This window comes from Acetobacter farinalis (assembly GCF_011516935.1).
In the GTDB taxonomy this organism is placed as follows: domain Bacteria; phylum Pseudomonadota; class Alphaproteobacteria; order Acetobacterales; family Acetobacteraceae; genus Acetobacter; species Acetobacter farinalis.
Genome location: NZ_WOTF01000001.1, coordinates 1 through 230,686, shown reverse-complemented (window position 1 = coordinate 230,686; position 230,686 = coordinate 1). Strand labels below are relative to the sequence as shown.

Here is a 230,686-nt window from a genome sequence, read left to right as displayed (position 1 = left end):
ACAGATCTGTGCCGCGTGCCGCCGTGCTCACGGATGCGCGGGCGCCGCCGGGACAGGAGCAGGAGCGGCAGCAGGTGCAGCACCAGCCGGGGCAGGCGCGGCAGGTGTCGCGGCGGCCGGGGCCACCGGTGTGCTCACAACAACCGGGCCGGACGGTGCCGCAGGGACAAGAGCCGCAGCCGAAGGTGCCGGGGCTGCGGGCTGGCCTGCGGACGGCACCACGGCGGGGCCTGCGGGCGGGGCCGCTACCAGTGCGGCCGCCGGGGCTGCGGCAGGCGGAGCCGCCACGGGGATGTCCCGATGCACGGGCTGCGGCACCGGCGGATGACCGGAAAGACCAAGGGCGGCAATCCCCCCAAGCAGGGCAACACAAACAACAGCGGCAGCAACAAGAACCATGCGGTTCATACGGTTTGGCTCCATGATATCTGAATGAGTACGTTCTCCCTGCTCTATGGTAAGCTGCCTTTCATGTCATCACGTATCTCGTACCCACCCCCCGACGCTGCGGAAAGCCCACCGATTCCCCTTGATCTGGAACGTGTGGGGCGCTGGCCCGCAACCAGTGCCCTGCCGCCCTCCGGACGCAGCATTGTTCTTGTTGGCCTGATGGGCGCTGGCAAAACCACCATTGGCCGCCGTCTGGCCACACGGCTTGGCCTGCCTTTTGTTGACGCTGACGTGGAAATAGAACGCGCGGCAGGCTGCTCCGTAAGCGACGTGTTCCGCCTGTATGGCGAAGCCGCCTTCCGCGATGGCGAACGCCGCGTGATCCGCCGCCTGCTGGAAGGGCCGCCCATGGTTCTGGCCACCGGCGGCGGTGCCTTCATGAATACGGAAACACGCACGCTGGTGCGTGAGCGCGCCATATCGGTCTGGCTGCGCTGCCCGCTGCCGGTGCTGCTGCGGCGCGTGCAGGGCCGGACCCACCGCCCCCTTCTGAATGATGCCTCCCCACGCGATGTGCTGGCGCGCCTGATGACAGTGCGCCACCCCATCTATGCGGAAGCCGATGTTATTGTTGATTGCGGAGACCACAACGTGGACCATAGCACCACCCGGGTGATTGAAAGCCTGGCTCTCTCCCGCAGGCCGGTGCGCCTGCCGGTAGCCCTTGAGCATACATCTTATGATGTTGTGATCGGCACCAACCTGATCAGCCGGGCCGGCGCGCTGCTGGCTCCGGTGCTGCCGCAGAAAAAGGTTGTCATTATTACAGATGAAACCGTGGCGGCCCTCTATCTGCCCACCCTGCAGGATTCCCTGCGCGAAACCGGTATTGCCTTCCGCGCCCTGACCGTCCCGCCGGGCGAACAGTCCAAATCCCTGAGCACCTATGAACGCCTGACCGATGCGATTCTGGAAGAAGGCGTGGAGCGGCGCACCACCATCATCGCCCTTGGCGGCGGTGTGGTGGGAGATCTGGCAGGTTTTGTGGCGGCCACCACCCTGCGCGGCCTGCCCTTTGTACAGATTCCCACAACCCTGCTTTCTCAGGTCGATTCTTCCGTGGGCGGCAAAACCGGCATCAACACCCGCTGGGGCAAGAACCTGCTTGGCGCGTTCCATCAGCCGCTGTGCGTGCTGGCCGATGTTTCCGCACTCAGCACCCTTCCGCACAGGGAACTGGTGGCTGGCTATGCGGAAATCGTGAAAGCCGGACTGCTTGGCTCCCCGGACCTGTTCGAATGGTGCGAACGCCATGGAGACTCCGTTCTGGCTGCGGAGCCCGAGGCCCTGACGGAAGCCGTGCGGCAGGCCTGCGCCTTCAAGGCGCGCGTGGTGGCGGCTGATGAACGTGAGGAACAGAGCAGCAATGGCCGCGCCCTGCTCAATCTGGGCCATACTTTCGGACACGCTCTGGAGGCCGAGCTCGGCTATGATGGCCGCCTGCTGCACGGAGAAGGCGTTTCAATCGGGTTACGGCTCGCCTTCGCACTCTCCGTCAGGCTGGGAGTCTGCCCGCAGGAAGACCTTGAACGCGTAACGGCGCACCTGCGGCTTTTAAAGATGCCTGCAAGTATTAGTGACCTGCCATACAGCTTTCGCGTAGCAGATCTGATGGCACATATGCAGCGCGACAAGAAAATGCAGGACGGACGCCTGTCTTTTGTTCTGGCTCGCGGAATCGGAAAGGCCTTTACCAGCCAGGATGTCCCGGCTGAACTGGTGCGGGAAATCCTGCTGGAAGATGGCTGCACCCCTTGAAAACAGCCAGAAAAACAAAGACTTCACCATGATTATGGTGCCTTGCCGCAATTCCGCCTTATTGAGACACGAGAGAAGCGCGGCATGTGCTCCAGGAGAGTGGGTGTGTCATACAGACACACCCTGAAGAGCTGAGTATGCAACAGACGCATTATGGGAAACCGAAATGAACTGTTGCAAAGAAAACACAGCTATGGCTTCTAATCGCCAAGAGCACAAAGCTTCGGGTTTCTATTTTGGAACCTATCGTTTTATACGGCTTTAGGCATCTTGCTGGGTCTGACCGCTGAATGGTTGGCGGCTAGAGTCGAACAGATGAAATATTGAGGACGAAAAAATGCGTCTCCGCACGGCGTTACTTGCAACGACACTGATGGCAGCGGCTCCGGCGGCCGCATTCGCCACCACGATCACTGGCCCTTATGTTGATCTGGGCGGTGGTTATAACCTGGTGCAGAATCAGCATGCTCACACTTCCGGTTTCGCCGGCGGTGCTGACAGCTCACAGAACACCACTTCTTCCCAGTTCCGTCATGGCACTGGCTTCACCGGCTTCGGTGCATTCGGCTGGGGCTTCGGCAACGGCCTGCGCGCTGAAATCGAAGGCGTGTATAACTACTCCAACATCAACCACCAGGGTGGCACGTCTGTTCCGGGTCGTACCCGCGGCAGCGACCAGTCCTACGGCGGTTTCGTGAACGTGCTGTATGATATCGACCTGAAGCAGTTCGGTATTGACGCACCTGTCACTCCGTTTGTTGGTGTTGGTGCCGGTTACCTGTGGCAGCACTACAACCCGACAACCACAAGCTTCACCAACGGCAACGTGAGCCGTCTGGGTGGCACGAACGGTGGTTTCGCCTACCAGGGCATCGTCGGTGCAGCTTATGACACGGGCATCCCGGGTCTGCAGGTGACCACGGAATACCGGATGATCGGCCAGCCTGGCTCCTTCACCGATGGTTCCTTCACCTCCACGGCTAACTACGCAAACGGCGCTCATGGTCGTGGCAACACGAACTTCGATCACCGCTTCAACCACCAGTTCATTCTGGGCCTGCGTTATGCCTTCGACACGGCTCCGCCGCCGCCGCCGGTTGCTCCGGTTGTTGCTGCTCCGGCTCCGCTGCCGGCTCGCTCCTACCTGGTGTTCTTCGACTGGGATAAGTCTGCTCTGACGGCACGCGCCCGCCAGATCGTGGCAGAAGCTGCTCAGGCTTCCACCCACGTTCAGACGACCCGCATCGAAGTTAACGGCTACACCGATAACTCCGCTGCTCACCCCGGCCCCCGCGGTGCGAAGTACAACCTGGGCCTGTCCCTGCGTCGTGCTAACAGCGTGAAGGCTGAACTGATCCGTGACGGCGTTCCGGCCAGCGCGATCGACATCCACGGTTATGGTGAATCCAAGCCGCTGGTGCCGACCGGCCCGAACACCCGTGAACCGCAGAACCGTCGCGTGGAAATCATCCTCCACTAATCGACCGGTTCCTCGTGATCGGAAAAAGGGGTACCTTCGGGTGCCCCTTTTTTTTGCCCTGTGCCTCCCGCCCCTTTCAAGGGATTACCCGTGCCCCTTTCAAGCCCGCCCCCCTCCGCCACACTCAAAGCGCCTTCTGAAGCCTCGGCTCCAGTCGAACCCCAGCCTGCGGCTCCGGCTTCCGCCCGCAGGGCCAAACTGGCGCGCCTTCTGAAATTCGGCATAGTCGGCTCGCTTGGTCTTGTCTGGGATTCCGCCACGGTTTACGCCCTGCGCCCGCTGCTCGGGCTTACGGTTGCAACGCTTGTGGCCTATTTTGTCGCGGCAACCCTGAACTGGGCGCTCAACCGCCTCTGGACATTCAAGGGAGCTGGCGCGCATGACCACCCGGTGCTGCAATGGCTGCGCTTTCTTCTGGCCAACAGCTTCGGCTTTCTGCTGAACCGGGGCACGGTTTACACCCTGTTCTACACCGTGCCGCTCTGCGTGACGTATCCGGTTCTTGCCCTGGCGGCCGGCTCTCTGGCAGGGCTGTTCGCCAACTTCAATCTCAGCCAGAAAATGGTTTTTCGGGAAAAGCCCCCAGCCTCTGTGCTGGAACTGGCGGAAGATGCCGTCTCCTTTCCATCGTCACCCAAAAACCCCACCAAGACACCATAACGCCCTGTTCACCCCGCCCCGCGTGCTAACCCCTTTCAGAGCCGCGCCGGGTGCGCTACATCTGGCGTGGGTTAAAGAAGCCTTTCCGCTTTCCGCCTGGCCGTGAGGACTTTTCCTGCGTCAGCCCCTTCCGGAATGTTCCGGTGTGCGGTGCTGGCACGGGAGATCACGCGCCCAACCAGTTTCAGGACCGTCTGCCTCACGCCATGCTCACAACAAACGATATCCGCACCACCTTTCTGGAGTATTTTGCCGGACAAGGGCATCAGATCGTGCCCTCATCGTCACTGGTGCCGCGCAATGATCCCACGCTGCTGTTCACCAATGCGGGCATGGTGCAGTTCAAGAACGTCTTTACCGGGCAGGAAACGCGCCCCTATTCCCGCGCCACCACGGCGCAGAAGGTTGTTCGGGCAGGCGGCAAGCATAACGATCTGGACAATGTGGGCTACACGGCCCGCCATCACACCTTTTTTGAAATGATGGGCAATTTCTCCTTCGGGAATTACTTCAAACCCGAAGCGATTGAACTGGCCTGGACCCTGATTACCCGTGATTTCAACCTGCCGAAGGAAAAGCTGCTCGTCACCGTCTACGCGGATGATGAAGAGGCCGCTGGCCTGTGGCGCTCCATCGCGGGGCTGGATGACAGCAGAATTATCCGCATCCCCACGTCAGACAATTTCTGGCGGATGGGTGATACCGGCCCCTGCGGCCCCTGCTCTGAAATTTTCTATGATCATGGCCCGGATGTTCCCGGCGGCCCGCCCGGCTCCCCTGATGAGGATGGAGACCGGTTTGTCGAGATCTGGAATCTGGTCTTCATGCAGTATTTTGAAGATCCGCCGGGTGTGCGCTCCCCGCTGCCCCGCCCCTCCATTGATACCGGCATGGGGCTGGAACGCTTTGCCGCAATCATGCAGGGCAAGCGGGACAATTATGATACCGACACCTTCCTCGCCCTGATCGAGGCCTCTGCCGAAGTCACGCATCAGGCTGCGGATGGTCCGTTCAAATCCAGCCACCGCGTGGTGGCCGACCACCTGCGCTCTGCCGCCTTCCTGATTGCCGATGGCGTTCTGCCCGCCAAGGATGGCCGAGGCTACGTGCTGCGCCGCATCATGCGTCGCGCCATGCGCCATCTGCACATGATGGGCACGAAAGAGCCGGTTTTCTACAAACTGCTGCCCGCGCTCATCCTCCAGATGGGTGGAGCCTATCCGGAACTGGTGCAGGGTGAAGCCCTCATCCGTGAAACCATGCGCAATGAGGAAGAACGCTTCAAAGCCATGCTGGACCGCGGGCTCGGGCTGCTGGAAGACGAAACGTCCAGACTGTCCAGCGGCGCCGCCCTGCCGGGTGATGTGGCCTTCCGCCTGTATGACACGTTCGGCTTCCCGCTGGACCTCACGCAGGATGCCCTGCGCAGCAGCGGCCACACTGTGGATGTTGCAGGGTTTGACGCCGCAATGGCCGAACAACGCCAGCGCGCACGGGCCGCATGGGTTGGCTCGGGTGACACGGCGATGGAAACCGTGTGGTTCGAGGCGCGGGACAAGTTCGGGGCCTCCGAATTCCTGGGCTACACCACGGAACAGGCTGATGGTGAGGTTCAGGCCGTTATCGCCAATAACAGCTTCCTGAAGGAAGCCGGCGTTGGCACGGAAGTCGCCCTGCTGCTCAACCAGACGCCGTTTTACGGCGAAAGCGGTGGTCAGGCCGGGGATACCGGTGTCCTGACGGCGGCTGGCCTGCGCGTGACCATTACCGATACGCAGAAAAAAGCGGGCGACCTGATCGTGCATTACGGCACGGTGACAGAAGGCACGCTCCGCCCCGGTCAGGCTGTGACCGCCACGGTGGACCATGACCGTCGCTCTGCCATCCGGGCGCATCACTCCGCCACCCATCTGCTGCATGAAGCCCTGCGCCGCAGGCTGGGGGACCATGTTGCCCAGAAAGGCAGCCTGAACACGCCCGAACGCCTGCGCTTTGACGTCAGCCAGCCGCGCCCCATCAGCCCGGAAGAACTGGCCGAGATTGAAGCCGAAGTGAACCGCCGCGTGCGTGAGAACTCCAAGGTTGTCACCCGCTCCATGACGCCGGAACAGGCTGTGGCCGAAGGGGCCATGGCGTTGTTTGGCGAAAAATATGGTGATGAAGTCCGCGTGGTGTCCATGGGCAACCCCGATGGGGAAAAAGCCGCGTGGTCTCTCGAACTTTGCGGCGGCACACATGTGGAGCGCACGGGCGATATCGGGCATTTCCGCATTACGTCTGAAAGCGGTGTTTCCGCTGGTGTGCGGCGTATTGAAGCCGTGGCGGGCACGGCGGCGGAAGCCCTTTCCATCGCCAATGAACAGCGCCTGACACAGATGGCCGCCATGATGAAAGTCGGTGTTGCTGAAGCACCGGAACGTCTGGCGCTGCTGCTGGAAGAACGCCGCACCATGGAACGGCAGATTTCAGCGCTCCAGCGCAAACTGGCCGCAGGCTCTGTGGATGCAACCGCTGTGGAACAGGTGGGCGCTGCCCGTCTGGCCGCCCGCAATGTGGGTGATACCGCCCCGCGTGAACTCAAGGGGCTGGCTGAAACCATCCTCAAGCAGGGCAATGCGGATGTGGTGGTGCTGATTTCCACTGCGGAAGGCAAGGGCAGCGTTGTGGCGGCTGTGGCTCCGGCTCTGACTGAAAAGGTTGATGCCGTGGCTCTCGTCCGCGCAGCCAGCGCGGCCATGGGGGGCAAAGGCGGCGGTGGCCGGCCTGACATGGCGCAGGCAGGCGGCCCGGATGCAACAGCGGCCGATGCCGCTCTTGCCGCCGTGCGCGACACTCTGGCAGGTCTGGTCTGATCCTGCTCCGGCACAGGGGAACATCTCGCATGGTCCCCTGTTTTCTTCCCATGTTCCGGCCTTTTGCGTGAGGACCTCTCCATGTCGCTGATCGACTCTTTCAAACTTGTGCTGGCGCCCCCCCACCCGGAAGCGAAGCCCTTCCTGCTGGCCTCGGGTGCCACCACCCTGATCACCCGTTTTCTGGGCAAGAAGCTTTCCTGCCCGCTGCTGCGCCATGCCGGCACGGCCAGCGGCCTGTTCTTCGGGTTCTGCCTGTATTTCTTCCGTGACCCGGAACGCACCACCCCGGCCCGGAGCGATGTTGCCGTGGCCCCGGCGGATGGCCGCGTGGTGTCTGTTGAAAAAATTGCGCCCCCCGCAGAGCTGGGCATGGGCACCGCGCCGGTCTGGCGTATTGCCACGTTCCTGTCCGTGCTGGATGTGCATATCAACAGAATGCCCGCAGCAGGCACGGTCACACGCATTGCCTACCATCCCGGCCAGTTCCTGAATGCCAGCCTGGACAAGGCGTCTGAACTGAATGAGCGCAATGCCCTCAGCCTCACCCTGCCCGATGGCCGGATGCTGGCTGTGGTGCAGATTGCCGGGCTGATTGCCCGCCGCATTGTGTGCAGTGTTTCTGAAGGCATGAAGGTTGAAGCCGGTGAACGCTTCGGGCTGATCCGCTTCGGCTCCCGCACGGACCTGTATCTGCCGCCGGGCGTGGAACCGCTGGTTTCCGCTGGCCAGACCATGGTTGGTGGGGAAACTGTCATGGCGCGCCTCTGATCCCGTGACAGATCCGCAGCACCCTGCGCAGCTCCCGGCTGCCCCATCCTCCCCCACACCGCCGGACGCCGCGCGCCGCCTGCGGCGCAAGCGCCTGCGCAGGCGGGTGCGGACCAAAATCCACGGGCCGTCCTTCAACCGGCTGATCCCCAATATCCTGACCATGCTGGGGCTGTGTTCCGGCCTGACAGGTATGCGTTTTGCTGTGGAAGGCCGCTTTCAGGCCGCCGGGGTTGCCCTGCTGCTTTCTGCGTTCATTGATGGGCTGGATGGGCGCATTGCCCGCCTGCTGCGTGGCTCCACGCGGTTTGGCGCGGAGTTTGACAGTCTTTCAGACTTTGTCTGCTTTGGTGTGGCCCCGTCTTTCCTGCTGTTTTTCTGGGCACTTCAGGATGGCGGGCGCTATGCCTTCCTGCCGTGCCTGATGTTTACGGTCTGTATGGCCCTGCGGCTGGCCCGCTTTAACGCCACGCTGGATGGCGAAGAAGAAAAGCCCAAATATGCCAGCAATTTTTTCACCGGCGTTCCGGCTCCCGCCGGGGCTGGTCTGGCGCTGTTTCCGCTTTTTCTCGGGCTGGAAGCACAGAAGCTGGGTATCGACTGGCTCTACCGGCTGACACGCCTGCCCTGGCTTCCCGCCTTTACGCTGATCAGCACGGCGTTTCTGCTGGTGTCCACCCTGCCTGTCTGGTCTTTCAAGAACTTCAAGGTTCCGGCGCAGTATGTTCTGCCGGTTATGCTGGGCACAGGGGTTTACACCGCCGTACTGGTGGCGGACCCATGGGGCGCGCTGGCCGCCGCAGGGGTGATTTACATGGTCCTGCTGCCGCTGAGCCGCATGAGCTTCATCAAGCTGAAAAAAGCCGCTGAAGACCTTCAGGAAGACGTGGAAGAAGACCCCTCGGCCTGAGCACCGCTCACGGGTCGGGGCGGCTGCCCGAACAGGGAACATAGTCCATCCAGCACCTGCTGGGGGGATGGCGGGCAGCCGGGAATAACAAGATCAATACTCGCCTTGCGGTCCAGCCCGCCAAGAACGGCGTAATTTTCGGAAAAATACCCGCCATCCATGGCGCAGCCGCCCACGCTGATCAGCCCTTTGGGCTTCGGCATAGCCTGCCATGCGGCTTCGAGAACCGGCGCCATGGTGCGGGTGAGCGGCCCGGTGACGAGCAGGACATCGGCAGAGCGCGGGGTCTGCACAAAGCCGAAACCAGCCCCTTCAAGATCATACGGGCCAGCGGAAAGCGCTTCCAGCTCCATCCCGCAGCCTCCGCAGCCCCCGGTATCCACATGGAACAGCAGGAGCGGCCAGCGCGGCCCAACGGGCTTGAGCCGTTGCCCGCCCCCCTGCCGGAAGGCGGCATCAAACACTGCGCGGATCAGCCCCATGACTGCAAACCCTTCCTGTCCTGTTGTCTAGCCATCCAGCGCCGCAGCATTCACCCCAAGGGACTGCCGCGCCAGTGCCAGATCCGCCACGTTCAGCCCCGGCAGCGTTGCCTCGAACGCCATGAGCGCCGCAAAAGCCGGATCATGCGTGAACACCTGAGCCACACGGCCCGCATGCAGGCGCACCCAGTAGACCACACTGCCCCATGGGCCTTCCATGGTGCCTACACCTTCACCATCCTGCATGGGCAGGTCCACACGCCCCCCGGCGGTCAGCCCCAGCCGGGGGCCTGCTTCACCCAGCATCCGCAGGCTTTCGCCAATCTCATCCAGCAGGACAAGGGCGCGATCTTCCGCTGTGCCGCCCTGCTGGCCCGCTGTAAGCCGCCAGAGGGGCTGATAAGCGCGCTGGGTGCGGCGCCCGTCACAATCACGCCCGCTGGCGCGTGCGATGGGGCCATCCACCCCCACCCGGTCGAGCACTGCGGCATTCACCGGCCCCAGACCACCCAAACGGGCGGACAAGGCCGGATAGGTGCGCCATAACGAGGCCAGCGCCGGATAAATCTCCTCGCCCAGTGCGGCCAGGCGGGCGCACAGTTCGCCCAGCCCCGTTGCATCCCGCAGGCTGACGCCGCCGGGCACGCAATGGTCCATCAGCAGGCGCGACCCGATAACCGGTGCGGACTCAGCCAGAAGCTTTTCCCGAAACCATGCGCAGCGGGAGGCCACAACACGCGCCCCGGCCCCACGCGCCAGCCCGCCCAGCGTGTGCAGGTGCAGCGCAATGCGTTCCAGTTCCGCCAGCACGACACGGATCAACCCGGCCTCCGGCCCCACGGCCCGCCCGCAGGCGGCCTCCACAGCCTGACAGAACGCCACCTGATGCGCGACCGAGCATCCGGCTGCCACACGCCCGCTCAGGCGGCAGGCATCCTCCACGCGGCTGTTACGCCAGCGCAGCGCCAGCCCCCGGTGTGCGTATCCTGAAACAGCTTCGGCCTGCGTAATGGTCTCCCCGGCAAAAGCCATGGCGACATGCACGGGCGTTTCCATCCCGCCTGTGGCAGGTCCGGCTCCGCCATTCACGCCGCCCGCGGCCAGAAGGGTTTCCGAGGGCTGAAAGCTGATCATCCCCTTGTGCCCACCCGCAGGACCGGGGCTGGCCGCCAGCGGCTGCGTTGCGGACCACACAGCATGATCAACCAGTGGGCGCACATCCACCGCCCACATGGCCTCCGCCCCCTGCAGATCATACGCCATGCGCTCATACAGGCTGGAAATGGGGCGTGCGGGAGAAAGAGCCGGGTATCGCCCGTCCTCCAGCGCCAGCGTTGCCGCCAGCGGCTGCCGGGCGGAAGGCATGAACAGGGCATGCACATCCGTCTCATCACACCACAGGCCGACAAAAGGCAGCGTGTCCTGCCCAAGGGCTGTGACCATATCGCGCCAGCCCAGCTCGTCCAGCCGGAAGCGCCAGGGCGTTTCCGTTTCCTGCCCGGCGCGGATAAGGTCTACGGCATCCATCAGAACGCTCCCAGCATCATGGCCAGCGGCACCAGAAACCCGGTGAGCACCAGCACGCTACAGGCCACCCGCCCGGCGGCATCCTCCGGCCATAGATCCTGCGTGAACCCTTCCACCGGCACAGCACGCACCACAGCGCACAGAATTCCGGCCACGGTGAGCACCGTCACGCTCCAGGACCAGTCACTGAGCATGGAGAGCAGCAGCAGGCAGCCCACAAACGGCGCCCCCGGCGGAAAACAGGCCAGCGCCCGCGCGGCCCATGAGCGCCCTGAGCGGTTCCCCCCCGCCAGACACCAGCCACACAGGAACAGCAGGGCCGCGACATCCGCCCGCGCCCCGACCGCTATCAACGCCAGAGCAGACGGAAAGGTGCGGAACAGGCGCAGGCCCTCACCCGAGCGCCCGGCGCAGGCCGTAAGCCACACAGAGGCCAGACCAGCCGCAACCAGAGCCGTATCGAACGCATCTCCCCCATGGGCGCGCATCCGCATGGAAAGCAGGAGTGCAGCCCCGGCAAAGGGGAGGAACAGATAGGTATCATTTTCCTCCCGCCAGGGCTGACCGAAGGGGGTCAGCCCTGCGAGCATCACAAGGCCGCACGCCATCATCAGCCCTGCCGGGGCCGAAGCCGCAGGCAACAGCAGGCCCGCCAGCACCAGAAAAATCCCTACCGAACCGGTTCTGACCAACGCCCACCCGGCCCGGGCCTGCCCCGCCGGGCGGCTGAACACAAATACGCCATAGGCCAGAGCGGCTTCCAGAATCCCCAGCCCGACGATGGGGTCGGGGGTAACACAGGCCAGCCCCGCCAGCGCCGTGGAAACATGTGGCAGGCCGCGCAGCAGCCGGTCTTTCAGCGTGCCGTTTTCCATCACGGTCAGCAGCAGGCCAAACGCCAGCATCACGCGCCCGGCGCGCTGCACAGGGTCATCATCCCACCCTTCGGCACCGGTCGCGGGGAAGAGAAATACCGCAACCGCCAGCGCACAACCCGCTCCGGCCATCCAGATTGCCGTCTCCCGGCTGCGGGGGGATGGGGCCGCCATGACAATGGCCGCGCCAAGCAGCGGCCAAGCAAAGGCCAGTGCCGCCAGAAAAACAGGAATGGTCATGCATCCCTCCCGCGTTCGGACAGATAGCCTTTCAACCAGACATCCCGCGCGATCATCTCCGGTGTGCGCCGGGAAGCAGGTGCGCCTTCAGCCGAAGACTTTTCCGAAGAAGATTCTTCCGGGGAGGGCTCTTCTGGCGAAAGTTTTTCTGGCGAGGTTTCGGGTTCCGTGCCAACCACATGCTCCGGTTCCGCGTCGGGCGAGGGAGCAGCAGGGTCAGCTTCGGCATCCGTCCCGGAGGCAGGAGCCGCCTTGCCGGGCAACGTCTCGCCCACAGGACAATCAGCGTCTTCTTCATCCCCGTCCACCGGGAGGTCGTCCTGTTCGGCACCCGGGCCTTCGGGGCGTGTTTCCGCCGGAGTTTCGGCGTCGCCTTCCGTTTTGGTCTGGCTTGGTTGGGACTGCGTTGGTTTGGGCTGGGCTGGTGTTTTAGTGCGGCCGGGGGGTGTGCCCCCCTCCTCCTCACGGTCTTCCACCTCGGCCCGGAGGCGCGGCCCCACTACCGCATCCGGCCGCAACCCGCGCGGTTCCGGACCGGCTGCATGTGCCACATCTGTTTCCATACCTGCTGGAGAAATCTCGCCCAGATCAAAGGAAGCAGAGCGTGCCTTGGGTCCACCCGCCTCGCCTCCCTTTGCAGGCGCCACGGCGGCACGCAGCATGACACGATGCACGCACAGCCCGCCCAGAACCGCCACAACGCCGCCCGCAAGCGCTGTCACGCCCACAACCATCATCTGGTTTTCAATCACGCCGGACAGCATGACACCATCCACACAGGCCAGCAGCCCAGCCCACTGCCAGACCATGGCCTGACGGCAGGTGACCGCCACCAGCCCCGCCAGCGCCACGCACAGGCCGGCAGGCAGATAGGCTGCCCCCGTATGCTGGCCCGCGGCCTCCGCCGTGGCGGCGGGCACACCTGTTGTCAGTTGCAGGATGACCATCAACCCCAGCGCCAGAAACGGCACGGCAGGGCCGGTGCGTTCCTGCGCGCCATCATCCTGATACCGGCTGACAAACCAGACCGGCAGAACCGAGAACACCACCACGCAGGCCGCGCCAAATTCCTGCAACGGTGCCAGATGGTCCACCAGCATGGCCACCGCCGTAACCACCCCCAGCGCAGGCAGAAAGCCGATCCCGCGCGCCACGACGCACAGCGCCAGCAGCGGCGCCAGAATGACCGCAAGTGTCATGGCGCAGCCCCCCTTTCCTCACCAAAGGCAGGGTCCTGCCCCTCCTGCACGAACGCCGTTTTATCCTGCGCGGCAGGGCCGGCCTGCTGCGGATAGGCCACCTGCCATGCCAGCAGCCCCAGCAGGAACACCGCCGCCAGACGCACCCGCGCCCGGCGCGGGAAGGCCAGCACCATCAACTGTGTTGCAGCAAGCAGAAACGCCGCGACTGCCAGCTTCGCCAGCCAGAACCCGGCCCCGGCAAGGCACTGCGCCAGCCACGGCTCCATGCCGCTCTCACCCGGCATGGCGAGACTGCCCGCCCATGCGATATCTCCGGCCAGCGTAATCCAGACCAGTTGCACGCAATCTGTTGCAAGCATCCATAACGCACGGTCCGCCCCGGAAAGCTGGCAGGAAAGCTCTTCCCCCGCCTGCCGCCCTTTCCAGGCCGCAACCAGAAAAAGCGCCACACCCATCAGCACGAAGGGCGCGCCATCCCCTGCCGGAGAAAGCGGGCGCAACCGGGCAAGAAACGCGGAAAAATCCTGCCCGCCCGCCATCATCAGAACCGGCACGAGGGCTGGCAGAAGCAGCCCTTCGGCCAGCAGGGCAGCATATCCGGCCAGAGCCGCTGCTCCCGCCTGCACCACCAGCGGCAGGCACAGCAGGAGAGAGGCCCCAACCAGTGCCGCACACAGCAGGAAAAAGCCCGGTGCGGGAAAGCCCGACGGAACAAGGGTGAAAACCGGCGTCATGCACGCCGCAAAAACCGCCAGAATCAGCGCCCCCCGGCAGGCCAGCGCACTCAGCCCATCCCCTTTCTGCCGCAGGCCGGACCGGCGGAACTGATGCCGGATTTCCAGCCAGCGCCCCCCTGCGTGAAAGCGCCTCTCTCCCGTCAGTCTGCCCGCCAGACGATTGACCCAGCCACTGAACCAGGGAGCTGCGAGAACCAGCAGCACCGTCTGAAGTGCGAGAGCCAGCAGGCTGGCGAAGGACCAGCCCCATGTGAGATCATGCGTCATCGTGCCGCAAACAGCCCCAGCAGAAGCCCGGCCCCCAGAAAAAGCAGAATCAGAACCATGCCCTGCGCTTCACACCAGGCAACAGTTCTGAACAGCACTGCCTGAAGATAGCGGGCACCGGCCCCGGTTTTTTCCACCACAGGCCATTCAGAGGGTTTCTGCCCGCCCACACCCAGCAGCATTCCGAACGCAACCCAGATCACCGGCACGCCTGCCGCCGCTGCCGGAAGAGCGGGGGGCTCACCATCATACGCCACCACCGGCGCGCCTTCCCGCCATTCGGCAGCACCCGAGACGGCCGGGCGGAGTGGGAACACGCCGAAAGCACGCCCCAGCAGCCCGGCGCCCGCCACACAAACACCCAGCGCGAGTGCTGAGAAAAGAGGGGTCAGGCTGATATCAGACCCGGCAAACCCCACGCTGCCCAGCATCCCCCACGCAAATGCATGCGGTGTATCGCCTGCAAAAAGATGATCCACCAGCGCCAGCCAGCCACCGGGCAGCACCGTTACCACCACAGCACAGCCTGCGCAGATCCATGCCGGGAGCAGGAGCACGGGGCTCAGGGCGCGCGGCTCCTCCTGCGTCTGCACGAAAGCCATAAGCCCCACCCGAAGCAGGCCGATCATCCCCAGCGCCATCACGCAGGCGGCCCCTGTCAGAACCAGCAGCAGACAGAGGGCCTGTGCCGGGTGGGTATTGGCCGCAGCCCCTTCCCCCGCACCAAGCAGGCACCAGAAAACGGCAAAGCCACCCATGGGAGGCACGGCAGAGAGCAGGGCAAGGCTCACCCCCAGAGCAGAGCGCCCGCCCCGCGCCTGCGCCACGGCACTTTGCGGAGCAAACAGCCCGCCATCCTGCCGCGAGAGCCAGAGTGCGGCCAGCAGGGCGAGAAACGGTGTGCCCGTTGCCAGCAATGTCGCCGTGCGGAACAGGTCTCCCCCTTTCACGGAAACAGCCAGAGCCAGCGTGAGCATCACCACCATGCCGCCATAGCCTGCCGTGGCCACGCCGGAGAGAATGCTGGCCGCCTTCGGACTACGCACCGCCTGCACGGCCCCCCAGAGTGCCACCGCCCCACCGCTGACAATCAGCAACGCCTGCTGCACAGGGGGCAGCACCCCGGCTTCCGCCAGTAGCCGCCCCAGCAGGAACAGGCCAATACCCGCCGGCAGCACGGCCTCCGGCCCTTTCTGGGAAGACACAGCCCACCCCAGCAGCAGCACCATCAGACACAGAGACGGCGGAGAAAGCGGACTATCCGCCGGAATACAGGCAGGCAGCACCGCAAAAGGCAGGCAGACGCCCTGCTGCCCACGGTCCGCCAGCAGCACCAGCGCTGTGCCCGCCAGAAGCCCGAACACCAGAGGAGAAAGCGCCAGAAACGCCAACCCCGTGAGCGCACAGGCAAGCCCCCGTGGCCCCACGCCCATCAGGCCGCCGGTAAAAGCCAGCAGCACCAACATGGGCAGAGCGGGGCCATCCATCCCGAACACCGGGAACCAGCTGACGCCCCCCTCCAGCCTGCCCGCAGCCCCTGCCAGAGCCAGCAGGCCGGAACATGCCCAGACCCCGGCCAGAATTTCCGATCGCCAGGAGGCGCACTGCCGCAACAGGCGCTCGGGCAGCACTGCCAGAACCCCCGCCACCACAAACAAAACGAACAGGCTGCAAAGAACAAAAGACGTGAAAATGGAACTCTGGCTCCAGATCTGAATGTACAGGACCGGCGGATAACACCATGCACGCCGTTCTGTGGCAACGCCCGCGCCGGAAGGCAAGGCCACAGAGGGAGAATTTGCCTTAGGCCTCCGGTATTCGGGCTGCCTGCTCTTCCGGCATGGAGCGGCGCTGCGGCTCCCCCTGTTTCTGTGTAGCGGCCCCCTGTGCGGGCAACAGCAGCTTTCTGTACCAGCTCTGTGAAGACCGGAGCGGCAGCGGTATTGCGGAAAACACATCCTTCACCGCTTCCACCAGCATCAAGCTCCCCAGCCCCGGCAGGAGCACCTTTCCGGCAATATCCAGCCGCCGCCCCCGCCGCATGCTGGCGCAGGCGTGCCGGGCCGGGAGAAACAGCGCTTCATCCCGCCGTTCAGGCAGCAGCATGGCGTGCCCCAGCATGGTCCGTAATGCCGTGCGGGAACACGCAACATCCTGCGCGAAAGGCGTTCCCCTCTGGCGCAGCCTGCCCGCCAACGCGTTGGGCAGAATCAGCAGAAGCCGCCCGTCATCCTTCAGCACCCGGCCAGCCGCCCGCAGCAGCGGCACCATCTGCGCCGCATCCGTGCAGGCATGCACCAGAACAACGCGGTCGAACATTTCATCCTCAAAAGGCAGAGCATACTGGTCCACAACACACTCACGCACAGGGCCAATGCTCTGGTGCAGGGCATGCCCTGCGGCACGCCCCATCCCGTGTTCCGGGGTTCGGGCGGAAATACACAAGGCACCCCGCCCCTGCCACGCGCCCAGATACGGCCCGGCATAGCCCAGCCCCAGCACGCGCTGGCCACGCAGGTCTGGCCAGAACCACTGAAGGCGTTCACGCAGCAGCGCCGCGCAGGTCTGGCCAGCGTGGGTCTGATAAAACGCGTCCGCTGAGGGAGGAATAGCCTTATGCATTCTTCAGGCGTATCATGAGTAGCCGTGCCTGCGCCATCACCGTGCATCCCGTGCGCGCACCGGCTTAAGCCCTGCCTTCTCCCGCCACGGGGGCCTGCCGCGCTCTGTGGCTGCGCAATCCGGCAGCAGTGTTCAGCGGCAGGAGCCCGGTGCTTGTTTCCGGCAGAGGCTTTCAGCCGCAGTTTTTTCAGGAGAACCGACACCATGCCTCTTCAGACCCGCGCCATTCCGGTTCTATCGGATAACTACAGTTGGTTCCTGCGGGACACGGAAACCGGCTGCACCGCGATTGTAGACCCCGGAGAGGCCGCCCCCATCCAATCTGTTCTGGATGCGGAAGGCGGTCGGCTGGACCTGATCCTGCTCACGCACCACCATGCGGACCACATTGGCGGCACAGAAGCCCTGCGTGCCCGCTACAAGGCCCGTGTTGCCGGCCCGGCCTCCGAACAGGCGCGCATGCCTGCTCTGGATATCGCCCTACATGACGGAGACCACCTCTCCCTTGGTCAGTCCGAAGGCCGGGTGATTGCCGTGCCGGGCCATACACGCGGCCATATCAGCTATTATTTTGCAAACCCGCCCACGCTGTTCTGTGGGGATACCCTGTTCAGTCTGGGCTGCGGCCGCCTGTTTGAGGGCACGGCAGAGCAGCTTTTTGAAAGCCTGAAACGCTTTGCGGATCTGCCGGATGACACGCTGGTATGCTGCGGCCATGAATATACGGAAGGCAACAGCGCCTTTGCCCTGCATGCTGAACCGAACAATGCCGCCCTGAAAGTCCGCGTTGCCGAGGTCAAACGTCTGCGCGCGGAGGGGCGCGCCACCGTGCCCTCCACACTGGGGGAAGAGCGCGCCACCAATCCGTTTCTGCGCGCTGCGGATGTCCCGACCCTCGCCAGATTACGGCGCGAGAAGGATACGTTTTAACCCACACGCTTCTTTAACGGCTTAGTGCGCGCCTACATCCGGCAACGGAAGGGCCGCCCGCGGCGTACCGGAGAGCGCCTGCCCCTGTGCCGCAACACCGTGCAGTGTTGCCAACAGGGAGAGGATGGGCACTCCGCCCAACTGCGCGGCACCCTGCCGCACCTGCACGGGCACGCTCAGCGGAGCATCCATACCGCCGGTACGCTGTTCAAGCTGATCCGTCAGTTTTGCCAGCAGTTCCGTCTGGGCTGGCGTCAGGGTTTTATCCTGCTGCAATCGGGCCAGAAACGCCCGCCAGTCGTTCAGAGTGAGCCATGTTTCCCCTAGTGCCGCGCTGCCGGGTGCCTTCACCAGCCGCCCGGACCATGAAAAACCCAGCCCTCGCCAGCGCCCGGCAAGATGCTGCACCAGAATTTCCGCATACTCCGCAGGTGCTGCCGGGTGCCCCTCAGCCTCCCCGCCAGATATCCCGGCAAGACCCTGACCGTGCCCCTGACTGTCCCCCGCCTCCTGATTCTGACCATCATCCTGAGCATGAGTCCGGGGCTCATTCTGAACAGGGTTTTGGGTCTCCTCACGCCGCCCGCTTTCTGCCTGCGGCCACAGGGCGGAAAGCCGGGCCATCGGGCCGGGCAATGAAACAGCTCCCCGCACCGCCTCCACACGCTCCGCCCACGGGGCGACCACGGCAGCACCAGCGGTAAAGGAAAGACCCACGGCGCTGGCCTGTGCATCCGCCTGCCTGTTCCACACCAATGTGCCCGCCACATCCCGAAGCGTGACCGGATGCGCCTGCGCCGCGCCCTCCAGCGGAACCAGCCGCAGAAACGCCGAATGGAACGCAAGCCTGCCCGCCTGCACCCTTCGCAGCGGCAGAGCCAGCACGCTGGCGGCCCCTTCTGTTCTGAGCACCAGACGCCCCGCGCCCTTGATGCCTCCACCGGAGAGAGCCAGCCCTTGCGGGCCTTCCAGCCTCGCCAGCATTGTCAGCGGGTGCCAGAGCGCCAGTTCCAGCGTGACATGCGGCACGCCGTAAGAAAAACCCACAGGCCCCGCGGACACTCCGCACACCACCTGCACCCCCTCCAGCACTACCTGTGCCCGGAATGGCCAGCCTCCATGCTCCTTATGCTGAAAAGCCACCCGGCACCGGTCAGCCAGCCTCTGCCCGCTATTGGCGCTGGTATTGGTATTGGCCTCGACACTGGCAGTGGCAGTGGCAGTGGCAGTGGCAGTGGCAGTGGCAGTGGCAGTGGCAGCAGAATAAGCGGCGGCCGCCAGTCTGCCTTCCAGAAAATGCACCCCGGCCCACCAGAAAGCACTCGTCAGAGCCAACCCACCCACGGAAGCACAGAGTGCGACACGGATAGCCCGCTTCAAAGCCGCACACACTCAGGCCGCGCGCTCCCGCAACGCGCGGCGGATTTCTCGCACCCGGAGTGGCGGGAGATCACCTAGAACCGCCCCAGACCGTTATACCCCAGCTTCTGCACAAGCCTTTGCAGAATACGGCGCGGGCGCGTGGCGGGGTGTTTGCGCAAAACGATGTCGCAATACATGTATTCCTGAAGGGTAAAAATGACCATTTCCCAACCATAACGCAGCATGAACTCATGCGCGGCCTGAATCACACCATACGGGCCGCCGCCATCTGCCATGATATAATCATTCAGCACCAGCAAGCCTGTATGCGGCTTCAGCTTGCGCTCGCACAGCTCCAGATCACGCACCACGGCCTGATAATTATGGTCGGCGTCCAGATAAATGACATCCACCCCGCGCTCGGGAAGCTGCTCGAGCATCACGCCGCTATCCCCTGCCAGCACCCGCATCCGGCCTTCCGCAATCTCACTGGCAAAGCGGGATTCATAAAAATCCTGATGTGTTTTACCCGCAAACATTTCAGTAGAGGGACGCCCCCAGACCTCCGGCAACTCATGCACGGTGAACATATCCAGCGCGTAAAATACCCGTGGTTTGCAAACCGTCAGGATTTTCCGGGAGAAATCCCCCGTCATGACGCCCACCTCCGCAATCACGGCGTTTTTGGGCAACAGCGGCAAAATGTCATCCCGATCTGGTAAAATGCGGGCATTGCGCAGTAAAAACGGCGGCAGCCGGACGGCGGGCATCATCTGGGGCATGAAAAACTCTATCTGAGCGAACAGGCCCCCACGCTTACCAAAATTTCATCTCCTCTCAAACACCCCGGACAGGCCCCCGCTTCTGCGCTCGCAAACGCCTGTTTCATACGGGTTTTTCCGCGCTCCCGTTTTTTGTCCACATTCCGCACACCCCTGCGCAGAACGCCTGCTCCAAAGCAGCGACTGAGAAAATGACAGTTTTACGATGGATCTTCATAAAAGTTTAAAATTGAAAAAATCGTTTTCTTGAAAAGATTTTATTAATTTTCAATCAAAATCAGGAAGACAACCTCACCAGTATTCGCCAGCGCATTTACTGGAACTGAGCAGAAAAACTCTGCATTTACAGCGCTGAGCAGAAAAGTCTGATCTGTGCATCCACAAAGTTATCCACAGGATAATCCGGGTTATCCCCCGTGCGGGGCCTCCTGCGCCTGCGCCGTGATACCCGGTGTGGCAAAGTCCTGCTCAAGTACACGCCAGCTCTTTTCAATCTCACCCAGCAGAAGCTTCCGGTTTGCAGGCGCAACAGGAGCCCCGATGGCCACGTACAGCACACCCGGCCGCTTTAAAAACGCGTTCCGCCCCCAGAACAGGCCGGAATTGGTCGCCACCGGCACAACCGGCAGCCCCGCATGGGCCGCCATGGCGGCAATACCGGGCTTGAGCGGCACCTGCGCGCCGGGGGCTGTGCGCGTGCCTTCGGGGAAGATGACAATCTGCTTCCCGGCCGCCACCGCCTTTTCCGTCTCCCGCAGCAGCACACGCATGGCCTTGGCCCCGGCGGCGCGTTCAATCGGCATCATGCCTGCCAGAATCAGCATTGGCCCCAGCAGCGGGATGCGGCGCAGCTCGCCCTTCATCACGTAAGAGGGACGCGGCAGCAGCAGCATCCAGATCAACGTATCAAACGCCGACTGGTGCTGGGAGGCTATCAGCATCGGCCCCTGCCCTGCGGCGGCCAGATTCTCCTGCCCGGTAATGCGCACCTCCACCCCGCAAATCCTGCGGAACAGCAGCAGAACCAGACGCGCCCAGAGCCGGGCATAGGGAAGTGCATACCGCTTTGCGAACCAGCGGATGGGAAAGGCGCCCACGCCCATCAGCAGGGTCAGCACAAAAGCCAGAACATTGAAAAGAACGGACCGGAGCAAAGCCATAACCACGCCAGACAGATGCTGTTCAGAGGAATAATCTGCCTTGTGGAGACCAGAAAACCGCCTCTCTGGCAAGCAGTCCCGCAGGTTTGCATCGCAAGGATGCGGGTTACGGCTGGCCTGCCCGCCTCCCAGCCTGTATAGAAACGCTCGATTTTGACATGAGGCAGGACAATCATGACCGACTATAAGGTTAAAGACCTCTCGCTCGCGGATTGGGGCCGCAAGGAAATTTCCATCGCGGAAGGCGAAATGCCGGGCCTGATGGCGCTCCGTGAGGAATACGGCGCCAGCCAGCCGCTGAAGGGCGCGCGCATTGCAGGCTGCCTGCACATGACCATCCAGACCGCGGTGCTGATTGAAACGCTCACGGCTCTGGGTGCAACCGTGCGCTGGTCTTCCTGCAACATCTTCTCCACACAGGATCAGGCCGCAGCGGCTGTTGCCGCCGCCGGCGTTCCCGTGTTCGCCTGGAAAGGCCTGACGGAAGACGAATTCAACTGGTGCATCGAGCAGACCATTCAGGGCCCCGATGGCTGGACCCCGAACATGATTCTGGATGATGGGGGTGACCTCACCATCATGATGCATGACAAGTATCCGGAACTGCTGGCCAACGTGAAAGGCCTGTCTGAAGAAACCACAACCGGTGTGCACCGCCTGTGGGAAATGCAGAAAAAAGGCACGCTGAAGGTTCCGGCCATCAACGTGAATGACAGCGTCACCAAATCCAAGTTCGACAACCTGTACGGCTGCCGCGAAAGCCTGGTGGATGCCATCCGCCGTGGCACAGACGTGATGATGGCTGGCAAGATTGCCGTTGTGGCGGGTTATGGTGACGTGGGCAAAGGCTCCGCCGCCTCCCTGCGCAACGCAGGCTGCCGCGTGCTGGTGACGGAAGTTGACCCGATCTGCGCTCTTCAGGCCGCCATGGAAGGCTATGAAGTAGTGACCATGGAAGCCGCCGCCCCCCGTGGCGATATTTTCGTGACCGCAACCGGCAACGTGGATGTCATCACGCTTGAGCACATGCGCGCCATGAAGCACCGCGCCATTGTGTGCAACATCGGGCACTTCGATTCTGAAATCCAGATCAACGCCCTGCGCAACTTCACATGGGACAACATCAAGCCGCAGGTGGATGAAGTTGTGTTCCCTGATGGCAAGCGCCTGATCATCCTCTCCGAAGGCCGTCTGGTGAACCTTGGCAACGCCACGGGCCACCCCTCCTTCGTGATGTCCGCCTCCTTCACCAACCAGACGCTGGCCCAGATCGAACTCTGGACAGCACCGGCAGGCAAGTACGAACCCAAGGTCTACACCCTGCCCAAAAAGCTGGATGAGAAAGTAGCCTTCCTGCACCTGGCCAAGGTTGGCGCACAGCTCAGCACCCTGAGCCAGACGCAGGCTGACTACATTGACGTGCCGGTCAACGGCCCGTTCAAGCACGAAGAATACCGCTACTAAAACTACCCCGGGCAGACCGGCGGCCCTGCCTTCCCGGCGGGCCGCCGCGTCTTTCCTCCGCATCCCCTGCTCTGCCTGTCTGGCAGGCAGGGGCTGCCTCTCCCTCATGCAAATCGTTCAATCCGAAGCGCAGCTTCCTTTGCAACCACGCCTATTGGTGTATGGTCTGCAAGGACATGCGTCAGCACGCGGCACCGTTCTCCGGGCTGGGGCTGAGTTCTGTCTGTTACGAAAGGACTTTTCAGAATGAGCATTTTCGGCACAATCCTCTCCTCCATTTTCCACCACGCGAGCGCTGCCACACCGTCTGCTGCTCCCGCTGATGCATCTGCCGCTCCGGCAGCCGCATCCTCTGCTTCTGCTGCAGCAGCCGCCCCGGCTGCTCCGGTGGACATTGATGCCGTTCTGACAGGCCTGGCCGCACAGAACGGGCAGAACCTCAACTGGAAAGAATCCATTGTGGACCTGCTGAAGCTTCTGGGCCTGGACAGCTCTCTGGATGCCCGCAAGAAGCTGGCCGCTGAACTGGGCTACACGGGCGATACGGAAGATTCCGCCACCATGAACGTCTGGCTGATCAAGGAAGTGCGCCAGAAACTGGCTGCAAATGGCGGCAAGGTGCCTGCCGACCTGTAAGGGCCACGCCCTGCATTTCTGCAGACCTGCGGAAACAGAAAAGGCGTGCGAGGGAAACCCCGCACGCTTTTTTTAAACCCTCACCACGCCTTCAGCTATGCGTTTGCGCGGTGCGGCGTGTTGTTGTCTTGTTTTCAGTAATCGTGACATGCGCGAGGTCAGGCCTGTTCGCACTGTCCACCACCACCACGGCAGACCCCGCCAGCCGGGACGCCACCCGGTCCGGCCGCAGCAACGCACGGAAGCGGTCATCAATCACCGCCATCTGCTCATATTCCGCGTCAATCAGCCCATGCTTATCAATAAAGACATTCAGGGAAGAGGGAATACGGATACAACCTTCAGAGGCCACATGGCCCAGACGGCTTTCCAGATAGACAGGGTCCGTTGCGTGCATTTCCAGCCGGATCTGCCCTTTTTCACGCGATGGCAGCCAGCCTTTTTCCGCCCACTGCCAGCCAAAATCCCACACCCGCATGCCCTTGGTGCCGTTACCCATAATGCCATTCTCGTTCTTGGTGCCCAAAGCACGGTAGCCAAGAATATCGGCTGTATTGGTAAACACACCGGTGGGGGTGATGTAATAGAACTTCCGCCCTGTGGTGCCGGTGGACACTTTCGTGCTGCCAATCACCTGCCAGTCTGACCGGCCGGGAAGCGCCAGCATCAGGCACATGCGCTGTACGGCGGGATTACGGTCCACCACCAGCAGAACCTGTGGCCGGTCCAGCCGGAAAGAGGCTTGGTGGATCTGTTCCTGCGCCAGCGTGATCCATGCGGCTTTCTGTGTGGCTGAGACTTTCAGCGCCACCGGCACCTCATGCCGGAAGGCACTGTTCAGGCGGGTGGCCTCGGCCCGGGCTTCCGCTTCATTCAGCACCGGAAGGTCCGGCAGGGGCGGCGCTTCTTTCAGCACCGGCTCCGCCGGAGACAGTGCGGGAGAAGGAGCACCCTCCTGATCAGCCTGCGCGGGCTGGCCCCCTTCCTGCCCGGCACGGGGCGAAGGAGGGACACCCGCGGCCTGAGCCAGGCCCGGCACAAGAAACAAGCTGCCGGCGATAAAAAGAAGTGTCGGACACCTTGCCCCTGACATACCAAGTCTCTCCTGCCCAATTCGCAGAAAAGATTATGGCATTCCTTTCCGCAGGAGGGAAATCGTCAAATATTGATCGAGCGTTTATCAGCCCCCAGAGCGGCTTCCTTTACCGCTTCACTGAGTGTGGGGTGGGCATGGCACACCCGACCGATATCCTCGGCGGAGGCCCCGAACTCAATCGCCATGGTGGCTTCGGCAATCAGCTCACCCGCACACGGGCCGATGATATGCACGCCCAGAACACGGTCAGTTTTCTCGCAAGCCAGAACCTTCACGAATCCGTCCGTCATGCCCAGCGCCCGCGCACGGCCATTGGCCATGAAGGGGAACTTGCCCGTTTTATAAGCCGTTCCCTTTTCCTTGAGCTGCTCTTCCGTAAAGCCGACGGAGGCTACTTCCGGCCATGTGTAGATCACACCCGGAATGGCGTCATAATTCACATGCCCGGCCTGGCCTGCCAGAATTTCGGCCAGAGCCACGCCTTCTTCTTCAGCCTTGTGCGCCAGCATCGGTCCGGCAATCACATCCCCAATGGCGTAAATGCCCGGAACGTTGGTGGCAAAATGGGCGTCTGTCACCACGCGGCCGCGCTTGTCCAGCTCAATCCCGGCTTCCTCCAGCCCCATACCCTTGCTGGCAGCGGTGCGGCCCACGGCCAGCAGAACAATGTCGGCCTCCAGCGTTTCCGCGGCACCACCGGCGGCCGGTTCAACTGTCAGCACCACGCCTTTTTTGGTTTTCTCGGCTTTGGTCACCTTATGGCCCAGCTTCAGCTTGAAGCCCTGCTTGACCAGCAGCTTCTGGAACTGGGTGGCAACTTCATTATCCGTGCCCGGCACCAGACGGTTGAGATATTCAATCACCGTCACGTCCGCGCCAAGGCGCTGCCAGACGCTCCCCAGCTCAAGGCCGATCACACCGCCGCCAATCACCACAAGGCGCTTCGGCACTTCGGAGAGTTCCAGTGCGCCTGTTGAGGTGACAATGGTTTTTTCATCCACCTCAATGCCCGGCAGGCCCGCGCTGTCACTCCCGCTGGCAATAATGATGTGCTTTGCCGTAACCGGCTTGCCATCCACCGTAATCCGGCCAGTGCCTTCCACCTTGCCGTGGCCTTTCAGCCAGGTGATGCCGTTTTTCTTGAAGAGATATTCGACACCCTTCACGTTCGCGCCAACAATATCCGCCTTGCGGGCCTGCATCCGGGCAAGGTCAAGCTTCACGCTCTCAATCACGACCCCATGATCCGCAAAATCATGGCTTGCGGCATGATAGTTTTCAGAAGACTGAAGCAGCGCCTTGGAAGGAATGCAGCCCACATTCAGGCAGGTGCCCCCCAGTGTGGCGCGTTTTTCCACACAGGCCACCTTGAACCCAAGCTGTGCCGCCCGGATGGCGCACACATACCCGCCGGGGCCAGCGCCAATCACCACCACATCATAATCCGTCTGGGCGGGCACCTGTGCAGCAGCGGGGGCTGCGGCTTTTGCTGCGGGGGCAGGTTTTTCCGCCTTTGCCGCACCGGAAGCCGGAGCCGGGGCAGCACCAGCCGCACCCTTTTCCAGCGTGGCCAGCACAGCGCCCACGCTCACTTCATCCCCTTCCGCAACCGCATGGCCTGCCAGCCGACCATCCGCCGGAGCGGGCACTTCCACGCTCACCTTGTCCGTTTCCAGCTCTACAACCGGTTCATCCGCCTTCACGGCGTCTCCCGGCTGCTTGAGCCACTTCCCTACGGTGGCGGTGGTAACACTTTCTCCAAGGGACGGAACCTTGATTTCAATCGGCATGGCTTTGCTCTCGCTCGCGGTCAGGGGTACGTAAAACACAAAGGCTGGCGGGAGTTTCCTCCTGCCAGCCCTGAACAGTCTCAGACGTCAATAAGAAGACGGCGCGGGTCTTCCACATGCTGCTTGATGCGAACAAGGAAGCTGACCGCCTCTTTCCCGTCCACAATGCGATGATCATAGGACAGTGCGATATACATCATCGGGCGGATCACCACCTGCCCGTTCACGGCCACAGGGCGTTCCTGAATGGAGTGCATGCCCAGAATACCGGACTGCGGGGCGTTCAGGATCGGGGTGGACAGCAGGGAGCCGTAAATCCCGCCATTGGTGATGGAGAAGGTACCACCGGCCAGATCATCAATTTTCAGCGTGCCTTCACGCGCGGCTTTCCCGAAACCGGCAATGGTTTTTTCAATCTGGGCATAGCTCAGCGTATCGGCATTCTTGATAACCGGCACCACCAGCCCGTTCGGGCCACCCACGGCAATCCCGAGATTGATGAAGTCGCGATAAATCACGTCATCCCCATCAATTTCGGCGTTAATGGCCGGAAATTCCTTCAGCGCGGCAATCACGGCGCGGGAGAAGATGGACATAAAGCCCAGCTTCACACCATGCTTTTTCACAAATGCGTCCTGATACTCCGCACGCATGGCCATGGCTTCGGAAAGATCAACCTCGTTAAAGGTTGTGAGAATAGCTGCGGTGTTCTGCGCATCTTTCAAGCGGCGGGCAATGGTCCGGCGCAGGCGCGTCATCTTCACGCGTTCTTCACGCGGGTCATCATTCCGGGCGGGTTTCGGCGCGGCGGGGGCCTGAGCCACCGGCGGCTGAGCCAGAAAGCCCAGAACATCCCCTTTGGTCAGACGACCATCCTTGCCGGTGCCCGCACCAAGCTGCTCGGCACTCAGGCCATGTTCGGCCATGATCTTGCGCGCGGCGGGCAGGGCTGCTGCGGCATCCACCGCCGGGGCGGAAGCCGGTGCCGCCTTGGGGGCCGGGGCAGCAGGAGCTGCCGGTGCAGCGGCTGCGGGAGCAGTCTTCTGCTCGGCCGGAGCGGCTTTGGCCGCAGACTTTGCAGCCCCGGCGCCGCCGGGTTCCAGCGTGGTCAGCAGAGCGCCAACCTCCACTTCATCACCCTCTTTCGCCACTGCCGCACCCAGCACACCAGCCTGAGGGGCGGAGACTTCCACGCTCACCTTGTCGGTTTCAAGCTCAACAACCGGTTCGTCCGCAGCAACGGTATCCCCTGCTTTTTTCAGCCATTTTGCAACTGTGGCTGTTGTGACGCTCTCACCCAGTGTCGGCACCTTGATTTCGACTGACATCCTATGTCCCCATTTCCTTCAAACGCTACCGGCAGAGCCCTCATGGTTTTCAAATCTGCCGGCTGGTCATGCCTGCCTCACCGGGCAGGCGGTCTTTTCAGATGATGTGTTGTTCAGTCCGCTTTTTTCAAACCCAAGGCCCTTTCCACAAGGTTGGCCTGTTCGGCCGCGTGGATACGCGCCAGCCCTGTGGCGGGGCTGGCCGCTGCGGCACGCCCCACATAACGGGGGCGGCCCGCCTTATGCTGCGCGGCCTGAAGCGCATTTTCAATCCGGCGATCAACAAAATGCCAGGCCCCGCCATTTTCCGTTTCTTCCTGACACCAGATGATGTCCGCTTCAGGATAACGCTTCAGCTCAGCCGCAAGAGCTTTTTCGGGGAACGGATAGAGCTGCTCCAGACGCAGGATGGCCACATCCTTCACGCCGTTTTCGCGCCGCGCAGCCAGCAGGTCATAATAAACCTTACCGGAGCAGATCACGACACGCTTGATGCTGGCATCCGGCACCATGGCATCCTGTTCCGGATCATTCACATCCGGCAGCACAGGCTGGAAACGCGTGCCCGGTCCGAAATCCGCCAGAGCGGAGACCGCAAGCTTGTGCCGCAGCAGGGATTTCGGCTCCATCAGGATCAGCGGTTTGCGATAATCCAGCTTCAGTTGCCGGCGCAGGGCATGGAAATAGTTGGCAGGTGTCGTGATGTTGCACACGAACATGTTGTCTTCAGCGCAGAGCTGGAGGTAGCGCTCAAGCCGCGCGGAGGAATGTTCCGGCCCCTGCCCTTCATACCCGTGGGGCAGCAGCATAACCAGACCGGACATCCGCAGCCACTTGGTTTCACCAGATGCGATGAACTGATCGATAATCACCTGCGCACAGTTGGCAAAATCACCAAACTGCGCTTCCCACAGCACAAGCGTTTTCGGGTTGCGCAGGGAGTAGCCATATTCAAAGCCCAACACCCCGAATTCCGAGAGATGGGAATTCCAGATCTCGATCCGGGCCTGATCCTCTTCAATATGGTTCAGCGGTGTGAAGGGGGTCTGGTTTGCCTGATCAATCAGCACTGCATGGCGCTGGCTGAACGTGCCACGCTGGCAGTCTTCACCAGACAGGCGCACGCGGTGTTTTTCCAGCAGCAGGGAGCCAAAGCCCAGCGCCTCACCCGTTGCCCAGTCAAACCCTTCACCGGAGGAGAACATTCCGGCCTTAGCTTTAAGCTGGCGGGCAATCTTGGCGTTCAGGTCAAAGTCATCCGGAACGGTGCTGATTGCGGCACCAATTTTCTGAAGCGTTTCAAGCGCCACACCCGTTTCCGGGTACGCGGCTTCCACCTTGCCGGTTGTGGGGGGAACCAGCCCGGCCCAGTCGCCTTCAAGCCAGTCTGCCTTGTTCACCCGGTAGGACTGCGCGGCCTTGTAATCTTCATCCAGCTTCTGGAAGAAGGCATCCCACTGGCCCTTGACCTCATCCTCTGAAACAATGCCTGCCTGCACAAGGCGTTTTGCGTAGAGCGTATGGGGTGTTTCGTGGTCCGCAATCGCCTTGTACATCACAGGCTGCGTGAAGGCGGGCTCATCCGTTTCATTATGCCCGTGGCGGCGGTAGCACACGATGTCCAGCACGATATCACTGGAGAATGTCTGCCGGTAATCTTCCGCCAGACGGGAGACAAAAATCACCGCCTCGGCGTCATCCCCGTTCACATGCAGCACCGGCGCTTCAATCGCCTTGGCAACATCTGTGCCGTAAATGCCGGAATGGCCGTTTTCCGGGTTGGTGGTAAAGCCCACCTGATTGTTCACCACCATATGGATGGTGCCGCCCGTGCGGTAACCCGGCAACTGGGACATGGAGAGTGTTTCATACACCACGCCCTGCCCGGCAAATGCGGCATCACCATGGATCACCACGCCCATATGGGCGCTGCGGGTTTCTGTATCCCCGGCATCATCCTGAATGGCGCGCACCTTGCCGCACACCACAGGGTCCACCGCTTCCAGATGAGAGGGGTTGGGTTGCAGGGAGATATGCACGGACCGCCCGCCCACTTCCACATCCGTGGAGGAGCCGAGATGATATTTCACATCGCCCGAACCCGCGACATCATCCGGCTTGAACGAACCGCCCGCAAATTCATTGAAAATGGCCACATAGGGCTTGCGCACCACATTCACCAGCGTGTTCAGACGCCCGCGATGCGCCATACCGATGGTGACGGATGTCACGCCATGAGACGCCGCCTGATCAATAATGGCATGGAGGGAAGGAATGGAGATTTCCCCGCCTTCCAGACCAAAGCGCTTGGCCCCGACGTAGCGTTTCTGACAGAAGGACTCAAAACCCTCCGCCTCGGTCAGGTTCTTCAGGATGGTTTTCTGCTCATCCGCTGTCACCTGCGCGCGCCACTGCGCTCCTTCCAGCCGCTCACGCAGCCAGGCGCGCTGCTCCACATTGCGGGCGTGCATATATTCCGCGCCGATCGTATCGCAATACACGGCACGCAGGGCCTCGATAACCTCGCTCACCTTAGCGGTCGAACGGCCCTTCAGCAGCGGAGCCAGCAGGGAGCCGATATAGACCTCGCGCCCCAGATCTTTCTGCTCAAACCCGTAAGTCGCCGGGTTCAGCTCTTCAATGGCCCGTGGTTCACGCAGCCCCAGCGGGTCCAGCCGGGCTTCCCGGTGCCCGTATTCACGGAAAGCGCGGATCAGCCGGGCAATGGCCAGACTGTCTGATGCCGCCAGCCCGCCGGCGGCACTGCCTGCCGCACCCGCTTTTGCGGGTGGTGCGGGGTCTTCCCCCGTGATGATGGACGCCCGCGGAGCCCAGGAGGCCCCCACGGCATCTTTCAGCACAGCGGCTTCATCATCATCCAAAGACCCGAAAAGCGTGTCGAAAGAGGGGTCAACGCTCTTGGGGTCCTGCACCCAGCGGGCATAAAGGTCCGCCAGATATGCGATATTCGCCCCGTTAAGCGCGGTTGTCAGCACGTCTGAAGCTGCCATGATCAGAGTTCTCCCTGCTGCCGGGCAAGCCCGTTCTGGCAGCCAGCGGTTATGTTAATCCTGAACGTAAGCCGGATCATCTTTTCTCTACCCCACGCTGTGGCGCCGGGCGCCCTGCCCGCATAGTCTCAATTCCGTGAGGCTGAAGACCGTCCGCCTTCAGCCGCTCTGATGATTTTGCTAGACCGCAGCAGAAGCGGGGACAAGAGAGGCCGCTGTCACGGTGTGGAGAGCCCATGCGCTGCCTGCGCCGCCGCAGCCCCGCGCGCCAGCCAGCTTTCACTGCCCATCTCGGCGAGGCGTGAGGCTGTACGGGCGAATGCGTCAGACCCTTCTCCGGTGGTAAAAAGTTGGTCAGGCTGTGCCGCTGCCGAGGCAAACAGCAGATTTCCGTTGTCGTACAGCGCATCCACAAGGGTTATAAAGCGCCGGGCAAGATTGGCCTCATCCTGCCCCATGCACGGAATTCCCTCGATAATCAGCACCGGAAAGCGTCTGGCCAACGCCAGATAATCATTCGGCCCGCGTGGAGCGCCACACAAAGAGTTGAAATCAAGCCGGGCAACCGGCCCTGCCGCCTGCTCCACCTCAAAGGTGCGCCCGCTGAATTCCAGCGTGACAGGAGCAGGCTTCTCCGCACCGGCATGTCGGGCGAAAATGGCCTCCAATCTGGCATGAGCCTGTGCATCTGCGGGAACCAGCCATGTCTCCCGGTCCTGCTGCCGCCCACGCCGATAGTCCCGCGGGGAGTCCAGTTCCACCGTATCCAGCTCACGCTTGATGATGGCGATAAACGGTTTGAACGCATCCGCGCCGGGGCGATTCTGAAAGAGTTCCCCCGGTTCGGTGTTGGATGTCGCGACAATCACCACCCCACGTGCGAACAGCGCCTCGAACAGCCGCCCGAGAATCATGGCATCGGCAATGTCATTGACCTGGAATTCATCAAAGCACAGCAGGCTGGCGCGGGCGGCAATAGCCTCCGCCAGAGGGGGGATAGGGTCTGCCATGCCGGGGTTGGCGGCTTTCAGGGCATGCAGCTTCTGGTGCACATCCTGCATGAAGCGCAGAAAATGGATGCGCTCCTTCCGCCGGACCGGCGCGCAACCGTAGAACAGGTCCATCACCATGGTTTTGCCACGGCCAACCCGCCCCACGATATACAGCCCGCGCGGGCGCTGCGGTGCGGGCTGAGGCTTCAGCCTGCGTGCAAGGCCCGCCAGCAGGCCGCCTCTGGCAGGGGCTGGCGGAGGGGGCATGGAGGCCAGCTCGTGCCAGAGCTGGTCAAGCCGCTCCACCACACGGGCCTGGTCCGGATCACTGTTCAGGTCTCCGGAAGCGGTACGCTCCCGGTAGAGAGCCAGAGGTCCGCGCCCTGTAACAGACGAAACCCCGTCCTTGTTGATGTATGTCATAACTATAGGCCGATAGCGGGGAGACAGGTCTTTCCGCAAGAGTCCGGATGCTCTCCTAACTGTGTCGTGACAGAACGCCTCTCCGAAAGGACACTCCCGAGCGTCCTTCCCACGCAGGAGCATGACTCATGGACTGGAACGCCTACCGCACCAATCTGGGTGCCAATACAAAGGTTTTTGCCCAGCTTTCCCCCAACACCCTTCAGGGTTTGCAGACGATGGAAACCGTGCCCGCCGGGCACACGCATCTGGATGCCAAGACGCGGGAGCTGATTGCCCTGGCCGTTGCCGTCACCACCCGCTGTGACGGATGCATTTCCGTACACACTGTTGCTGCAAAAAAAGCCGGTGCCACAAAGGAAGAAATTGCTGAAGCCCTTGGTGTGGCCGTGGCCCTGAACGCCGGGGCGGCTCTTGTCTATTCCGGCCGTGTTCTGGAAGCCTTTACCAACCAGCCGGACTGAACCCCGGCCGGACCAACCCTGCCGCTTACTCCTCAGGTGCCAGTGGCAAGGTTGGCATGCCGTGCCCGCCGGGCTTCATCACCCACGGGCGAGCACCGCGCAGGCTGCGGTCAGACACTACTCGCAGGCCATCAGGCCGCAGGAACACAGCCTGCGCGCCCTCTCGCCACGCTGTAAACCGGTCAAGCCCGCGCACGCCGGGGCAGGACTGGCGCAGGGGCGCCGCACTGATAACCAGATCCATCCCCGCACACAGCGACTCGGGGAGCAGCGCCTCACCATCCGACCTGTCCCGCACCCGCAGGATCACGGAATAGCCTTTCAGAGACAGCACACACACATCCGGCACGGCATCCTGCCCGCACACCAGCGCGCCATCCGGTGTTTCACCGCCCTCTGCCGGGAAAGGCTCCACCGGTCGTGCCAGAGCCTGCTGCCAGGCCGCCCGCACCATCCCGGCACCGCGCGACTGCCCTCCCATGCGCAGCACGCCCCCCTCCCGCACGGCCATAAGCCCTCCATCCGGGCTGATAAGCAGGTCAGGCTGCGCCACCAGAAAGGGAGACAGCATACCGGCCAGAATGGGCAGCACGCCCGCCAGACGCCACACCGGCCGCCACAGGCACAGCCAGCACAACCCGAGCAGCACAGCCGCCAGCCCCCAACCGGGCATCTGCGGCACCGCCATGCGGGCGGCGGGCCAGTGCGCAATAGCGTGCGCCACATGCCGCACACTCTGAATGCCCCAGCCCATCAGGTGCAGCGGCAAAACATCCAGATGCAGGGGCATGAGCACCAGCGCCATCAGGCCAAGCGGCATGATCCACACGGCCATCAGCGGCACGGCAACCAGATTGGCCAGAATGAAAAAAGGCTGCACTTCGCCAAAATGCGCCATGACCACGGGAAGTGTAGCCAATCCCGCCAGCAGGCTGGTCAACGCCAGTGTTGCGATATGACGCGCAACCCAGTGCCGGAACCCCCGCCTCTCCTCACGCAGACGAGCCAGATGAGGGGCCGCCACCTCATAGCCCGCGATCAACGCCATCACAGCGGCAAAGGACATCTGGAATGCCGCCCCCAAAAGCGCCTGCGGCATGATCAGCAGAAGGAGCGTTGCAGCCAGAGCCAGCCCGCGCATGGACACCGCGCGGCGGCCCGTAGCCAGCCCCAGCACCACCACGGCGGCCATCATCAGGCTGCGGGCAGCGGGCAGGTGCAGGCCGGTCAGCACCACGTAAGCCGCACCCCCAAGCAGCGCCAGCAGGGCCGAAAGCGCCTTGCACGGCCAGCGCAGGACCGCCCACTCCCACGCGGAAAAACCGATGCGAAACATCGCCATCAGCACACCCAGAACAATGCCCAGATGCAGCCCCGCCACCGCCAGCAGATGCGCCAGCCCGGAGGCCGCAAACTCGTCCCGCACCGTGCGCGGCACGGAGGCTCCCTCGCCTGTCAGCACGGTAGAGGCCACAGCCCCGGCGGCACCGGGCAGCACCTGCCGGATGCGCGCATCCATCCGCTCACGCAGCGACTCCAGAGCCATATAAAACCAGCCTTGCCCGGGCATCATCCGGGCTGGCACCGGGCACGGCGACGCATCCGGGGCGGACTGCACGCCTGGGGCGGAAACACCCGCACAGTCTTCGCCCGCAGGCTGCACCAGCCCCAGCGCCCGGCCAGACCCCGCACTCCCTGAAAACCAGGCCTCACGCTGAAAATCCCGCCCTCCGGGCAAGGCCGGAAAGGCGGGCGAGCGCAGCAGCGCCCGCACCTGCACAGCCCGCCCCGGCCAGAGACTCGCAGGGTCATCCGGGCGGAGAGCGAGGCTCAGGGTGCGCTGCAGGGGAGCCATGCCGTGGTCCAGCGGAGTTTCGAATCTCGCTCCGGCCAGCACAACACGGCGCACCTCCTCCGCCTCCGCCCCGCGTGGCGGCAGAAACGTGAGAGACTGCACCCGGCCAGACACCATCACCGCGCGGCGCGGCAGCTCCGGCATGGGCGGCTGGCGGTGCGTGGCCACCCATGCCGCCAGCGCACCCACCGCCAGCGCCATGCAGCCTCCGCCCGCAAGCCGCGCCCACAGGGAACGCCACCCGGCCACAAGCCCGCACACACCCAGCACCAACCCTGCCAGCGGAACCCCCACGCCCCAGAAGGGGGAAGGCTCCTGCCGCAGCAGGAAATACGCCAGATCCCCCAGCGCCAGCCCCACGGGCACCCACAGCACCAGCCGCCGTTGCTCACTCAGAAGCGCAGCCGTCAGGAACGACATATGGTTTCCCACATACGCGCGTGATAAGCCAAACGCCACGATATGTCCGAATATCGGACATATGGCTCCCCACGCGTGCGCGTGATAAGGATGCGCCCCATGACGACAATCCGCACACGCTTTGCCCCGAGTCCGACCGGCCTGCTGCATATCGGCAACGCCCGCGCGGCCCTGTTCAATTTCCTCTTTGCCCGTCACCACGGCGGCGAATTCCTCCTGCGTATTGAGGATACCGACCGTGAACGGTCCACCCAACAGGCTGTCGATGTTATTTTCGATGGTCTGGCATGGATGGGCATTACGGCAGATGAGACACCTGTCTTCCAGTCCTCCCGGCAGGATCGCCACACGGAAGTGGCTCTGCAACTGCTGGAAAAAGGTCTGGCCTACAAGTGCTACTGCACGCCCGAAGAACTCAAGCAGATGCGTGAAGACGCAATGGCGAACGGCAAGCCGCCCCGCTACAACGGCATGTGGCGCGACCGTGACCCTTCCGAAGCTCCGGCTGGCGCCCCCTATGCCGTGCGCATCAAGGCCCCGCGCGAGGGTGAGACCGTTCTTCAGGATCTGGTTCAGGGTGAGGTCCGTGTGGCCAATGCCGAACTGGATGACATGATCATCCTGCGTTCGGACGGCACCCCCACCTATCAGCACGCCGTGGTGGTGGATGACCACGATATGGACATCACCCATGTCATTCGCGGTGATGACCATCTGACCAACACCTTCCGTCAGGCCATGATCTACCGCGCCATGGGGTGGGATCTGCCGCGCTTTGCGCATCTCCCGCTCATTCATGGGCCGGATGGCGCCAAACTCTCCAAGCGCCACGGCGCGCAGTCCGTTGTGGAATTCCGGGATGAAGGGTACCTGCCCGAAGCCCTGTGCAATTATCTGCTGCGTCTGGGCTGGGGGCATGGGGATGCGGAAATCCTCTCCCGTGAAGAGCAGATCCAGCTGTTTGATCTGGATGGCGTTGGCCGCTCTCCCTCCCGCATGGATTACGCCAAGCTGCTGCACATCAACGCTGTGTGGCTGCGTCAGGCCGATGATGCGCGCCTGACGGATGATGTGATGGCCCGCCTGAAAAGCGTTGAGGGTGTGAGCACGGATGACACCGTCCGCGCCCGCGTTCTGGCCCTGATGCCCGGCCTGAAGGAACGCGCCCGCACGCTGGTGGAACTGACGGAAAGTGCCGCCTTCCTCGGCCGCCATGTTCCGCTGGAGTTCAACGCCAAGGCAGAAAAAATCCTGACACCGGAAGCCCGCACCCTTCTGGACGGCGTGGCGCGTGAACTGGCCGCGGTGGACGCGTTCACACCGGAAAATATTGATGCCGCCCTGCGCCGCTTTGCGGAAGCCGGTGAGCACAAGCTCGGGCAGATTGCCCAGCCGTTACGCGCCGCGGTGACAGGCTCCAACACCTCACCGGGGATTGACGCCACACTGGCTGCTCTGGGCAAGGATGAAACTCTGGCACGGATTGGGGCCGTTCTGCATGGCTAGCTTTTCAGGCCGCCACACGCGACATCTGCTTGGTCTGCAAGGCATGACGCCAGACCAGATCGAGCCGCTGCTCGATCTGGCGGAAAGCTATGCCCTGCTCAACCGCTCCCGCAAGGTCCCACGGGACGTGCTGCGGGGCCGCACCCTGATCAACCTCTTTTTTGAGGACAGCACCCGCACCCGCACCTCCTTCGAACTGGCAGGCAAGCGGCTGGGCGCGGATGTGATCAACATGTCCGTGGCGCAATCCTCCGTAAACAAAGGGGAAACCCTGCTGGACACGGCGGCCACACTCAACGCCATGCAGGCGGACCTGCTGGTGGTGCGGCACTCCCAGTCCGGCGCGCCGGCCCTGCTGGCGCGGAAGGTGGAAGCCTGCGTGGTGAATGCGGGAGATGGTACGCATGAGCACCCCACACAGGCCCTGCTGGATGCCCTGACCATCCGCCGCCATTGCGGCCGGTTTGCGGGGCTGACCGTGGCCATCTGCGGGGATGTGGCCCATTCCCGCGTGGCGCGGTCTAACATCCACCTGCTCACCACCATGGGGTGCACGGTGCGTGTGATCGGCCCGCCCACACTGGTGCCGAGCGGCTTTAAAAGTCTGGGCGTGGAGGTCTTCCACACCATGGAGGAAGGCCTGCGCGGCGTGGATGTGGTGATGATGCTGCGCCTGCAGCGCGAGCGCATGTCTTCCGGGCAGATCCCCAGCGCACGCGAGTATTTCCGCTTTTACGGGCTGGACCAACGCCGTCTGGCTCTGGCGAAGGAAAACGCGCTGGTCATGCATCCCGGCCCGATGAACCGGGGTGTGGAAATTGACAGTCTGGTGGCCGATTCCGGCCAGAGCGTGATTCAGGAACAGGTTGAAATGGGCGTGGCCGTGCGCATGGCTGTGCTCGATCGGCTGACCCGCGGCAGGCATTCAGCATGAGCACTCGTCTTTTTGATAATGTCCGCCTCATAGACCCCGCCTCCGGGCTGGACCAGCCGGGCCGCCTGCTTGTGCGTGACGGCAAAATTGCGGGAACGGACACCGCCGGGGCCGAAGGCGCACCGGACAATGCCGAGGTGATTGACGGTCAGGGCGCAGTCCTGTGCCCCGGCCTTGTGGACATGCGCGTGGAAATTGGCGAGCCGGGACACGAATATCGTGAAACCATCGCCTCCGCCGCCCGTGCTGCCTCCGCCGGAGGCATCACCACCATCGCGGTGCTGCCCACCTGTGAACCGGCGATTGATAACCCCGCCCTTGTCCGCCTGCTGCGCAGCCGCGGGGAGGAGACCGGGGCCATCACCATCCTTCCCTATGGCGCGCTCACAAAAGGCTGCAAGGGGCAGGAACTGGCGGAAATCGGCCTGCTGCATGAAGCGGGGGCCGTGGCCTTCACCGATGGCGCCCGCGCGATCGACCCCGCCCGCCTCATGCGTCTGGCGCTGTCCTACGCGGGCGGCTTCGGGGCCATGGTTGTGCAACACCCTGAGGAACCCTCCCTGGCAGGCTCCGGCTGCGCCACGGCGGGTGAACTCGCCACCTGCATGGGTCTGCCGGGCATCCCGCCTGCGGCGGAAGCCATCATGATTGCCCGGGATATCCGGCTGGCGGAACTCACCGGCGGCCGCCTGCATTTCGGGCATGTCTCGACAGGGGAAGGCGTGGAGCTGATCCGTCAGGCCAAGGCCCGTGGCCTGACCGTGACCTGTGACACCGCCCCACCCTATTTCGACCTGAACGAAAACGCGATTGGCGACTTCCGCACCTACGCCAAGTTCTCCCCCCCCCTCCGGGCGGAAGAAGACAGGCTGGCCATCTGCGCCGCTCTGGCCGATGGCACGATTGACGCCATTGCCTCAGACCACCTCCCGCGTGATGCGGATGACAAGCGCCTGCCCTTCGCACAGGCCGCCACAGGCGGCACCGGCATGGTCACGCTGCTGGGCGTGACCCTCGCACGGGTGCATGACGGCACGCTCACCCTGCCTCAGGCCCTCGCGCTGCTCACCCACAAACCCTCCGCCCTGCTGGGGGCGTCCTGCGGCACGCTGGCAACCGGAGCGGCGGCAGACCTCTGCCTGTTCGCGCCGGACCAGAGCTGGCTGGTGCGGGCTGGCACACTGCCGGGCCGTGCACAGAACACGCCCTTTGACCGCCGCCCGCTGGAAGGGCGCGTGCTGGGCACATGGAAGGGCGGACGCCGCGTTTACGACGGAACACACACCGCATGATGTCCTCTCTTCCTTCCTACGCGCTGTGGCTGCTCGCGGCCATGGCCTTCCTGGGATACGTGCTGGGCAGCGTGCCCTTCGGGCTGATCCTGACCAATATGGCCGGAATCGGAGATCTGCGGAAAATCGGTTCCGGCAATATCGGGGCCACCAATGTGCTGCGCACAGGCCGGAAAGATCTGGCCGCCGCCACACTCGGGCTGGACGCCGCCAAGGGCGCTCTGGCGGTGGTGATTGCGTGGATCATGACGCCACCTGATTTTTCAGACCGGATTATGGCTGTCACCGCGCTGGCGGTGGTGGTCGGGCATTGCTACCCTATTTTCCTTGGGTTCAAGGGGGGCAAGGGTGTGGCCACCGGGCTTGGCGCTCTTCTGGCCCTCTCTCCCCTGACGGGGCTTGTGGGCTGTGCGGCATGGCTGGGCGTGGCCAAGCTCACCCGCATTTCCTCAGCCGGGGCACTGGCCGCGTTTATCCTGATGCCACTCGTCACGCTGGCGCTGTACGGGTTCAGCTTTCAGACTTCCAGCAAGCCCTTGGCAGTGCTGCTTATCAGCCTGCTGGTACTGATGCGGCACCACGCCAATATCAGCCGCATCCTGAATGGCACCGAACCACGGGTTCCGCCCAAACAAAAATGAACACGCTTGCCGCCTGCCTGCGTCTGGCCCGCACCGAGTCTGTGGGGCCGCGCACATGGCGGCGGCTTGTGGCGCAGTATCATTCAGCCGAGGCCGCCCTTGAGGCCCTGCCCCGGCTCCCCCTGCGGGGGCGGGCACCTCTCGTTATCCCCCCGCTGGACAGCATCCTGCGTGAAATCGAGGCCACAGCCCGCATGGGCGGGCGCATTCTCACCCTGCTTGATGCCGACTACCCCGCACTTCTGAAAGACATTCCCGATGCCCCGCCCGTGCTGAGCGTGCTTGGGGATGTTTCCGCCCTGAGCAAACCGGGCATCGGCCTGATCGGAGCGCGGAATGCCTCCGCCTCAGGCCTGCGGCTTGCCGAAAGTCTGGCAACGGAACTGGTGGAAGCCGGCCTCTCTGTTGTCTCCGGTCTTGCACGGGGGGTTGATCGGGCCGCCCATATGGGGGCCTTGCACCGGCAGGGGCTGACCATCGCCGCCATTGCAGGCGGGCTGGACAAACCCTATCCGCCGCAGAACGCCAGCCTGCAGGCGGAAATAGCTGAAAAAGGCGCGGTGGTGACAGAAGCTCCACTGGGCACAGCCCCCCTCCACCGCCATTTTCCGCGCCGCAACCGGTTGATTGCCGGGCTGACGCTGGGGTGCGTGGTAGTGGAAGCCGCCCCCAGATCCGGCACGCTGATTACCGCCCGGCTGGTGGGAGAGTATGGGCGGGAACTCTTCGCCGTTCCCGGTTCTCCGCTCGACCCGCGCTGCCGGGGCAGTAATGACCTGATCCGTAACGGCGCTGTGCTGACAGAAAGCGTGGCCGATATCCTGCCGCACCTGCCCCCCATGCCTGTGCCCTCCAGCCCTGCGCCCTCCAGCCCTGCGCCCCCCGCACACGCTGCCCCCCTCCCCACCGCTGCGCAGAGTGTGCTTTTTCCGCCAGCCGAGAGAAAAGACTCCTCCGCCCCACCCCGGAAGGACAGTTTCCCAGCCTCAGCCCACACGCCCGCCACGCATGGCCTCACGCCGCATCCTCCGGCCATTTCCGCCCCCGCGGCCCCTGTTCCACTCACCCGGACGTGTGAAGACCTGCGGGAAAAAGTGCTTGATATCCTCTCCTTTACGCCCATAGCGGTTGACGATCTGGTTAGGCGCTGCCAGTTCTCAGCTTCCGCCGTCTTGACCGTGCTCACGGAACTTGAGCTTTCTGGCTGTCTGGACTCACTCCCCGGCGGGCGTGTTGTTCTTGCTGCCAGTCATGGCAAAAATGGCTGATCTAGGTGCTGCTTCCGGCAGGTCGGAGAGAGTATGACTGACGTTGTGGTGGTCGAATCGCCCGCAAAGGCGAAAACGATCAACAAATATCTGGGTGATGGGTACACGGTGCTGGCCTCCTTCGGCCACGTGCGGGATCTTCCGCCCAAAGACGGGTCTGTGCGCCCGGATGAAGATTTTGCCATCTCCTGGCAGGCGGATGAGCGGGGCACCAGGCAGGTTGCCGCCATCATCAAGGCTCTGCGCGGTGCCAAAACCCTCTATCTCGCAACTGACCCGGACCGTGAGGGAGAAGCCATTTCCTGGCACGTCCGCGCCATGCTGGAAGAAAAGAAGGCGCTGAAAGGGGTGAACGTCCAGCGCGTCACCTTCAACGAGATCACCAAAAGCGCCATCCAGACCGCCATGGCCCACCCACGTGACCTCGATATGCCGCTGATCGAGGCCTATATGGCCCGCCGCGCGCTGGACTATCTGGTCGGGTTCACGCTCTCCCCCGTTCTGTGGCGCAAGCTGCCCGGCTCCCGCAGTGCGGGCCGCGTGCAGTCCGTCGCCCTGCGGTTGATCTGTGAACGCGAAGCCGAAATCGAGGTTTTCAAACCGCGTGAATACTGGACCGTTGTGGCCGCACTCGCCACGCCGTCCGGCGCGCCGTTTACCGCCCGCCTCACGCATCTGGACGGCAGAAAGCTCGAACAGTTTGACCTGAGCAATGCGGAACAGGCCGCCGCGGCCAAACAGGCCGTGGAAGCGGAAAACCTGTCCGTACGTTCGGTCGAACGCCGCAAGGTGCGCCGCAACCCGCAGCCGCCCTTCACCACCTCCACCCTGCAGCAGGAAGCCTCCCGCAAGCTGGGCATGGGGGCGCAGGTCACCATGCGCACCGCACAGCAGCTTTATGAGGGCATTGATGTGGGGGGTGAGACCGTGGGCCTCATCACCTATATGCGAACAGACGGCGTGCAGATGGCCAAGGAAGCCATTTTCTCCATCCGTGAGCATATCGGCCAGCATATCGGGGGGGATTACGTTCCCGCCCAGCCGCGCTTTTACAGCTCCAAGGCCAAGAACGCGCAGGAAGCGCATGAAGCCATCCGCCCGACGGATGTCTCCCGCACGCCTGCCTCCGTGGCGTCTCACCTCACGCCCGACCAGCGCCGCCTGTATGAGCTGATCTGGAAACGGGCTGTGGCCAGCCAGATGGAATCCGCCGCACTGGATCAGGTTGCGGTGGATATCGCCGGGCCGTCCAACCAGACCGTGCTGCGCGCCAACGGCTCCATCATCACGTTTGACGGCTTCCTGCGCCTTTATACCGAAGGCCGGGATGATACGGACAAACCGGCGGATGATGACTCCCGCATGCTGCCGCCCATGAAGGAGCACGATCCGCTCAAGCGTGAGGCCGTCACGGCGGATCAGCACTTCACGCAGCCGCCTCCGCGTTTCTCCGAGGCCTCACTGGTCAAGAAGATGGAAGAGATCGGCATTGGCCGCCCCTCCACCTACGCCTCCATCCTGACCGTGCTGCGCGACCGCAATTACGTCACGCTGGAAAACCGCCGCTTCATTCCCGAAGCGCGCGGGCGTCTGGTCACGGCGTTTCTGGTCTCGTTCTTCGAGCGGTATGTGGACACCACCTTCACCGCCAGCCTTGAAGAACTGCTGGACGATATTTCCGATGGCCGGGCCGAATGGAAACATGTGCTGGCCAACTTCTGGGATGCGTTTTCCAAAGCGGTTGCCGACACCAAGGACCTGACGATTACAGATGTCCTGAACGCGCTGGACAAGGATCTGGGGCCGTTCTTCTTCCCGCCACGGGAAGATGGGTCAGACCCGCGCCACTGCACCGCCTGCGGCACGGGCCGCCTTGGCCTCAAGCTGGGGCGCTATGGCGCGTTTATCGGCTGCTCCAACTATCCTGAATGCTCCTTCACCCGCCGCCTCTCCTCCGAGAGCGCGGAAGAGGGTGAAGGCGGGGCCGCCCTGAAGGACGGCATGCGCGTGCTGGGCCAGCACCCCGATACGGGTGAGGATATCACCGTGCGTCAGGGCCCCTACGGCCTGTACGTGCAGCAGGGCGAACCGGACCCGGCGGACAAGAAGGCCAAACCCAGACGCGCCTCCCTGCCCAAGGGTATGGATGGTGAAGCCATTACGCTTGATCAGGCTGTAGGCCTGCTCTCCCTGCCGCGCCTTGTGGGCCTGCACCCCGAGAGTGGTGAACCCATTGAAGCAGGCCTCGGCCGCTTTGGTCCCTATGTGAAAATGGGGGCGATCTTCGGCTCACTCGACAAGGATGACGATGTTCTGACCATCGGGCTGAACCGCGCTGTGGATGCGCTGGCCAAAAAGCTGGCCTCCATCCGCACGCTGGGCAACCACCCGAAAGATCAGGAACCTGTTCTGGTGCGCAAAGGCCGGTTTGGCCCCTATGCCCAGCATGGCAATCTGGTGGCCACCCTGCCGCGTGGCACGGACATGAATGACGTGACACTGGAAGAGGCCGTGGCGCTGCTGGCTGAAAAGGGCAAACCCCTGAAAGCCAAGGCCGGAGCTGCCAAGAAAAAAGCTGCACCCAAGGCCGCCGCCAAAAAGACCGCTGCCAAGGCCGAGCCGAAAACAGCCACAAAAAAGGCCACGACCAAAACCGCCGCGAAAAAAACGGCCACCCCTAAAGCGGCTGCAAAGAAAAGCGCTGCGGAGGATGGGGCCGAAGCCCCGGCCAAAAAGCCCGCCGCGCGGAAGAAAAAGGCGGACTGACCCTCGTGCAGAAAAGATCGGGGGCCGCAGCTCTGCCTGACCCTGCGGCCCTCCGGACTTTTCTGGAAGCAGACCGCACCCCTGTCTCCCCTCCCGATATTCTGCGGGCCTTCGGGCTGCCAGCGCATCTGAAAGCTGCCCTGCGGACCACCCTGCACGCCATGGCCGTCGCGGGGGATCTCGCCCTGCTGCCACCCGGCAGGCTGAAGGGTGTGACCGGCCTGCCGGAGACGGCACGCGGCATCATCACCCGCATGGGGCGCAACGGCCTGCCCGTCGCCTCCCTCCCGGATGACCCGCGCGGCAGTAGCGCGGCCCTTGTCACCAGCCATCTGGACGGCGCGTTGCTGCTCCCCGGTGATGAGGTCATTCTCCGCCTGCGTCCCGCCCTTGGCAGCAGCCTGCGGGAAGCCCGCCCCATCCGCCTGCTTGCCAGCACATCCCGGCAGATTGCCGCTGTGTTCCAGCCTGCCGCACCGGGCACGGATAAGGAAAGCCCCCCGGCACCGGACCGGCTGATCCCGTGTGACCCGAGGCTCACCCTGACCTTCTGCGTCTCCGCGCCGCCTGAGGCTGCGCACCCCCGGTCAGATCCGCGTCCGGCTCCAATCCCGGCCAGCGGGGATGTCGTGCTGGCCGACCTCCTGCCCATGCAGGACGGCCAGCCGCCAGCCGCCCACATCCGCACCATTCTCGGGCCAGCCACCGCTCCGGGCCAGCCCGCCACCCTCAGCCTGTTGACGCACGGCATCCCCACGGAATTCCCTGCGGAAGTGGAGGAAGAAGCGCGGCGGGTTGCACTCCCGCCTTCCCCCAATGAGCGCACAGGTGAAGGCACAGAGGCTTCCGGCACCTCTGCGGAGGAACGGACGGACCTGCGCACCCTCCCCCTCATCACTATTGATGATGCCACGGCACAGGACTTTGATGATGCCATCTGGGCCACCCGCACAGCGGAGGGGTTCCGGCTGATCATCGCCATTGCGGATGTCGCGCACTATGTCCAGCCGGGTTCCGCGCTGGATGCCGAAGCCAGAAAGCGTGGCAATTCCGTCTATCTGCCGGGCCGCGTGGTGCCCATGCTACCGCCCGCGCTCTCCGCAGGTGTGTGCTCCCTGAAACCGGGGGAGGACCGGCTGTGCCTGTTTGCAGAGCTGACCATAACCGGCGCGGGCCAGATCCTGTCTGGCAGACTGGGCCGGGGGATCATCAAGAGTGCGGCACGCCTGACCTATCAGACCGTGCAGCAGGCGCTTGATGGCACCCTCACGCCAGAGCAGAGCGCCTGCCTTGCCTCTCTGCCGCCTGACCTGCTTCCCACACTTCAGGCCGCAGCGGACGCCTTGCAGGAAGAGGCAAAAGCCCGAGGCGTTCAGACGCAGCCGGAAGAGGAATATTGTGTCACGCTGGACGCCCATGGCCAGCCCGCCGCCTTTACCCTGCGGGAGCGCCTGCCCGCGCATGATCTGGTGGCGGCCTTCATGATTGCCGCCAACCGGTTCACGGCGGAAACTCTGGTGCGGCACAACGCCGCAGGGCTGTTCCGGGTGCATCCAGCCCCCGCCCCGACGCACCCCCAACCCCGCCAGATGGCCCGCTATGCCGCAACGCCGGGGCAGCACCATGGTCTGGCGCTGGCGCATTATACCCATGCCACCAGCCCTATTCGGCGCTATGCGGATCTTGTGACACACCGCGCACTCCTCAGCACCCTGCATCAGGGCAGCAACCGCAAGACGCCCGAACCGGACAGGGCAGACCTGCCCGCGCTGGCCGGGCACCTCCAGATGGCGGAACGCCGGGCCGCATCCGCGGTGCAAAGCTGCCAGAACAGGCTGGCTGCCATTTTTCTGACCCCTTTTATCGGGCAGACTCTGCAGGCCCATGCTACAGCAGCAACACGGAACGGCCTTGCCATAACATTGACGAAAACAGGAACTCCGTCTTTCCTTTCCTTCCGTGCCTTGCCGGATGGAACAGGGATGAATGACGAGTCGGTATCCAAGCGCCCAGACCTCAGTTCAGGAACCCCGTTCCTGAGCTGCGCGGTGCTGCCTGTTGTCCTGACAGCAACCCACCCGGCGCAGGGCACACTTGCTCTGGTGCCCATCTCCCACCCCTCCAGCATACAGTCAGGCAAAATCCAGTCCTCCAGCGTGGCCCCGGCCCCCGTACACCATGCCAGCTAGCACAGCCCGCCGCCTGCTCTCCGTTCCGTTGCGCCGCGCACTGCCCTGCATTCTGATCGCAACCCTGCTGATCTCTCAGCCGTCCTCTGCGCGCGCGCAGAGCAGTTCGCCCCAGCCGGGGCCGGACAGACTGCCCGCCGCCCCGCCTGATGCCTCACAGGCCACCCCGACCAAAGCCGCCACAGCGGCACCGGCAGCTCCCGCACAAGCGAAGCCAGCCCCTGCGGCAGCCCCGGCCCCCGGCGGCGCGCAGCCCGCTCAGCCGCAGGCGGCCACTGCCCAGACGGGAGACGCCCGGACCGGCACCCCACAAACCGGCAGCGCGCAGGCTCCGGGCACACCGCCCGGCAACGCGCAAACAGGTGGTGCGCAGACTGATGCGCCGCACACTGGCAGTGCACAGAGTAGCAGCGCACAAACAACTGGCGGTGCACAAACCACCAACACGCAAGCTGGCGGCACGAACCCCGGCAATACGCCCCCCGCCGGTCAGCCAGAGGCCCCGCAGGCAGCGCCCGCGCAGCCGGATGCGCCACAACCTGAGCCTCCGCCCATTGATATGGGGCTGATCCGCTCCGTGATTGGCACGGCGCTGGAGTTTCTCGGCCCGCGCACACTGGAGCCGCACTCCAGCCGGGAATTCACCCTGTGGGGTCTGGGCTGTCTGACTGCGCTGGACCCGATGCTCACGCTCGATTCCCGCGGGGCGGACATCCGCCTTCTGGCCGGACAAACCAGCCTGATCTCTCAGGCCGCCCCGCCGGCAGGCCATACGGAAGACTGGGCAAAGCTGGCGGTGGATTTCATGACGGCCGCCCGCGCCCACTCCGAGGCCCTGCGCAACGCCAGCCGGGATGATCTGGTGCAGGCGTTCTTTGATGAGCTGTTCAACCATCTGGACCCGTATTCCCGCTATATCGGCCCCTCCTCCGCCACCACGGACCGTCAGGCCCGCGTAGGGGGAGAAGCCGATGCCGGGATCAGCCTGACGCGCAAGGGGCGGGATATCGTCGTCTCCGCCGTGAATGCCAACGGCCCCGCGTGGTCCGCCACGGTTGACCCGGGTGACAAGCTTCTGGCCGTTGATAACCGGCTGACCGCAGGGCAATCACTTGAAACCGTCACCGGCTGGCTGCGGGGTGAGGAAGACTCCCGCGTGACCCTGCGCCTGCTCACACCCGGGCACAGGCGCGGCCATACCATTGTGCTGCGCCGCGCCAAGGTACCGCCCGAAACTGTTTTCGCCTTTGCCAGCGGCCCGCTGGTGGTCCTGCGCGTGACCTCCTTTTCTTCCGATACCGCGGAAGAAATGAGCCAGTATCTGGATCAGGCCACGCAGGACACCACCCTGAAAGGGCTGATTATCGACCTGCGCGGCAACCGTGGCGGCGTGCTGCAACAGGCCGTAACAGCCGCAGCCCTGCTGCTGGACCGCGGTGTGGCCGCCGTGACAGACGGGCGGGACCAGCAGGCAAACCACATCTGGGCCGTGCAGGGCGGAGACATGACCAAGGGCCTGCCCATTGCCATCCTTGTGGACGGACGTACGGCCAGTGCCGCGGAAATTCTGGCTGCCGCACTGGCGGACCATCGCCGCGCGGTGGTGATCGGCAGTTCTACACTCGGCAAGGGTCTGGTGCAGACCGTGGCGCAGTTGCCCGATGAAGGGGAACTGTTCGTGACATGGAGCCGTGTGATTGCCCCCCTCCACTGGCCGTTGCAGGGCCTGGGGGTGATGCCCCAGATCTGCACAAGCCTTGGCGAGAGTGACATGGCGCGCCAGATGCACAGCCTCGCGGCCGGAAAGCTGGACAACCAGCCGGCGGTAGAGGCCTCACGCCTTGCCCGCTTCCCGCTGCCGGTCTCGCGCATTCTGGCCATTCGCAAAGCCTGCCCGGCCGCGCTGGGAGGGGACCGGGATCTGGAGACAGCCCGCGCCGTGCTTGAAAATCCGAAATGGTACAAAACGGCCATCTCCGCCATACCGGATGATAACGCCCCCTCTGGCCCTGCCTCGCATTGATGGCCACATACACCCGATGACACCCCCGCGCCTGCGTTCAGAGCTTGTGGCCCGCGCACTCCTCCGCCAGTGCGGGCAGGATGGCCGCTCCGCCATGATGCTGCGGCGCGGAGATGCCGATGCCGGGGGCATTCTGGTTGTTCTGCTTGGGCGGGATGGCACCGCGGTCCTTCTCAGCCAGACCCGCACAGCGGAAGGTGAACCCGCATGGCTGAAGGCTTCCGGGGAGCATCCCCTTACGCCGGAAGACACACAGATGTTTCTTGACCGGCAGATCCGCTACGACCCGGATTTATGGGTTCTGGAAGTAGAAGCGCCGGATTTCAGACCTCCGTTTGAAGCAACGCTGGTCTGATAAGAGCTAGAGGCTGCCAGAAAAAACTGCCCTGTCCACTCCGCCTGCCTGACATTTTTTTGCACTGAAATGCAGAGGTGTTATGGTCCGTTCAGGCCGCCTCCGGGCTCTCCGGCGGCCTTTTCCGCCACAAAATCCTATTATTAGTTCATCACGCCCTGCTTTTCAGGCAACCTTCTGAAGATGTGTGACTTATGTCACACGCCACTGGCTCCGATTACACATAAAACGGGGCTGTTGTTAAAAACAGTTTCCACAAGCTGTTGCACCCAAGGCCACTTTACAGCAAAGAAGGCAGGCATATGTGCCTCGTGCACCAAGATCACAATGCCCGGCCACTGCGGAAACAGTGCCACAGCAGGGAGAAGAACATGAAGCTGCGCCAAGGCCTCCTCGCGCAATCACTGCTTTCTGCGCCGTTTGTCACAGGTTTTCTGCTGTTTGCTGCTCCAGCCATGGCTCAGCCCGTTCAAGGCCTGTACATTGCCGGCGAAGGAGGAGCCTCCTTCAATCAGGACCAACGTGTACGCACGTCCAACATGTTCCCTGATGGGCGGGACCGCTGGCGCACGGGCGCTACCGGAATCGGCTCTCTCGGCTATGGTCTGGGCAATGGCTTCCGCGTTGAGATTGAGGGCGACTACCGAAATCAGACCTACCAGCGGTTTGTAACCAACTCCCTCACCAGCAAGGCTGATGGCCGCCGCCAGACCTACGGCGTGATGGCCAATGCCCTGTTTGATATGGATATCGGCAAGCCCTGGCTGTTCCCCTATTTCGGCGCAGGCGTGGGCTATGGCTGGACAGCCATGAACACCTCCATCACGGCTCCGGGCAACCAGTTGTCCCAGCATGTAGGCGGCACGTTTGGCAATTTTGCCTATCAGGGCATCTTTGGCCTCTCCTTCCCCATGCCGTGGGTTGTGGGGCTTTCCGCCACGGCGGAATACCGCTTCTGGACGATGCTCGGCCCGCAGTCCCACAGCTCTTCCGCATGGGGCACCATTGGCGGTGCGAATCAGTCCAAGCCCTATAGCTTTGCCACCGGCAACCGGGACACCAAGACAGATTTCAACCACTCCCTGATGCTGGGCCTGCGGTATGAGTTCAATCCGGCTCCCCCGCCGCCGCCGCCAGCCGCAGAGCCCATCGCGGCTCCGGCCCCGCAGCCGGCCCGCAGCTATCTGGTGTTCTTTGACTGGGATAAATCCTCCCTGACCTCCCGCGCCCGGTCCATCGTAGCCGTGGCGGCTCAGGCCAGTGCCCATACCAGCCTCACGCGCATTACCGTTTCCGGCTATACGGATAACTCATCCGCATTCCCCGGCCAGAAGCGTGGGGAGGCCTACAACCTGAAGCTCTCCCTGCGCCGTGCGGAAATCGTGAAGGCTGAACTGGTGCGTGATGGCGTGCCCGGCTCCACCATCGATATTCACGGCTATGGTGAAGCGAATCCGCTGGTTAAAACCGGCCCCAACACCAAGGAACCGCAGAATCGTCGGGTGGAAATTCTCTTCCGCTGACCCGGCACGCCCTCCGGGCCTCTGCTGCTTCTTGCGTCTGTTCTTCACATAAAAAAACGCTGCTCCGGTTTTCCACCAGAGCAGCGTTTTTTGTGCTGCGACCCCTTATCAGCCCGGCCCCGAGCCCCAGTCTGGCACCCGGTAACAGGCTTTCCAGAACGGGGAGGACATCACCCTCCCGCTCCGGGTGCGCCTTACAGCCCGGAGAACAAGGAGGTCGAGAGATAGCGTTCCGCAAAAGAGGGTGCGATCGCGACAATCGTCTTGCCTTCAGAGGTTGGCTTTTTCGCCACCTGAATGGCCGCATGCAGCGCGGCCCCCGAAGAAATCCCAACCGGAATACCGTCCAGCCGCGCACAGCGGCGGGCCGCCGCAATGGCTTCCCGTTCAGAAACAGTCAGCACGCCATCCAGCAATTTTGTATTGAGTGTCGCCGGGCAGAAGCCGGGGCCAATACCCTGAATCCCGTGCGGGCCAGGTTCATCCCCATTCAGAATGGCACTTTCGGTAGGCTCCACCCCGAACACCTGTAACCCCTTGCGGCGCGGCTTCAGCGCCTCTGCAATGCCCGTAGCCGTGCCACCCGTGCCAACACCGGCAATCACGATGTCCACCGTGCCGCTGGTATCCACCCAGATTTCTTCCGCGGTCGTGGCGGCATGCACTGCCGGGTTGGCAGGGTTATCAAACTGGTCCGGCATCCAGGCATCCGGTGTTTCCTGAATAATCTCGCCCGCGCGGGCAATAGCCCCGGCCATACCCAGGCGCGCTGGTGTCAGCTCAACCTGCACATCCATCAGCCGGAGCATCCGCCGCCGCTCGATGGAGGCACCCTCCGGCATGGTGACAATCAGGCGGTAGCCGCGTGCCGCAGCCACAAAACCCAGAGAGATGCCTGTATTGCCGGATGTCGGCTCCACCAGCACTGTGCGGCCCGGCGTAATACGCCCCTCCCGCTCCGCCTGCAGCACCATGGCCGCGCCAATACGGTCCTTCACCGAACCCAGCGGGTTGAAGAATTCAAGCTTGAGCAGAAGGCGGCTTTTCAGGCCTTCCTCCTGTGAGAGGTGCGGCAGGGCGACCAGCGGCGTTCCACCAACAACCCCGAGGACCGAGTCGTAAACTTTCCCGCGCGGTGCTGCAAAACCGTAACCGCCTCCGGTTTTCTCCAGATCTGTCATGAAGTCGCCTTTTCTTTGCCTTCTCTTCAGGCTCTTTTATAATACGAATTATCAGCGTAGATAAACAGAAGAACGCCTGCTATATCTCCATACAACCTATGTTTAACAATAAATTTGCTTCTTTCTGAGGTGAAAGGAAACCAGATCATGATCCTCCGTCGGGACAGAGCCATGACAGCCGTTCTTATCATGCTGGACGTGGCCTTTCACGCAGGACGCTCCGGCACTGTCAGTGCTGCCGATATTGCCGAACGGTCTGCACTGGCCCGGCGCGGGATTGAACCGCTGCTTCAGGCCCTGTCCCGCACCGGCCTGCTGGAGAGCATTCGCGGGCCGCGCGGCGGCTATCGGCTGGGCCGCCCCCGCCGGGATATTTCTCTGGTCGATATTATCAATGCCGTCACGCAGGATGACACAAATGTTGATGACGGCCCGCAAGGCCCGCTGTTCAGCAAGGTCATCGAACCATGCTGGAAGCAGTTTGACAAAGACCTGACCGCCCAGATGAAAAAAACCACGCTGGATGATCTGGTGAAGAAAACCGAGAACAGTGGCCTGAAGCGCCCATTGAGCGAGCCGATTTCCTTCTCAATTTAAGCCCGCCTGCTTACGGAGCCACCGGCAAGACCGGTGGCCCATAAAAAAACGCGCTGCACCGGAAGGCCCGGTGGCAGCGCGTTTTCTGTTTCAACCCGCCTCACAGAGGGCAGGACAACCGCCGCAGCGGCCCCTGCCCTTGCGTGACAGATTTATTTCTTGTGGCTGACCGCACGACGGCGGGTCGTTGTGGCTTTCTTGGTCTTGGAGGGCTCAGCCTTCTTGACCACGGGAGCCGGTGCCTTGGGCAGCACAACGCCTGTGGCATCAACCTGCACCGTAACCTTCAGGTTTGTGCGCTTTGCACCCGGACCAGGCACCAGAATGGCTGTGAAGCTATCCGGCCCGGCATATCCCATGGTGGGGGTGTAGCTCACATGTGTGTCATCATCCAGGCTGTACAGGAACGTCTTACCGTGTTCCGGAGCCGGAGAAACACCGAAGGAGGCATAGGCCTTCCCGGAGTCCTGAGAGACCTTCAGGTCGCACAGACCATCATCCGAGCGCACCGTCATGGTGGTGCTCAGGCTTCCATCTGCCTCTTTTTTCAGAGGGGTGGTCTGGCAGACCGCAGATTTCTTCATATACCCGAACGGGTTGGGAGATCCGGTCCGAACTGGGCCACCTGTTGTTGCACAGCCGGCAAGCATACCACCAGTTAGCGCCAGAACGGCAATTCCTCGCAAGCGCACTCGACAGCTCCGCTTCAATATTTATTAAATACAATGAACCTTCTGCGCACCGTATGGCGGGTAAATCAGGCAAACTTATGCCCATCTCTCACCAGTGCCGCATGATTCGCCTTTGCCTTTAGAACATACTGAAGAAGGAAGAAAGAGGGATAAGCTACTCCGCCCTGCACGGCAGCCACACTTTACCTGCCAGCAGGCCGCCCTCTGCTCAAAGAAAACATCATTTTGCCAGAAATTAGGGGTCTGGAAAGAAGCACTGTGTCATCCCTGTGTTCCGGCCTGCCCGAAAAGAGAATTCTGCCTGCTGAAATGCTGAGACGCGGTATGAAAAAATACTTCTATCTTTCTCTGCTGAATACGCTATTTCGTTCACCAAACCTTGTAGAAACCGTTTCATACGCTGAGCCTGTCGGGGAGACCTTGATGTGAAGAGGCAAGCCCGCTCCAGCATGTATCGGAGGACCCGCATGTCTTTTTCCCGCTTTCTTGCCGCCGGTGCTGTCGCCTTTGGTGTACTGCACAGCACCGTGACCTTTGCCGCCACCCCGTGCGGCCACTCCCCCGCGCATGAAGCCTTTAATATTCAGGCGCTGAAAAGTGAGCTGATGGTCACAGCGCTCTCCTGCAACGCGCAGGACCGCTATAATGCGTTTGTCGGCAAGTTCCGCAGCACATTGCTGGATGAAGAACAGAAGCTGAACTCCTATTTCCGCACCACCTATGGCCGCAGCGCCCAGCGTGAGCATGATGATTACATCACGCAGCTCGCCAACGTGCAGTCTGAAAAAGGCCTCCAGTCCGGCACCATCTTCTGCATGCAGCGTCTGGCCATGTTTGATGAAGTGAATGCGCTGGAAAAGGCCGAAGATCTGGCCAACTACACGGACGCCAAGGACATCACCCAGCCCGCGTCCTTTGAAACCTGCGCCGCTCCGGCTTCTTCCCGCCCGGCACGCCCTTCCCGCCGCGCCACGAAGGCCAAAACAGCCCACCGCGCCTGAGGCCATGCTTTGCGGCGGATGTTTCCGTGTTTCAGGCCTAACATCCGCCGCACGTCTGACAGGCCTGCTTGACGAATCACCGACAAAGCGGGACAGACCTAATCCATGAGCGACCTGTTTTCTGCGCCCCAGCCCGCCCGCAAGCCTGCGGGGAAGTCCGCAACTCCAGCCGAGACCAGCCCTCAGGCGTATGACGCAAGTGCTATTGAGGTTCTGGAAGGGCTTGAGCCCGTTCGCCGTCGCCCCGGCATGTATATTGGCGGCACGGATGAGTCTGCCCTGCACCACCTCGCCGCCGAAGTGCTGGATAACGCGATGGACGAAGCCGTGGCCGGTCATGCCACGGCCATTGATGTGCGGCTGGACCCTGAAAACCGTCTGACCATCCGGGATAACGGGCGCGGCATCCCGGTGGATGCGCATCCCCGCTTTCCCGATCGCTCCGCTCTGGAAGTTATTCTCACCACCCTGCATGCGGGCGGAAAATTTTCGGGCAAGGCCTACGCCACATCAGGCGGCCTGCACGGAGTCGGCTCTTCCGTGGTGAATGCGCTGTCTTCCCGCATGGATGTTGAAATCGCGCGTGACCGCGCCATCTGGCGGCAGGCCTATGAACGCGGCAAACCCGTCACGGCGCTGGAAAAAGTCGGCCCCACACAAAACCGGCGCGGCACCCAGATCAGCTTCCAGCCGGACACGCTGATTTTCGGGGCGCATGTATTTGTGCCGTCCCGCCTCTATAAGCTGTGCCGCTCCAAGGCTTTCCTGTTCCGCGGCGTCACTATCCGCTGGTCCTGTGATCCCTCCCTGATCAAGGCGGGGGATGAAACTCCGGCGGAAGCGGTGCTGCATTTCCCCGGCGGTCTGGCAGACAGCCTGACGGACGAACTCGGCCCGAATGCGCCGCTGCTCACCCCGCTCTGGGCGGGTGATGCCAGCCTGCCACCCGCCGCCAATGGCACGGACAATGGCCGGGTGGAATGGGCTGTCGCCTTTCTGGAAAGCGGCACCTCGGCCCTCTCATCCTACTGCAACACCATTCCCACCCCCCAGGGCGGCACGCATGAGGCAGGCTTCCGCAATGCCCTGCTCAAAGGCCTGCGGGCATGGGGCGAGCAGCGTTCCAACAAGAAAGCGGCCGCGGTAACGGCGGAAGACGTGCTGGGCATGATTGCCGCCAAGCTCTCCGCCTTTATCCGGGACCCGCAGTTTCAGGGCCAGACCAAGGAAAAGCTGACCTCCACTGAGGCGAGCAAACTGGTGGAAACCGCCCTGCGGGACAGGTTTGACCACTGGCTGGCCCAGAACCCTCCACAGGCCGATTCCCTGCTGGCCTTTGTGATTGAGCGCGCAGAAGAACGCCTGCGCCGCCGCGAGCAGAAAGACACACTGCGCAAAAGTGCCACGCGCCGCCTGCGCCTGCCCGGCAAGCTGACGGACTGCACGCGGGAACGGGCGGAAGAAACTGAAATCTTTCTGGTGGAAGGTGATTCCGCCGGTGGCTCCGCCAAGCAGGCCCGTAACCGGGAAACACAGGCCGTGCTGCCCCTGCGCGGGAAAATTCTGAACGTGGCCAGCGCCACCACGGAAAAACTCCGCGCCAATCAGGAGCTGCGGGATCTGATCGAAGCGCTCGGCTGCGGCTCGGGAGACCGGTTTGACCTGAGCAAGCTGCGCTACGGGCGTGTGATCATCATGACCGACGCAGACGTGGATGGCGCGCACATCGCCTCCCTGCTCATGACATTCTTCTACCGTGAACTGCCCGACCTCATCCGCAACGGGCGGCTTTATCTGGCCCAGCCGCCGCTTTACCGGCTGACGCAGGGCGCACATTCCGTCTACGCGATGGATGATGCGGACCGCGACCGCAAAATGAAAACGGCCTTCAAGGCGCGTGGCAAGATTGATGTCTCCCGCTTTAAAGGTCTGGGGGAAATGCCCCCGGCGGACCTGAAAGAAACCACCATGGACCCCAGGCACCGCACCCTGCTGCGCGTGGTGGCCCTGCCGGAAGACCGTCTGGCCACACGGGAGATGGTGGAAAGCCTGATGGGCCGCAAGCCGGAACTCCGCTTTGCCTTTATTCAGGAACATGCCCAGTCTGTTGGTGAACTGCTGGATGTATGATCCAGCCCCCCTTTTCTAACGTCATGTTCGGCATGCTCCGGACTTCTGGATATTTCTGAGCATGCCCGGTTCCTCTCCCAACACATCTGTCAGGGAGCGCCTTCTGGCGCTGGTCCAGCTTATTGGCAGTATGATCTGCCTTCAGTTCGGCTCTTCTCTCGCCAAATCCCTGTTCCCGCTGTTCGGCCCATCCGGCATGGTGGGCCTGCGCACGGGGTTTGCCGCCGCCGCGCTGGTGCTGTTTTTCAGAAGCTGGAACGCCCTCTCCCGCCGCACCCTGCGGCTGGTCATGCCATACGGGGTGGCCATTGCCGGGATGAACTTGTGCTTCTATCTGGCCCTGCAACGCATTCCGCTGGGCATGACTGTCGCCATTGAATTTACCGGCCCGCTGTTTCTGGCCTTCATCGGTTCCCGCAGGCTGGCGGATATCGGCTGGATTGCCCTGACCGTGCTGGGCCTGTGCCTGCTGCTGCGCCCGGATACAGCAGCCCTGCCGGATATGATGGGTGTGGCCTATGCCGTGGGCGCCGCCATCTGCTGGGCGCTCTACATCATTTTCGGCAAACGTCTGGCAGGCAGGATCTCCCCCGGCCATGCCAGCGCCCTTGGGCTGTTGTGCAGCGCCAGCATTCTCTTCCTGCCCTGCTTTGTCCCGGCATTTGGTGTGGGGCTGCACCACCCGCTCCTGCTAGGCATGGCGGTGCTCGTCGCGCTCAGTTCCTCAGCGCTGCCCTACGCACTGGAAATGCAGGCCATGCACCGCCTCTCCGCACGGGATCTGGGCGTGCTCTACAGTCTGGAGCCGGTCTGTGCCGCCTGCGCGGGAATTCTGCTGCTGCATGAAACACTCTCCCTCCTGCGTATGGGAGGCATTCTGTGCATTGTCGTGGCTTCGGCCGGAACAGTGCTGACCCCGCGCAAGACAGACCCTTCGGGTGATTTGCCGGAACAGCTGTAATAGCGCTGGAACTTTCCTGATAAACCAGACAGACACGCATCCGGTCCGCTGAACACGCCACCCGGCCTGCCCGCCCATCGGCAGGCTGGGGCACACACTGTTTGGCCCGTGCGGACTTATCTCAGCCGATCGAGTTCGTTCTCCGGGACGATCAGCCACCCTGCTCCATGCCACACAAGCAAGAATGAACGCCGCGCCGTTTATCCGTCCGTGCAGAAACCCCGAGACAGCCAGCAAACGGGTAGCCGGTGCGCAGGCAACCAGTTACCGGAAAGTCAGTTTACTGGGCCGCCAGCTTAGCCGGGCAACAGCTTACCGCGCCGCCAGATGCAGCGTGGTCTGGACAGAGGATGCCGAGGCCGTTACCGCACCATGATGCATGGCCTGCATCACAACCGGATCAAACAGGCGCGTAAAGCTGCCGGGGTGGAAGCCCATCCAGAGGGTAACCAGCGCCAGAGGGACCAGCACGGCAACCTCCCCCATGCTCAGGTCACGCAGCAGATGCATGGTGTCCCGCAGGCCACCAAACAGCACGCGCCGATAGAGGGAGAGCATGTACACCGCCCCCATGATCATGGTGCCCCCGGCCAGCAGCGCCACCCAGAAAGACACATGGATGGCCCCCATCAGCACCAGCACTTCCCCCACAAAAGCGCCTGTGCCGGGCAGGCCGATATTGGCCATGGTGAACAGCATGGTCAGCAGGGCAAGCACCGGCATCTGCCGGGCCACGCCCCCCAGAGCGGAAATCTCGCGGGTGTCCGTGCGCAGGGCAACGGCGGAGACGCAGAAGAACAGGGCGGCAATCACCACGCCATGCGAGAGCATCTGGAAAATTGCGCCATCAATGCCTTCCGCTGTCAGGGTGAACAGGCCCACGGCAATCATACCCATGTGGGAGAAGGAGGAATACGCAATCACCCGCTTCATATCGGTCTGGGCAAACGCGACAAAGGCCGCATAAAGAATCGCCACCACCCCAAGCCCCAGCACATACGGCGCGAACAGGTGGGCGGCATCAGGGAACATCAGCACCCCGAACCGCAGCAGACCATACGCCCCGGCCTTGGACAACACGCCGGAAATCATGGCGGAAGCCGGAGCAGGCGCTTCTGAATACGCATCAGGCAGCCAGGCATGCAGCGGGAACAGCGGCAGCTTCACGCCGAAGGCCAGCAGGAAGGCCAGCAGCAGCCAGCCTTGCAGGGAAGGCGCGAAGCCCGCCTGCATCAGGGCCGGGATATCGGTGGTGCCTGCCTGCTGCCACATCACGATCAGGGCAATCAGCATGAACAGCGAGCCACCAAACGTGAAGAGAAAGAACTGAAGAGACGCCCATACGCGCTTCGCCCCGCCCCAGATCCCGATCATCAGGCTGGCGGGGATGAGTGTTGCTTCATAAAACACATAGAACAGCAGGAGGTCCTGCGCGGAAAACAGGCCGAACAGGGCGGTTTCCAGCAGCAGCATGGCCACCACGAATTCCCGCATCTGCGTCCGTACAGTCCGCCCCCCGGCGGCAATGGCCAGCGGCGTGAGAAACGCGGTGAGCAGGATAAACACCAGCGAGATGCCATCCACCCCGGTATGATAGGAAATCCCGGCATCCGTCACCCAGCCGAGCCGGGTTTCAAACTGAAGGCCGGGTGTTGCCGGGTTGAAACTGCACCACAGCCCCACACTCAGCGCCAGCACGCCCAGACTGGTGCCCAGCCCAACCCACCGGGCGAGAAGGCTTTGCCCCTCCCCCCGACAGACGAGCCAAACCACCAGCGCACCCGCCAGCGGACCATAAGTTATCAAAGCAAGCAGAGCGTGGGACACGGCGTTTTTACCATCCGGATTTCATCACTTCATTCTGACCCTGCCCCTTTTTAGGTCAGGAAACCAGAGAAGTTCTGTTCACGTTCCGCAGAGCATACGCCAATACTCTGTGAGAACCTGAGGGTTTTCAGCGCCGTCCGAACAATTTTTCCAGATCTTTTTTGCTGAGTTTCAGCCATGTCGGCCGCCCGTGGGAGCATGTGCCAGCCCGGGGTGTTGCCTCCATCTGCCGCAGCAGAGACTCCATTTCCTCCCGGCTTAAGCGCCGCCCCGCGCGGATACTGCCATGGCAGGCCATGCGGGCAATCACCGCATCCAGCCGCCCGTCCAGCGTGGGCATTTCATCCGGCGCGCCGCTTTCATCCGCTTCCAGCTCATCGGCCAGGTCCCGCAGCAGGCCTACCGCATCGCTCGTGTTCAGCATGGCGGGCAGTGCCCGCACCAGAACGGCGGCCCCGCCAAAGGCTTCCAGCTCAATACCCAGCCTGGCCAGCATCTCCTGACGGCTGACCAGCAACTCCACCTGCCCGCGTGGCAGTTCCACCACATCCGGCACCAGCAGCCGCTGCCCCTGTACACGCCCGCTCAGAAACTGTTCCCGCAGGCGTTCATGCGTCAGCCGTTCATGCGCCGCGTGCTGGTCCACCAGTACGAGGCTACCATCCGCCGCCACCGCAATCACATAAGTATCCAGCACCTGCGCCACTGCCGCCCCAAGCGGATGCGCCGCAGCCGACTCCGTGGGTACCCCGTAAGGAGCATCGCCCTGAAGGCCCGTTTGTGACGCGCCAGCCTGCACCGCGCTCCCTTGAGCAAAGCCGACCTGCTCCCCGGCGGCCTGGTCAGACATCTCACCCGACAGCCCTGTGCCCGCGAAGGCTCCAGCTTCAGCCCCGGTCCCGCCGCCCCCTGCGCCGTGCCCTGCCGCAGTATGCGCCTCGTACAGACCGCCCTCCTCCGCCGGAGGCAAAGGCGGCAGCATGCGGGCGGAAGGGGTATCCCCCAACGCGAGGCGTGGCTCTGCAAAGCGGCTGTGTGGCGTGGTGAAAGGCGCTGCCTGTCCGGGCGCTGGCGGGGCTGGCTGCTGCGGAGTGTTTTCCGGCGGATACCAGATGCGCCCCGGCCTGACGGCTGAAAAGGAGGGCCGCACCCCAACATTCCCCGCCCCGCCTTCCAGCGCACGCCCCAGCGTGCCGATCACCAGAGAGCGCACGGCGGCTTCATCCGCAAAGCGTAATTCTGTTTTGGCGGGGTGAACGTTCACATCCACACGGTCTGGCGGGATGGTGAGCATCAACGCCACCACAGGGTGCCGCCCTGCCTCGATAACCCGCCGATACGCTACCCGCACGGCGGTTTTCAGCACAGGGTCCACCACCGGGCGACCATTGACCAGCATGAACTGCCCCGCCGCCGTGGCCCGATGCACGGACGGGCCGCAGGCAAAGCCGGACAGTGTCATGCCATCCCGCTCGCCATAAATTTTCAGGAACCCATCTGCCTCGTTCGCGCCCAGCAGGGCCGCCGCCCGGGCCGCCATATCCTGCGCGGGCAGGTCAAACAGCACGCGGTCATCCATCCTGAAGCGGAAGGCCGTTTCCGGCACAGCGAGTGCGAGACGCCGCACCACACTTTCCGCGTGGCTGCCTTCAACACGCGGGCTCTTGAGGAATTTACGCCGGGCCGGGGTGGCAAAAAACAGGTCTTCCACCACCACGCTGGTGCCGGGCGCGCCAGCCGAGGGTTCCGGCTGGAAAACCTTGCCGCCTTCAACCCGAATGGTCCACGCACCACTTTCCCCGCGCGGGCGGGACGTGATGCTCAGCCGTGCCGCCGCGCCGATAGAGGGCAGCGCCTCCCCCCGGAAGCCAAGCGTGCGGATATGAACAAGGGATTCGTCCTGCAATTTGGACGTGCAATGGCGTTCAACCGCCAGTGTGAGTTCATCCGGGAGCATACCAATCCCGTCATCCGTCACAATAATCTGGTCTATCCCGCCTTTTTGCAGGCTGACATCCAGCCGCCGCGCCCCGGCATCTATGGCGTTTTCCACCAGTTCCTTCAGGGCGGCCGCAGGGCGTTCAATCACCTCACCCGCGGCGATGCGGTTAACCAGAACCTCCGGCAGCCGCCGCAGCGTGGGGCGCAGCGGCACAGCGCCGGAGAGATCAGAAAAACCGGAGGGGGGAAGCGGGTCCGACATGGTCAGACCTCACCCCTCAGAACAGGCCGGATTTTTTGGGGTGCACCGTGGGCGTGACGCCTTTGGTCGGTTTGTCCCCCAGCGCGGCATTGGCCTTCAGGCGGCGGTTTTCCGCATCGGCATCCACAGCGGAACCGGCATTCCCGCCTTTCCAGAACATGATCTGGCGGACAAAGCCGGACCCGGCCTCGCCCAGTTCGCCTTCATCCGGGGCATCAGATGCGGTAGAGGCTTCATTCACCAGCATGGTCTGGCCACCGCTGGTGTCACCATTGGTGCCATGCAGGGCAACATCAGGTGAAAGCGTTTCCAGCGCCTGGAGGCGCTCGCTCTCATCCTGCGGGCGCTCAGCCCCGCTGACCGGTCTGGCCAGTGCATCCATAGGCGGCATGGACAGCGGCGCACGGGTGGTAACGGTATATTCATCCGGCATGCTGCGTTCCAGCCCGAACGCGCGGGCTGCTTCAGAGCCGGAACACCCGCTCAGAATTACGCAGCCACCAAGAAGAAGCAGCGGAGAAATCAGTGTCGAGACACGGCACGCCATCTTCTGTCTTATATCCTTCCTGCCCAGCCTGCCGGTTCTGGCAGGATGCTTTAAAATCACGATGCCTGCTGCGGCTTGTCCCCAAGCACACTCTGCAACACCAGAACACAGACCGCACATACTATAGCGGAGTCAGCCACATTAAACACATACCATGACCAACCAAAAGCATGCGCATGAATAAAATCGACCACGGCCCCATAGCGTACCCGGTCTATCACATTCCCGATGGCGCCGCCGGTAATGGCTCCCACGCAGGCGGCCGTCAGCCTGCTGGGGGTTCTGGCCATCCAGACCAGCAGGCCGCAGGCCACGCTGAGTGCAATGATGGAGAATAGAATCCGCCCCGCATCCCCAAGGCCGCCAAACATGCCGAACGTGACCGCATGGTTCCAGACCATGGTGAAGTTCAGGAACGGCAGAATGGCAATGGACACCCGATCCGGCAGGTCCAGCCCGTATAAAATCCAGTATTTGCTGAGCTGGTCCGCCGAGAGAGCCAGCATCAACACCAGAAACCCCAGGCTGAACGGCCTGCGCAGAAGCGGCGTGCTCACACTCCCTCCCGCACGGCGGCCATGACCTGCTGTTCCTGCTCCGCCACCACATCAGCACAGCGCAGGCACAGGCCCGGTGCTTCCGCACGGCTGCCGGTTTCGGGCAGCACTTTCCAGCAGCGGACACATTTTTCACCCTCTGCCGGGCGGACCACCGGGGCACCGTGCAGTTCCCCGCCTTCATCCCCCTCCGTGTAGACCGAGCCGCTCTGCGGCGCGATCAGCACATCAACATGAGAGACAATGGCCAGTTCACTCCAGTTCACCCCGGCAAACTCGGCGGCTTCCTTTTCAGAAAGGGTGAGTTCCACCTGCGCCTGCAGGGAGGAACCTACCGTGCCATCGCGCCGCGCCCCCTCGATTTCCGTGGTGATGATCCGGCGGACAGCCCGCAGGCGCGTCCAGCGTTCATCCAGCTCCGGGTTGTTCCATTCCGCGGGCAGATCAGGGAAGGCCTGAAGATGCACGCTCTGGGTCTCACCAAAGCGGGCAGTCCAGGCTTCTTCCGCTGTAAAGACCAGAACCGGGGCCAGCCATGTGGTCAGGCAGCGATGCAGGTGGTCCAGCACCGTCCGGGCCGCACGGCGCGTCAGGCTGGACGGCGCATCGCAATAGAGCGTATCCTTGCGGATATCGAAATAGAACGCGGAAAGATCGGTCGTGCAGAACCCATGCAGGGCCGGGTAGACCCCTACCCATTCATGCGTTTCCACCGCACGCGTCATCAACCCGCCCAGATCGGTCAGGCGATGCAGCACCCAGCGTTCCAGTTCGGGAAGCTGCTCATAGGGCAGTGCTTCTTCTTCCGTAAAGCCATCCAGCGCCCCCAGCAGCCAGCGCAGCGTGTTGCGCAGGCGGCGGTAGAGTTCGCCCTGCTGCTTGAGGATTTCCTTGCCGATGCGCAGGTCTTCGTTCGTGTCCGAATTCATGACCCACAGACGCAGGATATCCGCCCCCAGCGTGTCATTCACTTCCTGCGGCGCAATGACGTTCCCCAGGGATTTGGACATCTTGCGACCATGCTCATCCAGCACGAAGCCGTTCGTCACCACCGCCTTGAACGGTGAGACACCCCGTGTACCAACGCTTTCTAGCAAGGAGGACTGGAACCACCCGCGATGCTGGTCCGACCCTTCCAGATACAGGTCCGCCGGGAAGGACAGACCGGGCTGGCCGAGCACGAACGCATGGGTTGAGCCGCTTTCGAACCAGACATCGACGATATCGAACACCTGTTCGTACTCATCCGGGTTGCGGTCCGGACCGAGGAAGCGCGAGGCCGGGGCGCTGTACCACACATCCGCGCCCTCTTCCCGGAAGGCGTCCACAATGCGCTGCATGACCTCTGCATCGCGCAGAACCTCACCGGTACGTTTTTCAACGAACACCGCAATCGGCACGCCCCACGCACGCTGGCGGCTGATGCACCAGTCCGGTCGGTTCTGGATCATGGAGGTCAGACGGTTGCGGGCCTGAGCGGGGACAAATGTCACATCATCCAGCGCATCCAGCGCCTTCTGCCGCAGGGCGGATTCCCCATCCATCCGGATGAACCATTGCGGCGTTGCACGGTAAATAACCGGCGCGCGCGAACGCCAGGAATGCGGGTAGGAATGCACAAGCTCCCCACGCCCCACCAGACCAGCGGGGGCCGTGCCGTCCGCATTGGCCTTCTCCATGACCGCGGCAAGTGCCGCGCAGACCGGGTCTGCCGCCTTGAAAACATGCACATCGGCAAAAACCGGAACCCACGGGGCGTAGGTGCCGTCATCCTGCACGGTCTCGGGCACTTCCACGCCGTATTCCCGGCACAGGCGGAAGTCATCCTCACCATGGGCCGGGGCCATGTGCACAAGGCCCGTACCGGCCTCGGTGGTGACAAACTCACCCGGCAGCAGAGGCACATCATAGTCATAGCCCTGACCACGCAGCGGATGCGCGCAGACAGCGCCTTTCAGCGCATCCCCCGGCAGGGTGTAGAGCACGTGATGCGCGGTGATGTGCGCTTCCCGGCAGAAGTTTTCCACCAGCGCTTCCGCCACCAGAACCTTCGCCCCCGGCGCCAGCAGGGCGCGCTCATCCGTTTCATCCACGCGGAGCACCACGTAGGTGATCTCGGGGCCATAGGCCAGCGCGCGGTTCCCGGGAATGGTCCAGGGCGTTGTGGTCCAGATCACCACGGACACATCACGCAGCGCCTGTGCGGGAGTGGGGTCTTTCACAACGGGGAACGCCACCAGAATGGTGGTGGACTTGTGGTCGTGATATTCGATTTCGGCTTCAGCCAGCGCGGTTTTTTCAACCGGGCTCCACATCACGGGGCGCAGCCCGCGATACAGGCCGCCATTCAGCAGAAAGCGCCCGATTTCCTCAACGATGGCGGATTCGGAAGAGAAATCCATGGTCGCATAGCGGTTGGCCCATTCGGCCTGCACGCCCAGACGCCTGAACTCGTCACTCTGCACGGCCAGCCATTTCGCGGCGTAGGCGCGGCATTCCGCGCGGAATTCCAGCACCGGCACGGAATCCTTGTCCCGTTTGGCCTTGCGGTATTCCTCTTCCACTTTCCATTCGATCGGCAGGCCGTGGCAGTCCCAGCCCGGCACGTAGCGCACGGCATAGCCGGACATGCGGTGGGCGCGGTTGACCACATCCTTGTTAATCTTGTTCAGGGCATGACCGATATGCAGGTGGCCGTTGGCATAGGGCGGGCCATCATGCAGCGTGAAGGGCTGGCGGCCCTCCGCCTGCTGCCTGATCTGCTCATCCAGCCCGATCTCAGCCCAGCGGGCAAGCCAGCCCGGCTCCCGCTCGGGCAGATTACCGCGCATGGGGAAGGATGTGCGGGGCAGAAAAACGGTGTCGCGGTACAGATCGGCGGATGCGCTTTTTTCTGTGTCGCTGCGGCTGGATGTAGACATGGAACGGCAGGTGTCACTCTGGTTCGGGTTCAGCACAAGAACAGGTCTGCCGACGCGGGAAACCTGTGCGGTCTTTCGTTATCCGGGCGCAAGCCCGAAGGGTCAAGCTGCAAGGCGCAGTGATACGGTTATTTCGCGCTCAGTTCATCATCCAGTGCGCTGCGGGCCTGCATGGCATCCTGCGCAATCTGGCTTTTCAGAGCCTCCAGCCCGTCAAACCGTTTTTCCGGCCGCAGCATGCGGTGCAGGGCCACGGAGAGAGTCTGGCCGTACAGATCCCCGTCAAATTCAAACAGATTGACTTCCAGGCGGCTTTCCTGCCCGTCATTAATGGTCGGGCGGCGGCCGATATTGGCCACACCGCGCCGCGTCTGGCCGTTGGGCAGCCGGACTGTCACGGCGTAAACACCCCGTGCGGGTTCCAGATGCCGCCCCAGCGGGATATTGGCTGTCGGGAAGCCCAGCAGGCGGCCGCGCTTGTCTCCATGCTGCACCTCACCCCGGATAAACCACGGGCGGCCCAGCTCTTCCGCCGCGCGCTCGGGATACCCGTCCTGCAGAAGCCGCCGGATGCGGGAGGAGGAATACGGCCCGCCAGCATCGGCCAGAGCGGCAACCGGCGTGAAGCCCATCTCCAGTTCCGCCGCCTGCTCGGCCAGAAAGGTGACATCCCCCCCGCGCCGGTGGCCGAAGGCAAAATCCTGCCCGCAGGCAATGTGCCTGAGGCCGAGCGCGCTGAACAGGACATCCCCCACAAACTGCTCGGCGGACATGCGGGAGAACGCTTCATCAAACCCGATCTGGAACACATGCTGCACACCCAGCGCTTCCAGCGCCGCCAGTTTCTCGGCGGAGAGCGTCAGGCGGAACGGCGGGTCCTGCGGGCGGAACAGCTCACGCGGATGCGGCTCAAACGTCACCACAGCCAGCGGCAGGTCCGGCCGGGCGGTGTGCAGCGTATGCACCAGATGGGCATGGCCCAGATGCACGCCGTCAAAATTGCCCAGAGCCGCGGCACAGCCGCGTGCATCCTCAGGAATGGCCCGCCAGTTTTCGTGCAGTCGCGCCCTGATCACGCGTGCGGCTCCGCACCCGGCAGCCCGAATAGACGCGCCGCGTCAGGCAGGGTGGCCGCAACAGGGTGGTGCTTCCCGGCCAGAGTGCCATCCTCCGGGCGCACGATCTGGCAGACCTGCAGCCCGGCCTCGGCCGCAGCATCCAGCTCCGCCGTGACATCGGAGAGAAACAGCACATCCTCTGGCGCCCAGCCGGTTTCCAGCAGGATATTCCGGTAGCTCTGCGCCTCTTTCTTGCCGCCCACCCGCAGGTCAAAAAACCGGCTGAACAGCGGTGTAACATCACCCTGCCGTGTGTGGCCGTAAATCAGCTTCTGCGCCGGTTCCGAACCGGAGGAATAAACCGCCAGCACGAGCCCGGCCCGTGACCACGCTTCAAGCTCCGGCACCACATCCGGATAGAGGCTGGCAATCAGTTCCCCACGCTGATAGCCCAGCCCCCACACCAGCCCCTGAAGAGCCTTGAGCGGGGCAACCTTGGCATCCTCATCCATCCAGCGGGTCAACTGCTCCATGGGCGGCACGCCGGGCGCCAGGCGGGCGATTTCCTGCACGGCATCCCGCACAACCGGCTCATGCGCCTGCTCCGCCAGCACTGCGGGCAGGTGCGCCCGCGCATAGGGGAACAGCACCTGATGCACGAAAGAAACCGGCGCGGTTGTGCCTTCAATATCCAGCAGAACAACACGCGGCGGGTGAGAGAACACGCTCATTGATCATACGCCATGAAACGCCGGGCGAGGTCTGTGCCGGTATATTCGGCAATCCAGCCCTCCTTGCGGGTGAAAATACGCAGGGTCACAAAATCGGGCTCCGGCCCGGCATCAAACCAGTGCTTCGTGCCTTCGGGCACGGAAATCAGGTCTGTCTGGGTGCATTCCACATCATAAATCTTGTCCGCCACATGCATGATGAAGTGGCCGGAGCCATGCACGAAAAAGCGCACTTCATCTTCACTATGCGTATGTTCGGACAGGAACTTGGCCCGCAGCGCCGGGCGGTCGGGCGTGCTGGCATTCACGCGCAGAACATCGGCGGAGCCTGCGCCGGTTTCGCCCATCAGCTTGTCCAGAAACGGGCGATAGGTCGCCAGAACTTCAGCCTCATCCGCAGAGCGCGGCGGAATTTCCGGGCCTTCCCACCGCTCGAACCGCACGCCCAGCGGGCGCAATTGTGTTGCGATCTCCGCAGCGTCCTGCGAGCGGAACAGCGGCGTTCCGGGAACGGTGTCCTGATAGATAGTCAGTGTGCTCACAGGCCCAGCTTCCTTCTCTCCAGCATGCAGGCCAGCAGGAATTCCAGCCCTTCCAGCCGGGCCAGGGCGGTGGGCATATCCTTGCCCCACACATAAACACCATGGCCACGAATGATATATCCCGCGGGCATGCTCCCGAAGGACGGCTCCACCTCCCGCGCCAGACGGGCGATATCCTGATCATTGTCAAACAGGGGCACGGGCACGGAGGCTTCGTGCGTGCTCTGGCCTTCAAAAACCTTCTGCACTTCATAGTCAGCAAGATGCAGGGCCGGGCTTTTTTCCGTCATGGAAAGCACAGTGGCCGCTACGGAATGCCCGTGCAGCACAGCCCCGGCTGTGGGGTCCTGCTGGTAGATCTGGCAATGCAGCAGCGTTTCCGCACTGGGTTTATCCCCTGCATTGTGCGGTTTGCCGGCTTCATCCACCGTGATCACATCCGCACCCTGAAGGAAGCCCTTGTGGCACCCGGACCGCGTGATAGCGATCCGCCCGTCCGACAGGCGGCGGCTGATATTGCCCGCCGTGGCAGGCACCCAGCCGCGCGCGTCCATCCGTTGCCCGGCCGCAAGAATATCCTGCACGGCGCGCGCAAATTCCGTCATGGTCTCACTCATGTTTTTCAAATCCGGCTTTCTACCTTCCGGGAAGGTCGCGCCTCAGGGCTGGCGGCTTTTTTCGGGCTGCACGGCTGCGGGGTCTACCGGCTGGCCGGCAGGCGGCGGGGAGATATGGCCACCGCTGCGTGAAGCAGGCTCATCCATCGGCTCATCATCCGCCATGTGTTTCTTGAAGGATTTAATCCCCTTCGCGAAGTCACCCATCATGGAGCTGATCTTGCCGCCACCGCCAAAAACCACCAGCACAACCGCAAGCACAATCAGCCAGTGCCAGATGCTAAAGCTACCCATTCAACAGCCCTCTGCGTTTACAGGCCGACACACTGCAAGACGCATTGCGCACGGCCCAAATTCCCTGTTTCCGTACTGTCCACATGGCGGCGCTTCCCCCATCATGCAAGCCCGATCTCTCTCACGGGCCTGAAAAACAGGAGAAAACTCCCCGCGGAGCAGCCTTCCGCTGGCCTCAGCTCAGGAATTACTGCCCACCAGCACAGGTTCTATAAATCCGTACGCAGGGTAGACGGTTTTGCCCATGCCGTGAATAGGCGACCACCAGACACGCACCCGTGTCCAGTTATTCTCCGTCGAGACATCTTCCACCGGCGCACTGCGCGTCACCCGACCCGGTTCCCAGTTGGCGTGGTCCACCAGCACAAGGCGCGGGCCTTTCACCACCCGCACCACGGAGACATGGCCGGACGGCAGCCGCCCCGTGGAGCGGAACACCAGCACATCGCCCTGATGCGGCGTGTCACTCCGGGCATACTGCCCGTCCGCCTGCCGCCACCAGCTTGCCGCCGCCCCGCGCAACTGAATGCCCGAGTGCTCCCGCGCATAAGGGGCACACTGCACGGACCCGTTCCACCCGCCATGCCCGGCACAGGCCGCCAGAAGCAGCGGCAGAAAAAGAACGCTTCTCTGTTTCACGACTCGGCCCTCAAACGCTCCATCCACTCCTGCGCCTCTACCAGATCCATCTCCAGCACCTTCTGCGCGATATCCCGCCCGAAGCCCGCGCGGGCCAACACCCCCATGGCGCGCCTCTGTTCGGCCTCCTCCGGGCTGCCCCGGCTGCCCTCTTCCTCCGGGGCGGCCGCTCGCGGCGGCCTGAGTGACGGCGCTCCGGCAAACGGCCCCAGCCGCCGCTTGCGCGCCAGCACCAGCGCGGAAGAAAGCTCGACCTCGGCGGGAGAAAACCCTTCCACTACCTCCTGCAGAACCGCCTCCCGCACATCCGCCTCCACCCCGCGGGCCGCCAGATGCGCCTGCACGGCGCGGCCCGAGCGCCCGGAGCGCACCAGCCTGCGGGCACGGGCATGGGCAAAGGCGGCATCATCCACAGCGCCCAGCCCCGCCATGCTCTCCACAACAGCCGCCACCACCGGGCGCAGTGCGGCGGCCGTGGCGCGCACATCCTCCTGCTCTGCCCCGGCTTTCAGGGCTGCCTGCTCCCAGCGGGCCACGCGGCGCAGCAGCACCTGCTCCAGCCCCTGCCGTGTGGTGGAAAACCGTGCGAGATGCGCCAGAGCGGCCTCCCGCAGCACCTTGTGGTCTGGCGGCGGGGCATCCGGGGGGCGTGTGCTATCAGATCCCATGTCCGTCCTTATGCCCCTTTTTCATGCAAAACGACCATTCATTCCCCGCCTGCCCCCTTCTTGCGCAAGAAATGTGACAGTTTCATGCGAGATTTTCATTTTAGACGTTTGACTCTGCGTGCAGGACGCCTTCATCATACCATTGTGCAAACGGGTCGCCCGCTCCAGACAGGCAGCGGGCGTTTTCTGTTTTGTGCTGTTTTTTCCTTTTTAATGATCACCGCACCGCAACACAAAGAACAGTTCCATGATTCCAGCCCTGACACCGACCTACAACCGTGCCCCCCTCGCTTTTGAGCGTGGCGAAGGCGCCTGGCTGTACACGACGGACGGGCGACGATTCCTGGATTTTGCCGCGGGCGTTGCCACCTGCTCCATCGGGCATGCGCACCCGCATATGGTCAGCGAACTGACCGGGCAGATCAGCCGTGTGATGCATGTGTCCAACCTGTTCCAGATTCCGCAAGCCACGCGGCTGGCGGAACGGCTGGTGGCCAACAGCTTTGCGGACAGCGTGTTCTTCTGCAATTCCGGCGCGGAAGCCAATGAAGGCATGGTCAAGTTCGCCCGCCGTGCGCAGGCTCTCTCCGGGCACCCGGAGCGGACAGAAATCATCTGCATGGATGGCGCATTCCATGGCCGGACGCTGGCCATGCTCTCCGCCACCGGCAACCCGAAATATCTGGAAGGCTTCGGCACGCCGGCTCCCGGCTTTGTCCATGTGCCTTTCAACGATATCGCAGCCCTGAAAGCCGCCATCACACCGCAGACAGCCGCCATCATGCTCGAACCCATTCAGGGGGAAAGCGGCATCAAGGTTGCCAGCCTGGAGTTCCTGAAAGCTGTCCGCGCCCTGTGTGATGAAACGGGTGTCCTGCTGGCGCTGGATGAAGTGCAGTCCGGCGTCGGGCGCACCGGGCGGCTGTTCGCGCATGAATGGGCCGGAATCACGCCGGATGTGATGTCCGCCGCCAAGGGCCTTGGCGGGGGCTTTCCCATCGGGGCCGTTCTGGCCACGGAAGCCGTGGCGCAGGGCATGACAGCGGGCACGCACGGCTCCACCTTTGGTGGAAACCCGCTGGCCTGCACGGCGGCCAATGCCGTGCTGGATATCCTGCTGGCTCCCGGCTTTCTGGAGCAGGTGCGCGCCCGTGCGGCCCTGCTGGAAACCCTGCTGGACGCGCTGGTGCAGGAAGCCCCCTCCGTCTTTTCCGAACGGCGCGGCCTTGGCCTGCTGATCGGGCTGCGCTGTGTGCTGCCGGTTGGCACCGTGCAGGCGGCGGCGCAGGAGGCCGGCCTGCTGTGCGTGACGGCGGGAGATAACGTGCTGCGGCTTGTCCCGCCCCTTACCATTTCTGAAGATGAGTGCCGGGAGGCTGTCTCCCGCCTGAAAAAGGCGGTGCAGGCCCTGACCGATACCCAGATGAACAAGACACTGGAGCCAACCCTGTGAGCGCTGCCCTTTCCTCCCTCTCCTCCACCACCACACTGGCCGGGCCGCGCCACTTTCTCGACCTGAAAGATCTGGATGCCGCCACCCTGCGGCAGATTCTGGATGTCGCCAAGGGCATGAAGCGGATGCAGAAGGGGCGGCGCTTCCCGCTGCACCCGCGCGTGCCGCTGGCAGGCCGCACCTTGGGGATTATCCTCTCCAAGCCCTCCACCCGCACCCGTGTTTCGTTTGAAGTGGGGATTCGCCAGTTGGGGGGGGATGCCGTCATCCTCTCCCCCTTGGACATGCAGATCGGCCGGGGCGAGAGCATTACCGATACCGCCCGCGTGCTCTCCCGCTTTGTGGATGCCCTTGTCCTGCGCACAGGCTGCACGGAAAACCTGCATGAACTGGCCCGCGCCGCCACCGTGCCGGTCATCAACGGGCTGACACCCTCCTCTCACCCGGTGCAGATCCTTGCGGATATCCTGACCTATGAGGAACATCGCGGCCCGGTAAAGGGCCGCACCTTTGCGTGGACGGGCGATGGGAACAACGTGCTGGTCTCCCTGATTGAAGGGGCCGTGCGCTTTGGTTTCCGGCTCCGCGCCGCTACCCCGGCAGATATGCGCCCACCGCAGGACGTGCTGGACTGGGCAAAGCAGGAAGGGGGCGATGTCATGCTGACCACAGACCCGCACGCCGCCGTAAAAGGCGCGGATTGCGTGGTGACGGACACATGGCTGAGCATGTCGGACCCGGAAGAAGACTCCGCCGCCCGCCTCGCCAAGCTCTCCCCCTACCGGGTGGATGCGGCTCTGATGGCCTGCGCCGCGCCGGATGCCCTTTTCATGCACTGCCTGCCCGCCCATATAGGGGAGGAAGTCACGCAGGACGTGTTTGAAAGCCCGCAATCCGTGGTGTTTGATGAAGCTGAAAACCGCCTGCACGCCCAGAAAGGCCTGCTGGCCTGGACAATGGGTGGAGAAAACTGGACGTCTTTCGGAAAGGAATAAGCCCATGAACGGCGCGGATAAACCGGCAGCACCCTCCGGCACGGAAGAAACCCCGGCAGCGCCGGGATGGGTGGAAGATAGTCTGGACCGTATTCTGGCCAGCCTGCCCTTTTCAGCGGAAACCCTCGCGCCGTTCCGGGCCGCCTATCTGGACTGTCTGGCCGGCTGTGGCCGGGCCGCCGATCTGGATAGCGCGCATGATGCCTGTCGGCAGGGGTTCCTGCGTGCGCTGAAAGACAGCCTCGGGCTTGAGCCTGCCGCTGCCCGCACGCTGGAGCAGAAACTTGAACAACTGGAACTCTCCATTTCCTCCGATCTCTGATCAGAGATCGGGGAAGCGGCCAGCCCCCTGTCTATCCCCCCTGTCACACACCCACTGCCCTCCCCATATTCCCGGCACTGATGACATTTAAGGTTTTTTATGGAAACGCCTGCTTTTCTTGACCGTGACCGCCCCGATGTGCCGGATCTGGTTGTTCCCGGGGGTGTCACCCCGTTCTATCTTCAGGGCCGCCCCGTGCGCGGGCGGCTGGTGCGCCTTGGTGTCCTGACCGATGTGCTGCTGACACGGCATGACCATCATGCCGTGGTCAACCGTCTGGCTGGCAAGGCGCTGGCGCTGGTTGCCGGTCTGGCCGCGGCTCTGAAATTTCAGGGCGCGTTTTCCCTCCAGATCAAGGGCGATGGCCCCGTGACCATGCTGGTGGCGGACTGCACGGACACCGGCGCCCTGCGCTTTTACGCCCGCACGGATGAGGACGCCCTGAACACCCTGCTTCAGGAAACCCCGAACCCGACGGACCGTGAACTGCTGGGTGATGGCTATATGGCCCTCACAGTGGATCAGGGGCCGGATACGGACCGGCATCAGGGGATTGTGGACATCGCGGGGGATGATCTCGCGGCCATGGCCATGCACTATTTCAGCACCAGTGAGCAGCATGCCTGCTGGGTCTATCTGTGCTGCACCATGACGGATGCAGGCTGGCGCGCGGGCGGGCTGGTGCTTGAACGCATTGCCGGTGAAGGCGGCACGCATGTGGTCGGGCAGGACGATGCCGACGCAAGCTGGGAGACAGCCACCATTCTGGCCTCCACCCTGTCCACCAGGGAAGTGCTGGACGACACACTCGCCCCCGCCACGCTGCTGCACCGCCTGTTCCATGAAGAAGGGCTGCATGTCAGCCACCCGCGTGCTCTGGCCTATGGGTGCCGGTGCTCCCGTGCGCGTCTGGCCAGTGTGCTGGAAGGGTTCGATACGGATGATCTGGACCATATGTGTCAGGATGACGGGCTGATTGTCATGACCTGCGAGTTCTGCAACATCGACTTCCGGTTTCCACGCAAGGATATCGCGCCGCGCACTGCCTGAGGGCACGGCACAGAACCGTTGACCGGACCTGCCCCCCGGAGGCAGGATTTGGCCGGGCAGAGTCCCGGCTCCGGTCCGTACCCTGCCTTATCCGGGATCTGGCCTGAAGGGATCTGTTTTTCCATGTCGCTGTTTATTCGCCCGCTTCGCGCATCATGCACCGTCGCCCTGCTTCTGCCGGCCTTTCTGGCAGGCTGCGCGGGTGACTCGCAGCCGACAAAATTTGCCCCCCTGCGCTATGATTATCTGAGCGTGCTGCACCTCAACGCGGCCTCACTCGCCATTGAGGACAACACGCAGCAAAACCCGCTTCCGGGCGATATCAGCTCTAATGCCCCCACTCCGCCCGCACAGGCCCTGCGCCAGATGGCGCAGGACAGGCTGGCGGCCTCAGGGTCTTCCGGCACGGCCAAGTTTGTCATTGACCGGGCATCCATCTTCCATTCCGCCGGAGGCGTTCTCTCCGGGCAGATGGCTGTGCATCTGGTGCTGCTGAACAGCGGCGGCACGCAGGCGGCACGGGCTGAAGCCCATGTCTCCCAGACCATGCACCCGGATCTCTCCAAAGGCGATGCGGACAGCCCGGCCAACCTGTACGAACTCACGAACGACATGATGCAGCGCATGAATGTTGAGTTCGAATATCAGGTCCGCAACACCATGAAAAACTGGCTGGTAGATGCAGGGGGCACGCCGCTTGGTTCCGCCATCCAGAGCCAGTCTCTTGATGCGCCGGGGGCCAAATCCCAAACCGTTGCCGCGCCGGATGTCACCGCGCCAGCAGTGGCCGCACCCGCCATCACCACACCCACCATCACCACACCCACCATCACCACCCCGGCCATCACTACACCGGTCGTCCCGGCCAACGAGCCCGCAGCGCCTCCCCCGCCGCCAGCCCAAGCCTCTGAACCGGACCCGGTTTTCCCGGCAGGTGAGGATGATGGCACCGCCTCCCCCTCCGCACCGTCACGCGGGATTTCCCCCAAGCCCGGCGTCCTGCAACTACCAAAGCACTGAGGCTCTGACTGTCCCTAAGTCAGGCCTCCTCTCCGGCGTCACATCACGGTACCATGGCTGAGCAGACACCCCCTTCCTCCCTGTTCGCCATTGCGGATGGCCTGCCCGTGCAGGACATCCTGCCGGAGTTGTGCGCCGTTCTGGCTCGCGCTCCCACGGCAGAGCACCCGGCTTCCGCCATTCTGGTCGCCCCACCCGGGGCAGGCAAAACCACCACCGTGCCACCGGTTCTGGCCGCGGCCCCGTGGCGGGGCGAGGCTGACCGCATCATCATGCTGGAGCCCCGCCGTCTGGCCGCCCGCGCGGCGGCCACACGCATCGCCTCCCTGATGGGAGAAGAGGTGGGCGGCTTTGTCGGCTTCCGTACCCGGCTGGACTCCGCCATCTCTGCCCGCACCCGGATTGAGGTGCTGACAGAGGGCCTGTTCCTGCGCCGCCTGCTGGCTGACCCCATGCTGGAAAACGTGGCCTGCGTGGTGCTGGATGAAGTGCATGAACGCTCTCTGGAAGCAGACCTCGCGCTGGCCTTCTGCCTCGACCTGCAACGGACCTTGCGACCGGACCTGAGGCTGGTTGCCATGTCCGCCACGGCGGAAACGGAACGGCTGGCCAGCTTGATGAACGCCCCCGTGCTGACCAGTGAAGGGCGGATGTACCCCCTGAGCGTTCACCACGCCAAACGGGATATTCCGCACCTGCGTGACCTGCCCGCAGCCACCGCCACCGCCGTGCGGCAGGCGCTGGCAGATACGGAGGGCGATATTCTGGTCTTCCTGCCCGGCACGGGCGAAATCCGCCGCACAGCCCAGCTTCTGGAGGACTGCCGCGCCCTTGTCCTGCCCCTGCACGGAGAACTCCCCCCGGCCGAGCAGGCACTGGTGCTGCGCCCCGGCCCGCAGGGGCAAAGGCGCGTCATTCTCTCCACCTCCATTGCGGAAACCTCTCTCACCGTGCCGGGCGTGCGCGTGGTGGTGGATTGTGGTTTCCGGCGCGCCCCGCGCTTTGATGCCGGGGCGGGCCTTTCCCGGCTGGAAACGCTGCGCATCTCCCGCGCGGCCGCCCGCCAGCGGGCCGGGCGCGCCGGACGAGAAGCCCCCGGCACCGCCTTTTGCCTATGGACCAGCGCCACAGAACGCGGCATGCCGCAGCACGACCGGCCGGAAATTCTGGAAGCCGACCTCTCCGATTTTGTTCTGGCCACAGCCTTGTGGACCGAGACCGTCGGCGCATCCGATACGCCCCTGCCCTTGCCCGACCAGCCCTCCGGCAGTGCCGTGGCAGCGGCCAGAGAGTTGCTGTGCATGCTGGGCGCGCTGGATGATGCCGGGCAGATTACCCCGCATGGGCGGGACATGATCGCCCTTGGCACGCATCCGCGCCTTGCCGCCATGATGCTGGCCGCCCGTTCCCCGGCGGAAGCCGCTCTGGCGGCGGACCTCGCGGCCCTGCTGGAAGAGCGTGACCCCCTGCGCCCCCGCGCCACGGGGCAGGGTGGGCCGCCGCCCGTTCCACCCTCTGACATTTCCCTGCGGCTGGACCTGATTGCGGGGGGAGACCACCCTCAGGCTGACCGGGGCGCGCTGGCCCGCATCCGTCAGGCGGCCTCACGCTTCCGCACCCGGCTGGGCCTGCGGGCGCACCAGCAGGCCGAGGGGGATGCCGCAGCGCTCATCGCCGCCGGATTTCCAGACCGCATTGCCCTCTCCCGTGGGGAGGCTGGCTCCTTCCGCCTTTCCGGCGGCACCAATGCCCGCCTGCGCCGGGAGGACGGGCTGGCTGAAAAGAAGCTTCTGGCCGTGGCCGGGCTGCACCTGCGCAACTCCGCCGAAATTCGTCTTGCCGCCCCGCTGGACCTGAACGCCCTGCCCCCGGCCCTGCTGGACCGCACAAAAGAGCAGGTTGAAACGTCTCTGGATCCGGTTTCGGGTAACATTCTGGCCCGCCGCCGCACGCGCATCGGCTGCCTTGTCCTGCGTGACCTGACAGAGAAAGTGCAGGCCAGCAACGCAGCCCCCCTGCTGCTGGCACAGGCCAAAGCCACGCCGGACACCGCGCTGGAGTGGACAGACACCGCCCGCCAGCTTCAGGCCCGGGTGGAGACGGCGCGCGCCCTGCCCGCAGGCACCGCTTCCGCAACCGGCCCCGGAGAAGACTGGCCGGATTTCACCACCCCCGCGCTGGCCGAACGGATGGACGAATGGCTGGCGCCATATCTTGACGGATTAACTTCTCTGGCAGACCTGCGCGGGCTGGATCTGGCAGCGCTGCTGAAGACGCATCTGGGCTACAGCCTGAATGCCTGGCTGGATACACATCTCCCCACCACCCTCACTTTTCCCGGTGGCAAGGCCAGTGTGGACTATACCCAGCCGGTGCCCGTTGCTTCCGCCCGGGCGCAGGTATTCTATGGCACGGAACAGACACCACGGCTGGCCGGAGGGCGCGTGCCGCTGCGTCTGGCCCTTCTCTCCCCCGCGGGACGACCACAGGCCATTACGGCGGATCTGGCCGGGTTCTGGAAGGGCGGATGGGCGGACATGCGGCGGGACATGCGGGGCCGTTACCCCCGGCATGAATGGCCTGAAAATCCGGCCCTTAGCCCGGCCCAACCCCGCAAGCCGCCACGTTAACGATTAGTAACCGAATAGCCACACCACGTTGCGCAACAGTCACGTTGCGCCGCAAACCCTGCACAGAATCATTGCGCGGAAGAGGAAAACAAGGCCAGAAGTCTTTATGACCGGAATGCAGGCCACACAGTTATGAAGATATTTATGCGGGGCCTGCCAGTTCTGGCCACCCTCTGTCTGGCCAGCTTTTCAGCCGAACGGGCCACCGCACAGGGGGATGCACTTCCGGCTTCCGTGCCCTTTCAGCCCCCCACGCCGCTGGTCTCCGCTCCCGGCCCGACCAGCTTCGCCCCGCTGGTGCGCAAGGTTGTGCCCGCCGTGGTGAATATCGCCGTCACGCGGAATTCTGAATCCGGCAAAAACAAAAAACTGCCCTCCGCCGTAAAAGGCACGCCTCTGGAGCGCCGCTTCCGGGAGAGAATGCGCAAGCATGGTGATGAAATGCTGGGCGCTGGCTCCGGTTTTATTCTGGACCCCTCCGGCGTTATTGTCACAAACGGCCATGTTGTGGAGGATGCCGACAAGATTACTGTTGCGCTGGTCAACGGTAAGGAATTCACGGCCAGACTGATCGGGATTGATGACCTGACAGATATTGCCGTTATCAAGATCGACAGCCCCACCCCTCTGCCCTTCGTGGAATGGGGGGACAGCCGCCTTGTGCAGGTGGGGGACTGGATTATGGCCGCGGGCAACCCCTTCGGCCTCGGCTCGTCCGTTACGGCCGGCATTGTCTCCGCGCGCGGGCGGGATATCGGCACCGGGCCGTTTGATGATTTCCTTCAGCTTGATGCCCCCATCAACCCCGGCAACTCCGGCGGCCCCACCTTCAATCTGGCCGGGCAGGTCATTGCGCTGAATACGGCCATTGTCTCCCCCACGGGCGGGTCTGTGGGGCTTGGCTTTTCCATTCCGTCTGAAATTGTCATCCCGGTTGTGCAGGCGCTGCAACGTGATGGCCGGATTGACCGCGGCTGGCTGGGAGCCACGCTGGAAGATATCTCCACCCATAACGGCACCCGCGTGACGGATGTGGACCGCAATAGCCCCGCCGCACAGGGCGGGCTGAAGCGCGGGGATATCATTACCGCCATGAACGGAGAGCATATGGACACCGCCCGCACCATGATCCGCGCTGTGGCGGCGGCCCATCCGAATAACGCCGTGCAGATCAGTGTGCAGCGCCAGAGTCAGCCTATGATGCTGACTATCCATATCGGACACCGCCCTCTTTCAGAAGAGTGAGAGGGATCGGCTTTCCCTTTGATATATTTGGAAAATAAATATATCTTCGTAAATACAGAGAAATAAACTCTCAATTACACCCTTGAGAAACAAGACCAAAACGGTCCATTACTTACGAAACTCAAATAAATATTGACCTCCCTTTCCGCCAGCGTAAAATAGGCAGCAAGAGAAATACATTTTCGGAATAAGTTATTCGAGGGATGTGTTTCTGAAAGCCCACCCCCTGTCCTGCAGGGCGTTGCGGGTCTTGTGCTGAATATTGTGCGCCACCGAAAGGGCTTCACCATGCAATTGTACGGTTTTCTGACACTCCTCGGTCTCGATCTGCTGCTGAGCGGCTTCAAACAGGGTGAAATGAGCTTTCTGACCTTTGTCATCGCGTTCGGCCTGCCGGTTGTGCTGATGGCAACCTATGTTCTGGACAACATGCAGAAAGACGGCGTCTGATTTCAGAGGCCGGATATCAGGCTGAAGCCTTTTATCTGAAGACCAAAAAAGCCGCCGAGGCTCCCGCCCGGCGGCTTTGCTGTCTCTGACACGCCCCGTTCGCCCGGAACCGCTCTCCGAAGCGTTTCCGGAGGGCTTCAGATCATATCCAGAGGCACCTTTCTGGTGGGCGGCGGAAAAGCCGTATCAAGCAACGCCAGATCCTCATCGCTCAGCGTGATCTCCTGCGCGGCAATATTTTCCTTGAGATGCACAAGAGACGTCGCTTTGGGGATGGGCATGACACCGTTCACCCGCAGCACCCATGCCAGCGCAATCTGCGCCGCAGTCGCCGGACCGGTGCTGGTGGTGTGTCGGGCCGCAACAGCTTTCAGCGCCGCATTTCGCAGCAGTGCGCCCCCCTGCCCGATGGGGGAATAGGCCATGGTGGTCACATGCCGGAAGCGGTTTGTATCCAGCAGGTCATACTCCACGCCACGATGCTCCAGATTGTAGAGAATCTGGTTCGCCACGCATTCGCAGGGGGCCGTAAGCCGCTCCAGTTCCAGCATGTCCTTCACATCGAAGTTGGACACACCCCAGTAGCGGATCAGCCCTTCCTCTTTCAGCTTGCGGAAGGCCTCAACCGTTTCCTCCAGCGGCACACTGCCCCGCCAGTGCAGCAGGTAGAGGTCAATCCGGTCTGTCGCCAGCCGACGGAGCGAGACACGGCAGGATTTGGCCACCCCCTCCGCCGTAGCATTGGACGGCAGCACCTTTGTCACCAGAAAAACCTTGTCCCGCATATCGGACACGGCATCCCCCACCAGACTTTCCGAGCGTCCCTGCCCGTACATCTCGGCGGTATCCACAACCTTCAGCCCGGCCTCCACCCCGTAGCGCAGACTGGCTACATCCTCTTTCCATCCGGCGGAGGTCTCTCCCATATTCCAGGTGCCCATCCCCAACGCAGGAAGAACTGTGCCATCTGCCAGCGTTACTGTTTTTGCCATGTTGGTTTCGTCCTTTTTCCTGAAACAGGGCCAGGCTGCGCCCCCTGAAACGCCACCCCTGCCAGACATCCTGACCAGATATCCTGACAGGCAAAGCGCAAACAGGACGCCAGACATCCCTCTGCTGTGGCAGCATTCCCTGCATGGTCCAGAGTGTCGAGTCAGCGCAGGAGCAGCACGATCGTTCCCTCGCGCGCTGCCTTGCGGGATCCGCACATGCGCCCCGCAGACACATCACCCGGCCCTCTGCACGGCCGCCGGAAGCTGATATACTCCCTCCATGGCAGAGTACAGGACCACCCCGGCATGACGCAAATCGGCTTTTATCACCTCACGCGCACCAGTGTTACGGAGGCGCTGCCGCAGTTGCTCTCCCGCACGCTGGCAAGCGGGCAGAAAGCTGTTGTGTGGTGCGCGGGCAAACCTCTGCTGGACGAGCTTGATAAAGCTTTGTGGAAAGTGTCTGACCCCGCATGGCTTCCGCATGGCAGCGCGGGCATCCCGTGCCCGGACCTGCAACCCATCTGGCTGACACTGGGGGAAGATGCCCCCAACGCCGCCCCGTTCCTCTTCCTGCTGGAAAACCGGACCTGCCCGGAGAACCCGCCCTTTGAGCGGGTGTTTGATCTGTTTGACGGGCATGACGAAGCGGCCGTGGCCGCAGCCAGAGGACGCTGGAGCACCCTGAAAGCCGCCGGGCATGAACTTGCCTACTGGCGGCAGGAAGACCGCGGCTGGAAACGCGCACGGTAGGCGGCGGCCAACACCGCCGCCCTGAAGCCTGTTCGGGTTAGTGCCCGCCGCGCACAGCCGCACTCTGCGCCCGCACGGCAGCAAATTCCGAACCGGGCTTCCACTGCGGCCAAGCCTGTGAAAAAGCCAGAGTGCGGCCTACATTATACAGAAGAGCAACATCTTCCGCCGCACCCCGTACATCCCAGTCCAGGCTCCAGGCATCACAGGCCTGATGGTAGCAGACCATATAATCCTGCAACCATTTGCGTCCGGCAGGCACGCCGCCTTTCAGCAGGTCCGGGTATCCCGCCATATCCATCAGCGCCACCACGGGCACACCTGCACGGGCAAAGGGCAGATGGTCCGCACGGTAGAAGGCCCCGCGCTCCGACATGGCTTCAGGCAGCATCACGCGGCCCTGCCGTTCCGCCGCAGCCACCACATCATCCTGCACCGTATCCTGCCCTGCCCCCACCATGTAGGCCGTGCGGGATGGCCCGGCCATCTGCAACACATCCATCGTGAAATTGGCAGCAGTTTTTTCAAGCGGCGCCAGCGGGTGCGCGGCATACCAGCCCGACCCCAGAAGGCCACGTTCCTCAGCGGTCCAGGACGCAAACATCACCGTCCGCTCCGGTTTCGGCCCGGCCTTGAAGGCACGGGCAATTTCCAGAACACCCGCCACACCCGAACCATCATCAATCGCGCCATGGCGGATCACCTCATGGCCCTGTGCATCCTTGCTCATGCCGAACGCATCCCAATGCGCGCCGAACATCACGGTCTCATCCGGCCTTTTGCTGCCGGTCAGTTTACCCAGCACGTTCTGGCTTTCCAGATGCGTCACCTCCACCGGCACCGCGAGGGAGAACGCCGCATGCGGCAGTGTTACCGGCTGGAAGGACGCCTGCCGCGCCTGCACACGCAGCGCGGGCAGATCCAGCCCCGCCTTTGCAAAAACCTGTGTTGCCGCAGGCGTGGAAATCCAGCCCTGCATCAGAAGAGACTGGTTCTGGCCGCTCTGCTCAAAATCAAACGCCTCGCCACCCGGTGCAATCACGGTGGACCAGCCATAGGCCGCACCCGGTGTGTCATGCACAATCAGCGCGCCAATCGCGCCACGGCGGGTGGCTTCCTCATATTTGTACGTCCAGCGGCCATAATAGGTCATGGCCCGACCACCAAATTTTCCAGCCACAGGCTCGCCCGGCTTTGCATCAAAATCCGGATCGTTAATCAAAAAGACAGCAATTTTGCCTTTAAGGTCCACGCCCTTGAAATCATCCCAGCCGCGCTCGGGCGCATGCACGCCGTATCCCACAAAAACCAGTGGTGCATTCTGGATTTCAAGATGATCCGCCCCGCGCGCGGTGGTGAAATAAACATCCTTCACCTGCTCCAGAGGCAGGGTGTCTGTGGCATAGGCAACCTGCAGGCGCGTCGCTTTGCCCACGCGGGTATGCTGAAGCGGCACACGCTGCGTCCAGCCACCGTTCTCACCGCCCGGTTCAAGGCCAATCTGCTTGTACTGCGCAATCAGCCAGGCAACAGTGCGCGCCTCCCCCGCAGAGCCGGGGGCACGGCCTTCAAACGCATCGGACCCAAGAACCTTCATGGCGTCAGACATCCGCTGCGGGCTGATGGGCGCGTAAACCGAGGGCGCAACATCCGCCGCATACGCCACCCCCTGCGCCGCGCCCGCCAGCAGCCCGGTTGCCAGCGCCACGAGAGAAACCGCACAAGCCAGCCCCCGGCTCCGTAGCCCGACATAGCGCCCCGTGCGCCTCTGGGCGCCCAGCCCGCGCAATGCGCCAGAACGCTGCCCCGCCCGATGCCCTGCACCGCCCCCTGCCTCTTGTTCGGGCCGAAGTTCCGGCTGAAGTGCTACCCCGAGCGCTGCCTTGTCTGGTGTTCGCATGTTGTCGTGTCCTGTTGCCCATGATGCCGGAATTGTATCGGAAACAATACTAAGGCCTGTCTTCAGTGAGCGGCAAGGCCATCTGAGGGGTATAGTTTCTGGCGGCTTATGCTGCGTGTTTTCCCGAAAGGGTCGTGTTCCGGCACGCTTCCCGCCTCGCCGTGGCGGTGGGAGCCGGGAACGGCCTATCGCCCGTGAGCCGGAAGGGTTTGTCAATGCTCAGACCGGTCAGGCCCATCGTCGTGTTTGGTAAAGATGGCTGGCATCGGGGGCATTTGGGCGATAGATTTATTCCGCCACAGAAACTGGATTGCTGTTTATCATGAGAGGCGTCTTATCTTTGCAAAAGCTCCTGGGGTTCAATGGGGCGGACCGTCAGTCCAGCGTGGGAACAGAGGTTCTGGCCGGACTGACGACCTTTGGCGCCATGGGGTATATTATTGCCGTCAATCCGGCCATTCTGTCAGCCACAGGGGCGGACAGGGTCGATATGATTACCGTCACCGTCTTGGCCGCCATGTGCGGCTCCCTGCTTATGGCGTTCCTCTCCCGCCTGCCGATTGCTCTTGCGCCGGGCATGGGGTCCAACGCGGTTTTTGCACAGGTTGTGGTGGTCAAAATGGGCCTCTCCTATGGGACCGCGCTGACCATGGTGCTGGTGGGAGGAATTTTGTTTACCTGCCTGTCGCTCAGCACTGTGCGGCAGAGCATTGTGCAGGGCTTTCCCGTTCCCATCCGCATTGGGCTACAGGCGGGCATTGGTCTGTTTATTGCCTATCTGGGCCTGCGGAGCGGCGGGCTGATTGTAACAGATGCCGGTGGTGGCGTTGCTTTTGCTGATCTGCGCTCTCCCGCGGTTCTGGTGGTTTTTCTCTCGCTCCTTCTGATTGCAGGGCTGGTTGCGGCCCGCGTGCGCGGGGCTATGCTGCTGTCCATTCTGGCGGTTACTGTGGCAGGGCTGTTTATCCAGACCAGTCCGGGCCACATCATGACCGTTCTGCCATCACAGGTGGCGGCGCTACCCCATATCCCCAAAGCGTATTTTTTTGCTTTTGATACCAGCGAGTTTTTTCACAACTTCTTTCTGGTTCTCCCCCTGACACTCTACTTTTTCCTGTCCGATTTTTTCTCGGCAACCGCGACCATGATGGCCGTTACCCGGCGTGCGGGCATGATGGACGCGCAGGGTAATTTTTTAAATTCAAAGCGTGCTTTTCTGGCGGACGGGCTGGCCTCCATTGTTGGGGCATGCCTTGGTAGCCCGACCGTGGCGGCCTATGTTGAATCCGCAACCGGGGTGGAGGCAGGCGGGCGCTCGGGCCTGACAACCCTGACTGTTGCACTCCTGTTTGGTCTGAGCGCGTTTTTCTGGCCTCTCATTGCCTGCATTCCGCCGCAGGCCACCACGGCGGCCCTTGTCATGGTCGGCATTCTGATGATGGAAGGACTGAGCGAGCTGGATATTTCCGACCCGTTCCAGAGCATTTCCGCCGGGATGATTGTGCTGCTCACGGTCACAACTGCCAATCTCATGATCGGGATTTGTGCCGGGTGCTTCGCCTATACGGTCATGGCGGTAGCAACACGGAGTTGGGCCCGGTTAACGCCTGTTTTTCTGCTGACCAACGTTCTGCTGGTGATCTACCTTGTGCTGGTCACCTATACAGTCACCTGACGGAGCCACCGGAACCGCTTCAGAAATGATGAACACGCATAGCTGGCCCGTTCCGGCATTGCAGTGTTGGCACGGCCCTCCGCCTGTGCCTAGAAATGCACTATGACAGCAGCATCTCCGGCTCAGGCCGCTACCCCCCGCGCCCTTCGCCATGCCAAGGGCGTTACGCTCCGCAAGCTTGCCCCCCGCACACGGCAGGCGGAATGGCAGCCGCCCAGAAACAGGGCGGACCCTGTTTCCATTCTGGTGGCGCAGGGCGCGCACCGGATCAGCGCGCTGCTGCCCGTGCGGTATGCCCGCATGGCGGCCTCTCCCTTTGCCTTTCTGCGGGGTGCCGCGGCCGTCATGGCGGCGGATCTGGCGAGCACCATTACGGCAGGACCAAAGGTGCAGAGCTGTGGGGACTGCCATCTGGCCAACTTCGGCAGCTATGCCTCACCGGAAGGCATCCCTGTTTTTGATATCAATGATTTTGATGAAACGCTCTCCGCCCCGTTTGAATGGGATGTCAAACGTCTGGGCACCTCTCTGGTGCTGGCCGGGCGCGAAGCCGGGCTTGCCGAAAAAGAGGCCCGCGCTCTGGCACGCAGCATGGCGCAGAGCTACACGCAGGAAATGGCGCATCTGGCTCCGCTGAACCCTCTGGCTATCTGGGCTGAACGGATTGACCTTGCAGCCGCCATCGCAGGTTTTCAGGACAAGCAGGCCCGCAAGAAGGTGCAGAGCCTGCTGGAAGCCCGGCTGGCAAGCGCGCGCAGCCATTTCGGCCTTGTGGCGGAAGACTGCGGCACCCCACGGCTGACAGAAAAGCCCCCACTGGTGATGCGCCTGCCCGAGCAGGATGACGCCATCCGTGCCGCCTTCGCCCGCTACATCGCCACACAGCCGTCGGAACGGGCCATCCTGCTTTCCCACTACACATTGCAGGACGTGATCTTCAAGGTTGTGGGCGTGGGCAGTGTGGGCACGTTCTGCGCCATTGGCCTATTTTCCACACCGGATAATGAGGTTCTTCTGCTCCAGATCAAGGAGGCCCAGACATCCGTTCTGGCTCCGCATCTTGACCCCTCGCCTTTCCACAATCAGGGGGAACGTGTGGTGGTGGGGCAACGCATCATGCAGACAGCATCTGACGCTTTTCTGGGCTGGACCCACAGCACCAGCACAGACACCGGAGAGGGTGAGGCCGGGAGCCTTTCCGCCGGCCAGCGCCAGTTTTACGTCCGCCGCCTGAAGGACCAGCGTCTGGCCGCCATCGGGGCCGAGTTCGCACAGATCGGCCTGCCGGACTACGCGCTCCTCTGCGGCCGCACGCTGGCCCGCGCCCACGCCCGCTCGGGCGATGTTGCCACGCTGGCGGGTTATCTGGGCACAGGCCGCACCTTTGCGGACGCCATTGCCAGCTTCTCCACTGCCTATGCGGACCAGACAAAAACCGACTGGGAAACCTTCTGCGACGCCATCAAGGCGGGCCGGATTCCCGCACAGGTTCCCCAATCTGCCAAAAAAGCCTCTGCCGCCGCTGGAAAGAAATCCTGATTTCTGAACATCGCTGACTGTCGTTGCAGATTTCCCCCTACAACGGCAGTCGGCACGCGGTCATTCAGAACAGAAGCCCCTCTTTGCGTGGGGCCACCACCCGCTATCAGGTTTGGCGCACTTTGCGAAACATCAGGCTTGCCAAAGCCAGAATAAGCAGTGACGCACCGAGTTCGGGCAAACATACAGCCAGAACAAGGAGAAAGGCGATACCCGCACCCCCATGCGTCTGCGAATGGAGCGCTGGCGGAGCTCCCAGAGCTCCGGCGGGTTTGCGTTTGAGCCACAGCACTGTCGCGGCACAACTCATCAGAAACAGGCCACAGGCCACCAGAAGATTGATGAGCTGATTCAGCCACCCGAAAAGCTGGCCCTCATGCGCTGCCACGCCATAAGCCACAATCCGGTCCGCCAGACTTTTCCCGGCGAACGCGCTCCGCATCACTACATGCCCGTCGGATGTGACTGTAACACTTTCCCGCAAAGGGCGGTTTTGTGTATCCGAACGCACAGTCCAGACAGACCCGGAGCGCGTGATGAACACCGGAGCAGGCAGAGAAAGAGTGGCCGCTGTCTGCGCAACAGTGTCCAGCCCCCTCAGAAGATGCGCTTCAGGAAGAACCGCAGGGGCATCCGGCATGTCCATGCCGGGCATATCCAGAGCGCCTTTTGAGTGCCTCCCCTCTGATGGCGTTATCGGGTGCCCAGCGATGATTGTGGCGGCAGGAACCGCGCCAATCTCCCACTCCTTGACGGACGTCAGGCGGCCGACCGTGTTTTCAACCGATTGCAAGGCATGCCCCCAGACAAAGGACCACGGCAGACCAGACACCAGAAACAGCACAAGAAACAGGGATGTCCAGACACCAGTTACAGCATGCAGGTCCCGCCAGAGGAGGCGCCCCTCTGCTGTAAGACGCGGGTAAACAACACCTGCCAACCCACGCTGGCCCCGTGGCCACCACAGCAAAAGGCCTGTCACAATCAGGACAATGGTCCAGGATGCAACCATTTCCATAATAACAGAACCAAAATTGCCCAGCAGCAACTGGCCATGCAGACGAAAGATCAGGCGCTCAAACCTCTTTTCTTCCAAAACAGTTTTCAGAACATCATGTGTGTTTTTGTCAACATATACGCGTACGGCTTCTCCATCTGGCCTGCTGACAAGAACACGCGCTGCACTGCGCGGCGTGCGCGGAAGTTCATACGCCAAAAAGGAACTGTGCGGCACGGCGGACAAAGCCGCCTGAACATCGCGCTCGGGAGAGGACGAAAGGACTGTGGGCAGATGGTCATAGTGCCAGTCAATCCATGCCTCACTCTGCGGTTTAAAGAGATAAACCGCTCCGGTGAGAGAAAGAAAGGCCACAAAAGGCAGGCAGAAGAGCCCGGCGAAAAAATGCCACCGCCAGAGTGTACGATAATCCGGCCAGAATGCTGAGGTGCGTAGGGTCATGAGAGTATCCTCAGAATTTAACGCGCACACCGCCGAAATACGCACGGGGCGAACCGGCGTAGATGGAGCCTGTGCTGTTCATGAGGGTGGCGGCACCCGCCTGCTGCCCGTTGGGGCGCAGCGTATCGGTAAGATTGGCGGCACTGGCGATATAGGTCTGGTTCGCTACATTCTGCACTTCAAAATACCAGTGCAGCCGATGCGCCCAGCCGAACCGGGCTGGCGGGTCATAATGCACATCCAGATTCAGCAGAGCATACCCGGGGGCTTTCAGGCGATTGGCGTTATCCAGCCAATAAGACTCCCGCCACGTGACTTCCGCATACCCGCCAAGCCCTTCCAGTGGGCCATCCGGCTGGTCATAGAGAAAGCGTGCATTAAGGAAATTGGGAATAACGCCGGGAATATAGCGGCCTTTACGGCTGAAATCGCGGGCGAGTGTCGTGTTGGAAAGAACCTCGGTATATCGGGTATAAACCTGATTATCATAAGTATAGCTGAGCTTGATCCGGCCACCGGGAAGACGTTTTGGCAGCACTTTCCATTCCATACCCAGAACAACGCCACGATGCTCGGAGGCAGGCGCATTGAAGGTATAGGCCCCCACCGTGTTGACACCGGCGGACTGGCTGACAAGTTCGTTTTTATAAAATTCGTAAAACCCTGTTGCCTGAACATTAATCGTGGAGGATGGGTGCCACTCCGCGCCCAGATCAATCCCCACACTTGTCTGGCTTTTCAGGAGTGTGTTGTTCCCGTACTGCCCTTGTGGCGTAATAAAAAGATTGGAAGACGATGGCGTTCCATAGGCCGTGCCAACGCGGGTATGGAGTGTCCAGTCTCGTGACGGCGTGTAAATCAGCGCGCCCTCTGGAGCGAGATTGAAATAGAACCGATTGGCCGTGATGCCGCGTTGGGTATTTGCCGTGGCGGCATAGCTGTAAAGCGTTTGCGTCGCGCCAATATCGGAATATGTGCCGCCAAGCCCCAGCACGATGTGCCAGTCAGGGGCAAAATGCCAGTCTTCCTGAAAACGGGCACCAAGATTCCACTGATGCCCGTAACTTTCCGAACTCATGGCACCACGCGTAGCCCCTCCGCGCGGCATGATATTGTAGGTCTGATACCCAAAATCGAGATAATCAAAGCTGACGCCAGCAAACGTCTCCAACGCCCTGCCCGCGAGCCGTGTATGATTGGTCACATCGCTGCTCACGTTATAGGAATTATAGGGGCCGACAAACGCGGTGGGGGATGTTGGCTGATCGACATGCCGCTGATCATACGTGAACTGGTTCCGCCACGTTGTCCGGCTATTGACATCATGCTCCCACCGCAGGCCGACAAGTGTGCGGCGGTCAAACCGCCCCAGACCGGCGGCTTCAGCACTCATGGCTTCCTTTGCGCCATACCGCCCATTGACCAGCAGATTGACGGAAGCACACCCGGCTGCCGCAGTGGTGGCATCAGAACACCCCTGCTGATAGGGATTGGCATAATACTGATTGAGGGAAAGCCGCACCGGCAGAAAAGTGTCCGTAACATTGTTCACGAATTTCAGGACAAGGCGGTCGGAGGGCGTCAGAGTGACACGAAGCCGCACATTTTCTGTGGAGGTATTATACCGGCTGTTGGCAATGAAGCCGTTTCCACGCACATCGCTCCCGAAGAGCATCAGATCATACTGTCTGTTGCCAAAGCCCAGGGTTGCGTAGGTGTTGAACATCCCGAAGCTGCCAAAATCGGACCCGACTTCCAGACCGTGGATATCCGCCCCTTTTCGGGTGCGGAAATTGAGCGCGCCATTCATGGCGTAATTGCCGTAGAGAGTGGACGCTGGTCCCTCAAACACATCCACCCCCTGATAGGCATGGGGGTCAATCAGGTCCGCCCGGGCCGTTCCATCAGGCTGGGTCATGGGAAAACCATCCTCCAGCACCTGAATGTTTTTAAGCCCCCATGACTGACGGTCCCCCGACCCGCGAATGGAAATATTGGTATCCCGTGGGCCGTTCCCCTGCGTGAAACTCACACCGGGGATGGTCACCACCATATCCGCAGCGCTCTGGCCGATCTGGTTTCCGAAGTCTTGCCTGTCTGAGCGATAGGTTGTCTGCCCTGCCGGGTGCGCAAGAGCTGATGCGCGGTTTGCCCCCGTCACAAGAATCTGTTCGGTTCTGGCGGAGGATTTACGGATTTTGGAGACAGAGAGAACGGGATGCCTCCGCAGGGGCGTGGTCGCAACGCCCCTTGTAGCCGCAGGGGCCGGAGTGGCAGAAAGAACGGCAACAAGCATTGTCACCCCGTAAACCGGGCGTGAGACATGAGCAGTATGAAACATCGTGTCAGACCTGAATAAGCAGCACAAAAAGCTCACAGGCACAGGCATGTGAGCGGCTTTTTCAATTCAGATCAGGCAGGCGGTCCCTGCGGGCAGAGTGCTGTCCGCTTTGGCGTTGGTGGCCCACGGATGGATGTGAACATCCATGGCTGATGAATGCCGGAGGGAACCAGCCCCACGAAAAGACAGAACGCAACACTGAGGAACAGAAGATCCAGTGTTTCAGAGAGCAGAAAACTCTCATCTTCCGGATTACTGGCGTGATGATGCTGTGTGCCCGTATCAGACGATGAAGTCAGATCATCGCAAAGAATGCTGAGTTTCGCGAGAGTTTTAAGCGGATCGTCAGTCAGGACCGCCGGAGAGACAAGCCCTCCGAAAGTCAGGCGCGCAATCAGGGTCATGATCACCAGAGGCCAGAAGGCCAGCAGGGACGTCAAACTGTGCGCGCGTGAAGACATGCGGAACGCTTATCTCAAATTCCCCCTGATAACCAGATCATATCTGGCGTGCGCCGGCCTTGCGGATGTACGGGGCCATAAGCCTCATTCTCCGGGGTGAAGCCCCGGCCCGATTGTCTTCACCAGCCAGTCCACAAAAACACGCACGCGCGGAGAAAGCTGCCTGTTGCTTGGATACAGCACCGAAAGCGGCGTGGGTGTGGGCGGGAAGTCGGCCAGAACCTCAACCAGAGTGCCGCGCGCGAGATCCTCCGCAAACCGGTAGCGCGGGGCCTGTACAAGGCCAAGGCCGAGCCGGGCCGCGGCAGCGCTCGTATCGGCCCCATTCACCAGCAGGCGCGCCGGAAGCGTAACCTCGATCACCTCATCCCCGCGCGTGAACTCCAGCGGGAGGGGGTGATGGGTGCGTGAGGACACAAAGCCAATCATCTGGTGGCCTTCAAGGGCGTCGGGTGTCGTGGGGGTTCCATGCCGCGCCAGATAGTCCGGGCTGGCAACGGTGACTTCCTCCATCACCCCCAGATGCCGCACCACCATGTCACTATCCGCCAGAGCCCCGGCGCGCACGACGCAATCCACGCCCTCACGCACCAGATCAACAAACCGTTCACCCTCCCCAAGATGGACTGTCAGGGCCGGATGCTGCGCAAGAAAGTCGGGCAATGCGGGCAGTATTGTCGTGCGCGCCAGATACCCCACAACGTCAACACGCAGCACGCCCGCCACGGCACCGCTTGCGCCACGATCTGCTTCCTCAAGGTCTGCAAGGATCTCGACACACCGGTGATAATAGGCCACCCCCTCCAGCGTTGGCTGAACATGGCGGGTGGAGCGTTGCAGGAGCCGGGTGCCCAGCCTGCTCTCGAGCGCCTTGATTGCAGCGGTCGCAACAGGCCGTGAGACCCCGCAGGCCGCCGCCGCCGCACTGAAGCTGCCACGGTCAACAATACGAATGAAAAGATCGAGCGTGGCCAGCCTGTCCATAGGATTATTCCATGACGCAAAACAATGATGCCGGAAAGGATAATCTTATCGAACGTGCTCCGGTGTGGCCAACATGGGGCCGTCATCAAACGGAGAATTCCATGTCTGTCGTAAAAACCATTGCCATCGTCACCGGCGGGAGCCGCGGTCTCGGGCGCTCAACTGTTGAAGCGCTTGCCAGACGCGGCGTCAGCTCACTTTTCACCTACCACGCCAACCGCGCCGCTGCGGACGATGTTGTGGCCTCTGTGGAACGCCACGGAGCCCGGGCCATCGCATTCCCACTCGATACCGGTGACACCAGCGCCTTCCCGGCTTTTGCCGAAACCATTCGACATGCACTGGCTGAATGGGGAGCCGAGCGCTTTGATTATCTGGTCAATATGGCTGGAACATCACACAGTGGCCTGCTCGGGGACGTCACGGAGGAGGATCTTGACGCAGCCTATCGCGTTCACGTCAAAGGCCCGCTGTTCCTGACCCAGACCCTGCTGCCGCTGATTGCGGACGGTGGGCGGATTGTAAACATCTCTTCAGGCCTGACCCGCTTCGCGTATCCCGGCCGGATTGCCTATGCCTCCATGAAAGGCGCGGTGGAAGTCATGACACACTACATGGCCAAGGAACTCGGCTCCCGCCGCATCGCCGTCAATACGGTGGCTCCCGGTGCCATCCAGACGGATTTTTCGGGAGGCGTGGTGCGGGATAATCCGGACATGGCGCGGCACATCGCGGAAGCAACCGCTCTCGGCCGCCCGGGCCTGCCGGATGATATCGGTCCGATGATTGCCTCACTGCTGTCCGAGGACAATCGCTGGATCAATGCCCAACGGATCGAAGTCTCGGGCGGTCAGGCCATCTGAGCCGGACAGGGAGTACTATCCGCCTGCCCGCTCAACACCACCCGGCGGGCAGGCCCCCTGAGACTGAAGGCTGAGGGGGGCGGTTGGCTGGGGTTAGGGCTGTGGCTGTTATGACTGAACTGAGCCGGTCTCCCGAACATAGCGCATGGGCGGCATGCCGACATGGTGCGTGAAAGCCGTGCTGAACGTGCTTGCGGAGCCATAGCCAACCTGGGCTGCAATATGCTCAATCCCCAGTTCACGTGTGCGGAGCAGGCGCTTGGCAAGCGCCATGCGCCATGCCAGCAGATACGCCATTGGCGGCTGCCCCACGATACGCTTGAAGCGCGTGAAAAACGCGGAACGTGACATGGCAGCCTCCGAGGCCAGTGCCTCAACGGTCCAGCGCCGTGCGGGCCGCGCATGCATGGCCCGCAGCGCGGAAACAAGACGCTCATCCGCCAGCCCGCGCGCAACACTTGGCATGGACATGACATCGGCCCCGCTGCGCAGCGCCTCGATCAGCAGCACCTCAAGCAGGCGCTCCAGAACCAGTTCCCGCCCCGGCCGGGAATGGCGCGTCTCATCCCCCACAAGCTGGAGCAGCAGCGCGAGGCGTGGCTCCCCGCTGGTCACGATCATGGCGGGCAGGAGAGAGACAAGCAACGCTGCATCGGGTGAAGCGAACGTGCAAAGCCCGACCTGCATCCTGAGATTGACCGGCTCCTCCGGCGGCCCGATCCGGAAACGCCCCGTGCTGATTTCTGTCGGCATCATCGCCATTCCGGGAGGCGGTGCGTCGAGACTTTCAATCATATGATCGTTGGTCGAGGGGGAGAGCACAAAATCCCCCTTCCGCACGATAATCGGCGGCCGACCGGAGGAGACGACCCTGCACTCCCCCTCCAGAACCGCGAAAAACACTGGTTTCCCCTCGATGTTACGGTGGATGCGCCATCGTCCGGCATAGTCGACCAGTTTGGAATAACTCGCCGATGGCTGGAGCAGGGTCACAATCTCAGCAAGGGGATCAACAGGCATAACAGGACTATCGCCAATGAATTCGATACGTTCAACCATAGATGATCTTCTGTTTTGCGACCATATCTGAACGCTCACTCACCAACCCGGAGCGTGCCTATGCCCACCATTTTCATTACCGGCTGTTCCTCAGGCTTCGGCCTCGAGACCGCGAAACTGTTCCTTGAAAAAGGCTGGCGCGTTATCGCCACGATGCGGCAGCCCACACCTGACATCCTGCCGGTGTCAGATCAGCTCACCATTCTGCCGCTCGACGTTACCGATCCGCAGAGTGTCCAGAGCGCGTTTGCGCAGGCGGGTGAGATTGATGTGCTGGTCAACAATGCCGGGTTCGGCGCCGCCGTGCCGGTCGAACTGACAGAGCCGGAGACGGCGCGCCAGTTGTTCGAAACCAACACCCTCGGCACGCTGGCAACGATCCAGGCCGTCCTGCCCCGCTTCCGCGAGCGCCGCAGCGGCACAATCATCAATGTCACATCAAGTGCGACACTCAAGCCCCTGCCGTTGATCGGCGTTTATCGCGCCAGCAAGGCAGCCGTGAACGCACTCACCGAAAGCCTCGCGATTGAAGTGGCTCCCTTCGGCGTGCGTGTGCATATCGTTCTGCCCGGCCGCTCGCCCGAAACAAGTTTTGGCAATAACGCCTTGCCGCATCTCCGCGGGCTGGACAACGCCGATTACAAACCGATGATTGAAGGCATGATCGCAGGGTTTCGCGACGCAAACGGACCCGTCACCCATTCGGTTGACGTCGCCGAGGCCGTCTGGCGGACCGCGACCGACCCAAACGCGCCCCTCAGAATCCCCGCTGGTGAGGACGCGGTGCAGTGGATGGCCGAAGCCGGGCAAGTGTGACGCCTCCCACAAAAAAAGGGCCTCACAAGAGGCCCTTTTTCCATCATGCAGGATCTAAAAAACTCAGACTGTTTCGTAATTTTTCCGAACAAATTCGTTCAGGAGACGCACACCGAAGCCGCTGGCCCCTTTAGGCTGGCCATTGCGGGATGTTTTGGACCAGGCCGTGCCTGCAATATCCAGATGCGCCCACGGCGTTTCCCCCACAAAGCGCTTGAGGAACTGCGCCGCCGTGATGGAACCGCCGGGGCGACCGCCAATGTTTTTCATGTCCGCAATGTCGGATTTCAGCATGGCGTCATACTCCGCGCCCAGCGGCATGCGCCACAGCTTGTCACCCGTTACCTCCCCTGCCGCGGTCAGGGTGGCGGAGAGGGCATCATTATTGGAGAACAGACCCGCATATTCATGACCAAGGCTGATGATGATCGCACCTGTCAGGGTGGCGAGGTCCACCATCAGTTTCGGTGCGAACCGGTCCCGCGCATACCAGAGAATATCAGCCAGCACGAGACGGCCTTCGGCATCCGTATTCAGCACTTCAATGGTCTGGCCGGACGCACTGCGCACAACGTCACCCGGGCGCTGGGCCGTGCCGGAAACCATGTTTTCCACCAGCCCGATCACACCCACTGCATTCACCTTCGCCTTGCGGCCAGCAAGGGCTGCCATCAGGCCGGTCACGGTGGCGGCACCCGCCATATCCTCTTTCATTTCCTCCATTCCGGCAGCCGGTTTGATGGAAATACCGCCGGAGTCAAACGTCACACCCTTGCCGATAAAGGCCAGCGGGGCGTCATCCTTCGCGCCACCGTTCCAGCGCATGATGACTGTGCGCGGTTCATTCGCGCTGCCCTGCGCCACGCCCAGCAGGGCACCAAAGCCCAGCTTCTCCATATCGGCACGGTCCAGCACATCCACTTCCAGCCCAAGGCTGCGCAGCGTGGTGACACGGGCGGTGAATTCTTCGGGGTTCAGCACATTGGCGGGTTCTGTCACCAGATCACGCGTCAGGATCACGCCACGCGCCACGGCGGAGAGCGGTGCCCACGCGGCTGCGGCTGCGGTCGGGTCTTCCGTCAGAACAGTCATGGCAGCCAGACGGTGCTTTTTGCCGGCATCCGGGGTGCTGTAATACAGGGAGAAATGGTACGCCCCCAGCACCGCACCCTGCGCAACAGAGGCGGCAAGAGCCTGCGGTACATTACCCAGAGCAACGCTTGCGGTTTCCTGCGCACCGAAAACGGAGGCCGCAACACCGCCAGCCGCTTCCGCTTCTTTCGGACCAAGGGCATCGGCCTTGCCCACGCCAATCAGCACAATACGGGAAAAACCGGCACCGGGTGCCAGCACAACGCAGGTTGAGCCTTCCTTGCCGGTGAAGTCATCAGCTTCCACCGCGCGGCTCAGGGCACCGCCCGTTGCCTTGTCGGCGGCTTCAAAAATAGCCGGGCGGTCCTGCCCTTCAGCCAGTAAAAGAGCCAGCGCCCCGCCATCTGGCAGGGTTTGAGAAGAGAATGAAATCTGAAGCATGGCGGCTGGCCTCCGTGTCCGTCTTGATATTTGTAACAGACTGGGTACGTCCGGCCTCGCCCCTTGGCAATAGGGCAGTCCGCGCAGGTTCAAAAAACCGACACACAAAACCGGTACGCAAGACTTCCCCGCATATCCGGGGCATGACGCGCTGGCGTTCCTGTCGTATGATGGTCTGATGAGCACCCATACCGACGCTGACCTGCTGGCCCTCGCAGCCAGACTGGCGGATGAAGCCGCCGAAATTATCCGCACCATTCGCGCGCGGGGTTTTGAAACGCTGACCAAAACGGACTCTTCTCCCGTTACGGAAGCGGACCACGCGGCAGAAGCCCACATCCTCAAGGGCCTGCGCACCGCTGTGCCGGATATTCCGGTGATTGCGGAAGAAGAAGTGGCGTCCGGGCTACCCGGAGCAGTATCCGAAGCCTACTGGCTGGTGGACCCGCTGGATGGCACGCGGGAATTCGCCGCCGGGCGGGATGATTTTACGGTGAATATCGGCCTTGTGCGCAACGGCCGGGCCGTGCTGGGCGCCATGGCGCTGCCTGCGTACCATCAGCTTTACACCGGCGGCGTCGGCCTGCCCGCGCAGCGCCGGGACAGAAACGGCACAAGCCTGATCCACACCCGCGTCCCCCCGGCTGAGGGGCTGAGCGTTCTGGCCTCCCGCCATTATGCGGATGACCCGCGTCTGGCCGCCTATCTGGGGGAACGCCGCGTGGCCTCCGTGGGGAATATCGGGTCCGCCGTGAAATTTGCACGTGTGGCGGAAGGTGTGGTTGATTTCTACCCGCGCCTTGGCCCAACCATGGAGTGGGACACAGCCGCCCCGCAGGCTATTGTGGAAGCCGCGGGAGGCCACGTCACACTGCTGGATGGCAGTCCGCTGCTCTACGGCAAGCCGGGCTGGAAAAACCCGCCATTCGTCTGCACCGGGCAGATATGATCCCCCCTGCTCCGGTTGCACGGCACGGTTTTTCTACCCAAACGCCGTGCCTGCCGGATTGTTGAACAGGACCCTTATGACCGAACGCCTGACCGCCACCCCTACTGGCATTGCCACCGCCGCCCGTATTCTGCGGGATGGCGGGCTGGTGGCGTTCGGCACGGAAACCGTTTACGGCTTGGGGGGAGATGCCACGAACCCCACCGCCGTGGCGCGTATTTTTGAAGCCAAGAACCGCCCGCGCTTCAACCCGCTGATCAGCCATTTTGCCAGCGCGGAAGAGGCTTTTACGCAGGTGCAGGCCACCCCGCTGGCCCGCGCGCTGGCGGAGCGCTTCTGGCCTGGCCCCCTGACACTGGTGCTCCCCCGCGCGCCCGGCAGCACGGTGAGTGACCTCGCGGCCGATGGTCTCTCCTCTCTTGCCGTGCGGGTGCCCAAGGGAGACGCCGTTCTGGCCCTGCTGCATGCTGTGGGCCGCCCTGTTGCGGCTCCTTCAGCCAATCGCTCCGGCCGCATCAGCCCTTCAGAAGCAAGCCATGTTCTGGAGGAACTGGATGGCCGGATTGATGCCGTGCTGGATACCGGCCCCTGCGCGGTGGGGCTGGAAAGCACGGTGCTGGACCTGAGTTCTCCGGGCCGCCCCTGCCTGCTCCGCCCCGGTGGCGTGCCGGTGGAGGCGCTGGAAGCCCTGTGCGGCCCCATTGCCCGGCCTGAAACCGGGTTCGATGTCGCCCCCCTTTCTCCGGGCCGCATGCTTTCTCACTACGCCCCCAGCCTGCCCGTGCGCCTGAACGCCACCTCTGTCGGCCCGCAGGAAGGGCTTCTGGCTTTTGGCCCGCACCCCCTGCCCGATGCGGCTGTTACGTGGAATCTCAGTTCAGAGGGAAATCTGGAGGAAGCGGCGGCGCGCCTGTTCGCGGGGCTGCGGTTTCTGGACAGCCAGCAGCAGGTTTTTGACCTAACCGGCCTTGCCGTGCAGCCCATCCCTGCGCAGGGGCTCGGGCTGGCCATTCAGGACCGCCTGAACCGGGCCGCCGCCCCCAGACCCACGGAGCCAGACGCGCCATGAGCGATATGGACCCGAAAGAAATCAAGATCCTGTCTGATATTCTCGCACTGGCGCTGGAAGATCAGGAAGGCCAGTCCTCCTCCGCGCTGGAAGCCATCAAGGCCCGCGCCCGGCGTGATGGTGTGACCGGCGGTGCGCTGAAAAACCTGTTTCAGGCTCTGGCCCCGCAGAGCGAAAGGCTGAACGCGGCCCGCATGGCACGGGATGATGCACAAAGCCGGGAGCTGGAAAACACCGTCCATACCCTGCGTGTTCAGCTTCATGACCGGGGAGAAGCGCTGAACCGCATGGAGCACAATCTGCGGATTGTTCGGGGGAACAATGAAAGCCTGAGATCCCAGCTCTATCTTGCGCAAACAGCCCATGAAGAGGCCCGCAGCATGCTGACCATGAAAATGATGGACAGCAACTACCCCCGGCTGATGATTATTTTCGTAGCTGTGGTGGCCGGATTACTGACAGGGATAGCCGGAACACAGCTTTTCCATCTGTTTTATGCCACCTTTCATCCGGTGACAGACAATGCGCGGTATCTTTATTAAGCAAACCCCGCACCCTGATCACACATTTTCTCCACCCTCACTCACGTTCCTGCTCAAGGTCCAGCCCATGCCTGACACGCTCCTTCCCCTTGCCCTTCATGACGCGCTTCTGGCACTTCTCGGTCCATCCGGGCTGCTGACCGAAGCCGGAGACACAGAGGCATTCTGCACGGACTGGCGCATGCTCTATCACGGCCGTTGCGCTGCCGTTCTGCGCCCCGCCACGACGGAAGAGTGTGCAAAAGCTGTCGCGCTGTGCGCGGAGTATGGCATTCCCATGGTCCCGCAGGGAGGGAACACCAGCATGGTGGGTGGGGCTACACCGGATGAAAGCGGCAGGGCCATTGTCATTTCCACCGTGCGCATGACACGTATCCACAGCATTGACCACGCAGACCTGACCATGACACTGGAGGCTGGTGTCACGCTCAAGGCCGCACAGGATGCAGCCAAGGCGGAAGGGCTGATGCTGCCCCTTTCCATTTCTTCTGAAGGGTCTGCTGAAATTGGGGGCATTCTGGCCACCAACGCGGGCGGAAACAACACCGTGCGTTATGGCAATGCACGGGAACTGGCCCTGGGGCTGGAAGCTGTCCTGCCGGACGGACAGGTGCTGAACCTGATGCGCCGCCTGCGCAAGGACAACACCGGATACGCCCTGCGGCAGCTTCTGATTGGCTCGGAGGGCACACTTGGCATTATCACCACCGCCATTCTTCAGCTTCAGCCCGCCCCCCGTTCCCGTGAGACAGCCCTGTGCGCGCTCTCCAGCGTGGATGATGTTCTGAAACTGTTCGCCGCCTTCCGCAGGCAGAACCCGGCGGCCATTCAGGCTTTTGAATATATGTCCGGCACCAGCATGGCGCTGGTCAACACCCTGATTGAAGGGGCCGCCCTGCCCCTGTCCGAACCCGCCGCAGCCTATGCGCTGGTGGAACTGGGCAGCCCGCGCGCGGATGAAAGCCTGCGCACCCTGATGGAAGAGGTTCTGGGGCAGGCACTCGAGGAGGGGCTGGTGACAGATGCCGTGCTGGCGGAAAGTGAAAGCCAGCGTCAGGCGCTCTGGATGATTCGTGAAGAACATGCGGAAGCCCAGAAACGCGCCGGGGCATCCGTGAAAAATGATGTCTCTGTACCGCTTTCTGCTATTCCGGACTTCATCAAAACCGCAACAGCCGCGTGTGAGGCCTTGATCCCCGGCATGCGCGTGGCTCCGTTCGGACATATTGGAGATGGCAACATCCATTTCAATCTGGTGCAGCCCGAGGGCATGGACCCCAAAGCCTTTCTGGCGCAGGACCATGCCATGATGGATACCGTGGCCAATATTGTCCGCGGGCTGGACGGTTCCTTCTCCGCCGAACACGGGGTCGGGCAGCTTAAAACCTACATGATGCCCTCATGGCGCGGCGGTGCGGAACTGGACAGCATGCGCAAGATCAAAACTGCGCTGGACCCGAAAAACTTGATGAATCCGGGCAAGATTTTTCCATAACCCTGGAAAGAGCCGCGTCCGCCACACTGCGTGGACGCGGCCTGCCTCCACACGACTGCTCTGCCAGAACGGAACAGGCCGCTATTTTCTACGCGTGAAAAAATCCAGTTCAGGATAACGCAGCGCTGAAAGCTGGAGCAGCAGGGCGGGCAGCAAGACCAGCCCAACATCCACACCCATCAGCAGAATAGCCACAACCGTGAACACAGGGGCCACAAGCCGTTCAACATGCGCGGCGCGCGGGCTGCTGCATGCCAGAACGGAGCAGAGGCCGCCAAGAGCGATAAACGCCGCGGCTATAACGGCGCGAATGGGGTGGCGCAGCATGCTGGGGGTCAGCCCGCCCATCACGCTGTCCAGCGAGGACATATCGGAAGACCAGCCCGCCAGCCCGAACAGAAAACTGAAGGGCAGGATCAGCACGCCAAACACGTCTTTCAACAGCACCAGAAAACCCAGAACAACCGGAGGCAGCAGCACAAAAGCCACCCCGAGCGCGACATCGGCAATCAGAAAAGCGAGTGCGGGCGTGACAGAATTATTCTTCATGCCCGCGTTCTTTTGCAAAACAGACCAGAGTTTCAGTCTTTCCACCATTTGACGGGCTGCGGCTCATCCTCAGCCATCACCAGCACGTCTTCCTCTTCCGCCTCAGCGGGTTTCAGGCGCGGGCGGCCACGCGGGCGGGCCTCCAGCTTTTTCCGCAGGGCCTCAATTTCCTCCTGCAGCGTTTCCACCGTGTTCCGGGTATTGCGCAGGGCGCGGTCTCTTTCCGTCAGGACTTCCTGATGCTCGGCCAGCTTGCCCTTGAGCTCACGCACCAGAAGATCCGCATGCGCCTGCCGGGTTTCAAACCCGCGCAGGGATGTCTGCAACGCGGTGATCTGGCGCTCGGCGTCCTCAGAGCGCAGTTTTTCATCCGCAAGCTGACGACGCAGGCGGGACATTTCCGAGCTTTCTTCTTCAGAAAAATGTACTGAGCGGGATGTGCCGACCGTGCGGGGCATGGCCAGCGTACGGGGTGTCGTGCGTGCAAGAGAGTGTTTCTCCACCTGCACATCACCATCTTTTACAAACCGGCGGCGCTTGCCCTGAGCCTGATCTCCCCCGGCGGCTGCCGGGCGGGGGGCAGGCTGCCCCTTGGCACGGGAGGAAGCCCCAAGCCGCTCCAGTGCGTTGCGCAGGGAGGCTTCTTCAAAAGCCTCATCGCGTTTTTCGTCGCCCGTCGGGGCTGATAAAAATGATGGTGTCTTCATAAATTCGGAAGTCACTCTGCTTTATACTTTCCTGACTCTGTAAAACATTGAAACCGGATTATCTGTGAAAAGGCTTTGAGCGACGTTAAATCGGCACAGCCTCTGGTCACCACTCCGGACATCGTTTTTCCTGCACTCCGGCAGGAGGGGGATAACCCAACAGGTTCCATTGAATATGTTGGTAAAGACCTGATCGCGCTTCAAAAGCCCACAAACAAGTTGTGCTCCTGCCTTACCACGTCTTTCCCGGTTTTCCAACAATTTCTGCAAACACGGGCAGGCGCTTCCCCTCTCCGGATGGCCCGGATGAGGGGAATTGTTAATTCCGCACCCAAGAAGACATCTGCAAAGTTCTTTGAAAATCTTTATAAAATAAAGCCTTCTTTAAAAAGACTTCAAAAACCCCCACCATCTCTCCTCCCATATTATTACTTAAAAAACATAATTTATTTTTACCGAAAAGACTCCTATACCTGCCCGCGCCGGGCTGCGGGGGTCCACAGCACATCCGTCCTGCCGTGCTGGTTGAAATGCCGTGCCAGCACAAAGAAATAATCAGAAAGCCTGTTAAGCATCTTCAGGAGTTCCGGATTCAGGGCCTCGTGCTGTGCAAGCGCCACCACCCGCCGCTCCGTGGTACGGGCCTGCGTGCGGGCCAGATGCGCCCATGCGGCGGCTTGCGTGCCGCCCGGCAGCACAAAACTGGTCAACGGGGCCTGAACCGCGCGCATCTGTTCAATCCAGCCTTCCAGTTCCGGCACAGCTTCCGCCCCAAGGCGCGTTGCGCGGTGCCGCCTTTCCGGTGCTCCGGCCCCATCTGCATCCCCCTCTCCGGGCTGCTCCGGCTGGCACAAATCCGCTCCCATATCAAAAAGCCGATTCTGGAGGTGCGCCAGTTGCCCGGCCTCGGCACTCTCGGGCGGCAGATGGCTGCGCAGCAGCCCGACCACGGCATTCAGCTCATCCAGACAGCCCATCGCCTCAATCCGGGTGCTGTTTTTACTGACGCGGGTTCCATCCCCCAGAGAGGTCTGCCCGGCATCTCCCCCACGGGTCACAACACGATCAATACGGATAGTCATGCCTCTCTCGCCTTCTGCACCAGTTTGTCGGGCTTATAGCAGGTTTCTGTTTCCGCTCCGCCTTGTTCAGCCTATAGAAGGCCGCATCATGCTTTCATTTTCCAGCCTTCCCCGTTCATGGCGCGTTTGCGGCGCTCTGCTTGCCGGTACCGGCACCATTCTTGGCGCGCTCATCGCGCATCTGCCGGAGGCTGATTTCGGCCCCGGAGGCCGGGCGATGGCACACAGCGCGCTGGAAATGCAGATGTGGCACGCACTGGCACTGCTGGCACTGGGTCTGACAACACAGGGCCGCCCGGCAAAAGCCCTTGCCCTTGGCGGATGCGGGCTGCTGCTGGGCACCCTTCTGTTCTGTGGTGGCGTGTATTTCACGGCGTTCACAGGCGCACACGCGGCCCATGTTGCGCCCACGGGCGGGAGCCTTCTCATCCTTTCATGGCTGTGCCTTGCCTTCGGGTGGCTGCGCGCATGAGCCAGACCTTTTGCGGCGCATGGCTGGCCCCGGAAGGGCTGGAGTCTGTTCTGGAGCAGGATCTGCTCCGGCGCGGCGTGACCGTGGCGCGCTGGCATGGCCAGCTCGCACTCTCGCATCAGCCCTCCGTTTTTTCTCCCTGGGCGCTGGATGTGTGGGAAGAGCCGGAACAGGTCTCCATCCCGTCCATCAAACAGGCGGCTGGCATTCTCCGCGCCCGCCAGCGCAACTGGGCCTTGTACGCTGCGGATTTTTTCCGCCGCGCCGCCCTGATTGAAGAACACCTGCCCCCCATCAAGACCACGCTGCTCACCTTCCCCACTCCTGCACCTACCAGCCCGCTGGGGGCGTGGACCCTCCTCTCACCCGACACCCTGCTGTTTTCAGCCCGCAAGAGCAGCCCGTTCATAAACGGCGCGCCAAAATTCGTGGAAAACCGGACAGGCCCGCCTTCCCGCGCCTATCTGAAACTCTGGGAGGCCTGCACCCTTCTGCGCCGCTGGCCCCAACCGGGCGAAACCTGCCTTGATCTGGGCGCCACCCCCGGCGGCTGGACATGGGCCATTGCCCAGCTCGGTGCGGATGTCACCGCCATTGACCGCGCACCGCTGGACCCGGCAGTGGCCGCCATGCCGCATGTCCAGTTCCAGCAGGGCAGCGCCTTCGGGCTGGAACCCACCGCGTTCCCGCAGGTGGACTGGGTGTTTTCAGATATCATTGCCTACCCTTCCCGCCTTCTGGCCCTTGCCCGGCGCTGGGTTGAGTCCGGCCGCACGAAAAATATGGTGCTGACAGTCAAGTTTCAGGGGGAGACGGACCACGAGACCGTGGCCGCCTTTGAAGCTATTCCCGGCGGCACCCTGCGCCATCTGGCGCACAACAAACATGAGCTGACGTTTTTCTGGTCTCAGGCGCTTGCGGAGGAGGCGGCAGCCTGAACTGCACTCCCGGAGAAGATCCGGTTTCTCAGTCACGTGCCTTGCTGACGGTGGATGGTGGACCGTCATAGCGCGGACTGCGGCGATACCTTATCAATAACACCGCTGTTACCGTTCCACTGAGATAAGGACGCGATTATGATCATTGTGACAGGTGCCAATGGCCAACTCGGCCGAGCCATTGTGACGCACCTTGCAGGACGTGGTGTCACACCGCGTGAAATTGTCGCCTGCGTTCGCGACCCCGGAAAGGCCGCTGACCTTGCCACCCTTGGTGTCACCATACGTACTGGTGACTTTGCCGATGCGCACAGCCTGAAAGCGGCCTTTCAGGGAGCCGGGCAGGTTCTTATCGTCTCGGTGGACAAGCTCGGAGAAGAAGCCTTGCGGCTTCATCGCACAGCAATTGAGGCCGCGCGGGCCGCCGGTGCGCGCCGTATTCTCTACACCAGCCATATGGGCGCTCGTCTGGGCTCACCATTCCTGCCAGCAGATCAGCACGCCGGCACCGAGGCGGATCTGGCCGCCAGCGGGGTTGCGTACACATCGCTACGCCACGGCTTTTACGCTGAAAGCTGCCTTCATATGATCGGCAACGATCTGCGCAGCGGGGAGCTCAGAACCCCTGAAGACGGCCCGATCAGCTGGACAGCACGGAGCGATCTTGCCGAAGCTGACAGCGCGATTCTCGCCTCAAACGGTGGGTGGGATGGCATCACGCCGCCTCTCACTGCAGGAGAGGCCGTTACAATGGCCGAGATTGCCGAAATCGCATCAGAGGTGACAGGCCGGACAGTGCGCCATGTCACCGTGACTGACGCAGCATGGCGTGAGGCGAAGATCGCCGCCGGGATGCCCCCCCTCTATGCTGACATGCTTTTAGGAACGTTCCTGGCCGCCCGTCGGGGTGACTTCGCCGCGACCGATCCGGCATTGGCAACGCTTCTCGGGCGCAAACCCAAGACCATACGGGATGCACTCTCCACGCCAGACCTTGCGCCGCGGCATTAAGGGCAGCACCCGCCAGCCATCACGCAGAACCCGCTGAGAAGCGAACGCACAGACTGAAAAGAAAAAGCCCTCTCTGGTAAAAATACCAGAGAGGGCCAATCAAAAACACTCCAACCGCGACTCTGCGGCTATCAGTTTTTATCGGGCAGTGCGTAAACAACCAGCGCATCACTGACCGGTGTCATCATGAAATGATGTCCCCCCGCCATGATGGCAACGTACTGTTTGCCCTTGTATTCATAGGTCATGGGCGTTGCCTGCCCACCACCCGGAAGCACAGCATTCCAGACTTCCTTGCCGGTTTTTATATCGAAGGCATGGATCAGGTTATCCGTTGTCGCACCCACAAAAACCAGTCCGGACGCCGTGATAAGCGGACCACCATTGTTAGGGGTGCCAATTGTCAACGGCATATAGGTGGGAAGTCCCCACGGACCATTTGCACGCGCACTCCCCAGAGGATGCTGCCACAACACCTTGTGTGCATGCATGTCGATGGCGGTGATCATCCCGTAAGGAGGCTTGTTGCACATCAGACCGGTGAATTTGTTCCAGAACGGTGTAACAAGAATCCCATAGGGTGAATCCGCCATCGCGCCGTTTCCTTCGGCACCCCCGGCTTTCGGGTTGAAATGCGGGCTGTCGATGGGAAGCAGACCCAGTGCATCAGCCTTCGTTCTGTGCACCAACTGATCACGCATGGGCGTGTTATTCCAGTTTGCAATCAGAATGCCGCTTTTGGCATCGTAAGCGATGCTTCCCCAGTCACTACCACCGTTATATCCGGGGTATTCAATCCACGGATGGCTGATTTCCGGCGCCGTAAATTCCCCTTCATATTTCGATTTTTTGAACAGAAGGCGGCAATAAAGCTCGTCAATCGGCGTCATGCCCCACATATCGGATTCCTTCAGAGGAGGGAATCCAAGACGCGGCATTCCAACAGACCACGGCTGGGTTGGTGAGCGAGGATCACCCGGTACGTCCGTATCAAGCGGAGCCGGACGTTCTTCCACAGGAAGAATGGGTTTGCCTGTGCGACGGTCCAGAACGAAGGTTTGCCCACGCTTTGTCGGCATGAGGAGTGCGGGCACGGTGCCGCTTCCATCTTCTGCCGGCAGGTCCGTCAGGGTTGCCTGAGAGCCGATATCATAGTCCCAGACATCTTTATGCACGGTCTGGAACACCCAGCGCGGCGTGCCTGTTTTCACGTCAAGCGCGACAACAGCGGAAGATACGGCGTTTTCTTTATCGGAGCGCATGGCGCTGTAGTAGTCAGCAGCCGAATTGCCCGTCGGCACATAAACCAGCCCCAGTTCATTGTCACCCGTCATGGCGGCCCATGAGTTGGGTGTCCCGCGGCTGTAATGTTCGCCCTCTTTGGGTTCTCCATGTTCGTTGGGGCGATTGACGTCCCACGCCCAGAGAAAACGTCCGGTTTCCGCATCATAGCCACGAATCACACCAGAGGGAGCCCAGCGGCGTTGCCCGTCCAGAACTTCCTGGTTCGTAATGATCGCACCGTTTACAACCGGCACCGGCGCGGTCATGGACACGAACCCCGGTACGGACTCGCCCATGCCCTTCATGAGATTGACTTCACCATGATAGCCAAAGGCTTCGCAGCGCTTGCCGGTTTCAGCATCCACCTCAATCAGGCGCATATCCAGCGTCCCTTCAAGGATGCGGGTATGGCAGGGCTGACCTTCAGGAACGGTTGAAGAGGTATAATATGTCACGGCCTTGCAGGCTGCGGTGTACGGAATGCTTTCGTATTTCACACCGGCCTTGAAGTGCCAGACTTCCTTCCCTGTTGCGGGGTCAAGCCGCATCATGTCGTTCATGGCCGAGCACATGTACAGCCCATCTCCAACCTTGATCGGAGTGGTTTCCGCTGCCCATTTGTTGGCTTCCCCCGGACCGGGTTTGCTTCCGGTATGGTAGACAAACGCTTCTTTCAGCTGGCTCACATTGTCAGGGGTGATCTGGTCAAGCGGTGAGGAGCGGGTTGCGTTGGAATCCCGCCCGTAGGCAGGCCAGTCATCATGTGCCGGGTTGCTGCTCTGCTGGGCCACAGCGGGCGTTGCCTCGCTTGGTTCGGCAGGCGGGCCAGGTGGAATATCAGCCGCATTGACACCCGGAGCCTGCGGGGCATCGGGAGACGGAGCGTTATACCAGCCTGGGGGGTGTGGCAGGTGAGGACCCTTGCCGCCGATAGAAGTAGACGGTGATTCTGAGAGAACCTGCGCCTGAGCGCTGACCGGAGCCGTGCTTAACGCCAAAGAGCCACAGAGAATGGTTGCTGCAAGCAGTGTGTTTTTGCGCATCAGGCCACACTCCCCTTAATTTGTGCTTCCTGCTCCATGCGGCGGAGCACTGGAATGGTCAGAACAACAGCGATGGCAACAAGGGTAGGACCAAACAGATGCGGCAGCAGACCCCACCCATTCAGGCCCACTTGCCAGAAGGCCCACGGCCAGGTGCAAAGCCACGCAACAAGATACAGCTGAGCGCCAAGGACGCGGCCAGCCAGCATAAGGATACCACCTGCAATAATCGTGACACCAAACAGAACATAGTAAGGAGAACCGCCAAAAAATACGAGCTGAACCCCCATAATCACCAAGGGTAAACCCAATAGAATCAGGAGAAGTGCCACTAGACAATTCGCCCATTCACCCGCTCCACGCGGGCAACGAACTTTTCCCATAAATAAAGCTCCACTCATTTTAGCTGCTCAGAAGACCTTAAACGTATGGAACGGCAGCTTGTTTCTATTATATGGATAATTTTACAGAAAACTTCCAATATTTAAAATATGCGTTTCTTTACAAAATCATAGAAAGACCAACATTACAAAAATAACGATTTATTGACGTGGTAGATTTACAGAAGCGCTTACGAATGAATTCGGCTATATGCTTCATCCCCAGTGTAAAGAGGCATAATTTCCGCGAGGAAGGGGGGCGGCCATAGCCGTGGCGCTTCGCCATAATACGGCATGCCTCTCGGGCAACTGCCTTTACGTGTCAGGGGCGGTATCGAAGGCAACACGCCGAAACGGTCAACGCACAAGACCTGTGCGACCGGTTCTTCTCATAATGATAACGCTGCGCGTGACAGGGCTGGGCAGAAGAGCCCTCAGGGTTCGTGCAAAACCCGTATCACCACATCCGGGGCTGAATTTTTAACGGCGGCGGTCCAGCAGCCGCTCGCTCCAGCGCACCAGCACAAGAGCCAGCATGAAGCAAAGCAGCATCAGCCCCACGGCAATCACCTGCTCCTGCTTTGCATCGCCATCAGCCGCCAGAATTTGCAGCAGGCCTGCTCCGGCATGCAGGCCCGTTTTTGCATCCACCCAGAGCAGGAGGTGCAGCCCTTCCCGCAGCGCAGCAATAAGCAGCACTGTGAGAACAACGGTGCACAGTGTTTTCAACACTGTGCGTGCGATGCTGCCCGCAGCCGTGGGGGACGATGTTTTTTCAGGCATGGGCGCTGGCCTCTTATGCAGGCCTCTTATTCGGAAACAGGGTGGCCGCTTTTTTTCATGGCTGCCTGATGGCGGCGGATGGATGTTTTAAAGCCCGGCAGGTCAGTCGCCACCAGCGTGTCCGCATAGGCACCTTTTTTCCACACCCAGCGGTCAGACCCATCCACCACAACATCTTTCATGCCACCGCGTGAGGATGGCATCAGGGTTATAGGCCCGCTGACAGAATCCAGAACCTTGGTCCAGCCTCCATCGTGCTGGAGATAGACATCCGTTGAGCACCCCGCAGAGCCGCACAGGCTGGCGGACTGCACCTGCACAAACAGCCCCATGCTCTTCCCGCTGGTGGAAAGCGGGGCCGAGCCAATCAGTACCAGAGCTTTTTCATGATGGCGGGTGGCGGAGGCAAGATCATCCGCGTTCAGCTTGCGGGCTTCCTTGTCCAGCGCCGTGCCGGGCTGGCTTGTCATCACCACCGGCTCTCCGCTCTGCTGCGCCGCAGTCTTGCCAGCGTGTTTTGTATGTGCGCCGCCTTTATGCGTCCCGGTATGCGTACTGGCCTTCCCCTGTGTGGCGGCATAACCGGGCGCACTGCACGACAAGACTGCAAAAGCTGCCAGCGCCTGGCACAGAAGAACTTTTCGGTTCAAGGTTGCGATCCTTCCGCAAGCTGTGGGACACAAGATTACCATGAAAACCAGTAACCCCAACATTCTCGATACGCCCGTGCCCGACCATCCGCGCCCCGGCCCCTACCAACATTACAAAGGCGGACTGTATACCGTGATCTGCACAGGACGCCACAGCGAGACCGAAGAATGGCTCGTGACCTACCGCAGTGAAGCCCGCGGAGACTACTGGGTGCGCCCTCTGGCCATGTGGCAGGAAACCGTGAACGGTGTGCCGCGCTTCGCACTCATCTCCTCGGCTGAAGAGCCCTAGCGCCCCTCGCGCCAAACCCCCGACGTCACCATGACCTTCGGGGCCGGGGCACTGCCCCCGCCCCGTTCGCACAGCGCGCGCTTACGCGTTCTGTGCCTGCACGGAAGCAATGAGTTCCTGCACAATCTCGGGGTCTGCCAGCGTGGAGAGATCCCCCAGCCCGTCCAGTTCCTGTGCCGCAATCTTGCGCAGCAGGCGCCGTACAATTTTGCCAGACCGGGTTTTGGGCAGATCCCGCACCGCGTAGATTTTTTCCGGCACGGCATAGCGCCCCACCGCCGCGGCAATGGCGCGGCTTACGGCGGCGGGGTCAAACACCCCCTCCTGCCTCGGCACGACAAATACGACCAGCCCCTGCCCCTTCAGGTCATGCGGCACGCCGACAGCAGCGCTTTCCACCACCTCATGGTCCGTCGCCACGGCATCTTCAATTTCCGCCGTGCCAATCCGGTGGCCGGAGACATTCACCACATCATCCACGCGGCCGGTAATCCAGTAATCCCCCTCCGCATCCCGCCGTGCGCCATCCCCCGTAAAGTAATAGCCGGGGCAGGTGGTAAAATAGGTCTGCCGATAGCGCGCATGGTCCTGCCAGATGGTGAGCGCCTGCCCCGGCCAGGACTGCGCGATGCACAGCAGCCCTTCCCCCGGGCCTTCCACCGGCTGCCCCTGCGTGTCCAGCAGTGCGGCCTGCACACCCGGCAGCGGCTGGCATGCCGCGCCGGGGCGCGGTGTGACACAGCCTGCGGCGGCGGTAATCATCACGCCGCCGGTTTCAGTCTGCCACCAGGTATCCACCACCGGACAGCGGCCCTTGCCCACTTCATCATGAAACCACTGCCACGCTTCCGGGCTGATCGGCTCCCCTACCGTGCCAATCACCCGCAGGCTGGCGAGGGATCGGCCGCGCACCACCTCATCCCCCTCCCGCATGGCGGCCCGCACCACGGTGGGGGAGGAATAGAAGGCTGTCACGCCGTACTGGTCGATCACATCCCACCAGCGGCCCGGCTCCGGCCATGACGGCAGGCCTTCATACACAAGAATAGTGCCGCCATTGGCCAGCGGGCCGTACACCACATAAGTATGCCCGGTAATCCAGCTTGTATCCGCCGTGCACCAGAAAATATCGTCCGGCCTGTGGTCAAACACCGTGGCATGCGTGAACGCCGCCCAGAGCAGATACCCTCCGGACCCATGCACCAGCCCCTTGGGCCGCCCGGTGCTGCCGGACGTATAGAGCAGGAAAAGCGGGTCCTGCGCATTCATGCTTTCCGGGGGGCATTCAGGCTGTTCCCGCGCCACTTCCTCCGCATAAAACAGGTCTCGCCCCGGCTGCATCGGCACGTCAGCCCCCGTCACCCGGACAACCAGCACATGCTGCACGCGGCTTTCCGCCCCGCAGCGGGCTATGGCCTCATCCATGGTGGTTTTGCTTGGAATACGCTTGCTGCCCCGGCGGGCCACATCGGCTGTCAGCACCAGCAGCGCGCCACTGTCACTCAGCCGTTCAGCCAGCCCCTCGGCTGAAAAGCCGCCAAACAACACCACATGCACCGCGCCGATGCGGGCACACGCCAGCATGGCCACCACACCCTCCACCACCATGGGCAGATGGATGGCCACGCAATCCCCTTTTTTTACCCCCAGCCGCCGCAGCACATTGGCCAGACGGCACACGCGGGCATGCAGTTCCCGATAGGTCAGGCTCTCTTTCTGTTCCGCCTCCTGCCCCTGCCAGAGCAGAGCCACCTTGTCCGGCTGGGTGCGGACATGCCGGTCCAGACAGTTTTCCGAGACGTTCAGCCGCCCATCAGCAAACCAGTCAATCCGGATATCGTTTGTGAACTCAGAGCGGGATGCCTGCCGGGGGGCGCTCTGCCAGCTCAACCTGCGCGCCTGCTCCAGCCAGAAGGCTTCAGGGTCCTGCTGCGCCCTGCGCACCATGGCCTCGTACTGTCCGACTGTCAGACCTGCTCCCGCCGGAGCCTCAAACGCTTCTGGCACGCTTTTCCCGCCTTTATTTCTTGTTGTGTATCCTGCCGGCCTGAATGCAGGGCTACGGGATTTTGATCACATCAAACGCAAGGGGGAAAGGCACAGACGCTTGATCTTTAATATTAAAATTCGTCCACATGAACATGCCGCCAGACACAAAAAAAGGCCAGCCGCACTGCGACTGACCTCTTCAGACCCTTTACCCCTCCCCCCGTCCGGCAGGATGCCTGACAGGGTGGAAGGAAGAGCGTTGCTCTTACAGAGCGGCCTGTGCGCGCTCCAGAACAGCCTTGCAGGCCTTCTGGCGCAGCGGGACGCTTGCCGTTGCAATGGTGTAGGTCTTGCCGTTGGCCTGAAGCTGGCCAGCCGTACCCAGTGCATAGTGCATGTTGCCTTCCTGCCCGTCGGGCACGGCATTGATTTTCTGGTTGTAGGACTGGAGCACCTTAAAGGCTGCGTCATTGTCCGCCAGATAGGCGTTCTCTGTACAATAGTTCAGCAGGCCGCCCACTTCAGCCGGATTGATGGAACCAATAAAGCCGGACACATCCGTATCGGTCTGCACAGCAGTTTTGGAACCGGCTTCTGCCGGAGTTTCGGCGGCATGAGCAAACAGCGGCGCACCAGCAAGCATTGTTGTCACAGCAAGCGCCGACAGGGCACGTACAGAAATCAGTTTCATTCAGAATCTCCCTAGCGGAATATGCGCCAAACTGGCCTGCAATTCGGAGAAAGATCAAGCCAGCCCAGCGCGCGGCACAAGCATGGCAGACCACTGATCCTCCTCAATTTTCTTCCCCGCGCACCCTCTGGCAGCCCCGCGCGGTAGGCCCCCTGGCTCCGGCCATCCCTCCGCGTGCGGGGCCTGCACCCGCCACCGCACATCCCCCGCACCGCCTCCGGAAGGCAGCCCGGCCTTCGGGCTTGATCAAAAAAATGATGACAGGAGAGGCACTTTCTGAATTTCCACCCCCTGAAAGCAGACCACCCGGCCCACCCTTCCCCGAGGCCGGAAAGCGGCCACGCCAGCCCCGGCCCCCCGGCCTGTTCACAGGCCTGCCCACCCGGCCTCCACCCGCCTGAAGGCTCTGTCACGAGAGGGCTCCCACCATGATCACGATAGTGTGACCATGCACATCCCCACCTTTCGGCCCGCCCCTCCCGGCCATGCTGATTGGACAGGATGCCTGAGCTGACTATGATAAGCAGTCACGAATCAGTAACGATCTACACGGGAGAGCCGTCGCCCATGCTGCCGGCCAGTCTTTTTTGCCAGACAGAGTTTGCGGGCCACGGCACGGCGTCTGAAACCATCTGTGCCGCCCTGCGCAAGGCCATTCTGGCCGATGCCATTCGTGCTGGTCAGCCTCTGCCGCAATCAGAGCTGGCTGCAGGGTTTGGTGTCAGCATCATTCCCGTGCGGGAAGCTCTGAAACATCTGGAAGCTGAAGGGCTGGTGGCCTTCCTGCCCAATCGCGGTGCGATTGTCATGGGGCTGGATGCCTCTGATATTCTGGAATATTCGCAAATCCGCGCCCTGCTGGAAGAACAGGCCGCGCGGGAAGCCGTGACGCGCATGACGCGCGTAGACCTCGCCCATATTGAAGATGCCTATGAGGCCTTTGTGGAAGGCACCCGCAACCCGGACACCACCCGCCCTTCCGGCGCGCTGAACCGGGCCTTTCATAACGCCATTTATGTTGCTGCCCGCAAACCCCGCCTGCTGGGCATGATTGATGACCTGCATAACCGGCTGGACCGCTATATTCGCGGGCATCTGGTGCTGGAAGGCCGAAAGACCATCACGGATCAGGAACATCTGGCCATTCTGGAGGCCTGCCGCGCGCGTGATGCCGACCTTGCGGCACGCCTCACCCGTCAGCACATTCTGGAAGCCGCCGATATTTCCGCAGAGGTCTTCCGGAGAAACGCTGGAGCAAACCAGCAGGAAACGGATCAGCGTGATCAGGGCCAGAGCGACCTTGAGCCGCACAGGCTCGACCGGACAGGCTGAGCCTCTGCTGCCGCACATCTCCCTGCGCGCCTGACCTCTGACACTTGGCGTCTACACACCCGGCTTCTGCACGTTTGGCCGCTGCACACTTGGCCTCTGTGCGCCCGCACCTTACGGGTCCACTCCCGATAGGGCCTCTTCGGGCTCCCTCTGCTTTCTTTCCGGCCTCATGCAAGCCCTCTTCCAGCCGGCCAGAAATCCGGCATTGCTGTCGCTCGGACCGCTCATGATTATATGATATTGCGAATCATATAATATAGTGTAACGAGGAAAAATCGTTATGCAGCCAGAACTCCCGCCCCCCCGCACGGCTGGACGTAAGGCCATTCCCGCTCGGAAATCATGCCATGCCCTTCTCTGACTCTTTTGCGCCTGCATTCGCCTCCCGAAGCCCACTGCGTCAGGCTGTTATCCGAGCCATGCGCCAGCCGGAGGAAGAGTGCGTGGCCGCCCTCACGCCGGGCGCCGCCCTTTCGGCGGAAGAAGGCCGGCGTGTGACGGATCTTGCCGCGGGTCTGGCCACATCCCTCCGGGCGGCACGCAACCCCGGCATTGTGGAAAGTCTGGTTCAGGAGTTCGCACTTTCCTCAGCCGAGGGTGTCGCGCTGATGTGTCTGGCGGAAGCCCTGCTGCGCATTCCCGATACCGCAACGCGTGACGCGCTGATCCGTGACAAGATTGGTGAGGGAGACTGGCTTTCCCACATCTCCCGCAGCGGGCCGATTTTCAGTAATGCCGCCGCGTGGGGGTTGGCGCTGACAGGCAAACTTGTCACCCCGCAGGATGACAGCGGCCTGAAGTCCGCCCTGCTTGGTTTTGTCAGCCGTGGCACAAAGCCGGTTATCCGCAAGGCGGTGAATGCGGCCATGCGGCTGATGGGCGAGCAGTTCGTGCTGGGCGAAACCATTACAAAAGCCCGTGAGAACAGCCGCAGGCTGGAAGCGCTCGGCTTTGCCTATTCCTATGACATGCTGGGAGAAGCCGCGCTGACCGCGCAGGATGCCGCGCGGTACAGGCAGGACTACATCACCGCCATTCATGCCATTGGCCGCAGCGCGCAGGGGGCGAATGTGTATGAGCGCCCCGGCATTTCCATCAAACTCTCAGCCCTGCACCCGCGTTATGCCCGCGCCCAACACGCCCGCGTGATGGCGGAACTTCTGCCGATCGTGCAGGACCTGACCCTGCTGGCCCGGAAATATGACATCGGCCTGAATATCGATGCCGAAGAAACCGAGCGCCTGGACATCTCGCTGGATCTGCTGGAAGCCCTGTGCCACACGCCGGGCCTGGAAGGCTGGAACGGCATCGGTTTTGTGGTGCAGGCTTACGGCAAACGCTGCCCGTATGTGCTGGATTACATTATTGACCTCGCCCGCCGCAGCGGGCACCGCATCATGGTACGCCTTGTAAAAGGCGCTTACTGGGACAGTGAAATCAAGAAAGCGCAAGTTGAGGGCGTGCAGGATTTTCCTGTTTACACCCGCAAGGCGCACACCGATATCAGCTATATTGCCTGCGCGCGCAAACTGCTGGGCGCGCGGGATGTGATCTTCCCGCAGTTCGCCACGCACAACGCCCGCACGCTTGCCACCATTTACACACTGGCAGGACGCGAGTTTGAAACCGGCTCCTATGAATTCCAGTGCCTGCACGGCATGGGGGAACCGCTGTACCGGCAGGTTGTGGGGACCGATAAGCTGAACCGCCCGGTGCGTATTTATGCGCCCGTCGGCACGCATGAAACACTTCTGGCGTATCTGGTGCGCCGCCTGCTGGAAAACGGCGCAAACTCCTCTTTCGTGAACCAGATTGGTGATCCCGCCATTCCGGTTTCCAGTCTGGTGCAGGATCCTGTTGAGGTTGCCCAGGGCTTTACGCCCTATGGGGCCTCCCACCCCGATATCAGCAAACCACCTGCCCTGTTCGGCGCGGAACGCCGCAACTCCGCCGGAACAGATCTGGCGGATGATGCCGTGCTCTCCTCCCTTCTGGACGGGCTGACCAAAGCCTCCGGCCCCTGGCAGGCTGGTCCGATGGGGGCTGGCGTGAAACCCGGCAAGACCACGCGGCCCGTAACCAATCCGGCAGACCGGCGCGATACGGTAGGCACCGTGGCCTTCGCCACACCTGATGACGTGAAAAAGGCCGCAAAAGCCGCTGCCAAAGGGCAGGCCGCATGGTCCGCCCTGGCCCCGCAGGCCCGCGCCGCCATTCTGGTCAAGGCGTCTGAAAGCCTTGAAGCGCACCGTGATGAACTGCTGGCCCTGCTCTCCCGGGAGGCCGGGAAATCCCTGCCCAACGGCGTGGCGGAAGTGCGGGAAGCCGTGGATTTCCTCCGCTATTATGCCGCCACCATCGTGCGGGATTTTGACAACGCAACCCACACCCCGCTGGGTGTTGTCGCTTGTATCAGCCCGTGGAACTTCCCTCTGGCCATTTTCCTTGGCCAGATTGCCGCGGCTCTTGCCGCGGGCAATGTGGTTCTGGCCAAACCTGCTGAAGAAACCCCGCTGATTGCCGCTCTTGCCGTGCGCATTCTGCATGACGCCGGGGTACCTGCCGCCGCCCTGCACCTGCTGCCGGGTGAAGGCGATATCGGGGCCGCTCTGGTAGGGGATAACCATGTCTCCGGTGTGATGTTCACAGGCTCCACAGTGGTCGCGCAGATGATCAACCGGCAGCTTGAAACCCGCCGCACCCGCACCGGCCAGCCCGTGCCGCTTGTTGCGGAAACCGGTGGCCAGAACGCCATGATTGTGGATTCCTCCGCACTGGCGGAACAGGTAGTGGCGGATGTTGTCGCCTCGGCTTTTGACAGCGCCGGGCAGCGATGCTCCGCCCTGCGCGTGCTGTGTGTGCAGGAAGACTGCGCCGAACATGTGCTGACCATGCTGCGCGGCGCCATGCGGGAGTTGAGCCTTGGCAACCCCGCCCGGCTCTCCACAGATGTCGGGCCTGTCATTACCGCGGAAGCGGCGGAGGGGATTACCAGCCACATCGAAGCCTTCCGCCAGAAAATGGCGCCGGTTTACGCCCTGCCCCTGCCCGAGCACTGCGCCCATGGCAGCTTTGTGGCCCCCACGCTGATTGAAGTCGCGTCCATCCGCGAGATCGGGCCGGAAGTCTTCGGCCCTGTGCTGCATGTGCTCCGTTATTCCCGCAGCACGCTGGATGCGCTGCTCTCCAGCATCAATGAAACAGGCTACGGCCTGACCTTTGGCCTGCACACCCGCATTGAGGCCACTGTCCAGCATGTGCTCTCCCGCATTGAGGCCGGGAACCTCTACGTCAACCGCAACACCATTGGCGCGGTGGTGGGGGTGCAGCCTTTTGGCGGGCGCGGCCTTTCCGGCACCGGCCCCAAGGCAGGCGGGCCGCTTATCCTCCGCCGCCTGCTGGCACAGGCTCCTGCCCTGCCACGGCTGGTGCGCGGGCGCACGCCCGCACCCATGGCGCGCTGGACAGACTGGCTGCGTGAACAGGGTGAAGGCCGGGCTGCAAGCACGGCAGCGGCTCTTGGCCGCCAGCCGCTGGTGGGCGGGCAGATTGCCCTCCCCGGCCCGGTGGGGGAAAGTAACCTCTACAGCCTGACACCCCGAGGTGCTGTACTGTGCATAGCCCAGACAAAAGCAGGTCTGTATGACCAGATCTCTCTGGCGCTGTCTGGTGGCAACACAGCGCTTGTTCTGGCGGATACACATCTGACAGGCTGGATTGCCTCCCTGCCGGACGTGCTACGCAGCGTGATCCGCCCGGTCAGCACGGCCACGGAGGACCCCTGCGCCCTTGTGCTGGGTGAGCAGGATGAAGCCGCCTTCGCCGCGGCCCGTGCAGCGCTTGGCACCGGCTCCCGCCCCATTGCCTCCGCATGGCTGACGGCTGACAGCCTGCCCCACCCGGAAAGCATGGTGGAAGAACAGTGCCACAGCATTAACACCACCGCCGCAGGAGGGAATGCCAGCCTGATGGCACTGGGCTGAGCCGAGAGGGGAAGAGAGGTGTGATGCCGTCAAAACGCTGCACACAAGCCGGGCAAACAGTGATATGAACCCCGACTTATACGATCTTTTCCCCTGTTTATCTTTTGAGTGGAGACCCCATGAGCACCCGCGCAGGACATGACCCCCGACTGGTTATCAGCATTATTCTGGTAACCATGGCCATGGGCATGCTGGACGCCATTTCCTTGCTGCATCTGAAAATTTTTGCCGGATACATGACAGCAACCGTGTTGCTGATGGCCGTGCATATCGCCACTTCGGAAAGCGTGGTGCTTTCAGGGTTTGAGGCGATCGGCCTTTATCTGCTGGGCGCGCTGGCCGGTGGCCGCCTTGCGCGCCGGAACCGCACCACTCGCCTTGATGTGGGGGATATCCTGCTGATTGTAGGCAGCATTGTGGGGCTGACGGCACTGGAATGGGCCGTGCAGCCGCCGGGCTGCACCTATATCACGCTGGGTCTTCTGGCTTTTGCCATGGGCCTGCAAACATCCGCCACGCGCCACGCCAAGGTAGCGGACATGAGCCTGCCGGCCGCGACCATGCTTCTGCATGGCCTTGCGCACAACAGCACCTTTGCCGGAGGCACCAACCCTGGCACATGGCGCAGGCTTGCCGCGATAAGCAGCCTGTTCGTCGGGGCGGTTATCGGCACACTCACATCCAGCCACAGCATTTCCATCGCCATTGCTCTCGCGGCGGCCATTATCCTCATCGCAGGCGGGCTGCTGCACGTGCGGGAGCATAAACTGCTGGCGCGTCTGGACCGACTGACCATGCACTGAACTCCTGGTCAGGACTTGCCGGTACTGGCTGGACATAACGGGAAAACATCAGGAACACCGCGCATCTGCGCAGCCCCGGGCCCGCGTATCCGCGCCACACAGCGGATTATGCCCCGGAAGATTGATCCGGTTTGCCCGAAGAGCCGCTGTCCCCCGTGATCCCACCGTGAGACGGCGGATCACTTGCGGGGAAGCTTTCCTCCAGAGCCTCATCCAGATCTCTGTCCTGCCTCTGTTTCCTGCTGCTCATATCGGTTTTATGACTCATGAGAGAACCCCCCATGTTTACATGTGAAACCATGCCCAGGAACATGCAGAAGCTGCCGCTCCTATAATCCTTCAGCCCTGTGGGCATATCCCTAAAACGCGCCGCGTCTGAAAGGTTTCCGCGCCAGCCTCTTATCTGACTTCTTCCAGAGAAGGCATTTTTTTCAGGGATGCCAGCAGGAAGAAGAAAACCGCTGTGCCAAGGCTGGCAATAGCTGTCATCCGCTCGGCAGGATTGGCCAGCATGGCAACAAACACACAGGCCACAGCCAGCAACGTTCCATAATTGCAGTAAGGGAAGAGCAGCAGACTGAAGTTCTCCGCCTGCCCGGCTTTCTGCGCACGGTAGCGCGTCTGCACATAAGCGGAAACAATCAGGCAATACACAACAAGAATAACACCACCGCTACAACTCAGCAGAAATGCAAAAATGGTATCCGGCGCAAGGATGGAGGAAAACGCGACCAGCGTGCCCACCACACTACTGACCGTAATGGCCAGACGCGGCGTGTGCATGGTGGATTTGCGGATCAATATGGCCGGGGCATCCCCTTTCGCGGCAAGCTCCGTCAGAACGCGGGAGGTAATATACATGCTGGAATTCAGGCAGGAGAGCACTGCACTCAGCACCACAATGCGCATCAGAAGGCCAGCACCGGGCACGCCCATGACATCCATGGCCGTAACAAACGGAGAATGGCCGGGCACAATGGAAGGCCAGGGCACATCCACCAGAATCATGGCGACAGACGCCAGATAAAACAGGGTGACACGCGTGCCGATACTGCGTGTGACCCGTGCGACATTCTTGCCCGGTTCGGGAGATTCCGCTGCTGCCACGGTGGCAATTTCAGAGCCCATCATGGTGAACAGAATGGTGGGAATAATGGAGAGCACCGCCACCACACCATGTGGAAAAAAGCCGCCATGCCCCAGCACATTCTGCCGCACAGGCACACCCGGCCCGAACACATGCGCCGCATACAACACGGAAACCGCAATAAAGGCGATAATGCTGACAACCTTGATCATGGAGAGCCAGAACTCACACTCCCCAAACACACGGGGGGCTGCAAAATTCACCAGCTTGAGCACCACAATCAAGGCAATGGCGAGCACCCATACCGGCAGACCAATCCAGTCCCGCAGCAGAATGGCCCCGGCAATCGCCTCACTACCCAGCACCACCACCCAGAAAAACCAGTAGAGCCACCCTGCGGTAAACCCGGTCCTGTTACCGTGCGCGGCACGGATATATTCCACAAAGGAGCCACGCCCGGGGTCTGCCGTCACCATTTCACCCAGCATCCGCATGACCAGAATAACCAGAATACCCACAGCCAGAAACGCCAGCAGCACGGCTGGCCCTGTGGCCGCAATGGCTGCCCCGCTCCCCACGAACAGGCCCGCACCGATAATCCCGCCCAGAGCAATCATGGCAATATGCCGGTTGCGCAAACCGGCGGCCTGTGGGGTCGGTGCGGTGTGGTCCTGATCAACCATAAACGGGAACTCCTTTAGTGTGGTTACGCGAAACGATTATTGCTTGTGCGGAAGAAAAAGGGAAATGCCTTCTAAAAATGCTTGAAGAAATATCCCTCGATAATTCCTGCATGATGCCCGATTTTCGGCATGGCCTGAACCTGCGGCACACCGGCTCTGGCCAGCGCTCTTCCGGCAGGGCCGGAAAACGCAACGCCCCCGGCCAACGCGGCGGATGTCGTGGCGTTCAGGGTATATTCGGCTGAAATATCAAGTTCATCCGAAACATGGCGCCCCGTGCCAGCCTTGAGCCCTGCCCCTGTGGGGTAGAGCAGGGAAAGATTATAATAATGCAGCCCCAGTTTCAGGCTGTCTTTGGAATGCAGCAGATGCACCGGCGGCGTGACTGTCAGATCAAGCTGATGCACTTCCAGATTGGAAAGCGGAGCCAGGTACATACCTACAATTTCACCCGGCCAGTACCCACCATAGGTGTAGCGTTTGCCATCGTAAAGAAATAAGGTGTCATAACTTCTTTTGACAGACCCTTGCGCATTTCGGGATCCACCAAAGCGCGTATAACGATAAAAAAACGAAGGGGTCCAGGGCAGCATGGAGAACCTGTAGCCGGGTTCAAAAAACATGGCGTAGGCTTCTACAGACTTATAACCATTCCCGGCATGACTGTTCTGCTGGGAAACAAAATTCCCATAAAACGTGAAATTTTTTGAAATGCCCAAGCGTTTTATAGGAACAAGTGTCCCGCCCCAGCTCAGGGAAGCCACATTCATCCCCTCCCTGTCCGAACGGGCGGAATAGTTATAAGACGCTGAAGTATCCGCCTGCGTGACATGAAAATACGTGAGCGTGACATAGGCCGCACGGTCCGCATAGGTATTCTCCCCATGTCCCCCGGCGCGATTGACAAACCAGCTGACATCAAACCCCACGAATTTGGTTTTTGGCCTGTCGTAGCCACGGTCGATATCATTATCGGTATTGCTCTCCAGCATGAAAACATCCGCACGCACCGGGTTCCCCTCCAGCTTGATCACACCGGGGCCGGAGAACGCGAACCGTGGCGCATACCACCATGCCCCGCGATTACCGGAGCTGTAAGTCCCTTTACCGATCAGAAATCCGTCATCCACAGCAAAAGCCTGTCGGCCACCCAGCACTGTCAGAGTCTGGGGCTTGCCCGCAAGCCTGAGTGGTATTTCCAAACCCAGATTGGCCTCTTCCAGATAGATCGAGTGCGGTGTGCCTGATGTCTGGGAAACTTCCTCCGCATCGCCATCGCCCAGAGTAGCGGCGCCAATGGCGGAAGCCTTACCAATCACGGCAAAACCATTTTTCAGCGCCCAGCGGCCTGTCAGGATCGGTTTACCGTATAATTCACCATAAACCGGGCTTCTGGTGTGCCTGTAGCCCCCTGATGGCCGAGGCGCATAGGAGCCCGCACCAAAATTGACGTGCGGCACGTAAAACGCAGACCCCCCGATATCAAGCCCGGCCTGTATCGTAAGGCCACGCAACGAGACCAGTGTGGTATCCGCCTGCGCTTTTTCCGACCCGGAAAATATAGACAGAAAAAATCCGCCCAGAACAAAATAATAAACCTTATTGCGCATAATGCTTTAACACATAGTGCGCCCGCAGGCCGCGAGATTCTGTTTCATGCCTCACCACTCCAAGCTTCGGCGCAAGCGCCTGCATGAGAGCAAAGCGCACGCCCATTTCTGCCACGAAGCCGCAGCGTCAATCTGCCGTAACAAAAACAGAATAATTCCCACAATGTCTTGTAAAATATCATATTTTTACAAAACGACGCTTTTGCGCAAGGACTGCGCAAACAGGCTTCCGGTTCCTGTAAGGTCCGGCTCATACCTGCCACCGTGACCATCAGGACGGGTGTGTTATGGACTATACCATGCACATAACGGTATAAACGTTACACGGTGTTATATTATTATCAAGCCCATTTTTCTTGTGCAATTATTATCGGCTCTCCAGAGCATTAACACAGTCACATGAAAAACCAAAGAATAAAACCATATTTCCCGATTTATATAGTTCCGGTATTGCAATATTATGCCGCCACACCCACGCTCAGCGCACTGGTTCTACGCCATGAACGAAGACCATCTCCTGAATATTATTTTCGAAATATCTATATTTTTTGATGATTTTCCGAAACTCTACAAAATCGGAATACCATCAGGGAGATCCACCACCTCAGCCCCACGCCACAACCACGCCAAACCTTCACACACCGGAGCAGGCTTGTCACAAAGTCGTGACCCCGAGAAGATTACCACTTCCGCGCCCCTTGTCCGGAATGTCCGTTCTGCATGCTGTGGAAAGCCCCAGCCCGCCGCACTGATTGCCATGATTCACGCGCGGGAACATTTCCTTCTGCCAAATTTGAAAAAACCAGAATATCAGATTCACTTTTCATACGGAGAAAAGGCCAGACATATAAAAAACGATATTATTCCTTATTTTAAAACGTATTTTCCATTTTCTGATCCTTATTGACCCTGACTCACGCCTTCCTCCAGACAAACGTTTCTCATGCGTCCTGCTGCCCTTCGCCCATGACGACACATACCCCTGCCAGCAAGCACGCTTTGGAAACGTATCAAATCTCATGCTGTTCGTACGGACAACTCCCTGACAGGATAGAGTGATCTGGAGAATGATCCATCCGTTGCGCGGCATAACCGCACCTCGCTGCATCTGGATGGCCTGATTCATTTAACCGGTCTTCCCACAGCATATGCGCACCCAACAGCTTTCGCGCTGCCAATACGCTTCAGGGCGATATGCTCGACAAAGTTCGCTAAAACGCGCCTCGCAACGCACTGCCGAGGCCTGTAGCAGCAAAACGCCACAGCCCACGGACTGTGGCTGGCGCGCATTCAATCTGTTTTTTGGAAAACTGGAGCGGATGAGGGGAATCGAACCCCCGTATGCAGCTTGGGAAGCTGCCGTTCTACCATTGAACTACATCCGCATTCCGTGGCGCGCACTATAGCGGGCCTGCTCCTGCCTGACAATCCGGGCAGGCACGGTTTTTCGGCTTTTCCTGCCGTTTTTATTCGGCTTCCATATCCGCTGTCACCAGATCAGACAGATGCCCGATCTCGCGCAGGGTCAGCCCTTCCGGCGGCTTGGTGCGGGCACTGCCCCGGGCGATGCGGCGCGGGAGCACGGCCTTGTCAAACCCCAGCTTGCCCGCTTCCTTCAACCGGGCATCCGCCTGTGAGACCTGCCGCACCTCACCCGATAGCCCGACCTCGCCAAAATAAACCTCACCCGCGCTGGTGGGCATGCCCGTCGCGGCGGAAATCAGTGCGGCCGCCACGGCCAGATCCGCCGCAGGTTCCGCCACTTTCAGGCCGCCCGCCACGTTCAGATACACATCCATGCCGGAGAGCTTCACGCCGCAGCGCGTTTCCAGCACCGCCAGCAGCATGGACAGGCGGCCGCTATCCCACCCCACCACAGCGCGGCGGGGGGCATTGTCACCACTTTTGGGGGCCAGCAGCGCCTGCACTTCCAGCAGCACCGGGCGCGTGCCCTCCAGCCCCGCGAACACGGCGGAGCCGGCAATATTCCCGCGCCGCTCAGCAAGGAATAGGGCGGAAGGATTGCTCACCTCCTCCAGCCCCCGGTCTGTCATGGCGAACACACCGATTTCGTCCGTGGCGCCAAAGCGGTTTTTGGCGGCGCGGAGAATACGGAACTGGTGGCCCCGGTCCCCCTCGAAATACATCACGGCATCCACCATGTGCTCCAGCACACGGGGGCCGGCCAGAGCGCCTTCCTTGGTGACATGCCCCACCAGAATCAGACTGAAGCCCTTCCGCTTGGCCAGCCGGATGAGTTCAAACGCGCAGGCCCGCACCTGCGAGACAGAGCCTGGCGCGCTTTCCACCGTTTCCAGCCACATGGTCTGGATGGAATCAATCACCACCGCCCGCACATCCGGTTCGGCTTCCAGCGTGGCCACAATATCCGCCACGTTGATCGAGGCCGCGAGGTCCAGCGTGGCTTCCCCCACCCCAAGACGCAGGGCCCGCAGGCGGATCTGGTCCACCGCTTCCTCACCCGAGATATACAGAACGCGCTGGCCCTTCCCGGCCATCTTGCACGCGGCCTGAAGCAGGAGAGTGGATTTCCCGATCCCCGGGTCCCCCCCCACCAGCACGACAGAGGCCGGCACCAGACCACCGCCCAGAACACGGTCCAACTCACCAATGCCTGTCTGGATGCGCGGCGGGGGGGCGGCCATGCCGTCCAGCCCTTCCAGCCGCACCCGTCGCCCGCTACTCCCGGCACGGGGGGAGGACGCCACCAGTGGCTCAACCGCCACCTCCTCGAGCGTATTCCACTCCCCGCAGGCCTCGCACTGGCCCGCCCATTTGGAGGACACGGCCCCGCAGGCCCGGCAGACAAACTGGCGGGCTGGTCGTTTAGCCAAGAGCGTTCTCCCCCATCATCATGCCGTTCATCTGGGGGCGAACACCCAGCACCTCAAGAGCCGATGCTTACGGACGCCCTACGGACTCATACGCAAAACCGGCGGCACGCATGGCGGCGGGATCAAAAATATTCCGCAGGTCCACAATGGTGCGGGTCCGCATGCGGCGGGCCAGTTCAGCGGGGGAGAGGGCGCGGAACATGTTCCACTCCGTCAGCACCACCAGCACATCCGCCTGCTCCGCCGCATCCAGCGCATCGGTGCAATAAAGGGTGCTGTCAGGCAGCAGCGGCTTCGCGGCGACCATACCCACCGGGTCATACGCGCGGATGGTGGCTCCGGCCTCCGCCAGACGATGCAGAATCGGGATGGATGCAGATTCGCGCATGTCATCCGTTTCCGGCTTGAAGGTCAGCCCCAGCACGGCCACCGTCTTCCCCGCAACAGACCCACCGCAGGCCGCAATAATGCGCCCGGCCATGCCTGCCTTGCGTGCCTCGTTCACCTGCACGGTGGTTTCCACCAGACGGCAGGCGCTGTGAGCTTCCTGCGCAATGCGGGAGAGGGCCAGTGTATCCTTGGGGAAGCAGGAGCCGCCATAACCGGGGCCGGGCTCCAGAAACTTGCGCCCGATGCGGGCATCCAGCCCCATGCCACGCGCCAGATCCTGCACATCCGCCCCCAGCGTTTCGCACAGATCGGCCATTTCATTGATGAAGGAAATCTTCATCGCAAGGAAGGAATTGGAGGCGTATTTGGTCAGTTCCGCCGTTTCCAGCCCTGTAAACAGCAGGGGCGCTTCAATAACAGACAGCGGGCGATACACCCGGCGCAGCACCTCTTCCGCCCGGCGGGCGCGTTCGGGGCGAGTCTGTTCCAGCCCGATAATCACGCGGTCAGGCCGCATGAAATCGCCTATCGCGCTGCCTTCACGCAGGAATTCCGGGTTGGAAGCCACATCAAAATCCGCATCCGGGCGGGTCTGCCGGATAATTTCGGCAATGCGGCGGCTGCTGCCCACAGGCACGGTGGATTTGGTGACAATCACGGCATACCCCGTCAGGGCTTCCGCAATCTGGCGGGCCGCGGCGTGAACATACTGCATGTCCGCAGCGCCATCCCCATTGCGGGGCGGCGTGCCCACGGCAATGAACACGGCCTCGGCCCCGGCCACGGCACTGGCGATATCATCGCCGAACGTCAGGCGGCCTGCCTGGCTGTTGGACGCCACCAGCGCATCCAGCCCCGGCTCGTAAATGGGAATACGGCCCTCCCGCAGGGCGGACAGGCGCGCGGGATTGGTTTCAACAATGGCGACATTAATACCGAACTCGGCAAAACACGCGCCTGATACAAGCCCGACATACCCGCCGCCGATCATGGCTATGCGCATTTCCTGCCCTCCTGCCTTACTCATTATCCATGTGATGGACTTTAAAAACTGGCACACACCAATGCCCTTAGCGGGCTGATGCCGCAATACCGCATTTTACGCTTCCGCACAGGCGCACCCACTCCGGCACGACACACCCTTTGACGGCACCCGGACTTCAGGCTACGGCTTGTGGCTGTTTGTCATTCACCCACAACACAGGACCGGACCGCCTGACCGGATGGATATGTTGCTCGATCTTGTGGCCAGACTGGGCCGTACTACCCTCGGCCTGATACGCGCCGCAGGCTCCCTCACCCTGTTTGCCCTCTCGGGGCTCTCCCACCTTATCAGACCCCCGTTCTACGGCCGGGTATTCCTGTCTTCTTTTCTGGAAACCGGGTTTTTCTCCCTGCCTGTGGTGGCGCTGACAGCCCTTTTCTCCGGCGGCGTGATTGCCCTGCAATCCTACACCGGGTTCGCACAGTATCATGTGCAGAACGCCATTGCGGGCATTGTGGTGCTGGCTGTCACCCGTGAGCTTGGGCCGGTTCTGGCCGGGCTTATGGTTGCGGGCCGCGTGGGGGCGGCCATGGCGGCGCAGATCGGCACCATGCGGGTAACAGACCAGATTGATGCGCTCAGCACCCTTTCCACCAACCCCATGAAATATCTGGTCACCCCGCGCCTTCTGGCGGGCCTTGTGGCTCTCCCCCTGCTGGTGATGGTGGCGGACGTGCTGGGTGTTGCCGGGGGCTTTACCGTCTCCGTGGTCAAGCTCGGCTTTTCCCCGCATGCCTACATCACGGCCACACTGAATTCCGTGAAGGCCATTGATGTGACAGTCGGGCTGGTCAAGGCCGCGCTGTTCGGGTTCCTGATCGCGCTGATGGGCTGCTATTACGGCTATAACAGCAAGGGCGGGGCCGAAGGCGTTGGCACCGCCACAACCTCCGCCGTGGTCGCCGCTTCCATCCTGCTGCTGGCCTTTGATTATCTCCTGACGGATCTGTTCTTCTCACAATGACCAGCCCCACCCCCAAAATCCGTATCCGGGATCTGCACAAATCCTTCGGTTCCAAAAAGGTGCTGGATGGCATCAATCTGGATGTCATGCCCGGCACGTCCTTTGTGATCATCGGCGGGTCCGGCAGTGGCAAATCCGTGCTCCTGCGCTGCATTCTGGGGCTGATCACGCCGGACTCCGGCAGTATTGAAATTGATGGCGAGAACATTCTGGCCGCCTCTTCCCGGCGGCAGGAAACCCTGCGCGGCGAAATTGGCATGCTCTTCCAGAACGCCGCGCTGTTTGACAGCCTGCCCGTGTGGGAAAACGTGACCTTCGGGCTGCTCGCCCTCAAACGGCTGAACCGCACGGACGCCCGCAGCCACGCAGGCAGCATTCTGGCACAGGTGGGGCTGGACCCCTCCGTGGGGGATCTCTACCCCTCTGAACTCTCCGGCGGCATGCAGAAGCGTGTAGGCCTTGCCCGCGCCATTGCGGCCCGGCCGGACATCCTGTTTTTTGATGAACCCACAACCGGGCTGGACCCCATTATGGGGGCTGTCATTGACGGGCTGATTGTGGACTGCGTGAAAAAGCTTGGCTCCACCGCCATTGCCATCACGCATGACATGGCCTCTGCCCAGCGGATCGGGGATGAAGCCGCCATGCTCTACAAGGGCCAGTTGATCTGGCAGGGGCCGGGAAGCTCCCTGATGGACAGCGGGAACCCGATGGTGGACCAGTTCACCCATGGTCGCCGTGAAGGCCCCATTACCATGGAGCTGCGCCGCTGAACCCGGCCCGGCCTCTCTCCCGCGCTCCGGCGGCGCACATGTTTTTCTGAAGCTTTTTTCAAGCGGCTGCTTGCCCCCCTCCCCGCCGGATGAGATAGAAGCAGAACCGGACTGAAACACAGGAACAAGACATGAAAAACGCGGTTCTGATGGTGATATGTGCTTTTGCGCTCTGCTCATGCGGGCTCTTTGGCAAGCAGGAGCCGCGCCACATGACCACGCCGGCACAGTGGGAAAAGTACGGTTTCAAGGACCATCTGCAGGAAACGCGGCAGGACAGCAGCACGGCCACCACGGCTGAAAGCACCAGTCCGGTTGCCCAGAAGGCCGATGCCAAGCCCGGCAAGAAGAGAAGCCACAGGAAATCCTCTTCCTGAAGTCCGCCAGAAAGCGTACCGGGACACACACCGGAAAACGCTCCAGACACTCTTCCGGAAAACCCTCCTGAAACCCGGCCTTCCGGGCGGGTTCTCCGGCCCTGCTCCAGTCTTCTCTTCGCAACCTCCAGGTTCTCTGGCACGTTGACCCTCCACGTTCCGTGTGCCGGAGTTTAGAGAAGACTTATGACCTGCAAGACGTTCCGCGTTTTTTTTCCAGTTCTGTGCATGGTTCTTGCGGGGCTGCTCTCCCCTGCGCTCTCAGGCACTCCGGCGTGGGGGGCTGAGACAGCCGCTACGCCCTCTGCCACGGCCACACCTGCCGCCACTGCCCCACAAACACCCCCCAAGGCCCCCACCGCCCCACTGATTACCGACATCACGCTTTTTGTGTCCGATGACACCCTGAACGCGATGGGCGATGAACTCCGCGCCGTCTATCTGAACAGCCAGAAAGAATATTCCGTCACGCAGAACGGCAACGCGCTGACCACGCTGCTGCGGCGCGCCACAGCCGTCTCTTCCAAGGCGGACACCCTGCTGGCGCAGATCAAGCCATATGAGGGTGTTTATCAGAGCTTTGTGGATATTCTGGGCAAACCGGACCCCAGCGAACCGGAGTCCATCACCCAGCAGCGTAAAGTGCTGACAGCCCGCCTGCGGGATATTACCGGACGCATCACCCGCCTGCGGCTGTACCAGCTTGAAGCCCAGCAATTGCTGCTGGAACTCCGCCAGCATGGCACGGCCATCCAGCAGGCCACCATGACCCAGCGCTTCCCCTCTCCGCTCGGGGTCAATTTCTGGTCCCAGCTTTCCGCCACGGCACCGCAGGACAAAGCGCGCATTTCCGCACTGGCGCAGGAGAGCGGCGCGGTTCTGAAAGCTGCGTTTTCCAGCCGCCATGCGCTGCTGACACTGGGAGCCATGGTGCTTTCCGCAGTGCTGCTGGCTCTGCATGTCCTCTGCCATACCCCGGTGCGCATGCTGGTTTCACGCTTCATGCCCGCAGGGCGCGTCCGCCCCATTACCGCGGCGGTACTCTGCGCACTTGTTGGTATCGTGGCATGGGGGGCTGCATTCCAGATCACATGGAGCGCCATCAGTTTTAACAATGATGCGCTGTCGGATGACCTCAACACTCTGGCTGAAATGGTGGCAGCACAAGTCCCGCTCTGCGGTTTTGCGCTGGAGATGGGGATCTGCCTGTTCTCCCGCAGGCCGAAATGGCGCGTTTTTCCCATGTCGGACACACTGGCGCGCAACCTTCGGCTCTTTCCCGTCTGGTTTGCCGGAGCGCTGATCGTGCGCGGGGTGCTGCGTTATATCGACACCAAAAGCAGCCTTGGCCTGCTGCCCACCCAGCTTATGGACGGGCTGTATACTCTGGCTGTCAGCCCGCTGCTGTTTGCCATTCCGCGCCAGCTCCGCCTCTCTGCAAAGGAGGATAACGCGCCACCCAGCTCCACCAGCCTTGTGCCGTTCTTGAAAACACTCGCCAGCACCATCTGCTTTGTATGCTGGGCGGCGGTGTTCACCGGGTATATCCCGCTGGCCTACGCCATTATCTCATGGCTTTCTGTCATGGCTGTCACCATGACCGGCCTGCTGCTGATTTCCATGCTGGCCACGGCACTGGGCAACAGTGTGTTTCCCTCCACCGCGCCCGTGGGCGCGCGGATGATCGCACTTGGTCTTCCGGCCCGGCTGGTTAATCAGGCCTGCGTGGTTGTGCCGGGGCTGATCAATGTATTTCTGCTGGTTGTGGCGTTCTCTGTCGCCACCTCCGGCGCGGATTTTGACCCCACACAGGTCGGCCACCGTATCCTGTCTATTTTCAACGGGCGGGGCGCAACAACGGAAGACAGCTTCAACCTCTCGCTCGATGCCATGATGCTCTGCGCCGGATTGCCCATTCTGGGCCATTACGCCATCCGTCTGGTGAGAAACTGGTTCCGCCAGCGTTTTTTCCCCACCACACGGCTGGATATCGGCACACAGGCCTCCATCCTGAATATTCTGACCTACAGTACCTGGATTATCATCGGCCTGTGCATGGCCACCGCGCTGGGGGTCACGGTCAAGAGCATGACATGGGTTGTCAGTGCGCTTTCCGTCGGGATTGGTTTTGGCTTGCAGTCCATTGTGCAGAACTTTGTTTCCGGCATTATCCTGATGGCCGAACGCCCTGTCTCCATTGGCGATGTGGTGGATATTGCCGGCGCACATGGCGAGGTCGCACGCATCAGCGTGCGGTCCACCAACATCAAACTGGCTGATGGCTCCACCATGATCGTGCCGAACTCCCAGTTCATCACCTCCGCGGTGCGCAATGCCACACGAGCGGAAAAGCCGGGGGTCTTTACCATTGTGCTGCAACTGCCCTTTACCTCGGACCTGCAAAAAGCCATGGATGTGATGACAAGCACTCTGGCCGCCTGCGAGAATGTGGAAGAGCAGCCCGAACCCACGGCGAGCATCACCTCCGTTGCGGATGGCTCCGCCCTCATGACCGGCACCGCCCGCGCCCGTGTGGGGATGGATACAGCCACAGTGCGCAGCCAGGCCCTGTTCGCCCTGTGGCAGGCTTTTCAGAAAAACCATATTCCGGTGACGGTGAACAGCACCAGCACCTCAAAGTAAAATAAGATTCTATACTGTAGAATTCTGAAAATTCTCCAGAGCTCTACAGTATAGAATAGAATTTCTAATGCGTCGAGACAATCACAATATCTTCATCGGTTTGTGGGGCTTCATCAAGAACAACCATTTTCAGATTGAAATGTTCGAGATAAGCGGTGCCATGCTGGTAGGGATATTGTGTCGCGTATGTCGGAAAGGCGGGGTTGATCGGCGTATCAAATGCCTGTGGAGATGCAGTATGCGTGTATTCGTAAACGCCGAGAAATTCTGCGGCAAGATAGGCGAGACTTTTGAAAACAATAGACTCGACAATGTCGGGTTCATAGAGGGTTGCCAGTTCTATAAGCCCCTGCTTGGAGAACGCTTTCGTGACAACATCTTTGTCATTTGCCAATCGCGTGAGACGAGAGTTCAGACGTTCCTTGGCATAGACGGCATAAGCAGCATTTCCGGCCGTGGTTCCTGCCGCAGAAAATACGTTTACAGTCGCTCTGTCTGAATTCAGCTCGGTTATCAGATACAGGCCAATCAGAGGAACCAGTGTCCCCGCCATACTATGACCGCACACGGTTATGGTGATAGGTTCGGCACTGCTTTCAAGAATATCCTTGAAAAATCCAGCAAGCGTTTTTCCCTCCGCTGGCAGGTTATTGCTTGTCATGCCAATAATGTCCGTCGTGGTCAACATCATGCCGTGGCTGATCCGGGCATCATCGGGGGCAACACTATCGATGGTGTTCCAAGGGGATGTCTGAAGAACGTCTATATCTTCAAAGGCGTTCAGATCGGATGTCGTGGAACGGATGGCGACCTTGTAACATCCTGGCTGGACTTTGCTCTCAACAATGAAAAACATATAATCATCGTAATCCAAATTCCCCTCATTATGCGATTTTCTTAAAACTGCCGGTCCAAAAACGATGTTATCGTAAATATTTTTCGTAACAGGGGAAAGTGACAGGGATTTTTGAATTTTCTCATACGTCAGGGCAGGATCATGTTGTGTCTGATACCCTCCGTTGCTGGTTATGAAGCTGAGAGATAAATTAACTTGTTCATCAGTATATGCCATTGCATCTTTCCTCTTTATGGAAGAAATTTTGGTAACATATGTTCTCTTAAAAACTATTAACAGCATCGTCTCAAGAAAGATACAAATTATTCTGCTTTATTTTGTCATTTTAGACACAATTAATTATGGTCAGAATGTCAATCCCTGAATTACCTCAGTGAAAAAACTGAAAATACACAGGTTTTACTACCTGAAAGACGACCAAATTACCTCTCTGCATACCTTTTCCCGAAGAGCCATGGTGCCTCTCCGACCGATGATCTCCCCGTTCTGAACGGCATTCTCTTTAACATTGTAAATCGGAACACCGCACAAGGGATGTTATGCAAACCGGCGTGATGATCCAGACGGGTTCAGGAACGCATTGGAAAACACAAGGGCAGCCCCTGCATTCAGGACAGATATCCCTCGAAAAACATGCTTAACAGAACAAGAGAAATGCAAATTCCGTAAGCGTATCACGATCATGTTCGGATGCCTCTAGAGCTTCCGACACGCCGCCACACGATATGACAAAAGCCTGATCAGATCCACATCAGGCAGGAGTCAGGCCCCTGTCAGGACAGGGAGCCTTCACGCGTGCGTTCAGTGAAGCTGGTCTTCATGCAGCGTGTCCAGATCGGCAAAGCGTGTGTATTCACCTTCAAAGAACAGATGCACGACGCCGGTGGGGCCGTGACGCTGTTTTTCCAGAATAAGTTCCGCCTTGTTATGCACAAGGCCCATCTTGCGCTGCCAGTCATCCAGCGCAGCAGAATATTTGTCCATGGAATCAAACGCTGTTTCCTTGGGCATACGCTGCTGGAGGTAATATTCGTCACGATACACAAACATCACGGAATCCGCGTCCTGCTCGATCGAGCCGGATTCACGTAGATCCGAGAGCATCGGGCGTTTGTCTTCGCGGCTTTCCACCTGACGGGAGAGCTGGGAGAGTGCGATAACCGGCACCTCCAGCTCCTTCGCAATTGCCTTTAACCCCTGTGTAATCATGGAGATTTCCAGAACGCGGCTTTCCGGGCGGGTGCCGACGGAGGGGCGCATCAGCTGGAGGTAATCCACCACCACAAGGCTCAGCCCGCGCGTCCGCTTGAGGCGGCGGCAGCGGGTGCGCATGGCGGACAGGGAGATGGCAGGCGTATCATCAATCACCAGAGGCAGGCGGGACAGTTCACGGCTGACACGCACAAAGCGGTCAAACTCTTTCTGGCCAATGTCACCACGGCGGATTTTTTCACCCGAAACCTCAGCCTGTTCGGAGAGGATACGGGTTGCAAGCTGTTCGGCGGACATTTCCAGAGAGAAAATGGCCACTGTCCCGGTCGGCTCCACGCCTGGTCCCTTCTCTTCCGCCTCAATCATCAGCGCACGGGCGGCGGAGAAGGCAATTTTGGTGGCCAGCGCGGTTTTCCCCATGGCCGGACGCCCTGCCAGAATCATGAGGTCAGACGGGTGCAGGCCACCGGTTTTCTTGTCCAGATCCCGCAGGCCGGAGGTCAGGCCGGATACATGCCCTTCGCGCCGGAACGCCTGCTCGGCAGTCTTGATGGCATCTGTCAGGGCGCGGTCAAACACCACAAAGCCGCCATCCTGCCCCTTTTCCGTAGCCAGCCGGAACAGGGCCTCTTCCCCCGCGGCAATCTGATCCGGGCCGGAGAGGTCAGACGTGGCGCCAAAGGCGCTGTTCACCACGTTCTCACCAATATCAATCAACTGGCGGCGTATCCACGCATCATGAATGGCGCGGCCGTAATCCCCGGCGTTGATAATGCCCACCATGGCTGTCAGCAGTTTGGCCAGATAGGCCATGCCGCCCACATCATTCAGCATGCCGGAATTTTCCAGCTCGGCCCGCAGGGTCACGGGGTCCGCAAGCTGGCCGTTTTCAATCCGGCGGGCAATGGCATCATAAATCCGGCCATTGACCTGATTGGCAAAATGCGCGCCGGTCAGAAAATCTGAAACCCGGTCATAGGCGCGGTTGTTTGTCAGCAACGCGCCCAGAAGCGCCTGCTCCGCTTCAAGGTTGGCAGGAGGATGGCGAAGGGAGAGCGACAGAAGCGTTTCTTCTTCCTGCCGCTTGGGTTGGGTCTGGGTCATGCTCACGCCGTTGGTTCTAACAGGTCTTTGCACACACGTCTTCCGACTTTCGCCCGAAAGTCTGCGCGGCCTTCACGCCGCGCCGGGCGGCCCCGCACCTCTGCAAGCCCCGAGCCCGAGCAACGCAGGGAAAGAGGCCGCAAGGGTGCTGCCGCACCTAAAGCTTTTGCACCGGCGGCCTGCCCGCCTGCCGCGCCGCCTGATCCAGCGAATCAAACGCCGTAATGATATGGTAGAGCGAGCTGGTGGGAATTTTTGTCACCATGGGCGCACCGCTGGCATCAAGCTGATCCACCCATGTCCCCGCCGGGCAGCCCGTAAAATAGCAGTCCAGCAGGTTTTCCGCCAGCCGCACGGCCAGCCCCCGGCTGTCCCGCCTGTCCTGACACAGCACGCCGCGCAGGGCTTCCCCCTGCACCCACAGGCGGGAGCCACCACGCAGCACGGAGCCGCTCCGTGTCAGCACATCACGCACCCGGCCCGTTTCCGGCACCATGCCAAAGCGGGTGGCAAAGCTGTACAGGCGCATGGCGGGTTCCGAGGTGTCCACCCCGGTCAGGCGGCTATATTCACCCAGCAGCCAGACCCATTCAAAATGATGCCCCGGCTCCACCCACTGCCCGGCCTCCGCCCCTGCGGGCTGCCAGTCCGAGGTGAAGAACTCACCCAGCGTGCCCGTAACAGGGTCCAGAAAACGGGTGCGGAACAGCCGGTACAGCGTATGCGCCAGAGCCAGATCCGCCTCATGCCCTGTGGTGACATACAGAGCCAGCACGGCTTCCAGCAGATGCATGTGCGGGTTCTGCTGCCGGGCTGAACCATCATCCGGCAGGCAGTTCAGAAAACCGCCCTCCGGGGTGGCCATGTGCTGCTGCACCCAGCCCAGCGTTTCACGCGCCAGTGCTTCCGCCCGCCCGGAACCTTCCAGCCGACCATACCAGGCCAGCGCGAACACCACGAAAGCAAGGTCATACAGGTCTGCCGTGCTGTCCAGCACAGCGCCTTCCCGCGTGAGCGAGCGAACCCACCCCCCGTCCTCACGGTGCGCATGCAGCATAAAGCAGAAAATGCCATGAGCGCGGGAGACTCCCTCCTCCCACCCGTGCAGCGCCGCCCATGAAAACGCGAACAGCTGCCGCGCCTGCACCCGCAGCCGCTTGAAGGGCGGGAGGGCGGGCTGGCCATCCAGTGTCAGGCATTCCTGCGCACCCAGCAGAGCCAGATCCTGCGGGGTGCCATCACACCCCGTGGTAGCCCAGAACGGCAGAGCCTTCTGAAAGAGCCATTCGGAAAACCGGTCCCTTACCGCCATCAGTGGCAGCGGAGCACCATCCGTCTGGGCGTCCGTCAGGGGATTTGGGAGAGGTGTGCGACTCATGCGTCCTGAATCCGTCCGATTGTCGCGGTGGTCGAATGGCCTTCCGCCAGAGTGGCCAGCACCAGCCGGCCACCTTTTTCCAGCACGATATCAGCCCCCACAACCTGCTCCGGCGCGTAATCCGCCCCCTTGATGAGCACATCCGGCATCAGGGTGCGGATGGTTTCCAGCGGCGTATCATCGTCAAAGGAGACCACGGCATCCACATACCGGATAGCGGACATCACCCGTGCGCGGGAGGCCAGTGTGTTGACAGGCCGGGTGGGGCCTTTCAGCCGACTGACGCTGGCATCCGTGTTGAGCGCGACCACCAGACGATCACACGCTGCGCGGGCCTCCGCCAGCAGGCCGACATGGCCGGGGTGGAGAATATCAAAACAACCATTGGTGAAGCCCACCTTCAGCCCCCGGCTCTGCCAGCGCTGCACCTGCGCGCAGGCGGCGGAGAGAGGTAGCAGGTGTGGCACGTCATCCGGGCCGGACTGTTCGTCCAGCTCGTGCAGCACTTCCTGAATATCCGCCGTGGCAGTACCCAGCTTGCCCACCACCACGCCAGCGGCGGCGTTGGCCACACGCATGGCCTGCTCGAACGTCATGCCGGACCCCACGGCCAGCGCCATGGTGGCTATCACCGTATCCCCCGCGCCGGACACATCGAACACTTCCCGCGCCCGGGCCGGCACGGAAAGCGCCGGGGCATCGCGCCGTATCAGCATCATGCCTTTTTCAGAGCGTGTCGCGAGGATGGCTGCGGCATCCGCCTGCGCCATGACGGAACGGGCCGCCAGTTCCGCCTGGGCTTCCGTGCCCACCGGCATACCGGACGCCAGCGCCAGTTCCTTCGCGTTCGGGGTGATGCACGTCGCCCCGCGATACTGGGTATAGTCGGCTGTTTTCGGGTCAACAAACACGGGAATACCGCGTGCGCGGGCCACGCTGAACACATGCGTCAGCACGGCGGGGCTGCACACACCTTTCCCGTAATCGGACACCACAACAGCCTGCACGCCATCAATCCGCGCATCGACAGCGCGGCACAGAGCCTCGGCTTCCTCAGGCTGGAGCGGTTCGCGGCTTTCCTCATCCGCACGAACCACCTGCTGCTGCACGGCAATAAACCGCGTCTTGCAGATGGTGGGGCGCGTGGGGGACGCCACGGTGGCATCCACCACGCCGGGGCGCTGCTTCAGGGCCGCGCGCAGCAAGCCGCCTGCTTCATCCTGCCCGACCAGCCCCACCAGAACGGCGCAGCCACCCAGAGAAATAACGTTATTGGCCACGTTCCCCGCCCCGCCGGGCATTTCCCGCCGGGAGTCCAGCAGCAGAACGGGCACAGGCGCCTCGGGCGATATCCGTTCCATGGTTCCGTACAGGAACCGGTCCAGCATCACATCCCCCAGACAGAGAACCGCGACTGACGAAAAATCCATAGCCTTCAGGCTCCGAATGTCTTCACGAAATCGGCCAGTCCGGTCTGCCGTCTGGTGAGCAGGCGTCCGGCTGTCAGCACCGCGCGGGCTTCAAAAATCGCGCGGTCCAAGTCTGTATTCACCACCACATGATCGAACTCGCGCCAATGGGAAATTTCATCCCGCGCAGCAGCCATGCGGCGGGCGATTTCATCCGGATGGTCGGACGCGCGGGCGTGCAGGCGGCGCTCCAGCTCTTCCAGCGAGGGCGGCAGCACGAACAGGCTGATCACATCCCCCGGCAGCGCCTTGCGAATCTGCAGGTGGCCCTGCCAGTCGATATCAAACACCATATCGTATCCGGCACTCAGCGCCTCTTCCACCGGGCCGCGGGGCGTGCCGTAGCCCCGGCCGAACACAATGGCCCATTCCAGAAGCTCGCCCTTGGTGGCCATGTCCTCAAACTGCTCCATGGAGCGGAAGTGGTAATGAACGCCTTCCTTTTCACCGGGGCGGATCTGCCGCGTGGTGACGGACACGGAGTGTCTCAGCCTGGGTTCGGCCGCCCGCAGCGCGTTGGCAATGGTCGATTTCCCGGCCCCCGACGGCGCAGAAATCACAAGACATATCCCACGCCGTTTGATGGCCTTCTCCTGATCTGACACTGTGCTGGACATCCCGCCGCCACCTTCTTCCGTATTCGCAATACACCACTTTATCCGGCGTCTCTGCCACAAGTGCCGCCGGGGTGCCATAATGGAGGAATGTTCTAACAGTCTCGGATCAAGAGGGCGATATGAAACACGATAGCATTCTGATTACCGGTGCGTCTTCCGGGCTGGGACATTCACTGGCGCTGACACTGGCCCGCCCCGGGCGCAGGCTCTTTCTGGGGGGCCGCAATGCGGAACGCCTGACAGAAACCGCCCGCCAGTGCATCTCCCGCGGTGCGGCGGCGGAAATCCGGCTGTGTGATGTCACGCACCGCTCCGCCATGGAAGAATGGGTGCAGGGCACCGGCGGGCTGGACATGGTTCTGGCCTGCGCAGGCATTACCGGCGGCACGCGCCGCCCCCCTGCGCCGGATATGGCCCCCTATGAGCCGGACGCACAGGTCCGCCAGATGTTTGCCACCAATGTGGAGGGCGTGCTGAACACCGTGCTGCCCGCACTCAGGCTGATGCTCACCCAGCCCCGCGCGCAGGATGGCCTGCGCGGGCGTATCTGCGCCATTTCCTCCGTGGCGGGAGTGGTGTCCTACCCCGGCACGCCCGCCTACAGCGCGGCCAAGGCGGCGGTGGACCGGTTTATGGTCGCCACCGGCGGCAACATGAAACAGGCCGGTATTCTGCTCAGTTCCGTGGTGTGTGGCTTTCTCAATACACCCATGGTGGCGCGCAACCGCTTCCCCATGCCCGGACTTATGGATGTGGATAACGCCAGCCGCCGTATTCTGCGTGGACTGCGGCGCAATGAACGGCGCATTGTATTCCCGCACTGGCTGGTGGCCGGCTCCCGCTTTATGGACCTGCTGCCCATCCGTCTGGCAGAAGCCTATTATACCAACCAGCCCACAGGGGCCGCGGGCAGCATGCCGGAACCGGATTTGTCCTGAACCGCCCGCGCCCTGCCTTTCAGGACACACCGCCCGGCATGACCCAGAACACCTCCTCCGGCCAGCCCCCCGGCACAGACCACCCCCAGCCTCACACCCCGCGCGGCACAGGGAGGCAGGACACGGCGGCTCCCTCTCTCCCTCCCGGCGCACGCCCGGTAGAGGGCATGCAGGAAGGGCACGCACCGGGAAGGCTGATGGAAGATCTGTCCGCAGCCTCCGTGCGGGAGCCTGTTCCTGCGGCGCAGAAAACCATGGCGCTGGACAAGGTGTTCTGGAGCCATTTCTCCCCCAATCTGGGGCCGGGCGGCTGGGTGACGGGGGCACTGCTTGTCAGTCTGGGACTGGATTTCAAAACCGGCCTTCTGGCGGTTCTGCTGGGCAATTTTCTCGGCGCGCTGCCGGTTGCGCTGGCGGCCTCCATCGGTCCGGCCACGGGGCTGACGCAGATGGAAGCCTCCCGCCGGGCACTGGGGCGGCTGGGCGTGCGCCCTCCGGCCTTTCTCAACTGGATTTACTGCGTGGGGTGGGATGCCGTGAACAACGTGCCCGCCGCCACCGCCCTGATAGCCCTGCTGATGCTGGCGCACGTTGCCCTGCCCTTCTGGCTGGCACTGGCCGTGCTGGCCTCCGCGCAGATGGTGGCCTCCATTTACGGGCATCATGTGGTGCAGGCGCTGCAAAAATACCTCGGCGCCCTGCTGCTGGCCACCTTCATCCTGATGGGCGTGGTTTTTGCCGTGCGGGGGGCGGCCCCCGTGGCGGCGCATCACCCGGTGAGCCTTTCCACCTTCCTGCTGGCCACGGGCATTCTGGTCAGCTTCAATCTCTCCTGGGCCTCCTATTCCTCGGATTACACGCGTTATCTGCCTGCCAGCACCAGCCCGAAGCGCGTGGTGCTGCTGGCGCTGGCCGGGCTGCTGGGCTCTGCCATCCCGTTTCAGATTCTGGGGCTTCTCTGCGCGGGCAGCGTGGCCAACCCCTCCCCCACGGCGGTGATTGCCTCCCTCCAGCAGGCCATGGGGCCACTGGGGGCCGTTGCTCTGGCGGCCATCGCGCTTTCTTCCATCACGGGCAATTCGTTCAATGACAACACGGCAAGCTACAGCCTGATTTCCGCCGGGCTGCATGTCCCGCGTGTGACAGCCGCCATCCTGACCGCCCTGCTGGGCTACGGGCTAGCCGTGGCCGGAGCCGGGCGCTACACCGCGCTGTATACGGACTATCTGCTGGTCACGATGTACTGGATTGCGCCGTGGATCGGCATTGTGCTGGCTGACTGGTATTGCGGCACCCGCCAGCCGCGCCCGGTCCCGCCGGGCTGGACGTATGGGGCGAGCATTTTCGCCATTACATCCGTGCTCACCATCCTGCTGTTTTCCAGCAGTGAGCTCTATACCGGCCCCATAGCGCGCTGGCTGGGCGGGGCCGATATTGGCTATTACGTGGGCTTCTTCATGGCTGCGGGCTGGTATGTGCTGGGCATGCGCTCCCGCGCCAGCTCATAAAGCCCCACGGCTGCGGCCACAGATACGTTCAGGCTTTCCATCTCGCCGGGCATGTAAAGCCCGGCAATCTCATCACAGCTCTCCCGTGTCAGGCGGCGCAGGCCCTTGCCTTCCGCCCCCAGCACCAGCGCCACCCGGCGGCCCTTGAAGGCCGGACCATCAAGCAGGCCACCGCCCGCATCCAGCCCGACAGTCCAGCACCCACCTTTCTGCAGCGCCTCAATCGCACGGGAGAGGTTGACTTCCCGCACCATCGGCACGGTTTCCAGCGCGCCGGAGGCCGCCTTGGCCAGCACGGCGGTTTCTTCCGGCGCATTGCGATCCTGCACCACAATGCAGGCTGCGCCAAACGCCGCGGCAGACCGCAGGATGGCACCCACATTGCGCGGGTCTGTCACCTGATCCAGCACCAGCACCGGGCCGGGGCGCTCCAGCGCTTCTTCCAGCGTCAGGTTCGGCAGGGCCTTGACCAGCGCGGCCACACCCTGATGCACGGCCTCTTCCCCCAGCATGTCATCAAGCTGGGCGCGCTGCACCAGTTCAGGCTCAATGCGCAGAACAGCCCCGGCCTCCCGCGCGGCCAGCAGGGCGGGATGCTCGGCCTCTGTCACCAGCAGGCGCTGAAACACCCGCTGCGGGTTGGCCAGTGCGGCCGCCACGGCATGTGTGCCAAACAGCCAGCAGGAGCCAGCAGGAGCAGCCCCCTCCCGCCCTGCGGGAGAGCCACCACGCGGGCGGCGGGACGGACGGCCAGAACGGGGAGTGCGCATGAAAAACCTTGAGCTGTCGTGTTCAGCCCTCTCCCTACCGCATGTTCGCACTGGCGGGCTATCCCCCTTGCGGCAGGTTCCGTGGCAGGCCGCACCCTGCCCATGCCCCGCCACCTTGCAAACAGCAGGCGGGAGGGCCTAGGACTCAGGGCATGATACGCATTTTCATAGACGCCGATGCCTGCCCGGTGCGGGATGAAACCTATCTGGTGGCCGAACGCCACGGGCTGAAAACTCTGGTTGTGTCCAACCGCCTGCTGGCCGCCCCGGCCTCCCCGCAGATTGAGCGGGTGGTGGTGACGGAAGGCATGGATGAGGCGGATAACTGGATTGCCGAGCATGTCAAAGCGCATGATGTCGTGATTTCTTCAGATATTCCGCTGGCCGCCCGCTGTGTGGCGAAGGGAGCGTGTGTGCTCACCCCCACCGGCCGCATTCTGGATGAAAACGCCATCGGCATGGCGCTGGCCATGCGGAACCTGATGGAAGACCTCCGCTCCACCGGCACCATGACGGGTGGCGGGCGCAGCTTTACAAAAAAAGACCGCTCGGCCTTTCTCTCCGCACTGGATACGGCGGTTGTGCGCGGCAAAAAACTGTCCGCGGGCAGTGTTCTCGCGGCCCGACTGGCCGCGCCCCCGGGCGGGCGGAGTCTCTGAAGGCCTGCTATGCCACAACCGCCCTTTTGCCCTGCGGCTGAGTGCGGCATGCTCTGCCCCGCCTTGCAGAAACCAACCCTGCAGACACAGCCTCTGCCGATACCGGCAGCAGGCGCTGGCCGCCCGACGTCCGGCCCTGCAAGGGGGGGGAGTAACACCCCGGCACAAGGAGATCTGACCCTGCTTCACCATCTGGACATGCTTCTCCAGCACTACGGGTATAGCATTGTGACCCTGATTGTCATGATGGAAAGCATGGGGGTGCCGGTCCCGGCTGAAGCCTGCATCATCACCGCCTCGCTCTACTGCCTGAAAACCCACCATCTCGCGATTGGAGGGGTCGCCACCGCCGCTGTGGCCGGAGCCATTATCGGGGACAACATCGGCTATCTCATTGGCCGCAAGGTGGGGCTGCCACTATTGGAAAAACATGGCCCGCGCCTTGGTCTGACTTCCGAGAGACTCATTCTGGGGCAGTACCTGTTTCATCACCATGGCCGCGCCATTGTGTTCTGCGGGCGCTTTATTTCCGTGGTGCGTGTGTTTGTGGCCGTGCTGGCGGGGGCCTGCCGCATGCGCTGGCAGCACTTCATGCTGTTCAACGCGCTGGGCGGCATCTGCTGGGCGGGCGGCTATGCACTGGGCACCTATGCGCTGGGGCGAAAGATTTCAGAAGTCTCCGGCCCGATTGGCCTTGTAATCGGCATTGCGGCCATTGGCGGGATGCTCATCTTTGGCGCCTTCCTGAAAAAAAACGAGGCCCGGCTGACACAGCTTGCCCTGCAGGAATCCCGAAACGGCACGCTCTCCACCCCTTGACCGCCCTGCTGCTCCCTGCTCCTGCCTTCCCCTGCCGCCGCTCCCGCTCCTTGCGACCTGTCCGTTGCCCCCTGCGACCCAAACGCCTCACACCCCACACCATCAAATCGCCTGAAAGCTCAGGCATGGCGTCCGGAATGGACATTCCGCCATCCCGGCTGTATCCGTCTGAGCCTGATCAACAACAAGGCAGGAGCGGGTCATGAACGCATCCCGGACCTCTTCCGAGGGAAGCATCACTCTACACCGTAATGACCTGCCCGACGGGTTGAGCTTTACGGGCTCCATTGCTGTGGATACGGAAACCATGGGCCTCAACCCCCATCGGGACCGGCTCTGCCTGGTGCAGATTTCCGCGGGAGACGGCACGGCGCATCTGGTGCAGATCATCCCCGAAGCCCTCGGCGGCAAAGGGTATGATTGCCCGAACCTCAAGCGCCTGATGGCAGACCCCTCCGTGCTGAAAATCATGCATTTCGCCCGGTTTGATGTCGCCATTCTCCAGCACGCGCTGGGGATCACCGTAAGCCCGATTGTCTGCACTAAGATTGCGGCCCGGCTTGTCCGCACCTTTACAGACCGCCACGGTCTGGCCGCCCTGTGCCGGGACATGCTGGGTGTTGAGCTGAGTAAACAGCAGCAGACATCAGACTGGGGCGCGCTGGACCTCAAGCCCGAGCAGCTCGCCTATGCCGCGTCCGATGTGCTGTACCTGCACGCCCTGTGGGAAAAAATGGAGGCCCTGCTCGTGCGGGAAGGCCGCAGGGAACTGGCGCAGGCGTGCTTTGATTTCATGCCCGCCCGCGCCCGGCTCGACCTTCTGGGTTATGAAGACCCGGATATCTTCTCTCACCGTGCCTGAACCCGCCTGACCGGAACCCGCACCGTATGACAGACACCTCCGTTATGGACCCTGAAGCCGCCCTCGCCACCGAGGCCGCCGCCGTTATCCAGACCGAGCGCGCCGGGCTGGATGCACTGACCAGCGCGCTGAAGGACCCCGGCGAACTGGGGGGAGCCTTTGCACGGGCGGTGGATATTCTGCTGCGGATTCCCGGCCGGGTGGTGGTGACCGGCATTGGCAAGTCCGGCCATGTGGCCCGGAAAATTCAGGCCACCCTTTCCTCCACCGGCACCCCGGCGCTGTTTGTGCACCCCGCCGAAGCCTCACATGGGGATCTGGGCATGGTGCAGCCGGGGGATGCCGTTCTGGCGTTCTCCAATTCGGGCGAGACCACGGAACTGGGCGATATCGCCGCCCACGCCCGCAAGGCCGGGCTGCCGCTGCTGGCCGTTACCAGCCGGGCGCACTCCACGCTGGCCACGGCGGCGGATGTCGCACTGACCCTGCCGTCCATGCCGGAAGCCTGCCCCATGGGTCTGGCCCCCACCACCAGCACCCTGATGCAGCTTGCCTTTGGGGATGCGCTGGCCGTGGTGCTGCTGCGCCAGCGCGGCTTTACCGCCAGTGACTTTGGCAATTTTCACCCCGGCGGCCGTCTGGGCAGCCGCCTGCGCACCGTGCGGGAACTGATGCGCACGGGAGAGGCCATGCCTCTGGGCCGGGAAGATACGTCCATGCGGGATGTCATTATGGAAATGACACGGCAGGCTCTAGGCTGCATTGGCATTCTGGATGATAATGGCGCGCTGGCGGGGCTGATCACGGATGGTGACCTGCGCCGTGCGCTGGACCTTGATCTGACGACCACGCTGGCAGGGGATGCCATGAACCGTCACCCTCTTACCATAGGGCCGGATATCTTTGCTTCCGATGCCCTGCGCATGATGAACGAACGCAAACGCCCCATCACCTCCCTGTTTGTGCTGGATGCGGACCGTCGCCCCGTGGGGGTTGTGCATGTGCATGACCTGCTGCGGGCCGGTGTGGGATAACAGACCCCTCATGACCGACCCTTCAGGCCACCCCCCGCAGCGTGATGATTTTGCCCGCTCTGACGAAACCATTCGCCAGCAGCGCGAACGTCTGGCCCCTTCCGCACCGCGCCGCCTGCCGCCGAACGCCGGTGAGCTGGCCCGCCGGCGCGCAATGCTGCGTCTGGCCAAGTGGGCCCTGCCCGCAACAGCCCTCCTGCTGCTCAGCTCCATTGCGGTCTGGCCGGAAGTGGACCGGCTGATCAACGCCAACAAGGCCGCGCTGAAGGAACTCTCCAAGATCAAGGTTGAAAGCGGCAGCCTTATCGGCGCGACCTATCGCGGCGTGGATGAGCATAACCGCCCGTTCATGATCACAGCCGACAGCGCCCATCAGGCCAACCCGGAGCGGATGGATCTGGACAATCCCGTGGCGGATATCCTCAGCCAGGGCGGAAGCTGGCTTCTGGTCCGATCGGAAAAAGGCGTGTACATGCAACATGCACAAATTCTTGACCTGACCGGAGAAGTCACCCTGTATCGCGATGATGGCCTGATGATGCACAGCCCTGCGGCGGATATTGATATCCGCACCGGTATTATCGCCTCCAACTCCTGGGTGCGGGCAGAAGGGCCTTTTGGTGTGCTTGACGCAAAAGGATATCTGATGTCTCAGCATGAAGGCATTGCCCAGTTCCGCGGGCCGGGCCGGCTTATTCTGAATGATGACCGCGGCAGCCGTCCGGCTGATGGGAAGGCTTCCTGATATGCTTTTGATCCCCCCTTCCAGCCTGCGCCACCCGGCGTTGGCCCGCATGCACTCCGCAGATGTGGCCCCTGCACGCGTACGCCGTATGCCTTTTCTGGCGGCGGCGGGCCTGCCCCTTCTGGCCGCCCTGTTCTGCGGCACGGCCCACGCGCAATCGATCGACCTCTCCCATGGCGGCCAGATTACCGTGACCGCCGCCGGTGGATTTGACTGGGACCAGAACCAGAAAAAAGTCACGGCCTATGATCAGGCCAAGGCCGTGCGCGGGGATGTAACCGTCACGGCGGACAAACTGATTGCCTATTACCGCAAGAAAACCGCACCAGACGGCGCACCGGCAGCCACGCCAGACGGTGCCCCTGCGGCGGATACCTCTCAGGGCAAGCCTGCGGCCAATGGCGCAGCCGGCGGGGCTGGCACCAGCACCGCCCCCGCTGTCGGCGGCCCGGCCCAGCCTGCCGACAAGACTGCTCCGGCCGCCCCCACAGGGCAGCCTCCGGCCCCGGCCAGCACGCCTGCTCCCGCCGATGCCAAATCTGACAGCGCCAAACCCGGAGAGACCGCACCCGGCGGCAACGCTCAGGCAGGCGGCGGTGACCCGGATGCCTCCGGCGCCAATGAAATCTACCGGCTGGAAGCCATTGGCCACGTGCATATCTACACCCAGACCGATCAGGGCTGGGGCGACAAGGCCGTGTATGATATGGATCAGGCCGTGCTTGTCATGACCGGGAAAGCCCTGAAGCTGACCACCCCGCAGGATGTGCTCACCGCGCGGGATTCCATGGAATATTACTCACAGCAGCGCATTTCCATTGGCCGTGGCAATGCGACTGTCACAACCAATGATAACCGGCAGATCCGTGCGGACGTGCTTGTGGGCTACAGCGCCCCGCCGGACCAGTCCGCCAAACCGGCAGACCAGAAAGCCGCAGGCCAGACATCGTCAGACCCTCTGGCAAACGGCTCCGGCAAGCTTGAAAAGGTCAATGCGTTCGGCCATGTCTGGGTGCGTACCCAGACCGAAACCGTCACGGGGGACCGTGGCGTTTACGTGCCGGATACGGGCATTGCCCGCATTGTGGGGAATGTCCACATCACCAGAGGGCCGAACCAGATTCAGGGCGCTGCGGCCATCATCAACATGCATACAGGCCTGGCAACCATGACAGAACACCCTGGAAACCGGGTGAGTGGTGTGGTTGTGCCCAACAATGGCGATGGCTCGGACAGGAAATAACGGATGACGCAGGAGATCACCTGGACCTCGGACGAAACTGCGGGAGATCCGGTTACCGTAGAAAATCAGGTTATCGGGCCGGGGCCTGACTCCGCCGCCCTGACCGAGGCGCTGGCCCCCCGCCGCGGCCTGTTTGCCCACGGCATTGGCAAATCCTACAAGAAGCGCGAGGTGGTGAAAAACGTCTCCATCGAAGTGCATCGCGGGGAAGCTGTGGGCCTGCTTGGCCCGAACGGCGCAGGGAAAACCACAAGCTTTTACATGATTGTAGGGCTGGTGCAGCCGGATACCGGCTCCATCACGCTTGATGGTGCGGATATCACGCAGCTCCCCATGTACCGGCGCGCACGGCTGGGTATTGGGTACCTGCCGCAGGAAGCCAGCATTTTCCGTGGCCTGAATGTTGAACAGAACATCATGGCCGCCCTTGAAGTGGTGGAGCAGGACCCGGACCGCCGGGAAGTGATGCTGGATGGCCTGCTGAGTGAATTCGGGATCTCGCACCTGCGTCGTTCGCCGTCCCTCGCCCTTTCAGGGGGTGAGCGGCGGCGTCTGGAAATTGCCCGTGCGCTGGCCAGCCAGCCGCATTACATCCTGCTGGATGAACCTCTGGCCGGGATTGACCCGATTGCGGTGGGTGAAATCCGTGATCTCGTCTCGCACCTGAAAGACCGTGGCATCGGCGTGCTGATTACCGACCATAACGTGCGTGAGACACTGGAAGTGATTGACCGCGCCTACATCATGCACAGCGGACAGGTGCTGATGCAGGGCGTGCCTGAAGAAATTGTGGCGAACGAAGATGTGCGCCGTGTGTATCTGGGTGAAAGCTTCTCGCTCTAACGCTTCACTCAGGGCGCGGTGCGCCCCGCACCACAAGAGGCGGCGGTGGCATCTCGGCCACCGGCGGGGCCGGGGCCAGTTCCACAGGGAGCACTGGCTGGGGCGCTTCAGCCTGCGCCTTCTGCTTCACCACCTTTACCGGGATAATCACCTTTTCCATGGGGGGTTTATAATGCGTCATGTACCACATGATGCTGCCGTAAGCCGCCGCCAGCACCCCCAGCACCAGCACTTTGGCCCGCCACTTGCGGCGCATTTTCGGCATATTGACGGGCGGGCTGGATCTTAAAAGCATGGTGTCCTGTCTGGCTTGCAAGTCTGTTCAGTGTTGTATGCGCCAGCTTTCCGCCTCAGCAACCCCGAAAGCGGCTGTTTTTTCAGACACACGCCACATACTCCCCTGCGGGTCGGGCGGCTCAGCACTGTTTGCGTATTAAAACTGTCATAAAAGCATGGACAGCCCCCGGCCAATCATGCCCAAATACAACAAGACCCGTGGGGACGCACCACGGGCCTGACGAGTCAAACCGTCTGCGCCTGACATGAGGGCAGCATCTGTTACGACTCCCCTTTCAGGCAAGGACGGTCCTGCTTTTAACCAGCAAGGAACGACATCCGATGCATATCCATGTTTCCGGTAAACAGATTGATCTGTCCGATGCGCTCAAGCACCGGGTCAACGCTCACCTGGGCGGCCTTGCAGAACGGTACTTTGACAAGGCCCTGGAAGCCAAAGTGACTTTCAGCAAAGCCCGTTCCTTCTTCACCTGTGATATCAACGTGCATGCAGGCCGAGGCCTGACACTGCGTGGTGAGGGCGAGGCAGCCGATGCCAACGCCGCCTTTGATGACGCCGCCGAACATATCGCCAAGCGCCTGCGCCGCTACCACAGGCGCGTGACCTCCCACGCGCGCGCCAGCAAGAATGAGGCCACCCATGAAACCGGGCGGTCCTATGTGCTGAAATCCTCAGCCGTCACACCCTCGGCCCAGACGCAACCCGATAACAGCACGGACCATGAAGCTGCGGCGGAAGCCGAAACCTATGCCGCGATTATTGCTGAACACACCACGGATATTCCAAGCCTCAGCGTGAGTGAGGCCGTGATGCGGCTTGACCTTGCGGCCTGCGGCATCCTGCTTTTCCGCAATCGCAAAAACCAGCAGATCAATCTGGTTTACCGGCGTGATGACGGGAATATAGGCTGGGTTGATACGGGGCCTTCCTGAAGGCCCTCCCCCCAACCAGAACCACAGCCCGCACAGCACACAAAAAGACGATACCCTGCCACAGAACGGATGGCTTATCCGCCCGTGGCAGGGTTTTTCATAAGCAGGGTTTTGCGGGAAACCGAACTGAACGTCTCAGAGACCACTCTCACCGGCCCCTCACACTCAGGGCCGGCTTGCGCGTGGTCTGTTTACTGAGGCTCTACTGGAGGCTGGCTGGCACCATATCGTGCTGGAGAATGACACCCCAGGCGGTTTCCAGATCATCCACCACCGCCAGTGGTGAGCCATCAGCGGCATGAATGGCGCACCCTTCCTCACCGTCCTCCGTCAGCGCCGGGCGCACATAGGCCACATTGGCCACGCCGAGAGAGCGGAACTGTTTTTCGGAAAGATGATGAACATCCAAGGGCTTTTCCGACTGATCCGAGGCAAGGATAACACGTCCGTTACGGGTCGTGACTCTCATGGTGTCTCCTTTCCGTATAAAGTGAGGTGGTGCTTCAGTCTTCCACCACCGTGCGCAACATGCGGGAGGACCGTGGCTTCAGGCCGCCGCTCTCAGCAACCGGCCCCTTCTGGCCACCGGGCTGCATGATCTCAATCCGCTTGACGCGCACTTCCGGCTGCGGGCGGAACAGGTCGATATGCAGAAGGCCGTTATCCAGCCAGGCACCGCCAATTTCTATCCCTTCCGCCAGCACAAAGGCTTTCTGGAACTGGCGTGAGGCAATGCCGCGATGCAGGTAGACATGCTCCTCACCATCTTCCACCTGCCGGCCACGGATCACCAGTTGGTTGTCTTCCTGCGTGATCTGAAGGTCATCCATGCGGAACCCGGCAACGGCCAGTGTGATACGCAGTCCGTTGGGCGCAACCTGTTCAATATTGTACGGTGGATACCCATCCCCCGTACCTTTGCTGACCCGCTCGAGCATCTGCTCAAGGTGATCAAAACCAAGGAACATGGGTGAGCCAAACACTCTGCCAGACATAAAGCCTCCCCTTTCTGAGCGAGACAGAAACCGGGCCCTCACATGGCACCCGGCGCTCTTCACGATATGGGAGACCCGCAACCAAACGCAAGACTGCACGAAAGCTGGCGCATGCCTGAAGGCGCTTCCCACGCGCCTTTGCGCGGAATAAAGGTGGCAGTGCGGCATATTTCCCACGCTTTTTGCCACAGGAGGCCCATCTTCCTCTGGCGCGGGCGGACGCGGGAGGCTAAATCGGGCGTATGACAGACGCAGCCATGACAGATGCAGCTTTCTCCGCTGCCGCGGCAGATGCCGCCCCCATGCCCATTCTCATTGCCCCGCATGCCGTGCTGCGGCGCAAGACGCGTGAGGTGAAGCCGGAAGATATGGCGGATATCCGCCGTGTTCTGCCCAGCATGTTTTCCGCCATGTATGCGGCACCCGGCATCGGGCTTGCGGCCCCGCAGGTGGGGCTTGGCCTGCGCTTTGCGCTGGTTGATCTGGGTGAGGAAAACGCCCGCGAACCCATCGTGATGATCAACCCCGAAGTGATTTCCGAAACGGAAACCCTCGCCGTGCGTGAAGAGGGCTGCCTTTCCCTGCCCAACCAGTATGCGGAAGTCACCCGCCCGGAAAAGGTGCGCGTGCAGTGGCGCACTGTGGGAGGTGATGTCATGGAACGTGAGGTGGACGGGCTTCTGGCCACCTGCATGCAGCATGAAATTGACCATCTGGAAGGGATCCTGTTTGTGGATCACCTCTCCGTGCTGCGCCGCAACATGATCCTGCGGCGGCTGGCCAAGGAACAGAAGCGGAAATAGGCCGGAGGGTTCTCCCCATGCGTCTTGTCTTTATGGGCACACCGGATTTTGCGGTGCCCGCCCTGCACGCTCTTCATGCCGCAGGGCACGAGATTGTTGCGGTCTATTCCCAGCCCCCGCGCCCTGCCGGGCGCGGCAAGGCGCTGCGGGCCTCCCCCGTGCAACAGGCGGCGGAAGCCCTCGGCCTGCCGGTGCGCCACCCCGCAAAACTCCGCAAAAATGAGGAAGAATGGGCCGCCTTTGCAGCACTTGAGGCCGATGCCGCCGTGGTGGCCGCCTATGGCCTTATCCTGCCGCAGGTCATGCTGGATACGCCGCGCCTTGGCTGCCTGAACATCCATGCCAGCCTGCTGCCGCGCTGGCGCGGGGCGTCGCCCATCCAGAGCGCCATTCTGGCCGGAGATACACAGAGCGGTGTGACCATCATGCAGATGGAAGCCGGGCTGGATACCGGCCCCATGCTGCTGAGCGGGGCCGTGCCCATCACGACGGACACCACCGCCACCAGCCTGCATGATGCGCTGAGCGCCCTTGGCGGGCAGCTTGCCGTGCGCGTTCTGGCCGAACAGCCCACCCCCACCCCGCAGCCGGAGGAAGGCGTGACCTACGCCCCCCTGCTGACACGGGAGGATGGCCGTCTGGACTGGACACAGTCCGCCACGGCGCTGGACCTGCGCGTGCGTGCGCTGACCCCGTGGCCCGGCACCTTTACCCTGCTGGCGGACGGCACCGTTCTGAAAATTGGCGGCGCAATCCCCCTGCCCCACCACAAGCACACCGCGACCCCCGGCACCGCGCTGGATGACGCCCTGACCATTGCCTGTGGCGAAGGCGCTTTGCGCCTGACCCGCCTGCAAAAGCCGGGGCGCGGCATGATGGAGGCAGAAGCCTTCCTGCGTGGCCAGCCCATGCCCGCAGACACACGCCTGTATCATACGCTTCCCGCTGCCTCTGCATGACCGATCAGCCAGCCTTCCCCCCGGAGCTTTCACCCGTCTTTCCGTCTGACCCGCATGCGGCATTCGCCACGGGCCTGCCGTTCCAACGTTGGGCGGTGAAGGTGGAATATGATGGCACGGGCCTTGTCGGCTGGCAGAAGCAGAATGAAGGCACCTCCGTGCAGAGCCTTCTGGAAGCCGCCGCAACCCGCATGGCCAACGGTCGGCCTGTTTCCAGCATTACTGCCGGGCGCACAGATTCCGGGGTCCATGCGTTGGGGCAGGTTGCGCATCTCGATTTCCCGGCGGATATGGCGCTGACCCCGCACGTGGTGCGGGATGGGCTGAGCTATCACCTCCAGCCCCATGCCGTGGCCGTGCTTCAGGCCGCTCTGGTGCCAGCAGAGTGGAGCGCGCGTTTTTCCGCCACATGGCGCTCTTACCTGTACCGCATTCTCAACCGCCCCACACGCCCCGCACTTGGGGCCACCCATATGTGGCATGTCCGCGCCCGGCTGGACCTGGCCCGCATGCAGGACGCGGCGGACAGGCTTGTCGGCCAGCATGATTTCACCTCCTTCCGGGCCGCGGCCTGTCAGGCCAGAAACCCGGTGCGGAGGCTGGACAGCCTGACCGTGGAGCGTGTGGGAGACGAAATCCATATCCGCGCCAAAGCACGGTCCTTCCTGCATCATCAGGTGCGGAACATGGTGGGCACACTGATTCTGGTCGGGCGGAAGCGGTGGGAACCCGAACGCGTGACCGCAGCGCTGGAAGCCCGCTCCCGCACCGCCGCAGGCCCCACCGCCCCAGCGGAAGGGCTGTATCTGACAGGCGTCGGCTATAATCCGGACCCGTTCGCCACGCCCTGAAAAGCTCCCTGAGCGGCGCGCCCCAAAGCCCCGCCCTTCAGCGCGGCATGCTGCGCTGCCTTGTGGCCTCTGCAAGCTCGATTTCAATCTGCCGGACCAGCCGCCCGGCAGGCATGGCGCGGGCCAGAGGCGCCCCCTGCCCGGCCCAATACGCGCCAAACCCGGTCTCTCCCCGGCTGAGGGCCGCTTTGGCCAAAGCCTTTCCGGCATCATAAGCAATCGGATAAACCGGGCATGGCGGCCTGTCAGCCCGCTCCGCCAGAGCAGTAAAGCTGTTTGACAGGCAGCGCGCCGGGCGGCCGGAAATCAGGCTGACCATACGGGTATGAAAAGCGGATTGCCCCATCAGGGCTTTTCGGTAGCCCTCATCCACCCCCGCTTCCGGGCAGAGCAGAAACGCCGTGCCCATCTGGGCGGCTCTGGCCCCCAGTGCAAGAGCGGCAGCCACCCCCGCGCCATCCATAATCCCGCCAGCGGCAATCACCGGAACATGGCACTGGCGGGCCAGCAGACGGACCAGCGCCAGCGTGCCCAGAGCATCATCCGGTGCGGCAGGGTCAAACATGCCCCGGTGCCCCCCGGCTTCAATCCCCTGCGCGATCACGGCATCAATCCCGGCGGCTTCCGCGCTCCGGGCTTCCGCAGGGCTTGTGGCCGTGGCCAGAAGCACAGCTCCGGTGTCCCTCAAAGCTGCAAGGCACGCTGCGGGCGGCAGACCAAAATGAAAGCTGATAACGGGCGGACGCACCTCCAGAAGCAGCTCCATCATCTTCGGATTGTCCAGAAAACTGGTGTACGGAGAAGAGAGCTGCTCAGGAGGTTCCGCATCGAATTCCGCAAAAACCGGCTTCAGCCAGTCCAGCCACCGGGCCTCCCTCTGCGGGTTGGCCTGGGGTGTGTCATGCACGAACAGATTGACATTGAAAGGCTGGTCTGTTCTGCCCCGCACCTCCTCAATCATGCTGCGGGCCTCATTGGGCATGACAGACCCCAGCCCCAGCGCGCCCAGCCCTCCGGCCTTCGAGACCTCCGCCGCCAGAGCAGGCGTTGCAACCCCCGCCATGGGCGCCTGCAGAACAGGAACTTTCAGCCCAAGATGCGCAATAGTTGCCATAGTTATCATCCCTTTTTACAACAGACCTACGCGATGAACGCTGTCAGCGCCTCAACGGCCTGACTGTGATACCGTTCCTTGTGCCGCAGTCCAAAAAACACCCGTGGCCCGAATGAGATGGGGGCGGCATGAAGCGTTCCGGCCGCCAGAGCCGGGGCCACAACCAGTGATGAAAGACCGGCAATTCCGGCCCCTGCCTCTACCGCTGTCCGCACGCTTTCATTCGAGGGCAGCACCAGCGCCTCATTCAGGCTTTCGGGGTGAACACCAATCTGCCTCAGGCAGACATCCAGCGTCGAGCGTGTGCCAGACCCCTGCTCCCGCATAACCCATCTGGCATTCTGCAAAAACTCCGGTGTGCAGCTTTCCACGTCAAATGGTGTTGCGCGCACCAGAATCAACTGATCCTGCGCGATGGGCCATTGCGCCAGAACGGGATTATCCACCTGCCCTTCCACAATCCCCAGATCAAATCGGCCAGCCTGCACATGGGCTGCCACCTGCGCGGTGTTTCCAATTTCCAGCACAACCTGAATATGGGGAAAGCGCTCACGAAACCCCGCCAGAAGTGGCGGCAGCCAGTAGGCCGCAATGGTCTGACTGGCTACCAGCCGCAGGCTGCCCCGCCGCAGGCCACTCAGATCATCCAACATGGACTCAGCAGTCTGCACACGGTCCAGAATAGCCCGCGCTTCCGCCAGAAAAAGTCTGCCGGCTTCTGTCAGCACAATGCCGCGCCCCACCCGATGAAACAGCCGGATACCATGCCGCGCTTCCAGCGCCGCAATCGCCGCGGAGGCCGCAGACTGCGTGATGTTCAGAATGCGGGCGGCATCTGTCATGTGCTCGCGCTCCGCCACGCACAGGAAAATACGCAACTGCTCAAGCGTCATGGTTTCTCAATCCCCTCTAATTCATCATTTTTACAGATTGAAATAAGAAAAACAATTCGTTGGATTGATTGATTCTCTTCTCATACTTCAAAGGGCGGAAGGATACGCCCATGACCAGATCCATCGCCCATTCTCTGAAAATCACCACATCCCCCCTGCTGCCGGGGCTGGCGCTGTGCGGCGTCCTGACAGGCTTTGCCTTCGCCCTGCAATGGGCGGAGGAACTGCTGTTTGGCAAGGCATGGCTGGAAGCGCTTGTGCTGGCCATTCTGGGCGGCACCTGCCTGCGCAGCCTGTGGGCTCCCGGCGCGCGCTACCACGCCGGGATCTGCTTCAGTGCCCGAACTCTGCTGGAATTTTCGGTGGTGCTGATGGGGGCCTCCATCAGCGCGGCAAAAATCGTCTCGCTCGGGCCTTTTCTGGTGCCGGGGATTGCCGCCGTTGTTCTTTTGGCCATTCTGGTCAGCTTCGGGCTTGGCCTTCTGCTCGGTCTGCCTGCCCGCATGGCGCTGCTGGTGGCCTGCGGGAATGCCATCTGCGGGAATTCCGCTATTGCCGCTGTGGCCCCGGTCATCCGGGCTGATGCAAAAGATGTGGCCACCTCTATCGCGTTCACGGCGGTACTGGGTGTGCTGGTGGTGCTCGGCCTGCCGCTGCTGGGGGTTGCGGCGGGCATGAGCGGCTTTTCCTTCGGCATTTTTGCCGGCATGACAGTCTATGCCGTGCCACAGGTTCTGGCCGCCACGGCCCCGCTTGGCACGCTGGCCGTGCAGACGGGCACGGTCGTCAAGCTGGTGCGGGTTCTCATGCTGGGGCCGGTGTGTTTTGTTCTCTCCCTTCTGGCCCGCCGCCTGCCGCCAGAAGAGCCTGATGGATCTGACGTCAGCGCAGGACCAGCCCTGCAGCCCTCCGGCTCCGTGCCACTCGTGCCGTGGTTCATTCCGGGTTTTCTGGGCATGATGCTCTGCTGCTCGGCTGGCCTCATCCCGCTCTGGCTGAATGCCCCGCTCACACAGGGCGCCACGATCCTGACCGTATTCTCCATGGCCGCTCTTGGCCTTGGTGTCGATGCGCGGTCGGTCAGCCGGGCCGGGGGGCGCGTAACCCTGACCGTGGTGCTTTCACTCGTCGGGCTGGGTGTGCTCAGTATGCTGCTGCTGGATCTGGTGCCGCTGACATAAAGGCCACCTCTGCACCCGGCATCAGAACGCCTCGGAAGCCCCGTTATCCGCCGCTCTCAGGGAGAAGACTTCACCCCGATCATGGGCTGAAGCAGGTCCTTTGTCACAATGTAATGCGGCGGCAGCAGGGCCGCGAGGCCGTAAAGCACCAGTGTCACGACCAGAACGGAAAGGTAGAGCACCGCAGCACGGCCCCGGCCCAGCGCCAGCCCGACACGCGCCACGTACCATTGCAGCCACATCTCATAGATAGAGACCGTGACCATCACAGCCCCCATGAAGCCGGGCTGCTGAAGCAGAGCCGGAAACAGGACACCCGCCAGCACGGTCACGGCCAGAGAGATCAGCACCACCACCCAGCCGCACCATGTGGCGGCGGTAATATAGCGCAGCCACAGCCCGTCCCGCCCCCATTTGCGGGCATAAAAATGCGAGATTACGGCTGGCAGCAGCACCACGCACAGGGAAAGCAGGAGCTTGGTGAAGCCCAGCATCTTGCCCGGCAGCATGGCCGCCTGAAAAACGCCCACCAGCAACAGCGCCAGTTGCGGCGCAAGGGCCGCGTAGAAGGAGTCTACCGTGCCCTGAAAGCAGGTGATCCCTTCCCGCCGGCCACTGGCCAGCAGCAACATCCCTTGCAGGATACTGCGCGGATTACCCTTTTTACCCGATCCTGCAATCACGCCATGACCCCTTCCAGAAAGGTCTTGTAAATCAGTGTCAATGTTTCCAGATCGGCCAGCGTGGTGTGTTCATCCACCTTGTGAATACTGGCACCAACCAGCCCGAATTCCGCCACCGGGCAATAATTGGCGATAAAGCGGGCATCTGATGTGCCACCGCCGGTATCCAGCTTGGGGGTGCGGCCCGTTACAGCCTGCACAGCCTGCACCAGATGGTCCGTTTCGGCCCCCGGCGCCGTGAGGAAGGATTCTCCGCTGATGCGCACAGTCACCCGCGCGGTGGGAGCATGCTGACGGCAGACGGTCTCCAGCCACCCTTTCAGGGCGGTGCCGGTATGCAGGTCATTAAACCGGATATTCAGCCGTGCTTCCGCCGTGGCCGGAATCAGGTTCGTGGCTGTATTGCCCACATCCATGCTGGTGATTTGCAGGCTGGAAGGCTCAAACCATTCGGAGCCATTATCCAGCGGTGTCTCGCGCAGGGCGGCAAGCAGGCCAAGCAACCTGTGCACCGGGTTATCCGCCCGATGCGGATAAGCCACATGCCCCTGCACGCCTTCCACCACAATATGGGCGTTCAGGCTGCCCCTGCGACCGATCTTGATCATGTCCCCCATGGCGGCGGGGTTTGTGGGTTCTCCCACCACGCAATAATCGGGGATCTGATCTTTCTCCGCCATCCATTCCAGCACCTTGCAGGTGCCATAGGTGGCGGGGCCTTCTTCATCCCCGGTAATCAGCAGGCTGACGGAGCCGGGCAAGCCACCCTGCGCCACGCAGCGCGCCACAGCGGCAACAAAGGCGGCAATACCGCCTTTCATGTCACACGCGCCGCGCCCGAACAGCGTGCCGTCCGAAATTTCCGCAGCATAGGGCGGGTGCGTCCAGTTGGCTTCCGCACCGGGGGGCACAACATCCGTATGGCCCGCAAAACAGATGTGCGGCCCCGCCGTGCCAAGGCGCGCAAACAGGTTCGGTGTGCGCTCCGCACCTTCCCCGAAAGGAAGGGACACCACGGTAAAGCCCAGCGCTTCCAGCATGGCCGCCAGAGCGTGTTGGGCCGGACCGGGATCAGGCGAGACAGAGGGATGGCGGATCAGCGCCTGTGTCACCGCCACCGGGTCTGTCAAGACAGGCAGAGGCCCGGCCTGGGTTCCGGGAGGGGTGATGGTATCCGGCGCTGATGTCGTCATGATGCTCTGCCTGCCGCCTCCCTTGCTCAGTCGCGCAGCAGATCGTTGATGGAGGTCTTGGAGCGCGTGCGCTCGTCCACCCGCTTCACAATCACGGCACAGGCCAGATTGGGGTTCGGCTTGCCGTCCGCCCCCACAGGGTTGGAAGAGGGCAGCGTGCCCGGCACCACCACGGAATAAGCCGGGACACGCCCCATGAAGATTTCACCCGTTGCACGGTCCACAATCTTGGTGGACGCACCAAGGAACACACCCATGGACAGCACGGAGCCACGCTCCACAATCACGCCTTCCGCCACTTCAGAACGTGCGCCGATAAAGCAGTCATCTTCAATAATCACCGGCGCGGCCTGCAACGGTTCCAGCACGCCACCAATGCCTGCTCCACCGCTGATATGACAGTTACGGCCAATCTGGGCGCAGCTTCCAACAGTGGCCCAGGTATCCACCATCGTGCCGCTGCCCACATGCGCGCCCACGTTCACAAAGCTGGGCATCAGCACCGCACCCGGCGCGATATAGGCGGAGTAACGCACCATGGCACCCGGCACCACACGGAAACCGGCCTTTTCAAAGCGGGCCTGATCCCAGCCCTCAAACTTGACAGGCACCTTGTCAAACGCCGGGCCGCCAGCCGCAGCGCCGGGCATGACACGGCTGTCATTCAGACGGAAAGAGAGCAGAACAGCCTTTTTCAGCCACTCATGCACCACCCAGCCTCCTTCGCTGGGGGCCGCCACGCGCAGATGGCCGGAATCGAGCGCCTCAAGCGCTGTTTCAATCGCCTTGCGATCCTCACCACCCGTGGCGGAGGAAATCCGGTCCCGGTTTTCCCACAGAGTTTCAATATGAGCGCGGAGAGTTTCTTCAGTCATGAGGCACCGTCAGACAGGATGAACAGGGCGACCGGGGCAAAAACCCCCGGCCGACAAAAGGAGGAAGGAACCATGCGGACAGGGCACGCCCCTGTCAACGCGCCAGCACCCCGCATCTGCCATCCCGCCCACACAGAGGCTGGCCCCGGGCAAGATGCGGATGGCAGGAGGGAATGGAACGGTTCAGGCGGCAGCCAGCGGGACCGACCAGAGGGCGGCCCGAAGGGCAGCCTAATCCGCGCGGATCAGCGTGCCGGAGCCAGAAGCCGTAAACAGTTCCAGAAGGCAGGCATGCGGCGTGCGGCCATTGATGATTACGGCAGCCCGGGCACCGGCCTGCACGGCCTCAATGCAGGTTTCCACCTTGGGGATCATCCCGCCGGTAATCACACCATCCGCAATGGCCTGACGCGCCTGCTCGGCTGTAAGTTCGGGAATGAGGTTCCCATCTTTGTCCAGCACGCCGGGCACATCTGTCAGCATCAGCAGGCGCGTGGCATGCACGGCCCCCGCCACAGCACCGGCAGCGGTATCCGCATTGATGTTGTAGGTCGCGCCATCCTCACCCAGACCCACCGGGGCAATCACGGGGATCAGCCCCGAGCCGGAGAGCGCATAAATCACGCGCGGGTCCACCTTCACCGGTTCCCCCACAAAGCCCAGATCCAGCACACGCTCGATCTGGCTATCCGGGTCGCGCACGGTGCGGGTCAGCTTGCGGGCGGTAATCAGCTTGCCGTCCTTGCCGGAAATACCCACGGCCAGCGCCCCGGCCTGGCTGATCAGCTCCGCCACTTCCTTGTTCACGGAACCCGCCAGCACCATTTCGATCACATCGACCATGCTGGCATCTGTCACGCGCAGGCCATCCACAAAGGTGGAGCGGATATCCAGCCGTTCAAGCATCTGGTTGATCTGCGGGCCGCCGCCATGCACCACAACCGGGTTGATACCCACCAGCTTGAGCAGCGCGATATCCCGCCCGAAGGTCATGGCGAGTTCCGCATTGCCCATCGCGTGTCCACCGTATTTGACCACAATGGTATCACCCGCATAACGCCGCAGGTACGGCAGCGCACCGGCCAGAACGGCGGCTTCGTGGTGCAGATCAGGCAAGGAGGAGAGAGAGTCGGTCATGGGCTGAAAATCCTGCTTGATAATCCCGCCGGGTGTTATTGTGGCGGCAGGGCGAAGGCGGCAAGTTCTGCGCGCAGTTGCTCTATGCCCTGCCCGGTCTCGCTACTGGTCAGGGAGAGGAAGGGACACGCCGCAGGATGGCGTTTTGTGAGGGCCAGAACCTCTTCTTCCTTCTGGGCCAGAGCCGTGGGTTTGACGGAGTCACACTTGGTCAGCACAAGCTGAAAGCTGACTGCCGCCCGGTCCAGCAGCTTCATCGCGTCCAGATCATGCTGTTTGATTTCAATACGTGCATCCAGCAGCAGCATCACCCGCCGCAGGCTGGGGCGCCCGCGCAGGTAATCAAACATCATGCCCTGCCAGTCTTCCTTCACGGACTTCGCTGCCTTGGCAAAGCCGTATCCCGGCATGTCCACCAGCATCAGCCGGTTGGCGAGGTCAAAAAAGTTGAGCTGCTTGGTCCGCCCGGGCTGGGAGGAGGCCCGCGCAAGCGTCTTCCGGCCTGTCAGCGCATTGACCAGACTGGACTTCCCCACATTGGAGCGCCCGGCAAACGCAATTTCCGGCAGTGTCTGGGGGGGAAGCTGCCCGAGCTTCTGCGCCCCGAAAATAAAATCACACGACCCTGCAAAAAGCAGCCGCCCCTCTTCCAGGGCGGCATCAATCTGCTCTTTGTTCGTCAGATCACGAAAATCGGTTCCGGCTTCAGGCATCAGCGCTTGCTCACAACAGTGGGGCTGGAGGCAGAATTCTTGTCCGCCGCCTTGAAGCGCCCGAGGATGAGGAACTGCTGCAACGCCGTCAGCAGGTTGCTCCAGCTATAATAGATCACCAGACCAACCGGCTGATGCGCCATGAAGAAGGTGAACACCAGCGGGATGAAGGACATCACCTTCTGCTGAGCCGGGTCCATGTTGGCGGAGCTGGCGCTGATCTTCTGCATCAGGAACATGGTTGCGCCATACAGGATGGGCCATGCGCCAAGGGAGAGAAGAGAGAACACCTGCGCCGGGTCAAACGGAATCAGCCCGAACAGGTTGAACACGTTTGTCGGGTCGGGCGCGGACAGATCCTTGATCCAGCCAAAGAACGGCGCATGGCGCATTTCAATGGTGACATACAGATCCTTGTAGAGGCACCAGAACACCGGAGCCTGAATGAAGAGCGGCAGGAAGCCGCCGAACAGGTTAACCCCCTCGGCCCGGTAAAGCCCCATGATCTGCTGCTGCATCGCCATCGGGTCATCTTTGTAGCGGGCGCGGATCTGGTCCACCTTCGGCTTCAGGCGGGATGTCTTCCAGGTCATGCGCATCTGCTTGATGGTCAGCGGCAGGAAGAGCAGTTTCACAATCACGGTAAAGGTCAGCAGCGCCAGACCGAAATTCCCGATCATGGTGTTGAGCCAGTCCAGCACGAAGAACACCGGGCGTGTCAGGAATGCCAGCCACCCGAAATCCACCGCTTTCCAGAACATCGGCACATGCAGGCTCTGCTCATAGCGGTCCAGCAGACGCACTTCCTTGGCGCCGGCAAACACATGAGCCTCGGAGGAGCCTGTCTGCCCCGCCGCCACCTGCACCGGAGCGCTGCTGGTAAACCCGACCTGATAGGTATGCTGGGCAGGCAGATAGGTATAGGCCCCCGCCACCTGCGCCGTCTGGTCCGGCAGAACGGCCATCAGCCAGTATTTATCCGTAATACCGGCCCAGCCGCCCGTGCCCTGATGGCTCCAGGAAACATTATCCGGCGGCACGCCATCATTGCGCAGCGCCTTGTAGGAACCTTCGTTCAGGCGGCCATCAATGACGGAAATCGGCCCTTCATGCACCAGCATGCCGCCGGTCTCTTCCGGCGTGTAGCCACGGTTCACGCGGTAGTAGGGGAACAGCGCCACAGTCTGTCCGGTGGCGTTATGCACGCGCTGGGTGACGGTGAACATGAAATCCTTGTCCACCGCCAGAGCGATTTCAAAAGTCAGCCCCTGCCCGTTATCCCATGAGAGGGTAACGGGGTGCGTCTCATCCAGCTTTGTGCTGTCCGCTTTCCACAGCGTGTGGGAATCGGGCAGATGCACCGGCGTTTCCGATGCCGCAGCGCGCCAGCCAAAATCCACATAGTCCGGCCGTGTGCCTGTGTCCTGAGCCAGAACGCGCACATCCGGGCTGTCAGGGTTTACGGTTTCCCGGTATTTCTTGAGAACCAGATCATCCAGGCGTGCGCCACGCAGGTTGAGTGAACCCTGCACGGACGGCGCATCAATCGGCAGACGCACCTCCGGCCCATCTGCCGCAACCGAAGCTTCAGCCGTGGCCTGCACGGACGCCCCCGGAGAAGGCAGCGCTGCGCCAGACTGCGGCGCGGGAACGCTTTGCGTAGTCTGCTGGGAAACAGGGGTTGAGGGTGCCTGCGGGAAGAAATAATCGAACCCGATGAGAACCGCGGCTGACAGCAACGTTGCCAGTATCAGACGTCTTGTATCCATTGCTGGCCTGCTGGCCCCCCTGCACGAAACGGAACAGATAATATCAGACCGCGAAACACGGAGTCTTCACGGCACTCTGGTTTCCAGCGCAGGATGAGCAGGATTGCAAGCCGGGAAAGCATTGTCCTGCCCTGTCAGGCAGTGGATGTCTCACTCTGATCGGGCTTCCGGCCGGGCTTACCCCCCCGGTCAGCCTGGGAAAGACACTGCTGCAAGGCTTTGCGAAAATCTGCCACCAGGTCCGGAAAAGGGCGGTCCATGGTTGCGGCGCGGCCAATCAGAACCAGATCAAGGCCGTGGAGAGGTGTTTCAGTCTCAACAATGCGGACAACTTCGCGCAGCCTTCGGCGGGCGCGATTGCGGACCACAGCGTTGCCAACTTTTTTTGTAACGGTGAAGCCAATACGCGGCGCATTGGAGTCGGCCCGCTGAAAAAGCTGGAGCACCAGCCCACGCACAGGAGCCTTGCGCCCGCGCGCGGCCAGAAAGAGAAACTCTTTCCGCTTTTTAAGGCGTTGGGAACGAACAGGCTCAGCCCCCGCTCCCTCCAGACGCTCACGCTGCTGCATGATGCCTGCAAGCCATAAAAAGCTTAAGCGGAGAGACGCTTACGGCCTTTGGCGCGACGGTTGGCAATAACCTTGCGGCCACCAACAGTTGCCATACGTGAACGGAAACCATGCCGACGCTTGCGGACCAGCCTGGACGGTTGATAAGTGCGCTTCATGGCGGCACTCCCTTCATTGAACAGATATGCAGGCAGCCCAGAGCCACCTGTCTTGAAGGGGCGGCTTATAATGTTCAGAAAGGAGAACGTCAATCATATCGGCAGAGTCCCGATGGACTTCACGCCGACAAAAAGAGGACAAGGTCTCCGTGCGTGCGTCTCGTTCTAGCCTCGGCACCGTGCTGGTTCCGTTCAGCCTGCCTTTTCTGGGGGCCATTCTTGCGGGGCTGCTCAGCCTTCCCTTCCCCGCCGCTCTCCTGCCTGTGCTGGTCGGCGCGGGCCTTGGCGCATGGCTGAGCATACGCGCGCAGCATCCGGCAGACCCTGCCCCACGCCACACCCCGGCCGCACCTCCCGCAGAATCGTGCGCGAAAGCCGCTCAGGCTGCGCCGATCCCGGCTAACAGCTCAACACACCCCACACCGGACGCGGACCCAAAACTGCGGCATGATATCCGGAACATTCTCTCTCCAGCCATGCTGGCCGCAGAGCAACTGGGCACCAGCACGGACCCTCAGGTGCTCAAGGCCGCCCGCACCATCGACGAGTCTCTGGACCGCGCCCTGCTCCGCCTGAAGCAGAAGCCCCAACCACACGCCTGACACCACAGCACCAGCAGGGCTGCCATGACCCGTTCCCGGCAGCCCACGCCTGATAATGTCCAGCCGTTGATATCGGGACTGAGTGCCTATCCCCATCAGGCATTCAGCCCTTCCTCTCGGCGGGGCGTTTAGTCAGGCCGCTGGATCAGTTCGACCTTGTAGCCGTCCGGGTCTTCCACAAACGCGATAATGGAGGTGCCGAACTTCACCGGCCCTGCTTCCCGCGTAACCTTGCCACCCCCGGCGCGCACCTGCTCCACCGCAGCGGCAACATCCGGCACACCCACGGCAAAATGCCCGAACCCTGTGCCGACCTCGTAACCCTCATCCTGACCCCAGTTATAGGTCAGTTCGATTTCGGCCTGCCCGGCGGCGTTATCCGCATAGCCAATAAAAACAAGGGTGTATTTGCCATCGGGCACCTCACGGCGGCGCAGTTCATGCATACCCAGAAGCTTATAGAAGGCAATGCTGTTTTCCAGATTCCGCACCCGGACCATGGTGTGTAAATAACGGGCCATAGCCTCTCTCCTTTGCTGGCTTTTCAAACAGGTTCCTGTTTCCCACCTAAGTCTTCTAGCGCGCGAGATGCTCCGGGGTTACCGCAATCAGGAATAAACCTGCCTGATCAGCCTCCGCCACGCAGGCAGCCCGGTCTGTCAGCAAAGTATGTCCGGCCTCAAAGGCAAGGCCGCGCAAGCCCGCCTGATGGGCATTCCGCACGGTGGCGGGGCCAATGGTCGGCATATCCGCCCGCTTGTCCTGCCCCGGCTTGAGGAGCTTGACCAGCACCCCGCCCACGCCCGGCTGGCGGCATTCTCCGGCCCGGGCCAGCATGCGGTCTGTGCCCTCCATGGCCTCTACAGCCAGCACCAGACCATTCTGCACCACGCAGCCCTGCCCGATATCCAGACGGCCCAGCGCATGCACAACCTCAACGCCACGGTGGATATCGGCCATTGCCTGTTCATCAGGCGTGACAGCCCCCAGAACACCCGGCGGCACCACAGCCTGCGAGAGAAATTCATGCGCGCCCCGCACGCAAAAGCCTTCCTCGCCCAGAATGCGCACCAGAGCCGCCAGAAGCCCGTCATCCCCCGCGAACAAGGCCCGCCCCAGCCGGGCCAGAATACGGGCCCCTTCAGCATCGGGATACAGGCTCCGCAGGGACGGACGGCGAATAGGGCCAATCAGCACTAGATCCGTGCAGCCATGCGCCCGCAAAAGAGACAGCATCTGCCCCGCAGCGCCAAGGCGCACACACTGGTGCGGCCAGGGGTTGATCACCTCTGGCTCGGCAAATCCTTCAAATCCAAGAATAAAAACCGGCCGCCCCGCAGCCGCAGCCGCTTCGGCCACTCGTGCCGGAAGCGGACCGCCCCCGGCCAGAATACCAACTGCGCCGGTTTGCGCGCTCACGCGCCCTCGGTTTCCGCCGCGCTGAAGTCTCCCCGCGCCACACGGACAAGCCCGCGCTTGCTGGGAGCATCAATAAAATCGAGAATTTCACGCACGCGCGGGTCATCCCCAAACTCACGCCGCATCACTTCAAGACGTGCGGCAAACGGCCCGTCCTCAGAGGCACCTTTCGGATAGAGCGTAAAGAACGCCTTGCGCATCCGGTGAATTTCAGCCGATTCCACGCCATTGCGCCGCAGCCAGATCCAGTGCAGGCCCACCAGCCGTGCGCGGTTGCCCAACACACTGCCGTACGGAATGACGTCCGCCTCAACACCTGCCACACCCCCCACCAGCGCCGCATGCCCGATGCGTACAAACTGATGAATCGCCGCAGATCCCATCACACGCGCATCATCCTCAATAAGCACATGGCCACCCATGACCACGTTATTGACGATAATCACCCGGTCACCCAGAGAGCAGTCATGCGCCACATGGGCGTTCGCCATAATCAGCACATCGCTGCCGATGCGTGTCAGGCCGCTTCCCGTTGCCGTGCCACGATGAATGGTCACATGCTCACGCACCACCGTGCGCGGGCCCACCTCACAGCGGGTCGGCTCACCCTTATATTTCAGGTCCTGCGGTGCCATGCCGATGGTGCTGAACGGAAAATAGCGGGAGCCTGCCCCAAGGCGCGTATGGCCATCCACCACAACGTGGGAAATCAGCTCCACATTGTCTTCAATCACAACATCCGGCCCGACGGAACACCACGGGCCAATAACCACGCCACGCCCAAGCCGGGCTTCTGGTGCAACGATGGCGGTAGGGTGAACACGCGCGCCCCCGTTTTCTCCTACTGCATGCACCAGTTCCACTCCTTTTCCACCTGTCTGTATTCCGAGGCCCGATACGCACTCGGCCAGAACATCTGCCCGGAAAACCGGGCGTTTTCCGGGCAGATCAGCGTATCTGAAACAAAATTCTGAAAAAAATTAAAACCGGAGCTCAGCTCATGATCATGGCGCTGAACGTTGCTTCCGCAACGGAAACGCCATCCACCTTCGCCACGCCACGGAATTTCCACACATTTGAGCGGTGGCGTTCCTTCACAACGTGGATACGAAGCTGATCTCCCGGCTCCACAGGCTTGCGGAACTTGGCGTTCTCGATTGTCATGAAATAGACAACCTTGCCTTCAAACTCTTTACCAAGCGTCAGCACCACAAGGGCTGCTGCTGTCTGTGCCATGGCTTCAACAATAAGAACGCCAGGCATGACCGGCCGCACAGGGAAATGACCCGGAAAAAACGGCTCATTGACGGAGACATTCTTGATGCCCGTCGCCTCTTCTCCCAGCGTGATATCCACCATCCGATCGATGAGAAGAAAAGGATATCTGTGCGGAATCGCCTGCATAATGCGCGTGACGTCAATCGCCTCGATTTTCTGAACGTCCGGCTGCGATTCTTGTTTCGTCTCCACGTCCCCGTGACCACCCTTTTTCGCCGGACAGCGCCCGGAACCAGTTCAACCCTTGCCCGAACCGTCTTCTGCCGGTCCGGACGCTTTTTTGGAGAGCTTGCGCAGCACTGCCACATTCCGGAAAAATTCCCGGAACGGCATGGCAGGACTGCCAATCACATCCGCCCCACTCTCGACATCGGACATCACGCCGCACTGGGCACCAATCCGCGCCTTCGCCCCGATACGGATATGCCCGATCAGACCTGCCTGCGCTGCGACAGTGACATAGTCTTCCAGCACGGTAGAGCCAGAAATCCCGGCCTGAGCCACCACAATGCAGCAGCGCCCGAGTTGGGCGTTGTGGCCGATCTGAACCAGATTGTCGAGCCGGGAGCCCGCGCCAATCACGGTATCATTGACTGACCCGCGATCAATCGTGGTGTTCGCGCCGATTTCAACATCGTGCTCCAGCACCACCTGCCCAAGTTGGGGAACAGTTTCAAACCCGTTCGGTCCGACGGCAAAACCAAAGCCATCCTGCCCGATGCGCGCACCCGGCAGGATAATCACCCGTTCTCCCACCATAGCGTGTGAGAGCGTAACCTGACTGCCGATACGGCAGTCGGCCCCGAGCACCACACCATCACCCACAACCGCATGGGCACCAATCACGCAGCGCGGGCCGATTTCAGCCCGCGCACCCACCACCACAAAGGGGCCGATTTCGGCTGAAGGGTCCACCACCGCACTGGCATCCACCACGGCGGAAGGATGCACACCGGGGTTGGGCGGAGCCTTGGGATGAAACAGCCGCGCAACGCGGGACCACGCCAGATACGGCGTGGCGGAAACAAGGGCTGCGGAGTGCGCGGGCACCTTGTCAGCAAAGGCTGGAGCAACAATGATCAACCCTGCCTGCGTCCCTTCCAGAAGGGACGCATACCGGCGGTTGTCCAGAAAGCTGACATCTTCCGCGCCAGCCCCCTGAAGCGGGGCAATTCCGGTATATCCGCCCGCAGGAAAAGACCCTTCCCGCGGGGGAACCAGAGTGGCTCCGGCTGCTTCAGCCAGAGCCTGCGCGTCAAACGGACCAGACCGGGTAAAAAACCGGGGGTTTGCTGGACCGGAAGATGTCCGTGCGTTGGCCATTCTTACTTATGCGCAGCAGGAGCTGCGGCGGGTGTGACGGCAGGAGCCGGACCAGAGGCAGGACCTTCCTGATCAGCATCCGCTGTGGTGGGCATCTTGCCGGATTTGGCCAGCACTTCCGGGTCTACATTCGCATCGGGAATGAATACGGAAGGCAGGACGCTGTTAAGCTGCTTGGCTACTTCGTTGGTAATATCCTGGCCATCCACATGCAGGGCAACCTGCTCGCTGTGCAGAACCAGGTTCATGCCGTGAGAGGCCGCAACTTTCTGGATTACCTGAACCAGCTCACGCTCGATCTGCCCCAGAGAAACCTGAGCGGCTTCCTGAATGATACGGTTGCGGTTACGGAAGTCGCGCTGCGCCTTCATCACGCGGTTCTGCAGGCTGCGCTCACGGCTCTGAATCTGCTCGGATGACAGGGACTTGGCCTGAGCCTGCAGAGTCTGCTGCTCATCACGCCAGCCGGCCTGTTCCTTCTGCAGATCCTGCGCCAGAGCATCACGCCGGCCGCCCAGAGTACGCTCCACCTGCATGGCTGCGCTGGACTGGCGCATGACACCGGAAACGCTGATCACACCAATAACCGTCACCGGAGGTGCAACGCCCTTTGGCAGGTCCGGCATGGCGGGAATGGGCGGCAGCGGCAGAACAGGCGGCGTCTGCTGGTCAGCTTCGCTGCTGTCAGCCGGAGGAGCGGGCAGCGGCACCGGAGACGGGGCGCGGCGCTGCGTATGCGCGGCAGGAGGAGCAGGCTGCTGGGCCGCTTTGGGCACAAACCAGCCACCACCGGACTGACCAGCATTCTGGGCCATGGCAGACGGTGCAAGCGCAACGGAAACTGACAGGAGAGCCGCGGAAAGAGCGGCTGTTCTGTTAAACTTGGACATCATTACCTCAGAATTGCTGGCCGAAGCCAAAGCGAAGGAGCTGTGTACGGTCATTGTGGCTGCGCATGACAGGCACACCCAGATCGATATTCAGCAGACCGAACGGGCTTTTCCAGGAGAAACCGGCACCGGCACTGACACGCGGCCGCAGGGTATCACCCGACACGCGGGTATAATCCGGCTGGTCGGTCACGGGGTTGGTCAGGTTCCGGCGCACACGCAGCCCGGCAACACTCCCGGAGTCCACAAACGCACGACCCTTCACGCCCATGTCAGACAGGAACGGAATGGGGAAGTTAACCTGGGCGGACGCGGTATACATAAAGCGGCCACCGATCAGATCTTCTGAAGAATGCCCGTAATACCCGACGCTTCGCGGCCCTGCACCACCATCAAGGAAGCCGCGCAGGTTGTTACCACCAAGATAGAAGTTATCGATGATATCGTGGCGGCCACCGCCCCAGTCCGTCATGTACCCCATGCCAGCCCGGAAGGACACCGTCCATTCATGGCTGTTCATCAGGTTATCCAGCGGGATGTAATATGCGGCGTTAACCTTGCCGCGCAGATAGCGTTCATTCCCGCCAAGCCCGGCAAAGTCACCGCCCAGAGAGATCATGTAGCCGCTATGTGGCACCATATGGTTATCGCGCGTGTCATACACGAGATTGGTGCTGAGCTGGGAGAGCGTGGAATGCCCCTTCTGATCCAGCACGTACCAGGACGATTCGTCCCACGTGTTCCCCACGCCACGGCGGATCAGACTGTAGCTCCAGGACTGGGACAGATAGCGGTTATAGGCATAGCCCATACGCAGGGTCAGCCCATACCGGCTTTCAGAATAGTTCTGGTACGTCTGATACTTGTTCTGGATACCGAACAGGTCAAACCCGGCCACAAGGTTACGGCCGAGGAACGCCGGATCGGTCACAGAGAAATCGGCCTGCTTCTGCCACATGGACATGGTGCCGGACAAGCCGGCATCAATACCCGTTCCCAGCAGGTTATGCTGCTTCAGGCCGATATTCCCCAGAACGCCAACGTCCGTTGAATACCCGCCGCCCAGTGAGAACTCACCGGTGGGCTTTTCCGTCACGTTGACAGCAACGTTCGTGCGATCCTGTGCGGAGCCTGCGCTTTCATCAAGAGAGACGGACTTGAAGAACCCGAGATCTTCCAGACTCTGCTTGGCGTATTTCTTGTAGCTCGGCGTATACGGGTCACCCTCGGCAAACGGAAGCTGGCGGCGGACAACGTTATCCTGCGTGATGGTATTCCCGTTCACGTCAATACGCTCGATATACCGGCGCGGGCCTTCGCTCACATCAAACAGCAGATTGACGGTGTGCTTTTCCGGGTTCCGTGCAATTTCGGGGCGCACCATAGCGAACGGATGACCCTGAGACTGAAGGATTTCCTCCATGTCCGTTGCGTTGTCCTGCACGGCCTTGCCATCGTACCACTGGTGGGCAAACAGCTCGACATACTTACGCAGGGACTTCGCCGGAACATGCCGCAGGCTGGAGCGGATATCCACCTTCCCCAGACGATAGCGGATGCCCTCGTTCATGGTGAAGGTCACGTAAAAGGATTTGCGGTCCGGAGAGAGTTCGCCCGTGGCGTTCTTGACCTCGAAATCCACATAGCCGTTGGCCAGATAGAACCGGCGCAGCAGCTCGGCATCATATTTCAGGCGGTCCGGGTTGTACTCATCAGCAGAGGAGAAGAACCGGTACCAGGCTGTTTCCTTGGAGGAGACCACACCTGCCAGACGCGCTTCCGAATAGGCCTTGTTCCCGACAAACGCGATCTTGCGGATAAGTGTCTGCGGACCTTCATTGATCTGGAAGACAACATCCACGCGGTTGTGGGCCAGACGAACGATCTGGGGCGTGACCACCGCGGCATAGCGGGCTTTCTGGGCGTAAACGTCCAGAATTTTCTGCCGGTCATCCGCCGTGGTTTCCGCCGAGAACACCGCGCGCGGACGCAGGGCGATCACCTTGCGCAGGTCTTCATCCTTCGCGGCGTGGTTCCCCTCGAACACGATACGGTTGACGATGGGATTTTCTACCAGACGGACCTGCAGGATATTTCCTTCACGCCGCAGTTTGACATCCTTGAACAGGCCTGTGGCGTAGAGTGTCTTCAGGGAGCGGTCCAGATCATCCTGGCTGAACAGGTCCCCCGGACGCACCACCATGTAGGACAGCACGGTATTGGTCTCGATACGGGTATTCCCGGAGACCGAAATATCTTCAATCACGCCACCCGAGCGCTGCGCGCTGGTGGATTCTGAAGTGGAAAGCCTGGCATGCCGCGTGGCGGAAACCGAGGCTGGCACCCGTGCCTGTGGGCCGGCGTCTGCCGCAGCGGCCTGCGCCGCTCTTCCTTCAGCCAGAAGGAAAGGCAGCACGCAAACAGAAACAAAGAGGGCTGAACGCTTACCCGTCAAGATTCGCCATCCTCCATCCGGGTCGTTCCCATCTCAGGAGACCATCCCCTGTTGTGCTGTCGCCCGCAGGGGGACGTATCCGATATAACCCTTGTCACGCAAGTTCTTCCGTTCCAACCCAGCTGTAATTCAGCTTGCGAGCGATGCAATCCACTTGAACAGTCCCAATCCCGACAGGTCATTAAACGTCGAAAACAAGAACAGGCCCGCAAGAAGAGCAAAACCGGCCCGAAAACTGATTTCCTGAATCCGTTTTGAAACCGGACGCCCCCGTACAGCCTCTATGGCATAAAAAACCAGACGTCCGCCATCAAGAAGCGGCACAGGGAAGAGATTTATTAGCCCCAGATTGACAGAAAGCAAAGCCATGAACGAAAGCAGGCTCGCAAAACCATACTGCGCCACCTGCCCTGAGAGCTGCGCAATCTTGAGCGGCCCGCCCAGATCTCTGGCGGTGTGACGGCCTGTGATGATCTGCCACACCCCCTCAAGCGTCTGCACTGAGACAGTCCATGTGGATTTGGCGCCCGCCACCACCGCATCCGGCAGGGCAAGCGGTTTCCCAACCTCTGTTGCAAACAGTACGCCAAGCTGGCCATGCGGCGCGGAACCTGTCGACTCCGGTGCTTTCCCGATTGTCACCGGCAGGTCCATATCCTGCCCGGCGCGGCGGACTGTCAGCGTTGTGTCCGCCCCCGGCTGGGCCGCGACAGTCGCCTGCACATCCTCAACACCGGTCACCTCATGCGTGCCGATTCTGCGGATTACGTCACCTGTCTGCACCCCGGCAGTAGCGGCCGCACTTCCCGGCGTGACAGCAGCCACCTCATTGCGCACACTCGGCTGCCCCGTTGTGGCGAACAGCAGCGTGAACAGCACCATGGCCAGAAGGAAATTGAACACCGGCCCGGCCAGAATGACGATCGCGCGGGACCAGACGGATTTATCATGGAACGTGCGGCCCGGAATCCATGCGGCCTTCTGCTCCGGCGTGGCGTCTTCCGGGTCTTCAAACCCGTGCGGCCGCACATAGCCGCCAAGCGGAATGGGGCAGATGCGCCACTCCGTGCCGCTGCGATCATGCCAGCGGAACAGGGCCGGACCAAAGCCCAGAGAGAACACTTCCACATGCACCCCCCGCCAGCGCGCGGCCAGATAGTGCCCCAGTTCGTGAATGGTCACGAGCACGCCAAGCACAAAAGCGAAGGAGAGAACTGTACGGAGGTATTCGTGTATCATGATTATCCGAATATCGGCTCAGAGAGCTGTTTTCTCAAGCCGCGAGGGCAAGAGTGTGGCGGCGGGCCATCTCACGCGCTTCAGAATCCCAGTGCAGCACGGCTTCCAGCGTTTCCGCCGGAGGAGCGCCCAGAGCCTGCATGGTCTGCTCCACCACGCGGGCAATGTCCAGAAACCCGATCTGTTCCTTCAGAAAGGCGTCCACCGCAATCTCATTGGCTGCGGAGAGAATGGCAGGCGCAGCCCCCCCTGCCCGCAGGGCCTCACGCGCAAGCCGCAAGGCCGGGAACCGCACCAGATCCGGTGCACTGAATTCCAGCGTGGCAAAGGCGGCAAGGTCCAGATGGGAAGATGTCGTGCCCATCCGCTTCGGCCAGGCCAGCGTGTGGGCAATGGGGATGCGCATATCGGCTGACCCCATCTGGGCGATCAGGCTGCCATCCGTATACTGCACCAGCCCATGCACAACGGACTGCGGGTGCACCAGCACATCAATCCGCTCTTCCGGCAGATCGAAAATGCGGGCGGCTTCAATAATTTCCAGCCCCTTGTTGAACATGGTGGCGGAATCAATGCTGATTTTCGCCCCCATGCTCCATGTCGGGTGCTTCAGCGCCTGTGCGGGCGTTGCGGCTTCCATCTCTTCCAGAGAGGCCTTGCGGAACGGACCGCCGGACGCTGTGAGGATGATTTTCGCAACCTGATCCGCCTGCTTGTCCGCCATGGCCTGCGCCACGGCGTTATGCTCGGAATCCACCGGCAGCAGCGTGGCCCCGGCCGCTGCTACGGCGCGGAGCATGACATCTCCCGCGCACACCAGCGCTTCCTTGTTGGCCAGCGCAATGGCGTTCCCGTTTTTGACGGCAGCCAGCGTGGGCTCCAGCCCGGCAGCGCCGGTAATGGCCGCCATGGTCCAGTCCGCTGGCAGGGCCGCCGCCGCAATCACCGCCTCACGCCCGCAGGCTACCTCCGTACCGCTGCCGGCCAGCAGGGTGCGCAGCTCTTCAAAAGCGGTCTCATCCGCCACCACGGCCAGTTCGGCCTTCAGGCTTCTGGCCTGCTCCGCCAGACGCACCGCATTGCTGCCACCCACCAGAGCGCGCACCCGGAACTGGTCACGCGCCTGCTCCAGCAGATCCACAGTTGAACAGCCAATGCTGCCAGTGCTTCCCAGAACGGTAACGGTTCTCATGCGCTCTCTTCCAAACCAGACAAAGACGGCACCGCCCAAAGGAGCACGCGCCGTCTGTTGAGACTCACCCCGGCAATCTTCCTGCCAGAAACGCGAAAACGGCGTGCGCCCCGGCTGTCCAGAACGGCACAGACGCAGGCACACACAAAGACACCACAGCCGCCACAGGCGCCGCGACCACCAGACCATCAAACCGGTCCAGCAGCCCGCCATGCCCGGGCAGCAGGGTGCCGGAATCCTTCACACCCAGCGCGCGCTTCATGGCGCTTTCCGCCAGATCACCCGCCTGTGCCACCACCCCCAGCACCGCCCCCCAGAACGCCGCTGTCAGAACACCGCCCTGCCCGGAAAGCGCCGCCACAAGGCAGCCGCACAGCACAGCGCCCACAAGACCGCCGACAGAACCGGACCATGTTTTTCCGGGAGAAATACGCGGGGCCAGCTTCGGGCCACCCAGCAGGCGGCCGGTCAGATAAGCGGTGCTGTCACTCGCAACCACCACAGCGACCACAAAGAGCACCGGCCACACGCTTTCCAGCCGCAGCCAGACAAGGGCCGTGCCCGCCAGCACAATCACGCACATCACCGCGCAGAGCGGCGCACCAAACACGATGGACGCCATGCAGAACGCCAGGAAGGCATTCCACCGCCCCGTGACCGCCGCCAGCCCGGCTCCAAGAGCCCAGAGCACATACACACTGCCCCGCCAGGACCGGGCGGAAAGGCCGAACAGCATGGCCGCTTCCGCCGCCATGCCGCCCATAACGCCCAGAATAAGGCCATTATACAGCAGACCGCCCATGGCCATGCAGACACCTGCCACCAGCACCAGCACACAGGCCGACATCAGGCGGGTCCGCAGGTCTCGCCAGGCGGAGGAGCCGGTCTGTGCTGTATTCTGTATCATAGTGACGTGGGCCTTGTGCCAAACCGGCGGTCACGCCGCGCATAGGCTTCCAGTACGGTCGCAAAATGCCCTTCATTGAAGTCGGGCCAGAAAATATCCAGAAAGACCAGCTCCGCGTAGGCGCTCTGCCACAGCAGGAAGTTCGAGAGACGGAATTCCCCGCTGGTGCGCACCACCACATCCGGGTCCGGCACTCCGGCTGTCCAGAGCCGGTCTGCGAACAGCGATTCGGTAATATCCTCGGGCTTCAGCTCCCCCTGCTGCACGGACTGCGCAAGGCGGCGCGCCGCCTGCACGATATCCCCGCGCCCACCATAGGAGAGCGCCAGCAGGAGCGTCAGGCGACCATTCTCCCGCGTGAGCGCTTCCGCTCGCGCCAGTTCATCCCGCAGGCTGACATCAAAGCGCGCCAGATCCCCGATAAAGCGGATACGCACGCCCTCGCGGTGCAGTTCCGCCACCTTGTGCCGCAGGTAGTAGCGCAGCAGGCTGGTCAGGTCCGCCACCTCCGCGGGTTCGCGGGACCAGTTTTCAGAGGAAAACGCATAGAGTGTCAGATACGGCACGCCACGGTTCATCGCCGCCCGCAGGCAGCGGGAGACAGCTTCCGCCCCGGCCTTGTGCCCGGCCAGACGCGGCAGCCCTCTCTCCAGCGCCCAGCGCCCGTTGCCGTCCATAATGACGGCCACATGCGCAGGAACAACGGATTTCCCGCAGGTCTTCCCGGATGATCTTGTCGGCACGGCTTCACCACCACGGGCAAGAGAGAGGAATCCTGACGCCACAGGCGTCAGACCTGCTTGATCTCGCGATCTTTGTCGGCCAGCATGTCGTCAATTTTCTTCACATACTGGTCGGTAAGCTTCTGGATGGTGTCAGACCATGTCTTGACATCGTCCTGGCTGATCTCGCCTTTTTTCTCGAACGCCTTGGCTTTGTCCATCCCGTCCCGGCGCACGCCACGGGCGGCAATCTTGGCGCCTTCCGCATAGCGGGCGGCAGCCTTGGCCAGTTCATGGCGGCGCTCTTCCGTCAGCTGCGGAATAGGCACGCGCACAAGCTGCCCGTCAGAAGCGGGGTTCAGGCCCAGTCCGGCTTCACGAATGGCGCGCTCTACAGCGCCCACCAGAACACGGTCCCACACCTGCACTGTCAGCATCCGCGCTTCCGGCACGGCAATGGAGCCAACCTGTGTCAGCGGCACTTCACCGCCGTAAGCTTCCACCCGCACCGGCTCCAGCAGAGCCGGGCTGGCACGGCCGGACCGCAGCCCGGCAAAATCACGACGCAGGCTTTCCAGCGCACCATCCATACGGCGCGTCAGGTCTTCCACCAGAGCATTCAGATCAGACACGGTCTCTCTCTCCCGTTTCCCGGACGGACAACACACTGGCCCGTCTCATCACTACCAACAGCAGGACCCGGCGGCAGCACCCCCGGGCCAAGGTATTCCGTTGCGTTTTACGCGCTTTCGATAATCCGCGTATACGGGCCTTCTTCGCGCATGACACGCGGGAAAGACCCCGGCTCACCAATATTGAACACAATAATCGGCAGACGATTTTCACGCGCCAGACTGATGGCCGCCGCATCCATCACGTTCAGCTGCTTGGACAGCACATCCATATAGGTCAACTGCTCATACCGCACGGCGGAAGGGTCACGCTTCGGGTCAGCCGAATAAACGCCATCCACCTGCGTGCCTTTCAGCAGCACATCACATTCCATTTCCGCAGCGCGCAGGGCTGCGGCGGTATCGGTCGTGAAGAAGGGGTTACCGGTGCCCGCGGCAAAAATCACCACGCGGCCCTTTTCCATGTGCCGCACGGCGCGGCGGCGGATATAGGGCTCGGCAATGGAGGACATATGGATGGCGGACATCACCCGCGTGGGCAACTGTTCCCGCTCCAGCGCATTCTGCAGCAGCAGCGCGTTGATCACGGTGGCGAGCATTCCGGCATAATCGCCCTGTGCGCGGTCCATACCCTTGGCGGCCGCGGCCAGACCACGGAAAATATTCCCGCCGCCCACAACCAGGCAGACTTCCCACCCGCTGCGCACAACCTCGGCAACATCAGCGGCAATACGCTCAACAGTCTGCTGCTCTACGCCATAAGAGCCAGACCCCATCAGGGCCTCGCCGGAAACCTTGAGCAATACGCGTTTACGGGTTGGCATCTCGCCAGTGGAAGCAGTCATTGGCCCTCGATCACGCAGACAGTCAGAAAAAGGCCCCGCCCCGCGAAGGGTCAGGACAAGTCGCCCCTCTCTTATCCTTCATGACGCAAGGCCACAAGCGGTCAGAACCGCCTTATGGCACATCGTCCAAACCAATTGCCCGCAGGCGGGCACGCTCTTCATCCCAGCCGGAGCGTTCCTTGACATTCAGGAACAGGTGGCAAGGCCGTTCCAGCAGGCCACTCAACTGCTTACGCGCCCGCTCACCAATCTGGCGGATTTTCTGCCCGCCCTCACCAATCAGAATCGCCTTATGGCCCGCGCGCGCCACATAAATGGTGGCGTCGATACGCACGGAGCCATCGGGGCGCTCCTTGTAGCTTTCCGTCTCCACCGTGGCGCCATAGGGCACTTCTTCATGCGTCAGTAGAAAAATCTGCTCCCGCACCAGCTCGGCGGCCAGAAGGCGGTCCGGCAGATCTGTCAGGTCATCCTCAGGGTAGAGATACGGGCCTTCCGGCAGGCTGGAGGCCAGACGGTCCAGCAGATCTTCCACCCCGCTGCCAGAGCGGGCGCTAACCATGAACACATGCTCAACCGGCAGCCGCTTCGTAATTTCCTGTGTCAGCGGCAGCAGTCGTTCGGGGGAGACAAGATCGGTCTTGTTCAGCACGAGCCAGACCGTACGGCCCGCGCTGGCCAGACGGTCGATAATGCCGCCCACCGCCTCGGTCAGGCCAGAACGGGCATCCACCAGCAGCAAGGTGATGTCCGCATCTTCCGCGCCACTCCATGCAGCGGCCACCATCGCCCGGTCCAGCCGGCGGCGGGGCTGGAAAATACCGGGTGTATCCACCAGCAGAATCTGGGAAGACCCGCGCATGAGAATACCCAGAACGCGGGCGCGGGTTGTCTGCGCCTTCGGGCTGACAATGGAGAGCTTCGCCCCGGCCATCTTGTTCAGCAGGGTGGATTTTCCGGCGTTTGGCGCCCCCACCAGAGCGGCAAACCCGCAGCGTGTCGTCTCACCCATGTTGCGGGCCTCCAAGTTTTTCCAGCAGATCCGCTGCCGCGGCACTCTCAGCGGCCCGCTTGCTTCCGGCCCGCCCTTCTCCACTCTGGCCACCCGCAGTCACCTTCACCACGAAGAGCGGCGCGTGGGAGGGGCCATCCGCCCCGATTGTCTCATATGAGGGCAGGCTCTGCCCCCGGCCCAGCACCCATTCCTGCAAAGCTGTCTTCGGGTCCTTGGGGGGGCGGGCCTGCGCATCCAGCATCGGCTTCCAAGCCTTGCGCACCATGCTCCGGGCCGGGTCCAGCCCGCCATCCAGAAACACGGCACCCAGAACAGCTTCCAGCGCATCGGCCACCACATTGGCCGCAGTCTGCACGCCTGCGCGGGCCTCATGCGTGGCCACAGCCAGACTGCCCGGCAGATCAATCCGCTCCGCGATTTCCGCCAGCGTCACGCGGGAGACCAGATGCGCAAGCCGGGAGCCAAGCGCGCCTTCCTGCTCATCCGGGTAGCGCTCCAGCAACCATTCCGCCATCAGCAGACCCAGAACGCGATCTCCAATAAATTCAAGCCGCTCGTTGGAGCCAACACCCCGTGCTTTTGGCAGCCGATGCCGCCCCCCTGCGTTCTGGTGCGCGGCGGAACGATGTGTCAGCGCCTCATGCAGCAGGTCGGGATTCTGAAACTGGTACCCAAGGCGCTCCTGCAAAGCCACCACCGCAGGGGCGGCACCGGAAAATCTGACGGGTCGTTTCACATCACACTCCGGAAAATCCGGCTCCACCGAACCTCAACAGGCCAATACCAGATCTGCCAGAACGGGTGGGCAGAGTCGACGGAGAAGAACACATACTCGGCATGACCCACCAGATTTTCCATGGGCACAAAGCCAAGGTCTTTCGGGCCATCGCCCATGAAGCGGCTGTCCGCGCTGTCATCCCGATTATCGCCCATCGCGAAGAAATACCCGGGCGGCACCACGTAATCCGGTGTGTTGTTCTGGGCGCCATCATCCATCAGCTTGAGCACCTGATGCGCCACCACACCCTTGCCGCCGCTGGCTGGAAGCTGTTCCTCACAGGCCTCGCCTTCCATCGGCACGCGGGATTCATCAACCGCGGTATAGGCATGTCCGTTAAGGCAGGGCACGAGTTGATCGTTCAGATACAGATGCCCGTCCGTCACGCGCACATGGTCTCCCGGCAGCCCGACAATCCGCTTCACGTAATCTACCGAAGTATCCTTGGTGAAGCGGAACACCGCGACGTCCCCCCGATGCGGTTCCGCACCCCAGATACGCCCCTGAAACAGGTTGAGCGAGAACGGAAGGGAAAAGCGGGAGTACCCGTAGCTGTATTTGGACACCAGAATGTAATCCCCTACCTGCAGGGTCGGGATCATGGAGCCGGACGGAATAACAAATGTCTCGAACACGAACGTGCGGAGAAACGTGACCACCAGGATCACACCCAGCAGAGTTCTGGCATAATCCAGCACGAGCTGGCCGGGTGTTGCAGGCTCCCCTGCGCCGGATACCGTGGGTGTCTGGTTCGGGTTGGTCATGTCCTGCACCGCCTGTCTGCCGTGGGAAAGAAAAGAAAAACTGGCGGGATCAAGCCGCTCAGCCTGTGCCGTGTCAAGCCGGACGCCCCGAGATAATCACCTCGGCAAAGGCGTAAGGGACTTCATCTGTCATGCTCAGCACCAGATGCGCCACCTGCCCCGGCGGCGTGATCTGCTGCAACCGCAGGAAAGCCGCCCCCGTCAAAACCAGTGTCGGCTGGCCGGAAGGCAGGTTTTCCACCCCGATCTGGCTTTGCGCCACACCCTGAGCGAAGCCTGTACCCAGCGCCTTCGCGCAGGCCTCCTTGGCGGCCCAGCGCTTGGCGTAGGCCCCGATGCGGGCCTGCCCGCTGCGCCGCTCGGCCCGTGCGCGCTCCGCAGGCGTGAAAACCCGGCTGAGAAACCGCTCACCAAACTGCCCGATCACGCGCTCAATGCGGCGCATGTCGCACAAATCCACCCCTGCCGCAATCACACTCATGAACGCGCCCTGTCTGCCTGGGAAACACCCTGCGCCGCCCGCAGGGCCGCAATCACGGAAGAGAGGTGGCGCAGATCCCGCACTTCCACATCCACAAGGATTTCCATGAAATCAAGCTGCCGGTGCACAATCTTCAGATTGACCACAGAGGCATCGCTTTTGGAAACCGTATTGGTAATGGTGGCCAGCACGGCGGATTCATTCTCCGCCACAATGGTAATCCGCCCCACACGCAGCTCTCCGCTGCCGGAACGGGCCATGGCATCATAATCCCAGTCCACATCCAGAAAGCGTTCCGGGGTGGCGGCAAAACTTTCCAGCGTGGGGCAGGTGCGCGTGTGGATGGTAATACCCTTGCCGGTGGCCACCACGCCTACAATCCGGTCTCCCGGCAGCGCGTGACAGCAGGCGGCGAAATGCACAGCCACACCGGGGCCAAGCCCCACCAGCGGAATAGCCCCGCCGGAGCGGCCACTCCCGCTGCCTGAAGCACGCGGACGCGGGCCTGCCGTGCCCAGCACACCGGGCAGGCCCGGCACCATGCGCGGCGCACGCGATGCACGCCGCAGCTCCGGATACGCCGCATGCACAACATCCCGCGCGCCGAGATTGTTGTTCCCCACCGACACATACAGGTCCTGAAGCGAGTTCTGCTTCAGCGCCTTGAGTGTTGTTTCAATAACCTTTTCAGAGCCATCCACCCCTTCCTGCCGGAAGGCCTTGGCCAATGCCGCACGCCCGTTATCCAGATAGGTCTGGCGCTGCTGGGCAGCCACATAGCGGCGGATGCGCGCCCGCGCCTTGCCCGTTACGACAAACCGCTCCCACGAGGGAGAGGGCGCACCGCCACGGGCGGTCATGATCTCGACCTGATCACCGTTCTGCAGCTCATGCCGCAGCGGCATCAGGCGACCATTGATCTTGGCCCCTACGCAGGAATCGCCAATCTGGCTATGCACGGCATAGGCAAAATCAACCGCCGTCGCGCCACGCGGGAGCGAGATCAACTGGCCTTTGGGCGAGAAGCAGAAAACCTGATCCTGATAAAGCTCAAGCTTGGTGTTTTCCAGAAACTCATCCGGCGCGGAGGACGCTTCCAGAATTTCCAGCAGGTCCTGCACCCAGCGCGGGCGGCGGAAGCCTGCAACACCACCTGTGGTATCGTCTTCACCTTCCTTGTAGGCCCAGTGTGCCGCAACGCCGTTTTCGGCAATGTCGTGCATGGCCTCGGTGCGGATCTGCACCTCAATTTTCTGGTTACGCGGTGAACGCAGCGTAACCCCGGTATGCAGGCTCTGGTATCCGTTGGCCTTGGGGGTGGAAATATAGTCCTTGAACCGCCCGGCAATCACGGGATAGGCGGCATGCACCGCCCCCAGCGCCATGTAACAGTCCTCCCGCGTATCCACCACAACACGGAAGGCCATGATGTCTGAAAGCTGCTCAAACGCCACATTGCGGCGCTGCATTTTCTCCCAGATGGAATAAGGCGATTTTTCCCGGCCGGAAACGTGAACGTTCTTCAGCCCGGCTTCCTCACACAGGCGCAGCAGCTCCCGCCGCACCTCCTCAATCACATCCGCCCCCTGCCCGCGCAGATAGTTCAGGCGGGCGCGGATCGTGGCATCCGCTTCCGGCTCAAGCTGCGCGAAGGAAAGGTTCTGCAGCTCGGTCTTGACCCGATCCATACCGATACGTTCGGCAAGGGGGGCATAGATATCGAGCGTTTCGCGCGCAATGCGCTGGCGGCGGTCCACACGCTCCACAAAATGCAGCGTGCGCATGTTGTGCAGGCGGTCGGCCAGCTTGACCAGCAGAACGCGAATGTCCTTCGACATTGCGAGCACAAGCTTGCGAAAATTTTCGGCCTGTTTGGTGCGGTCTGACTGAAGCTCAAGCCGCGTCAGCTTGGTGACACCATCCACCAGTTCCGCCACTGTCGGGCCGAACTGCGCGCGCAGGTCTTCCTGCGTGACGCCGGTATCCTCAATCGTGTCATGCAACAGGCCCGTGATGATGGAGGGAACATCCAGCCGGAACCCGGCCAGAATCATCGCCACCGCCAGCGGGTGCGTTATATAGAGGTCACCATTATCGCGAAGCTGGCCTTCATGGGCCTTTTTCGCCACGTCAAACGCGCGGCGAATGGAGTCCAGATCAGCATTAGGGGCGTAGCCACGCACAATGCTGACCAGCCGTTCACAGGTGACATCACCCCGACCGGACTCCGGATAACTTCCTACCGGGGCAGTGCTCCCGGCAACAACAGGAAGGGACGCAGAACCGGCAGAGTCTGCCTCAGACACCACAACCCCGGTTCCGTTCTCATCCCCTGCCTGCGTCACACGCTCTTACCGCCGCGCACGCCCGGTGAGAGCGGCTTCAATCGCACCGGCATCATCAGATGCTTCTTCTTCCGGTGAGACTTCCTGCAGACCGAAGATGTTCTGTTCGGTCGGCACCAGATCCTGCACTTCCTCATCCACCGGCTCGGGCTCGGGCTCGCGCGCCTGAGAGCGGATCAGATCGTTGCGCAGGTCGGGCAGTTTGACAGTTTCATCCGCAATTTCGCGCAGGGCGACAACCGGATTCTTGTCATTATCCCGATCAATGGTAAGCTCTTCCCCGCGGGAGATGTTGCGGGCGCGTTGCGCCGCATACAGCACCAGCTCAAAGCGGTTCGGGACTTTCTCAACGCAGTCTTCGACAGTGACGCGTGCCATTTACGAAGAGCCTCCAGACAATTCAGCAAAAAATTCAGAAAGACCATTGTAACGCATCGGCCGACACCTAGGAAGTCCTTATTCCTGCATCTGCCTGATTTCCTGCCCTGCAACGCCGGGCAGCAGCTCCGCCAGCGTCTGTCCGGTAGCCGGATGCACCCAGTCTGGCGCCACATCCCGCAGGGGCAGCAGCACAAAAGCCCGCTCATGCGCGCGCGGATGCGGCAGAATTAATTGCGAATCATTCTGACAAATGTTTCCTAACGTGATAATGTCCAGATCAAGCGTGCGCGCGGCATTCGGTATGGAACGCTGGCGGCCAAACCGCGTTTCTATTTCCTGCAATGCATCAAGCAGGGCGTAAGGCCCCAGAGCCGTGCGCCCCCGAACCACACCATTGATATAAGGAGGCTGACCAGAAGGTGGCACAGGAGCACTCTCATACCAGGCGGACACGGCCTCCACCCATAATCCCGCCACATCTTTCAGCGCAGAGATAACCTGACGGCACGTCTCCCTTGCTTCCTGACCGGCGTAGGGAAGATTGGCTCCTATCGCGATAAGAACCACTTCCGGGTCACGTGTAGTTTTTGTCAGGTCCGATATATTTGCCATTCGCAATGTATCTTTTTTTCTAAACACTCGTATAATTCCGTACGTGTGTAGTTCTAAATCTCTGTTCACGATAGATTTTTAACAAAATTTCACAAATCAGATTCGTGTTATTTAGAGGAAAAAACCCCGATGAATCTCAAAAAAGATGAGAGAACCTGTCTCTTCATTGATGGTTCCAGCCTTTACTCAACATCCCGCGGGCTGGGGTTTGATGTTGACTACAAAAAACTTCTCGATTTTTTCACCTCCAAAACACACGTCATCCGTGCCTATTATTACGCAGCAATTCTGGACACGGAAGACTACTCCCCCCTCAAACCGCTGACAGACTGGCTGTCTTACAACGGCTATTTTCTGGTGACCAAACCCGCGCGTGAATTTACCGATTCAACCGGCAAGCGCCGCGTAAAAGGGAATATGGAAATCGAGATTGCCGTGGATATGATGGAAATGGCTCCGCATATCGACCACGCCATTCTTTTCAGTGGGGATTCCGATTTCCGCCGCGTGGTGGAAGCTGTGCAGCGCCAGGGCACCCGCGTTTCCGTAGTGTCCTCCATGCGCTCCACTCCGCCGCTGATTGGGGATGACCTGCGCCGCCAGGCCGATAACTTCCTGGAACTGGCCACCATTGCCGGCAACTTCACGCGCAGACAGCAGACCGAAAACCAGCGCCCGCGCGTTGGCACCTCCTCCCCCGTCCGTCATCCGGCTGATCAGATGAGCGAGCCGGATGAGGATGAAGACGACGAAGGTCAGATTCTCTAACATCAGCCTCCCGACACCCGACCTCATGCCCGCATGAGGTCAGGCCTTCCCGCCCAGCGCGTCCGGCAGTTCTCCGGCTCACGCTGAGGCGGGTTTTTTATGGCATATTCAAGCCTGTTTTCCGCAGAATGCGACCAACCCGTTCTTCATTAAAAAAAATTTCAGACTTGCGGAAAAAAAAACGCTGCGATGCGTTTCAATCAACTCTATCGTGCTGCGTATGTGTCTGCAGCCAAGACCGTATCGTACCACCCGTTCGTGTGCTTTTTGGAGAAACCTATGCCTACATGTTCTGAAGCCCGCGCAAGCCTCCTCTCCCTGCTGCGTGGTGCTGAACACTTCAACACTGAGGTTTTCCCGGCCAAACAGACCCTTTTTGCCTCTCTGGCAGAAAGTCAGGCCCCCAGCACATTGTTCATTGCCTGCGCGGACAGCCGCATCAATCCCAACCTGATCACCCAGACAGAACCGGGTGACCTGTTCATTCTGCGCAACATTGGCAACATTGTTCCCGCCTATGGTGAAATGCTCGGAGGGGTTTCTTCCGCCGTGGAATATGCCGTGGCCGGGCTGGGCGTTTCCACCATCATTATTTGCGGCCATTCAGACTGCGGCGCGATGAAAGCCCTGCTCGCGCCCGAAAAGAGCGGGCTGGACAAGATGCCCACCGTGCGCTCATGGCTGCGGAACGCCGAAGCCGCTCGCGCAGCACTGGGAGACCTGAAGGCTGAAGATGCCGGTCCGGCAAACGTCCGCAGCCTCTCTGAACAGAATGTGCTGCTGCAGCTTTCTCACCTGAAAACCCATCCTGCCGTTGCGGCAGCCATGGCACGTGGCACCCTGTTCCTGCAGGGCTGGTTTTATGACATCGGCACAGGTGAAATCACCATTCTGGATGAACAGAGCCGGAAAACCACGTCCATCACGGATGCCATTGCGCATCTTGAATCCATACCTGCGTAACGCGCCCCCCCCTACCTTCATTCAGGCCGGACGCAATGAGTCCCGGGCGAAACAGGCAAAACCGGCGGAGCACAGGCTTCGCCGGTTTTTCTTTGTATGACAGCCTGTGCAGGGGCCCGTTTTCCGTAAAACACCTCGCCCTCTCAGGCGCGCTTCTGCTGGCGGGAATCTCCCTGCCCGGCTGCACACAGTTTCAGGCTGCCTCGGCCTGCCCCGCGCCCCGCCTGCCCGCAGCATCTCCCGCGCCATCGCGCCCGCCCCTCAAGCTGGCAACATGGAATCTGGAATGGTTGATGGATGAAAACGGAGCACTTGCCGCAACAGCCCCTCTGGATCGGCCACATCGCACCTCGGCCGATTTTGAAAAACTCGCCGCCTATGCGCAGCACCTGAATGCCGATCTTGTCGGTTTGCAGGAAGTGGACTCCCTCAGCACGGCAGAGCGGCTTTTCCCGGCACGGGCTTATCAGATTTTCATCACACGGGATGCTCTTCTCCAGCATCCGGCTCTGGCTCTGCGCAAACCGCTCCGCGCGCACCAGAACCCGGATGTTACGGATCTCGACACAACCCCCGCCACAGCCCCGCACCACCTACGAAGTGGTCTGGATATTACGGTGGAGATCGGCACAACGCCCCTGCGCGTTCTGGTTGTGCATCTGAAAACCGGTTGTCAGGATAATCCTGTTTCAGAACAGCACCATGCCTGCCCGATACTGCTGCGCCAGTTTGCTGTTCTGCAAAACTGGATCAGCGCACGGGCAGAAGCCCATGAAGCCTTTGTGATCATGGGAGATTTCAACCGGCGCCTGACAGAGTATGACCCGTTTTACCTGCTTCTCAGCCATCAGGCTCCCCTGCGCCTGACCACAGCCGGATGGGCCAGCCCCTGCAACGGCGGCACATATTTTATTGATCATATCCTGCTGGGTGGCGCGGCTCTAAGATGGGAAGTGCCCAACTCCCTGCGCGTCATGACCTACCGGGCAGACACACAGCCTGCCACTCTTTCAGACCACTGCGCGGTTTCTGTCCGGCTCGCCCCCACTGCCGAGACCCCATAAAAAAAACCGCCACGGACATTCCGTAGCGGCTTTTTCTGCACACAACACAAATCAGGAAGAGATCAAAGCGCTCTTAGAAAGCGCGGCCACGCCCGGCAAAACCGCCACCGGAGCGACCACCACCGCCATTTCCACCGCGCGGCGGACCACCACGGCCACGGCCACCGCCGTTTCCGCCGCCATTTCCGCCACGCGGCGGGCCGCCACGGCCACGGCCGCCGCCGCCACCACCCAGCACAGGCGGACGCATGGTCGAGCTTTCAGCTTCCGCAGAGTGCCAGGGATGATCACGGACCACCGGAATAGGCTTGCCAATGTTCTTTTCAATATCACGCAGCCAGGCGCGCTGTTCCGGGTCACAGAAGGACACAGCCCAGCCATCCCGCCCGGCACGCGCTGTGCGGCCAATACGGTGCACGTAGCTTTCCGGCACGTTTGGCAGGTCATAGTTAAAGACGTGGCTTACATCGTCCACATCAATCCCGCGTGCGGCAATGTCTGTTGCCACCAGTACTTTCACACTGCCGGCACGGAACCCGCTCATGGCCCGCTCACGCGCACCCTGAGACTTGTTGCCGTGAATGGCTTCCGCCACCACGCTGTTCTTGTTCAGGAACTCCGCAACCTTGTTCGCCTCATGCTTCATGAGGGTAAACACCACGGCGCGGGCTACCTTGGGAGATTCAACCAGTGTGAGCAGGGCATCACGCTTGTTTGCGCCATCCACAAACATCACAGCCTGCTGGATGCGGTCCACCGTGCTGGACGGCGGCGTGACTTCCACTTTCGCCGGGTCACGCAGCAAGCTGTTCGCCAGATCCGCAATGCTGCGCGGCATGGTGGCGGAGAACAGGAGAGTCTGCCGCTTTTCCGGCAGGAAGGTCATGATGCGGCGGATATCACGCACAAACCCCATGTCCAGCATGCGGTCGGCTTCATCCAGCACCAGCACTTCAAGGCCGGAGAGGTCAATATACCCCTGCCCGATCAGGTCCAGCAGGCGGCCGGGTGCGGCCACCAGAACGTCCACCCCACGGCGCATGGCTTCAACCTGACGCCCCTGCCCCACACCACCGAACACCACGGCCTGCGTGAGTTTCATGTAGCGGGCATACGCCTTGAAGCTTTCACTGATCTGGGAAACCAGCTCACGCGTGGGCGCCAGCACCAGAACGCGGGCCTTTTTCGGACCTGCGACTTTGGGGTTGGCCTGCAGATAATTCAGGATAGGCAGGGCAAACGCAGCGGTTTTGCCTGTGCCGGTCTGGGCCAGACCCAGCAGATCACGCCCTTCCAGCAAGTGCGGAATAGACTGCGCCTGAATGGGAGTCGGAGTTTCATACCCCTGCTCAGACAGAGCCTGGAGCAATGGAGCTGCAAGTTTCAGATCGGAAAACGTGGTCATCAGGACAAACCTCTTCATGCAGCCTGAAAAACGAGACGAGATCACTTTTTTTCAGCTGCGCACCATGTCGCTTCAAAAAAGGGTAGGAAAACGACACACAAGAGTGTGGGTCTCCGCGCACATTCATGAACTTCTTTTAACAATGCTGGCAGCGTCACGTCTTTTCAGAAGAGTCAGTCTGAAAACCCTGCCTTGGGTGGTTATATATGGGGTGTTTTCCTCCCCCGCAAGCCTTCCGTACCATATTGGTCCTAAAAGACCCCCCAAGAGGGGTGCATGAATCCTTCGTGAGGTGCACTCGGCCCTGTTTGTTCCTTTTTAAACAAAATCCTTAAAAATGGAACTCTTCTCCATTTTTTCGTAAGATTTCACAATACTTCTCCCTGAAATCTGGAAAAAAAAGCGGTCCTGCCATCGTGAAATGAGCTAACAAAAGTTTTAGAAGAAATTTGCGGGTCGCCGAAGTCAGTCTGTTATAACATCATTTCGTCAAACAGGTCTTCTCAAAATATTTTGCGACGCTTTACTGCCCGATAGCGCACAAAAAAACCGCAAGACCCTTCTGGAGCCTCCGAAGCTCCGCAAGGAAAGGGCCTTAGCAGTCTCCCTTGCGCCGCAGCAGGAAGAGGGCCTGTTCACCAAAGAGATTAGCCAGCCGGATGGAGCGTCGCCACGGCGCCCGCTCACCATCCTCATCCACCGCCATCCATTGCTGCACGCAATAGCCCTCCTCCGCGCACAGCGCGATAAAATCGCGAATGGTGCAGGGGTGGATGTTCGGCGTTTCATACCACTGCGTGTGCCACACGGCTGTCATGGGCATCCGCCCGCCCAGCAGCAGCTTCAGCCGGAGCTGCCAGTGGCCGAAATTGGGAAAAGACACAATGGCATGCCGCCCGATGCGCAGCATCTGCCGCAGCACTTCCCGCGGGCGCTCAACAGCCTGAAGTGTGCGCTGCAACACCACATAATCAAACGCATCATCCGGATAATGCGCGAGGTCATGGTCGGCATCACCATGCACCACGGGCAGCCCATGCGCCACGGAACGGGTGACTTCCTTCATGTCAATTTCAATGCCACGGGCATCACACCCGCGCAGGCGGAACAGATGGTCAATCAGTGTGCCATCACCGCTACCAACGTCCAGAACCCGTGTGCCGGGCTCGATCATGTCCGCGATCAGCCTTTGGTCAAGACGCATCAGGCCAGCCCCGCATGGTCTGCCACGCCGCACAGGAACCCCCGCACGGTTCTGTCAAAATCCGGTTCATCCAGCAAGAAGGAGTCATGCCCCTTATCCGTTTCAATCTCCACAAAGGAGACATTGGCCGCCGCCTGATTCAGCGCACGCACCAGATAGCGTGAGCTTGAGGTGGGAAACAGCCAGTCGGAAGAGAAAGACACAACGCAAAACCGCACCGGCGTGCCCGCAAACGCCGCAGGCAGATGCCCGTCATGCTCGGCGGAGAGGTCAAACCAGTCCATCGCACGGGTAATGGTCAAGTAGGAATTGGCATCAAACCGCCGCACGAAGGCTGACCCCTGATACCGCAGGTAGGATTCCACCTCGAACACATCCCCAAACATGGCCAGAGAGCTTTCCGGCGCCTGCGCCTCCTTCGGCTCTCGCCGGACACGGCGGCCGAACTTGCTCGTCAACGCTTCTTCAGAAAGATAGGTGATGTGCGCCATCATGCGCGCCACGGCCAGCCCGCGGGCCGGAACCACATTATGTTCCCAGTAACGACCGCCAAACCAGTCCGGATCCGCAAAAATAGCCTGACGCCCGACCTCGTTAAACGCAATATTCTGGGCGGAATGAAACGGCGCCGTAGCAATAGGCATGGCGGCCAGCATCATCTCCGGGTATGTCACCGCCCATTCCAGCACCTGCATGCCGCCCATGGAGCCACCCACCACGGCAAACAGCCGCTCGATCCCGAGTGAACGCACAAGCTTGTACTGCGCCCGCACCATGTCCCGAATGGTTACGGGCGGGAAATCCGTGCCCCACCGCTCAGCTTTCCCGTCTGCACGGGCAGGCTTGAGGGAACGCGGACCGGTGCTGCCCATGCAGCCCCCCAGCACGTTGATGCAGATAACAAAAAAGCGGTTCGTATCAATGGGTCGCCCCGGCCCGACCATCCGCGCCCACCAACCCGGCTTGCCGGTTTGCGGATGCGTTTCCGCAACATACTGGTCCCCCGTAAAGGCATGACAGACAACAATCGCGTTATCCCGCCGGGGGGAGAGCTGGCCATAGGTCCGATAGGCAACGTCAAGGGGTGCCAGATGCACCCCGCATTCCAGGTCCAGCCCTTCAGGGAACGAGGCGTGCGGGTGCTCACCGACATCAAGAGGCGCTGTGCTGTTCATTGCGGTGATCCCAACTCCGGCAGGAAGACCCACGACATAGGAGCGAAAACAGGACGGATCAAGTCCGCCTTACTCTCCACGCGGGCCGCGCCATACCGGCATCAGCCATCCATTTTCAGAGCGGCAAGGAAGGCGCTCTGCGGAATTTCCACTTTCCCGAACTGCCGCATGCGCTTTTTACCCTCTTTCTGCTTTTCAAGCAGCTTGCGCTTACGGGAGATGTCACCACCATAACACTTGGCCGTCACATCCTTGGACAGTGCGCCAATGGTCTCACGCGCAATCACCTTACTGCCAATGGCCGCCTGAATGGCAATCTTGAAGAGCTGGCGGGGGATCAGGTCTTTCAGGCGTGCGCAGATCGCACGGCCACGGGTTTCAGCCGCCGTGCGATGCGCGATGAAGGACAGCGCATCCACCGGCTCCTGATTGACCAGAATGGAAATCCGCACGAGGTCACTCTCCTCATACCCGTCCATCTGGTAATCAAAGCTGGCGTAGCCACGTGTGAGAGATTTCAGGCGGTCATAGAAATCAAACACCACCTCGTTCAGCGGCAGGCGGTACACCGCCATGGCGCGGCTGCCCACGTAGGTCAGGTCCACCTGCACACCACGGCGCTCCGTGCACAGGGTGAGCACGGCCCCCAGATATTCATCCGGCACCATGATGGTGGCCTTGATCCAAGGCTCATAAATCTGCTCGATCAGGGAGAGGTCCGGCATATCCGCCGGGTTGTGCAGTTCCTCTTCCTGCCCGTTGGTGCGGGTGATGCGATACACCACGGACGGCGCAGTCGCGATCAGGTCAAGATCAAACTCGCGGGACAGGCGCTCCTGAATGATTTCCAGATGCAGAAGGCCCAGAAAGCCGCAGCGGAAACCAAAGCCCAGAGCCGCTGAGGTTTCAGCCTCATAATGGAACGAGGCATCGTTCAGGCGCAGCTTGGCGAGGCTGTCGCGCAGCTTTTCAAAATCATCCGCCACGATGGGGAAGAGGCCACACCAGACCACGGGAATGGAGGGTTTGAAGCCTTCCAGAGCGTGTTCCGCCGGGCGGCGGTCATCCGTAATGGTATCACCCACGTTACAGTCGGCCACGGTCTTGATGGCGGCATTGATATAGCCCATCTCGCCCGGCCCGAGGCTTTCCACCGGTGTCATGCGGGGGGAGAACACACCCACCTGATCAATCTGGTGCACGGCCCCGGTGGACATCATGCGCATTTTCATTCCGCGCTTGAGACGTCCTTCCTTGACGCGCACCAGCACGATCACGCCCAGATACGAATCATACCAGCTATCCACCAGCATGGCTTGAAGCGGCTTTTCCGCATCCCCCACCGGCGGCGGCAGGCGTGTCACAACGGCTTCCAGAACACCTTCAATATTGAGGCCTGTCTTGGCGGAAATTTCCACAGCGTCATCCGCCGGGATGCCGATCACTTCCTCAATCTGCGCCTTCACCCGCTCCACATCCGCGGCGGGGAGATCAACCTTGTTCAGCACCGGCACAATTTCGTGGTTGGCATCAATAGCCTGATACACGTTGGCCAGTGTCTGGGCTTCCACCCCCTGTGAGGCATCCACCACCAGCAGGGAGCCTTCACACGCGGCCAGAGAGCGGCTGACTTCATAGGCGAAGTCAACGTGTCCGGGCGTGTCCATCAGGTTCAGGACATAGGTCTTCCCATCCTTGGCCGGATAGGACAGCCGGACAGTCTGGGCCTTGATGGTGATGCCGCGCTCACGCTCAAGCTCCATATTATCGAGCACCTGATTCGTCATCTCGCGGGCAGTAAGTGCCCCGCAAGCCTGAATCATGCGATCGGCCAGTGTCGATTTCCCATGATCGATATGGGCAATAATCGAGAAATTACGGATGAGCGAAAGGGGTGTGTCGGTCATGCTGCTCCCTTTAAGCGATACGGAGAGACTTGTCAGCCAGTTCTGTACGGCTGCGGCCTGTTTCCCTGTAAAATTTTGCCCGTCCCCTTCTTCCGGGAGGAAAGCAGGAAGCCTGACACGCCCTCCCTATCACGGCGCGTGAGCATACCCACGGTGCCCTTATCCCTTCTGAACAAGCATCCCGACTCGACTCGTGAGATGGTATAAGCCTCTATGTGTTTAGCCCCGGGATTTGATGGTGTGTTATTTTCACGCGAGTGGAAGGAAGCATTATGGGACAGATACGTCATGAGAGCGCCACGACCACGCACGCCGTGCGAGCGGCAATACAACGATCGCAGGCTTCGCTCGCGGCGCTGAGCGAGGCGTTCGGGATCAATCCGAAAACGGTGGCGAAGTAGTGGAAACGTCAGACTGTCGAGGATCAGAAGACAGGTCCCAAAGAGCCGCGCTCAACGGTTTTGTCCGAGACTGACGAAGCGATGATCGTGGCCTTTTCGTCGGCATAGACCGCACAAGCAAGTTTGCGGTAACGCAGCTTGTGGACAAAGCCAACAGACGAACGGCCCTGGAATTTCTCGAATATCTTCTGCGCATCGTCCCTTATCGGGTTCATACCATCCTGACGGACAATGGCATCCAGTTTGCCGAGCAACCCCGCAACCGGGGCACGACATGGTCACGTTCCACGCGTTTCGACATAATCTGCGAGGCCAACGGGATCGAGCATCGCCTGACAAAACCCAATCACCCCTGGACCAATGGTCAGGTCGAGCGAATGAACCGCACGATCAAGGAAGCAACTGTCAAACGCTTCCATTACGACAGCCATGAGCAGTTGAGGACGCACCTCAATGACGTCATCGCCGCGTATAATTTCGGGCGACGGCTCAAGACACTCAAAGGCCTCACACCCTATGAATACATCTGCAAGATATGGGCTTCAGAGCCAGAACGGATTCATCATCAATCCAACCCATCAAAGCCCGGGACTAAACACGTAGGCAGTTGAGAAGCAGAACGGGAACATGGGGGCGGTCATGGTGGGCGCTCATGTTCCCGGTTAAGGGGCCACGACAGCGGGCCGGATTTCGGAATGTGAAAGTCTCTGTTCAGTTCCCTTCCGGGTTTATGGGGGCAGGCCGCCAAGATAGTTCTTCTTCTGGAAGAAGCTGTCTCTTTATAGTTTCCTCCTGAGCAATTTTTATGGCTTTTAACATCCATTCAAGAGGAATATCATGTTTTACGTATTTTGGACTCATTGTTTTGTCTGGAGTTACAATAAACATATTATCCAAACCATGGTTAATAATGATTTGGAATACGAATAATTCATCAAAATAAACTTCTGTTACTAGTTTTTCATAATTCGGGTCGCTGGAAAATATAATATCCAGATGTTCTAGGGTTTGCATTTTATTTTAAGTCCTTATCAAGGAAGGATACGAAGTTTCCGTTTTGATCAAACCTTAAACCTTTACCTGTTAAGTCTATAATATCAAACCCTTCGAACTTATTTCCTTGCTTGACCGTGAGATCTGGTATTTTTTCAAGAAAATCTTTCATTGATGAAAGACCTTGTTTGTTAATTGAGGTTGGATTGCCAGATATTGGAGGCCATGAATCTGTTCCTCTACTATTATCAGGGCGTGTCGTCAGTTAGCATCTTGCGCTATGAGGCTTGTACTCCTGTTTGATCTGTGATGTTTTCTCTTTGTTTTCGAGGAGAGAATGAATGCGACGATATGGCCTGAGTGACAGTCAGTGGGAACGGATAAAGGATATTCTCCCAGGTCGTGAAGGTCATGTTGGCGGAACGGCTGCCGATAACCGTCTGTTTGTGGAAGCAGTGCTGTATCGTTACCGCGCCGGTATTCCGTGGCGTGACCTGCCAGTGCGGTTCGGGGATTGGAAGAATGTTCACAGACGACTACGCCGCTGGTGCGAAAGTGGCGTGATCGAACGGATTTTCCGGCATCTGGCCGCCGACCGAGCCAATGAATACATGATGATCGACAGCACGATTGTCCGGGCTCACCAGCATAGTGCGGGTGCCCGTAAAAAAGGGGCGCGGATCAGGCCATCGGGCGGTCCCGTGGCGGACTGACTTCGAAAATCCACGCTATTGTCGATGCTGCGGGAAAGGCGGTCGCCCTATCCCTGACGCCCGGGCAGAGAGCGGATATCATAGAAGCAGCCCCCTTGCTGGATGAAGTCGACCCTGCAGCGTTTATCGCCGACAAGGCTTATGATGCTGATCCACTTATCAAAAAGATCGAAGAGCGGCAGATCACACCGGTTATCCCTTCAAGGAAAAACCGACGCGATCCACGGAAAATCAGCTTTCAGCTCTACAAAAACAGAAACATCATTGAACGCTTCTTCGCCAGGCTGAAGCAGTTCAGAGGCATTGCAACACGCTACGACAAGCTGAAGTCAACAGTCCTCGCAGCAGTGCAACTCGTTTCCGCCATCATCGGGATTAACTGACGACACGCCCTAAGTATTGCGTTTCATTTTGTTATCGCTTTTGTGTTATTTAGAATATAATGCAGCTCGTCTGGCATACGCCCTACGTTACCGCAGAACGCACACCGTGTTCCCGATCCTGCGCAGATCAGAATTCGGCGGAGAGCGTGCCGAAATATTCTCGTGGGGCGGCCTGATAGAGAATGGCGTTATCATCGCCAGACATGGCGGCCGCTCCATAATAGCCGCCAAAGTAATTCTGATTGAAAAGATTGTTGACCGAGAAGCTCACCTTCAGATCCTGAAGAGCATGGCCAATTTTCCCGAAATTATACGACGCCATAAGAGAAGAGGTCCAGTAAGATGGTACCTTCACATCATTCGTATAAGTCATCGCCATAGCGCTACTGTAAGTTGTATTGAAGTTAAAAGAAGCACGTCGATAAGTGTAGTTGACGTTCGCCTTGTACATGAATTTCGGATAAAAAACCTGATGCTTGCCTTTTATACTGATCGTTCTGCCATTATAGGGAATGGCATTTGATTTGTACTGCGCATCATTCCAACTGAAGCTGTTGGTAATTTCGAGACCGTGGAACGGGCGGATAGTACCCAGAACATCTGCTCCGTTCATGGTCTCGCGCCCCACGTTCAAATATGCACTGTACGTATTATTGACAGGGCCGGAAGTAATGCCTGCCAGACGGTTATAGTAGTCGGTATGATAGAAATCGACCGCGCCGGAAAACAGGGCTGAGTTGTAGCGATAGCCCACAACATAGTTCCATGTTCTCTCGGGCCTCAGCTTGCTCTTGTTCTCATTAAACACCTGCTGGGCCGAGTTATTTGCATTCCCGAGCCCACCCCACGGAGTGCCACCGTCTGTCTGGGTCGCGTAATCATACGTACGCATGTTTTCCGCAATATCCCAGTAAAATTCATGATTATCGAGAAAATGATAATCAAAGGAAAAATGCGGGAGAAAGGCATTGGAGGACGTCATACTCCCGGAGACAGGATGCGCGTAATAAGTCCCCCATGTAGAGGCCAGAGCTTCCGTGTTATCCACACTGGTGCCGCCATGCGTTGTCTGTGTCAAAGAACGGAAGCCACCTTCAAGCGTCATACCCGGAATAATGTGCCACACATCTTTCAGGTAAAACTGAAATGTATTGCTGTTATAGGAGTCCGCCCACCAGGTGGTTCCGGTTCCCTTTTTAAAACCGCTGAGCGATGAATGCGCGCTATCCACACCATCTTCATACAAACGCGTGGGATAGTTGAAGGTATTATTCTGGTACCATACACCGCTCTGAATATCGTTATTATGCAGCTTTAATGTGAAACTTTGCGTAAACCCTATCCGCCGGACATCTGGATGCCCCATCTGAAGCACCATGGGAACACCAGAGGTTGGAGACGTCAGAAAGTTATTTGTCCCGCCGTAATCCCCATTGGAAACATGACCGTAAAGAACAGTATCGGATTTAAAATTACTCAGGATATTGTATTCATTCACCAGAGCGCTGAGGTAATTTCTCTGCACCTGCGAGCCATCCCAGAAAATATTGGAGGCTTCATCCGCAGAAAGCTTCCCCTGCACCTCTGTCGGCACGGTGCCGGCCTGCGCATCCGCCGCCCAACGCACAGCCTTTGCATAATCAGGCTTAAGCATGGCGACCTGACCGTAGTTCAGCCACATGTTTTTGGTCATGGTGAGGAAATTATACTGTGTAAATCCAGAATAATCGAAAATGGCTGTCAGCTTTCCGCGCCCCTGCAAATACGGCTGCACAAGCTTGAAATTGGCCTGATTTTCTCTCTGGTCTCCATAACCTTTCCAGAGGTTCTGCGATGTTCTGGCATAAGAGGCATAAAACTTCGTGCCACTGGAATTCAGAATTCCGCTATCCACACGCGCAAAAGTACGAAATCCGTTATAACTTCCAAAACTCTGGCTCACCCGGCCGCCAGCTTTGTCTTTAGGGTCAGAAGAATGGAATGTAAGCGCGCCACCCAGCGTCTGGCCTGATGCTATATCTACCGCACCAGCCCCCTGAGAGACAGACATGGACTGTATGTTATCCTGAATTTCAATCTGATCAATATTCAGCCCATACCAGTTATGAAATCCAAATCCCCCCATCGGGATACCATCAATCATACCGCCAAGCTGAGACTGATTGAAGCCACGAACATAAAAGGTGCTGGCGGCCGTATCCATCCCCAAAGCATCAGACGACCCAAAACTGACCCCGGGTGCCGTCGCGGCAAGAACCTGAAGAGGGCTTGAACCTGAAGTGAAGTGGTCAATCACCGCACGGGAAATCACAACATTAGCCCCGGTTGAATGCGCGTGACTGGAGGTAACCTGCACCTCCTCACCCGCAACAGAATGAACAGAACGCGGGCCAATTTCTGAATGACGTCTGACAGGACCTTCTTTTTTTGAAAGCTTTCTCACAGGATGATTCTGCTTTGCAGAGATCCGGTCCGTAGGGGAGAAAGCCGCATCAGCCTGGGCATGTTTTGCAAAAGCTGCTGAGCAGAACACCAGAGCCGTGCAGGTTAGCAGATACGAACGCTCTCGCAGGCCATGAAACAGTGTCATCATTATATTTGTTTACCCTGCATATATTATATGATTTCACGGTATGCGGTTTCATTACATTCATGAAACTTTATCTCCCGGATTTGCGTTCACGTTTCCGTGATATATCGTAATGAACGAGTATTTATAAATGTATTTGTGTAATAAATTCTTATTGTTTCATAATTTTGCAGAATTAAACAGGAATCTATTTTTTAATACGTTCCAATAATGATCCGATGCAGCCACACACCGTGCTTGCTCTGCGGCACCGGAACTATCCCGCACACCGCGTCAGCAGAGTCTCTGGCCGCCCCTGCATTTCCTTGCCCGCTCGCCCCCCTGCATTCTCCAGCGAAAGCAGTGATACTCGCCGCCAACGGCTGCACGGCCCAGCAGGTTACGCCCCCTGTGTCCTCGGCGGGCTTTTGGTCCATCTCCTGAAGGCGCGACAAAGCCGCTTCTGGCTCCTCACATGACCAATCCTGCTCATGCTGCCTGCCATCCCTCAACCCTGCGCAGACATCTTCATACCGCGCTTGTGAACGCTGAAGCGTTTCCACAAGCGTGCCAAGAATCGGCTCCAACCCCGAACGCAAGAGCAGCACACGGTCTGAGCGCCGGGGTGGCGCATCGGGCAGAAGCACCAGAGAGCTTCCCTCCCGCAGCAGCGGCTCCAGAGCATCCGTATCCACTCTTACAGCATAAGCTCCCGGTGCCACGGAACAGGGGAGAGTCATCTCATCCCACAATGAACCGGTGGGGTGGCCTGAAGCGTCAAACAGGCCCTCCCCGCTCAGTCGAGACAAAGGCAGGCCACGGATACGCCGGACGGTGACATCCTCCACCCCACGCCCCACACCCTCCAGCCGCCTGAAAAACAGGGCCGGAGAAATTTTCAGGCTCCCCAGCGCCTGTAACAGACTGGGCATAGCCATCCAGCGCATTTCTCCACTGGCTGTGCACCTGCGGGACGGATTAAATGTTGTGGGGTCCAGCCCCGCCGCACGGGCAAGGCCTGATGCGGTCAGCCCCCGCTCCAGAGCCAGGGCGTCCAGTGTCTCCCAGATGTCTTCCGGGCTGATCATCCACGCGGGCCAGAAAGTGGGGCGGCCTTCAGCCCCTCCGCCACCTTCAGCACTTCCCGCGCATGGCGGCTCCTGCCCTCATCCGTCACAAAAAAACGGCCCTGCCCGGTCTCGCGCACAAAGCCCATGTCCTGCATCCGCAGCAGGCACGGATCATCCCGCAAGCCAGCCGGACGCCCCACCGCACCTGCCAGACACAAACGGTGCAAGGCGGCGCGGCAACAAGTTTCAAGATAAGGTTCATTCCACATTCCGCGCAGGATCACCAATCACCGGGCTGAATGCAAGCGGCTTCTCCTGCCCGGCCGCATCGGGCCTGTGCGCAGGGCATCCTGCCGCTTTACAAAAAAGGGCGGACCAGTTCCCCGGTCCGCCCTCTTTCAACAGTTTTTTCTCAGCGCATGCCGGAACCCTGTCCGGCAGCTTCCCTGCGGATCAGTGCTTTCCAGCACCCTCCGGCAGGGCATAGGCAACAATATAGTCGCCCAGTTTGGTGCCGAACGAGCCGTGGCCGCCATCCGCCGTCACCACAAACTGGCGGCCATTGGCTTCATACGTCATGGGTGTGGACTGCCCACCGGCTGGCAGACGGTCCTGCCAGATCTGGCGACCGGTCGTGACATCATACGCCCGGATATAATAATCCGCCGTGGAGGTCAGGAACGCGACCCCACCCGCCGTAGCCAGCGGGCCGCCCAGTGCGGGCATGCCCAACTTGAAGGGCAGCGGCAGCGGAGCGCTGTCCCGCACGGTGCCGTTCCGATGCATCCACATGATCCGGTTGGTTTTCAGATCAATCCCGGCCACATACCCCCAGCCCGGCTGCTTGCACGGCAGGCCCAGCGGGGAAAGGAACGGATGCAGGTCCACACCATAGGGCGTGCCATATTGCGGCTGCACACCAGTTTCCGTGCCGGAAGGACCGGCACTCGGGTCCGGCTCAGCCGGATTTTTCGGCCCGCGCGGCACAAGGGTGGACACAAACGGAATGGCAATGGGGTTGGCAAAGGCCACCTGACGCACAGGATCCACAGCCAGACCGCCCCATTCAAACATGCCCAGATTACCGGGGAACACCAGCGTGCCCTGTTCGGACGGCGGTGTGAACGGCCCTTCATAACGCAGCTTCTTGAACATGATGCGGCACACCATCTGGTCCAGCATCGTGCCGCCCCACATGTCCGCATCCGTCAGGTTTTTCTTCGGGCGGAAGGTCAACTCGGAATAAGGCTGAGTGGCTGCAACATGGTCCCCCGGGGCCGCACCCTGCGGCACAGGTGTTTCCGGTGCAGGAACAATCAGATGCCCGTTACGGCGGTCCAGCACGAAAATATTGCCGGTTTTGGCCGGGGCATACAGTGCCGGAACAACCGAGCCATCATTTTGACGGATATCAACAAGGCTGGGCTGGGCAGGCACATCCATGTCCCACAGGTCATGATGTACGGTCTGATAGAACCAGACCTTTTCCCCCGTATCCGCATTCAGGGCCAGAATGCCGGAAGCATAGCGTTCCTGATCCGCAGAGCGGTTCCCACCCCAGATATCCGGCGTGGCCACACCCGTGGGGATGTACACCATGTTCAGGCGGGCATCGTAAGAGGACGTAATCCAGGAATTGGGAGAGTTCGCAACATATTTGTGCGTATCGGAGGCCAGTTCGTTCGGGTTCGGATTGCCCGCGTCAAACGCCCAGACAAGGCGGCCCGTATACAGGTCATACCCGCGCGTCACACCGGAGGGTTCATGGGTGGAGTAATTATCCATCACCGCGCCGGAAACAATCACAACCTTATGGGTCACGACCGGAGGGGATGTCGGCTCATAAAACCCCGCGTCCTGCACCGGCATGCCGGTTTTCAGGTCCAGTTCCCCATCCTTGCCAAACCCGTGGCAGCGCTCTCCGGTTTCCGCATCCAGCGCAAACAGACGGCCATCATTGGTGGGCAGAAACACGCGGCGGGCGCAATCGGTGGGGGCAGGCGCGCCATCGCTGGTCACATCACCCGGATGCATTTCCGAATAGGAAACACCCCGGCAGGTCATGTGCTGAAAGGTGGAATTATACTGAATTTTAGGGTCGAACTTCCACCGCTCCTTTCCCGTTGCTGCATCCAGCGCAAACAGTATCTGGTGCGGAGAGCACAGATACAGCGTATCCCGCACCTTGATGGGCGTGACCTCATCCGTGATTTCACCGGGGTCATTCGGGGTCTTGAGGTCATGCGTGCGGAACACCCATGCCACTTTCAGACCTGCCACATTAGACGGTGTAATCTGCTTGAGGGGAGAATACCGGTCTCCAAACTGGGTGCGGCCATAAGCGGGCCAGTCAGCATCCGCCGCGTCCTGCGCATCACCGGGAAGGACGGCCTGCAGCGCTGCGGAAGGCAGTACACCGGCAATATCCTGCGGGTCCTGCGTGAGGGCAAAGCCGTAAATCCCCACACCGGCGAGCACGCCAGCCACCAGCGGCGCACGTCCCCAGCGGGAGGCCGGTCGCAGGTCACGGGTGACAAACGGCAGCAGCATCCACAGGCCCAGCGGCAGCAGGACATCCCCACGCGGCGCCAGCGCCCAGAAGTCAAAGCCCACTTCCCCTATGGACCAGACCAACGTGACAAAAACCAGCGCGGCGTACAGCCACAGGGCTTCCATGCGACGGCGCCAGAGCAGCACCGCCGTGGCCAGCAGGACAAGCCCGCACAGCACGTAGAAACGGGACCCGCCCAGAAAAGCGAGCCACACCCCGCCCCCGGTCAGAAACAAGCCCAGCACCGCCACAAGGACAGTCGTAATGAGTAACGGCACTCCGGGCCGGGAAGATGGTGGCGTCATTCAGGTCAACCAATATTCTCAGATATTACAGGGAAAGGACGGCGAGCGTATAAGATCAATTCAGTTTTTTCCAGAAAAAATCTGAAGTGCAAAATCTGCCACCAGATCATAAATAAAAAGTAGCGTATTCCCGCCCAGAAGAGGCTGTCTATTCATCTCATACAAAGGAAATAACTCAAAACATCCTGAAGGAAAGAACCAAAGCAGGCGCCTCTCGAGAAAATTACACAGATTTTTCTTCCCTCCAGAACGCCTTCTTTTATGAACCTTGCCAAACCCCAGACGTTTCAGAGGGATACCTCGCTGCGCAGACCATGCTTGTGACCTGCCGGACGGGCATCACAAAAACAGGAGCGACCTGCGGATCGGTCTTTCTTCGCCCTTGTCTGGTCTGCCATGCTCACTGGTCCCGCCGCTCTCTCTTAATACGGACACCGTTGCATCATGACAGCACATCCTCTTCCGCCCGCAGTTGAACCCCGTCACTTTTTCTCCCGCCTGCCCCACAAGCTCGCACTCGGGTTCGGGGTTCTGGCCGTGCTGGTGCCCTCTTTCTCCCCTTCATGGAAAAAGGCCCATGCCGAAGCGCCGCCACGCTTTCTGGCCGAACCTTTCGGAAAACTGGCAAACGGCCAGCCCGTCTCCCGCTACACCCTGCGGAACGCCAAGGGCATGATCGTGCAGTTTCTCTCCTATGGAGGCGTCATCAGCGCCATCATCACACCGGACAAAAACGGGAAACCTGCAAATGTGGTGCTCAGTTTTCCCACTCTGGAGGGCTATACGCGAGACAGCGCGGAAGGTGGGCTATTCTTTGGCGCTCTGGTGGGGCGTTATGCCAACCGCATTGCGGGGGCCGCGTTTGATCTGGATGGTCAACACTACACCCTTTCCCCTACGGAACCACCGAACACGCTCCACGGCGGGGTGAAGGGGTTTGATAAAAAACTCTGGTCAGTGCGTGAACTTTCCGGCCTCTCCCATGCAACAGGGGCGGAGCTGACACTTGTCAGCCCCAATGGGGATGAGGGTTTTCCCGGCACATTGACGGTCCATGTTTCCTATATTCTGGATGACAGCAACCATCTGAACATCCACTACCGCGCCAGCACGGACCGCCCCACGATCCTGAACCTGACAAACCACAGCTACTTCAATCTGGCGGGTGAAGGGTCCGGCACAGTGGAAAACCATGTCCTGCGTGTAAACGCAGACCATTACACCCCTGCGGATGCGGCCTCCATCCCCACCGGAGCCATTGCCTCGGTTGAAAACACACCGCTGGATTTCCGCACCCCTCATCGTATCGGGGAACGTTTACGCAGCACATTCGCGCAGATGCGCGCCCCGCGTGGCTATGACCATAACTGGGTGATTAACGGCTCCAGCTCAAGCCCCACGCCGCGTCTGGCGGCAACACTGACAGACCCGGACTCAGGCCGCACGCTTTCCGTCTTCACCACGCAGCCCGGCATACAGATTTATACCGGAAACGGGCTGAATGGCCGCTACGCCAGGCCATCCGGCCGCACCTACCGCCAGACAGACGGCATTGCGCTGGAAACCCAGCACTTTCCGGACTCCCCCCACCACCCGAATTTCCCCTCAACCGTGCTCAGGCCCGGTCAGATGTTTGACCAGACAACCGTTTTTGCCTTCGGCGTAAGCCCGTAAGAGAGTAAGAGTCTTCCAGAGCATACCACTATTTCAGGAGGCTTCTTCAGAACATTGCGTGATAGACACCGGGTTTTTCAGGCCCAGTGCCTTTCTGAACCAGTGTCTTTCTGAAAAAGCCTCCTTCAGGGTGTGCCAGCCCTCTCTTGCATCCAGAAGGTTACGAATTCCTTACTGCTGTGCCGCGTGCCTGAGCACAAATGCATCAAGATTTTCCAGTTGCCGTGTCAGAGCTTCATCCGTGAGGAATGAGCCAAGGAAGCTGTTCCGCGCGAGAGTGATACCCTCCGCGTGAGAGATTTTCCCCGCCGCGGCAAGAGCACGATAATTATCGGCAACGTAGCCGCCGAAATAAGCAGGATCATCCGAATTCAGCGTTGCCCGCAGCCCTTTTTGCAACATCACATCAATGGGGTGATCTCTCAGATCTTCCACCACACGCAGTTTCAGGTTGGACAGCGGGCAGACGGTAAGCGTCATGGCCTCCCGCGCCAGACGGCTGATCAGGAACGGGTCTTCCAGAGAACGATTGCCATGGTCCAGCCGGTCCACCTGCAGGATGTCCAGCGCTTCATACACATAGGCCGGAGGCCCTTCCTCCCCCGCATGCGCAACACGCTTCAGCCCGGCAGCGGCGGCGGCCGCAAAAACCTTTGCAAATTTGGATGGCGGATGCCCGACTTCCGAAGAGTCCAGCCCCACACCGCAGATCTGGTCAAACCATTTTTCAGAAGACCGGAACGTTGAAAACGCAGACTCCTCATCCAGATGCCGCAGAAAACACAGGATAAGCAGAACACTCATGCCATGCCTGCGCCGGGCCTCTTCCACCCCGGCCAGCAAACCCTGCATCACCACATCAAACGGCACACCCCGCAGGGTATGGGTTTGCGGATCAAAGAAGATTTCGGCATGTGTCACGCCATCCGCCGCCGCCCGGTTAAAATAGGCCACAGCCAGATCCCTGAAATCTTCCGCTGTCCGCAGAACATCAGCCCCGGCGTAATAGATGTCGAGAAAATCCTGCAATTTTGTAAACTGATAGGCGTTCCGCACATCCTCCACAGACTTGAAGGGAATGGAAACCCGGTTCCGGCGCGCCAGCGCAAACATCAGTTCCGGCTCAAGGCTGCCCTCAATATGCAGGTGCAATTCAGCCTTTGGCAGAGCTGTCATAAAATCCTGACCGGACATCCTCACCCCCTTTGTTCTGATTTTCCAGTATCCTGATACTCATGCATGCCGGGTCAGAAAATCCAGCCTGCTCTCCCGCCGGATCCTTCGCCGCCTCTCTCTGGCATCATGAAGCTGCGGCATGAATTGTTCCTGAACACCACGCCTGCCGAACACTGCACAGTCTGCCCCCGCAAATGCAGCAGGGGCAGCCCCTCCCCCTTAAGGCTTCGGGGCAGGCGCCAGCGGTGCAATCCGCATCAGACTATACGGGCGTTCCTGCACATCCTTCCCGTTATGAAAAACAGGCAGACGCGCCCACTGGCCGACTGTCAGCAGAATGGACGCACCATCAAACGTCATGCTGTCTGGCGCGATCAGACGGGCATCCTGCGCCACGAGGGAAAGTGTGCCATCCGGAGCACGCCTGACCACGGCATGGCGTTCAATGTCCGTCACATACAAGCTGCCATCCGGCGCTGTGAGCATACCGTCCATTATGCCCACTTCACCTTCATCCTTCACAGCGGCTTCCAGCGTTGCTTCCGTGGCATCCTTATCCGCCAGCACGGCTGTGGGGGCGCTGTACAGACGGCGTGAGGAGAGAGGAGACCAATACAGGCGTGTAGAGTCCGCACTCAGCGCAATGCCATCCACCCCGCCCTGCGGCACGGTGGGGTGCGCGGCATCATACCGCCCGAGCCGACCATCAGCTTCCATCACAAATCCCGGCACCGGGCTGACAGAAACCGTGTCCGCCAGAATACGCCGGGCCTGCCCGCTGGCCAGATCCACCACCAGCAGGGCCGGATGCGTGGTCTGGGATGTATCACTGATAAACGCCGTGCCTGCGCTGCCGTGGGTGAGGTCAATGCGCACATCATTCACATGGCTGTCCGGCAGAACGGCGGGGGCCTCCAGAGCATAGCGCCGCACAATCGTGCCGCTCTTGGGATCAATGTGCAGGAGCGCGGGTTTTGCCTTGGCCGTGCTGCCCGCTTTCACCCCTTCATCCAGCAGCCAGAGCTGGCCGTTCCCATCCACTGTCATGCCCAGCGGAGAAATAATTTTGCCCTGTGCCGCCACGCTGGGGAAGGCCGCCAAATGGCCGGGGGTCCATGTCACCAGAACCGGGCCTTTGTGGTTCTGTGCGCTGGTGGGCAGGGAAAGCACAATCCGCCCGTCCGGCAGGCGCGCAATGCCGGAAGGCTGCACATCCGGAAAACGATCAACCACCGTCACATTCCCGCTGCTGCTCCAGTGGTGCACAGTGGTGTCTTCCGCCAGAGCCGTGCCGGACACGGTTGCACAGAGCAGGCCCACCAGCATTCCCGCACGGGCCAATGCGCGGGCAGGCAGCCGGACGGACACATCGTGCGACAGGCGCGATGCAGAATGGCTGGCAGAACGGAGAGTGACCATAAGAAAAGCCTTTCAAGGGTAGCTTACATATCGTCTTGTCACTCTAACGCATGGCGCAAAAAAGGCCATTGTGACAAAACGCTCGCGCGCATCACAATGGCCTTCCAAAACCCGCTCCGGGTGCGCTCAGTAATTCAGCGTAATGCCGCCATATCCGGCACGGCCCGGCTGAAGGTAGCCAACCGGGTTTTCATACTGCCTGTTCAGCAGATTATCCGCCCGTGCAAACACGGAGAGATAGCGGTTGATCTTGTAAGTCGCGGCCAGATCAATCGTGAAATACCCGTGCCCCTTGGCGCAGGTCGGGCAGAAATTCTCACCCACCAGAGGATAGTCACGCCACCCGCTTGTGTAGAGAATATTGCCTGAAAGCGTGAAATCCTTCACCGGAGACCATGTGGTGTTGAAATTGAACTTATGCTGCGGGCGGCGCTGGAGCAGCGCATGGTTTTCCGTGTCCCGCGCATGGGTCCAGGTATAGTTCAGCGCAAAGCTGAGTGTCTCCAGCGCCTTCCAGTCCAGAAACGCCTCCACACCATACATCCGCGCATGGCCTGTGTTGCCATAGGAATAGAGATACTGATACGCTCCATCGGACGCGACAAGGGAGCCGGTGGACTGGATGAGGTTCCGAACCTTGTTGTCATACCACGTGGCCCCGAAACGCAGTTTGTCATGCAGCAGTTTCTGCTCCACCCCAACGTCATACCCGATCATGGTTTCGGCTTTCAGAGCGGGGTTCCCCACCTCACCCCAGCCAGCCCCCCGCTGATCAACAAACAACTGATACAGGGATGGCGCATGAAAGCCGGACCCGGCACTGGCTTTCAGAATGGTGCCGGTATGAGGCACATGAATGGCCGGAGCCACACGCCATGTAACATGATTGCCGTAACGGGAATTGGCATCATACCGCACATTGGCCGCGCCATAGAGAATACGGTTCCAGTTCCCTTCATACTGCCCGTACCCCGCCGTGGTATCCATGCCAGCCGAGGTGTGGACAGGCTCGGTCGGGTCATCCGTCGAGACGTTTATGCTGTCATGAAAATGCTCGGCACCGACAAGAACAGTGCCATATTTCCGTAAATCCAGCGTACCATGCCAGTCCACCTTCAGGCGGGTCGAACGGTAATAGTCCGGGTCCGTCATGGCCGGGCTGCCATCCGCATAAAGCCCGTCCTGCATGTAGCGGCGGCGGTTGGTCATATATCCAAGCCCCAGAACCTGATCAAACCGCCCGCCGAAGGAAGAGAGATGCGCCGTGCCCCGCACAACGGCCTCATTCTGCGTGTTCTGGTCCCGCAGGAGCTGTGTGCCGTTATAGGGCGTGTACATCTCATCATAGGAGGTGAAGGTGTGATAATTGGCCTGGATCAGCCGCGCTGTCAGCCCGAGGTCAAACGTGCGCGTCACGTCATAGCCCAGCTTGACGTTCGCGCTCCGGTTATCGTTCCGGTCCCCCGCGCGACGCTGGGCACGGTTGGCCTCATTCTCATTCTCGATATAGCGGGGAATTTCGTGAAACCCGTCGATCCGGTAATGAGAAAGTGCGACATTATAATGAAACCGGCCTGCACGGCCCGAAGCCCCCAGCGCCTGATTGAATGTGCCGTAAGACCCGCCTTCAATCCGTGCAAATGGCTTGAAGCGCCCCTCTCCCGCCTTGGTGTTGATATCAATCACCCCGGCCATGGCATCCGCCCCATACAGGCCACTCTGCGGTCCGCGCAGGATCTCAATAGAGCCAATCCCGTCTGTTACAAACTGCCCGGCATCAAACGCATTGCTGGCGGAGCTACCATCGTTCACGTCCATCCCATCAATACGCACCTTCACATCATTGGCGTTGGCACCACGCATGAAAATGGAGGTCGTGCCGCCAAAGCCGCCGGAGCGCACCACATTCAGCCCCGGCTGACGCGCCAGAATATCAGGCAGTGTGCGGCGCTGCTGGATGGCAATCTGCTCATCCGTCACCACCGTCACGCTCGACCCCACATCCTCCGCCCGCACGGGCCTGCGCAGGGCGCTGACCGTCACCACCTCCGGTAATCCCTGTGAGGCCGCCAGCGAGACACTCGGCTGCCCCTGCTGCGCGGCCTGTACAGCACGCGCCGCAGGCAGAGCCGCACCGCCAGATGCGGTAGCCCCCGTCACGGGCTGCACCCGCATGGCCTGCCCTGCCGAGCCGGATGCACCAGATGCCGTCTCCATGCCCCCACGCCCGGACCGTGCGGGGTGCAATCCCGCCGCGCGCCCGCCGCGGCGGCCGACATGACCCTGCACCTTCGCGCCGGACGAAGCCGCCTTGTGCGTCATCGGGCTACCAGCAGCGGCTCCGGTTTCTGAAAGGGAGGCAGCATGGGCGTGAGATCCTGCCAGATCAGAACCGGCAACAGCCAGAATGGTGGAGGCAGTGAGCACGCAACGAAAAAGGGTCATGGGTCTTCTATCCTGTGGTCAGCCGTTGCCACAGGATGACGCACCCGGTTTGTCCGCATGGCTAAGGCCAGCACAAAACCCGATAACGCACACTGACACACCCCGATCAGCGCTTCCCGTCTGCAACCACTTGGCGGATGGCAGGTCTCCTGGCTTACGGCTTTGCCGCCTGACAGACCCCTTCCCGGAAAAACACCCGTTCCAGTGGGCCGGGTGCATCGCACCCGGAGCTGTTCAGACATACCGCTTACAGTTGCGGGGACAGCCCGGGACCAGGGCCAGACAGGCCCGCACCCGGTTCCCTTTTCATTCCCCTGTGTGGGGGGAAACCATCACAGCATGTGTCTTATCGCCTCACCCCGCCGAGTCAATCACCACACGGCCACACTGCTGCCTTGGCGCAACACACAACACACGCCGTGCAACACTTCAAACACAACACCCAAGTTGCCGGAACAGCAGGAACTACCCCCTCCCTCCGGCAAGCAGGCACAAAAAAACGCGGCCTTCCGAAGAAGGCCGCGTTCCTGATCCGCTTGAAACCCGGAGAGGGGATCAGACGGAGTAGTACATTTCGAACTCAACCGGGTGCGGCGTGTGTTCGAAGCGATACACGTCTTCCCACTTGATGGCGATGTAGCTGTCGATCTGGTCTTTGGTGAACACGCCACCAGCCAGCAGGAACTCGTAATCCGCAGCAAGGGCTTCCAGCGCTTCACGCAGGGAGCCAGCCACTGTCGGGATCTGCTTCAGCTCATCCGGCGGCAGGTCGTACAGATCCTTGTCCATGGCATCGCCCGGGTGGATCTTGTTCTTGATGCCGTCAATACCAGCCATCAGCATGGCGGAGAACGCCAGATACGGGTTGGCCGTCGGGTCCGGGAAGCGGACTTCAACGCGCTTTGCCTTGGGGTTCGTGGCATACGGGATACGGCAGGACGCAGAGCGGTTGCGCGCGGAGTACGCCAGCAGCACCGGAGCCTCAAAGCCCGGGATCAGGCGTTTGTAGGAGTTGGTGGAGGGGTTGGTGAAGGCATTCAGCGCCTTGGCATGCTTGATGATCCCGCCGATGTAATACAGCGCGGTATCGGACAGGTCCGCATAGCCATTACCAGCAAAGGTCGGCTTGCCGTCTTTCCAGATGGACTGGTGAACATGCATGCCGGAACCGTTATCGCCATAGATCGGCTTGGGCATGAACGTGGCGGTCTTGCCGTAGGAATGGGCCACGTTGTGCACGCAGTATTTGTAGATCTGCATGAAATCGGCAGAGCGGACCAGCGTGTCGAACTTGGTGCCCAGTTCGTGCTGGGACTGCGCGACTTCGTGGTGCTGCTTTTCAATCGGCAGGCCCATCTCACCCATGGTGGCGAGCATTTCGGCGCGCAGGTCGTTTTCACTGTCCACCGGCGGCACGGGGAAGTATCCGCCCTTCACGCCCGGACGATGGCCCATGTTGCCTTCCGGATATTCCTTCAGGGAAGCGCCGGGGCCTTCAATGCTGTCGAGCTGATATTTGCCGAAGTTCGGGCCCGTGCCAAAGCGCACGTTGTCGAAAATGAAGAATTCGGCTTCCGGGCCAAAGAAGGCGGTATCACCCAGACCGGAGGACTTCAGATACTGCTCGGCCAGCTTGGCGGTGGAGCGCGGGTCACGGTTATAGGGCTGGCCCGTGGAGGGCTCGATGATGTCGCAGAACAGGATCAGCTGCGGGCGCGCCGCGAACGGGTCCATCACGGCTGTCTCGGGGTCCGGCAGCAGAACCATGTCACTTTCGTTAATGGCTTTCCATCCAGCGATGGAGGAGCCATCGAACATGAAGCCCTCGGTAAAGGTGTCTTCTTCAATCGTGGTGACATACTGCGTGGTGTGGTGCCACTTGCCGCGCGGATCCGTGAAACGAAGATCGACAAACTCGACCGAGTTTTCCTGGATCAGGTCAAAAACCTTAGCAATGGCTGCGGCCTTGCTGTCACCCGCAGTGGTCGTTTTCTTCACCATATGTCTTCACCTACAACCTGTTGCGCACCACACTCTTGCGGCACGTCTAGGATTATAAAACTCGTGTCCGCTGCTGGGCAGCCCCGGGCCGGGCTGCTTCAGATAGCATCTTCCCCTCTCTCGCCCGTGCGGATTCGCACCACATCTTCCACGGGGAGAATAAAAATCTTGCCGTCCCCGATTCGTCCGGTCCGGGCAGCGGCGGAAATCGCCTCCACCGCGCGTTCCACCAGACTGGCGGGGCAGACAACCTCGATTTTCATCTTGGGCAGAAAATCAACGATATATTCCGCGCCACGATACAGTTCCGTGTGCCCTTTCTGCCGGCCGAAACCCTTGGCTTCGATCACGGTAATGCCTTGCAGGCCGAGTTCGTGAAGGGCTTCCTTCACCTCGTCCAGCTTGAACGGCTTGATAATGGCCTCGATCTTTCTCATGTCACGTCATCAATATATCTGGTGCTGCACTGAACAAGAGGGGGTTCTTCCTGCGCGCAACCCGCCCATCGGGCGGGAAGACTCAGAGCGAACGCCCCCAAACTTGCACGGGTTGGCCGCGCGGGCAATCGGCCTTATGCGAAATATAACGATTCAGCACCAAACCCACCCCCTTTCTCCCCGTGCCAGCCCGTGGCACCCTGCGTGCTTCCTCACCCCCACGCCTCCGGCCCGACCTGGAAATGCCTGACATGACAAAGCCTCTCAACCGGCAACTTGCTGCCCTGCCCACCACCATTTTCACTGTTATGTCAGAACTGGCCCGCGCGCATGATGCCATCAATCTCGGGCAGGGCTTTCCCGATACGGAAGGCCCGCGGGATATGGTGCAGGCCGCAGCAGATGCCCTGCTGGACGGGCGCAACCAGTATGCCCCCCTCACCGGCCTGCCGGAACTGCGCCGCGCGGTGGCAGACTCCAACGCCCGCTTTCTGGGGCTGGAGATTGATGCGGAGTCGGAAGTGATCGTCACCTCCGGCGCCACGGAAGCACTCGCCGCCAGCCTGATGGCATTGATCGAACCCGGTGACGAAATTGTCCTGATCGAGCCGCTTTACGACACCTACCTGCCCATGGTCCGCCAGCTTGGCGGGGTGCCTCGCGTGGTGCGGCTGGAAGAGCCGGACTGGACACTCCCGCGGGAAGCTCTGGCCGCAGCGTTTTCCCCCCGCACCAAGGCCATTCTGCTCAACACGCCCATGAACCCCACGGGCAAGGTCTTCACCCCGGAAGAACTGGATTTCATCGCAGGCCTGCTGGATACGCACGATGCCTACGCGGTGTGCGATGAGGTGTATGAACACCTCACCTTCAACACCCCCCATGTGTCCCTCATGACGCGGCCCGGCATGCGGGAGCGGTGCCTGCGCATTGGCAGCGCGGGGAAGAGTTTCTCGCTCACGGGCTGGAAGGTTGGCTACATCACGGCCCCCGCGCCGCTGGCGGCCGTGGTGGCCAAGGCCCATCAGAATCTGGTGTTTGCCACAGCCCCCAACCTGCAACGCGCCGTGGCCTTCGGCCTGAACAAGGATGCCCAGTATTTCAAGGATCTGGCTGCGGATATGGCCCGCAAGCGCGACATACTGTCCGCCGGCCTGCGTGGCGTGGGGCTGACAGTCCTGCCGTGCGAGGGCAGCTATTTCGTGATGGCGGACATCACGCCTCTGGCCCGCGGGCTGGATGATGTCGCCTTCGCCCGGATGCTGACGGAAGAGGCAGGCGTTACCACCATTCCTGCATCCGCCTTTTATGATCCCGCCAATGGCACCCCGCCGCGAAATCTGGTCCGCTTCGCTTTCTGCAAGCAGGAGAGTGTGTTGCAGGAGGCCATCCGCCGCATTGAGCACTGGGCCGGCAGACAGGGCTGAACACCCGCCGCTGGCAGCCGGAACGGGGGGCAGGAATTTTTCTGCTTCTGCGCCCTTTCCGAGCCTTGACGAGCATGCCGCGTTTCTCTACATGAGCGCTTGCTGTGTGGCGGATGTAGCTCAGCTGGTAGAGCGCCGGTTTGTGGTACCGGTTGTCGCGGGTTCGAGCCCCGTCATTCGCCCCAGCAAAATTTTCCCTTCGAAAATTATATAGTCAGCCAGACTGGAAGAAACCCCGGTCTGCTTCTGCGCGTCAGCGCCCTGGCGATGCCGCCTGTGGACCGAGAGCAGCAGGCAGAGCCACGGCCCCGCGTTCAGCCGCCGCAAAGCTTCAGGCCGATCACACAAACCACAATCCCGCCGATAAACAGCAGCCGCAGTGCGGACACTGGCTCATGAAACACAACCAGGCCGAACAGCACGGTTCCGGCCGTGCCAAGGGCGGTCCAGATTGCATAGGCCGTGCCAAGCGGGATGGTGCGCGTTGCGAGCTGCACCAGACCAATACTGCTCACAAGGCACAGCAGCAGGCCCGCAAACCAGCCAATATCCTGCCAGCCTCTGGCAAAGCGCATGCACGTTGTGAACCCGATTTCCAGAAACCCGCTTGCAATCAGATACACCCAGTTCACGCCGCACCCCTTCCGCAATTTTCCGAAAGCCAGAGGCTAGAGAGCGTTTGCGCAGGAGACAAGACAAGAAGCAAGCCAAGACAGGCTGGGCGAAGGTCTGCCCGCCCGGCCTGTCTTATACAGCCGCCTCTTATACAACCCGTGGCCTGCGCCACCGCGTCCTGATACAGGCCCTATCCTGATCAGGCCGTGCGCTCATACAGGTTGAGCGGTCACGTCTTCCGCAGCGGAGAGCCTTTCCGGCTGCGCCGCGCGGTGCTGGGCATCCCACCGGCGGGTCAGAGGCAGGCAGACCGCAAACAGCGCTGTGCAGCCTACCCCCAGCAGGAACAGCATGCGGAACAGACCCGCATAGACCGGCAGTGTCTGGGCCGGGTCCGCCGAAGCCACGGCAGGCCCCACAGCCGCCAGATTGGCCAGCGCACTGCCCAGATACATGGCCACACCATTGGACACGTTATAGCTGCCCATCATGAAGGCCCCGACATTGGCGGGCGCATAGCGCGCCACCACAGCGAGCCCGAGCGCGCTGATCAGCAACTCCCCAATGGAGAGCGCCCCATAGGCCCAGAACATCACCCAGGGGGACACCAGATGATTGCCGCCCGAAGCCGCGCTCCACCACCAGATGAGGAAGGAGGATGACACCAGCCCGAAGCCCACAATGAATTTTTCAGCAATGGGGAAGCTCCACCCGCGATCCTCCATGGTTTTGTAAAGCCAGGACAAAAGCGGGCTGGCCAGAATAATCCAGACCGGGTTCAGCGCCTGAAACTGCCCGGCAGACATATGGAACAGGGTCACGCCCCCCAGCCGGAAGGCCGTATCCACATCCCGCAGGGCGAACAGGGTCAGAGATGTCACCATCTGCTGGTAAAACACAAAATACAGCATGGTCTGCACAATCAGCAGATACGCCAACCGCAGGCCGGGGCGCACCGCGGCTGAGGCCCGCCGATACAGCAGTATCCACACCACCCCCACGCCCAGTGCTGCCAGCCACACGCAGGCGCGGCCCGCCGCAGGGTAGCGCAGCAGCCCGACCATAACCGCCAGAACCAATGCCACACCGCCCAGAACCGCCATCAGGCGGGAGAACACCAGCGGCTGGAAATCCGGAAGGGAGCCAACACTCGCCAGCCGTTTATGAAACAACCCGTAGAAGACCAGACCACACGCCAGCCCCGCCGAACACACCAGAAACGGGGGAGACCACCCGTAACGCTGCTGGAGCCACGGTGTCAGCAAGAGGGAGAATGTGGAGCCGATATTGACGCTCATATAATAGATGGTGAAGGCGACATCGATACGGGCATCGTCCCCTTCATAAATCCGGCGCACCAGATTGGCAGCATTGGATTTGAACAGCCCGTTCCCCACGGAAATCACGGCAAGGGCAGCAAACAGCGCCATCTGGCCGCCCAGACCCGCTCCCAGAAGGGCGTACCCCACTGTCAGCACCATCGCGCCCATCACCATCGTGCGGCGTGAGCCCAGGAGCCTGTCTCCCACCCAGCCCCCTATGGCTGGGGCGGCATAACTCACAGCGGAAAACGTGCCCCACAGCAGGTTTGCATGCGCATCTGAAAAGCCAAGCCGCTGGATCATGTAAAGCAGCAGGATGCCCTGCATGCCGTAGAAGCCGAACCGTTCCCACAGCTCGATGGCCAGCACGACGGAGAAGGACTGTGTTCGCGAAGGCACGGAAGACGCTGTAGCTGTCATGAGGTTCTGACCATATTGTGATACCCTTTCCTACACCGGATCGTCCGCAGGCATATAGCCTGCGTAAATCCGGCCTCCAACCACCCTAAACTGTGCGGAACATGCGCCGGGCAGCCGCGTCCTGTCTGAATTGTGAAGCGACAGACGTGCATGCAGCCCTTATCCCGTCCATCCGCCAGGCGCATGATACCCATACGCTTCATGCGACTTATCACGCCCCCGTTCGGGGAGAGGGAGTGTTCACCATGACAAAAATCAAAGTTAAAAATCCCGTCGTTGAGATGGATGGTGATGAGATGACACGGATCATCTGGCATTTTATCCGTGAGCGGCTGATCCTGCCGTATCTCGATATTGATCTGAAATATTACGATCTGGGCGTGGAACATCGTGACGCCACGGATGACCGCGTGACGGTTGAGGCCGCCGAAGCCACCAAACGCTATGGCGTGGCCGTGAAATGCGCCACCATCACGCCGGATGAAGCCCGCGTGAAGGAATTCGGGCTGAAGAAAATGTGGCGCTCCCCCAACGGCACCATCCGCAATATTCTGGATGGCACCATTTTCCGTGAACCCATCATCTGCTCCAACGTGCCGCGCCTTGTGCCGCACTGGACCAAGCCGATCGTGATCGGCCGCCATGCCTATGGCGATATCTATCGCGCGGTGGAAACCCGGGTGCCCGGCCCCGGCACGGTCACGCTGAGCTACGTGCCCGAAGGCGGCGGTGAGACCGTGACGCTGGACGTGCATGACTTCAAGGGCCCCGGCGTGGCACTGGGCATGCACAACACCCGCGCCTCCATTGAAGGCTTTGCCCGCGCCTCCCTCTCCTACGGGCGGGACCGCGGCATGCCGGTCTATCTCTCCACCAAGAACACCATCCTCAAAACCTATGATGGCCTGTTCAAGGACGTGTTTCAGGAGATTTATGACACGGAATTCAAGGCCGACTTTGAAAAGGCCGGTCTGACCTACGAACACCGCCTGATTGATGACATGGTGGCCTGCGCCCTGAAATGGCCCGGCGGCTATGTGTGGGCCTGCAAGAACTATGATGGCGATGTGGAAAGCGACATTGTGGCGCAGGGCTTTGGCAGCCTCGGGCTGATGACCTCCGTGCTGCTCAACCCGACGGGTGACGTGGTGGAAGCCGAAGCCGCCCACGGCACCGTAACGCGCCACTACCGTGAGCACCAGAAGGGCCGCCCCACCAGCACCAACCCCATTGCCTCCATTTTCGCATGGACGCGCGGGCTGGCTTACCGTGGCCGGTTTGATAACACCCCGGACGTGGTCCACTTTGCCGAAACGCTGGAACGCGTGTGTATCGACACCGTGGAAGGCGGCCAGATGACCAAGGACCTCGCCCTTCTGGTCGGTAAGGACGCCAAATGGCTCAACACACAGGACTTCCTTGATGTGCTGGATGCCGGGCTGAAAAAGGCGCTGAAAGCGGCCTGAGTCGTATTAAAAAGACCGGAACGGGGACTGTGCGCAGGTCGATGCCTGCCGCACAGTCCCCTTTTCTTTTTAGTGCTGGACGAGTGCTCTGAACGTTGTCTCGTTCGGTTTGTCATGCCACACTGAGCCACGCGTCAGACGTTACACGTTAAAAACTTTACCTGCTCATACACACCATTCCGAGCACGCGAGTTCGCTTCAGATTTGCGCTGCGCAAAATTTACAAGTATACAATTTTTGGAAAGAGAAGTTTTATGCCAGACATAAGTTTTTACTTAAAAAATCTCATAAAAATCATTTGAATACACTATTTTTCAGCTCTTTCTCCGCGGAGGCTGACTGGAACGAGCCCGGAATCTATACTCCAGAACTTAGCTATAGGCTTGTAAAACCAGAAAATTATCTTGCTGTGTTTAATATTGATATCGACTATTGATCAAAAGAAATAGATGATGAAGTTTCCGAAAAATAAAATGATAAAGAAAATTATTTCCGTATTAGTTTTTGTAAATATTTATTATTTTGCACTTTACTGCAAATCTATACATGATTATTTTCTAATACATAACCGTTCTGGAACTATTTTTTACAGATTTTTTGAAACATTCTTTTCGTTTTATATTCTTTTTTCTGTCCATATATTTTTGGAGCTTTTATTGTGTTTTACATCATCAAAAATAAAGATTAAATTTTTACGCGCTATATTAGAATTCAGTATACCCGCAGTAATGATTTTTTGGTTTTTCTATCAGGTTAAATACGGGCAAGGCCCGCAAGGGGAAGCCGATATCAGTGAATTCTCTTCCTTTTCCGAAAGACTATTCGCATCTTTTTATGAAAATGTTCCCTTAATTGCCAGCCTTTTACTCATTCGAAATATTTATTTCAAAGCACACACGCACGGTAAGGAAAGAGCCAGACACTGATGCGTTTCCTGGCCATTGAAAATTCTCTGGCCTTACCGGAACAAGACCGAGGGAGGTCCAGCCCAGGAAAGTCGATCATGAGTTCACATACCGCGTTTGCCACTCAGAGCGCATACACCCGCTTGGCCGGGGCTTAGAGAGCCCCTGAGCCTTACCCTATTGCGCGCGGTGCATACCTGTCGCAAAAACAGGGCCACACCATCCGGCCAGAAAGGGAGACGCACCGCGCCATGACGGATATGCCGATTGAGACAGATGTCGCCATTATCGGCGCTGGCCCCACGGGCCTTTTTGCGGCCTTCCAGTGCGCCATGCTGCGCCTGCGGTGCGTGCTGATTGATGTCCTGCCGGAAGTGGGCGGCCAGTGTGTGGCGCTGTACCCCGAAAAGCCGATTTACGATATTCCCGCCTGCCCCGCTGTGGAAGGCGCGCAGTTGATTGCCAATCTGGAACAGCAGATCGCGCCGTTTGATATCCCGCGCCTGCTGAAGCACCGGATTGAAAGCCTGAGCGGCCACCGGGGCGCCTTCACGCTGGGCACGGACAAAGGCACGACTGTGCACGCCAAGGCCGTGATTATTGCAGCCGGTGCCGGCGCGTTCGGCCCCAACCGGCCGCCGCTGGAAGGGCTTGAAGCCTTTGAAGAAAGCGGTGCCGTTCAGTATTACGTCCGCCGCAAAACTGATTTTGAAAACCGGCGTATTGTCATTGCCGGTGGCGGGGATTCCGCTCTGGACTGGGCACTCGCCCTGAAAGACAAGGCGGAAAAACTGTATCTGGTGCATCGGCGTGACCGCTTCCGCGGGGCACCGGAAAGCCTGCGCCTGCTGGATGAAGCCGTGGCCGCAGGGCAGATTGAAAAAGTGGTGCCATACCAGCTCCACGCCCTGCACGGGGCCAATGGCACGCTGGAACGCGTGGAAGTGGCGGATCTGGATGGCGCAACCCGGCATCTGGAGGCAGATACGCTGCTGCCCTTCTTCGGGCTGGCCACGGACCTCGGCCCCATTGCCCGCTGGGGGATGGACACTGTCCGCTCCACCATTCCGGTCACGCCGTCCTCCTGCGAGACAAGCCTTGCGGGGGTCTTCGCCATTGGGGATGTCGCAACCTATCCGGGCAAGCTCAAGCTGATCCTGCAAGGCTTCAGTGAGGCCGCCATGGCCGCCCACTCTATTTACCCGATCGTGAACCCTGATCAGGCCCTGCACTTCGAATATTCCACCAGCAAAGGCGTTCCGGCGGCCTGACGCGGGCCAGAGATGAAAAGCCCTGCTCCGGCGTGCAGACCATGCCTGAGCAGGGCCAAAACTCCGCACCCAATGTCATGAAAGTTTCAAACCGGCCTGTGCGGGCATCCCCTATAGTCCCCGCCGCAGAACATGACCTGTGGCGATAAAGGGAAGACGATGAGCGATCAGGATCTGGGCTATCTGTCCGCGGAAGAACGCGAACGCGTACAGATGCGCCGTGAAATTATTGATGATCTTGACGAGGAATTTGAGCTCTCTCTGGAAGAAGACGCCGCAGGCGGCACACTGGATGCTGAAGACCGCGCTTTCCGGCGCATCTATTTCCGTGAACTGGTCCGCCTTCAGGGCGAACTGGTCAAGCTTCAGGACTGGGTAAAGGCAACCGGCCACCGCGTGGTGGTGCTGTTTGAAGGGCGTGATGCCGCTGGCAAGGGCGGCGCCATCAAACGCATTGCCCAGCGCCTCAACCCCCGGATCTGCCGCGTGGCCGCCCTGCCCGCCCCGAACGACCGGGAACGCACGCAGTGGTATTTCCAGCGCTATGTCGCGCACCTGCCTGCGGCGGGGGAAATCGTGCTGTTTGACCGGAGCTGGTACAACCGCGCCGGTGTGGAACGCGTGATGGGGTTCTGCTCTGATGAAGAGTATGAAGAATTTTTCCGCTCCGTGCCGGAATTCGAACGCATGCTTGTCAACAGCGGCATTCAGATCATCAAGTTCTGGTTCTCCATCACGGATGATGAGCAGGAAGCCCGCTTCCGCGCCCGGATTGAAGACCCGCTGAAGCAGTGGAAACTCTCCCCCATGGATCTGGAAAGCCGGAAACGGTGGGAAAGCTATACCCTCGCCAAGGAAGTCATGCTGGAGCGCTCCAGCATTCCCGAAGCACCGTGGTGGGTTGTGCAGGCCGTGGAAAAAAAGCGCGCCCGCCTGAACTGCATCGCGCATCTGCTGTCTCTGGTGCCCTACCAGCCTGTGGCGCACCCTGATGTGGTTCTGCCGCCCCGTATTTTCCATCCGGATTATGAACGCCAGCCCACCCCGGCACACATGATCGTGCCTGAACTCTACTAAACTCCGCATTTTCACTGAAACAGGATGCACGCTTCTGGCTTGCGCCGGGAGCGTGCTTTGGCAGTGGCAGGCACACCCCGTTCACGCGAGTGACACCCCGCTTTCCCCGGTGACATTTTACCCGCCAATTTACCCGCCAGAGCTTACCGACCTTGCCTTCTGCGCTTCCGCGCGGAAGAGCATCACCCGGGCCTGTCTTGCCACCAGACGCAACTCTGCCCCCTGAAGACTGCATCCCCCAGCCTTTTGCAAGCCTCCGCCGGACGATGATAAAGGAACAGTTCATCAGGTCAGGGGGAGGCAGGACATGGAAAAAGACGGTTGGGAAGGCGGTCGGCTTCTCATCAATCTTGCCGCCATCGCCGCGAATTACGCGCAGCTTAGCGCACTGGCCGGGCCTGCGGAATGCGGCGCGGCTGTCAAAGCCAACGCGTATGGGCTGGGGCTGAAGGAAGTCAGCCAGACACTCCATCAGGCCGGATGCCGCACGTTTTTCGTAGCCCATCTGGCGGAAGGCGTTGCCCTGCGCCAGTGTGTGGGGGAAGACAGCCGTATTTTCGTGCTGCACGGCCCGCCCCCCGGCACAGCCAACGCCTTCCTCACGCATGCCCTCCTGCCCGTGCTCAACAGCCTGCCTCAGGTGCAGGAATGGCAGGCGCTGGCCCACGCACAGGGGCGCATGCTGCCCGCCGCCCTTCAGGTGGACAGCGGCATGTCCCGCTTCGGGCTGACTGAAGCGGATGTGGAACATCTGACCACCCACACACAGGCTCTAACCGGCCTGGACGTTGTTCTGGTGATGAGCCATCTGGCCTGTGCCGATGCCCCCGAGCACCCGCTGAACCAGCGCCAACTCACCACCTTTCTCAGGCTGAAGCAGCGCCTGCCCGCCGCCCCGGCCAGCCTTGCCGCATCCTCGGGCATTTTTCTGGGGCAGGACTGGCATTTTGACCTCGTCCGCCCCGGCGCGGCCCTTTATGGCATCAACCCCACACCGGGCCGCCCCAACCCCATGCACCCCACCATCCGGCTTCAGGCCCGCGTGATCCAGACACGGCTGGTGCCCGCCGGAGCCTGCGTGGGGTATGGCGCAACCTTTACCGCCGCGCAGGACACATCCGTGGCCCTGCTCGGCATCGGCTATGGGGATGGCTTCCCCCGCAGCCTCGGGGGGCGCGGCTTTGTGGTCTCTCCAGACTGGCCTGACATCAAATTACCAATAATTGGCCGTATCTCCATGGACTCGCTGGCCGTGGACCTCACTCCCCTTGCCACAGCCGGTGTGCCGCTTCCGCCCGCCGGCGCGGTGTTTGACCTGATCGGACCGCACGCCCCTCTTGATGAGATTGCGTTTCTGGCAGACACCATTGGCTATGAGCTTCTGACGGACCTTGGGCACCGCTACCACCGTCTTCATTACGATCCCCGGAAAGGATGACAGTGTGAAAATCATCATTCTCGGCGCTGGCGTTATCGGCGTGACCTCTGCCTGGTATCTGAACAGGCTGGGCCATGAAGTGACTGTCGTGGACCGCCAGCCGGAACCGGGGCTGGAAACATCCTTTGCCAATGCCGGGCAGGTTTCTCCGGGCTATTCCACTCCGTGGGCCGCTCCCGGCCTGCCGATAAAAGCGATGAGCTGGATGATGCAGCGGCACAGCCCGCTGGTTATCCGCAAGCGCATTGATTTCGCCATGTTCCGGTGGATCGAGCAGCTTTTGAAAAACTGCAACACACACGCCTATGATATCAACAAGGGCCGTATGCTGCGGGTTGCTGAATATAGCCGCGACTGTCTGGATGCCCTGCGGGAAGAGACCGGCCTGACCTATGATGGCCGGCAGCGCGGGCTGATCCAGCTTTTCCGCACTGAAAAGCAGATCGACAAAGCCTATCACGACATGAAGCTGCTCTCTGAGAGCGGCATCCCGCACGAACTGCTGAATGTGGATCAGGTTCTGGAGCACGAACCCGGCCTCTCCCACGCGCGCGGGCTGCTGAAGGCGGGGCTGTATCTACCGGGAGACCAGTCGGGCGATGCCCACATCTTCACCCAGCGTCTGGCAAAAATGGCGGCTGCGCAGGGGGTCACCTTCCTGTACAAAACCACCATCCGGGGGATAGATGCCGCCGCGGACGAAATCATGTCCATCCGCACCAGCGCGGGCCATCTGCGGGCGGATGCCTATGTGGTTTCCATGGGGAGTTACAGCCCACTGCTGCTCAAGCCGCTGGGCGTGCACCTGCCGGTCTACCCGGTGAAGGGCTACTCCCTCACCCTGCCGCTCACGGATGAAAGCCATGCCCCGCTTTCCACCGTGAATGATGAAACCTACAAGGTGGCCATCACGCGTCTGGGCAACCGTATCCGCGTTGGCGGCACGGCGGAACTTACCGGGTATAATCTGCGCCTCAGCCCGGACCGGCGGGAAACGCTGGAGCTCTCATTTTCTGAACTGTTCGGCGGGGGAGATCTTTCCGCCGCCACCTACTGGACAGGCCTGCGGCCCAACACGCCGGATGGCACGCCGGTTATCGGCCCTGTTCCGCGCTTCAGCAATCTATGGCTCAACACGGGGCATGGCACGCTGGGCTGGACCATGGCCTGCGGCTCCGGCCGTATTCTGGCGGACATGATCCACGGCAGAAAGCCGGATATTCCGGTGCTGGACCTCTCCATCAGCCGCTATGGCTGAGAAAGGCGCAAGCATACAAAAAGGGCCGGAGGAGCAATCCCCCGGCCCTTTTTTGTTGCGGCACGAGGCCCGAAAGCCCCCTGCCACACACCTTTTCAGGCCTGATTACTGGCCAGCAGCGGCGTCAGAAGCAGCAGGAGCAGCTGCTTTCTTGCCTTTATGGCCGTGGTGATGCTTGCCGTGGTGGTGCTTGCCTTTCTGCTTTGCGCCTTCTTCCTTGGCGGCTTCAGGAGCAGCCGGAGCAGCAGCTTCAGGAGCAGCGGCGGCAGGGGCAGCAGCAGCCGGAGCGGCAGGTGCAGAAACGGCGGGAGCAGCAGGGGCAGCCGGAGCGGCAGGTGCAGCAGCTTCCTGAGCGAAAGACGGAGCAGCAGCGCCCATCAGGGCAACGGTAGACAGAACTGCAAGAAGGCGACGAGAAATCATAATCATGTCTCCAAAAATATCTGAGACGTCAGGGGTCCCGACCAGTACGCCAGAAGTCGTATGACGAGCTGCATCCGTCTGGCTGAGCAGTTTGATAGCATGACAGTCTCGTCACGTCTCGAATTAAAATTCAGAAATAACAGCGGGTTGTCGTGAGTGTGACACGCCCCAACCCTTATCTTGCCACATTGTTTTTCAGGGCTTCAAAGCCGTGCCGGATCGCTCTTGCGGCTAAAAACACAGGCATTTCACCCTGTTGGCAAAAAGGTCTGCCCTGATGCGTCTCCCCCACCCGGCCTGAGCCGGAGGGAGGAGATCCCTGCCAGCTTACCCGTACGGGCAGACCAGCATGGCAGGGATGCACACCTTGCGCAAAGGCGGAAGGATCAGGCCTTGTCGCCTGAACGTTCGCGCTTCTTGCGCTCGTTGGGGTCCAGATAACGCTTGCGCAGACGAATGGCGGAGGGGGTGACTTCCACCAGTTCGTCATCTTCAATGTAGGCAATAGCCTGTTCCAGAGACATCCGGCGCGGCGGTGTGAGCACCAGCGCATCATCCTTGCCGGATGCGCGCATGTTGGTCAGCTTCTTTTCGCGAACGCCGTTCACTTCCAGATCGTTTTCGCGGGAATGCTCACCGATGATCATGCCGACGTAAACTTTTTCGCCCGCATCAACAAACAGCGTGCCACGGTCCTGCAGGGAGAACAGGGAGTACGTGGTGGTGTTGCCATCTTCCGCGGAAATCAGGGAGCCGTTACGGCGGCCTTCAATGGAGCCCGCATAAGGCTGATAGCCGTGGAACAGACGGTTCATGATACCCGTGCCGCGTGTGTCGGTCAGGAATTCACCATGATACCCGATCAGCCCGCGAGAGGGGATGATGAAGGTCAGGCGCACCTTGTCGCCACCGGAGGGGCGCATGTCCTGCATCTGGCCCTTGCGGAGAGACATCTTCTCCACAACCACGCCGGAATAGGGCTCGTCCACATCGATCATGACTTCTTCAAACGGCTCTTCGCGCTCACCGGTTTCCTCGTTCGTGCGGTACAGCACGCGCGGGCGACCGATGGTCAGTTCGAAGCCTTCACGGCGCATGGTTTCAATCAGCACGCCAAGCTGAAGTTCACCACGACCAGCCACTTCAAACGCTTCGCTTTCCGGGCTTTCTGAAACGCGGATAGCGATGTTGCTTTCCGTTTCCTTGAACAGACGGTCACGAATCTGGCGGGATGTCACCTTCTTGCCTTCACGGCCACCCAGAGGGCCATCGTTCAGGCGGAAGGTCATGGAGAGGGTCGGCGGATCAACCGGAATGGCTGCCAGCGCTTCTGTCACTTCCGGAGAAGCAATCGTGTCCGGGATGGTGGCTTCGGAAAGACCGGCCACGGCCACAATGTCACCCGCCGCCACTTCTTCAACCGCCACGCGGTCCAGACCACGGAAGGACAGCAGCTTGGTCAGGCGGCCTGTTTCCACCACGGAGCCATCGGCCCGCAGCACCTTCACCGGCATGTTCACGCGTGCGCGGCCCTGTTCGACACGCCCCGTGAGCACGCGGCCCAGGAAGTTGTCGTTCTCAAGGATGGTTGCCGTCATGGCGAACGGCTTTTCCTTGTCGAGCGCGGGGGCCGGAACATGCTTGAGGATCAGGTCAAACATGGGGCTGAGGTCCTTGCGCGGACCTTCGAGTTCCACATCAGCCCAGCCCTGGCGGCCAGACGCGTAAAGCATCGGGAAATCGAGCTGTTCATCATTCGCACCGAGAGAGGCGAACAGATCGAAAATTTCGTTGTGCACTTCATCCGGGCGGGCATCGCCACGGTCAATCTTGTTGACCACAACAATCGGGCGCAGGCCACGGGCCAGAGCCTTGCCAACCACGAACTTGGTCTGAGGCAGCGCGCCTTCCGCCGCATCGACCAGCACCACAGCGCCGTCCACCATGCTCAGGATACGTTCCACTTCCCCGCCGAAGTCGGCGTGTCCGGGTGTATCAATGATGTTGATGCGCGTGTCTTTCCAGACAACGGAGGTGCACTTGGCAAGAATGGTGATACCACGCTCACGTTCCAGATCATTGCTGTCCATGGCGCGTTCAGCAACGTGCTGATGCTCATGGAACGAGCCGGACTGTTTCAGCAGTTCATCAACGAGAGTCGTCTTGCCATGATCGACGTGAGCAATGATGGCGATATTGCGGATATCCATGAAAGAGGCCTGATTTTCCCTACACGCTACGCCGCCACCAACGGTTGTCTGTCGGGGCGGTTCATTCGCGGTCTATAATTTCGCTGGCCTGTTGATAATCGCCAGCGCGAAATATTGCACGTAAAATCCTCACAAGGTCCCCAACTCTTCGCCCGCTCCAGCCCTTGCGCAGCCCAGCTACGGCATTTTTGCACCCCTCCTCATAAGGGCGCGCCATTGGACAGTGCGCGTAAATGGAATTAAGGATCACTCTCAACACCAGCACTTTCACCCGCCAGAGCAGGACAATGCAGCCGTGCGCCTGAACGAGCTTCCCCTCCATTGTCAGGGCATTATTGACCACGTAGCCCCCCTCACCCAGCCAGACCCCATTGCGCGGCGGCTGGAAGAGTTTGGCTTTGTTCCGGGTGAACCTGTGACGGTTGTGGCCTACGGCCCCTTTGGGAGAGACCCCATGGCTGTGGAAATCGGCTTCACCCGCTTCGCCCTGCGCCAGTCTGAAGCCGCCCGAGTGGTCATGCAGGACACATCACGCACGCCCCCCGCAGCAGGGGCGCTGGACCCGGCACTGCACACCATCTCCCCCGACAGTCTGGAGGATGCATGACACACTCCTCCCCCCACCAGCCCCGCCCCCTGCGTGTGGCGCTGGTGGGTAACCCCAACTGCGGGAAGACAGCCCTTTTCAACCAGTTGACCGGCAGCCGCCAGAAGGTGGCGAACTACGCCGGGGTCACCGTGGAGCGCAAGGCTGGGTGGCTGATCACCCCCGCCGGGCGAAGGGTGCAGATTCTGGACCTGCCCGGCACCTACAGCCTGCATGCCACCAGCCCGGACGAGGCCGTGACGCGGGATGTCTGTCTGGGTGTCTATAAAGGTGAACCCGCGCCAGACATGCTGGTGAACGTACTGGCGGCCACCAACCTGCGCCTGCACCTCCGCTTCGCGCTGGAACTGCGGCAGCTTGGCCGCCCGATGCTCATCGTGCTGAACATGGTTGATGCCGTGCGCAGACAGGGGCTGGAAATTGATGTGCCGCGCCTGCAGGCGGAACTTGGTGTGCCGGTTGTCACCGCCATTGGCATCCGGCGGCGCGGCGCGGCCAAGCTTGTGCAGGCGCTGGATGGCCCCATGCCGCCCGCCCCAACCCCTCTGCCTGAGGGCACGGACCTGCACGCAGAAGTCCGCCGCCTGATGGCCCTGTGCGTGCGCCGCACCACAGACCGTAACCCCCGGCTTGATGCCCGGCTGGACCGCTGGGTGCTGCACCCGGTGTGGGGCATGCTCATTCTGCTGGGCCTGCTGTTCATCATGTTTCAGGCCGTGTTCTCATGGGCGCAGCCCTTTATGGACCTGCTGCAACAGAGCATGGATCAGCTCGGAGCCTTTGTGGGCACCCTGCTGCCCGAAGGCATTCTGCGCAGCCTGATTGTGGATGGCGTGATTGCCGGGGCGGGCACGGTGATTGTGTTCCTGCCCCAGATCCTCATCCTGTTCCTGTGGATTCTGGCGCTGGAGGAATCCGGTTACCTGCCCCGCGCGGCCTTCATGCTGGACAGGCTGATGGCCGCAGCCGGGCTGAGCGGGCGCTCCTTCATCCCGCTGCTGTCCAGCTTTGCCTGCGCGGTGCCGGGTATCATGTCCACCCGCACCATCCAGAACCCGCGGGACCGCATGGTCACCATTCTGATCGCCCCGCTGATGACATGCTCCGCCCGGCTGCCGGTCTATGCGCTGCTCATCAGCGCGTTTGTGCCGTCCCGCACGGTGCTGGGGCTGTTCAACCTGCATGGGCTGGTGCTGTTCGCGCTCTATGCGGCGGGCGTGCTGAGCGCGCTTGTGGTGGCCCGTGTGCTCAAGCGGCGGGATACGGAGGAACATCCGCTGCTGATGGAACTGCCCGGCTACCGCCTGCCGGGCCTGCAAAGCCTGAGTATTGAACTATGGCAGCGGGCGCGCATTTTTCTCTCCCGCGTGGGCACCATCATCCTGACCCTCAGCGTGATCATGTGGGCGCTCTCCAGCTTTCCCGCACCGCCGGAAGGGACCACCGGCCCTGCTATCGACTGGAGTCTGGCAGGCCGCATCGGGCATCTCATGCAGCCGCTGTTCTCCTTTATCGGCTTTAACTGGCAGATCTGCGTAGCGCTCATCCCCGGTCTGGCCGCGCGTGAAGTGGCGGTAAGCAGTCTGGCCACGGTCTATTCCGTAGGGGCTTCGGAAAGTGATGCCGCCGCCCAGCTTGTCCCGCTGCTCTCCGCCCAGTGGAGCCTTGCAACGGCGTTCTCTTTGCTGGCATGGTACGTGTATGCGCCGCAGTGTTTTTCCACACTCGCGGTTATCCGGCGGGAAACCGGGTCCTGGCGGCTGGTGTGGATTTCGGTCTTTTACCTGTTTGGCATGGCGTATGCCGCCTCTTTCCTCACCTACCACATCACCCGCTTTTTCACCGGCTGATGCGCCCGCCGCGGCTGATAACAGGAGGACTCCTGTGATACAGAGTGTTCTGGTTACCCTTATTGTTCTTCTCTGCGCAGCCTACTGGCTCCAGAAAATGGCTCCGGCCACGCTTATGCCCTTCTGGCGTGCACTGGCATCCGTCCTGCGCACCACGCATGTGCTCCCCCGCCTGCGTGCCCGCGCCGAGCAGTTGGCCATGCCCCCGCTCCCCCGCACCGGGTGCGGCAGTTGCAGGAACTGTGACGGGAGCAAGGGGGGCGGCTGCCACTAACACCCCGCTTCCTTACGCGCTTTTATCTGCCCCCTGACGCCTGTCGTCTGGCCAGAAAATCCCGTGGCGCGAGGCCAACCACGCGCCGGAAGTCACGCGCAAAATGCGCCTGGTCACAATAGCCCAGCTCTGCCGCCACAGCGGCAAGAGTGGCTCCGCCCTTCGCCAGACACTCTGCGGCTTCCTGAAGCCTGAAACGCTGGATGACCCATTTGGGCGGAACACCCAGATACTCACGAAAAAGCCGCTGCAAAGAGCGTTCGCTCAGCCCTGATACCCGCATAAGGTCGGACACGGAGCGCATATCCGGGGCAGCCCGGACATGCTCGACAAGATCACGCAGAAAGCCCGGCTGCGGATCAACCGTTTGCGCAATCCCGCGCAGAGCGGCCTCGGCATAAGCTGCCTTTTCGGCCACGGATGCACTTGCGAGCAGCATGCCGATACAGGCGCGATCCCAGACAGACAGGTCCAGCGGCACGGTTTTGTCCGTAAGCGTGTGAGCTGGGGCACTGTCAAAGTGGCGGAACATGGCGGGACGGAATTTGATCCCGAAAACCTCACCTTGCCCCTGCACAGTGCGCATGAATTTCCTGCTGACAAGTCCTGTGACGGTCGCATCCTGCTTCTCGAACACGATGTGCACCGATGGATAGGGCAGAACTTCAGAAACCAGCTCTTCCGCAGTATCCCACCGCACCCACCAGAAATGCTCCACCACCGGGGCCAGATCTGCTGACGGCACAATACGCCCGGTGCTGATCCCCGCGGGAAGGGAGAGAATGGCGCGATCCAACGAGGGGGGCGCTTCTGTCGGGTTTTTACAAGCCATCACGCATATTCGGGTCTACAGTCTTCACTCCGCGTGTGAGGATACCCCGATGCATGAAAAATCCGCCACTCTTTTGATCAAAGCACCCCGTGCCGCCGTGTGGGAAGCCCTCACGTCTCCCCCCATCATCGAACGCTACTTCTTTGGCACGGTGCTGAAGACGGACTGGCGCGTTGCATCGCCAATGCTCTTCAGCGGGACGTATCAGGGCAGAACCTACGAAGATCACGGCACGGTTCTGACCTTCGCGCCCCCCACCAGCCTTTCCTACAGTTACTGGTCCAGTTTTTCAGAAACGGAAGACCGACCGGATACACGGCTGATTGTCGGATATTTTCTGGAGGATGACGGGGAGAGCACACACCTCACTGTCACAACCTCCAACTGCGCGACAGAAGAGCAGGCACAGCATAGTGTGGAAACCTGGCAGGTTGTCCTGAATGGATTGAAGGCCCTGCTGGAGACTACACCACAGCCTCCGGCCTGAGGCGCAACCGGAAAGCCGGACCCACCGGGCCTGAGCGGGCTTTTGCCCGACAGGTCCGGTCTGAAAAGGCCTCAGTAAGTAAAGCTGACTTCACCCAGGAACATTCTTCCGGCAGACGGCGTTGCACGGTTGGCAAACAGGCTCTGATAATTCAGGCGGTTTGCAAGATTGTAGCCGTTCATGGAAATTTTCCAGTGCCTGCCAAACCGGTGGGAAATCACGGCGCTGAAATCCAGATTGGCCGGCACACGCACTGTATTGGCCGCATTCAGCCAGACATGCTGCCGCCACGTGACTCCGCCCCCGAACGAGATATTGTAAGGAGTTTTTGCAAACGCGTTATAGACAGACCAGAGTGTCGCCTGATTATGCGGCACATACTGAATATTCTTGCCGCGATTTGCCGCGGTGGCTGAATAGGTTGTGTGACTGTCATACAGCGCGTAGGTCGCCGTCACGTTCCAGCCCGGCAGGATAAGCCCGCCTACGGAAAGCTCCAGCCCCTGATTGCGCTGCCGGTCTGAAGAGCCCTGCACTTCACCCGTCACAGGGTCCATATTCACGGCGTTCCCTTTATCCAGCCGGAAGAGAGAGGCCGTCGCGCCAATCCGGTCATGAAACAGGCTGTATTTTGCACCAAGTTCATAAAGCTGAGATGTCTCGGGGCTGGCGAAGGAGTTCGAGCCGGGGCGAATAGGCACGGAACCATTGGTCACATACATCCCCATGGGGGTGGTGGAGCTGGCCCACGTGAAATAATAGGTCTGGCGCGCATCCGGTGTCACCACGAGGCTGACATTGGGGTTGAACACCCCGCTGACATCATGAAAGTGGCTGTCAGGATTTTTCTCAACATCACCACCTGTCAGGTTATAGCTTGTCTGCCAGCGGTCCCAACGGAACCCGCCTTTGACAGAGAGCCAGTCTCTCAGCCAGATCTGGTCAAACAGGAACAGCCCGGTATCAAACCCGTAGCCACTGCTGTGCGATTTCGCGTGCAGGCTCCCCAGAGAAACCAGACCATCCGGATTCATATCCCCCGGCACAAGGTCCAGATTCCCCACATCGGGGTTCGGGTCCACAAGGCTGGCATAGGGTTTGGGGTTCAGATAAGTGGATTGTGACCGCACATCACTCACGCGCTCAATATCAAACCCGGCCACAAGCTGGTGCCGCAGGAAGCCTGTGTTGAAATTGGCCACCATGGAAGCAACATTCTGCACGGACCAGCTCCTCTGCTGATACGGCAGGGGGGCCTGGAAGGTGCCTGGCCCGCTGCCATCGCCCGCCCCATTGGGGCCAGAGCGCGCCACCAGCGCCTCCGCCGGGTCTCCATTGAAATACGTGTTCACGCAGGTTGTGTCACAGGTGGCCTTGGAAGCCGCAAAAGTCCGGTAATACTGGCCGCCGCGCAGGTCATCATAAATGGTGATATGATCGTTTACCTTATAGGTGAAACGGGCGGTTTCCATATTATCGTTCGTGGCGTTCTGGTCACTGGTCGTGCCATACCAGTTGGTGCGTTTCACACCATATTCCGTAATCGGCATGCCGTATGCCGCGCCCGGTTTTGTCACAACCGGCACACCGAAATCCGGCACGGAGTTTTCCTGCTGATGCATATATTGCAGCACCAGCGTGGCCCGCTTGCCCAGACCAAAGGCAAGGGAGGGTGCCACACCCCAGCGATGCGAATAAATGAAGTCCCGGCCAACAACATTATGCTCATCCCCCATGCCGGTCAGGCGGAATGCGGTGGAGCTGTCCAGCTTCTGGTTGATATCCAGCGTGCCCCGGTAATAGCTCCCTGAACCGCCGGTAAATTCAGCGGCATAGCGGTTTTTCAACCCTGGGGTTTTGGTCACCATGTTAATGGCGCCGCCTGTCGTGCCATTCCCGAAAACTTCCGATGATGGCCCCTTGATGACGGAAACAGAGTCAAAATTGAAAGAATCCCGGGAGTAGACACCAAAGTCCCTCAACCCGTCTTCATAGATATCATTCTGCGCCTGAAAGCCCCGGATCAGGAACTGGTCTCCATTCATGCCACCTGCCCCCTCCCCGATGGAGGCCGTCACACCGGGCACGTTTCGCAGGGCTTCGTCCAGAGATTTCACATTCTGCTGGCGCATCAGCGCCTGTGGCACAACGTTGATGTTCTGCGGTGTGTGCATCACATCCTGCGGCATGCGGGAGAGGCCCACTGACTCATGCATGGTGTTAAACCCATGCCCTCTGACAATCAGGCGCTCTTCATCCACAGAGAACACGCTTCCAGGTTCAGTGGTGCCGTCCGCAGGGTGCGAGTCAGGCCGCGGGCGTTTGGTTTCACGCGCGCCACGCTCTTTGCTCTCTTCATGCGCTGTCTCGAGAGGAGAGGCCCAGGCATGCGCAGAAAGAAAGAGCGCCCCCGCAACAGACACAGGCGTGAGAGACGCCCGATACACTTTAACCATTCGCCAGCCCTTTCGCAGAAATATCAGGATTGGCACCTATAAGACGAAAATAAGAATTATTCGCAACTATTTTTTTCAAAATAAGGCAAATCATGCGCTGTGCGCATTCCTGATAAACTCTTGATGCATAAATCCACACATACCGCCCCATTATCCGGCACGGTTGCCGCTGCCCCGTCACCCTGCCTCCAAGCTCAGGCCTCATTCTTTGAGGTAGAAGATAACACATGCTGCAATATGGATAGCTGGCATGAACGTATGAGCGCCGCGATCGTATCGTATTGCGACACGCCGCCAGTCCTTGAGCTTTGCGAACATGTTTTCGATGAGGGGGCGCTTTTTATGCAGATGCCAATTATAAGGCAGCTTTGATTTCCGGTTCTTTTTCAGTGGAATACAGGCAGTGCTATTCCGCTCTGCGAGAGACGGCCTGGGAATTCCTCGACCATCTCCTGAGCGTCATTCCTTACCGGATCCATACCATTCTGACCGACAACGGAATCCAGTTCGCTAAACAGCCCCGTAATCGCAATACGGCCTGATCGCACCCCATGCGCTTCGAGATGATCTGCGAAGCGCATGGAATCGAACACCGTCTGACAAAGCCCAATCATCCATAGACAAATGGTCAGGTGGAACGGATGAACCGGACAATCAAGGCTGCCACCGTCAAACGCTTCCATTACGACAGTCATGAGCAGTTGAGGACACACCTCAACGACTTCATGGCAGCCTATAACTTCGGGCGAAGGCTCAAGACCCTCAATGGGCTCACGCCTTACGAATATGTCTGCAAAATCTGGACGTCAGACCCAGAAAAATTCATCATCAATCCAACCCATCAAATCACGGGACTAAACAGCCAGCTCACTCTTCTTGCAACGTCGACGCTGGTGACAGCCTCACCAGGCGCCATGTATGGCCTCCTACCGTCAGCACACATAGAGCGAACGCCGTTATCGAACAGAATAAAAATGGCAACGGAGATAACGCAATCCGCAGATTAAAGCCGGACAGCCAGTTGCTCATCAGCAAAGCCGCCAAGGCCGAACCGGCTACACAGGCGGGCCAGACCGGGCGCAAGAACCGGTCTAACATCAACCGCAGAACCTGACTGCTTGTAGCACCAAGCGTGCGACGCAGGCCGATTTCGAACCGGCGTCGTGCCACGTCGAAGGACACCAGCCCGTAAACCCCCATCACCGAGATTGCGACCGCCACGCCTGCCCCGATCACCATAAGGCGGGCCAAGGCCCGCTCCGGGGTCGCGGCATCCGCCATCATTGCTTCGACCGTCTGGGCCTCGAACACTAGCCCCGGTGCATGTCCATGCCAGACCTGCCCTAAGTCCGTAATGACATCCCGTATCGGGCGCCCTTCGATCCGAACCAAGCCCGAGGCATAGTCATAGGGTCGTGACTGATAGAAATAGAGAGCTGGCTGAGGTGCCCCACGGGAAGACGTAAACCGGACATTGTCCAGAACCCCGACCACAACCAACGGATGCGAACTGCTGCTTCCGAATTTGAGCCGCGCCCCCAATGCCGCATGCGGGCTGGCATAGCCAAGTTTCGCCGCCAGGTTCGCGTCGATCATAATATTCTGCGTCATTCCGGGCGGTGCGTCTTTATCTGGTGTGTCATCAAGGCCGTGCGCCGCATCGAGCGTGCGGCCCGCCAGTACCTTGATCCCCATTGTTTCCGCATAATGCCCGCCCGTTTCTTGCCAAGAAATGTCGACGCGGCGATCGGGCGTATCGGCCCGACTGACGCTACCGCCACTGGCAAAGCCACCGTCGCCGGGTAGCGACCACCCGGTCGTCACGCTCACAACGCCTGGAATAGCGCGAATCGCATCGAGCATCGGCTGGCGCGCTTGCTTTGGAACAGCATCAAGCGCACCAATGCTAACAATGCCGCTACGGGCGAAACCCAGACTGGCAGTCGTCTCGAACCGCGATTGTGCCAGCACCACGAGAGCGCAAATACTCAAGCCGACAGCGAACGCAAATTGGAACCCCACCAATATTGTCCTGACCGAAGCCCCCATACGGCCGATTCCAGGCGATCGGGAAGCGGTCAGCATCGTTGCCGTGCGCACGCGCGCTAGTACAACCGCAGGATAAAAGCCAGCAAGTAACCCCGTTGGCACGATCACCAGTGCGATCACACCCAGCATCCAGCCATACCCAGGGGCGGCAGACCACCCGCCCAACGCATCAACTGCGGGCATCGCGAATTCGGCTAACGATAGAGCCGGCACACCCGCCAGTGCTACAAGCGCTGTTGCCTCGATGAGGCACTCGACCGCTACCCGAAAGGACGTTGCCCCCAGCGTCTTGCGCACGGCGATCTCGCGTCCGCGCAAAAACGCCTGTGCGGTCAGAAGATTAACCGTATTGATGATGGCTGCACACAACGCGAGCGTACCGATACCACCTAGAGCGAGCGCCGCATCCCGGCCTGCTCCATGGCGCGAGATCTGATCGTCGTGGCCATGTTGGTCAGCAAGCGCGACCGGAACAACATCTAATTCACCACCGATTTTGAAAAAGCTACCAGCATGGGCACTTATGAATCCGCGCAAATTAGCGGCAAGTTCGGCGGGGCTTTCTGTCCCAAGCACGCGTACATATAGCTTACCGGCCGTCATGCCCCATTGCTGAAACGTCTGGAGTTCTTTTACCCATGTCGGCATAGCGAGCAAAATGTCAGGGCGAATGGTAGTGGCGGCCGGGATAGGCGCCAACACACCCCGCACGGTAAAACGCATTGTATGTTGCTCGATATTTAGGTTCAATACCTGTCCTATCGCAGCGCGCGCAGAGCCGAAATATTGCCGTGCGATCTTATCTGACAGGATTGCACCGTCAGGCCGGGAAAGCCCCCCTGCCTCACCCGCTCCCAGCGGAAGCCTTACTACATTAAGGAAATCCGGATCCACAAACTGTACGTCCTGCGCGACCAGCACACCATGTAGGGTCGCTACCGCAGACTCTGGCGCGTAACGACTCGCTGATACGATTTCGGGAAGCGAGGCTTTCAGTTCATCAAATAGACGGTATGGCGCATTGGGAAATTCAGATGCATTTTGGCCATGCTTCCCATACACGGCATCGACGCGGAATACGCCTTGTTGTGCCGGGATCCACCGATCGAACACGAACTCGGAGCGGGAGATACTGAGCAGCACAAGAAACGTCGTGAGCCCCAGCGCGAGATTCCCGACATTAAGCGCGACGAAAGCCGGTCTGTTGCGTATAAGGCGCAACAAGTTACGAAATGTGTACGAAAAAATCTCTAGCATCAACATTGTTAGCTCTTCCGCACAAACAAACTTTCACACGCACGTAAGATGATTATCCAAAACTACTAAATATTCAATGCATAATCGTTACATAATCATTTATCTAGTCTCAGGACTCATTCTTTGAGATAGAAGATGAAGCTTGCCGCGATGTGGAGTGCGGACATGACTGTATGAGTGCCGCGGTCGTATCTGGTCGCAACACGTCGCCAGTCTTTCAGCTTTGCGAACATGTTTTCGATCAGATGACGCTTTTTATACAGATGCCAATTGTAAGGTAGCTTGGATTTCCGGTTCTTCTTCGGGGGAATACAGGCTGTGATATTGCGTTCTGCAAGCGATAACCTGATCTGGTTTCTGTCGTAGCCTCTGTCCCCGATGACCTCTTCTGTCTCGCCGGGGAGATCTGCCAGAAGCACGTCTGCGCCTTTGACGTCACTGACCTGACCGGCTGTCAGATGCAGGCGGACAGGCCGTCCCTGACCGTCGCACATGGCATACAGTTTTGAGTTCAGACCGCCTTTTGTCCGTCCGATATAGCGGGGAAAAGCCCCTTTTTGAGGAGAGACGCCGATGTCCGGTGTGCCTTGATGTGTGTTGCATCGATCATCAGACGCTTCGAGCGGCCAGTCTGTTTTGTCAGGGTGACAAAGATCCTGTCAAAGACACCCAGGCGGCTCCACCGGATAAAGCGGTTGTATAAAGTCTTGTGTGGACCATACGCTTTCGGAGCGTCTTTCCACTGAAGACCGTTACGGATCACATAAACGATCCCGCTCAGAACGCGTCGGTCGTCCACACGTGGCACTCCGTGCGACAGAGGAAAAAATGGACGGATCCGTTCCATCTGGCTCTCCGAAATCAAAAACACCTCACTCACAGCCTCACCTCCATGGGTAAGCCTGGAAATCACAACGTCTCGCTCAGTTCAATAAATTAATAGATCCTGAGCCTACGGCGTGTCGTCAGTTAGGCCCTGAGAGTTGTACTTTCTGGCTGCCTGTGCTGATTGTTTTCCCGGTTTTCAGGGGGGGGGGGAGCAACAGATGCGGCGGTATGGCTTACGCGACGATCAGTGGGAACGGATAAAAGACCTTCTTCCGGGTCGTGAAGGTCATGTCGGTGGCACTGCTGCGGAC

At 61.0% G+C, this 230,686-nt stretch carries 200 protein-coding genes, 2 tRNA genes, 3 pseudogenes and 1 riboswitch (1 of these 206 cut by a window edge); of the genes and pseudogenes, 89 read left to right on the top strand and 116 right to left on the bottom strand.

What is annotated here, in order from left to right; genetic code table 11:
* Together GOB82_RS01030 and GOB82_RS01025 are read right to left on the bottom strand one after the other, a co-directional pair.
* Positions 1-31 carry the start of a tyrosine recombinase gene (locus GOB82_RS01030; protein ID WP_265793754.1) on the bottom strand. The gene continues 908 nt to the left of window position 1, outside the view, so 31 of the gene's 939 nt are visible here — the first part of the coding sequence; the start codon lies at positions 29-31; its stop codon lies beyond the left edge, outside the window.
* A complete protein-coding gene (locus tag GOB82_RS01025) occupies positions 28-408 on the bottom strand; it encodes a hypothetical protein (RefSeq protein WP_166118541.1) in 381 nt (126 codons plus the stop codon). Before GOB82_RS01025 ends, GOB82_RS01030 begins: the two co-directional genes overlap by 4 nt.
* A gap of 63 nt (positions 409-471) precedes the next feature.
* Between GOB82_RS01025 and aroB the strand changes: the two genes are divergently transcribed.
* The 6 genes from aroB to GOB82_RS00995 all read left to right on the top strand — a co-directional run bounded on the left by aroB (position 472) and on the right by GOB82_RS00995 (position 8,881).
* Positions 472-2,208: a 3-dehydroquinate synthase gene (gene aroB / locus GOB82_RS01020; RefSeq protein ID WP_166119607.1), complete on the top strand. Its 1,737-nt coding sequence runs from the start codon at positions 472-474 to the stop codon at positions 2,206-2,208.
* A gap of 337 nt (positions 2,209-2,545) precedes the next feature.
* Positions 2,546-3,688 (top strand): OmpA family protein, encoded by a 1,143-nt coding sequence (locus GOB82_RS01015; RefSeq protein ID WP_166118538.1) that lies wholly within the window; start codon positions 2,546-2,548, stop codon positions 3,686-3,688.
* A 198-nt stretch (positions 3,689-3,886) separates the two neighbouring features.
* Positions 3,887-4,348: a GtrA family protein gene (locus GOB82_RS01010; RefSeq protein WP_194300331.1), complete on the top strand. Its 462-nt coding sequence runs from the start codon at positions 3,887-3,889 to the stop codon at positions 4,346-4,348.
* A gap of 206 nt (positions 4,349-4,554) precedes the next feature.
* Complete coding sequence (gene alaS / locus GOB82_RS01005; protein ID WP_166119604.1) at positions 4,555-7,200, top strand: alanine--tRNA ligase; 2,646 nt, start codon at positions 4,555-4,557, stop codon at positions 7,198-7,200.
* Between the two features lie 81 nt (positions 7,201-7,281).
* Positions 7,282-7,971: a phosphatidylserine decarboxylase gene (locus tag GOB82_RS01000; RefSeq protein ID WP_166118534.1), complete on the top strand. Its 690-nt coding sequence runs from the start codon at positions 7,282-7,284 to the stop codon at positions 7,969-7,971.
* 4 nt (positions 7,972-7,975) lie between these two features.
* On the top strand, positions 7,976-8,881 hold the full coding sequence (locus GOB82_RS00995; protein WP_377791989.1) for a CDP-alcohol phosphatidyltransferase family protein: 906 nt from the start codon (positions 7,976-7,978) through the stop codon (positions 8,879-8,881).
* Here the strand turns inward: GOB82_RS00995 and GOB82_RS00990 are convergent.
* Genes GOB82_RS00990 through GOB82_RS00960 form a run of 7 tightly spaced genes read right to left on the bottom strand, consistent with a single transcriptional unit; the run spans position 8,848 to position 16,833 of the window.
* Entirely contained in the window at positions 8,848-9,363 is a 516-nt protein-coding gene (locus GOB82_RS00990; protein ID WP_166118532.1) for an NADH-quinone oxidoreductase subunit B family protein, read from the bottom strand. The two genes, GOB82_RS00995 and GOB82_RS00990, sit on opposite strands and share 34 nt — an antisense overlap.
* Positions 9,364-9,390: 27 nt before the next feature.
* Positions 9,391-10,890 carry an NADH-quinone oxidoreductase subunit D-related protein gene (locus GOB82_RS00985; protein ID WP_166118530.1) on the bottom strand — a complete coding sequence of 500 codons (1,500 nt, stop codon included), beginning with the start codon at positions 10,888-10,890 and terminating at the stop codon, positions 9,391-9,393.
* Positions 10,890-12,005, bottom strand: a complete 1,116-nt coding sequence (locus tag GOB82_RS00980) for a hypothetical protein (RefSeq protein ID WP_166118528.1) — start codon at positions 12,003-12,005, stop codon at positions 10,890-10,892. Before GOB82_RS00980 ends, GOB82_RS00985 begins: the two co-directional genes overlap by 1 nt.
* Positions 12,002-13,204: a hypothetical protein gene (locus GOB82_RS13260; RefSeq protein ID WP_194300299.1), complete on the bottom strand. Its 1,203-nt coding sequence runs from the start codon at positions 13,202-13,204 to the stop codon at positions 12,002-12,004. Before GOB82_RS13260 ends, GOB82_RS00980 begins: the two co-directional genes overlap by 4 nt.
* The gene (locus tag GOB82_RS00970) at positions 13,201-14,211 is read right to left on the bottom strand and encodes a hypothetical protein (protein WP_166118525.1); all 1,011 of its coding nucleotides are present in this window, start codon (positions 14,209-14,211) and stop codon (positions 13,201-13,203) included. Before GOB82_RS00970 ends, GOB82_RS13260 begins: the two co-directional genes overlap by 4 nt.
* Complete coding sequence (locus tag GOB82_RS00965) at positions 14,208-15,998, bottom strand: hypothetical protein (protein ID WP_265793747.1); 1,791 nt, start codon at positions 15,996-15,998, stop codon at positions 14,208-14,210. Before GOB82_RS00965 ends, GOB82_RS00970 begins: the two co-directional genes overlap by 4 nt.
* A gap of 16 nt (positions 15,999-16,014) precedes the next feature.
* Entirely contained in the window at positions 16,015-16,833 is an 819-nt protein-coding gene (locus GOB82_RS00960; RefSeq protein WP_166118523.1) for a class I SAM-dependent methyltransferase, read from the bottom strand.
* A 204-nt stretch (positions 16,834-17,037) separates the two neighbouring features.
* Between GOB82_RS00960 and gloB the strand changes: the two genes are divergently transcribed.
* Positions 17,038-17,763 carry a hydroxyacylglutathione hydrolase gene (gene gloB / locus GOB82_RS00955; RefSeq protein WP_166118521.1) on the top strand — a complete coding sequence of 242 codons (726 nt, stop codon included), beginning with the start codon at positions 17,038-17,040 and terminating at the stop codon, positions 17,761-17,763.
* Between the two features lie 21 nt (positions 17,764-17,784).
* Here the strand turns inward: gloB and GOB82_RS00950 are convergent, their stop codons facing one another.
* Complete coding sequence (locus GOB82_RS00950; protein WP_166118519.1) at positions 17,785-18,906, bottom strand: DUF2125 domain-containing protein; 1,122 nt, start codon at positions 18,904-18,906, stop codon at positions 17,785-17,787.
* Here GOB82_RS00950 and GOB82_RS13255 point away from each other — a divergent pair.
* The gene (locus tag GOB82_RS13255) at positions 18,883-19,221 is read left to right on the top strand and encodes a hypothetical protein (protein WP_194300298.1); all 339 of its coding nucleotides are present in this window, start codon (positions 18,883-18,885) and stop codon (positions 19,219-19,221) included. The two genes, GOB82_RS00950 and GOB82_RS13255, sit on opposite strands and share 24 nt — an antisense overlap.
* Here GOB82_RS13255 and GOB82_RS00940 read toward each other — a convergent pair.
* Positions 19,218-19,907, bottom strand: coding sequence for a class I SAM-dependent methyltransferase (locus GOB82_RS00940; protein WP_166118517.1), 690 nt, complete (start codon positions 19,905-19,907; stop codon positions 19,218-19,220). The two genes, GOB82_RS13255 and GOB82_RS00940, sit on opposite strands and share 4 nt — an antisense overlap.
* 407 nt (positions 19,908-20,314) lie before the next feature.
* A complete protein-coding gene (locus GOB82_RS00935; RefSeq protein WP_166118516.1) occupies positions 20,315-21,067 on the bottom strand; it encodes a lysophospholipid acyltransferase family protein in 753 nt (250 codons plus the stop codon).
* Positions 21,068-21,241: 174 nt separating this feature from the next.
* On the opposite strand from GOB82_RS00935, the gene ahcY reads away from it, so the two are divergent.
* Together ahcY and GOB82_RS00925 are read left to right on the top strand one after the other, a co-directional pair.
* A complete protein-coding gene (gene ahcY, locus GOB82_RS00930) occupies positions 21,242-22,531 on the top strand; it encodes an adenosylhomocysteinase (protein ID WP_166118514.1) in 1,290 nt (429 codons plus the stop codon).
* Positions 22,532-22,777: 246 nt separating this feature from the next.
* Positions 22,778-23,167: a DUF3597 domain-containing protein gene (locus GOB82_RS00925; RefSeq protein WP_166118512.1), complete on the top strand. Its 390-nt coding sequence runs from the start codon at positions 22,778-22,780 to the stop codon at positions 23,165-23,167.
* A gap of 91 nt (positions 23,168-23,258) precedes the next feature.
* Here the strand turns inward: GOB82_RS00925 and GOB82_RS00920 are convergent, their stop codons facing one another.
* From GOB82_RS00920 to zapE, 5 genes are all read right to left on the bottom strand, one after another.
* The gene (locus GOB82_RS00920) at positions 23,259-24,260 is read right to left on the bottom strand and encodes a L,D-transpeptidase (protein ID WP_166118510.1); all 1,002 of its coding nucleotides are present in this window, start codon (positions 24,258-24,260) and stop codon (positions 23,259-23,261) included.
* Between the two features lie 65 nt (positions 24,261-24,325).
* Positions 24,326-26,053, bottom strand: a complete 1,728-nt coding sequence (gene lpdA, locus GOB82_RS00915) for a dihydrolipoyl dehydrogenase (protein WP_166118508.1) — start codon at positions 26,051-26,053, stop codon at positions 24,326-24,328.
* A gap of 80 nt (positions 26,054-26,133) precedes the next feature.
* Positions 26,134-27,381, bottom strand: a complete 1,248-nt coding sequence (gene odhB / locus GOB82_RS00910; protein ID WP_166118506.1) for a 2-oxoglutarate dehydrogenase complex dihydrolipoyllysine-residue succinyltransferase — start codon at positions 27,379-27,381, stop codon at positions 26,134-26,136.
* 113 nt (positions 27,382-27,494) lie between these two features.
* Positions 27,495-30,392 carry a 2-oxoglutarate dehydrogenase E1 component gene (locus GOB82_RS00905; protein ID WP_166118504.1) on the bottom strand — a complete coding sequence of 966 codons (2,898 nt, stop codon included), beginning with the start codon at positions 30,390-30,392 and terminating at the stop codon, positions 27,495-27,497.
* Between the two features lie 218 nt (positions 30,393-30,610).
* Positions 30,611-31,807: a cell division protein ZapE gene (zapE, locus tag GOB82_RS00900; RefSeq protein ID WP_166118502.1), complete on the bottom strand. Its 1,197-nt coding sequence runs from the start codon at positions 31,805-31,807 to the stop codon at positions 30,611-30,613.
* Between the two features lie 128 nt (positions 31,808-31,935).
* Between zapE and GOB82_RS00895 the strand changes: the two genes are divergently transcribed.
* Positions 31,936-32,271, top strand: a complete 336-nt coding sequence (locus GOB82_RS00895; RefSeq protein ID WP_166118500.1) for a carboxymuconolactone decarboxylase family protein — start codon at positions 31,936-31,938, stop codon at positions 32,269-32,271.
* 25 nt (positions 32,272-32,296) lie between these two features.
* Here GOB82_RS00895 and GOB82_RS00890 read toward each other — a convergent pair whose 3' ends face one another.
* Positions 32,297-34,546 carry a ComEC/Rec2 family competence protein gene (locus tag GOB82_RS00890; RefSeq protein ID WP_166118498.1) on the bottom strand — a complete coding sequence of 750 codons (2,250 nt, stop codon included), beginning with the start codon at positions 34,544-34,546 and terminating at the stop codon, positions 32,297-32,299.
* 99 nt (positions 34,547-34,645) lie between these two features.
* On the opposite strand from GOB82_RS00890, the gene gltX reads away from it, so the two are divergent.
* The 10 genes from gltX (at position 34,646) to GOB82_RS00840 (ending at position 49,043) form a co-directional block, all read left to right on the top strand.
* Positions 34,646-36,052 carry a glutamate--tRNA ligase gene (gltX, locus tag GOB82_RS00885; RefSeq protein ID WP_166118496.1) on the top strand — a complete coding sequence of 469 codons (1,407 nt, stop codon included), beginning with the start codon at positions 34,646-34,648 and terminating at the stop codon, positions 36,050-36,052.
* The gene (locus tag GOB82_RS00880; RefSeq protein ID WP_166118494.1) at positions 36,045-36,986 is read left to right on the top strand and encodes an aspartate carbamoyltransferase catalytic subunit; all 942 of its coding nucleotides are present in this window, start codon (positions 36,045-36,047) and stop codon (positions 36,984-36,986) included. Before gltX ends, GOB82_RS00880 begins: the two co-directional genes overlap by 8 nt.
* The gene (locus GOB82_RS00875; RefSeq protein ID WP_166118492.1) at positions 36,983-38,278 is read left to right on the top strand and encodes a dihydroorotase; all 1,296 of its coding nucleotides are present in this window, start codon (positions 36,983-36,985) and stop codon (positions 38,276-38,278) included. The genes GOB82_RS00880 and GOB82_RS00875 overlap by 4 nt, the downstream gene beginning before the upstream one ends.
* A complete protein-coding gene (gene plsY, locus GOB82_RS00870) occupies positions 38,278-38,919 on the top strand; it encodes a glycerol-3-phosphate 1-O-acyltransferase PlsY (RefSeq protein ID WP_194300330.1) in 642 nt (213 codons plus the stop codon). Before GOB82_RS00875 ends, plsY begins: the two co-directional genes overlap by 1 nt.
* Entirely contained in the window at positions 38,916-40,187 is a 1,272-nt protein-coding gene (gene dprA, locus GOB82_RS00865) for a DNA-processing protein DprA (protein WP_166118488.1), read from the top strand. The genes plsY and dprA overlap by 4 nt, the downstream gene beginning before the upstream one ends.
* A 33-nt stretch (positions 40,188-40,220) precedes the next feature.
* Complete coding sequence (gene topA / locus GOB82_RS00860) at positions 40,221-42,953, top strand: type I DNA topoisomerase (protein WP_166118485.1); 2,733 nt, start codon at positions 40,221-40,223, stop codon at positions 42,951-42,953.
* Positions 42,954-42,958: 5 nt separating this feature from the next.
* On the top strand, positions 42,959-45,142 hold the full coding sequence (locus GOB82_RS00855; RefSeq protein WP_166118483.1) for an RNB domain-containing ribonuclease: 2,184 nt from the start codon (positions 42,959-42,961) through the stop codon (positions 45,140-45,142).
* Positions 45,132-47,165 (top strand): S41 family peptidase, encoded by a 2,034-nt coding sequence (locus GOB82_RS00850; protein WP_242007127.1) that lies wholly within the window; start codon positions 45,132-45,134, stop codon positions 47,163-47,165. Before GOB82_RS00855 ends, GOB82_RS00850 begins: the two co-directional genes overlap by 11 nt.
* Before the next feature lie 16 nt (positions 47,166-47,181).
* Positions 47,182-47,520 (top strand): DUF1491 family protein, encoded by a 339-nt coding sequence (locus tag GOB82_RS00845; RefSeq protein WP_166118481.1) that lies wholly within the window; start codon positions 47,182-47,184, stop codon positions 47,518-47,520.
* A 371-nt stretch (positions 47,521-47,891) separates the two neighbouring features.
* The gene (locus GOB82_RS00840; protein ID WP_166118479.1) at positions 47,892-49,043 is read left to right on the top strand and encodes an OmpA family protein; all 1,152 of its coding nucleotides are present in this window, start codon (positions 47,892-47,894) and stop codon (positions 49,041-49,043) included.
* Between the two features lie 194 nt (positions 49,044-49,237).
* Here GOB82_RS00840 and cysK read toward each other — a convergent pair whose 3' ends face one another.
* Positions 49,238-50,224, bottom strand: a complete 987-nt coding sequence (gene cysK / locus GOB82_RS00835) for a cysteine synthase A (protein ID WP_166118477.1) — start codon at positions 50,222-50,224, stop codon at positions 49,238-49,240.
* A gap of 147 nt (positions 50,225-50,371) precedes the next feature.
* Between cysK and GOB82_RS00830 the strand changes: the two genes are divergently transcribed.
* The gene (locus GOB82_RS00830) at positions 50,372-50,821 is read left to right on the top strand and encodes an RrF2 family transcriptional regulator (RefSeq protein ID WP_166118475.1); all 450 of its coding nucleotides are present in this window, start codon (positions 50,372-50,374) and stop codon (positions 50,819-50,821) included.
* Between the two features lie 152 nt (positions 50,822-50,973).
* Here the strand turns inward: GOB82_RS00830 and GOB82_RS00825 are convergent, their stop codons facing one another.
* Positions 50,974-51,513 carry a hypothetical protein gene (locus tag GOB82_RS00825; protein WP_166118473.1) on the bottom strand — a complete coding sequence of 180 codons (540 nt, stop codon included), beginning with the start codon at positions 51,511-51,513 and terminating at the stop codon, positions 50,974-50,976.
* Positions 51,514-51,980: 467 nt separating this feature from the next.
* Between GOB82_RS00825 and GOB82_RS00820 the strand changes: the two genes are divergently transcribed.
* The 3 genes from GOB82_RS00820 to GOB82_RS00810 all read left to right on the top strand — a co-directional run bounded on the left by GOB82_RS00820 (position 51,981) and on the right by GOB82_RS00810 (position 55,605).
* Positions 51,981-52,514, top strand: coding sequence for a hypothetical protein (locus GOB82_RS00820; RefSeq protein ID WP_166118470.1), 534 nt, complete (start codon positions 51,981-51,983; stop codon positions 52,512-52,514).
* 105 nt (positions 52,515-52,619) lie between these two features.
* Positions 52,620-54,644 (top strand): DNA topoisomerase IV subunit B, encoded by a 2,025-nt coding sequence (parE, locus tag GOB82_RS00815; protein ID WP_166118468.1) that lies wholly within the window; start codon positions 52,620-52,622, stop codon positions 54,642-54,644.
* Between the two features lie 61 nt (positions 54,645-54,705).
* On the top strand, positions 54,706-55,605 hold the full coding sequence (locus tag GOB82_RS00810; protein ID WP_166118466.1) for an EamA family transporter: 900 nt from the start codon (positions 54,706-54,708) through the stop codon (positions 55,603-55,605).
* 312 nt (positions 55,606-55,917) lie between these two features.
* On the opposite strand, the gene GOB82_RS00805 is transcribed toward GOB82_RS00810, so the two are convergent.
* From GOB82_RS00805 to GOB82_RS00750, 12 genes are all read right to left on the bottom strand, one after another.
* Positions 55,918-57,432: an NADH-quinone oxidoreductase subunit M gene (locus GOB82_RS00805; RefSeq protein WP_166118464.1), complete on the bottom strand. Its 1,515-nt coding sequence runs from the start codon at positions 57,430-57,432 to the stop codon at positions 55,918-55,920.
* Positions 57,433-57,559: 127 nt separating this feature from the next.
* Positions 57,560-59,635, bottom strand: coding sequence for a DNA mismatch repair endonuclease MutL (mutL, locus tag GOB82_RS00800; RefSeq protein ID WP_166118462.1), 2,076 nt, complete (start codon positions 59,633-59,635; stop codon positions 57,560-57,562).
* A 16-nt stretch (positions 59,636-59,651) separates the two neighbouring features.
* On the bottom strand, positions 59,652-60,182 hold the full coding sequence (locus GOB82_RS00795) for a DUF3035 domain-containing protein (protein ID WP_166118460.1): 531 nt from the start codon (positions 60,180-60,182) through the stop codon (positions 59,652-59,654).
* 56 nt (positions 60,183-60,238) lie between these two features.
* A complete protein-coding gene (gene lspA / locus GOB82_RS00790) occupies positions 60,239-60,739 on the bottom strand; it encodes a signal peptidase II (RefSeq protein ID WP_166118458.1) in 501 nt (166 codons plus the stop codon).
* Positions 60,736-63,660: an isoleucine--tRNA ligase gene (gene ileS, locus GOB82_RS00785; RefSeq protein WP_166118456.1), complete on the bottom strand. Its 2,925-nt coding sequence runs from the start codon at positions 63,658-63,660 to the stop codon at positions 60,736-60,738. The genes lspA and ileS overlap by 4 nt, the downstream gene beginning before the upstream one ends.
* 128 nt (positions 63,661-63,788) lie before the next feature.
* Complete coding sequence (locus GOB82_RS00780; protein WP_265793726.1) at positions 63,789-64,736, bottom strand: bifunctional riboflavin kinase/FAD synthetase; 948 nt, start codon at positions 64,734-64,736, stop codon at positions 63,789-63,791.
* Positions 64,733-65,449 carry an acireductone synthase gene (mtnC, locus tag GOB82_RS00775; RefSeq protein WP_166118454.1) on the bottom strand — a complete coding sequence of 239 codons (717 nt, stop codon included), beginning with the start codon at positions 65,447-65,449 and terminating at the stop codon, positions 64,733-64,735. The genes GOB82_RS00780 and mtnC overlap by 4 nt, the downstream gene beginning before the upstream one ends.
* The gene (locus GOB82_RS00770; protein WP_166118452.1) at positions 65,446-65,991 is read right to left on the bottom strand and encodes an acireductone dioxygenase; all 546 of its coding nucleotides are present in this window, start codon (positions 65,989-65,991) and stop codon (positions 65,446-65,448) included. Before GOB82_RS00770 ends, mtnC begins: the two co-directional genes overlap by 4 nt.
* Complete coding sequence (locus GOB82_RS00765; protein WP_166118450.1) at positions 65,988-66,608, bottom strand: methylthioribulose 1-phosphate dehydratase; 621 nt, start codon at positions 66,606-66,608, stop codon at positions 65,988-65,990. Before GOB82_RS00765 ends, GOB82_RS00770 begins: the two co-directional genes overlap by 4 nt.
* 42 nt (positions 66,609-66,650) lie before the next feature.
* A complete protein-coding gene (locus GOB82_RS00760; protein WP_166118448.1) occupies positions 66,651-66,902 on the bottom strand; it encodes a twin-arginine translocase TatA/TatE family subunit in 252 nt (83 codons plus the stop codon).
* Positions 66,903-67,082: 180 nt separating this feature from the next.
* A complete protein-coding gene (locus GOB82_RS00755) occupies positions 67,083-67,541 on the bottom strand; it encodes a CHAP domain-containing protein (protein ID WP_166118446.1) in 459 nt (152 codons plus the stop codon).
* Positions 67,538-68,209 carry a RecX family transcriptional regulator gene (locus GOB82_RS00750; RefSeq protein WP_166118444.1) on the bottom strand — a complete coding sequence of 224 codons (672 nt, stop codon included), beginning with the start codon at positions 68,207-68,209 and terminating at the stop codon, positions 67,538-67,540. The genes GOB82_RS00755 and GOB82_RS00750 overlap by 4 nt, the downstream gene beginning before the upstream one ends.
* A gap of 247 nt (positions 68,210-68,456) precedes the next feature.
* Between GOB82_RS00750 and GOB82_RS00745 the strand changes: the two genes are divergently transcribed.
* The 8 genes from GOB82_RS00745 (at position 68,457) to GOB82_RS00710 (ending at position 77,374) form a co-directional block, all read left to right on the top strand.
* On the top strand, positions 68,457-69,662 hold the full coding sequence (locus tag GOB82_RS00745; RefSeq protein ID WP_166118442.1) for an aspartate aminotransferase family protein: 1,206 nt from the start codon (positions 68,457-68,459) through the stop codon (positions 69,660-69,662).
* Positions 69,659-70,657, top strand: a complete 999-nt coding sequence (gene argF / locus GOB82_RS00740; protein ID WP_166118440.1) for an ornithine carbamoyltransferase — start codon at positions 69,659-69,661, stop codon at positions 70,655-70,657. The genes GOB82_RS00745 and argF overlap by 4 nt, the downstream gene beginning before the upstream one ends.
* A 4-nt stretch (positions 70,658-70,661) precedes the next feature.
* Entirely contained in the window at positions 70,662-70,979 is a 318-nt protein-coding gene (locus GOB82_RS00735; protein WP_166118438.1) for a hypothetical protein, read from the top strand.
* 99 nt (positions 70,980-71,078) lie between these two features.
* Positions 71,079-72,029: an Hsp33 family molecular chaperone HslO gene (hslO, locus tag GOB82_RS00730; RefSeq protein ID WP_166118436.1), complete on the top strand. Its 951-nt coding sequence runs from the start codon at positions 71,079-71,081 to the stop codon at positions 72,027-72,029.
* 123 nt (positions 72,030-72,152) lie between these two features.
* Positions 72,153-73,049, top strand: coding sequence for a hypothetical protein (locus GOB82_RS00725; RefSeq protein WP_166118434.1), 897 nt, complete (start codon positions 72,153-72,155; stop codon positions 73,047-73,049).
* A 53-nt stretch (positions 73,050-73,102) separates the two neighbouring features.
* Complete coding sequence (gene hrpB / locus GOB82_RS00720; protein WP_166118432.1) at positions 73,103-75,679, top strand: ATP-dependent helicase HrpB; 2,577 nt, start codon at positions 73,103-73,105, stop codon at positions 75,677-75,679.
* A 132-nt stretch (positions 75,680-75,811) separates the two neighbouring features.
* A complete protein-coding gene (locus GOB82_RS00715; RefSeq protein WP_166118430.1) occupies positions 75,812-76,924 on the top strand; it encodes a S1C family serine protease in 1,113 nt (370 codons plus the stop codon).
* Between the two features lie 288 nt (positions 76,925-77,212).
* Positions 77,213-77,374, top strand: a complete 162-nt coding sequence (locus tag GOB82_RS00710; RefSeq protein ID WP_166118428.1) for a hypothetical protein — start codon at positions 77,213-77,215, stop codon at positions 77,372-77,374.
* A 137-nt stretch (positions 77,375-77,511) separates the two neighbouring features.
* Here GOB82_RS00710 and GOB82_RS00705 read toward each other — a convergent pair whose 3' ends face one another.
* Positions 77,512-78,366 (bottom strand): aldo/keto reductase, encoded by an 855-nt coding sequence (locus GOB82_RS00705; protein ID WP_166118426.1) that lies wholly within the window; start codon positions 78,364-78,366, stop codon positions 77,512-77,514.
* Between the two features lie 306 nt (positions 78,367-78,672).
* On the opposite strand from GOB82_RS00705, the gene GOB82_RS00700 reads away from it, so the two are divergent.
* A complete protein-coding gene (locus tag GOB82_RS00700) occupies positions 78,673-79,119 on the top strand; it encodes a DNA polymerase III subunit chi (protein WP_166118424.1) in 447 nt (148 codons plus the stop codon).
* Between the two features lie 37 nt (positions 79,120-79,156).
* On the opposite strand, the gene GOB82_RS00695 is transcribed toward GOB82_RS00700, so the two are convergent.
* The gene (locus GOB82_RS00695) at positions 79,157-81,019 is read right to left on the bottom strand and encodes a M28 family metallopeptidase (RefSeq protein WP_166118422.1); all 1,863 of its coding nucleotides are present in this window, start codon (positions 81,017-81,019) and stop codon (positions 79,157-79,159) included.
* A 340-nt stretch (positions 81,020-81,359) separates the two neighbouring features.
* On the opposite strand from GOB82_RS00695, the gene GOB82_RS00690 reads away from it, so the two are divergent.
* Together GOB82_RS00690 and GOB82_RS00685 are read left to right on the top strand one after the other, a co-directional pair.
* Positions 81,360-82,694, top strand: coding sequence for an NCS2 family permease (locus GOB82_RS00690; RefSeq protein WP_242007125.1), 1,335 nt, complete (start codon positions 81,360-81,362; stop codon positions 82,692-82,694).
* A gap of 102 nt (positions 82,695-82,796) precedes the next feature.
* Complete coding sequence (locus GOB82_RS00685; protein ID WP_166118417.1) at positions 82,797-84,233, top strand: DUF2252 domain-containing protein; 1,437 nt, start codon at positions 82,797-82,799, stop codon at positions 84,231-84,233.
* A 106-nt stretch (positions 84,234-84,339) separates the two neighbouring features.
* On the opposite strand, the gene GOB82_RS00680 is transcribed toward GOB82_RS00685, so the two are convergent.
* The 4 genes from GOB82_RS00680 to GOB82_RS00665 all read right to left on the bottom strand — a co-directional run bounded on the left by GOB82_RS00680 (position 84,340) and on the right by GOB82_RS00665 (position 89,478).
* The gene (locus GOB82_RS00680) at positions 84,340-85,692 is read right to left on the bottom strand and encodes a PepSY-associated TM helix domain-containing protein (protein WP_166118415.1); all 1,353 of its coding nucleotides are present in this window, start codon (positions 85,690-85,692) and stop codon (positions 84,340-84,342) included.
* 10 nt (positions 85,693-85,702) lie between these two features.
* Positions 85,703-88,033, bottom strand: a complete 2,331-nt coding sequence (locus GOB82_RS00675) for a TonB-dependent receptor family protein (RefSeq protein WP_377791978.1) — start codon at positions 88,031-88,033, stop codon at positions 85,703-85,705.
* Between the two features lie 71 nt (positions 88,034-88,104).
* Positions 88,105-88,494 carry a hypothetical protein gene (locus GOB82_RS00670; protein ID WP_166118410.1) on the bottom strand — a complete coding sequence of 130 codons (390 nt, stop codon included), beginning with the start codon at positions 88,492-88,494 and terminating at the stop codon, positions 88,105-88,107.
* A gap of 84 nt (positions 88,495-88,578) precedes the next feature.
* Positions 88,579-89,478, bottom strand: coding sequence for a LysR family transcriptional regulator (locus GOB82_RS00665; protein WP_166118408.1), 900 nt, complete (start codon positions 89,476-89,478; stop codon positions 88,579-88,581).
* A gap of 101 nt (positions 89,479-89,579) precedes the next feature.
* On the opposite strand from GOB82_RS00665, the gene GOB82_RS00660 reads away from it, so the two are divergent.
* A complete protein-coding gene (locus GOB82_RS00660) occupies positions 89,580-90,341 on the top strand; it encodes an SDR family NAD(P)-dependent oxidoreductase (protein WP_166118406.1) in 762 nt (253 codons plus the stop codon).
* Between the two features lie 108 nt (positions 90,342-90,449).
* On the opposite strand, the gene GOB82_RS00655 is transcribed toward GOB82_RS00660, so the two are convergent.
* Entirely contained in the window at positions 90,450-91,400 is a 951-nt protein-coding gene (locus tag GOB82_RS00655; RefSeq protein ID WP_242007124.1) for an AraC family transcriptional regulator, read from the bottom strand.
* Positions 91,401-91,460: 60 nt separating this feature from the next.
* Between GOB82_RS00655 and GOB82_RS00650 the strand changes: the two genes are divergently transcribed.
* Entirely contained in the window at positions 91,461-92,216 is a 756-nt protein-coding gene (locus GOB82_RS00650) for an SDR family oxidoreductase (protein ID WP_166118404.1), read from the top strand.
* 63 nt (positions 92,217-92,279) lie between these two features.
* Here the strand turns inward: GOB82_RS00650 and GOB82_RS00645 are convergent, their stop codons facing one another.
* Entirely contained in the window at positions 92,280-93,749 is a 1,470-nt protein-coding gene (locus GOB82_RS00645) for a leucyl aminopeptidase (RefSeq protein ID WP_166118402.1), read from the bottom strand.
* Between the two features lie 178 nt (positions 93,750-93,927).
* Between GOB82_RS00645 and GOB82_RS00640 the strand changes: the two genes are divergently transcribed.
* From GOB82_RS00640 to GOB82_RS00625, 4 genes are all read left to right on the top strand, one after another.
* Positions 93,928-94,698: a 3'(2'),5'-bisphosphate nucleotidase CysQ family protein gene (locus GOB82_RS00640; protein WP_166118400.1), complete on the top strand. Its 771-nt coding sequence runs from the start codon at positions 93,928-93,930 to the stop codon at positions 94,696-94,698.
* Between the two features lie 76 nt (positions 94,699-94,774).
* Entirely contained in the window at positions 94,775-95,767 is a 993-nt protein-coding gene (locus GOB82_RS00635) for an L-threonylcarbamoyladenylate synthase (protein WP_166118398.1), read from the top strand.
* Positions 95,764-96,309, top strand: coding sequence for a hypothetical protein (locus tag GOB82_RS00630; RefSeq protein WP_166118395.1), 546 nt, complete (start codon positions 95,764-95,766; stop codon positions 96,307-96,309). Before GOB82_RS00635 ends, GOB82_RS00630 begins: the two co-directional genes overlap by 4 nt.
* A gap of 67 nt (positions 96,310-96,376) precedes the next feature.
* A complete protein-coding gene (locus GOB82_RS00625; RefSeq protein ID WP_166118392.1) occupies positions 96,377-97,804 on the top strand; it encodes an FAD-binding oxidoreductase in 1,428 nt (475 codons plus the stop codon).
* An 81-nt stretch (positions 97,805-97,885) separates the two neighbouring features.
* Here GOB82_RS00625 and GOB82_RS00620 read toward each other — a convergent pair whose 3' ends face one another.
* The 3 genes from GOB82_RS00620 to GOB82_RS00610 all read right to left on the bottom strand — a co-directional run bounded on the left by GOB82_RS00620 (position 97,886) and on the right by GOB82_RS00610 (position 100,142).
* A complete protein-coding gene (locus GOB82_RS00620) occupies positions 97,886-98,353 on the bottom strand; it encodes a hypothetical protein (RefSeq protein ID WP_166118389.1) in 468 nt (155 codons plus the stop codon).
* Positions 98,354-98,385: 32 nt separating this feature from the next.
* Positions 98,386-99,075 (bottom strand): hypothetical protein, encoded by a 690-nt coding sequence (locus GOB82_RS00615; RefSeq protein WP_265793710.1) that lies wholly within the window; start codon positions 99,073-99,075, stop codon positions 98,386-98,388.
* A gap of 452 nt (positions 99,076-99,527) precedes the next feature.
* Positions 99,528-100,142: a cob(I)yrinic acid a,c-diamide adenosyltransferase gene (locus GOB82_RS00610; RefSeq protein ID WP_166118386.1), complete on the bottom strand. Its 615-nt coding sequence runs from the start codon at positions 100,140-100,142 to the stop codon at positions 99,528-99,530.
* Positions 100,143-100,230: 88 nt separating this feature from the next.
* On the opposite strand from GOB82_RS00610, the gene GOB82_RS00605 reads away from it, so the two are divergent.
* The 3 genes from GOB82_RS00605 (at position 100,231) to GOB82_RS00595 (ending at position 102,563) form a co-directional block, all read left to right on the top strand.
* Positions 100,231-100,614 carry a DUF423 domain-containing protein gene (locus GOB82_RS00605; RefSeq protein WP_166118383.1) on the top strand — a complete coding sequence of 128 codons (384 nt, stop codon included), beginning with the start codon at positions 100,231-100,233 and terminating at the stop codon, positions 100,612-100,614.
* The gene (locus tag GOB82_RS00600) at positions 100,611-101,552 is read left to right on the top strand and encodes an SAM-dependent methyltransferase (protein ID WP_166118380.1); all 942 of its coding nucleotides are present in this window, start codon (positions 100,611-100,613) and stop codon (positions 101,550-101,552) included. Before GOB82_RS00605 ends, GOB82_RS00600 begins: the two co-directional genes overlap by 4 nt.
* A gap of 138 nt (positions 101,553-101,690) precedes the next feature.
* Positions 101,691-102,563: an NmrA family NAD(P)-binding protein gene (locus tag GOB82_RS00595; protein ID WP_166118377.1), complete on the top strand. Its 873-nt coding sequence runs from the start codon at positions 101,691-101,693 to the stop codon at positions 102,561-102,563.
* 131 nt (positions 102,564-102,694) lie between these two features.
* Here GOB82_RS00595 and GOB82_RS00590 read toward each other — a convergent pair whose 3' ends face one another.
* The 4 genes from GOB82_RS00590 to GOB82_RS00575 form a co-directional block, all read right to left on the bottom strand.
* Positions 102,695-104,890 (bottom strand): pyrroloquinoline quinone-dependent dehydrogenase, encoded by a 2,196-nt coding sequence (locus GOB82_RS00590; protein WP_166118374.1) that lies wholly within the window; start codon positions 104,888-104,890, stop codon positions 102,695-102,697.
* Positions 104,890-105,273, bottom strand: a complete 384-nt coding sequence (locus GOB82_RS00585) for a glycerol dehydrogenase (RefSeq protein WP_166118371.1) — start codon at positions 105,271-105,273, stop codon at positions 104,890-104,892. Before GOB82_RS00585 ends, GOB82_RS00590 begins: the two co-directional genes overlap by 1 nt.
* A gap of 477 nt (positions 105,274-105,750) precedes the next feature.
* On the bottom strand, positions 105,751-106,053 hold the full coding sequence (locus GOB82_RS00580) for a hypothetical protein (RefSeq protein WP_166118368.1): 303 nt from the start codon (positions 106,051-106,053) through the stop codon (positions 105,751-105,753).
* Positions 106,054-106,079: 26 nt separating this feature from the next.
* Positions 106,080-106,703, bottom strand: a complete 624-nt coding sequence (locus GOB82_RS00575) for a hypothetical protein (protein ID WP_166118365.1) — start codon at positions 106,701-106,703, stop codon at positions 106,080-106,082.
* 40 nt (positions 106,704-106,743) lie between these two features.
* Here GOB82_RS00575 and GOB82_RS00570 point away from each other — a divergent pair, with 40 nt between their 5' ends.
* The gene (locus tag GOB82_RS00570) at positions 106,744-106,995 is read left to right on the top strand and encodes a DUF1653 domain-containing protein (RefSeq protein ID WP_166118362.1); all 252 of its coding nucleotides are present in this window, start codon (positions 106,744-106,746) and stop codon (positions 106,993-106,995) included.
* Between the two features lie 81 nt (positions 106,996-107,076).
* Here the strand turns inward: GOB82_RS00570 and acs are convergent, their stop codons facing one another.
* Entirely contained in the window at positions 107,077-109,002 is a 1,926-nt protein-coding gene (gene acs, locus GOB82_RS00565; RefSeq protein ID WP_377791968.1) for an acetate--CoA ligase, read from the bottom strand.
* Between the two features lie 247 nt (positions 109,003-109,249).
* Positions 109,250-109,675 carry a DUF2501 domain-containing protein gene (locus GOB82_RS00560; RefSeq protein ID WP_166118359.1) on the bottom strand — a complete coding sequence of 142 codons (426 nt, stop codon included), beginning with the start codon at positions 109,673-109,675 and terminating at the stop codon, positions 109,250-109,252.
* Between the two features lie 567 nt (positions 109,676-110,242).
* Here GOB82_RS00560 and GOB82_RS00555 point away from each other — a divergent pair.
* From GOB82_RS00555 to GOB82_RS00545, 3 genes are all read left to right on the top strand, one after another.
* Positions 110,243-111,007, top strand: a complete 765-nt coding sequence (locus GOB82_RS00555; RefSeq protein ID WP_166118356.1) for a GntR family transcriptional regulator — start codon at positions 110,243-110,245, stop codon at positions 111,005-111,007.
* A 347-nt stretch (positions 111,008-111,354) separates the two neighbouring features.
* Positions 111,355-114,990, top strand: coding sequence for a bifunctional proline dehydrogenase/L-glutamate gamma-semialdehyde dehydrogenase PutA (putA, locus tag GOB82_RS00550; protein ID WP_166118353.1), 3,636 nt, complete (start codon positions 111,355-111,357; stop codon positions 114,988-114,990).
* A 119-nt stretch (positions 114,991-115,109) separates the two neighbouring features.
* On the top strand, positions 115,110-115,793 hold the full coding sequence (locus tag GOB82_RS00545; protein WP_166118351.1) for a YoaK family protein: 684 nt from the start codon (positions 115,110-115,112) through the stop codon (positions 115,791-115,793).
* A 106-nt stretch (positions 115,794-115,899) separates the two neighbouring features.
* Here GOB82_RS00545 and GOB82_RS00540 read toward each other — a convergent pair whose 3' ends face one another.
* The 3 genes from GOB82_RS00540 to GOB82_RS00530 form a co-directional block, all read right to left on the bottom strand.
* Complete coding sequence (locus tag GOB82_RS00540; RefSeq protein WP_166118106.1) at positions 115,900-116,061, bottom strand: hypothetical protein; 162 nt, start codon at positions 116,059-116,061, stop codon at positions 115,900-115,902.
* A gap of 131 nt (positions 116,062-116,192) precedes the next feature.
* Positions 116,193-117,563, bottom strand: coding sequence for an amino acid permease (locus GOB82_RS00535; protein WP_166118349.1), 1,371 nt, complete (start codon positions 117,561-117,563; stop codon positions 116,193-116,195).
* Between the two features lie 71 nt (positions 117,564-117,634).
* On the bottom strand, positions 117,635-119,173 hold the full coding sequence (locus tag GOB82_RS00530) for an alginate export family protein (RefSeq protein ID WP_242007123.1): 1,539 nt from the start codon (positions 119,171-119,173) through the stop codon (positions 117,635-117,637).
* A gap of 499 nt (positions 119,174-119,672) precedes the next feature.
* Between GOB82_RS00530 and GOB82_RS00525 the strand changes: the two genes are divergently transcribed.
* The gene (locus GOB82_RS00525; protein WP_166118347.1) at positions 119,673-120,080 is read left to right on the top strand and encodes a hypothetical protein; all 408 of its coding nucleotides are present in this window, start codon (positions 119,673-119,675) and stop codon (positions 120,078-120,080) included.
* A 404-nt stretch (positions 120,081-120,484) separates the two neighbouring features.
* On the opposite strand, the gene GOB82_RS00520 is transcribed toward GOB82_RS00525, so the two are convergent.
* The 3 genes from GOB82_RS00520 to GOB82_RS00510 all read right to left on the bottom strand — a co-directional run bounded on the left by GOB82_RS00520 (position 120,485) and on the right by GOB82_RS00510 (position 123,421).
* A tRNA-Gly gene (locus tag GOB82_RS00520) sits at positions 120,485-120,558 on the bottom strand.
* A gap of 81 nt (positions 120,559-120,639) precedes the next feature.
* A complete protein-coding gene (radA, locus tag GOB82_RS00515) occupies positions 120,640-122,028 on the bottom strand; it encodes a DNA repair protein RadA (protein ID WP_166118345.1) in 1,389 nt (462 codons plus the stop codon).
* A gap of 67 nt (positions 122,029-122,095) precedes the next feature.
* The gene (locus tag GOB82_RS00510; RefSeq protein WP_194300321.1) at positions 122,096-123,421 is read right to left on the bottom strand and encodes a UDP-glucose dehydrogenase family protein; all 1,326 of its coding nucleotides are present in this window, start codon (positions 123,419-123,421) and stop codon (positions 122,096-122,098) included.
* A 220-nt stretch (positions 123,422-123,641) separates the two neighbouring features.
* On the opposite strand from GOB82_RS00510, the gene GOB82_RS00505 reads away from it, so the two are divergent.
* From GOB82_RS00505 to GOB82_RS00490, 4 genes are all read left to right on the top strand, one after another.
* A complete protein-coding gene (locus tag GOB82_RS00505; protein WP_166118343.1) occupies positions 123,642-124,427 on the top strand; it encodes an MlaE family ABC transporter permease in 786 nt (261 codons plus the stop codon).
* A complete protein-coding gene (locus tag GOB82_RS00500; protein WP_166118341.1) occupies positions 124,424-125,200 on the top strand; it encodes an ABC transporter ATP-binding protein in 777 nt (258 codons plus the stop codon). The genes GOB82_RS00505 and GOB82_RS00500 overlap by 4 nt, the downstream gene beginning before the upstream one ends.
* A gap of 212 nt (positions 125,201-125,412) precedes the next feature.
* On the top strand, positions 125,413-125,577 hold the full coding sequence (locus GOB82_RS00495; protein ID WP_166118103.1) for a hypothetical protein: 165 nt from the start codon (positions 125,413-125,415) through the stop codon (positions 125,575-125,577).
* A 186-nt stretch (positions 125,578-125,763) separates the two neighbouring features.
* Positions 125,764-128,220 (top strand): mechanosensitive ion channel domain-containing protein, encoded by a 2,457-nt coding sequence (locus tag GOB82_RS00490; RefSeq protein WP_166118337.1) that lies wholly within the window; start codon positions 125,764-125,766, stop codon positions 128,218-128,220.
* A gap of 64 nt (positions 128,221-128,284) precedes the next feature.
* On the opposite strand, the gene GOB82_RS00485 is transcribed toward GOB82_RS00490, so the two are convergent.
* The 5 genes from GOB82_RS00485 to gmk all read right to left on the bottom strand — a co-directional run bounded on the left by GOB82_RS00485 (position 128,285) and on the right by gmk (position 134,856).
* Entirely contained in the window at positions 128,285-129,292 is a 1,008-nt protein-coding gene (locus GOB82_RS00485) for a lipase family protein (protein ID WP_166118334.1), read from the bottom strand.
* 585 nt (positions 129,293-129,877) lie between these two features.
* Positions 129,878-131,392 (bottom strand): replicative DNA helicase, encoded by a 1,515-nt coding sequence (locus GOB82_RS00480; RefSeq protein ID WP_166118331.1) that lies wholly within the window; start codon positions 131,390-131,392, stop codon positions 129,878-129,880.
* A 157-nt stretch (positions 131,393-131,549) separates the two neighbouring features.
* Positions 131,550-132,770 carry an AGE family epimerase/isomerase gene (locus GOB82_RS00475; protein ID WP_166118328.1) on the bottom strand — a complete coding sequence of 407 codons (1,221 nt, stop codon included), beginning with the start codon at positions 132,768-132,770 and terminating at the stop codon, positions 131,550-131,552.
* Positions 132,767-134,200, bottom strand: a complete 1,434-nt coding sequence (rfaE1, locus tag GOB82_RS00470) for a D-glycero-beta-D-manno-heptose-7-phosphate kinase (protein ID WP_166118325.1) — start codon at positions 134,198-134,200, stop codon at positions 132,767-132,769. The genes GOB82_RS00475 and rfaE1 overlap by 4 nt, the downstream gene beginning before the upstream one ends.
* Before the next feature lie 5 nt (positions 134,201-134,205).
* A complete protein-coding gene (gene gmk, locus GOB82_RS00465) occupies positions 134,206-134,856 on the bottom strand; it encodes a guanylate kinase (RefSeq protein ID WP_166118322.1) in 651 nt (216 codons plus the stop codon).
* Positions 134,857-134,975: 119 nt separating this feature from the next.
* Between gmk and GOB82_RS00460 the strand changes: the two genes are divergently transcribed.
* Positions 134,976-135,794 carry an SDR family NAD(P)-dependent oxidoreductase gene (locus GOB82_RS00460; RefSeq protein WP_166118319.1) on the top strand — a complete coding sequence of 273 codons (819 nt, stop codon included), beginning with the start codon at positions 134,976-134,978 and terminating at the stop codon, positions 135,792-135,794.
* A gap of 167 nt (positions 135,795-135,961) precedes the next feature.
* Complete coding sequence (locus GOB82_RS00455) at positions 135,962-137,302, top strand: purine-cytosine permease family protein (protein WP_166119584.1); 1,341 nt, start codon at positions 135,962-135,964, stop codon at positions 137,300-137,302.
* Here GOB82_RS00455 and rlmB read toward each other — a convergent pair.
* Complete coding sequence (gene rlmB / locus GOB82_RS00450; protein ID WP_166118316.1) at positions 137,236-138,072, bottom strand: 23S rRNA (guanosine(2251)-2'-O)-methyltransferase RlmB; 837 nt, start codon at positions 138,070-138,072, stop codon at positions 137,236-137,238. The two genes, GOB82_RS00455 and rlmB, sit on opposite strands and share 67 nt — an antisense overlap.
* A 152-nt stretch (positions 138,073-138,224) precedes the next feature.
* Between rlmB and GOB82_RS00445 the strand changes: the two genes are divergently transcribed.
* From GOB82_RS00445 to lptB, 7 genes are all read left to right on the top strand, one after another.
* Positions 138,225-138,731, top strand: a complete 507-nt coding sequence (locus GOB82_RS00445) for a YaiI/YqxD family protein (protein ID WP_166118313.1) — start codon at positions 138,225-138,227, stop codon at positions 138,729-138,731.
* Positions 138,732-138,740: 9 nt separating this feature from the next.
* Positions 138,741-139,550, top strand: coding sequence for a DedA family protein (locus GOB82_RS00440; RefSeq protein ID WP_242007122.1), 810 nt, complete (start codon positions 138,741-138,743; stop codon positions 139,548-139,550).
* Positions 139,551-139,752: 202 nt separating this feature from the next.
* Complete coding sequence (locus tag GOB82_RS00435; RefSeq protein ID WP_166118310.1) at positions 139,753-140,412, top strand: ribonuclease D; 660 nt, start codon at positions 139,753-139,755, stop codon at positions 140,410-140,412.
* Between the two features lie 26 nt (positions 140,413-140,438).
* Positions 140,439-141,446: a KpsF/GutQ family sugar-phosphate isomerase gene (locus GOB82_RS00430; RefSeq protein WP_166118307.1), complete on the top strand. Its 1,008-nt coding sequence runs from the start codon at positions 140,439-140,441 to the stop codon at positions 141,444-141,446.
* 10 nt (positions 141,447-141,456) lie between these two features.
* Complete coding sequence (gene lptC / locus GOB82_RS00425) at positions 141,457-142,191, top strand: LPS export ABC transporter periplasmic protein LptC (protein ID WP_166118304.1); 735 nt, start codon at positions 141,457-141,459, stop codon at positions 142,189-142,191.
* An 88-nt stretch (positions 142,192-142,279) separates the two neighbouring features.
* On the top strand, positions 142,280-143,434 hold the full coding sequence (locus tag GOB82_RS00420; protein WP_166119579.1) for an LptA/OstA family protein: 1,155 nt from the start codon (positions 142,280-142,282) through the stop codon (positions 143,432-143,434).
* 3 nt (positions 143,435-143,437) lie between these two features.
* Positions 143,438-144,277 (top strand): LPS export ABC transporter ATP-binding protein, encoded by an 840-nt coding sequence (lptB, locus tag GOB82_RS00415; protein WP_194300297.1) that lies wholly within the window; start codon positions 143,438-143,440, stop codon positions 144,275-144,277.
* A 4-nt stretch (positions 144,278-144,281) separates the two neighbouring features.
* On the opposite strand, the gene GOB82_RS00410 is transcribed toward lptB, so the two are convergent.
* Positions 144,282-144,572: a hypothetical protein gene (locus tag GOB82_RS00410; protein WP_166118301.1), complete on the bottom strand. Its 291-nt coding sequence runs from the start codon at positions 144,570-144,572 to the stop codon at positions 144,282-144,284.
* Between the two features lie 323 nt (positions 144,573-144,895).
* On the opposite strand from GOB82_RS00410, the gene hpf reads away from it, so the two are divergent.
* Positions 144,896-145,507 (top strand): ribosome hibernation-promoting factor, HPF/YfiA family, encoded by a 612-nt coding sequence (gene hpf / locus GOB82_RS00405; RefSeq protein WP_166118298.1) that lies wholly within the window; start codon positions 144,896-144,898, stop codon positions 145,505-145,507.
* A 202-nt stretch (positions 145,508-145,709) separates the two neighbouring features.
* Here the strand turns inward: hpf and GOB82_RS00400 are convergent, their stop codons facing one another.
* Together GOB82_RS00400 and GOB82_RS00395 are read right to left on the bottom strand one after the other, a co-directional pair.
* Entirely contained in the window at positions 145,710-145,976 is a 267-nt protein-coding gene (locus GOB82_RS00400) for a DUF1150 family protein (RefSeq protein ID WP_166118296.1), read from the bottom strand.
* A gap of 34 nt (positions 145,977-146,010) precedes the next feature.
* Entirely contained in the window at positions 146,011-146,502 is a 492-nt protein-coding gene (locus GOB82_RS00395; RefSeq protein WP_166118293.1) for an Hsp20 family protein, read from the bottom strand.
* Positions 146,503-146,744: 242 nt separating this feature from the next.
* Here GOB82_RS00395 and def point away from each other — a divergent pair, with 242 nt between their 5' ends.
* Genes def through truA form a run of 3 tightly spaced genes read left to right on the top strand, consistent with a single transcriptional unit; the run spans position 146,745 to position 149,115 of the window.
* Positions 146,745-147,305, top strand: coding sequence for a peptide deformylase (gene def, locus GOB82_RS00390; RefSeq protein WP_194300296.1), 561 nt, complete (start codon positions 146,745-146,747; stop codon positions 147,303-147,305).
* Positions 147,306-147,322: 17 nt separating this feature from the next.
* The gene (gene fmt / locus GOB82_RS00385; RefSeq protein ID WP_166118287.1) at positions 147,323-148,264 is read left to right on the top strand and encodes a methionyl-tRNA formyltransferase; all 942 of its coding nucleotides are present in this window, start codon (positions 147,323-147,325) and stop codon (positions 148,262-148,264) included.
* The gene (gene truA, locus GOB82_RS00380) at positions 148,261-149,115 is read left to right on the top strand and encodes a tRNA pseudouridine(38-40) synthase TruA (RefSeq protein WP_166118284.1); all 855 of its coding nucleotides are present in this window, start codon (positions 148,261-148,263) and stop codon (positions 149,113-149,115) included. The genes fmt and truA overlap by 4 nt, the downstream gene beginning before the upstream one ends.
* Before the next feature lie 37 nt (positions 149,116-149,152).
* Here truA and GOB82_RS00375 read toward each other — a convergent pair whose 3' ends face one another.
* The gene (locus GOB82_RS00375) at positions 149,153-150,229 is read right to left on the bottom strand and encodes an NAD(P)H-dependent flavin oxidoreductase (protein ID WP_166118281.1); all 1,077 of its coding nucleotides are present in this window, start codon (positions 150,227-150,229) and stop codon (positions 149,153-149,155) included.
* 26 nt (positions 150,230-150,255) lie between these two features.
* On the bottom strand, positions 150,256-151,122 hold the full coding sequence (locus GOB82_RS00370) for a LysR family transcriptional regulator (protein WP_166118279.1): 867 nt from the start codon (positions 151,120-151,122) through the stop codon (positions 150,256-150,258).
* A gap of 110 nt (positions 151,123-151,232) precedes the next feature.
* Between GOB82_RS00370 and GOB82_RS00365 the strand changes: the two genes are divergently transcribed.
* Positions 151,233-152,303, top strand: coding sequence for a YeiH family protein (locus GOB82_RS00365; RefSeq protein WP_166118276.1), 1,071 nt, complete (start codon positions 151,233-151,235; stop codon positions 152,301-152,303).
* A 56-nt stretch (positions 152,304-152,359) separates the two neighbouring features.
* On the opposite strand, the gene GOB82_RS00360 is transcribed toward GOB82_RS00365, so the two are convergent.
* The 8 genes from GOB82_RS00360 to rpmH form a co-directional block, all read right to left on the bottom strand.
* Positions 152,360-152,986, bottom strand: a complete 627-nt coding sequence (locus GOB82_RS00360; protein WP_265793684.1) for a hypothetical protein — start codon at positions 152,984-152,986, stop codon at positions 152,360-152,362.
* On the bottom strand, positions 152,983-154,179 hold the full coding sequence (gene dapE, locus GOB82_RS00355; RefSeq protein WP_166118273.1) for a succinyl-diaminopimelate desuccinylase: 1,197 nt from the start codon (positions 154,177-154,179) through the stop codon (positions 152,983-152,985). The genes GOB82_RS00360 and dapE overlap by 4 nt, the downstream gene beginning before the upstream one ends.
* 26 nt (positions 154,180-154,205) lie before the next feature.
* Positions 154,206-155,054: a 2,3,4,5-tetrahydropyridine-2,6-dicarboxylate N-succinyltransferase gene (gene dapD, locus GOB82_RS00350; RefSeq protein WP_166118270.1), complete on the bottom strand. Its 849-nt coding sequence runs from the start codon at positions 155,052-155,054 to the stop codon at positions 154,206-154,208.
* A gap of 231 nt (positions 155,055-155,285) precedes the next feature.
* Positions 155,286-156,191, bottom strand: a complete 906-nt coding sequence (gene argB, locus GOB82_RS00345) for an acetylglutamate kinase (RefSeq protein ID WP_166118267.1) — start codon at positions 156,189-156,191, stop codon at positions 155,286-155,288.
* A 35-nt stretch (positions 156,192-156,226) separates the two neighbouring features.
* Complete coding sequence (gene yihA, locus GOB82_RS00340) at positions 156,227-156,904, bottom strand: ribosome biogenesis GTP-binding protein YihA/YsxC (RefSeq protein ID WP_166118264.1); 678 nt, start codon at positions 156,902-156,904, stop codon at positions 156,227-156,229.
* The gene (gene yidC / locus GOB82_RS00335; protein WP_166118261.1) at positions 156,904-158,673 is read right to left on the bottom strand and encodes a membrane protein insertase YidC; all 1,770 of its coding nucleotides are present in this window, start codon (positions 158,671-158,673) and stop codon (positions 156,904-156,906) included. Before yidC ends, yihA begins: the two co-directional genes overlap by 1 nt.
* 134 nt (positions 158,674-158,807) lie before the next feature.
* Positions 158,808-159,242, bottom strand: coding sequence for a ribonuclease P protein component (gene rnpA / locus GOB82_RS00330; RefSeq protein ID WP_166118258.1), 435 nt, complete (start codon positions 159,240-159,242; stop codon positions 158,808-158,810).
* A gap of 23 nt (positions 159,243-159,265) precedes the next feature.
* Positions 159,266-159,400: a 50S ribosomal protein L34 gene (gene rpmH, locus GOB82_RS00325; RefSeq protein WP_166118255.1), complete on the bottom strand. Its 135-nt coding sequence runs from the start codon at positions 159,398-159,400 to the stop codon at positions 159,266-159,268.
* Between the two features lie 149 nt (positions 159,401-159,549).
* Between rpmH and GOB82_RS00320 the strand changes: the two genes are divergently transcribed.
* Positions 159,550-160,002, top strand: a complete 453-nt coding sequence (locus tag GOB82_RS00320) for a hypothetical protein (protein WP_166118100.1) — start codon at positions 159,550-159,552, stop codon at positions 160,000-160,002.
* A 128-nt stretch (positions 160,003-160,130) separates the two neighbouring features.
* Here the strand turns inward: GOB82_RS00320 and gloA are convergent, their stop codons facing one another.
* The 20 genes from gloA to folK all read right to left on the bottom strand — a co-directional run bounded on the left by gloA (position 160,131) and on the right by folK (position 179,280).
* Positions 160,131-160,523 carry a lactoylglutathione lyase gene (gene gloA, locus GOB82_RS00315; RefSeq protein ID WP_166118252.1) on the bottom strand — a complete coding sequence of 131 codons (393 nt, stop codon included), beginning with the start codon at positions 160,521-160,523 and terminating at the stop codon, positions 160,131-160,133.
* A gap of 55 nt (positions 160,524-160,578) precedes the next feature.
* Positions 160,579-161,421: a UDP-2,3-diacylglucosamine diphosphatase LpxI domain-containing protein gene (locus GOB82_RS00310; protein ID WP_166118249.1), complete on the bottom strand. Its 843-nt coding sequence runs from the start codon at positions 161,419-161,421 to the stop codon at positions 160,579-160,581.
* Positions 161,418-162,275 (bottom strand): acyl-ACP--UDP-N-acetylglucosamine O-acyltransferase, encoded by an 858-nt coding sequence (gene lpxA, locus GOB82_RS00305; protein ID WP_166118246.1) that lies wholly within the window; start codon positions 162,273-162,275, stop codon positions 161,418-161,420. The genes GOB82_RS00310 and lpxA overlap by 4 nt, the downstream gene beginning before the upstream one ends.
* 139 nt (positions 162,276-162,414) lie before the next feature.
* Positions 162,415-162,891 carry a 3-hydroxyacyl-ACP dehydratase FabZ gene (fabZ, locus tag GOB82_RS00300; RefSeq protein ID WP_166118243.1) on the bottom strand — a complete coding sequence of 159 codons (477 nt, stop codon included), beginning with the start codon at positions 162,889-162,891 and terminating at the stop codon, positions 162,415-162,417.
* A 45-nt stretch (positions 162,892-162,936) separates the two neighbouring features.
* The gene (gene lpxD / locus GOB82_RS00295; RefSeq protein ID WP_166118240.1) at positions 162,937-164,022 is read right to left on the bottom strand and encodes a UDP-3-O-(3-hydroxymyristoyl)glucosamine N-acyltransferase; all 1,086 of its coding nucleotides are present in this window, start codon (positions 164,020-164,022) and stop codon (positions 162,937-162,939) included.
* 2 nt (positions 164,023-164,024) lie between these two features.
* On the bottom strand, positions 164,025-164,915 hold the full coding sequence (locus GOB82_RS00290) for an OmpH family outer membrane protein (protein WP_166118238.1): 891 nt from the start codon (positions 164,913-164,915) through the stop codon (positions 164,025-164,027).
* A 4-nt stretch (positions 164,916-164,919) separates the two neighbouring features.
* Positions 164,920-167,367, bottom strand: coding sequence for an outer membrane protein assembly factor BamA (bamA, locus tag GOB82_RS00285; protein ID WP_166118235.1), 2,448 nt, complete (start codon positions 167,365-167,367; stop codon positions 164,920-164,922).
* Positions 167,368-167,496: 129 nt separating this feature from the next.
* A complete protein-coding gene (rseP, locus tag GOB82_RS00280; protein WP_265794071.1) occupies positions 167,497-168,609 on the bottom strand; it encodes an RIP metalloprotease RseP in 1,113 nt (370 codons plus the stop codon).
* 31 nt (positions 168,610-168,640) lie between these two features.
* Positions 168,641-169,798, bottom strand: a complete 1,158-nt coding sequence (gene dxr, locus GOB82_RS00275; protein ID WP_166118232.1) for a 1-deoxy-D-xylulose-5-phosphate reductoisomerase — start codon at positions 169,796-169,798, stop codon at positions 168,641-168,643.
* 64 nt (positions 169,799-169,862) lie between these two features.
* The gene (locus GOB82_RS00270; RefSeq protein WP_166118229.1) at positions 169,863-170,705 is read right to left on the bottom strand and encodes a phosphatidate cytidylyltransferase; all 843 of its coding nucleotides are present in this window, start codon (positions 170,703-170,705) and stop codon (positions 169,863-169,865) included.
* Complete coding sequence (gene uppS, locus GOB82_RS00265) at positions 170,702-171,448, bottom strand: polyprenyl diphosphate synthase (protein WP_265794068.1); 747 nt, start codon at positions 171,446-171,448, stop codon at positions 170,702-170,704. The genes GOB82_RS00270 and uppS overlap by 4 nt, the downstream gene beginning before the upstream one ends.
* 47 nt (positions 171,449-171,495) lie before the next feature.
* Positions 171,496-172,017 (bottom strand): ribosome recycling factor, encoded by a 522-nt coding sequence (frr, locus tag GOB82_RS00260; RefSeq protein WP_242007154.1) that lies wholly within the window; start codon positions 172,015-172,017, stop codon positions 171,496-171,498.
* A gap of 149 nt (positions 172,018-172,166) precedes the next feature.
* Positions 172,167-172,904: a UMP kinase gene (gene pyrH, locus GOB82_RS00255; protein WP_166118223.1), complete on the bottom strand. Its 738-nt coding sequence runs from the start codon at positions 172,902-172,904 to the stop codon at positions 172,167-172,169.
* A gap of 112 nt (positions 172,905-173,016) precedes the next feature.
* On the bottom strand, positions 173,017-173,916 hold the full coding sequence (gene era / locus GOB82_RS00250; protein ID WP_166118220.1) for a GTPase Era: 900 nt from the start codon (positions 173,914-173,916) through the stop codon (positions 173,017-173,019).
* Positions 173,909-174,655 (bottom strand): ribonuclease III, encoded by a 747-nt coding sequence (rnc, locus tag GOB82_RS00245; protein ID WP_166118217.1) that lies wholly within the window; start codon positions 174,653-174,655, stop codon positions 173,909-173,911. Before rnc ends, era begins: the two co-directional genes overlap by 8 nt.
* Positions 174,652-175,461 (bottom strand): signal peptidase I, encoded by an 810-nt coding sequence (gene lepB / locus GOB82_RS00240; RefSeq protein ID WP_166118214.1) that lies wholly within the window; start codon positions 175,459-175,461, stop codon positions 174,652-174,654. Before lepB ends, rnc begins: the two co-directional genes overlap by 4 nt.
* Positions 175,462-175,534: 73 nt before the next feature.
* A complete protein-coding gene (acpS, locus tag GOB82_RS00235; protein ID WP_166118210.1) occupies positions 175,535-175,942 on the bottom strand; it encodes a holo-ACP synthase in 408 nt (135 codons plus the stop codon).
* On the bottom strand, positions 175,939-178,251 hold the full coding sequence (locus GOB82_RS00230) for a RelA/SpoT family protein (protein WP_265794065.1): 2,313 nt from the start codon (positions 178,249-178,251) through the stop codon (positions 175,939-175,941). Before GOB82_RS00230 ends, acpS begins: the two co-directional genes overlap by 4 nt.
* 42 nt (positions 178,252-178,293) lie before the next feature.
* Positions 178,294-178,665 carry a DNA-directed RNA polymerase subunit omega gene (gene rpoZ, locus GOB82_RS00225; RefSeq protein WP_166118207.1) on the bottom strand — a complete coding sequence of 124 codons (372 nt, stop codon included), beginning with the start codon at positions 178,663-178,665 and terminating at the stop codon, positions 178,294-178,296.
* Between the two features lie 78 nt (positions 178,666-178,743).
* On the bottom strand, positions 178,744-179,280 hold the full coding sequence (folK, locus tag GOB82_RS00220; protein WP_166118204.1) for a 2-amino-4-hydroxy-6-hydroxymethyldihydropteridine diphosphokinase: 537 nt from the start codon (positions 179,278-179,280) through the stop codon (positions 178,744-178,746).
* 129 nt (positions 179,281-179,409) lie between these two features.
* Here folK and GOB82_RS00215 point away from each other — a divergent pair, with 129 nt between their 5' ends.
* The 3 genes from GOB82_RS00215 to GOB82_RS00205 all read left to right on the top strand — a co-directional run bounded on the left by GOB82_RS00215 (position 179,410) and on the right by GOB82_RS00205 (position 182,075).
* Entirely contained in the window at positions 179,410-180,048 is a 639-nt protein-coding gene (locus GOB82_RS00215; RefSeq protein ID WP_166118201.1) for a LabA-like NYN domain-containing protein, read from the top strand.
* Positions 180,049-180,327: 279 nt separating this feature from the next.
* The gene (locus tag GOB82_RS00210) at positions 180,328-181,011 is read left to right on the top strand and encodes a carbonic anhydrase (protein ID WP_166118198.1); all 684 of its coding nucleotides are present in this window, start codon (positions 180,328-180,330) and stop codon (positions 181,009-181,011) included.
* 35 nt (positions 181,012-181,046) lie between these two features.
* Complete coding sequence (locus tag GOB82_RS00205) at positions 181,047-182,075, top strand: endonuclease/exonuclease/phosphatase family protein (RefSeq protein ID WP_166118195.1); 1,029 nt, start codon at positions 181,047-181,049, stop codon at positions 182,073-182,075.
* Positions 182,076-182,148: 73 nt separating this feature from the next.
* On the opposite strand, the gene GOB82_RS00200 is transcribed toward GOB82_RS00205, so the two are convergent.
* The 4 genes from GOB82_RS00200 to lepA all read right to left on the bottom strand — a co-directional run bounded on the left by GOB82_RS00200 (position 182,149) and on the right by lepA (position 187,766).
* Positions 182,149-183,480, bottom strand: a complete 1,332-nt coding sequence (locus tag GOB82_RS00200) for a DEAD/DEAH box helicase (protein ID WP_166118192.1) — start codon at positions 183,478-183,480, stop codon at positions 182,149-182,151.
* 595 nt (positions 183,481-184,075) lie between these two features.
* The gene (gene metW / locus GOB82_RS00195; protein WP_166118189.1) at positions 184,076-184,684 is read right to left on the bottom strand and encodes a methionine biosynthesis protein MetW; all 609 of its coding nucleotides are present in this window, start codon (positions 184,682-184,684) and stop codon (positions 184,076-184,078) included.
* Entirely contained in the window at positions 184,684-185,859 is a 1,176-nt protein-coding gene (gene metX, locus GOB82_RS00190) for a homoserine O-acetyltransferase MetX (RefSeq protein WP_166118186.1), read from the bottom strand. Before metX ends, metW begins: the two co-directional genes overlap by 1 nt.
* Before the next feature lie 101 nt (positions 185,860-185,960).
* The gene (gene lepA, locus GOB82_RS00185) at positions 185,961-187,766 is read right to left on the bottom strand and encodes a translation elongation factor 4 (protein WP_166118183.1); all 1,806 of its coding nucleotides are present in this window, start codon (positions 187,764-187,766) and stop codon (positions 185,961-185,963) included.
* A 272-nt stretch (positions 187,767-188,038) separates the two neighbouring features.
* Between lepA and GOB82_RS00180 the strand changes: the two are divergent.
* Positions 188,039-188,770 (top strand): annotated as a pseudogene (locus GOB82_RS00180) (integrase core domain-containing protein).
* A gap of 108 nt (positions 188,771-188,878) precedes the next feature.
* On the opposite strand, the gene GOB82_RS00175 reads toward GOB82_RS00180, so the two are convergent.
* Positions 188,879-189,181 (bottom strand): hypothetical protein, encoded by a 303-nt coding sequence (locus GOB82_RS00175; protein WP_166118180.1) that lies wholly within the window; start codon positions 189,179-189,181, stop codon positions 188,879-188,881.
* Positions 189,182-189,501: 320 nt separating this feature from the next.
* Between GOB82_RS00175 and GOB82_RS00170 the strand changes: the two genes are divergently transcribed.
* Positions 189,502-190,256, top strand: a protein-coding gene (locus GOB82_RS00170) for an IS5 family transposase (protein WP_166118177.1) whose coding sequence is annotated in 2 segments (ribosomal slippage) — positions 189,502-189,832 and positions 189,832-190,256 — 756 coding nt in all. Because the reading frame shifts where the segments join, the coding sequence is not laid out codon by codon here.
* A gap of 127 nt (positions 190,257-190,383) precedes the next feature.
* Here GOB82_RS00170 and GOB82_RS00165 read toward each other — a convergent pair.
* The 4 genes from GOB82_RS00165 to GOB82_RS00150 form a co-directional block, all read right to left on the bottom strand.
* On the bottom strand, positions 190,384-192,846 hold the full coding sequence (locus GOB82_RS00165) for a TonB-dependent receptor domain-containing protein (protein ID WP_166119564.1): 2,463 nt from the start codon (positions 192,844-192,846) through the stop codon (positions 190,384-190,386).
* Between the two features lie 194 nt (positions 192,847-193,040).
* Positions 193,041-193,913, bottom strand: a complete 873-nt coding sequence (locus tag GOB82_RS00160; protein WP_166118174.1) for a helix-turn-helix transcriptional regulator — start codon at positions 193,911-193,913, stop codon at positions 193,041-193,043.
* On the bottom strand, positions 193,910-194,164 hold the full coding sequence (locus tag GOB82_RS00155) for a hypothetical protein (RefSeq protein WP_166118171.1): 255 nt from the start codon (positions 194,162-194,164) through the stop codon (positions 193,910-193,912). The genes GOB82_RS00160 and GOB82_RS00155 overlap by 4 nt, the downstream gene beginning before the upstream one ends.
* Positions 194,165-194,348: 184 nt before the next feature.
* Entirely contained in the window at positions 194,349-196,751 is a 2,403-nt protein-coding gene (locus GOB82_RS00150; RefSeq protein WP_166118168.1) for a glucose/quinate/shikimate family membrane-bound PQQ-dependent dehydrogenase, read from the bottom strand.
* Positions 196,752-197,195: 444 nt separating this feature from the next.
* Here GOB82_RS00150 and GOB82_RS00145 point away from each other — a divergent pair, with 444 nt between their 5' ends.
* Entirely contained in the window at positions 197,196-198,425 is a 1,230-nt protein-coding gene (locus GOB82_RS00145) for an aldose epimerase family protein (protein WP_166118165.1), read from the top strand.
* Positions 198,426-198,596: 171 nt separating this feature from the next.
* Here GOB82_RS00145 and GOB82_RS00140 read toward each other — a convergent pair whose 3' ends face one another.
* The 5 genes from GOB82_RS00140 to GOB82_RS00120 form a co-directional block, all read right to left on the bottom strand.
* Positions 198,597-199,601 carry an adenosine deaminase gene (locus tag GOB82_RS00140; protein WP_242007121.1) on the bottom strand — a complete coding sequence of 335 codons (1,005 nt, stop codon included), beginning with the start codon at positions 199,599-199,601 and terminating at the stop codon, positions 198,597-198,599.
* Between the two features lie 219 nt (positions 199,602-199,820).
* The gene (locus tag GOB82_RS00135) at positions 199,821-200,927 is read right to left on the bottom strand and encodes an L-dopachrome tautomerase-related protein (RefSeq protein WP_166119561.1); all 1,107 of its coding nucleotides are present in this window, start codon (positions 200,925-200,927) and stop codon (positions 199,821-199,823) included.
* 219 nt (positions 200,928-201,146) lie between these two features.
* Positions 201,147-203,237 (bottom strand): TonB-dependent receptor plug domain-containing protein, encoded by a 2,091-nt coding sequence (locus GOB82_RS00130; protein ID WP_166119559.1) that lies wholly within the window; start codon positions 203,235-203,237, stop codon positions 201,147-201,149.
* A 350-nt stretch (positions 203,238-203,587) separates the two neighbouring features.
* A riboswitch (cobalamin riboswitch) is annotated at positions 203,588-203,814 on the bottom strand.
* Between the two features lie 206 nt (positions 203,815-204,020).
* Positions 204,021-205,466 carry a type I glutamate--ammonia ligase gene (gene glnA, locus GOB82_RS00125; RefSeq protein WP_166118160.1) on the bottom strand — a complete coding sequence of 482 codons (1,446 nt, stop codon included), beginning with the start codon at positions 205,464-205,466 and terminating at the stop codon, positions 204,021-204,023.
* 98 nt (positions 205,467-205,564) lie between these two features.
* Positions 205,565-205,903, bottom strand: a complete 339-nt coding sequence (locus GOB82_RS00120) for a P-II family nitrogen regulator (RefSeq protein ID WP_006557470.1) — start codon at positions 205,901-205,903, stop codon at positions 205,565-205,567.
* Between the two features lie 251 nt (positions 205,904-206,154).
* On the opposite strand from GOB82_RS00120, the gene GOB82_RS00115 reads away from it, so the two are divergent.
* Positions 206,155-207,330 carry an aminotransferase gene (locus tag GOB82_RS00115; protein ID WP_166118157.1) on the top strand — a complete coding sequence of 392 codons (1,176 nt, stop codon included), beginning with the start codon at positions 206,155-206,157 and terminating at the stop codon, positions 207,328-207,330.
* A gap of 109 nt (positions 207,331-207,439) precedes the next feature.
* Positions 207,440-207,515 (top strand) — tRNA-His (locus GOB82_RS00110).
* Positions 207,516-207,644: 129 nt separating this feature from the next.
* Here GOB82_RS00110 and GOB82_RS00105 read toward each other — a convergent pair.
* Both GOB82_RS00105 and GOB82_RS00100 read right to left on the bottom strand, forming a co-directional pair.
* A complete protein-coding gene (locus GOB82_RS00105; RefSeq protein ID WP_166118155.1) occupies positions 207,645-207,962 on the bottom strand; it encodes an SMR family transporter in 318 nt (105 codons plus the stop codon).
* A gap of 195 nt (positions 207,963-208,157) precedes the next feature.
* Positions 208,158-209,687 (bottom strand): peptide MFS transporter, encoded by a 1,530-nt coding sequence (locus tag GOB82_RS00100; protein ID WP_166118153.1) that lies wholly within the window; start codon positions 209,685-209,687, stop codon positions 208,158-208,160.
* 245 nt (positions 209,688-209,932) lie between these two features.
* On the opposite strand from GOB82_RS00100, the gene GOB82_RS00095 reads away from it, so the two are divergent.
* The 6 genes from GOB82_RS00095 to GOB82_RS00070 all read left to right on the top strand — a co-directional run bounded on the left by GOB82_RS00095 (position 209,933) and on the right by GOB82_RS00070 (position 217,102).
* Positions 209,933-211,153, top strand: coding sequence for an NADP-dependent isocitrate dehydrogenase (locus GOB82_RS00095; protein WP_166118150.1), 1,221 nt, complete (start codon positions 209,933-209,935; stop codon positions 211,151-211,153).
* A gap of 449 nt (positions 211,154-211,602) precedes the next feature.
* Positions 211,603-212,079 (top strand): hypothetical protein, encoded by a 477-nt coding sequence (locus GOB82_RS00090; protein ID WP_166118148.1) that lies wholly within the window; start codon positions 211,603-211,605, stop codon positions 212,077-212,079.
* A 230-nt stretch (positions 212,080-212,309) separates the two neighbouring features.
* Positions 212,310-213,329 (top strand): NAD(P)/FAD-dependent oxidoreductase, encoded by a 1,020-nt coding sequence (locus GOB82_RS00085; protein WP_166118145.1) that lies wholly within the window; start codon positions 212,310-212,312, stop codon positions 213,327-213,329.
* 159 nt (positions 213,330-213,488) lie between these two features.
* A complete protein-coding gene (gene ppk2 / locus GOB82_RS00080; protein ID WP_166118142.1) occupies positions 213,489-214,406 on the top strand; it encodes a polyphosphate kinase 2 in 918 nt (305 codons plus the stop codon).
* 307 nt (positions 214,407-214,713) lie between these two features.
* On the top strand, positions 214,714-215,844 hold the full coding sequence (gene alr, locus GOB82_RS00075; protein WP_166118139.1) for an alanine racemase: 1,131 nt from the start codon (positions 214,714-214,716) through the stop codon (positions 215,842-215,844).
* 4 nt (positions 215,845-215,848) lie between these two features.
* The gene (locus GOB82_RS00070) at positions 215,849-217,102 is read left to right on the top strand and encodes a D-amino acid dehydrogenase (protein WP_265793649.1); all 1,254 of its coding nucleotides are present in this window, start codon (positions 215,849-215,851) and stop codon (positions 217,100-217,102) included.
* A gap of 105 nt (positions 217,103-217,207) precedes the next feature.
* Here GOB82_RS00070 and GOB82_RS00065 read toward each other — a convergent pair whose 3' ends face one another.
* Entirely contained in the window at positions 217,208-217,525 is a 318-nt protein-coding gene (locus GOB82_RS00065) for a hypothetical protein (protein WP_166118136.1), read from the bottom strand.
* Positions 217,526-217,911: 386 nt separating this feature from the next.
* Positions 217,912-219,735, bottom strand: coding sequence for a translational GTPase TypA (gene typA, locus GOB82_RS00060; protein ID WP_166118133.1), 1,824 nt, complete (start codon positions 219,733-219,735; stop codon positions 217,912-217,914).
* A 295-nt stretch (positions 219,736-220,030) separates the two neighbouring features.
* On the opposite strand from typA, the gene GOB82_RS00055 reads away from it, so the two are divergent.
* The 3 genes from GOB82_RS00055 to GOB82_RS00045 are packed head-to-tail and all read left to right on the top strand — an operon-like array spanning position 220,031 to position 222,466.
* Positions 220,031-220,342 carry a FeoA domain-containing protein gene (locus tag GOB82_RS00055; protein WP_166118130.1) on the top strand — a complete coding sequence of 104 codons (312 nt, stop codon included), beginning with the start codon at positions 220,031-220,033 and terminating at the stop codon, positions 220,340-220,342.
* Complete coding sequence (gene feoB / locus GOB82_RS00050; RefSeq protein ID WP_166118127.1) at positions 220,339-222,192, top strand: ferrous iron transport protein B; 1,854 nt, start codon at positions 220,339-220,341, stop codon at positions 222,190-222,192. The genes GOB82_RS00055 and feoB overlap by 4 nt, the downstream gene beginning before the upstream one ends.
* Positions 222,193-222,226: 34 nt before the next feature.
* Positions 222,227-222,466 carry a DUF6587 family protein gene (locus GOB82_RS00045; protein ID WP_166118124.1) on the top strand — a complete coding sequence of 80 codons (240 nt, stop codon included), beginning with the start codon at positions 222,227-222,229 and terminating at the stop codon, positions 222,464-222,466.
* 22 nt (positions 222,467-222,488) lie between these two features.
* Here the strand turns inward: GOB82_RS00045 and GOB82_RS00040 are convergent, their stop codons facing one another.
* Positions 222,489-223,298: a helix-turn-helix domain-containing protein gene (locus GOB82_RS00040; RefSeq protein WP_166118121.1), complete on the bottom strand. Its 810-nt coding sequence runs from the start codon at positions 223,296-223,298 to the stop codon at positions 222,489-222,491.
* Between the two features lie 49 nt (positions 223,299-223,347).
* On the opposite strand from GOB82_RS00040, the gene GOB82_RS00035 reads away from it, so the two are divergent.
* A complete protein-coding gene (locus tag GOB82_RS00035) occupies positions 223,348-223,785 on the top strand; it encodes an SRPBCC domain-containing protein (protein ID WP_166118118.1) in 438 nt (145 codons plus the stop codon).
* A gap of 71 nt (positions 223,786-223,856) precedes the next feature.
* Here the strand turns inward: GOB82_RS00035 and GOB82_RS00030 are convergent, their stop codons facing one another.
* The gene (locus GOB82_RS00030) at positions 223,857-226,241 is read right to left on the bottom strand and encodes a TonB-dependent receptor (protein ID WP_242007118.1); all 2,385 of its coding nucleotides are present in this window, start codon (positions 226,239-226,241) and stop codon (positions 223,857-223,859) included.
* A gap of 428 nt (positions 226,242-226,669) precedes the next feature.
* Between GOB82_RS00030 and GOB82_RS00020 the strand changes: the two are divergent.
* A pseudogene (locus tag GOB82_RS00020) lies at positions 226,670-227,104 on the top strand (integrase core domain-containing protein); the annotation flags it as partial.
* Positions 227,105-227,108: 4 nt separating this feature from the next.
* Here GOB82_RS00020 and GOB82_RS00015 read toward each other — a convergent pair.
* Positions 227,109-229,553: an ABC transporter permease gene (locus GOB82_RS00015; RefSeq protein ID WP_166118115.1), complete on the bottom strand. Its 2,445-nt coding sequence runs from the start codon at positions 229,551-229,553 to the stop codon at positions 227,109-227,111.
* Between the two features lie 110 nt (positions 229,554-229,663).
* A protein-coding gene (locus GOB82_RS00010; RefSeq protein ID WP_166118112.1) for an IS5 family transposase occupies positions 229,664-230,427 on the bottom strand; the annotation gives its coding sequence in 2 pieces (ribosomal slippage) (positions 229,664-230,094 and positions 230,094-230,427; 765 coding nt in all).
* Between the two features lie 166 nt (positions 230,428-230,593).
* On the opposite strand from GOB82_RS00010, the pseudogene GOB82_RS00005 reads away from it, so the two are divergent.
* Positions 230,594-230,686, top strand: a pseudogene (locus GOB82_RS00005) (IS5/IS1182 family transposase); the annotation flags it as partial.

Bases quoted from the DNA above. Each gene is read 5' to 3' on its own strand.
- GOB82_RS00145 (WP_166118165.1), top strand. From the start codon at position 197,196: ATGACAGCACATCCTCTTCCGCCCGCAGTTGAACCCCGTCACTTTTTC.
- GOB82_RS00015 (WP_166118115.1), bottom strand. From the start codon at position 229,553: ATGTTGATGCTAGAGATTTTTTCGTACACATTTCGTAACTTGTTGCGC.
- GOB82_RS00715 (WP_166118430.1), top strand. From the start codon at position 75,812: ATGAAGATATTTATGCGGGGCCTGCCAGTTCTGGCCACCCTCTGTCTG.
- GOB82_RS00270 (WP_166118229.1), bottom strand. From the start codon at position 170,705: ATGATACAGAATACAGCACAGACCGGCTCCTCCGCCTGGCGAGACCTG.
- GOB82_RS00155 (WP_166118171.1), bottom strand. From the start codon at position 194,164: ATGTGGAATGAACCTTATCTTGAAACTTGTTGCCGCGCCGCCTTGCAC.
- GOB82_RS00710 (WP_166118428.1), top strand. From the start codon at position 77,213: ATGCAATTGTACGGTTTTCTGACACTCCTCGGTCTCGATCTGCTGCTG.
- lpdA (WP_166118508.1), bottom strand. From the start codon at position 26,053: ATGCCGATTGAAATCAAGGTTCCGTCCCTTGGAGAAAGTGTTACCACC.
- ppk2 (WP_166118142.1), top strand. From the start codon at position 213,489: ATGAGCGATCAGGATCTGGGCTATCTGTCCGCGGAAGAACGCGAACGC.
- rlmB (WP_166118316.1), bottom strand. From the start codon at position 138,072: ATGCGCACTCCCCGTTCTGGCCGTCCGTCCCGCCGCCCGCGTGGTGGC.
- hrpB (WP_166118432.1), top strand. From the start codon at position 73,103: ATGGCTGAGCAGACACCCCCTTCCTCCCTGTTCGCCATTGCGGATGGC.
- GOB82_RS00850 (WP_242007127.1), top strand. From the start codon at position 45,132: ATGCCAGCTAGCACAGCCCGCCGCCTGCTCTCCGTTCCGTTGCGCCGC.
- GOB82_RS00680 (WP_166118415.1), bottom strand. From the start codon at position 85,692: ATGACCCTACGCACCTCAGCATTCTGGCCGGATTATCGTACACTCTGG.
- folK (WP_166118204.1), bottom strand. From the start codon at position 179,280: ATGGCAAATATATCGGACCTGACAAAAACTACACGTGACCCGGAAGTG.
- gloB (WP_166118521.1), top strand. From the start codon at position 17,038: ATGCCTCTTCAGACCCGCGCCATTCCGGTTCTATCGGATAACTACAGT.
- GOB82_RS00665 (WP_166118408.1), bottom strand. From the start codon at position 89,478: ATGGACAGGCTGGCCACGCTCGATCTTTTCATTCGTATTGTTGACCGT.
- GOB82_RS00150 (WP_166118168.1), bottom strand. From the start codon at position 196,751: ATGACGCCACCATCTTCCCGGCCCGGAGTGCCGTTACTCATTACGACT.
- rfaE1 (WP_166118325.1), bottom strand. From the start codon at position 134,200: ATGGATTTTTCGTCAGTCGCGGTTCTCTGTCTGGGGGATGTGATGCTG.
- GOB82_RS00570 (WP_166118362.1), top strand. From the start codon at position 106,744: ATGAAAACCAGTAACCCCAACATTCTCGATACGCCCGTGCCCGACCAT.
- GOB82_RS00625 (WP_166118392.1), top strand. From the start codon at position 96,377: ATGCCTGACACGCTCCTTCCCCTTGCCCTTCATGACGCGCTTCTGGCA.
- GOB82_RS01015 (WP_166118538.1), top strand. From the start codon at position 2,546: ATGCGTCTCCGCACGGCGTTACTTGCAACGACACTGATGGCAGCGGCT.
- ileS (WP_166118456.1), bottom strand. From the start codon at position 63,660: ATGTCTACATCCAGCCGCAGCGACACAGAAAAAAGCGCATCCGCCGAT.
- GOB82_RS00895 (WP_166118500.1), top strand. From the start codon at position 31,936: ATGGACTGGAACGCCTACCGCACCAATCTGGGTGCCAATACAAAGGTT.
- hpf (WP_166118298.1), top strand. From the start codon at position 144,896: ATGCATATCCATGTTTCCGGTAAACAGATTGATCTGTCCGATGCGCTC.
- GOB82_RS13255 (WP_194300298.1), top strand. From the start codon at position 18,883: ATGCTCCTTATGCTGAAAAGCCACCCGGCACCGGTCAGCCAGCCTCTG.
- acpS (WP_166118210.1), bottom strand. From the start codon at position 175,942: ATGAGTGTGATTGCGGCAGGGGTGGATTTGTGCGACATGCGCCGCATT.
- GOB82_RS00530 (WP_242007123.1), bottom strand. From the start codon at position 119,173: ATGCGCAATAAGGTTTATTATTTTGTTCTGGGCGGATTTTTTCTGTCT.
- feoB (WP_166118127.1), top strand. From the start codon at position 220,339: ATGACACACTCCTCCCCCCACCAGCCCCGCCCCCTGCGTGTGGCGCTG.
- GOB82_RS00460 (WP_166118319.1), top strand. From the start codon at position 134,976: ATGAAACACGATAGCATTCTGATTACCGGTGCGTCTTCCGGGCTGGGA.
- rnpA (WP_166118258.1), bottom strand. From the start codon at position 159,242: ATGCAGCAGCGTGAGCGTCTGGAGGGAGCGGGGGCTGAGCCTGTTCGT.
- GOB82_RS00745 (WP_166118442.1), top strand. From the start codon at position 68,457: ATGATTCCAGCCCTGACACCGACCTACAACCGTGCCCCCCTCGCTTTT.
- GOB82_RS00040 (WP_166118121.1), bottom strand. From the start codon at position 223,298: ATGGCTTGTAAAAACCCGACAGAAGCGCCCCCCTCGTTGGATCGCGCC.
- dprA (WP_166118488.1), top strand. From the start codon at position 38,916: ATGAACACGCTTGCCGCCTGCCTGCGTCTGGCCCGCACCGAGTCTGTG.
- GOB82_RS00375 (WP_166118281.1), bottom strand. From the start codon at position 150,229: ATGGCAACTATTGCGCATCTTGGGCTGAAAGTTCCTGTTCTGCAGGCG.
- lptC (WP_166118304.1), top strand. From the start codon at position 141,457: ATGACCGACCCTTCAGGCCACCCCCCGCAGCGTGATGATTTTGCCCGC.
- GOB82_RS00555 (WP_166118356.1), top strand. From the start codon at position 110,243: ATGCTGCCGGCCAGTCTTTTTTGCCAGACAGAGTTTGCGGGCCACGGC.
- dapD (WP_166118270.1), bottom strand. From the start codon at position 155,054: ATGACTGAAGAAACTCTCCGCGCTCATATTGAAACTCTGTGGGAAAAC.
- GOB82_RS01000 (WP_166118534.1), top strand. From the start codon at position 7,282: ATGTCGCTGATCGACTCTTTCAAACTTGTGCTGGCGCCCCCCCACCCG.
- GOB82_RS00440 (WP_242007122.1), top strand. From the start codon at position 138,741: ATGCCACAACCGCCCTTTTGCCCTGCGGCTGAGTGCGGCATGCTCTGC.
- GOB82_RS00845 (WP_166118481.1), top strand. From the start codon at position 47,182: ATGACACCCCCGCGCCTGCGTTCAGAGCTTGTGGCCCGCGCACTCCTC.
- frr (WP_242007154.1), bottom strand. From the start codon at position 172,017: ATGGATGGTGCGCTGGAAAGCCTGCGTCGTGATTTTGCCGGGCTGCGG.
- GOB82_RS00210 (WP_166118198.1), top strand. From the start codon at position 180,328: ATGCCTACATGTTCTGAAGCCCGCGCAAGCCTCCTCTCCCTGCTGCGT.
- mutL (WP_166118462.1), bottom strand. From the start codon at position 59,635: ATGTCGGACCCGCTTCCCCCCTCCGGTTTTTCTGATCTCTCCGGCGCT.
- GOB82_RS00840 (WP_166118479.1), top strand. From the start codon at position 47,892: ATGAAGCTGCGCCAAGGCCTCCTCGCGCAATCACTGCTTTCTGCGCCG.
- GOB82_RS00485 (WP_166118334.1), bottom strand. From the start codon at position 129,292: ATGGCATATACTGATGAACAAGTTAATTTATCTCTCAGCTTCATAACC.
- GOB82_RS00675 (WP_377791978.1), bottom strand. From the start codon at position 88,033: ATGTTTCATACTGCTCATGTCTCACGCCCGGTTTACGGGGTGACAATG.
- GOB82_RS00445 (WP_166118313.1), top strand. From the start codon at position 138,225: ATGATACGCATTTTCATAGACGCCGATGCCTGCCCGGTGCGGGATGAA.
- GOB82_RS00560 (WP_166118359.1), bottom strand. From the start codon at position 109,675: ATGAAACTGATTTCTGTACGTGCCCTGTCGGCGCTTGCTGTGACAACA.
- def (WP_194300296.1), top strand. From the start codon at position 146,745: ATGACAGACGCAGCCATGACAGATGCAGCTTTCTCCGCTGCCGCGGCA.
- fmt (WP_166118287.1), top strand. From the start codon at position 147,323: ATGCGTCTTGTCTTTATGGGCACACCGGATTTTGCGGTGCCCGCCCTG.
- GOB82_RS00525 (WP_166118347.1), top strand. From the start codon at position 119,673: ATGAACGAAGACCATCTCCTGAATATTATTTTCGAAATATCTATATTT.
- GOB82_RS00810 (WP_166118466.1), top strand. From the start codon at position 54,706: ATGCCCGGTTCCTCTCCCAACACATCTGTCAGGGAGCGCCTTCTGGCG.
- GOB82_RS00875 (WP_166118492.1), top strand. From the start codon at position 36,983: ATGAGCACTCGTCTTTTTGATAATGTCCGCCTCATAGACCCCGCCTCC.
- GOB82_RS00175 (WP_166118180.1), bottom strand. From the start codon at position 189,181: ATGCAAACCCTAGAACATCTGGATATTATATTTTCCAGCGACCCGAAT.
- GOB82_RS00065 (WP_166118136.1), bottom strand. From the start codon at position 217,525: ATGATTTCTCGTCGCCTTCTTGCAGTTCTGTCTACCGTTGCCCTGATG.
- GOB82_RS00135 (WP_166119561.1), bottom strand. From the start codon at position 200,927: ATGCTGGTGGGCCTGCTCTGTGCAACCGTGTCCGGCACGGCTCTGGCG.
- metW (WP_166118189.1), bottom strand. From the start codon at position 184,684: ATGCGTCTTGACCAAAGGCTGATCGCGGACATGATCGAGCCCGGCACA.
- metX (WP_166118186.1), bottom strand. From the start codon at position 185,859: ATGAACAGCACAGCGCCTCTTGATGTCGGTGAGCACCCGCACGCCTCG.
- GOB82_RS00655 (WP_242007124.1), bottom strand. From the start codon at position 91,400: ATGGTTGAACGTATCGAATTCATTGGCGATAGTCCTGTTATGCCTGTT.
- GOB82_RS00620 (WP_166118389.1), bottom strand. From the start codon at position 98,353: ATGAAGAATAATTCTGTCACGCCCGCACTCGCTTTTCTGATTGCCGAT.
- GOB82_RS00940 (WP_166118517.1), bottom strand. From the start codon at position 19,907: ATGCCCCAGATGATGCCCGCCGTCCGGCTGCCGCCGTTTTTACTGCGC.
- GOB82_RS00490 (WP_166118337.1), top strand. From the start codon at position 125,764: ATGACCTGCAAGACGTTCCGCGTTTTTTTTCCAGTTCTGTGCATGGTT.
- rpmH (WP_166118255.1), bottom strand. From the start codon at position 159,400: ATGAAGCGCACTTATCAACCGTCCAGGCTGGTCCGCAAGCGTCGGCAT.
- yihA (WP_166118264.1), bottom strand. From the start codon at position 156,904: ATGCCTGAAGCCGGAACCGATTTTCGTGATCTGACGAACAAAGAGCAG.
- pyrH (WP_166118223.1), bottom strand. From the start codon at position 172,904: ATGACTGCTTCCACTGGCGAGATGCCAACCCGTAAACGCGTATTGCTC.
- GOB82_RS00925 (WP_166118512.1), top strand. From the start codon at position 22,778: ATGAGCATTTTCGGCACAATCCTCTCCTCCATTTTCCACCACGCGAGC.
- GOB82_RS00795 (WP_166118460.1), bottom strand. From the start codon at position 60,182: ATGGCGTGCCGTGTCTCGACACTGATTTCTCCGCTGCTTCTTCTTGGT.
- mtnC (WP_166118454.1), bottom strand. From the start codon at position 65,449: ATGAGCGTGTTCTCTCACCCGCCGCGTGTTGTTCTGCTGGATATTGAA.
- GOB82_RS00455 (WP_166119584.1), top strand. From the start codon at position 135,962: ATGCAGGAAGGGCACGCACCGGGAAGGCTGATGGAAGATCTGTCCGCA.
- GOB82_RS00705 (WP_166118426.1), bottom strand. From the start codon at position 78,366: ATGGCAAAAACAGTAACGCTGGCAGATGGCACAGTTCTTCCTGCGTTG.
- hslO (WP_166118436.1), top strand. From the start codon at position 71,079: ATGGAAACGCCTGCTTTTCTTGACCGTGACCGCCCCGATGTGCCGGAT.
- GOB82_RS00760 (WP_166118448.1), bottom strand. From the start codon at position 66,902: ATGGGTAGCTTTAGCATCTGGCACTGGCTGATTGTGCTTGCGGTTGTG.
- zapE (WP_166118502.1), bottom strand. From the start codon at position 31,807: ATGACATACATCAACAAGGACGGGGTTTCGTCTGTTACAGGGCGCGGA.
- GOB82_RS00920 (WP_166118510.1), bottom strand. From the start codon at position 24,260: ATGTCAGGGGCAAGGTGTCCGACACTTCTTTTTATCGCCGGCAGCTTG.
- GOB82_RS00510 (WP_194300321.1), bottom strand. From the start codon at position 123,421: ATGCGCATAGCCATGATCGGCGGCGGGTATGTCGGGCTTGTATCAGGC.
- GOB82_RS00580 (WP_166118368.1), bottom strand. From the start codon at position 106,053: ATGCCTGAAAAAACATCGTCCCCCACGGCTGCGGGCAGCATCGCACGC.
- GOB82_RS00495 (WP_166118103.1), top strand. From the start codon at position 125,413: ATGACCACGCCGGCACAGTGGGAAAAGTACGGTTTCAAGGACCATCTG.
- GOB82_RS00370 (WP_166118279.1), bottom strand. From the start codon at position 151,122: ATGACGCTTGAGCAGTTGCGTATTTTCCTGTGCGTGGCGGAGCGCGAG.
- GOB82_RS00505 (WP_166118343.1), top strand. From the start codon at position 123,642: ATGGATATGTTGCTCGATCTTGTGGCCAGACTGGGCCGTACTACCCTC.
- dapE (WP_166118273.1), bottom strand. From the start codon at position 154,179: ATGACGACATCAGCGCCGGATACCATCACCCCTCCCGGAACCCAGGCC.
- GOB82_RS00670 (WP_166118410.1), bottom strand. From the start codon at position 88,494: ATGTCTTCACGCGCGCACAGTTTGACGTCCCTGCTGGCCTTCTGGCCT.
- GOB82_RS00990 (WP_166118532.1), bottom strand. From the start codon at position 9,363: ATGGGGCTGATCCGCGCAGTGTTTGATGCCGCCTTCCGGCAGGGGGGC.
- truA (WP_166118284.1), top strand. From the start codon at position 148,261: ATGACCGATCAGCCAGCCTTCCCCCCGGAGCTTTCACCCGTCTTTCCG.
- GOB82_RS00535 (WP_166118349.1), bottom strand. From the start codon at position 117,563: ATGGTTGATCAGGACCACACCGCACCGACCCCACAGGCCGCCGGTTTG.
- lptB (WP_194300297.1), top strand. From the start codon at position 143,438: ATGACGCAGGAGATCACCTGGACCTCGGACGAAACTGCGGGAGATCCG.
- GOB82_RS00735 (WP_166118438.1), top strand. From the start codon at position 70,662: ATGAACGGCGCGGATAAACCGGCAGCACCCTCCGGCACGGAAGAAACC.
- GOB82_RS00100 (WP_166118153.1), bottom strand. From the start codon at position 209,687: ATGACAGCTACAGCGTCTTCCGTGCCTTCGCGAACACAGTCCTTCTCC.
- GOB82_RS00765 (WP_166118450.1), bottom strand. From the start codon at position 66,608: ATGAGTGAGACCATGACGGAATTTGCGCGCGCCGTGCAGGATATTCTT.
- GOB82_RS00750 (WP_166118444.1), bottom strand. From the start codon at position 68,209: ATGGGATCTGATAGCACACGCCCCCCGGATGCCCCGCCGCCAGACCAC.
- GOB82_RS00090 (WP_166118148.1), top strand. From the start codon at position 211,603: ATGATGAAGTTTCCGAAAAATAAAATGATAAAGAAAATTATTTCCGTA.
- gmk (WP_166118322.1), bottom strand. From the start codon at position 134,856: ATGTCCAGCACAGTGTCAGATCAGGAGAAGGCCATCAAACGGCGTGGG.
- lepA (WP_166118183.1), bottom strand. From the start codon at position 187,766: ATGACCGACACACCCCTTTCGCTCATCCGTAATTTCTCGATTATTGCC.
- GOB82_RS00115 (WP_166118157.1), top strand. From the start codon at position 206,155: ATGACAAAGCCTCTCAACCGGCAACTTGCTGCCCTGCCCACCACCATT.
- typA (WP_166118133.1), bottom strand. From the start codon at position 219,735: ATGGATATCCGCAATATCGCCATCATTGCTCACGTCGATCATGGCAAG.
- aroB (WP_166119607.1), top strand. From the start codon at position 472: ATGTCATCACGTATCTCGTACCCACCCCCCGACGCTGCGGAAAGCCCA.
- GOB82_RS00365 (WP_166118276.1), top strand. From the start codon at position 151,233: ATGACCAGATCCATCGCCCATTCTCTGAAAATCACCACATCCCCCCTG.
- GOB82_RS00980 (WP_166118528.1), bottom strand. From the start codon at position 12,005: ATGACCATTCCTGTTTTTCTGGCGGCACTGGCCTTTGCTTGGCCGCTG.
- dxr (WP_166118232.1), bottom strand. From the start codon at position 169,798: ATGAGAACCGTTACCGTTCTGGGAAGCACTGGCAGCATTGGCTGTTCA.
- GOB82_RS00890 (WP_166118498.1), bottom strand. From the start codon at position 34,546: ATGTCGTTCCTGACGGCTGCGCTTCTGAGTGAGCAACGGCGGCTGGTG.
- GOB82_RS00430 (WP_166118307.1), top strand. From the start codon at position 140,439: ATGACAGACACCTCCGTTATGGACCCTGAAGCCGCCCTCGCCACCGAG.
- ahcY (WP_166118514.1), top strand. From the start codon at position 21,242: ATGACCGACTATAAGGTTAAAGACCTCTCGCTCGCGGATTGGGGCCGC.
- GOB82_RS00970 (WP_166118525.1), bottom strand. From the start codon at position 14,211: ATGACGCATGATCTCACATGGGGCTGGTCCTTCGCCAGCCTGCTGGCT.
- GOB82_RS00590 (WP_166118374.1), bottom strand. From the start codon at position 104,890: ATGCGCAAAAACACACTGCTTGCAGCAACCATTCTCTGTGGCTCTTTG.
- GOB82_RS00165 (WP_166119564.1), bottom strand. From the start codon at position 192,846: ATGACACTGTTTCATGGCCTGCGAGAGCGTTCGTATCTGCTAACCTGC.
- GOB82_RS00130 (WP_166119559.1), bottom strand. From the start codon at position 203,237: ATGGAGACGGCATCTGGTGCATCCGGCTCGGCAGGGCAGGCCATGCGG.
- GOB82_RS00600 (WP_166118380.1), top strand. From the start codon at position 100,611: ATGAGCCAGACCTTTTGCGGCGCATGGCTGGCCCCGGAAGGGCTGGAG.
- GOB82_RS00120 (WP_006557470.1), bottom strand. From the start codon at position 205,903: ATGAGAAAGATCGAGGCCATTATCAAGCCGTTCAAGCTGGACGAGGTG.
- GOB82_RS00605 (WP_166118383.1), top strand. From the start codon at position 100,231: ATGCTTTCATTTTCCAGCCTTCCCCGTTCATGGCGCGTTTGCGGCGCT.
- topA (WP_166118485.1), top strand. From the start codon at position 40,221: ATGACTGACGTTGTGGTGGTCGAATCGCCCGCAAAGGCGAAAACGATC.
- GOB82_RS00595 (WP_166118377.1), top strand. From the start codon at position 101,691: ATGATCATTGTGACAGGTGCCAATGGCCAACTCGGCCGAGCCATTGTG.
- GOB82_RS00140 (WP_242007121.1), bottom strand. From the start codon at position 199,601: ATGACAGCTCTGCCAAAGGCTGAATTGCACCTGCATATTGAGGGCAGC.
- argB (WP_166118267.1), bottom strand. From the start codon at position 156,191: ATGACCGACTCTCTCTCCTCCTTGCCTGATCTGCACCACGAAGCCGCC.
- GOB82_RS00640 (WP_166118400.1), top strand. From the start codon at position 93,928: ATGAGCACCCATACCGACGCTGACCTGCTGGCCCTCGCAGCCAGACTG.
- lpxD (WP_166118240.1), bottom strand. From the start codon at position 164,022: ATGGCCAACGCACGGACATCTTCCGGTCCAGCAAACCCCCGGTTTTTT.
- GOB82_RS00985 (WP_166118530.1), bottom strand. From the start codon at position 10,890: ATGGATGCCGTAGACCTTATCCGCGCCGGGCAGGAAACGGAAACGCCC.
- GOB82_RS00905 (WP_166118504.1), bottom strand. From the start codon at position 30,392: ATGGCAGCTTCAGACGTGCTGACAACCGCGCTTAACGGGGCGAATATC.
- GOB82_RS00480 (WP_166118331.1), bottom strand. From the start codon at position 131,392: ATGACCCAGACCCAACCCAAGCGGCAGGAAGAAGAAACGCTTCTGTCG.
- GOB82_RS00500 (WP_166118341.1), top strand. From the start codon at position 124,424: ATGACCAGCCCCACCCCCAAAATCCGTATCCGGGATCTGCACAAATCC.
- GOB82_RS00205 (WP_166118195.1), top strand. From the start codon at position 181,047: ATGAGTCCCGGGCGAAACAGGCAAAACCGGCGGAGCACAGGCTTCGCC.
- GOB82_RS00400 (WP_166118296.1), bottom strand. From the start codon at position 145,976: ATGAGAGTCACGACCCGTAACGGACGTGTTATCCTTGCCTCGGATCAG.
- parE (WP_166118468.1), top strand. From the start codon at position 52,620: ATGAGCGACCTGTTTTCTGCGCCCCAGCCCGCCCGCAAGCCTGCGGGG.
- GOB82_RS00960 (WP_166118523.1), bottom strand. From the start codon at position 16,833: ATGCATAAGGCTATTCCTCCCTCAGCGGACGCGTTTTATCAGACCCAC.
- GOB82_RS00545 (WP_166118351.1), top strand. From the start codon at position 115,110: ATGAGCACCCGCGCAGGACATGACCCCCGACTGGTTATCAGCATTATT.
- GOB82_RS00635 (WP_166118398.1), top strand. From the start codon at position 94,775: ATGACCGAACGCCTGACCGCCACCCCTACTGGCATTGCCACCGCCGCC.
- GOB82_RS00095 (WP_166118150.1), top strand. From the start codon at position 209,933: ATGACAAAAATCAAAGTTAAAAATCCCGTCGTTGAGATGGATGGTGAT.
- GOB82_RS00160 (WP_166118174.1), bottom strand. From the start codon at position 193,913: ATGATCAGCCCGGAAGACATCTGGGAGACACTGGACGCCCTGGCTCTG.
- GOB82_RS00085 (WP_166118145.1), top strand. From the start codon at position 212,310: ATGACGGATATGCCGATTGAGACAGATGTCGCCATTATCGGCGCTGGC.
- GOB82_RS00935 (WP_166118516.1), bottom strand. From the start codon at position 21,067: ATGGCTTTGCTCCGGTCCGTTCTTTTCAATGTTCTGGCTTTTGTGCTG.
- GOB82_RS00475 (WP_166118328.1), bottom strand. From the start codon at position 132,770: ATGAGTCGCACACCTCTCCCAAATCCCCTGACGGACGCCCAGACGGAT.
- odhB (WP_166118506.1), bottom strand. From the start codon at position 27,381: ATGTCAGTCGAAATCAAGGTGCCGACACTGGGTGAGAGCGTCACAACA.
- GOB82_RS00215 (WP_166118201.1), top strand. From the start codon at position 179,410: ATGAATCTCAAAAAAGATGAGAGAACCTGTCTCTTCATTGATGGTTCC.
- GOB82_RS00700 (WP_166118424.1), top strand. From the start codon at position 78,673: ATGACGCAAATCGGCTTTTATCACCTCACGCGCACCAGTGTTACGGAG.
- GOB82_RS00200 (WP_166118192.1), bottom strand. From the start codon at position 183,480: ATGACCACGTTTTCCGATCTGAAACTTGCAGCTCCATTGCTCCAGGCT.
- cysK (WP_166118477.1), bottom strand. From the start codon at position 50,224: ATGACAGATCTGGAGAAAACCGGAGGCGGTTACGGTTTTGCAGCACCG.
- GOB82_RS00660 (WP_166118406.1), top strand. From the start codon at position 89,580: ATGTCTGTCGTAAAAACCATTGCCATCGTCACCGGCGGGAGCCGCGGT.
- GOB82_RS01025 (WP_166118541.1), bottom strand. From the start codon at position 408: ATGAACCGCATGGTTCTTGTTGCTGCCGCTGTTGTTTGTGTTGCCCTG.
- GOB82_RS00725 (WP_166118434.1), top strand. From the start codon at position 72,153: ATGTCGCTGTTTATTCGCCCGCTTCGCGCATCATGCACCGTCGCCCTG.
- rpoZ (WP_166118207.1), bottom strand. From the start codon at position 178,665: ATGGCACGCGTCACTGTCGAAGACTGCGTTGAGAAAGTCCCGAACCGC.
- GOB82_RS00650 (WP_166118404.1), top strand. From the start codon at position 91,461: ATGCCCACCATTTTCATTACCGGCTGTTCCTCAGGCTTCGGCCTCGAG.
- gltX (WP_166118496.1), top strand. From the start codon at position 34,646: ATGACGACAATCCGCACACGCTTTGCCCCGAGTCCGACCGGCCTGCTG.
- era (WP_166118220.1), bottom strand. From the start codon at position 173,916: ATGGGTGAGACGACACGCTGCGGGTTTGCCGCTCTGGTGGGGGCGCCA.
- gloA (WP_166118252.1), bottom strand. From the start codon at position 160,523: ATGGCCCGTTATTTACACACCATGGTCCGGGTGCGGAATCTGGAAAAC.
- GOB82_RS00540 (WP_166118106.1), bottom strand. From the start codon at position 116,061: ATGAGTCATAAAACCGATATGAGCAGCAGGAAACAGAGGCAGGACAGA.
- yidC (WP_166118261.1), bottom strand. From the start codon at position 158,673: ATGGATACAAGACGTCTGATACTGGCAACGTTGCTGTCAGCCGCGGTT.
- glnA (WP_166118160.1), bottom strand. From the start codon at position 205,466: ATGGTGAAGAAAACGACCACTGCGGGTGACAGCAAGGCCGCAGCCATT.
- GOB82_RS13260 (WP_194300299.1), bottom strand. From the start codon at position 13,204: ATGACACTTGCGGTCATTCTGGCGCCGCTGCTGGCGCTGTGCGTCGTG.
- GOB82_RS00610 (WP_166118386.1), bottom strand. From the start codon at position 100,142: ATGACTATCCGTATTGATCGTGTTGTGACCCGTGGGGGAGATGCCGGG.
- GOB82_RS00290 (WP_166118238.1), bottom strand. From the start codon at position 164,915: ATGATGTCCAAGTTTAACAGAACAGCCGCTCTTTCCGCGGCTCTCCTG.
- GOB82_RS00820 (WP_166118470.1), top strand. From the start codon at position 51,981: ATGTCTTTTTCCCGCTTTCTTGCCGCCGGTGCTGTCGCCTTTGGTGTA.
- GOB82_RS00420 (WP_166119579.1), top strand. From the start codon at position 142,280: ATGCCTTTTCTGGCGGCGGCGGGCCTGCCCCTTCTGGCCGCCCTGTTC.
- GOB82_RS00435 (WP_166118310.1), top strand. From the start codon at position 139,753: ATGAACGCATCCCGGACCTCTTCCGAGGGAAGCATCACTCTACACCGT.
- GOB82_RS00830 (WP_166118475.1), top strand. From the start codon at position 50,372: ATGATCCTCCGTCGGGACAGAGCCATGACAGCCGTTCTTATCATGCTG.
- GOB82_RS00630 (WP_166118395.1), top strand. From the start codon at position 95,764: ATGAGCGATATGGACCCGAAAGAAATCAAGATCCTGTCTGATATTCTC.
- alaS (WP_166119604.1), top strand. From the start codon at position 4,555: ATGCTCACAACAAACGATATCCGCACCACCTTTCTGGAGTATTTTGCC.
- plsY (WP_194300330.1), top strand. From the start codon at position 38,278: ATGTCCTCTCTTCCTTCCTACGCGCTGTGGCTGCTCGCGGCCATGGCC.
- GOB82_RS00585 (WP_166118371.1), bottom strand. From the start codon at position 105,273: ATGGGAAAAGTTCGTTGCCCGCGTGGAGCGGGTGAATGGGCGAATTGT.
- GOB82_RS00030 (WP_242007118.1), bottom strand. From the start codon at position 226,241: ATGGTTAAAGTGTATCGGGCGTCTCTCACGCCTGTGTCTGTTGCGGGG.
- GOB82_RS00035 (WP_166118118.1), top strand. From the start codon at position 223,348: ATGCATGAAAAATCCGCCACTCTTTTGATCAAAGCACCCCGTGCCGCC.
- GOB82_RS00695 (WP_166118422.1), bottom strand. From the start codon at position 81,019: ATGCGAACACCAGACAAGGCAGCGCTCGGGGTAGCACTTCAGCCGGAA.
- alr (WP_166118139.1), top strand. From the start codon at position 214,714: ATGGAAAAAGACGGTTGGGAAGGCGGTCGGCTTCTCATCAATCTTGCC.
- lepB (WP_166118214.1), bottom strand. From the start codon at position 175,461: ATGACCAACCCGAACCAGACACCCACGGTATCCGGCGCAGGGGAGCCT.
- GOB82_RS00645 (WP_166118402.1), bottom strand. From the start codon at position 93,749: ATGCTTCAGATTTCATTCTCTTCTCAAACCCTGCCAGATGGCGGGGCG.
- GOB82_RS00685 (WP_166118417.1), top strand. From the start codon at position 82,797: ATGACAGCAGCATCTCCGGCTCAGGCCGCTACCCCCCGCGCCCTTCGC.
- GOB82_RS00880 (WP_166118494.1), top strand. From the start codon at position 36,045: ATGGCTAGCTTTTCAGGCCGCCACACGCGACATCTGCTTGGTCTGCAA.
- putA (WP_166118353.1), top strand. From the start codon at position 111,355: ATGCCCTTCTCTGACTCTTTTGCGCCTGCATTCGCCTCCCGAAGCCCA.
- GOB82_RS00410 (WP_166118301.1), bottom strand. From the start codon at position 144,572: ATGCTTTTAAGATCCAGCCCGCCCGTCAATATGCCGAAAATGCGCCGC.
- GOB82_RS00395 (WP_166118293.1), bottom strand. From the start codon at position 146,502: ATGTCTGGCAGAGTGTTTGGCTCACCCATGTTCCTTGGTTTTGATCAC.